We start from the raw sequence: 226,227 nt of genomic DNA, 5'->3' as shown, positions 1-226,227 counted from the left end.
CGCCCGACGCCTGCATCGCGGCAACCGAAGGCGCGGGATCAGCGGCGGCCAACAACTTGAGCATTTCCGACGTGATCCGTTCAACCGAAAGCCCTGCCAGACCATCAGTATTCGACGCAACGGCGGCCAATCCATCCGCATCCAGGCCCTCGGACGGGTCGCCATACCAGGCATGGAAACGGAAGAACCGCAGGATTCGCAGGTAATCCTCGCGAATGCGTTGCGCGGGGTCCTCGATAAAGCGCACATGGCGGCGTTTCAGGTCCTCGATCCCATCCAGCGGGTCCAAAACCGAGCCATCCGCCCGGGCATACAGCGCATTCATCGTGAAATCTCGGCGCCGCGCGTCATCATGGATGTTATCGGAAAAGGCCACGACGGCACGGCGTCCATCGGTTTCGATATCCCGGCGAAACGTGGTGATTTCATGCGGAATTTGATCCGCGACAACGGTGACAGTGCCGTGCTCAATGCCGGTGGGAATGGCGTGAAACCCGGATTGCTCGGCCAGATCGATCACACGGTCAGGCGCGGCATCCGTGCAGATATCGATATCCGCGACCTCGGCCCCAATCAGCGCGTTGCGCACACATCCGCCCACGAAATAGGCCTTATGACCTGCCTGCTCTAGCATCGCGCAGACCTGTTGCGTCGCCGGGTTGGATATCCAGTCGCCCGTGACCTGCATTCAGCCCATCCGTTCGGCCAAAGCACGCAAAATCCGCGCGGTGGCCCCCCAGATGTAATATGGCCCCCACGGCACGGTGAAATAGTGCCGCATGGACCCGCGCCAGCGGCGTCCCTGGATCGAAAACCGCGCCACTGTCGCGACATGAGACAACGGCACCAGGAACACCTCGTCGACCTCGCCAGGTTCGGGCACGGGATCAAACGCGCCAGTGACGCGCGCCAACACTGGGGTCACGGCAAAGCCGGTGACGGTTTCATGGGCCGGCAAGGTGCCCAAAACTTCGACCACATCGGGGTTCAGGCCCACCTCTTCGCGGGCTTCGCGCAGGGCGGCGGCGATCACATCGGCATCGCCTTCGTCCTGTTTGCCACCCGGAAAGGCAATCTGACCCGGGTGATGTTTCAGATGCGAGGCCCGCTTGGTCAGGATCACGTGCGGCTCTTCTTTGTGCATGATCATGGCCACCAAAACCCCGGCCGAGCGCAGTTTTCGGCCCTCGGGCAGCGTGACCTCGGGATTCAGATCAAAATCTGAGGACGTATCGCCCGACGACCGAAGCGCGGCCAGAACGTGGGCCAGAGGATCAGCCATTCTGAGCCGCCGTTCCGTCGATGCCCAGTGTTTTTGGGTCCAGATCGTAGTGCGCCCCACAGAACTGGCAATCCGCGGTCAGACGGCCCTCGGGGGTGGTCATTTTTTCGATGTCCTTCTGCGAATAGATGGACATGGTCTGGCGCACGCGATCCTCGGAGCAGGTACAGCCAAATCGCACCGGCTGGGCATCAAACACGCGGGGTGCTTCTTCGTGAAACAGGCGGATCAGCAGGTCGGTGGGGGTCACGCTGGGCCCGATCAGCTCCAGCGCCTCGACCGAGCTGAGCAGCACATTCGCGCGGTTCCAGTTGTCGGCCTCGTCGCCATCCACCAGATCGCGGGCGTGCAACAGACCAGCATCCCCGGTCGCCTCTTGGCCTTTGGCAAAGGGCGAGGCTTTGGGCATGTGCTGCAACATCACGCCACCCGCACGCCAGTATTCACCGGTGCCGGGTTCCACCGATTTGCCGAAATTCAGCTCGAACCGGGTGGGGATTTGTTCAGATTGGGCGAAATACGCCTCGGCACAGGCCGACACGGACCCGCCCGCCAGAGGCGTCAGACCCTGATACGGCGCCATGCCTTTGCCCTGATCGATCATGATCGCAAAGTACCCCTTTCCCACCTGATCAAACGGTTTGCCATCGGTCAAACGGTCGGGATCATAGCTGGCATAGGCGCGAATGCGGGCCGGTTCGCCCTCTTCTGTCGGGCCGAAATAATCCGTTGCGATCATCCGCACGGGGCCATCTGATTGCACCTGCAACGACAGCTTCCAACGCAGTTTGATCGTCTGGCCGATCAGCGCGGTCAACAGCGTCATTTCCGCCACCAGCGCCTCGACCTGAGGCGGGTAATCGTGCTGCTCCAGCACTCCGTTCAAAACGCCGTCCAAACGGGCAACGCGGCCGCGAATGTCCGATTTATCCAGTTGGAACGGCAATACGGTGTCGTCCCAGGCAAGCTTATTTCCGATAGTCATGGGGTTTCCTTACAGGCTTGGCCTTGGCATACCGCGTCAATATAGGGGCCGCAAGACAAAGGCCAAGAGCAAGAGGTTCAGCCCATGATCAGACGTTTTGGCCTTCCACCCCAGCCGGGACAGAAATATATCCGCCGACCCGGAGCCTATGTTTTGTTGCCCGATGGTGATGATTTGCTGCTGACGCACCAGGCAGATCCCTGGCCCGAATTCCAGCTGCCCGGTGGCGGCATTGATCCAGGCGAATCGCCGGTGGGGGCGCTGTATCGCGAGGTGCTAGAGGAAACAGGCTGGACCATCGCAGCGCCCCGGCGCGTCGGGGCCTTTCGCCGATTCACCTTTATGCCGGAATACGAGATTTGGGCGGAAAAGATCTGCACCATTTATGTGGCCCGTCCCGTGCGCCAGATCGCCGAGCCCACCGAAGACGGTCACACCGCCCATTGGATGCCGATCGAGACCGCGGCCGATCTGCTGGGCAATTCCGGTGACCGCCATTTCGCCGCGCAACTGCTAAACGGGTGGATCTAAGCCGCCAAACTCCAGCAGGACGGCGGATATATCATCGGGGAAGTCGTCATTGCCCGCATAATCGGACAGTCGCCAGATCAAGGCCTCCATCAACGACGGGCCGCGAACTTGCTGGAGATCCACCAGCATTTCCATCAGCCCCGACTCGTCCAGCAGCGAATCGTCGGGGGCCGGGCATTCCGTCACGCCGTCTGACTGGATGAAAAATCGCTCGCCTGGTTGCAGAGTAAAGCTGGTTTCCTCGAATCCAACACCGTCCAGCAACCCGACCGGCATCCCGCCAGTGCCTACCATGGTGCAAGACCCATCCTGGTGCTGAATAATCGGATGCGGATGGCCGGCCTGAACCATCTTGACCTCGCCACTTTGCATATCGAAATCAGCCAAGAGCATGGTGAAGTAATGCTCGGTCTCCATTTCTTCCAGCACCATGGTGTTCAGGCGTTCAAGCACCTCGGACGGAGGGAGTGGAACATAGCTGCCATCCTCTTGTTTTTGCAGAGCTATATTTTGATCCGGAACCGCCGAGGAGAGATATCCGGCCAGCCGCGCCGTCATTAGCGCCGAACTGATTCCGTGGCCGGATACGTCGATTGCAAACAACCCCACACGCCGCTTGGAAATGGGATACATCCCCACCAGATCCCCACCAACATGACCGCTGGGACGCAACAGCAGGCTGACCTGTGCGGCGCCGAAATCCTTAAAACGGTCCCGCACCAGGGATTGCTGCAATTTCTTGGCTTCGATCAGATCGCTGTCCAGCGCATCATACAGCGATTGTAGTTTGGCCAGCGTCTTCCCGATCAACGAGTTCTTTTCGGTCAGCTCCCGCTCCATTCGCAGGATACGTTCCCCGGCGCTGATGCGCGCGCGCAATTCGGTGGCGTTGACTGGTTTGGTCAGAAAATCATCCGCACCACAATCCAACCCTTTGGCCACGGCCTCTTTTTCTGTTTTCGAGGTGAGCAGGATAAAATACCCATAGCTGTCGCGCGGCATTTTTCGGAACGTCTGACAGAATTCCAACCCGTCCATTCCGGGCATCATCCAATCGCTCAGCACCAGATCCGGCGGCGTGACCTCGCACAGTTCCAGCGCTTCCTCGGCGCTGCCAGCCTCGTGGACATTATATCCCCAGCGCGCCAGAGAGGCGACCAGGATTCGCCGTTGCAGCCGGCTGTCATCGACAACCAGGACATCACGAATGACGGACCCTGTGTCTGGCTGGCTGCTGTTTTCTTTCAGGTCCCTCACCCTGATCTCCGGCGAATAATTCCGATAGTGTTTCGCTGATACAGCATCGAGGTTTAACGACAGGTGAAGCGCCATAATTTCGACCGACCGCTCGATCTAAGAAGTTCTTAAGAAATAAAGCGCACACTGACCGGGCACAGTCAGGAGCATTCAACATGATCGATTGGGACCGGGTCGTGGAACTACGTGAGCAGGTAGGCGCGGAAGATTTTGAAGAGGTCGTTGATCTGTTTCTAGAGGAGGTCATGGAAGTGATCGAAACCCTGCGCACCAACCCTCAGGAAAGCGCGCTGGAAAGCGATTTGCACTTTTTGAAAGGAAGCGCGCTGAACCTCGGTTTCGCAGATTTTTCTGAAAAATGTCATGTCGGAGAGCGACAGGCCGCTATGGGCAATGCCGACCAGGTCGATCTGACCGCAATAATCAGTAGCTTTGATGCCTCGCGTCACCTGTTCAGCGAGGAGCTGCCCGCTCGTTTCGCCGCCTAAATCAGGAACTCAGCAAGCGTTTGATCGTTGGTAATATCGCGATAGATGAACCCCTCCTGGTCCAGCTGGGCGAAAAGCGTATGGAAATTGCTGGCATGAGTGGTTTCGATCCCGATCAGGACCGACCCAAAGTTCCGCGCTGATTTCTTGAGATACTCGAACCGGGCAATGTCGTCATCGGGGCCGAGAATCGCCAGAAAATCCTTCAACGCACCGGGACGTTGTGGAAGACGCAGGATGAAGTATTTCTTTACGCCCGAGTACCGCTGTGCGCGCTCTTTCACCTCGGGCAAACGTTCGAAATCGAAATTCCCGCCCGAGGTGACGCACACCACCGTCTTGCCACGAATTTGATCAGCCACATCCACCAAAGCATCCACCGCCAACGCGCCCGCCGGTTCCAGAACGACTCCCTCGACGTTCAGCATCTCCAAGATCGTGGTACAGATCCTGTCTTCGGGCGCCAGAATCACACTCTCTGGGGTCACGTCCTTGAGCAAAGCAAAGGTGCGCTGCCCAATACAGGCAACCGCCGCGCCATCGACGAACGAATCGACCTTGTCCAAGGTGACCGGCATGCCCGCTTGCAACGCGGCCAGAAAACTGCCCCCTCCCAGAGGCTCGACAAAACTGTACTTTGGTTTTGAACCCAGGAAACGCCGCACGCCCGCAGACAGCCCTCCTCCGCCGACGGGCAATAACACGTGATCAGGGACCTGCCCAAGCTGCGCCAGGATTTCGGCGGCGACAGTCGCCTGACCTTCGATCACGTCATCATCATCAAAAGGCGCCAGGAAATGCGCGCCCTGGTCCCGACAGTAGGCCTGAGCTGCCGACAGCGTGTCGTCAAAATAGTCCCCGATCAGCTGAATTTCGATGTTCTTGCCGCCAAAAATGCGGGTCTTTGCGATCTTTTGCTGAGGCGTCGTGACGGGCATAAAAATTACGCCTTTCACGCCGTATTGCTTGCACATATAGGCAACGCCCTGCGCGTGATTACCGGCGCTGGCACAAACGAACAAACCCTGCTCCGGGTCGCTGGCCCGCACCTTGCGCATCGCGTTCAGCGCGCCGCGGATCTTATAGGACCGCACGGGTGAGAGATCCTCGCGCTTGAGCCAGATGTCCGCGCTGTAACGTTCAGACAAATGGGCATTGCGTTGCAGCGGAGTGGCAGGAAAAACCTGACGCATAGCGTGCTCGGCGGCTTGGACTCGGGTCAAAAAATCGCTCATGCGTTTTCAGTGAAACAGCATGAGGACAAAGGCAAGGGGCAGCGCGAAAATAGACCGTGGTACACAATTCAACCGATGCCCATTCTGAGTATTTGAAGAGCAAAGAAGAGCCGGGCAAGTTTCGCAACCGGGCCGGGAGGCGAGGTTTACGGTGGGCGGAATGTGGCTCTGTCTTGCCCTTGGCCCCAAAACCCGATAAGCGCCCAAGAGTTAGCGAAATAAGGGGAAAACGATGTCCGCGCCCAAGAAAGTCGTCCTGGCCTATTCCGGTGGCCTCGACACCTCGATCATCCTGAAATGGCTGCAAACCGAATATGGCTGCGAGGTGGTGACCTTTACCGCCGATCTGGGCCAAGGCGAAGAGCTGGAGCCAGCCCGCAAAAAGGCCGAGTTGCTGGGGATCAAGCCCGAGAACATCTATATCGAAGACATCCGCGAAGAGTTCGTCAAAGACTTCGTTTTCCCGATGTTCCGTGCCAATGCCGTTTACGAGGGTCTGTACCTGCTGGGCACCTCGATCGCGCGCCCGCTGATCTCGCAGCGTTTGGTTGAGATCGCCGCCGAAACCGGCGCCGATGCCGTGGCCCACGGCGCGACCGGCAAAGGCAACGACCAGGTTCGATTCGAACTGGCCTGCTATGCGCTGAACCCCGATATCAAGGTGATCGCCCCCTGGCGCGAATGGGACTTGACCTCGCGCACGAAACTGATTGATTTCGCCGAGAAAAACCAGATTCCGATTGCCAAGGACAAACGTGGCGAGGCCCCGTTCAGCGTGGACGCGAACCTGCTGCACACCTCCTCGGAAGGCAAGGTTCTGGAAGATCCCGCCGACATGGCGCCCGAATACGTGTACCAGCGGACCAACGATCCTGTCACCGCCCCGGACGAGCCCGAGTTCATCGAGATCACCTTTGAAAAGGGTGACGCGGTTGCGATCAACGGCGAGGCCATGTCGCCCGCCACCATCCTGACCAAGCTGAACGAATACGGCAAAATCCACGGCATCGGCCGTCTGGATTTCGTTGAGAACCGTTTCGTTGGCATGAAGTCGCGCGGCATCTACGAAACCCCGGGCGGCACCATCCTGCTGGAGGCCCACCGCGGCATCGAACAGATCACCCTGGACAGCGGTGCAGGTCATCTGAAGGATTCGATCATGCCCCGCTATGCCGAGCTGATCTATAACGGTTTCTGGTTCTCGCCCGAACGCGAAATGCTGCAAGCCCTGATCGACAAGTCTCAGGAACACGTCACCGGCACCGTCCGTCTACGCCTGTTCAAAGGGGCCGCCTTTACCGTGGCGCGCTGGTCGGATCATTCGCTGTACTCCGAGGCGCACGTGACCTTTGAAGAAGATGCCGGTGCCTATGATCAGACCGATGCGGCAGGTTTCATCCAGCTGAACGCCCTGCGCCTGAAGCTGCTGGCCGCGCGGGATCGTCGCCTCAAGGGCTGATCTGCCCAAGTCAGAACAATGCAAAACGCCCTCTGGTTTCAGGGGGCGTTTTTCGTTGGCGACTTCACACCCCCTCACCCTTGCGTGACATTCCATTGCAGGGGATTGGCGTCGGCCTTGGTCGCGGGTCATGATGGCCGCAGAAGGGGAAAGCTCATGACAGCAACATTCGACACAATCAAACCCATCTTGCTTGGCCTGGCCATCGTGTTTGGCGTGATGCTGGAATGCGACCGCGCGCAGGCGGGACAGACAGAAACGCTGACCGTGGCCGGAGGCTGTTTCTGGTGCGTCGAAAGCGATTTTGAATCCGTCAAAGGCGTGAAGGAAGTGGTTTCGGGCTATACCGGCGGGCAGCTGAAAAACCCCAGCTACAAACAGGTGGTGCGCGGGGGCACCGGCCATTACGAGGCCGTTCAGATCCAGTTCGACCCCTCGGTCGTGACCCGCGCACAGCTGTTGCAGATGTTCTTTCGCTCCGTAGACCCAACGGACGCCGGTGGGCAGTTTTGTGATCGTGGCGACAGCTATCGCACCGCTATTTTCGTCTCTAATTCAGCGGAAAAGGGCCTGGCACAGCAAGCCAAGGCCGAGGCAAGCCAGGCACTGGGACAGAAAATTGTGACCCCCATTCTGGACGAAGGCACGTTCTACAAGGCCGAGGCCTATCATCAGGATTACTATAAGGGTGAAAAGATCGTGTTGACCCGATTTGGCCCGATCAAGCAGTCCAAAGCCTATAAGCGGTATCGTCAGTCGTGTGGCCGGGATGCGCGTGTGCGTCAGCTTTGGGGTGCCAAAGCACCGTTCACCGGTGGTTAACCAAAACTCTGGACCTCGCGCAGGTCGGGGATGACGTCGGCGGTGCCTTTGCGCGTGACCATCAAGGCGGCTGCCCGGGTCGCTAACTCGATGGCCTGCGCTGGGGGCATTCCCCGGTCCAACCCCGCCAGAAAATAGCCGGTGAACGTGTCCCCTGCCCCCGTCGTATCGACCGCAGAAACCGGAAGCGCCGCATAGGTTTGCGGATCATAGCCCTGGGATTTTTCAAACAGAACGCAGCCCTCGGCCCCTCGGGTCACCAACACTGCCGGCACACCCATATCCGGACCCGGAACCAAACCGGTCGCGGCGTGCAGCTGCTCCATCTCGACCGCGTTCAAAACCAACATGTCCAGCATCGGCAAAAGCGCCGTGATAGCAGCCACTGAAAACGGCGCGGCGGCATACACGATCCTGAGCCCCAGTTTCGAGCCTATATCAGCCGCAAAGCGCTGTTTATTGGTCTCGTTCTGCATCAACAGGAAATCACCGGGTTCGGCCTCGGCCAGGGCCAGCCCCACGGCGGATTCGGGAATATCGCGATTTGCCCCAGGGTAGATGACAATGGCGTTCTCGCCACCGTCATCGACATTGATGATGGCATGGCCTGTGGGATGCGGCACCTCGCGGATCCAGCGCGTATCCACACCGTATTCCATCAGACGCTCGACCGCCCAGCGCCCGTCCTTGCCAACCGCGCCGATATGCGCGGCCCGAGCACCGGCGCGCGCAATTGCGACAGACATGTTCGCGCCCTTCCCGCCCAGCCCGCGACTAAGCGCAGATGCCGCAATGGTTTCACCGGGCCCCGGCAAATGCGGCACCCGATAGACATAGTCAGCATTGATGGAGCCAAGATTCCAGACGGTCATTCGGGCTCCTTTGTGATTATCCCACCTTACACGCGGCCAGAATGGCCATGTTCAGGATGTCATTTGCCGTGGCGTTCGTCGAGCAAATCTGGATCGATTGATCAACACCCGACAGGATCGGGCCAATCACCGTGGCGTCTGCCATTTCCTGCATCAGCTTCACGCTGATCGAGGCCGAGTGACGGGCAGGCACAACAAGGATATTCGCCGGTCCGGTCAGGCGTTGGAAGGGATAGGCCTCGGCGGCTTTGGCATTCAGTGCCACGTCGACGGTCATTTCACCTTCGTATTCGAAATCGACACCGCGACGCTCCAGCACTTTGGGGGCCACATGCATTTTCGAGGCCCGCTCTGAAATCGGGTACCCGAAGGTCGAGAAGCTGACAAATGCCACACGCGGGTCCATCCCCAGGTGACGCGCCACCCCGGCGGAACGTTCGGCAATATTGGCCAGATCTTCTTCGTCCGGCCATTCATGCACCAAGGTATCCGAGATCAGCACGATCCGGCCCTTGTGAATGATCGCGGTGACTCCGACTGCGCCGTGTTCTGCATCAGCATCGAAAACGTGGTTGATCAGTTCCAGAACATGCGCCGATTTACGCGTGGCGCCGGTGACAAGGCCGTCACCATGTCCGTGCGCCAGCATCAGCGCGCTGAATACGTGGCGATCCCGCGCGGCCAGGCGATGAATGTCGTGACGGTCATAGCCTTTGCGTTGCAGGCGTTCGTACAGGAAGTCCTTGTAGTTGGGCAAATGGCGGGTGTTGGCGGCGTTCACCACCTCCAGCTCGCGGACGGCGTCGCCCATACCGGCGGCTTCCAGTTTCTCTTTCACGTCGGCCTCGCGACCAACAACCAAAGCCTTCCCCAGGCCGGAGCGTTGATATTGCACGGCGGCACGCAACACCCGAGGATCGTCGCCCTCGGCAAAGATCATGCGAGCCTGCGCGTTCCGGGCACGGGCGTTGATGCCACGCAGAATGCTGGCGGTCGGATCCATCCGGGTTTTCAGCGAAACCTCATAGGCGTCCATGTCGATGATCGGACGGCGCGCGGCCCCTGTTTCCATCCCGGCCTTCGCAACGGCGGGCGGGATCGTATAGATCAGGCGCGGATCAAACGGCGTGGGGATGATGTAGTCCCGGCCAAAGGTCAGCGCCTTGCCATAGGCCATCGCAACCTCGTCGGGCACGTCCTCGCGGGCCAGTTCGGCCAGGGCCTCGGCACAGGCGATCTTCATCTCGTCGTTGATTGCACGGGCGTGAATGTCCAGGGCACCCCGGAACAGGTAAGGGAAGCCCAGAACGTTGTTCACCTGGTTGGGATAGTCCGAACGACCGGTCGCAACGATCGCATCGGGACGCACGGCGTGGGCCTCTTCGGGGGTGATTTCCGGATCGGGGTTCGCCATAGCGAAGATCACCGGATTATCGTTCATGGATTCGACCATCTCGGGCGTCACAGCACCCTTGACCGACACACCCAGGAACACGTCTGCGCCTTTCATGGCTTCTTCTAGCGTGCGCAGATCGGTGTTGGCGGCATGGGCCGATTTCCACTGGTTCATGCCCTCGGTCCGACCCTGATAGATCACGCCTTTGGTGTCGCACATGATGCAGTTGTCATGCTGGGCGCCCATGGCCTTGATCAGTTCCAGACAGGCAATCCCTGCGGCGCCGGCACCGTTCAGAACAATGCGGCAATCCTCGATTTTCTTGCCCGAGATATGCAGCGCGTTGATCAGACCCGCCGCGCAGATCACCGCCGTGCCGTGCTGGTCATCGTGGAAGACCGGGATATCCATCTCTTCCTTCAGCTTTTGCTCGATGATGAAACATTCGGGCGCCTTGATGTCCTCAAGGTTGATGCCGCCAAAGGTGGGGCCCATCAGCTTCACAGCCTTGATGATCTCGTCCGGGTCTTCGGTATCCAGCTCGATATCGATGGAGTTCACGTCGGCGAAACGTTTGAACAGGACGGATTTACCCTCCATCACCGGCTTCGAGGCCAGTGCGCCCAAATTGCCCAGGCCCAGAACCGCAGTACCGTTCGACACCACGGCCACAAGGTTGCCCTTGTTCGTATAGTCATAGGCCGTTTCGGGCACCTCGGCGATTGCTTCACATGGAACAGCCACACCCGGCGAATAGGCCAGCGAAAGGTCGCGCTGCGTGGTCATCGGAACGCTGGGCGAGATGTCGAATTTACCGGGGCGCGGTTCCAGGTGGAAGGCCAGCGCCTCTTCAGGGGTGATGCGGTTTTTGGTCATGATTCATGGGGCCCGTGAATGAGTAAGCCCAAGCGTCTTACAGTGCTAAGCGCCTTGGCTCAACACAAAGACGTTTTCGCCTTTCGCCCCTGCGCGCGGATTTGTAATGTTCCGCGAAACGAATGGGGGACCGACGTGAGCACAGTCACGCCGATGATGGCGCAATATCTGGAGATCAAAGAGGGCTATCCCGACGCCCTGCTGTTCTATCGGATGGGCGATTTTTACGAGATGTTCTTTGACGATGCTGTTGCCGCGTCCGAAGCGCTGGACATCGCGCTAACGAAACGCGGCAAGCATCTGGGCGAGGATATCCCCATGTGCGGCGTCCCGGTTCATGCCGCCGAAAGCTATCTTCTGACGCTGATCCGCAAAGGGTTCCGCGTGGCCGTTGGCGAACAGATGGAAAGCCCGGCAGAGGCCAAGAAGCGCGGGTCAAAATCCGTGGTGAAACGCGACGTGGTGCGGTTGGTCACCCCCGGCACACTGACCGAGGAATCCCTGCTCGAGGCGCGCCGCCACAACTTCCTTTGCGCCTACGCGTCGGTGCGTGATCAATCAGCGCTGGCCTGGGTCGATATCTCGACCGGCGAGTTTCACGTGCAACCGCTGGCGCCCGTACGTCTGGGCCCAGAGCTCGCCCGCCTCATGCCTGCCGAAGTCATTGTATCCGAAGCAGATGAAGCGAATTTAGCCGAAATAGTCTCTGAATCCGGCGCTGCAATCACGGGTCTGGGCCGTGCCAGTTTTGACAGTACATCGTCCGAAAAACGTCTATGCGCGCTGTTTGATGTTGGGTCTTTGGACGCGTTCGGACAGTTTGATCGGGCCGAGGTTTCGGCCATGGGTGCCATCGTCGAGTACCTGGAGATCACGCAAAAAGGCAAACTGCCCCTGCTGCGCCGTCCAGTGCGCGAGGCCGAAGCTCGGGTCGTTCAAATCGACGCCGCGACCCGCCGAAATCTGGAACTGACTCACGCCCTGAACGGCGGGCGCGCCGGGTCTTTGCTGGCCGCGATTGATCGGACGGTAACCGCGGGCGGCGCGCGCCTGTTGGAGCGTCGGCTTTCCAGTCCTTCGCGTGTGTTGGATGTGATCCACGCGCGATTGGACGCGATCGACTTTGCCACAAAAAACCACCAAGCCACCCAGACCCTGCGCGATGCGCTTCGAAAAGTGCCTGACTTGGATCGCGCGCTGTCTCGGCTGGGGTTGGATCGAGGCGGACCCCGCGACCTGGCCGCAATTCGGAACGGGCTGTCCCAGGCATTGCAAATTTCGGACGACTTGCGATCGTCCGATCTGCCTGACTTGCTACGCACCGCAGCTCGGAATTTGACTGGTCACGACGACCTGTTGGACTTGCTGGATCAGGCGCTTGTGGCTGAACCTCCGCTGTTGGCCCGCGACGGTGGGTTTATCGCGCCCGGTTATGATCAAGAGCTGGACGAAACCCGGACCCTGCGTGACGAGGGTCGCAGTGTGATCGCCTCGATGCAGCGCGAGTATTCTGAGCTGACGGGCATCCAGTCATTGAAGATCAAGCACAACAATGTGTTGGGCTATTTCGTCGAAGTCACCGCGACCCACGCCGAAAAAATGCTGTCCGAACCCCTGTCGGATACGTTCAAACACCGGCAGACCACGGCCAACCAAGTGCGCTTTACAACGGTGCCATTGTCCGAGACTGAAACCAAGATTTTGAACGCGGGCGGACGGGCGCTTGAGATCGAAAAGAGGCTCTATTCCAGCCTAAGAAGCGCAATTCTGGATCAAGCTGGCCAGATCAATGCTGTTGCGCGGGCGCTCGCAGAAATGGACTTGGCCACAGCCCTGGCCGATCTGGCGAATGGCGAAAACTGGGTCCGGCCTGTTGTTGATAATTCGAAAGAACTGAAAATCACGGGCGGGCGCCATCCTGTCGTGGAACAGGCCCTGCGCAAACAGGGTCAAAGCCCGTTCATCGCGAATGACTGTACACTGTCGGCCAATGATGGTGCCGCGATCTGGTTGCTGACAGGCCCGAACATGGCCGGTAAATCGACCTTTTTGCGCCAGAACGCATTGATCGCTTTGCTGGCGCAAATGGGCAGTTTTGTCCCTGCAACGCAGGCTCATATCGGTGTTGTCAGTCAGCTGTTCAGCCGCGTCGGGGCCTCGGACGATCTGGCGCGTGGTCGCTCGACCTTTATGGTCGAGATGGTCGAAACCGCCGCGATTTTGAACCAAGCCGATGATCGGGCGCTGGTGATCCTGGATGAAATTGGCCGCGGCACCGCCACCTATGACGGCCTGTCGATTGCTTGGGCCACACTGGAACATCTGCACGACGTAAATAAATCCCGCGCGCTGTTCGCCACGCATTATCACGAGCTGACCTCTCTGGCCGGCAAAATGCCTGGGGTCGAAAACGCCACCGTGGCCGTCAAGGAATATGAAGGCGATGTGATTTTCCTGCACGAGGTACGCAAAGGGGCGGCGGATCGGTCGTATGGTGTGCAGGTCGCCAAGCTGGCCGGGTTGCCAGACAAGGTGGTCGCCCGTGCCCGTGTGGTTCTGGATGCGTTGGAAAAGGGCGAGCGCGAGGGTGGCAAGTCCAAGGCAACTATCGATGATTTGCCGCTGTTTTCGGCTGCTCCGCCGCCGCCTCCGGTGCAGGTGCTGGACTCGGAGGTTGAAAATCGTCTGGACGAGGTCCACCCTGACACGCTGACCCCGCGCGAGGCATTGGATCTGATTTACGAGCTGAAGGCCCTGAAAGACGGCTGATCACCAGCTGCCACTGGCCCCGCCGCCGCTGGAAGACCCGCCCCCGAACGAGCCGCCGCCGGAACTGCTGCTTTCGCTTTTCATCGGGATAGTGAAAACGGCCGAGCTTTCCTCCCCGCAGTGCTGGCAATTCAGCACCACCCGCTTGCGTCCTGTCGAGGTAGTGGTTGCGCTTTGCAGGATGATCGTCGTGCTTTGGACGGTGCGATGCCCGCAGGCGCGACAAACCTGGTAGCGGCTAAACCAGGCCTTGTAGTTCTCGACCGTCACATGATCGCAATCGGGACAATGCCAGATGTCATAGTCGACGCTGCCCAGCTGTTCTTCGGCGATCTGCCCCTCGGATAGATGCGCGTCGTCGGCCTCTTCATTCAGCAACTCCAACCGGGCGCCATCTTTGGGACAATACCTTGGCCGATACCGACGCATCCTGCGAAACAGCATCCCCGCAGCACCAAAAACAGGCACTAATAAGGCATAAATCCAGTTTCCTAGCCAATCGAGACCTCGGCGCGCTGACCCGATGGCGCGCTCGGTTGTGGTCGCATTGAACTCACCTGGCCAGCTGCCGCTGACCTCGTGGATTACATGATCGACGCCATAGTCGATGCCGGTGATATAGTCATCGCGCTTGAACCGGGGCAGGATCACGTCGTCGATCACCTCTTTCATCGGTCCGTTCATCCGGGTTCCATAGCCCGAGCCAACCTCGATCCGCATATGCCGGTCCTGAACAGCGATCAGCATCATCACGCCATCGTTCCGCTGCGCATTGCCGACGCCCCAGTAATTGAACAATCCGGTCGCAAAGGGCTCGATAGGCCCGTCATGACCGTAATCCGTCATTGAATTGATCGTGACCACGGTGAATTCGATCTCGGTTTCGCGCTTCAGCTCTTTCAGGTCATCGCGAATGGCATCCTCATCCGCCTCGGGCAGGATATCGGCGAAATCGTTGACGTAGATTTCGGAATAGTCCGGATAGGTCTGGGCCTCCGCGATTGGCGCACACAGCAAAGTCAGCAGAAAAAGGACAATACGCAAAAGAAAAGCTCCTGTCAGAAACAGGAGCTTTGTAGCATTGATATCAGGCTCTGTTTAGGCCGGAGTCGACGAAACCCCAACCTGCGCCGGGCGCAGCAAGCGGTCGTGCAGCATGAAGCCTTCGGCCGAAACCTGGATAATATCGCCGGCTTTGGTGCCGGGAACTGGGGCCTCGAACATCGCTTCATGCATCTGAGGATCGAATTTTTCCCCAACCTCGGGCGAGATCAGCTCGATCCCGTGCTTTTTGAACACGCTCAGCAATTCGCGCATGGTCAGTTCGACACCTTCCAGAACAGCGCCGAATTGCTCGCGTTGCGTTTCATCAACAGCATCCAGCGCGCGTTTCATGTTGTCGTAAACCGGCAGAACATCGCGGGCCAGTTTCGAGCCGCCATAGTTTTCGGCCTCGCGGCGCTGTTTGTCGGCACGTTTGCGCGCGTTTTCTGCATCGGCCAGGGCGCGCATGAACTTGTCTTTGTAATCATCCCGCTCGGCGCGCAGCTCGTCCAGTTCGACCGCCTCGTCATCCAGCTCTTCGAATTCCTCGGCAAATGCTTCGGCTTCGGCGGTTTCGATATCGTCCAGAAAATCTTCGTTTTTGGGGTCTGCCATGTTCCACCTCTAACTCCGGTCAGACAGCATCCGCCCGACCAGTTGTGCCGTGTAATCTACGATCGGCACGATCCGTCCATAGTTCAGGCGCGTGGGGCCAATCACCCCGACGGCGCCGATAATTTTTCGATCCGCGTTCATATAAGGAGAAACCACCAAAGAGGAACCCGAAAGTGAGAAAAGTTTGTTCTCGGAACCGATAAAAATGCGCACACCCTCGCCCTGCTCGGTCAGTTGCAGGAACTCCTCGATGTCGCGTTTGCGTTCCAGGTCGTCAAAGAGCACGCGGATACGTTCCAGATCCTCTTCGTTCCCGTCTGCGTTCAGCAAATTCGAGCGGCCCCGGACGATCAGACGTTCGTTGTTTTCGCCTTCATTGTCCCAAACGGCCAGCCCACTTTCGACCAGCTGATGGGCCAGGCCATCGATCTCTTGCCGGCGGCTGTCGATTTCCTTGCGGATCTCAGTTTGCAGGTCAGACAGGGTTTTGCCCTCTACCAGCGCATTCAGGAAATTCGCGGCCTCACGCATCGAGGATGGCGTTTGCCCTGGGGGCGGTGTGAACAAGCGGTTTTCCACATGTCCATCCGCGAAAACCATCACCACAAGTGCGCGATCATGGCCCAGCGACACGAATTCCAGATGGCGAATCGGCGCCTCGTGTTTCGGCGTCAGCACGATCGAGGCGCCCTGCGTCACCCCGGACAGCGCCGTAGACACCCGATCCAACAACCCGCCCACGTCCGAGGAATTGCTTTGCAGCGTCTGATCCAACTTGTGCCGATCATCCGTAGCCAGGTCCCCGACCTCGAGGAACCCGTCCACAAACATCCGCAGCCCGCGCTGAGTGGGCACCCGGCCGGCCGAGATATGCGGGCTGTCCAGCAATCCAAGAAATTCCAGGTCCTGCATGACATTGCGGATGGTGGCGGCACTGACCTTCTCGCTCAGGCTGCGTGTCAGGGTCCGGGATCCAACAGGCTCACCATTGGACAGGTATCCCTCGACCACACGACGAAACACCTCGCGCGAGCGATCATTCAGCTCTTCCAGGATGTTTTCGCCGTCTGTCATGCCAAACCCTTTCCTCCTGTCATTAAAGACCCCTGCCCGCAAAGGTCAATCGGGCTTGCGCTTTGGGTGCCCCGGCAGGTATCCCCGGGGCAACAGAGAAGGAATTTACCATGCGCCCATCTGGCCGACAGCTGAACGAAATGCGCCCCGTTTCCATCGAAACCGGCGTCACCAAACACGCAGAGGGATCCTGCATGATCCGCATGGGCGACACCCATGTCCTGTGCACCGCCACGATCGAGGACCGCGTGCCTCCGTTCATCAAGGGCTCGGGCCTGGGCTGGGTGACGGCGGAATACGGTATGCTGCCCCGCTCGACCACCTCGCGGATGCGACGCGAGGCTGCAATGGGCAAGCAAGGCGGAAGAACTGTTGAAATTCAACGGCTTATCGGTCGCTCCTTGCGCGCTGGTGTAGACCGTGTTGCCTTGGGCGAGCGTCAGATCACCGTTGACTGCGATGTGATCCAAGCTGACGGCGGCACCCGCTGCGCCTCGATCACCGGGGGTTGGGTTGCGCTGCGTCTGGCTGTGAACAAGCTGATGAAGGCTGGTGTCGTGAAAACCGACCCGCTGGTCGAACCCGTCGCCGCCGTGTCCTGTGGCATCTACGCCGGTCAGCCCGTGCTGGATCTGGATTACCCCGAGGACAGCGAAGCCGGCGTTGACGGAAACTTTATCATGCTGGAAAGCGGTCGCCTGATCGAAGTGCAAATGTCCGCCGAGGGCGCCACCTATTCGCGCGATCAGATGAACGAGCTGATGGATCTGGCCGACAAGGGCGTTGCCGAATTGGTCGCCGCGCAAATGGCAGCCGTAAATGCGTAAGTTCGACGGCAAAGAGCTGGTCCTGGCCAGCCACAACAAAGGCAAGCTGCGAGAAATCGCAGCTTTGCTGGCGCCGTTCGGGATCTCGGTGTCATCGGCCGCCGATCACGGTCTGGACGAGCCCGAAGAGACCGAGGACACGTTCGCGGGAAACGCCCGGATCAAGGCGCATTACGCCGCTCAGAAAACCGGTCTGCCCGCCTTGTCCGACGATAGCGGAATTTCCGTGGACGGGCTCGACGGTGCGCCCGGTGTCTATACCGCTGACTGGGCCGAAACGCCGAACGGTCGTGACTTCGCCATGGCGATGGAAAAAACCTGGGCCCTTCTGGAAGCGAAAAACGCCCCGACCCCGCGCTGCGCGGCCTTCAATTGCACCCTATGCTTGGCCTGGCCCGATGGTCACGACGAACTGTTCGTTGGCAAAGTCGAAGGACAGGTCACCTGGCCGATGCGCGGCGAAAACGGGTTTGGCTATGATCCGATCTTTGTGCCCAATGGGTTCGACATCACCTTTGGTGAAATGGACCCCGACAAAAAGCACGAAATGAGCCACCGTGCCGATGCCTTCGCCAAACTGGTGGCGGGCTGCTTTGATTGAGGATTGGCAGAACGGCGGCTTTGGAATTTACCTCCACTGGCCGTTCTGCGAGGCCAAGTGCCCCTATTGCGATTTCAACAGCCATGTCGCGCGCGAAATTGACCAATCCCGCTGGCTTAGAGCCTATTTATCCGAAATTGATCGCTACGCCGAAATGTGCGGCGGGCGCCCGCTGACCTCGGTCTTTTTTGGTGGCGGCACACCCAGTTTGATGGATCCCGAGGTCGTGCACAGGATACTGGAGCGCATCCGCGCGAATTGGTCACTGTCCAACAATGTGGAAATCACGCTCGAGGCCAATCCCGGCTCGGTCGAGGCCGGCCGCTTTACGGGATACGCCCAGGCTGGTGTGAACCGTGTATCAATGGGAATTCAGGCTCTGAACAACCGCGATTTGCATCGTTTGGGCCGCATTCACACGGTTGAAGAAGCCCGCGCCGCCTTTGATATCGCGCGCGCGCAGTTCGATCGCGTTAGCTTTGATCTGATCTATGCCCGTCAAGATCAGTCTTTGGAGGATTGGCGCGCCGAGCTGACCGAGGCCCTGTCTATGGCGATTGATCATCTGTCGTTGTACCAGCTAACCATCGAACAAGGCACCGCGTTCGGCGACCGCTACAATCGTGGCGGATTGAAAGGCCTACCCGAGGATGATCTGTCCGCCGATATGTACGAAGCTACGCAGGAAATTTGTGGCAAAGCCGGAATGTTGGCTTACGAGGTTTCGAACCACGCCAAGCCGGGCGCTGAATCGCTGCATAACAGTGTCTATTGGCGCTATGGTGACTATGTCGGCATCGGCCCGGGTGCCCATGGACGGCTGACATTGAGCGGCCAGAAACACGCGACCGAGGCCTATTCCAACCCGACAAAATGGCTGGAGCTCAGCGATGCCGGCCAAACCGAGAAGCACTTCGAAGCCCTGCCCGCGCGAGATCAGGGCAACGAATACCTTCTGATGGGGTTGCGCCTGTCCGAGGGGATCTCGATCGACCGTTTTCGACAAATTTCGGGCCATCGCTTGAACGCTGAAAGACTGCGCTATCTAGAAGAGATCGGCATGATTTCTGTCCATGGCGACAATCTGTCGGTCACATCAGACGGCAGAATGGTGTTGAATGCGGTTATTCGGGAACTTTTGGTGGAGTAGTCATGCGGATTATCTGGGTCATCCTGGGGCTCATTTCGATGGCGATCGGCCTGATCGGCATTGTGCTTCCGCTTGTGCCGACCGTTCCGCTGATGATCCTGGCCGCGTTTTTCTTTGCGAAATCCAGCGAACGCCTGCACAACTGGCTGATCACTCATCCGCAGTTCGGCCCCTCAATTGTTGATTGGCAAGAACACGGCGCCATTCACCCCAAAGGTAAAAAGATCGCGACGGTGTCCATCGCGATCGTTTTCTTGATTTCATTGATTATGGGTTTGCGCCCGATGATCCTGATCATTCAAGGCGTTACCTTGTGCGCAGTCCTGCTGTTTATCTGGACTCGCCCCAATTCATGACGACAACATCCGGCACACTTCGTCCAGCTGCTCTAGATTGTTGTAGCTGATGGTGATTTTGCCGGATTCCTGACCCTCAGAGTGGTCAATCGCGACCTTCATCCCAAGATTTGCAGACAGGTCGCCCTCGAGCGCTCGGGTATCTGCGTCCTTTTCCGGTCGGGCGCTTTTGGCTGGTTTAGAGCCTTTTTGCGCTGGTTCTGGCGTACCTTTTGCCAAACGCTCGGTTTCGCGGACCGAGAGATTTCCGTTGATAACACGGCGGGCCAGCGCGGCCGGATCTTCAGCGGTGATCATCGCACGGGCGTGACCTGCGGACAGCTTGCCTTCGCGAACAAAGTCCTGAACTTCGTCAGGCAAGGTCAGCAGTCGCACCAGGTTCGCGATATAACTGCGGCTTTTTCCAAGAACTTCGGACAGTTTTTCCTGAGTATGGCCGAATTTCTCCATCAGTTGACGATAGCCAGCAGCCTCTTCCACTGCATTCAGGTCTGCCCGCTGGATGTTTTCGATAATGGCGACTTCCAGAACCTCGGTGTCGTCGAAATCCCGCACCAGGACCGGCAGTTCATGCAGCTGCGCCATCTGAGCGGCACGCCAACGACGTTCACCGGCGACAATCTCGTATTCGCCGTCATGTCCGGGCCGATTGCGCACGATCAGAGGCTGGATCACGCCTTTTTCTTTGATCGAGGCGCTGAGTTCGTCCAGCTGCTCGGGGGTAAACGTGCGGCGCGGCTGATCCGGGTTTGGGTGAATCTTCTCGATCGGCACCATCATGTCCGGTCGGCGACTTGCCTCGCCTGTTTCCGTGGGGGTTTCGGCTGGCGTTACATCTGCCATCAAGGCGGACAATCCACGCCCTAAGCCACGGGATTTCGTGCGTTTCTCGCTCATTTTTGCCTCCTGTTATTATTATGCGGCGACGCGGATGTTTTTGGACATCAACTCTCGTGCGAGCTGCCCATAAGCCCTGGCCCCTTTAGAGTTCGGATCATACTCGGTGACTGGCATGGCGTATGACGGTGCCTCGCTGACACGCACATTCCGCGGGATCATCGTGTTGAAAACCAGGTCCCCCAGATTTTCACGCGCGTCATCCTCCACCTGTTGGGACAAATTATTGCGCGCATCATACATGGTCAACACTACGCCCTCGATCCGCAAATTCGGGTTCGCTGTTTGACGTACCTCCCGGATCGTTAGCATTAACTGGGACAAGCCTTCCAACGCAAAGAACTCGGACTGCAACGGCACCAAGACTGAATGGGCCGCGACCATAGCGTTCACTGTCAACAAGTTCAAAGAAGGTGGGCAATCAATCAGTATGTAGTCATACGCAAACGCGTCCATCGCATGCTGTCGCAGTGCATCGTGCAGCAGAAAACTCCGCTTTTCGTTCGAAATCAGCTCGATATCAGCCGAGGACAAATCAACCGTTGCAGGGATGATGTTCAAACCATCCAACTCGGTGGGCTTAATGACATCTTCAAGGGAAACATCATCAAGTAAGAGCTCGTAGGTGGTGTTTTCACGATCCTCCGGTTCGATCCCTAGCCCGGTGGACGCGTTCCCTTGAGGATCAAGGTCAACGATCAAGACTTGGCATCCTTCGTCGACAAGGGCTGCGCCCAAGTTAATCGTGGTTGTGGTTTTTCCCACCCCACCCTTCTGGTTGGCAACTGCGATGATCTTGGGATCAGCCGAACGGGTAGGGTCAGACACGGGAAATACCTCCGATTCTCAGAATGACGGCACCTGATTCCGTTTTACTTGTAGTCCTCTCAACTTCGAAAAACCACGACTTGCGCGCCTCTTGAACCTCTTTTTGCCAGTTCACCCCTTTTGGCAGCAAAGCCACGCCTGTTTTTTGGAGATGGCGCTGTGAAAAACCCAATAGCGTCGTCAAATCAGCAAGAGCACGGGCAGACAGCACGTCCGCATTCGCTGGCTCAGCGCGTTCAATTCGATCGGTTATCACCTTGACCTGAACGTTGGCTTCACGGGCCACGGTACGCAAAAAAACCGACTTGCGGGCATCGGATTCGACAAGCGTGAATCGCACCTCGGGGTTTTTCTCGGCCGCAATGATCGCGCAAACCAACCCCGGGAACCCTCCACCGGTGCCAAGATCGACCCAATGCGTAAATTTCTCTGGTGCAAGCGTATATATTTGCGCGGAATCCACGATGTGCCGAGACCATAGATCGGACAAAGTGGATTTGGATACCAAGTTGATCTTCGGATTCCACTTCTTCAGGAGATCGCCGTAGGTCTCGAGCCGAATCATTGTTTCACGTGAAACATCTAGAGGGAAAGTCTTCACGCTGAACGATTCCGTTTGTCTTGGCGTAATTTCGCAAGCAGTAGCGTCAGCGCAGCCGGAGTCATCCCTTCGACGCGCCCCGCCTGAGCCAGATTGCGCGGCCGCGCCGCGATCAGCTTCTTTTTCAGTTCGTTGGACAGACCGTCCAAATGCTCGTACGAGAACCCGTCAGGTATTATTTGATCTTCGTCCCGCTTCATTGCATCGACATCACGTTGTTGGCGATCAATGTAGTTTGCATAGAGCGCGTCTTTGGAGAGTTGATCCCGAATTTCTGGATCAATCTCCGACAGCGTGGGGTCCAGACCCATCAGCTTTTCAAAGTCGACATCGGGAAACGACAACAACTGAAACACGCTACGCCGCGCTCCGTCTTGATTCACCGACAATCCGATCTGATTGAGTTCGCGAGGCGTGTAAGTCTTTGAGGTCAGTCGCCCCATAGCGCTTTCCATCAAATCCATCTTTTTCTCAAAGACGCGCTGACGAGATTCGGACACGCAGCCAATCTGAATGCCCTTTGGGGTCAGCCGCTGATCAGCATTGTCGGCCCGCAAGGACAGGCGAAACTCGGCGCGCGAGGTGAACATGCGATAAGGCTCGGAAACGCCTCGGGTGATGAGGTCGTCAATCATCACACCGATATAGCTGTCCCGCCGACTAAACAGAACGGGGTCGCGGCCCAGTGCATCCGCCGCTGCATTTAAACCAGCCGCCAGGCCTTGCGCGGCCGCTTCTTCATACCCCGTGGTCCCATTGATCTGACCTGCCAGATAGAGACCCGGGACAGATTTTACCGCCAGCCGATCATCCAGAGCGCGGGGATCAACGTAGTCATATTCAATCGCATAGCCAGGCTGAAGGATGTCGGCTTGCTCTAGCCCGCGGATCGAGCGGACATAGTCATACTGCACTTCTTCGGGCAACGAGGTTGAAATCCCGTTCGGATAAACCGTGTGGTCATCCAGACCTTCGGGTTCAAGGAAAATCTGATGCGAGCTTTTGTCAGCGAATCGCACGATCTTGTCTTCGATCGAGGGGCAATATCGCGGCCCTACCCCTTCGATATGCCCACCATACATGGCCGAACGATCCAGATTTTGGCGGATCACATCATGCGTTTTCTCGTTTGTATGCGTGATACCGCAAGACACCTGACGCACAGATGGCCCCTTGGACAGAAAGGAAAACATCACCGGATCATCATCTCCGGGCTGCTTTTCAAGCAAGTCCCACGCAATCGTTCGTCCATCCAGACGCGGCGGAGTACCCGTCTTCAATCGACCCAAAGGCAGCCCAAAGCTATCAATTTTCTCGGCCAAGCGGATCGAGGGGCGATCCCCCATGCGACCTCCGGGGCGAGAAACGTCGCCGATATGTATCACGCCGCGCAAGAAGGTACCCGTGGTCAGAACGACGTTGCGAGCGTTCAGTTCGCTACCATCTTCAAGAACCACACCCCCGACGCGGTCATGATCCATGATCAGGTCAGTTGCCTCGCCTTCGATCACCGTCAGGCAGGGCTGTGCCTCGATCTCGCGCAACATCGCCTGCCGATACAGTTTTCGGTCGGACTGCGTGCGCGGTCCTTGTACTGCAGGCCCCTTGCGCCAATTCAGCAAACGAAATTGAATACCCGAAACATCCGCGACGCGCCCCATGACACCATCCAGGGCATCAACTTCTCGAACCAGATGTCCTTTACCCAGGCCACCAATCGCCGGATTACAGGACATCACCCCGATCCCGCCACGGGTCAAAGTCACCAAAGCTGTGCGCGCACCCATCCGGGCCGACGCATGCGCGGCATCACAGCCAGCGTGCCCACCGCCAATCACAACAACATCGAAGTCGAATTGTTTCACGTGAAACACTCCTTACTTCCCAAGACAGAAGCTGGCGAAAATCTCGTCCAGCACATTTTCGATATCAACCCGGCCGACCAGAGAATCCAAGGCCCGTACGGCCGTACGCAACTCTTCCGCAGCCAAGTCAGTCATTTCCGAGCCCATACTGACCAGTCGTCGCGCCTCGCCCAGAGACTCCACCGCTCGCAGCATTGCGATCCGATGCCTTTCACGGGTCGCCACACCGATCGAGGCAGCCCGGTCAGACAGGATACGTGTCACGTCCTCTATCAGATTCTGAACGCCCTCACCACTGGCGCCTGAAATCGCGCCGGTCTTGTCGTCCAGCAGATCGGCTTTGGCCTTTAAAACGATATCTTCGGGTTCAGGCGCAAAATCCGGTGTGTCGCCTCCCTCCACCAGGAACACCCGCAGATCAGCCAGGCTTGCCCGCTCTCGCGCACGCGCGATCCCGATTTCCTCGACTTTATCTTCGGTCTGACGCAAACCAGCCGTATCCAGCAAAGTCACGGGTAGCCCACCCAGATCCATACGAACCTCGATTACATCCCGGGTCGTCCCCGCATACTCCGAGGTGATGGCCGCATCGCGACCGGCAAGCGCGTTCAACAACGTGGATTTCCCAACATTAGGCGCACCAACAATCGCGACTTCGAACCCAGTGCGCACCCGTTCGGCAGAACTGACACCAGCGATTTCTGCCTGCAATGAAGCCATGGTCGACGTCATAAGCGCGCTCACCTCGGGCGAAACATCAGTAGGGACTTCTTCGTCGGCAAAGTCTATCGTCGCTTCAAGCAAAGCCGCAGCCCGGATCAGATCGCGTCGCCATTCTTCGGCCCGATTGCCAAGATCCCCGGACAGCACACGCAAGGCCTGACGGCGTTGAGCCTCGGTTTCAGCTTCGATTAGATCCGACAGGCCTTCGACCTGCGCCAAATCCAACCGACCGTTTTCCAAGGCGCGCCGGGTGAATTCGCCTGGATCGGCTTGGCGCAACCCCTCTATTTCTGACAGAACCCTCAAAACCGCCGACACCACTGCCGTGCTGCCATGCAGTTGCAACTCGACGACCGGCTCTCCGGTGAAACTGCGCTCGTCTTCGAACACAAGAACCAAGGCTTCGTCCAGACGAACACCTTCCGCATCCCGCAACAATCGCAAGCCAGCACGCCGAGGCGCCGGCAGATCGCCAGCCAAAGCGGACCCGGCCGCATGCGCCAAAGGACCCGAGACGCGGATCACCGCGACCCCGGCCTTACCATGAGCCGTGGCAAGGGCGAAAATCGTGTCCATCTGTCAGGCCCCCAGAAACCCAGGTCAGGTGTTCATCGAGTCGAAGAATTCCGAATTTGTCTTGGTCTGTTTCAGCTTGGAAATCAGGAACTCGATCGCGTCGGTCGTGCCCATCGGGTTCAGAATGCGACGCAGGACAAAGGTCTTTTGCAGGTCGATCTTATCCACCAGCAGGTCCTCTTTCCGGGTGCCGGATTTCAGGATGTCCATCGCCGGGAAGACGCGTTTATCCGCAACCTTACGATCCAGAACGATCTCGCTGTTACCGGTGCCTTTGAATTCTTCAAAGATCACCTCGTCCATGCGGCTGCCCGTGTCGATCAGAGCCGTGGCGATGATGGTCAGCGATCCGCCCTCTTCCACGTTCCGCGCAGCACCAAAGAAACGCTTGGGGCGTTGCAGAGCGTTTGCGTCTACACCACCGGTCAGAACCTTACCCGAGGACGGCACCACGGTGTTAAAGGCCCTACCAAGTCTTGTGATCGAGTCCAGAAGGATCACAACATCTCGTTTATGTTCGACCAGACGCTTGGCCTTTTCGATCACCATTTCCGACACGGCCACGTGACGCGTTGCAGGTTCATCGAAGGTCGAAGACACGACCTCACCCTTCACAGACCGCTGCATGTCCGTCACCTCTTCGGGGCGTTCGTCGATCAGCAGAACGATCAAGTAGCATTCGGGGTGGTTCGCCTCGATGCTGTGCGCGATGTTTTGCAGCAGCACCGTTTTACCCGTCCGCGGGGGTGCCACGATCAGCGAACGCTGACCTTTACCAATCGGCGCGACCAGGTCGATGATCCGGGCCGAGCGATCCTTGATCGTCGGATCCTCGATCTCCATCTTCAGGCGCTCGTCGGGGTACAGCGGCGTCAGGTTGTCAAACGCGATCTTGTGCTTAGCCTTCTCGGGGCTTTCAAAGTTGATGCCCTCAACCTCGGTCAGCGCGAAATAGCGTTCGCTTTCCTGAGGCGCTTTCATCACGCCTTCGATCGTGTCCCCGGTCCGCAGCGAGTGTTTGCGGATCATGTCAGGCGACACATAGATATCATCTGGACCCGGCAGATAGTTGGCCTCGGGCGAGCGCAGGAAGCCAAAGCCGTCTTGCAGAACTTCCAGCACCCCGTCACCGCCAATGACCGAGCCATCATCGGCCATCTCGCGCAGGATCTGGAACATCATCTCGCCCTTGCGCATGGTCGAGGCGTTTTCGATCTCCAGCTCTTCAGCCATGGACAGCAGGTCCTTGGGGCTCTTGGCTTTGAGTTCAGACAGATTTAAACGTTGTTCGGACATGTAAATAGCACCCTGAACGGCCCCAATGGGCACGCTTCATTTCATATGGATGGAAAATCGCTCCCTCGGACGAGGGGTTGGACACGTAAATAAGGTGTCCCGGGGGTCGAGTCAAATCTTTCACTCTTTCCAAGCTTAAGCCCCCATTATCCAAGCCAATCTAGGCTGGAGGAAGGACGGGGCTTTGGGTCTTGCTCCAATAAATAAATAATAAAGAAAGAAAAGATTGATGATGATTTAGGGATCCATTTTTCCGTGGATTACTTGTTTATCCCCCCTGTTATCATCTGAACGACAAGGCCGCAGGCATCGGCCTTGATTCTGTGAAAAAATGGGATTTATCCTATAAAAAACAGGGTATTACTGAGATCCCAATACGCGAAGAACCCTGTGGATATCCCGTGGGAAATCTGTGCGCGGAAAACTTATCCACCATCAGGGGGTTTTCCTTGTCCTTGTGTGGACAAACTGTGATCTAAGCAGGCGAAAGGCCGCGATTTTTCAACAGCTCAGAAACCTCGGTGACTTGTCCGAAATCCTTCCTTAAGAAGTTCGACAAGTACTCCACGAGGTTATCCACATGGCCATGAACCTGATCCTGGCGTCCGGGTCTGAAATCCGCCGACAACTGCTGACGAACGCGGGTGTTCCCTTCACCGTTCAAAAGGCGCGGATCGATGAAATCATGATCCGCGATTCGCTTGAGGCCGAACAGGCCAAGCCGCGCGACATCGCCGATACGCTTGCCGAGATGAAAGCGCTGAAGGTCAGCGAAAAGAACCCCGGTGCCCTGGTTTTGGGCTGTGATCAGGTGCTGGAGTTCGACGGCCAGATCCTTTCCAAACCTCGAGACATCGAAGAAGCACGTGAACAGCTGCTCTCTTTGCGCGGACAACGGCACATGTTGCTTTCGGCAGCGGTGATCTGCGAAGACGGCAAACCGATCTGGCGCCATATCGGGCAGGTCCGTCTAAGAATGCGCAGTTTCTCGGACGACTACCTTGATGACTATCTGGCACGCAACTGGCCCGGCATCGGTGACAGCGTTGGCGGCTATAAGTTGGAAGAGGAAGGCATCCGCTTGTTTTCCCGCGTGGATGGCGATTACTTTAACGTGCTGGGCCTGCCCCTGTTGGAATTACTGAGTTACCTGACCGTTCGAGGAGACCTACCGGGATGAGTGCGCATAAGATACCGCTGGCGGGAGTGATTGGCTCGCCGATTGGGCATTCGAAATCTCCGCGGCTGCATGGGCATTGGCTTAAAAAATATGGCCTGCCCGGTCACTATATCCCGATGGAGGTCGCGCCCGAGAATCTGGAAACCGTTTTGCGCACCCTGCCCAAGGCGGGTTTCGTCGGGGCGAATATCACCGTTCCTCATAAAGAGGCCGCGCTGGAAATCGCCGATGTCATCACGGATCGTGCCACGCTGATCGGTGCGGCGAACACGCTGATCTTTCGCGAAGATGGCAAGATCCACGCGGACAATACCGATGGCTATGGCTTTATCGAAAACCTGCGGCAGGGCGCGCCGGATTGGGATCCGACCTCGGGTCCGGCGGTGGTACTTGGTGCTGGTGGCGCCTCGCGTGCGATTTTGGCGTCGCTCTTGTCAGCTGGCGTTCCCGAGATATTGCTGACCAACCGCACCAAGATCCGGGCCGAGGCGCTGCAACAGGAGTTTGGTGCTCGGATCACTGTGGTCGATTGGGTGCAGGCAGGAAACGTGATGGAGGACGCTGCGCTGCTGGTAAACACGACCTCTTTGGGCATGACCGGCAGCCCCGAGCTGCGCATTCCCTTGGATGGATTGAACCCCGGCGCTGTTGTCACTGACATTGTTTACGCACCGCTGAAAACGCGTCTGCTGCAGGTTGCCGAGGAAATCGGGTGCCACACTGTCGATGGGTTGGGCATGTTGATCTATCAGGCCGTTCCTGGCTTCGAGCGCTGGTTCGGTCAGCGCCCCGAGGTGGACGACGAAATTCGCAGGATCATGCTGGCATGAGCTTTAAACTTGGTCTTACGGGCTCGATCGGGATGGGCAAGTCGACGACAGCCAAAATTCTGGCCGAGGAAGGCTGCGCGATCTGGGATGCGGATGCCGCGGTGCATCGGCTGTATTCCAACGGTGGCAAGGCAGTTGGGCCTATTCAGAGCCTGTTTTCGGACGCCATTGTCGATGGGGCTGTCTCGCGCGAGCAGCTGAAACAGATCATACAGGCGGACCCAGGCGCGCTGAAACAGATCGAGGCCATCGTGCATCCTTTGGTGGGCGAAGACCGCGCAGATTTCATTGCCAATGCCCAGGCGGATATCCTGGTGTTTGATGTGCCATTGCTGTTTGAAACCGGCGGGAATCAGAATATGGATGCCGTCTTGGTCGTTTCAGCCCCCGAAGAGGTGCAGCGCCAGCGCGTTCTGGCACGCGGAACGATGAACGAGGCTCAATTCCTGACAATCAAGGCCAAGCAAATGCCGGATGCGGAAAAACGCGCTCGGGCAGATTTTGTGGTGATCACGGACACGCTGGATCACGCGCGCGAACAGGTGCAGGATATTCTGGATCAGATCAGAAAGGGCCAGGCCATTGCGTGAGATCGTTCTGGATACGGAAACCACCGGATTCGACCCGTTCAAAGGTGACCGAATTGTCGAGATCGGCTGTGTTGAACTGTACAATCACATGCCCACCGGCAACACGTTTCATGTCTATATCAACCCCGAACGCGGCATGCCGGACGAGGCATTCGGCGTGCACGGTATCGGCCCGGATTTGCTGGACCCACCGCGCGACCCTGCGCCTGGCTCGGGCGAAGTGACGCTGAAGGACAAGCCCGTTTTCGCCAAGGTTGGGCGCGATTTCTATGACTTCATCGGGCAGGATTCCAAGCTGGTGATCCACAATGCCAGTTTTGACATGAAGTTCCTGAATGCCGAGCTCAAATGGATGGGATTGCCCGAAATGCCCATGGAGCGCGCGACCGATACCTTGGGTATGGCGCGGCAGAAATTTCCGGGCTCGCCGGCCACATTGGATGCCTTGTGTCGCCGGTTCGGTATCGACAACTCGAACCGCACGCTGCACGGCGCTTTGCTCGACTCGGAAATCCTGGCCGAGGTCTATCTGGAACTGATCGGTGGTCGTCAGCCTGATTTTGCGCTTGGTGCCACTGTGGCAACCAAGTCCAGCGGCGGTGCGGATACCAGCGATTGGCGCCCTTTTCCGCGCCCGGCCCCCCTGCCCTCGCGGATCACAAACGAAGAAGCCGCCGCCCATCAAGCCTTTGTAGACAAGATGGGCGACGGCGCGTTGTGGACCAAGCTGTCAGAGTGACGGCTTAGGAAACCGGTGCGCTCTGAGCCTGCTGTTCAGCCTGACGACGGGCGATTTCATTGCGGTACAGCGCAACAAAATCGATGGTCTCCAGGTTCAGCGGCGGGAAGCCGCCGTCGCGGGTTACGTCGCTGACAACGCGGCGCAGGAACGGGAACAGCATCCGCGGGCATTCGATCAGCAGGAAGGGATGCATCTGCTCTTCGGGGACACCTTCGATGTTGAACAGGCCAACATAGTCGATTTCCAGCAGGAACAGCTTGTCACCACCCTCTTTTGCGGTCAATTCCACGTTCAGCTTGATCGCGACTTCGAACTGGTTCTCGACCGAGCGCTTTTTCGCATCCAGGTTCACCTGAACGTTGATCGCGGGGACGACCTCGCCACCGGCGCCTTTCTGGGCCAGGATGTTTTCGAACGACAGATCCCGGATGTACTGGTTCAGTACGTTGAATTTAATTTGCGGTGCGGCAGCACCTTCAGCGCCATTCTCGGCCATAGTGATCTCCAAAAATCAATTTCCGGGCTTGTGTAGCAGGATGGAAAACCACCCTCAATGCTTGGTCCAGCCCGACGGACGATAAGTCGTACGGTTTTCGGGGTCGATTTCGTGGAATTCACCGTCAATGGTGTTTGGATCCATTGGCTCGCGGTGCATCGGGCCCGACTGCATCGACCCCATGGTGAAGCTTTGGACTTTCACACGCTTGCGCAAATAGTGGAACACAGCGGAACGTACTGCAGGCACCAGCAGTGCAAACCCCAATGCATCGGTGAAAAACCCCGGCGTCAGCAGCAACACACCCGAGATCAGCACCATCGCCCCATGCGCCAGCGGTTCCGTGGGGTCATCCAGCTCGGAAAAGCTGCGCTGAAGATTGCCGATGGCCAGCCGACCCTGTGCGCGCACCAGCCAGGTGCCCAGAATGGCCGTCAGAACGACGATCCCAAGGGTGGGCCAGGTGCCAATGGCGCCTCCGACCTGAATGAACAGCGCGATCTCGATGATCGGGACTGCGACAAATGCGATTAACAACCACATCGTGGTGATCTCCTTTCGTGCCCGGCGTGGTGGACTTGGCCGCCGGTAGCCCCTACATAAGGTCGAGTATCAACGGTTTAAATGACCCCCTGACCAAGAGGATCTTATGAACTCGCCCATTTTGCAGCTTCTGGTGCTGGCCGGCATCGCGGTTTTCCTTATTCTGCGGCTGAAAAACGTGCTGGGTACGCGCGACGGGTTCGAAAATCCGACCACGCCCCAGCCGATCGAGCGCCCTTCGCGTAAACCCGACCTGTCGGTGATCGAAGGCGGCCCTGATCGTGACATTATCGACCACGTCCCCGAAGGTTCGGACGCAGCGCTGGCGCTGTCGCAGATGAAAAGCCTGGAGCCCAGTTTCAACGTCAGTGAATTCCTTCAGGGTGCACGCGGCGCCTATGAAATGATCCTGATGGGGTTCGAACGCGGCGATCTGGCCGAGATCAAGCCGTTCCTGTCGGACGAGGTGTACGAAACTTTCGCTCAGGTGGTCGAATCACGCCAGGAACAGGGCCTGACCATCGAGGCTGAATTCCTGGGCGTGCGGGAAACCTCTTTGGCGGATGCCGAATTCGTCGATGGCCGTATCGCAGAAATCACCGTGCGTTTCGTGGGCGAGCTGACCTCGGCCGTGCGCGACAATGCCGGCGAAATCATCGAGGGCGATCCCAAAGCGCCCAAGAAGCAACGCGACGTTTGGACTTTCGCCCGCGAAATGGCCTCGGACGATCCGAACTGGCAGCTTGTTGCCACGGGCGGATGATCCGGGCGCTGGCGGCAGCAGCGCTGGGGCTGATCATGGCAGGAACAGCGCAGTCCGAAGAAACCACTTTTCGAATTCTGGATTTCAAGGATTTGGAGGGGTGGGAGCAGGACAATCATGCCGCCGCCTTGCGCACGTTTCTGGAAACCTGTCCTGATCTGGACGAACCTGACTGGGCCTCGCTGTGTGCGGTGGCCCAGAATATCGACAGCCCCCGTGCGTTTTTTGAAATGTTTTTCCGCCCGGTCCTGATTGAGGATGGGCAAAACGCGCTTTTCACCGGCTATTTCGAACCCGAGCTGGATGGGGCCCGCCGCCCTGATGCGCGGTATCGCTATCCTGTATATCGGCTGCCACCCGAGGTGCGAAAGGGGTCTACCTGGCTATCGCGTCGCGACATAGAAACCACCGACGTGATGGCGGGACGTGGTCTGGAAATCGCTTGGGTTGATGACCCGGTCGAGCTGTTTTTCCTTCAAATTCAAGGGTCTGGTCGTATTCGCCTGCCCGACGGCAGCCATATACGTGTTGGGTATGGCGGGGCGAACGGGCATCCGTACCGGTCCATCGGGGTCGAGCTGATCCGGCGCGGGATCTACAAATCTCATCAGGTTTCCGCGCAGGTGATCAAGAACTGGGTGCGCCGCAATCCTGTCGATGGGGCTGAGCTGCTGCGCCACAACCCATCCTATGTGTTTTTCCGAACGGTGAACCGCGTTTCGCCGGAAAAGGGGCCGCTTGGGGCGATAAATCGCTCGATCACGACGATGCGGTCGATCGCGGTTGATCCGGCCTTTACCCCGCTGGGCGCGCCGGTTTGGGTGGAAAAAGACGGGAAAACTCCGCTGCGTCGTTTGATGATCGCGCAAGACACTGGATCGGCGATCAAAGGCGCACAGCGGGCGGATATTTTCTTTGGCACCGGGGATTCCGCTGGACGTGCGGCCGGCAAGCTGAAAGACCCCGGTCGCATGATGGTTTTGCTGCCCATTCAACGCGCCTATGCCCTTTTGCCGGAATCGGAACAATGACCCGCCGCAAATTGACAAATTCCGAGATCGAGCTGTGGCGCATGGTGACCGATACCGCGCAACGCCTGCATCCCGAACGCGCGCCCGGGGACCTGCCAAAACCCAAGCCCAAACCGAAGAAACGCCCAGTCTCGCGTCTGCCGGATTTCACCGTTGGGCAGACTGCGCCGGTGTCTGCCTCGGCGCACAGTTTGCGCCCTGGGTTGAGCGAAGAGCTGCACAACGCGCCTCTGCGGATGGATAAGAAATCCTTTACCAAGATGAAGCGCGGCAAGCTGGTGCCCGAGGACCGGATCGACCTGCACGGGATGACGCTGGATCGCGCACACCCTGCCCTGACCCGGTTCATTCTGGGCGCGCATGCGCGGGGGTTGCGGCTGGTGTTGGTGATCACCGGAAAAGGCAAAACCAAAGAGGATGACGGCCCGATTCCGGTGCGTCGCGGCGTGCTGAAACATAACGTGCCGCAATGGCTGTCGATGCCCCCGCTAAACGCGGCGGTGTTGCAGGTCGCACAGGCCAATATCAAGCACGGCGGCGCCGGGGCCTATTACGTTTACCTGCGCCGACACCGCTAGTTTTGCAGCATCAGCGGCGAGAGGATGATCTTGGTCGCGCTTTGCACGGTGATCGCTGTTCCGGGTAACAGGCCCATGCGGCCTCCGGCATCGCGATCGAAGGTCTGGCTAACCGCCGGGCTGTTGTTCAACAATTGGATCAGCAATGGCGATGTACCCAGTGTGAAATGCCGATCATCCGAGTTCCGGGCGAATTCTGACAGGTCGACCACTGTGACCGGCAAATCGCTGATCTTGGTCGGATCCTCCAACAAGCCCAGCCGGGTTTTGTTCCCGTTGATTTGGCTGGACAGCTGCAAGGCACGGTCTTTTTGCGACACGAAAATCAGGAAGGGATCGGGCAAGCGCGCGAAACGCTGCGCCTGCTGCTTGAAGACCTCGATATCCAGATCGGGCGACACCAGCACGACCCCGCCCAAATGCCGGGCCGCCCAGTTGGGCGAGCCGATCTCGATCTGGCGCAGGGTTTCCATCACCATCATGGCGCCCAGCGAATGCCCAACCAGAATGATGCGATCCGGATTGGCCTGACCGGCAAGGCGCAGCAGTTTTTCCAACCCGTCGCGGGCGAACAAAACACTGTCGCGATCATAGGCATACCCCAGCGGATGCGCGGCGCTGGGCCAGGAGTAATGCACCCCAACCCCGGGCAGATCAAAGTCGTGCATCAGCTGAACCGTGCGAAACACCCCGTCGGCAAAGCTGTTGTTGTAGCCGTGCACATACAGCATCACGTCGCGCTGGCCTTTGGGCTGATCGCGCAGACGATCCCGTAGTGCCGAGACAAACTCAGATCCCGATCCATGGTCTGTCCGCTGGGTCACGGTGAAAAACCTTTGGGGATCGGTGCGTTTGTAGCTGAGCCTGATCTTGCCACCATTGTGAGCGGGCGGAACAGCGACATCCAGATCCAGATAGGCAAGAGATTCGGCTCTATCCCCGCCAAACCAGCCCGAATCCGTCGGCGCGCGCAGGCTTGCGACAAAGGCTTTGTGTTCGGTTCCGATTTGCGCGGCTTCGGGGGCTACAAGCACCCGTGACTTGTCGCTGCACGCGGTGGCAAGCGTCAGAACCAAAAGAAAATGAACAATGAAACGCATGAAAAACGCCGCCCCTTTTGGCGCGACGTTATCCATCTTGTCGGTCAGTGACTAGAGCACATAGCGGCTGACATCGGCGGACTTTGCGAACTCGCCCAGGTTTTCCTGAACAAAGTCGGCATTCACGGTCACCGTCTGCCCGCCGCGATCAGGTGCAGCAAAGGAAAGCTCTTCGAACACCCGCTCCATCACCGTATACAAACGCCGGGCGCCGATGTTTTCGACCGATTTGTTCACCTCGGCGGCGATCTTGGCCAAAGCAGCGATCCCATCCTCGGTAAAGGTGACCTCGACCTCTTCGGTGGCCATAAGTGCGGTGTATTGGCGGGTCAGCGCGTTGTCCGTTTCGGTCAGAATGCGCACGAAATCCTCTTCGGTCAGGGCTTTCAGCTCGACCCGGATGGGTAGGCGCCCCTGCAATTCCGGCAACAGATCCGAGGGTTTGGCGATGTGGAAGGCACCTGAGGCGATGAACAGCACATGATCCGTCTTTACCGGGCCATGTTTGGTGCTGACGGTCGTGCCTTCGATCAAGGGCAGCAGGTCGCGCTGCACACCTTCACGGCTGACATCGGCACCGCGTGCTTCGGAACGGGCACAGACCTTGTCGATTTCGTCCAGAAACACGATGCCGTTTTCTTCGACCGCTTTCACGGCAGCGCGGGTGACGGTTTCATCGTCCAGCAGTTTGTCCGCCTCTTCCGCGATCAATACCTCGTAGCTTTCTGCGACGGTCATCTTCTTACGAACGGTGCGCCCACCGAAGGCTTTGCCGAAAATGTCGCCCAGATTCATCATGCCCATCTGGCTGCCGGGTTGGCCGGGGATATCCATCATCGGCAACGGATTCGAGGCATCGGCCACGTCCAGTTCGATCACGGTGTTGTCCAGCTCGCCGTTTTGCAGCTTTTTGCGGAACATTTCACGGGTGCCTTCGCGCGCGTCAGTGCCCGCAATCACCTCGATCACGCGGTTTTCGGCGGCTTCATAGGCTTTGGTCTTCACGTCCTCGCGCATATGTTCGCGCGTCATCGCGATCGAGCTGTCCACCAGATCACGAATGATCTGTTCTACATCCCGCCCGACATAGCCGACTTCGGTGAATTTCGTCGCTTCGACTTTGATAAAGGGCGCGCGGGCCAGTTTGGCCAAGCGGCGGCTGATCTCGGTTTTACCCACACCGGTGGGGCCGATCATCAGGATATTCTTGGGATACACCTCGTCGCGCAGGTCATCGTCCAGCTGCTTGCGCCGCCAGCGCGACCGCAAGGCCACCGCGACCGAGCGCTTGGCGTCGGCCTGGCCAATGATAAAGCGATCCAACTCGGATACGATTTCACGGGGGGTCAGATCGGTCATTTTGTGATGCTTTCCACAGTCAGGTTGCCATTGGTGTAAACACAGATGTCGGCGGCGATGGCCATGGCTTTGCGGGCGACCTCTTCGGCGGACAGATCGGTGTCCATCATCCCACGTGCGGCGGCCAGCGCATAGTTCCCGCCTGAGCCAATGGCGGTCACGTCATGTTCAGGTTCCAGCACGTCGCCCGCGCCGGTAATGACGAACATATCGGCGCCGTCGGTGACAATCAGCATGGCCTCCAGCTTTTGCAGGTATTTGTCGGTGCGCCAGTCCTTGGCCAGTTCGACCGAGGCGCGCGCCAGTTGACCGGGGGTTGCTTCCAGCTTGGTCTCAAGCCGCTCCAGTAGCGTAAACGCATCCGCGGTCGAGCCAGCGAAACCGGCCACAACATCGAACCCGCCAGGGCTAAGCCGGCGCACCTTGCGCGCAGTGCCCTTGATCACGGTCTGACCCAGCGAAACCTGGCCGTCCCCGGCGATCACGACCTGCCCGGCCTTTTTCACACCAATGATCGTGGTGCCGTGCCATCCGGGGAATTTTTCGTCCGACATAAGCGTCCTCCGTTTGCCTGTTGGCCTATATGGAACCTTAGCCCATGCTGCACAAGAGTAGCGCTTGCTTGCGGCGTCCCGGCTCGCTAGCTTTCGCCCATGAGCGAACCCATGATCCTGCGCCTGTATCTGGAAGGCAAGCTGCTGAAGGCCGCTCAGGCCGGGACACATAATTTCCTGTCTCAGCTGATTTCAGTGACCGAATCCGCCGGGTTCCAGACCGAGCTCTGCCATAGCGAACCGGGGGATCAGGTGGTCAGCGAGGATCGGGAAGGCTATGCCATGTTTCACATGCAAGAGCCGACGACCGAGCAAGGGTTGACCTTTCGCAAGGTCTATCATGGGCCTTTTTGGACCATCGAGAAAACCAACGAGCGCTGGAACTGGCGCGTTGCCAAGCAGCGCTTTGATCCGGACAAAATAGACCCTAAACAGGCCGAAGGCTTCTATTCTCGTTGGCAGCAGCGCATGTTCAAGGGTGCGACCCAGACCGTCAGTAATGATGGTTTTGTCTATGTTCCGCTTCAGGGAGTTCTGGCCGAACGGCGCTCGTTTCAGATGGCCAGCCCGTTCGAGATGCTGATGGCCGTTTTGCACCAGAATCCCAACCGGCGGGTGATAGCCACGCTGCACCCCCGCGAAACCTATACCCGAGAGGAGCGACGGCGACTGCTTCATATGCAGGAGCGGTTCTCGAATTTCAGTGTTCAAACGGGGGGGATGGTGCCCCTGTTGCAACGCTGTGATTACGTCGTGACGCAGAATTCAGCCGTGGCCTTTAACGGGTTCTTTTTTGGCAAGCCCTGCATATTGTTCGCCAAGGTTGATTTCCATCACATCGCGTTGAATGTCGAGGGTTTGGGTGTTGCCAACGCGTTCGAGCAGATTCACGAACACCGCCCAGATTTCGCGCGCTATGTGTACTGGTTTTGGCAGAAAAACTGCATCAATTCCGGACGCTCTCGTGCCGAACGGCAAATCGCCAAGGCCCTGACCCGCGCAGGATGGCCGTTGTGACCCGGGTATTGGTGTTGGGCGGGTATGGGTTGATCGGTTCAGCCTGTATGCGGGAACTGCACCGCGCTGGTATGCAGGTCACGGGTCTTGGTCGGTCTCGCAAACGCGCTTTGCGCTCGGACCCCGCAGCGAAATGGATCATTCAGGACATTCCAAGCCTTTCCGCTGATGAATGGCGCCATTTGCTGGTTGATTTTGATGTGGTGGTGAATGCATCCGGTGCCTTGCAGGACGGAGCGCGCGACAATTTGCACGCGATCCATGTACAAGCGGTCGAGCGGTTGGTGAAAGCGTCGCAAACCGAGGCGGTTCGCATCATCCAGATCTCGGCGGCTGGTGTGTCCGCGACGGCCTCAACCGAATTCTTTCGCAGCAAAGCCCAAGGGGACGCGATCCTTGCCGAGCGCGCTGCGGATTGGGTGATTTTCCGACCGACCCTGGTTTTGTCACCCGAAGCCTATGGTGGCACGGCCCTATTGCGGGCGGCATCCGCGTTGCCGGGACTATTGCCTGTGATCTTGCCCGATGCGCAGGTGCAAACCGTGCATATCGATGATGTCGCGCGCGCGGTGGTCCTTGCGGCGAAGGGGGAGGTGCCCAACAAGACAACAGCCGATCTAAGCGAGCCGAACGCTCAGAGCTTTCCGGTGCTGGTGCAAAAAACGCGCGAATGGCTGGGGCTTGGTCGGGGCGTCGCCGTGCCAGTTCCAGCCGGGTTGCTACGATTGTCAGGATACGCGGCGGATGGGCTTGGGCGGTTGGGGTGGCGCTCTCCTCTCAGAACCACGGCGATCCAGGCCCTAAAGGATGGAATTCGCGGGGATGCCTCCGGCTGGTCTCATGCCTGTCGCCCGTTGGAGCAATCCTTTGCCGACATGCCGGCCACGCGTCAGGAGCGCAGCTTTTCCAGGCTCTATTTTTTGATGCCGCTGGCAATTGGCACGCTCGCGATTTTCTGGGTCATTTCCGGCATAATCGCCTTGTCAGAGCCTAATATGGCCATTGAAATCTTAACGCAGAGAGGCGCCTCAAATTTGCTTGCCACGAGCTCAGTTTGGTCGGGGATCATCGCGGATATCACCTTGGGATTGGCCATAGTCTGGCGATCCAAAACGCGACTGGCGGCGCTGGGGATGATCCTGGTTTCAATCGCCTACCTTGTGGGCGCGGCGTTGATGGCGTCTGACCTTTGGCTGGACCCGCTGGGCCCCATAATCAAGGTCTTTCCCAGCATAGCGCTGGCATTTTTTGTGTGGGTATTGGTCGAGGACGAATGAGCTACGAGTTTTTGTTATTTGTTCACGTAATCGGAGCCACCGTCCTGCTGGGTACGGGGGCCGGCATCGCGTTTTTCATGGTGGTTTCGCATCGGTCCAACGACCCATCCTTGATCGCCCATGTTGCGGGAATCGTGGTTCTGGCCGACACGCTGTTTACCGCCAGCGCTGCGATTTTACAGCCGATCACGGGGGTGATGTTGGCGCTGAAAACCGGATACCCTCTGACCGAAGGTTGGATTGCCTTGTCACTGATCTTGTACGTGATTGTCGGCGTGTTCTGGCTGCCAGTCGTTGGGATGCAGATCAAGATGCGGAACCTGGCGCGGCAAGCGCGGGATACGGGGGCCCCCTTGCCGCAAGCCTATCACCGGCTGTTCAAATGGTGGTTCGCCTTCGGGTTTCCCGCATTTGCGTCCGTGCTGGGGATCGTTTGGCTGATGCTGACCAAGCCCGCGCTGTAAACAAAAAAACCCCGGCGCTGGGCCGGGGTTTTGAATTCGAAGATCTGTTCTGGATCAGATCGAGTTCTTGGATCCACGACTGAAGCGCAGCCTTGGGTGCGGCGCCAGCGCGGTTTGAAACAACCTGACCGTCCTTGAAGATGAACAGCGCGGGGATACCACGCACACCCATGGCCGCAGCGGCGTTGGGGTTCTGGTCAACGTCGACCTTGGCGATTTTCACGGTGTCGCCCAGCTCTTCGGACAGCTCTTCCAGGGCGGGGCCGATCTGTTTACAGGGGCCGCACCATTCTGCCCAGAAATCCACCACAACGGGGACGTCGGAATTTTTGACTTCTGCGTCGAAAGTCGCGTCAGTAACGGCAACAGTGGCCATGTGAATTCTCCTGAATTTTGGTTTGGATCAGAACCTAGGTAGCCTGATCCCCAGCGTCAAGGAGGCTTGTGGTATTCAAAGCCTCAGTCACCAAATCTTGTGGTAGAGGCATCAGCGTCGCGGTTTTGGTCCACAGAATAGCGGTGTCGATCCGCCGCTCGGGGTAAATCCGTGCCAAAACATGAGCATAGGCCCCCATTTGGCGCAGCAAACCGTCGGGCGTTTGCCCGGCCGTCGCGGGCACAACGGCGTTGGATTTAAAATCGACCGCCAACACACGATCTGGTGAAATAATCAGCCGGTCGATCACCCCATGCAGGCGCCGCCCACCCAGTTCGGGCAGATCAGCGGTAACCGGGACCTCGGCCAAGGTGGAATCACTGAACAAAAAGGCCAGATCCGGCGCGCCGATCACTCGGCTGGCCTCGGCCAACAGCTCGGGTGCGTCCGGCGCACCGCCACAGATGTTTTCAGCCATCCGGGGCCAAGCCGCAGGATCCGTGCCCGGCAGATGTTCCAGCATCATATGCAGCCAGGTGCCGCGACGCTGGGCCTCGTCCTTGTCGCGACCCGCCTCGCCAGGCAGGGCCTTGGCGCCGCCCAGATCCGAGGGGCTGAGCGTGCCGAGCGGTTTGATGGGGTCACTGACAGGTGTGGTAAACAGCTTGGGCAATTCGATTTCCAAGGCAGCCTGCCGGGATTCGACCCGTTCGACAGGCCCCGTCCAATCCATATGCTCCAGCCGCAGCCCGTCGCCAGTGGGCTTCGGCGTCGCCACCGCGCCCAGTTGCCAGGCCGCTGCATGAACCTTGTCATACCAGCTGCCATCGCCTTGTTTGTACTCGCCTGCCCCGGCCAGGATCAGCCATTTTTCCGCCCGCGTCATTGCGACATACAAAAGACGATCGCGCTCGTGTTCCTCCTGCGCGGTCTCGGCGGCTTTGGTTTGCGCCAACAGCCCGGGCATGTCGTCAGAGCTGGTCTTCCAAACCGGTGTATCCGCCGCAATCTGCACATCACCCCCCATCGGAGCCCGCTGATTCAGCGTTTCCGGCATGATCACGATGGGGGCCTCTAGCCCCTTGGCGCCATGCACCGTCATGACGCGAATCTGGTCCTCGGCGCTATCCATCTGGCGTTTGATTTCCAGATCATCCGTGACCATCCATTCCAGGAACCCCTTGAGGCTGGGGATCGCGTTGCGTTCAAAGGCAAGCGCCTGAGCGAGAAACGCGTTGATCCCGTCTTCGGCCTCGGTGCCCAGCCGTGCCAGCAGTTTTCGCCGCCCGTCATGCCGGGTTAGGATGCGCTCAATCAGATCATAGGGGCGCAGGAAATCGGTCTGGCCCCGCAGATCGTTCAGAACAGCCATTTCAGCGGGGTATTTGTCGGCCCGTTTGCGCAGGGTTTCCCACAAGAACGGCTCTTTGCGCCCGTGCGCCAGATCAAACAGCTGAGTTTCGCTCCAGCCAAACAGGGGCGATTTCAGCGCGACCGCCAGGCTTAAACTGTCCTCGGGCGTGGACAGAAAGGCCAGCAAGGCGGCCAGATCCTTGACCGCCAATTCCGCACCGACCTTCAGGCGATCTGCCCCAGCGACGGCCAGCTTTCGATCCTTTAGCGCCCGGATCACCTCGGGGAACAGGCCCGAGCGTTTGCGCACCAGAATCAGGAAATCCCCGGGTCGCACCGGCCGCATCCGATATTCGCCGCTATGCCCGATCTCTTCGGGAATGGGGTGTTCAGCGTCAATCAGCGCCTTGATCCCGTCCGCGATATGTTCGCCCAGTTGAATGCGATGGTGTTTCTCGCTTGGACGGTCGACGGGTTCGAACCAGTCTTCTTCGGACTCATCCTTGGTCGGGGCCACGATCGGCCACAGATCCACCCGCCCTGGCATCCGATCCTTAAAGGCGCGGTGCTGCCCTCCGGTGGGAAATCCTAAATCCTCGTGCCCACGGAATGTTTCATCCACCAGATCCAGAATGGCTTTGGACGAGCGAAAGGAATACTGCAATTCCTGCACCGCCAGCGGGTGGTCGGTCTGATCCAGGCGCTGTCCAAATTCCTGCTGCATCCGATCAAATTCGCGCGGATCGGCGCCCTGGAAGGAATAGATCGACTGTTTCTTGTCGCCGACAACGAAAATGGTGCGCTCTTTGTCGGTCCTCGCCCCCTGCCCGCTGGTGAATTCCTGTGCCAGCAGCTCGATCACCTTCCATTGCGCGGGCGAGGTATCCTGCGCCTCGTCCACCAGAATATGGTCGATGCCTCCGTCCAAACGATACAGCACCCAGGCCGCAACAGCCGGGTCCGTCAGCAGGTCACGGGCTCGCAGGATCAGGTCGTCGAAGTCCAGCCAGCTGCGATCGTGCTTTTTCTGTTCATAGGCGGGCAAAAATGCGCTGGCGAAATCATGAAGCGCCGCCGTTTTGCGTGCCGCTGCCAGCGCCAATCGTTTCTCTCGGGCGTCCTCGACCCGCAGCATCAGCGGTTCAATCCGCGTCATCAAATCAGGGTGGTTTTTCTGAACGGCCTTGGTAGGAAAAGAGCCTAACTTGGCGGAAAACGGGCTTTTCGCGCCCTTCCCGGTCAAAAGCACGCTTTCCAGAATCGGCAAGGATTTCAGCGTCAGGTCACCGATCATCATTAACTTGTCGGCGTTCTTGTTGTCTGTTGCCCCACCAGAGCGTAGCGCGGTGATCAGCTGGTTCAGCAGCTCGGCCTCGCCCCCCAGAAACACCAGCTTCAGCAGGGCGGTTTCGTCAAAATCTGAGGGCAGATCGAACAGCGTCAGGCATTCGTCAGGCGTTCGGAACGTGCCAAACTTGGCGCGATGCATCACCAAATCACGGGTCAGCCCGTCAAAATCCCCAGCGGTCACATAGCGGGCAACTCCGGCCAGGCGGTCCGGATCGTTTTCGGCAAGCGTACGCAGCACCTCTTCGCGCAGCAAGGCGGCAGCGCGGTCCTCCATTTCCTTGAACTGAGGGCTCACTTTTGCCTCAAGCGGAAATCTTCGCAGCAGCGCCGAACAAAACGAGTGGATCGTCTGGATTTTCAGCCCGCCCGGCGTTTCAATGGCCCGCGCGAACAAAGTTCGGGCGTTACGCAGCGCGTCATCATCCACCTCGCCATCGGCGCCCAGCTCGTCCAGCTGTTTGCGCAGCGCGTCGTCCGGCAGCATCGCCCAGGCGCCCAGGCGACTGAACAAACGGTTTTGCATCTCGCTGGCGGCGGCCTTGGTATAGGTCAGACACAGAATATGCTGAGGCTGAACATCCCGCAGCAGCAGGCGCGCCACACGGTCCGTCAGAACCCGCGTTTTCCCCGAGCCCGCATTGGCAGACAGCCACGTGGACCAACCCGGACGCGCAGCGGTGACCTGCGCCTGTGTTGCCTCATTCCGCATGGTTCACACGCTCCTTTTCAGGCTCGGTGGTCAGGTCCCATTCGCCAAAGCGCGACAGCGGATCATAGTCGGAAATATCGCGATCCAGGAACATGGCACGGCGCGCGGTAAAGCCAGTTTCAGGCTCTAAATAGGCCGAAATCAACTGTTCGAACCGCGCCCATATGACGGGAACGGGCTCTTCATTCAGCGGGGCGTCTTGCTCTTTTGGGGTTGCGCTGAGGCCGATATAGGTCGCTTTTGCCACGCTCGGCGCACCCATATTTTCAAAGCCACCTTTTTCCAGCATTGCGGCCTCTAGCAGCAATTGTTTGTCAAACGCCTTCTGCTGGGCCTTGGTTGGCGGGTTCGAGGTTTTGTAGTCGAATAGATAGGCTTGCCCGTTCGAATCCAGATCAATCCGGTCGGCCTTGGCGGTCAGGGTAAAGCCCAGATGCGGGATCGAGGCGCTGCCGCTGACCTCCAGCTTGGCGGGCCGCATGGTTTTGCGCCGTGTTTGTTCTTGGGCAACGAACCAATCGGCGACACGATGAACGCGCGCGGCCCAGAGGCTGCGAATTTCGGGCCACGGAACGTTCTGAGCCAGAGTATCAGCAGCGATTTGGGTTAGCCGAGCAGAGGTCAGTTCGCCGTCAACATCGCGAATGAAATGTTCGAACACCTCGTGAACCACGGTGCCGCGCAACAAGGCATCGGGCGCTTTCATCAACGGATCCAACGGGCGCAGCCCCAGAACCCGGCGGGCATACACGGCATAAGGGTCGCGGATCAGGCGCGCGATCTCGGTGACAGACAGTTGACGAGGCCGGGACTCGGCCGGCGGGGCAGGCGAAGGACGCGGCGCGGCGGGAGTTTTCCCTGGTTCTTCCAACTTGCGTGCCATCGCCAGCCAGGTTTGCCCTCGTTCAGTCGCGTCGCGCAGGGCTTGCGGGCCACCTTGATCGGGCAGGCCGCTTAGCAAATTGGTAATCCGGTTCAGCCAGCGCGATTTCACGGTTTCCGCGTCATCAGACCGGATCGAGCGTGTCAGCCACACCTGTGGCGCGGCGATGGCTTGTTGGAAATCATGCGCCGACAGGCCAATGCGCCGTTCGGGCAGTAACAGACCCGCGTTCAGCCGCATGCGTCGGTTCAGCCAAGGGTCGGGAGAGGGCGCCTCGGGCCAGCTGCCCTCGTTCAGTCCGGCCAGGATCAGCAGGTCAGCGCCTTGCACTCGGGCCTCGAGCGTCCCCCAAATCAGGATATTGGGATGCGGTGTGTCGGGGTTTCGCACCTCGCCGCGCGAAAGGATCGCCCCGAACATATCGGCGTAATCATGCGCCGACATGTCCCCTCCGAAGGGCGCCTCGGTCTGGAAATCCGTGACCGTCGCCAGCGCGGCGCGGCCAGCGTCTTCTTTCCATAACTCCGAGGCCTGGGCGGGCGTTGCGCCATCCGCGATCTGTTCGGCCAATGCCAGGTGCCGCGCGATCCAGTCTTCCAAGGACATGGTGTTGGCGGTCTGATCTAAAAAGGTATCAGCGACCCAATTCGCCCAGTCAGCGGCTCCATCTTGCGTTGATTTTGCACCAAACCGCGTCAGCAAGTCCGCATCTGGATAGGGCACGCCCTGTTTGCGGATGAACAGCTCTAGCTCGCGGGTCAATAACAGGTGCATCCCGCGCTGACCCCCTGAATGCGTCAGTGGATGCGACAACAGGGTCAGCAAAGCCTCGGAGGTCAATTTCTGGTGAAACAGAGCCGCAATATGGCGCAAGAACCGACCCGGAGGCGTCAGCTGCAGCGGTGTTCCGGCGCTATCATCGGGCAAGACCCCCCAACGACCCAAAGCGGCCGAAACCTGGCGTGTCAGCATCCGATCCGGTGTGATAAGCGCAGCGGTTATGCCTTCGTCAACAGCCTGGCGCAGTCGCATCGCGATGGCCAGGGCTTCGTCTCGGACCGAGGGCGCCTCGAGCACGGTCACATCCGCCATCGCCTCTGGCAGATTGGTCAATTCGGGTCCTTCGCTCAGCCATCGATCCGTCACGGGCGCAGGGCGCAACGCCAGGGACACCAAGGCCGAGCGCGGCGCGTTGGTGGGTCGGCTATCATCCCAACGCGCGACATCAGAGGGGGTCAGTCCCAGCTCGGTCAGCAGCTTGTGAAACCGAAATTGCGGGTGATCCTCCGAGGTCAGCGGATCGGCGAGATCGGCCCAGGCCTGTCGCGGCATATCGAAATCGAATCCGGGCAGAATGATCGCCCCTTGGGGCAGCTGGCTGATCGCCTTCATCAACAACATCGTGGTGCCGCGCGATCCGGTCGAGCCCGCAATCAACACCGGGTGCTGCGGTGCATTTTCGGCCCAGATTCGAGACAATTCCTGCACAACCATCCGCTGCCGCGTTTCCTTGTCCGGCGCCTCGTGCGCTTGGTCAAAGTAGTGCTGAACGATCTCGAGAAACTGCAGCGAGCGGCCCCAATGCCCGCTTTCATCCGACACATCGAGGGTTCGGATAACCTGAGGATCAACACCCTCGCCATGCATTTCGTCCAGCAAAGCGGCCAGGCTGTCGGCCAAATCATACAGCGAGGATCGCGGGGCAAGATCGGGCTCGCGCTCTAACAGAATCGACACCAACTGCGAGATTTCCAGCCGCCGCCGCAAGGCAGGCACCGCAGGCGGGATATCAGACAGACCCGCGCCCACCGCCAGGTCGGTCACCAGCTGCAATCGAGGCAACAGCCGCGCCGGCCCTGCATCAAACAGGTCCCGCACACGGCGCTTCATCCGCTGTGTGTTCAGGATCAACTGGGTTCGCGCCAGTTGCTCGGGGCGGTGATCCTGCCCGCGCTGTTCTAGTCCGCGCACCAGAGCGGCCGGGAAATCCACCCCCAGAGGAACGCCATACACGCGCGGAGTGTCAGACGGTTCAAACATCAGCGTTGCTTAACATGGTTTCGGCCAGTTCAATGCCTTCGGGCCGGCCAACATCGGCCCATTTGCCGGGATAGCTCAGCCCAAAGGCCCGGCAATTGGCCAGCATTTGATCCCACAACACATTTAAGGAAAAGGCGCGTTCCGGTATGTCGGCCAGCAGATCGGTCTTGATGATCTGAACACCGGTATAGACAAGCCCAGGACCGCGCGACAGGACACCTTTGTTCAGCAGAAAATCACCCTGCCCCCGGTGGCCAACGGCGTTTTCGCGCGGTACGCACATCAAGAGCGCATCCATCCTGGCGGGATCCCAGGCCTCGATCAGCATCGGAACGGGGTTCGGACCCGCCCAGGCCGCATCAGTGTTCATCGTCAGCACCGGCCCGTCGCCCAGCAGCGGCAACGCTGCCTTTAACCCGCCGCCAGTTTCCAGCAACGCTTCGGATTCGTCAGAAAACACCACTGGCCGCCCGGTCAGATATTCTCGGATTTGGTCCGGCAGAAAGTGCAGATTCACTACGATAGGGTCGAAACCCTGGCCTTCGACCAGATGCAATGCATGATCCAGCAAAGGTTTGCCTGCAACCGGGATCATCGGCTTGGGTCGCGTCCTGGTCAGAGCACCCATCCGCGTGCCCAGACCGGCGGCGAAAAGCATCACTGACCTTGGGCGCATCCGGCTTGATCCTTTAGTCGTTGCAGGTTTTCTGGTGTGGGTTCGGGCAAATCCTGGATCAGCGGCGCAACAGGGGTCAGCGCCGGATGAGCCAGCCCGTTTTGCAGATGTCGCCAGACGCGTGGGATCAGATCGACATATGAGGGCTTGGTGTCACGCAGACAAAGTCGGGCAAACACGCCCAGAATCCGCAGGTTCCTCTGTACACCCAAAACCTGATAGGCTGACTGGAATTCCGCTGGATCAGAGCCTGTTTCGCTGACGTAATGCGCGATCATTTGTTGTTCCAGATCGGCGGACACATCCCGACGCGCGTCTTTCAGCAGCGAAACCAGATCATAGGCTGGGTGCCCTGTCATGGCGTCCTGGAAATCCAGCAGTCCGACGCGGGCGACGCCCGCGCGATCCGGCAACCACAGCAGGTTTTCGGCGTGATAGTCCCGCTGGATTAGGACGGTTTGGTCCCCTGCATGGGCGCGCAGAATGGGCAGAAATGCGTCAGTGAACGCCTGCGCGTCAGCCTGACCAGAGATCCCCTTTCTGTACCAATCCCACGCCAAGGCGGCCATTTTTGTCATCACTTCGGCCGAGTATGGGGCCAATGCGGGCGGGCTGACCCGATGCAATTGCACCAGAACATCCGTTGCTGCGGTATAGAGTTGGGGCTCGGTTTCCGGATCGGACTGGGCGACCCGCGCGAATAAACCATCGCCCAGATCTTCGAGCAGCAAGAACCCGTTTTCAGCATCCTGATGCAAAATTTTGGGGGCGCTCAATCCGTTCTCGCTCAGGAATTGCGCGATGCGAACAAAGGGGCGCACGTCCTCGCCCTTTTCCGGCGGCGCATCCATCAATACAACGGAGTCCCCATCGCGGATCAGCCGATCGTACCGCCGGTTCGAGGCATCACCAGCCAGAGAAACAGGCTCGATTCCAGCCCAATCGGTGCCAGAAAGAAACTTTCTGACAAGTGTTGCCCGATCCGTCATAGCAATCCTTTCAGGCGCTCAGTCCATTTTTCGGCCTGCCAACCTGCGGTTACCAGGCGGGTGCTGTCACCCTCGGCCTCGAAACTTAGCAGCAGTGCGTCCGCGGGGGTCAGATCAGACAAGCGGTCAGGCCACTCGACCAGGCAGATCCCTGAGTCAAACGCCTCTTCCAACCCCAGCTCGATGGCTTCGTTTGGGTCCGTCAGGCGATACAGGTCGGCGTGCCAGATCTCGGAGATTGGGGTGTCATAGACCTGAACCAGCGTGAATGTAGGCGAGGGCACGTCCTCGGGCTGTTCCAGCAATGATTGGATCAGACTGCGTGCAAAATGGGTTTTTCCGGCGCCAATCCCGCCCTCAAGCAGAATGACATCGCCCAAGGCCAGCCGCGCCCCCAGCGCTGCGGCAAAGTTGCTGGTTTCCTCTGGGGAGTTGAGCCGTTTTTCGATCACCATGGCGCGAGATTACCTGACCACGCGCCACCCGCAAGCGGCTTCACGCAGGCAGGGCCAGACTACGCGGCAGCGCCTCGCGTAGAGAATCAAAGGTTACCGCGAACTTCCCAGCGGGCATGGGCATAACGGCACAAGAGATTTGCCGCCCATCGGTCATCGTCACAACAAAGGGGTCCGTTTCCCCACTGGTCAAAGACGAAAAATCCGTGCCCGGCAGGCATAAACGCGCCCATTTCCCGATGGCTTGGGCCAGCGTTTCGACCATCAGGCCAACATCGGGATCGCAGTCCCAGAGGTCGCGATAGGCTGCGTTGGCAAAGGTTAGGGTCTGATCGGTCGAAAAAAACGCAACCGCCTGGGGCATGCTGTCCAGCAACGCATGCAGATCGTCCAATTGAGAGCGATAGCGCCGGGTCGAGGAAACCTCAGAGCTGATGTCCTCGAACAGGAACGCAACCGCGCCGTCAGGATGCGGGCGCCCGGTTACACGATAGGTCAGACCATTCGGCAGGCTCCAGGTTTCGTGATATCGACCATCGGTGGCGGCCAGAACCAGCTCGGACATTTCTTCGCGCCAATTGCCGTAATCCTTGGGCTCGGGCATGATCTGCAAATCCCGGAGCTGGTCAAAGAAACTGAACAAAGTCGGCCGCGCGCTAAGAAACTCAGGGCTAAGATGAATCAGATCCGTGAGGGCGGGATTGAACAGCGCCAATTGTCGTTTGCGGTCGAAAATGGCCAGACCGATGGACAGCTGCGCAAAAGTCTTGGTCAGTGTCTGAACAAAGTTCCGCTGCGCGATCTCGGCCCGGACAACTGGGTTTACGTCGATCGCATAATGCATTTGACCCGACGGCGTCGCGGTCGAGGTCACATCAAACCAGATATTGCTGTCGTTTTCTTTCAGCGCCACGGATAGGCGTTGTCGAGGGCTGGTGGTCGCTGACGGTTCGGGTAAGGAAAACAGTTGGGGCAGATCGGTTTCCAGGTCAGTTTCTACATTGCTGGCCAGCTGGAAATAGGCGGGATTGGCCCAGATCATCTGATTCTGCTGATCTGTGCTCCAGATGGGAAAAGGGCTGTTGTCGACGGCCTGTTCAAACAAGCCCATGCGGTTGTCCGAGATCAGCCGCTGATGCAGATCGACCGCGTGCGCGACACCGCCATCAGGGTGCAGAATGGTGATACGCATCATGGTGTTGATGCGTTCTAGCAGCAATTCAGCCTCGTCGCCGGGCACGCAGGAGGGGAAGCTGACAATATCTGTGTCCAGCTCCTCGGGGGTGGATGGAAACTTGGGAAATCGTGGCAACAAAACATGCCGTAGCTGAGCCCAGTCGGTATTGCCAATTCCGTGACCGGTTTCGAACAGCCACTCGCCCCCGCCAGAAATGTTTAGCAGATCCACACCCTGGAAAAGGAAACGGATATCATGATCCGGACTGGCGCCACCGACATCCTTTGTGCGGCGATTGCTTAGGAAATAGAAAACCGCAGCCGAGGCCGCAGAGGCAGAAATGATGGACGTGAACAATATCGCGGACAAGCTAAGCATCCCACCCCCTGACAATACCCTTTCAGGTTGAGGGGCATTTCGTTAACAAATAGTTAACGCGCCGTAGATTCAAATGCTTAGCGGTTGATTTTGACCAATTGGTACGGCGTTTTCTCCGTGGATGGCGTCAATCTTGCTGCGAGGCCAAACAACCTCGACGATAGCACCTATTTTTGGCGCCCCGGGTTTGGCATAGGCGTTGGCATCGCTCCCATTGGCAAAGCTCAGCTCGGCTCCGGATCGTTCCAGCAGGGTCTTCGCAATGAATAACCCCAAGCCCATGCCCTCGTATCCCGGGCGCTGGGCCCTGTCAGACGAATTCTTGCGCCGTCGCATGAAAGGATCGCCGATACGACCAATCAAATGCGAGGGATAGCCCTTGCCGTCATCCATAATGCGTATCGTGACCAAGTCCTCGGACCATTCGCTTTCGATCCAGACGTTTTCACGGGCGAAATCCACTCCATTCTGAACCAGGTTGCGCAGTCCGTGAATGATTTCAGGGCGTCGTAAAATGCTGGGTTGATGGGCCAGGTCAGCGTTTTCGATATCCAGGTCCTGATGGATGGCTTTTCCACGATCCAAATGTGGCTCGGCTGCTTCGCGGATCACCTCGCTTAGTGGGGCCTGGCGCATGTGCAGATCGTCTTTGCCCGCCCGCCCCATCGAGCGCATGATGTCCCGGCATCGATCGGCTTGTTCCTTGATCAGCAAGGCGTCCTCTTGCAGGTCGGGGCGCGCGTCCAGCTCGTCCGCCAGTTCGGCGCTGGTCAGCTTAATCGTGGCCAATGGAGTGCCAAGTTCGTGCGCGGCGGCCGCGACGATCCCGCCGATATCCGTCAGCTTTTGTTCCCGCGACAGGGCCATATACGTTGCCTGCAGAGCGTCTGACATCGAGTGCATCTCGACCGTCACCCGGCGCGAGTAGATCCCCAAAAAGACCACGGCAATCACAATGGCGACCCAATTGCCGAACAGGAAAATCTCGGGGACACGATAGATGAAACCCTGTTCTGTCCGCAGAGGCAGGTGGAATTCTGCAAGCAGAGTCACAACAAATATCGCGGTAATCCCCAAAAAGATGGTCGACCTAAGTGACAAAGCCGAGGCCGAAACGGTCACGGGCCCAAGAATCAGGATCGAGAACGGGTTATGCAGCCCTCCGGTCAGCGCCAGCAGCACGGTCAGCTGCAACAAGTCGAACAGGACCATCAGCAGGTTTTCAGCTTCGGACAGACGCTTGCTTTCGGGAAAGATGAACATCGCCACCAGGTTGCCCACGACCGAGACGCTGACCACCAGAATGCATAGCCCATATTCGATGTTCAGCTTCAGCAGCTGCCCGGCGACGATCAATGCGCTGATCTGTCCTGCAATCGCGACCCAGCGCAACAGGATGATGGTCCGCAGCTTAATCCAGTTCCCGCGCTGATGTCCTTTGAATACCCCAAACTCGGTCTGTGTCATGTGCGCGGCTTCGTCCCGTTGAACTCTGACATTCAGTGTTAAATATGCATGGACAACAGATCAATGACCTTCCTGAAGGAGCCACCCATGTCCCGTAGTCTGATCGCCGGAACCTCTGCCGTTGCCGTTGTCGCCCTGCTGGGCGCTACCTGGTATGTGACCTCGGGGCCCAAGGATGGGGACAAATACGCCCAGTGCCGGGTCGGGGCTGTTGCGGGCGGGTCCTCGCAAATCGGGGGGCCGTTCACCTTGGTGGATGAAACGGGCCAGACCGTGACCGACACACAGCTGATCGATAAGCCCTCGCTTCTGTATTTTGGCTATACCTTCTGCCCCGACGTCTGTCCGCTGGACAATTCCCGCAACGCCGAGGCGATCGAGCTGTTGGAAAATGACGGCACCATCGTCAAACCCGTGTTTATCTCGGTTGATCCAGAACGCGATACGCCCGAGGTTCTGGCCGATTTCACCGACTACCTGCATCCGCGGATGATTGGCCTGACCGGCACGCCTGAACAGGTCAAGGCCGCCAGCATGGCCTATCGCACCTTTTATCAAAAACAAGACCCCGAACCGGGCGACGAAGAATACTATCTGATCGACCACTCGACCTTTAGCTACCTTGTCTTCCCCGAAGAGGGCTTTATCGAGTTTTTCCGTCGCGACATGACGCCCGAGGACATGGCCAGCTCGATCCAGTGCTTTATGGATGCCAGATAAAGATCTGCGAATGTTTGACGCAGGCAACGTGCCGCTATACAAGGATTTTTAACGCATCTTTCAGGGCCGGAGGAGACGAGCATGGCGGAAAATCTTCAGGAAATCGGCGAGGACAATAGCCTGCTGTTGCTGGACGACGACGAGCCCTTTCTGAAGCGATTAGCCAAAGCCATGGAAAAGCGTGGTTTCTCGGTTGAAACGGCTGGCTCTGTGGCCGCTGGCAAGGCCATCGCCACTGCCCGCCCGCCCGCCTATGCCGTCTGTGATTTGCGCCTGGAGGACGGCAACGGACTGGATGTGGTCGAGGTGCTGCGCGAAAAGCGCCCCGATTGCCGGGTTGTGGTTCTGACGGGCTATGGTGCGATCGCCACGGCGGTTGCGGCGGTGAAAATCGGGGCCACGGATTATCTGTCCAAACCGGCGGATGCTGCCGACATCATGAACGCGCTGCTGGCGCAACCTGACGAACTGCCCCCGCCGCCGGAAAACCCGATGAGCGCCGACCGTGTCCGCTGGGAGCATATTCAGCGCGTCTACGAGCTGTGCGATCGCAACGTCAGCGAAACCGCGCGTCGGCTGAACATGCACCGCCGCACTTTGCAACGTATTCTGGCCAAACGCTCGCCCCGCTAGGGGACCTGATCAGCCTGACGGGCGCGCCTATTTGTACAGATCGTACCGTTTTGAGGTTTTGTTCACGATCTGCCCGTCGGCCAGCGCGACATTTGAATCGTGAGCCCAGGTTTCGAAACCGCGCGATTGGTAATAGGCCAGCCCACCAAGATTGTCGCTGCGGATCGTTGCATTGATCCAGCGATACCCCAGGGCCCGCGCGGCCGATTTGGTTGAGTCAAACAACTTGGACCCCGTGCCCAGTCCGGTTTTTCCAACCTGCACGAATGTCGCGATATCCGCAGCCTCGGGCGGAAGCTTGGGGTGGGGTGCAATCCATTGAAATCCCAACACAGTCCCGGCCACGTCCTCGGCGATATGCCAGGCTGATCTGTCAGGCGCTCGCGCCATCTTGGCCAGCATAAAATCCCGCGTAACCGGGTCAGTATAGGCCGTGGTGCCGCCGATTTCGATAATCTGGTTCAGCAGATCCGCCATCGGTCTGGCATCTAATGATCCCGCGCGACGAATGATCATCAAAGCCTCTTTAGCAAGGCTTCGTGCCGCCGGGTGAAATCCTCGCGTACCTCGACCGGCGAACGCAGATGGATATCCAACCCTTTGGTCAATTCGGGATCGGGTTTCCCGAAGAACTTGTCGGCTTCGGCCACGGAAAACCCGGCGATCTGCACAGCCTCCATCCAGGCGCTGACGCGATCGGCGCGTTTGATCTGTTTTTTGACGCTGGCGGGAATCTGCGCCGGCAGACCAAAGCGGATGTGGATCGCGGCGGTCAAGCGATCATCCAAAGCCCCATATCCGGGGCCAACGGCGGCTTTCACCGGGCTGATCATGTCGCCGATCACGTATTCAGGCGCGTCATGCAGCAGCGCCGCCAGCTGCCATTTAATAGGAGCATTCGGGTTCATCCGAGTGAACAACTGCTCGACCAGAATGGAGTGTTCCGCCACAGAATAGGGAAAATCCCCGACCGTCTGCCCGTTCCAGCGCGCCACAAAGGCCAGACCGTGGGCGATATCCTCGATCTCGATATCTATGGGGGTCGGGTCCAGCAGGTCCAATCTGCGACCCGACAGCATGCGCTGCCATGCTCGGGGGGGCTGTGCCATCTCTACCTCGGGGCTTTTCGTCGGTTATAACACCCGGTCTGCCGGGGCAAAGACCCTGTTGGCGTGAACCTTGCGTTTCAGCTCGTATCCCAGATGGCCCAGCTTGGCCTTTATCCAACGCTTATAGCGGAATTCTTCGAGGATAAGGATGGGGCGGCACCGCGCAATCATGTCCATCGCGCCCTCAAGTGCGGCGCGTTCGTGCCCCTCGACATCCAGTTGCAAGATCGAGATTTCGCGACCCTTGGGGACCACGCTGTCCAGCTGGATCGAGGGCACATGTTCGACCCCCGGCCCGTCCTGTACCACGTATCGGCTGTGCCCGCCCAACGGGTTGCCCTGATCGTCTCGGGTTTTGAAAAAGATCTCGCCGTCCGCGTTCGATACTGCGGCATGCGTCAGGGTGACATTCTCCAGCCCGTTCAGAGCAATGGTTTGGCTGGCATGGTGATGCGAGTTTGGGTTGGGCTCGAACGCCCAGATCCGCGCCCCGCTGGCCATTCCGGCGCTAAGGCCCGGCAGAAAATCCCCGAAAAACGTGCCTGCATGGATGATATCCCCCTGTCCCACGTTCTGGCGCATGAACTTGATGGTCTCGGGCTCATATACCTGACCAGATTTGATCAATCGTACGGCGGGCCGGTGATCCAGCCCCTCGGGCACCGAGTAGCGCCCATATTCGTTCTGAGCCTCTAGTTCTTCAACAACACTCATAATCGCGACCAGATTGTGGAATATTCATAGACAATCACTAGACCCAGACTTTGGCAAGAATTTGACCCGAGGCTTGTCATTGTTACATCAACTCAACAGTGATACATGCGCGCTAACAACGCAGGAGCCATACCCCGTGACCGATTACATCGTTAAAGACATCGCTCTGGCCGATTTTGGCCGAAAAGAGCTGGATATTGCTGAAACAGAAATGCCGGGCCTGATGGCGCTGCGCGAAGAATATGGCGATAGCAAACCGCTGGCCGGTGCGCGCATTGTCGGTTCGTTGCACATGACCATCCAGACGGCAGTTCTGATCGAAACGCTGGTGGCGCTGGGCGCAGATGTGCGCTGGGCCTCGTGCAACATCTTTTCGACGCAGGATCATGCGGCGGCAGCGATTGCAGCGGCTGGCGTTCCGGTTTTCGCGATCAAGGGTCAAACCCTTGAAGAACATTGGGATTATCTGGATAAATCCTTCCTTTTCCCCGAAGGTCCGAACATGATCTTGGACGATGGCGGTGACGCGACCCTGTACGTTCTGCTGGGCGCTCGTGCCGAGGCTGGCGAGGATATCCTGCCTGCCCCGTCCTCTGAGGAAGAGGTCGTTATCAAGGCCCAAATCCAGAAGCGCATGCACGAAAGCCCCGGCTGGTTTACCAAGACCCGCGACGCGATCCAGGGCGTGTCCGAGGAAACCACCACTGGCGTGAACCGCCTGTACCAACTGGTGCGCGATGGCCTGCTGCCTTTCCCCGCGATCAACGTGAACGACTCGGTCACCAAGTCGAAATTCGACAACAAATACGGCTGTAAGGAATTGCTGGTCGATGGCATCCGCCGTGCGACCGATACCATGATGGCCGGTAAGGTTGCTGTTGTCTGTGGCTATGGTGATGTGGGCAAAGGCTCGGCCGCGTCGCTGCGTGGCGCCGGTGCCCGCGTAAAAGTCACCGAGATCGACCCGATTTGCGCCCTTCAGGCTGCGATGGACGGGTTCGAGGTGACCACGCTGGAGGATGCCGTATCCGAGGCTGACATTTTCGTCACCACCACCGGCAACAAAGACGTGATCCGCATCGAGCATATGCGCGAGATGAAGGACATGGCCATCGTTGGCAATATCGGCCACTTCGACAACGAAATTCAGGTCGCCAACCTGAAAAACCACAAATGGACCAACATCAAGGACCAGGTGGACATGATCGAGATGCCCAACGGCAACCGCATCATCCTGCTGTCCGAAGGCCGCCTGCTGAACCTCGGGAACGCGACCGGGCATCCGTCCTTCGTGATGTCGGCCAGCTTCACCAACCAGGTACTGGCTCAGATCGAGCTGTTCACCAAAGGTGATGAGTACAAAAACGAGGTCTACATCCTGCCCAAACATCTGGATGAAAAGGTCGCGCGCCTGCATCTGGAACGGATCGGTGTGAAACTATCCTCGTTGACGAAAGACCAAGCGGATTACATCGGCGTCACCCCCGAAGGTCCGTTCAAGCCCGAGCACTACCGCTATTAATTCCGGCAAATATGCGTTGAAATCGCCCGTCACCCCGTGTGGCGGGCGATTTTCGTTCCGGGCTTCCCTTGGGGAAGAGGGGAAATTCCGCCACTCAACCTCAGATATGGCGCCGCAGCAGAGAAATTTCTTGTCCCATAGCGTTTTCAGAGTAGGCTTCGGCTCAACCCTGCTGCTGGGTTACTGAAATAGGGCAAGAAGCCCAAGGATTGGGAGTTTGAAATGGGAAAACGGGACGATCTGATCGCAAAATACGCGGACGACCTGAAAAATAAATGCGGTATGGACCCCGATATGGATCTGCTGACCAAGGTCACCATCGGTTGCGGTCCCGCGATTTACAATGACGATGCCTCGACCGTCGCCGCCACGCAGGAAAGCGAGCTTGAGACCGTCAAAAACAACTACCTGATCAAGAAACTGGGCCTGGCGGATGGCCCCGAGCTGATGGACGCAATCAACTCGGTGATCGAAACCTATGGCCGCTCCGAGCGCAACAAGTACCGCGCCGTGGTCTACTACATGCTGGCCAAGCATTTCGGCAAAGAGTTGATCTACGGCTGATTTCAGCGATATTCGTGCCTGACGCCCGCCCACACCGGCGGGCGTTTTGCATTTAAGCGGTATTCTAAACACTCGGTCGTAGGGTCTGCGGCACTCTTGCGCTATGGTGACAGTAAGCCGAGTCAGGATGGCCGGTCCCAAATTAGTTTCACGTGTGGTGAGTAGGGAGCACGTGGGGAACGGAGGGGCCAGCAACTTGCCGGTCCCTCCGACTATTATTTGAACTTGCCGCGCCGGTCCCGGTGAAACGCAAAGAATTCGGCCCAGGCTTTTGGGCGAACGATCTTGCGCAGCGTTTGCCGTCGATAGTCTGCGCTGTACATCAGCCGGCGCAGGTAATGGCGCACCCAAAACGCGTTGTCCCGGCTTTTGGCTGCCTCGGGGTTGCCAAACGCCGTCAGGGCCCGGGCGCCCCAACTGTTTGTGGTCAGAGCTTGGACACCGCTTAGCCCCTGGGTAAGTTCGGTGAGGTCGGTCAGCCACAGATCACAACTCGCCTGTTTCAGCCGATTCAGAGCCTGTTTTTGTGTCTGATCGGAGAGCGTCTCTAGGTATTGCACGTGATCAGCGATTAGCCGCAGGTTCAAGTTGCCGGTTTCGTGACGCAGCTCCATCCCATGCAGAATATGATGCAAAAACCTGTCCTCGAGACAGGGCAGAAAAATCTGTTCGATCCCGGTCGGGTGGGCGCGGTCAAACATGTCGGCACCCAAGACAGAGCTGACAATCGCCGAGCCCGGCGCGATGTGCAGCTCGACCGTGAACAACCAGTCCGGGGGATTGATCTGAGAAAGATGATGGTGGCCACTGGGCTGGATCAGATGATCATCCGTCGGCAATCCCTTGGCGCTGCGCAACAGTTGCGCAGCTTCTTGCACGCGATCGGCTGGGATCAGAAGATCCAGATCGCTGATATACCGGTGTGACGGCACAGGCTGTATCGGGTTCAGCACATCTGCGGCCCCCTTTAAGGCCAACACGGAAATTCCACGGGGTCGCAGGATCTGAGCGATCTCTCTTAGTTGCGAGACCGCCTGCTGATTGCGCGTGTGATTGGCCCGCTGCATTTCAGCGAAATAGATTCCCAGATCCTGCGGTATCAGCGCGGCCAAAGAGTTCTGGAATTCAAACGCGGTGTGTAGGATCACCTGCCCATAGGACTGGTTGGCGATGGCGGCCAAATGCTCGGGCTCAGAAGCACTTAGATCTGCGTGTAGCCCCTCGTAGGCGGGCTTTCCCAGTGCCACCATGATCAATCCCAGCACAGCCCGATGGGGGGCCGAGGCACACAGGCTTAGGTTTGCGGAGATGACAGCAGTTTCAGACATGCAGGCACAGATTGATCCGACGAAGAGTAATAGAGCGCATAGGCAGGCACATCGTTCAGAAATTTGCATAGAGGTGCAAGATCGCGATTGTGCGAATGTGAGGGGCGGCTGCCAGCCTGAAGAGCCTGAATCAGAGCCTGTTCCGGCGTAATTCGTTCCATTCGGAAAGGCGCATCAGGGCGGAAACTTGGGAAAATGACCGCTTTGATTGGGCGTTTTTCACCGGTATCGATTGCCGATGTGCGATGCAAGGGGATGTAGCGCACTCCCTCACGAGGGCTCAGCGCTGTCAGGCCAAAGCGAGATTGCAATTGGGCTATCTCGGGCAGGTTCCATGATCCTGGTTTGACGCCTGCGGCCGAGGGAAAGCTCATGGCTGAACGACCGTCCCGGTGCAGAGGAATATGATCGTCCCCCATATAGTCGCATCCAGCGGCGACCAAGCCAAAGGTCAGCGTGGATTTTCCCTGCCCGCTGTCTCCACAGATCAGCAGACCATTCCCGTTTTGCGACACGCAGCCTGCGTGAAATACCGCGGCAACCCGCTGGGCGCCACAAACGATTTCGGCCATCTCTCGTAGGATCACAAACCGGGCTGCATCCAAAGAGATACGCCCAGACAAGGCCTGCCCATCCCTGAAAACGGCGAAACCATCCCCGTCGGGCTGCGCTGACAGAGTGGTTCTTGGTTGGTTCAATTGCGGTGTCATATGTCCCAGAATGGTCCAGACCTGCTCAGACAGTATCTTGTGCGGGATGAAGACGTCAGCCGTGCCGCCTCGTCCGCCAATGCGCAATGGCTCTCCGGAAGCAGGAACATACGCAACCGGGTTGGGAAAGGCCGGGGCGTCAGTGGTCAGCAGGCCGGCGTGCTCCCAACTGGCCAAAACGCTGTGAATTGCTTGCACCGCGTCGTCGTGGTCCTCGGGCATCTCGGCGATCTGCTTCGCGATCGCCCCAACGGGCAACCCAGTACGCAGACCATCAAAGATGTGCAGGCCGAATTCGTTCGTCAGCACCACGGCGCCTGTCGCGACCGAACGAAGCGCGATCGAACTGCCAATTCGGCACGAAGAGATCAGATCGCTTAGGGAGCTAGGATTTTTGCTTGGCTTAGTCAGAGCTGATTACCCAGGATTGTTGGTATCTCCGAGATAGTCAGGCTCGGCGTTGTTGTTGAAGCCATTCCAGCCGCCGAAGCCCCCGTTCGAGTTCGCGCTTTGAAAACCAAACCACCAACAAATCCACCAAGGATAATAGTCTGTGCAGACCCACTCGTTGCTGGAAGAGGCCTGAGCCAAGGCCTGGTTCGCGCTTAGCGCAACCACAGTTGCCCCCGTTGCAGCGGCTGAGTATTTGCCAACAGATTTCAGTACGTCACGGCGTGTGACGGGTTTATCTTTGGTTTTGTTTTCCTGCCCGCTCATCTGCATTTCCCTTTGGCCGGAGCCTTTCATACACACATGCGACGAAAATTGACCGAGGTGAAGGGGAATTTATCCGCGTCCGCCACCGCCGCCGCGTCCGCCGCCACCACCGCGTCCGCCGCCAGGTCCACCGTCGCGATCGCACCACCAGGGTGGATTGGGTCGGCTACAGGCGGCTTGGGCTGCGGCATCGTCTGCAGAAAGCGCAACAACGCTGGCACCGCCAAGGGCGGCAGAATATTTTCCTACGGCCGCAAGCGCCTGGCGCCGCGAATAGGACTTGGGCTTGGATTCAGAACTGCTCGTCATGATTTTTCTATCTTGTTTTGCAGCACTCTAGCAGAAAGCAACCGATCTCGCACCCCCTCAATTGATTTGCAGAGGGTGGCGCTGCTTACTCGGCCGGTACGGCCTTCTGAGGGCCAATCAGTCCGCGGCCCTCGATCCAGCGGTCCAGCACCGAATGGGCGGCCTCGGGGTTACGAGTTTGGATAGCGCCGCGCAGATCCCGCAAAACGGTGGCCATCTCAAGTTCAGACAGGCCACGTTCGGGCGAACGCATGATTTTTTCATGCGGGGTGGTGATCATGTCCCGGCTCAGCAGCAGCTCTTCGTGCAGTTTCTCGCCGGGGCGCAGGCCGGTAAAGGTGATTTCAATGTCACCGTTGGGATTCTGCGCGTCTTTGACGGTCATGCCTGCGCCTTCGATCATTTGACGCGCGACATCCCGGATCAGCACGGGCTTGCCCATTTTCAGTACCAGCACCTCGCCCTGGCAATCGAACGAACCTGCCAGCAGGACCAGTCGCACAGCCTCGGAAATGGTCATGAAAAAGCGCGAAACATCCGGGTGCGTGACCGTCACCGGACCGCCCTGGGCAATTTGTTCGCGAAAGAGCGGCACAACAGACCCGCTGGAGCCCAGAACATTGCCAAACCGGACCATCCCGAATTTGGTGCTTTTGTTGCGCGTCGCCAGATCCTGGACAACCATCTCGGCCAGGCGTTTCGAGGCCCCCATAACGCTGGTCGGACGCACGGCTTTGTCAGACGAGATCAACGTAAACTGTTTGACACCCGCCGACATTGCAGCATCCGCCAGCATCTTGGTGCCCAGCACGTTGTTGCGCAGGCCTTCGATCAGGTTGCATTCGACCATCGGCACATGCTTATAGGCCGCCGCGTGCAGGATGGTATCGATGCAATATCGCTCAAGTACATCCTTGGTCAGATCGCTTTCGCAGATTGACCCCAGAACCGGAACAATGGTGACGTCCGAGCGCAAGTCGGACAGCTCGCGCTCGATTTCGAACAACGCCAATTCGGAATGATCCAGCAGTACCAGGACCTCGGGTTTGCAGATCAGCATTTGGCGGCAGATTTCAGAGCCAATCGAGCCGCCAGCCCCAGTGACCAGCACCCGTTTTCCCTGATAGGCGTTGCGAACCTCGGGCAGCTCGTTCTCCAGAATCTCGCAATTCATCAGCCGGGGCAGTTTGACGTGACGGATCGGCGTGGGTGGCCGATTGCCCATCACGAATTCCGAGAAGCTGGGGACGCGCTGAACATCACAACCCAGGCGCCGCAGTTTTTCTTCGATCCGGGCTTGAACGGGACGACTGGCCGAGGGCATGGCCATCAGAACCCGGTCGATCTCTTTGGATTCAACCAGATCGGCAATGCGCTCTGGGGCGAAAACCGGCAATCCGCGCAGGCTGCGGCTTTGCAGCGTTGGATTGTCGTCAACAAAGCACACCGGCTTTAGCGCATTATCCGTGCGTAGCGCATCAACCAGCTGTTGCCCTGTCTGGCCTGCGCCATAGATCAGCACGCGCAGGCGATTTTGGCCCCGTTCGTAGACGCGAATGACGAATTCGCGCAGCACGATCCGCGCAGATACGGCGGTTGTCAGGTAGAGGACGCCAAAGGCCAACGCGAACTGTGCAGGCAGGGGGAGCCCGACGCTTTGGGGCAGCGCCAATGTCATGACCGAGGTCGACACCGCAACCAACGAAGACTGGAGCAACTCTGCCCCACGATAGGCGATCAACCGGGTGTGATTCAGGCCCAACGACATGGTCAAAACGCCCGATAGACCCGCAGCGGATGCCCATGACAAAAGCAGCACCCAGGCGGGCAGCGCTAGTGGCATCGCGGTGTTCAGAATCAACAACGCTCCGACAAATGCAACAGAGACAGAAAGAAGCTCGACCACCTGCAGCAGCAGAGCCTTTTGTTCGCGCGGGGCCTTCAGCAAAAAGCGATACAGGTTCCGCATCGCCTTTTCGTGAAGGTGGCTGACCGAAAAAAGCAGATTTTTCTGGCTTTGCTTTGGCAAATTTGCACCTGGTCGTCTGATACTGCGCCGCAGAACGTAACTGCAGACTGTCTGTAAAAGCCTCGTTACAGTTTCTGATTCATTCAAGTATTTGCACGCGAAAATTGCTGCAAAGCAGAAAGTCGCGGGGAATCCGCCTAAGGAATCACCAAATTGCGGCTGTTCTGGACACAGGAACTTCAGAAGCTTAGACAGGCGCAAAGCAATGAATGCAGGTGTTTCCCCAATGACTCGATCCCTGTTTGGCACTGATGGCGTGCGCGGACTGACCAACACCCACCCAATGACAGCTGAACTGGCGATGCAATTGGGGGCCGCGGCAGGGCGTTATTTCCGCCGTGATCAACAAGAACACCGCGTGGTCATTGGCAAGGACACGCGCTTGTCTGGCTATATGCTGGAAAACGCGCTGACGGCCGGGTTTACTTCGACGGGTATGAATGTGTTTCTGCTGGGGCCGATGCCGACGCCGGCGATTGGGTACCTGACGCGTTCGATGCGGGCGGATGTGGGTGTGATGATCTCGGCCAGCCATAACCCGGCCTATGACAACGGGATCAAGTTCTTTGGCCCGGATGGGTTCAAATTGTCTGATGATGCCGAAATCGAGATCGAGCGCCTGCTGAACGAGGGCGTTACCCTGGCCGCGCCTGAAAACATCGGCCGTGCGAAACGGGTGGACGACGCGCTGGGCCGCTATGTGGAGTACGCAAAAACGACCTTCCCACGCGGGTTGCGTTTGGACGGGCTGCGCGTTGTGCTGGATTGCGCCAACGGGGCCGCCTATAAGGCCGCGCCCAACGTGCTGTGGGAGCTGGGGGCCGAGGTTGTCACCGTCGGCGTCAGCCCCAATGGCCGCAACATCAACGAAGATTGCGGCTCGACCGCGCCCGAGGCCGCCGCGCGCAAAGTCCGAGAAACCCGGGCCAATCTGGGCATCTGTCTGGATGGCGACGCGGACCGGGTGATCATCCTGGATGAAACCGGCGCCGTCGCGGATGGGGATCAGATCATGGGGATGATTGCCTCGATGTGGGCAAAAGAGGGTCAGCTGCAAGGCAACGCACTGGTTGCCACCGTGATGTCGAACCTGGGCCTTGAAAGGTTCCTGAATGATCAGGGCATCGGGCTGGAGCGCACCTCGGTCGGGGATCGTTATGTCGTTGAACGTATGCGCGAAGGTGGTTTCAACCTGGGTGGCGAACAATCCGGCCATATCGTGATGACGGATCACGCCACCACGGGCGACGGTTTGATTGCAGCGCTGCAATTCCTGAAGGCGATGGTGGAAACCGGTAAGAAAGCCAGCGAGCTGACCACTGTATTCCAACCCGTGCCTCAGATCCTGCGCAATGTTCGCTATGCCAAGGGCCGCCAACCGCTGGAGGCCGATTGCGTGCAAAACGCTATCGCCGAGGGTGAAAAGGAGCTGGGTAAGTCCGGCCGTCTGCTGATCCGTAAATCGGGAACAGAACCGTTGATCCGCGTCATGGGCGAGGCCGAAGACGAGGCCCAGCTGGACCGGATCATCGGCTCGATCTGCGATGCGGTGGAAACGGTGGCCTAAAGCAGGGTCAAAACCAGTCCGGCCAGGGTGCTGCCGCCCACGGCATAGCCCCCGTCGATAAAGATCAGCTTTTTCGGGCGACCCGCGAACATATAACAGGTCGTCAGCCAGGGCGCGCCAAAGAACAGCCCGACCGCAAAGCCGCCAATCAGGCCTTGCCCGATCCCGCTGACCCCGATCTGCGTGAACACATAGCGCATCATCGCCGCCATCAGCAGGCAGCTAGCAAAAGCCACGATATAAGGGATGGGATCGCCCTTGTTCACCGGCTGGCCGGCGTCATCGGTCGCTACACCTGCGGCCTGAACCCAGTGTTTTGCCAGCGTCATGTACCAAAGCGCGCCAAACCCATAGGCCGCAATCGCAGCCACCAGAATTCCCAAATAGCTCATGTCCTGCTCCTCATTGGCCGTGGGATTCGTTTGGTCTTAGATTAGGCGGGGACCCCCGCCATTGAACAGATGATTTTCCATTCGCTTTCGGTGACGGGCTGAACGGACAGGCGCGAGTTGCGCACCAGGATCATTTCTTCCAGCTCTGGATGGGCCTTGATCTGGTCCAGCGTCACCGGGGTTTCCACCCCAGTCACCGCTTTGATGTCTACGCATTCCCAGCGCTCGTCGTCGGTGGTGCTGTCGGGGTGGGCCTCGGCGATGACCTCGACAATGCCCACCACGGATTTTTCCTTTTGCGAGTGATAGAAGAAACCGCGATCACCCACGGCCATCTCTCGCATGAAGTTGCGCGCCTGATAGTTGCGCACGCCGTCCCATTCCTCGCCCGCATCGCCCTTGGCGACCTGATTGTCCCAGCTCCAGGTCGAGGGCTCGGATTTGAACAGCCAGTACCGCATCAGCCGATCACCTTGTTCCAGCGAACCAGCTCGACCGAGGCAAACAGCCCGGCCTTGGCATAGGGATCACCCGCGGCCCAGGCCTCGGCGGCGGCCATGTCCTCGACATCCAGAACCACCAACGAGCCGCTCATCTGTTCATCCGCGTCCAGCAGCGGCCCGGCCTGCGCGACAACGCCAGTTTCCTTGATATAGGCCAGATGGGCATCGCGGTTGGCTTTGCGAATATCCAGCGCGCCGGGTTTGTCATGCGCAAAAAGCGAAACAAGCATTTTAGTCTCCGAATTTGGTTTTCAGCACAGTTGCGGCGACGGGGCTGGGCGTCAAGCCTTAGCGCCTTTTTTCCCACCGCCCAGCAGGGCCGGGCTTTTGCGATCCAGCGGCCAGCGCGGTCGCGCGACAAGGGTCATATCGTCGGTGTGGCCAGCCAGAAAACGCTCGGCGCCGGCATAGGCGATCATAGCCGCGTTGTCGGTGCACAAAGCCAGCGGAGGGGCGGTGAAACGAACGCCATTCGTCTCGCATTCAGTCTCTAATGCGCCCCGAATGGCCTTGTTTGCCGCGACCCCGCCCGCGACTGCCAAGGTGGGCTGTGCAGGGGTCAAAGCCACATAATCGACCAAGGCACGGCGGGTTTTTTCAGCCAGAACATCGCAAACAGCCGCCTGGAATCCGGCGCTCAGATCGGATCTGTCCTGACGCGTCAATCCGCCTTTTTCAGCGACCACCTGATCACGTGTGCGCAGCAGCGCCGTCTTCAGCCCGGAAAAGGACATATCGCACCCTGGTCGATCCAGCAGAGGACGCGGAAAACGGAACCTTTTGGGGTCGCCGTTCAGTGCGTCACGCTCGACCGACGGCCCGCCGGGCTGTGGTAGGCCCAGCAATCGGGCGGTCTTGTCAAAGGCCTCGCCAGGGGCGTCGTCGATGGTGCCACCCAGGCGCGTGAATTCCTCGGGGCCCTTCGCAACCAGAAACTGGCAATGTCCGCCCGACACCAACAGCATCAGGTAAGGAAATTCGATCTGGTCGGTCAGGCGCGGCGTCAACGCGTGTCCTGCCAGATGGTTGACTCCGATCAGTGGTTTTCCGGTCCCCGCAGCCAGCCCCTTGGCGCACATCACGCCCGAGATGACGCCCCCGATCAGACCCGGCCCGGCAGTGACGGCGATGGCGTCTATGTTGTTCAACCCTAGCTCGGCCTGAACCAGAGCCTGTTTCACGCAGACATCCAGCTTTTCCGCGTGGGCGCGGGCGGCGATTTCGGGGACAACGCCCCCATAGGCCGCGTGCAGGTCCGTCTGACCATGCACCACAGATGATAGAATTTGTGGCACGCCCTCTGTCACACGCACCACTGCGGCGGCGGTGTCATCACAGCTGCTTTCCAGCCCGAGGATGGTAAGAGTGCGCGTCATGATCCTGTCCGTTGCAACATGAATGGACGGCAGGTAACACCATAGAGCACGCCAAACAATCCCGGTCCCGCCTATGCGTCCTTCGATCCTGCTGACACGGCCACAACACGCGTCTGAACGCTTTGCCGCGCAATTGCGGGACAGGGTCGGCAAGCTGGACGTGCTGATCTCGCCGGTGATGCAGATCGAACCACTGATGCAGACCGTCGAGATCGGGGAGGCCAGGGCGTTGATCTTCAGCTCGGCCAATGCGGTGCCTTTTGGAGTCGCTGGAATGCGCTGTTTCTGCGTAGGTGATGCCACGGCCCGCGCAGCCCAAGCCGCCGGGATGCAAGCCACCAGCGCCGAGGGGGACGCCTCGGATTTGATCCGGCGGATTTTGGCCGATGGCGAGTCTGGCCCATTTCTGCACATTCGCGGAAAACACACCCGCGGCGAAATTGCCCAAAGATTGACCGAAGCCGGCTGTTTGACCCGCGAAGCCATTGCCTATGATCAGGTGGTCCGGCCGTTGTCAGAGCACGCCAAGTCCCTGCTGACAGGTAATTCCCCCGTGTTAGTGCCTGTTTTTTCACCGCGCACCGCAAAAATACTGTCCGACGTACAGGGCCTGGGGCCGAACGTCTGGGGCGTGGCGCTCAGCCCGGTGGTGGCTGAAAATATGAAAAACCTGCCCGCTGAGCGCATCCATACCTGTGCAGCGCCGAACGCCAAGGCCATGCTGGACCTTCTAGAGGGACTGATAGACGCAGCGACCCGACTTGAGGGTTAAACTCTGGGCATTTAGCTTTAGGTTGGTATGTGAATTTTAGTTATCGGATTCGAAAGGAAGGTCCAGGTGTCTGACCCTGAAAACGACAAGAAGAAACCAGAGGACCAGACCGAGGTCATTGAAGACGCGGTAATCATCGAAGAAAGCGACGACGCAGACGAAGCCGAGGCTGAAACGCCCGAAGCAGACTCTGACATCCCGGACGAGGCTCTGACGATCGAGGATCCGGCGGAGGACCCGGATGCGGCCGAAGCCCCCGTTGAAGAAGAAGCAGAGCCCGAAGCGCCTGAGCCAGATACCACCGAAGAACAGCCCGCAATTGCGCCAGAGTCGCCCGCGCCAGAACCCGAAGTGATCCGCAAAGGCGGATTTGTCCCCATGGTGCTGGGCGGGGCGGTTGCTGCGGCCCTTGGGTTTGGGGCCTCGCAAGTGTTGTTCCCGAATGGCCTGAATGGCTCGGATCAGGCGGCGGCGGTCGCCGAGCTGACAGCAACCGTGCAGCAACAGACTGTTCAGATCACCCGCCTGTCGACAGACCTGGACGCGGTGAAATCCGCTCCGGCTGATACCTCGGCCACGGACGAGCTGGCCGGGTTGGTTGATGACGCGAACGGCGCTGTGGCGCAGCTTTCGGATCTGGTGGCGGCCTTGGACGTGCGCCTGACGGAACTGGAAAAACGACCCGCAGAGGGCGGGGCCTCGGCGGCCGCTGTGGCGGCCTATGAACGCGAAGTCGAAGCACTGCGCGAGGCCATGGAGAAGCAAAAAGCCGAGATCGAAGCATTGATCAACGAGGCCGAAGCAGAAAAAGCCAGCGCCGAGATTACGGCGAAACAGGCGATGATCCGCACGGCGGTGTCGCGCATTCAGGTCGCGATGGACACGGGCAAGGGCTTTGCCGAACCTGTCGCCGATTTGCAGGCGGCAGGCGTTTCGGTCCCTTCCATCCTGGTGGAAACAGCCGAAACCGGCATTCCGACACTGGCCAGCCTGACCGACAGCTACCCTGCTGCGGCGCGCAAGGCGCTTGCCGTTGCGCGCAAGGACGAAGGCACCGGTGGCAAGGTCTGGGGTTTCTTGCGCAACCAATTGGGTGTGCGCTCGCTTGAACCCAAAGAAGGCGATGACGCCGACGCGATCCTGTCCCGCGCCGAGGCCGCGCTGGGGGATGGGCGTCTGACCGACGCCATGGCCGAGCTGCAATCCCTGCCCGAACTGGCCCGGGTCGAGCTGACCGACTGGATGACCCAAGCCACCCGCCGCACGGATGCCGTGGCGGCAGCCGAAACTCTCAGCGCCACTGTGGCGTCCAACTAAGGGGGCGATAAAATGTTGTGGTCGCTTATTAAAATCGTTGTGTTCGTCGCCCTGGTCGCTGCTGCCACCTGGGGGGCCGGATATCTGTTGGAACTGGACGGTGGTGTGCGCATCGCCGTGGGCGGGATCGAGCTGAACCTGACGCCGCTGACCGCTGTCATTTCGTTGCTGGTGCTGATCGTGGCGGTTTGGGTGCTGTTGAAACTGGCCTCGCTGACGGTTGCGGTGCTGAAGTTCATCAACGGGGATGAAACTGCTCTGACCCGGTATTTTGATCGCAACCGCGAACGCAAGGGCTACAAAGCGCTGACCGAAGGCATGATGGCCCTGGCCTCGGGCGAGGCACGCCTGGCCATGAACAAGGCCGCCAAGGCCGAGAAGTTCCTGGACAATCCTGAGCTGACCAACCTGCTGACGGCTCAGGCCGCCGAAATGGCCGGGGACCGCAAAAAGGCCGAGGAGACCTATAAAAAGCTGCTGTCCGACGACAGGACCCGTTTTGTTGGGGTGCGTGGGATCATGAAGCAGAAGATCGCGGATGGCGAGGCGGACACGGCGCGACAGTTGGCCGAAAAGGCCATCGCCCTGCGCCCCAAACACGTGGAAACGCAGGACACGCTGCTAAAGCTGCAATCACAGGCACGGGATTGGTCGGGCGCTCGTAAAACACTGAATCTAAAGCTGAAACACGGCTCGTTGCCTCGGGACGTTCACAAGCGCCGCGATGCCGTTCTGGCGCTGTCTCAGGCCAAGGATATTCTGGATGATGGCAATGACATCGACGCCCGCGAGGCCGCGATCGAGGCCAATCGCCTGTCGCCGGATTTGATCCCAGCGGCCTGCTATGCTGCCAACAGCTATGTTGAAAAGGGTAAACCCAAATTGGCCGCGCGCCTGCTGGCCAAGGCTTGGGATGCGCAACCGCATCCTGACCTGGCCACAGCTTTCGCGGCGATCGCACCGGACGAGGATGCCGATGCGCGCCTGAAACGGTTCCATCAGTTGTTCAAACTGCACCCGGATCACCGCGAAACCGCGTTGGTCAAGGCCGAGCTGATGATCGCCGCCGAGGATTTCCCCGGGGCCCGCCGCGCCTTGGGCGATCTGATCGAGGACGAGCCGGATTCGCGAGCACTGACCATCATGGCAGCGGTCGAGCGCGGCGAGGGGGCCTCGGATCAGATTGTCAAAGGCTGGCTGGCACGGGCGCTGAACGCGCCGCGCGGGCCTCAGTGGGTGTGCGGCAACTGCCACAACATCCACAGCGAATGGGTGCCGGTCTGCGAGAACTGCCAGGCCTTCGACACGCTGGAATGGACCTCTCCGCCAGCGACCGAAGTGCACACAGCGACGGGTGTTGCCATGCTGCCTTTGATTGTCGGCGCGCTCGAGGATCACAGCAGTGAACAGGCGGATGAACCTGCCGAGACAGAAGAGGACGTGACCGAGGCGATCGAGCCCGAGGTCATCCCCGATGCCGAAGTGGTCGATCTGCCTCCGGTCACCGACTCACCGGCCGACAACAAGAGCTAAGCCCGCCGGATTGGGGCCGGAACCGACCAGTCGTCAAAGCACGCAGAGTCTGTGAATGGGCAAGCTGATGGGCAGGAAAGGCACATGCGCCTTTCCTGTTTTCCACCAGAATTTGCCCGCATTGAGGGAGGCCTTGTGGCCTCCTTTTTTGGTTGCGATCGCGTTGGGGACGGGGGCGCAAGACTCCAGTCACGACGCCCGGTCCGAGCGTGGAACCCCGTCGCGAACCGAAACTAAACGGATTAAAATCAATAACTTATAAGGTTATTCAAAACGCGCATCGCCATCTATGTCAAATGTGCATGTGATTTTGAACTTCGCTTGGCTGATACTCTTTGAAAATTCCGCTGCTCTAGTAGGAGGCGCCCTTGTGGTGCGGGGTGGCGAGGAAACAGGGAGAGGATATCTTGCGACGACTTGCGGTCTCGCAGCAGGCGATTGTTGCTGTCATTTTCATACTGCTTTTTGCCAGCTTTGCGGTGTTTCTTCCGGGATTCTTTCAGGCGGATAACCTGATCGCGCTGCTGCAAAGCGTGGCGATCTTGGGGATCTTGGGCCTTGGGATGGCCGTAATCGTGATTGGCCGCGGGGTTGATCTGTCGATGATTGCGGCACTGGCGATCCCCACGGCGTTGGTTCTGCAAATGGTTGCGGATGGGCATTCTATCGGGGTTGCGCTGCTGGCGGGGTTCGGACTGTCTGCGGTGTTTGGGGCCGTGAACGGTTGGCTGGTCGCCTATGCCGAGGTGCCGCCGCTTTTCGCGACGCTGGCCACCGGGCTTTTCCTTGCCGGGATGGGGCAGGCGTTCTTCTTTTCGATCGAGGCAGTGCCGTGGCCCGAAGCCATGGCCGGGCTCGAGGTGCTGGGACGCGGACAAATCCTGGGCCTGCCTATGCAGATCTGGTTGCTTGCAGTCGTAGCCCTGTTGGTCTGGGTCTATCTGCGTTGGTTGAAAGCAGGCGTCTATACCTACGCCATGGGTGACAATCCGATGGCCGCGCGACTGGGCGGCGTGCCAGTACGCCCGATGGTGATGGTGCAATATGTGTCTTCGGCCCTGATCGCGACTTTCGCCGGTTTGGTCATGGCGGCCTCGATCGGGTCGATGTCGACGCGAATTTTCAACTCGACCTGGATTTACGACGTGATCCTGGTGGTGGTGCTGGGCGGGATTGGTCTGTCCGGCGGGCGCGGGGGTGTATCCAACGTGCTGATTGGCACGTTGTTGATCGGGACCTTGCTGAACGGCGTGACCATCATGAACGTCAGCTTTCCGGTGCAGAACCTGATCAAAGGTCTGGTTCTGTTGGCCGCAATCATCATCGATTCCCTTCTAAACCCGCGCAACGAGGAAACCGCGCAGCAAGGGGACATCTAAGAAATTCAAAACAGCGCAAAAGCGCAGAGTTCTGGGAGGACAAAATGAACACATTTCTCAAAGCAGCCGTAACGGCAGGCGCAACTTTCCTGGCGGGCGTGTCTGCAGTGCAGGCCCAAACACCGGAAGAGCCCTATCGCGAGGGCTATATCGAGGCGCTGAGCGGGAAAACCGTCGCGTTTCTGCCTGGCGCCATGGCGATGGACCTTGCCATCGGCTGGCTGGACAAACTGAAAACCGAACTGGAACCTCAGGGGGTCGAGGTCATCGTGCGTGACCCCAACTTCAGTGTCCAGGCGGGCGCGCAGGCGCTGACTCAGCTGATCGCGGAAAAGCCAGACGTCATCGTGGTGCATAACCCTGACGTGACCACCTATGCGCGGCTGATCAAACGGGCCGAGGCCCAGGGCATCCTGATCGTGCAGGTCAATATGTCCTCGCTGACTCCGTCGACCGCCTATGTTGGTGTGGACTGGGTTGAAATGGGGGCCATCCAGGCACGTCATGTGGCCGAATCTTGCGGTGGCAAAGGGAAGGTTGCGATCGTGCAGGGTGACCTGACTGCCGCTGCCTCGGCCTATACCATGGAAGGGATTGAATCCGTTCTGGCCGAAAACCCCGGTATCGAAGTCGTGTCCAACCAATCCGCCAGCTGGCAGTCGGACAAGGCCAAGTCGATCACTCAGACCGTTTTGAAACAGCACCCTGACCTTTGCGGTCTGATCGGGTTCTGGGACAACATGGATACCGGCAACGCCGCGGCGATCGAAGAGGCCGGATTGCAGGATCAGATCTATCTGGCGACGTCGGGTGGCGGTGAAACCCGCGCAGCCTGCGATATGGTGCGGTCCGGTGCCTATGATCTGAACGTGGTCTACAACGTGCCGAACCAGGGCGCGAACCTGGCCTCGACCATCAAGTTCCTGCTGTCCGCCGGCATCAAACCCGGTCAGATGAGCGGCCAGATGTACACCACTCTGACCCCTGTGACGGCTGCCAACGCCGATGACGAGGGCGTTTGCTGGACCATCAAGCAATAATCGCGTGACCCCAAGGGCATGGCGCGCACCTTCGCCATGCCCCCAATTTTCCCCGACGATACAAACCACAGGCTTTCTTGTGCTCAAAGACTCTGTCATCCGCTGGCGTTATCGCCTCTGGCCCGATCACGTTGTGGGCGAGGTCCTATCCAAACCCTGGATGGAAACCGCCATTCCCGCGTTGGTTTTCCTGCTGACATTTGTCGCCATGTCCGCCTGGGTTCCTTCATTGTCGAACCCGGCGCAGTTGGCCATCATTGCCCGCGAGGCAGGCGAGACAGGCTTTGTCGTGCTTGGGTTGGCGATCGTCATCATGGCCGGAGGCGTTGATCTTTCGGTCGGGTCGATCTTTGCATTGACCAACTTCGCGGCCCTGCTGTTTATGCAGAAATTCGGCTGGCCAGCGGCTGTGTCTATACCGCTGACGATCCTTGTTGGCATGGGGCTTGGCGCGGTGAACGGAGTTCTGATCGGATATTTGCGACTCAGGGCCTTTTTGACGACGCTAATCACCCTGATTGTATTCCGTGCGATCTATGATCTGCTGGTGGCCGAACACGCGGTTGCGATCGCGATGGGTTTCCCCGAAAGCCCCTTTTGGGACCTGATGGGATACGGGACTTTCGGCGGGCTGCCGGTCAACATCCTGCTGTTCTCGGTGGTCGGAGTCGTGTTGCACGTTTTGCTGACTCGCTTGCGCCCAGGCTGGCATTTGATGGCCATCGGCGGGTCGCGTCGTGCGGCATATAACGCGGGCATCAACGTCCCCTTCACCGTCGCGATGACCTATGTCGCCAGTGGTGGGCTGACGGCTGTTGCCGCGCTGTTCTTTGCCTCGCGTTTGGCCACCACCGGCAGCGACGTAGGTCTGGGCCTCGAGGTCACGGCCCTGACCGCAGCTGTGCTGGGCGGTATCAGCCTTGGTGGTGGTCGTGGCTCGGTCACCAAAGCGGTGCTGGGTCTGGCCATCGTATTGCTGATGACCAACGGCATGACGGCCTCGGGGGCGTCGGGCGGGTCGATCCGCATGGCATTGGCTGCCATCCTGATCGGTGCCGCAGTGTTCGACATCCGCTGGGTCAAGAACCGCCACCGTTTGATTGCCTCGGTCTATGTGTCTCCGGATTATCTGCGCTTGCCGCCACCCCCGTCTTGCGAACCCAAAGACGACAACCCTTGGGCGGTGAACGACAAGCTGCGCGCCGTCGAGGTGATCGGTCTGGGCGATGTCGAAGGCCCCGAGGACGTGATCCTGGACAGCAATGACAACCTGTATTCCGGCTCGCGCCACGGTGATATCGTGCGGTTCCTTGCACCCGATTACACTGAATGGGAGATCTTTGCCCATATCGGTGGCCAACCGCTGGGTATGGCCTTTGATAAGGATGATAACCTGTGTGTCTGCGTCGGTGGCATGGGCTTGTATATGGTCACGCCCGACCGCGAGGTGATCAAGCTGACCGATGAAACCAATCGCTCGCTTTGGTCGGTGAATGACGACAGCCGGTTGCGGCTGGCCGATGACTTGGACATCGCGGATGACGGGCGGATCTACTTCTCCGAGGCGACTCGTCGCTATGAGATGAGCGAATACGCCGTCGACGCGCTGGAAAGCCGCCCCGCAGGTCGTATCATTTGCTACGACCCCAAGACCGGCACCACCAAGACCGAGATCGATCGCCTGCGATTCCCCAACGGAATTTCCATGTGCGATGACGGAGAGAGCTTCTTGTTCGCCCAGACCTCGGCCGCGTCGATCAGCCGGTATTGGTTCAAGGGGGAAAAGAAAGGCACCATCGAGGTGCTGCTGGACAACCTTCCCGGCTATCCGGACAACATCAACCGCGGTTCGGATGGCAATTTCTGGGTGGCTCTTGTGGGGATGCGTGGGCCGGCGCTGGATCTGGCCATGCGCAAACCTGGCTTCCGTCGCCGTATGACCCGCCGCTTGCCATTTGACGAATGGATGTTCCCCAACATCAACAACGGATGTGTGTTCAAGATCGACCTGCAGGGCAACGTGCTGGAATCGCTCTGGGATCCGCAGGGGGTGAACCACCCCATGATCACCTCGATGCGGGAACACAAGGGCTGGCTGTATCTTGGCGGTCTGTCCAACAACCGGATCGGCCGTTTCAAACTGCCCGAAGAGGAAGGCGCACCGGACTATGTCCATTATGACCGCCGGTGGAAGAAAGGCGGTGACGCATGATCAAGGGCGTACGCGAATTCATCGATCGGCGACTGGGCCGTGGCAGCGCTGCCGTGACGGTGCCGGTATTCGATGGGGTGTTGAAACCAAATCACCTGCTGGACGAGGCCGAGGAATGGATGCCCTTGCAGGCGCCGGGCGATCTGGTGGCTCATGACGGTCAGATCTATTTTAGCGATGGCGCCGGTCTATACCGGGCCGAAGCGCAAGGAGAGCGCACCGAAATCCTGCAGACCGATGGGCAGATCACGGCGCTTGCACCGTGGCAGGGCGGATTCGCGCTGGCGGTTGATGGTCGCCGGATCGAAGTGTTTGGCGGAGACCAGAACGGGCAGATCTGGCACGAGGCCGACGGCATCGCCTTTACCGCGATCAATGCGCTTGTTGCACAGGGCGAGGCGCTGATCGCGACGGATGGCAGCCGCGAGCACGACCCGGGGCAATGGCAGCGGGACCTGATGGAGCTGCGCCAGGATGGCCGGGTTCTGAAACTGTCGCCAAGCGGTGTTTCGGTGCTGAGCAAAGGGCTGGGATATGCCTTTGGCCTCGCGTTAAACGATCAAGATATCTGGGCAAGCGAAAGCTGGCGGCATCGCCTGGTGCGGCTGAGCGACGGCCGCCCGGTATTGGAAAACATGCCCGGTTATCCCTCGCGGATATGCCCGGCTGCGGGTGGAGGCTATTGGCTGAGTGTCTTTGCCTGCCGTACGCAGCTGGTGGAATTCGTGCTGCGGGAACGGGACTTTCGCGAAGAGATGATGCGCTCGATCCCGCCCGAGCTGTGGGTCGCCCCCCAAGTGCGTCCGCCCGCATCGTTCCTGGAACCCTTGCAGGGCGGGGCGATCAAACAGATGGGTGTCTTGAAACCCTGGGCACCGCCGCGCAGCTATGGCCTGGTGATCCGCTTGTCGGACAGCGGTCAGCCGGTGTTCTCGTTGCATTCGCGGGTCGACGGGTGCCACCACGGCATCACCGCCGTGGCCGAAACCCCGGACGCGCTGTTCTTTCTTTCGCATGGTGTGAACGCAATTCTGAGACTGCCATCCAGCAGAATTGCCGAGGGGGCACAGGCATGACAATCGAGTCAATCATTGAAATCAAGGGCGCGGTCAAACGCTATGGTGGGGCTGCAGCCATCGACGGGGTGGATTTTGACCTGCGCCCTGGCGAAATCCATTCGTTGCTGGGCGAAAACGGGGCGGGGAAATCGACCCTAACAAAGGCCATTTCGGGCGTTGTGCATCTGGACGAGGGCGAAATCCTGCTGGACGGTGTCCCGCATGCTCCGGCGGGCCCCAAAGAGGCGTTGCACCTGGGCGTGGCGATGGTGTTTCAGGAAACCTCGCTGGTGCCGTCTATGACGGTGGCGCAGAACCTATTTCTGGGTCAGGAAAGCTGGTTCAATCGCCTGCGGGGCATCAACATCGCGGCTCAGCAATTTCTGCAATCATTGAACTTCGATGTCAGCCCCACCGCCAATGTACAGCTGCTGGGGGCTGCAAAGCGGCAGATGGTCGAAATCGCCCGAGCTGTTTTGCACAATGTGCGGGTCATCATCTTTGACGAACCCACCGCGACGCTGACTCCCGAGGAAAAGCAGCACTTTTTCAAACTGGTCCGCGACCTGAAAAAACGTGGCGTGTCCGTGGTGTTCATCTCGCATGCATTGGAAGAGGCGCTGGACATCTCGGACAGGATCACAGTGTTGCGGGATTCCAAGCGCGTGCTGACCGAAGATGCCAGCCAACTGGACAGGGAAACCATCGTCAAGGCGATGATCGGGCGGGACCTGTCTCAGAGCTTTTATGGCCACAAGCGAGGGGATGAAGACGATGTTCGCCTCGAGGGCGCGCGCGTTCTGTCGGTGCAAAACCTGCGCATGGCGGGGGTGGTGCAGAACACCTCGTTCTCGATCTTTGCAGGTCAGGTAACCGGGGTGTTTGGCTTGGTCGGCGCCGGGCGCACAGAAACGTTCAAGATCGTTTCCGGGGCCCTGAAACGCAACTGGCTGCATGGGGGCGAGATCGAGCTGAACGGTCGCAAGGTCCGCTATCGCACGCCTGCCCCCGCAATCCGGGACGGAATTGCCTATGTCACCGAAGACCGAAAGGTCGAAGGCTTCTTTGAAATGATGAGCCCCGCGCGCAACATCCATATCGCTCATCTAGCGCGACGGCGCTGGCGCGATCTGTGGGTCCGGCGTGGTCAGGAAAAGGCGCTTGGCGAGACGTGGTCCAAGGCTCTGAACATCAAAAAGACCTCGCGCGGGGCCAGCGTGATCGAGCTGTCAGGCGGGAACCAGCAGAAAGTGGTGATCGCCAAATCGCTGGTTCAGGAACCGCAGTTGATCATCTTTGACGAACCGACCCGCGGGGTCGATGTCGGTGCCATCGCCGAGATCCATGCGCTGATCGAGAAGCTGGCAGACGAGGGCAACGCGGTTGTTGTGATCTCGTCCTATCTGCCCGAGATTCTGGCGCTGTCCGATCGAATTCTTGTCGCGCGGCAAGGCAAGGTGGTCGAGGAACTTTCCGCCCAGGAGGCCGACGAGAAGCGGATCATGTATGCAGCGATCCACTAGGCTTGGGTCGGGCGGTTGCGGGGTACAGCGTGGGCAACTGCCTGCGCTTTGACGCGCGCTCCTGATCTTGCCAATGCGACCGTCCATCCGGTTCGCACGATCAAAATGGACCTGTTCGCCTTGCGCGTGGTCGATACCTCGTTCGTGCCGGAAATCATATCTGGTAACAGCAACCCGGAAGATCGCCGAAATTTCGGTCCCGCAGATGCGTTCACTGATGGGGATGGTGTTGGCACGTCAGCGTGAAGCGAGAGCGCAACGGTTTTGGCAGGAAATGGTGCCGCATGAGGGACTTGAACCCCCGACCCATCGCTTACGAAGCGATTGCTCTACCAGCTGAGCTAATGCGGCGACGCAGGGACCGTTTAGACATTCCGGCCTTCCCATGCAAGCACGTTTGTCCAAGCGCCGTGCCTGGCACTTGGACACCTGCGCTGGGCCGTTATCCGACGATCAGCTGTTTCATTTGCAGGGCTTCGTGTTCTAGTTCCGTCAGGCGATAGGTGATCACGTCGCCGATTGTCACCATCCCGGCCAGGGCCCCGTTATCCAGGACCGGCATGTGGCGAAACCTGCCTTCGGTCATGCGCTTGAGGACAGACACCAGCGGATCCGAGGGGCTGCAGGTTTCCACGTCCTTGGTCATCACGTCCTTGACCAGCTGTGGCAGCGTCTGACCGGGTGTGTCAGCCAGTTTGCGCACGATGTCGCGCTCGGACAGGATGCCGGCTAGGGCGCCCAACTCGTCGGCCACAACCAGGGCGCCAATTCGTTTGTCGCGTAGGGTTTCAACCGTGCTGTGCAGCGTTGCATCCGGAGAAATCGTATAGACATCCGTGCCCTTGTTTTTCAGCAAATCCCCGACAGACGCCGCCGCTGACTGCATGTTCGTCGACTGGCTTTGGCTTTGAGTTTGGGTCTTGGCCTGATCCTTGCGCATTGGAGCCTGATACGAAGTTGGCATGTCTGCATTTCCTCCCAGAACGAGTTGATATCGGTTATGACCTCCACCATAACGCAATTTCTGAATATGCGGAGAGAAGATTGCCCGACATCACGCTGACACCCCTGATTGCGACCGTGATCTTTGTTCTGGCCTGCCTGTTTGGCTATCAATATAGGCGTGTTTGGAAGGCCGAAGGACCGCGTTGGCAGCTTTGGCTCTACGGGGCGCTGGCCGCAGCGGGCCTGCTGATTTTGGGATTTGTGCCGTTGGCGACCTAAGGCCCGGTTCAGGCGTTTTCGGCCTCTAACTGGGCGCGTTCCAACATCTTTTTCGCGCGCGGACAGGCCAGTCGGTCGCGCAGAGGGCTGTCGGGGTCGATGTCTTTCTTGCACACCACGCATTGATCCGCGTCGCTGATCGCGTTCAGGCCACCGCAGCTGCCCTTGATGGACTTGTTCATCATGATGACGCCCAGGGACATGCCCAGAATAATCAGCAGCAGCAGTCCGAAAGCAAAGAAAAACGTGGCCATGGTGGCAAGTCCTTTTGGGTATTACGACGTCAGCGCGGTGAATTGCGAACTTGCAGTGGGTTTAAACACAAGCTCGGCCGAGTTTGTATCACGTTCAATGAACAGAACAGCAAGATTTTGTGCTTCTGCGATCATAAGTCCTTTTTCGCGGCCCAAAGTCAGCATTGCGGTCGCCCATGCATCCGCCAACATGCCGTTTTCCGCCAGAACCGTGGTCGAGGCGGTCTTGTGCGTGATGGGGCGTCCGGTGACAGGGTCGATAATGTGCGAGAACCGCTTGCCGTCCTGTTCGAAATAGTTCCGATAATCGCCCGAGGACGCCATCCCCAGGTTCGACACTCCGACCACATCGATCAGCCCACCCGACAGGGCGGCGGGTTTCTCGATGCCGATTTGCCAGGGCTGGCCGTTCGGGTTGGTCCCCGAGGCATAAAGGTCGCCGCCGATCTCAACCATGTAATCGGTGATCCCCAGCGTTTCCAACGCCCGCCCCACCTGATCCGCGCCATAGCCCTTGGCGATCGCGGCCAGATACACCTGTGTATCGGGCTGTTTCTTTTGCAGGGTGGTTTCACCAACAATCAAAGTGTCCGCATGACCAGACCGCGCCAGCGCCTGGACGATCTGGGTGTCGGTCGGAAATTGCGTCTGCCCGTCTTTGCCAAATCCCCACAGCTCGATCAGGGGGCCCATCGTGGTGTCGAACCGACCTTCGCTGGCGATGTGCACCTGTTCAGCCGCGTGCATCAAACCCATCAGTTCGGGTGAAAGAGCAACCGGTTTGGTGCTTGTTTGAGCATTGAACCGCGAGATTTCGGACGTGTTGTCCCAGTTGGACATTTGTCGATTGACGGTCTCTAACGCAGCGTCAATTTTCGCCCGTGCCTCGGCATCGTCGACCCGGCGATTCTTGTCGATGGCAACCACATTAAAGGTGGTCCCCATGGTGACGCCCGAGATCCGCAAAACGCGGGAATTGGGTTTACACGCCGCAAGGGCCAGAGACATCAAAAGGAATGATCGGCGAGAGAGTACAGCTGGTTCGGACACAATAGCATTCCCATTCGGGTCAGTATGACTTGGGATAGGCGTTTCGGCCAGTTTCAGGGCATTTTCAACAGGTAAATAGGCAAAAAGTCGACATTTGCACTTTCACAAATGGCCCGTGTATCGCATAAGCCAACAAAATTCCGCCAGAGGTCAGAGACGTTGAAGCGTTTTTCGTTAAGAAAAGGTCTGGATGTCCCAATTCAAGGGGCGCCAAAGGCCGAAATTCAAGCCAAGCCGATTGCCAAGACTGTGGGGATTCTGGGGGACGACTATGTCGGCCTCAAGCCGCGCATTCTGGTCGCCGAAGGAGACCTGGTTGGCGCCGGCTCTCCGGTGATGATCGACAAGGACATGCCCGAAGTTCAGATCGTATCGCCCGTCTCAGGGCAGGTTAAGGCGATCAACCGCGGGGCGCGTCGCAAACTGATCAGTATCGAGATCGAAGTCAAAGAGGGCGCCGCGCCTGTTGATTTCTCGGGCGTTGGGAATGCCGACACCCCCGAGGGCCTGGCCGAACGTCTGTGCGCTGCGGGTTTGTGGACCTCGTTCCGGACGCGTCCGTATTCCAAGGTGCCCGCACCGGATACGCGCCCGACCGCGATTTTCGTCAACGCGATGGAGACCGAGCCGCTGGCCGCCGATCCCGCGCCGATCATCGCCGCCGAGGCCGAGGCGTTCTCGAAAGGCCTGGCAGCCATCGCGACGCTGACCGATGGAGCTACATATCTGTGTCAGGCGGACGGTGCCGACATCCCGGGCGGGGATCTGCCGGGCGTAGAGCCTGCGGCCTTTGCCGGTCCGCACCCCGCGGGCCTGCCCGGCACACATATCCATTTCCTGCACCCGCCCAAGGCGGAACAGCCCGTCTGGACCATCGGGTATCACGACGTGATCGTGATTGGCCGTCTGCTGCTGACCGGCGCGCTGGATACCACGCGCGTGATTTCGCTGGCCGGTCCGGTCTGCAAGGATCCTTGCCTGGTCCAGACCGTTGCCGGGGCCTCGATGGCGGATCTGGCCGCCGATGATCTGCCACAGGATTTGCCGGTGCGCTTGATCTCGGGCTCGGTCCTCAGCGGTCGCATGGGCGAAGGCGCAAACGGGTATCTGGGCCGCTATGCCCGTCAGATCACTTTGATCGAGGAAGATCACAAGCAAATCCCGATGGGTTGGATCCGCCCGATGTTTGCCAAATACGCGGTGCAGCCGGTGCTGGGTTCGGCCCTGTCGCGCGCCAAGTTCCCGCTGACCTCGAACCTCAACGGTGGTCGCCGCGCGATGGTGCCGACCGGCACCTTCGAAACGCTGATGCCGCAGGATTACCTGCCCACGCAATTGCTGCGGGCGCTGCTGGTGATGGACACCGACCAGGCTCAGCTGCTGGGCGCGCTGGAACTGGACGAAGAAGACCTGGGTCTTGTCGGCTTTGCCTGCCCCGCGAAATATGAATATGGCCTCGCCCTGCGCGACTGCCTCACCAAGATCGAGAAAGAGGGGTAAGTCATGGGGCTGCGTAACTTCTTTGATCGGATCGAGCCGCAATTCGAAAAAGGCGGCAAGTACGAGAAATACTTCCCCATCTACGAGATGGTCGAAAGCTTTCTGTACACCCCGAAGACCGTGACCACCGTCGCGCCGCACGCGCGCTCGTATGTGGATATGAAGCGGATCATGACCTACGTCGTGATCGCCACGATCCCCTGTATCCTGATGGCGCTGTATAACACGGGCTATCAGACCAACATGGCTATCGCCGAATTTGGCGCCTCGGGCTGGCGCGCGGCCATCATCGACGGGCTGGGTATCGGCTTTAACGCCGCCAACCCGCTGGCGAATATGCTGCACGGGCTGCTGTATTTCCTGCCGATCTATATCGTGACGCTGGTTGCAGGCGGTATTTTCGAGGTGGTCTTTGCCACGATCCGTAAACACGAGGTAAACGAGGGCTTCCTGGTTTCTTCGATGCTGTACGCGCTGATCGTTCCGGCGACCACGCCCCTGTGGCAGGTTGCACTGGGCATTATCTTTGGCGTCGTGATCGGCAAAGAGGTGTTCGGCGGCACTGGCAAGAACTTCTTGAACCCTGCGCTGACCGGTCGTGCCTTCCTGTACTTTGCCTATCCGGCACAGCTGTCCGGCGACAGCGTTTGGGTACCTGTCGACGGTTTCACCGGCGCTACCGCGCTGGCCGTATCCGCATCGGAAGGGTACCAGGAACTGGCCGCTCGCGGCATGAGCTGGTGGGACAGCTTCTATGGCTTTATCCCCGGTTCGATGGGCGAAACCTCGACCCTGGCCTGCCTGATCGGCCTGGCCTTCCTGTTGGCCACCAAGATCGCCAACTACCGAATGGTCGTGGGCTGCCTGGCCGGGATGATCGGGTTCTCGTTGCTGCTGAACTGGGTCGGTTCTGACACCAATCCGATGTTCGCGATGCCTTGGTACTGGCACCTGGTCGTGGGCGGCTATGCCTTTGGTCTGGTGTTCATGGTGACCGAACCTGTCTCGGGCTCGCACACGAATATGGGGCGCTATTTCTATGGTGCGCTAATCGGGTTCATGGTGGTGATGATCCGCGTTGTGAACCCCGCCTTCCCCGAAGGCATGATGCTGGCGATCCTGTTCGGCAACGTCTTCGCACCCCTGATCGACTATTTCGTCGTTCAGGCCAACATCAAACGCAGGGCAAAGCGACATGGCTGATAACAACCAGACCCCCGCCGAAGCCAAAGGTTTCATCCGCCGTTTCCTGGATGCGCCGCCTGATACCGTGGGTAAGACGATTTTCGTGGCCGTTGCTGTCTGCCTGGTCGCCTCGATCGTCGTGTCCGCAGCTGCCGTGGCCTTGCGCCCGCTGCAGGCTGTGAACGCGCTGAAGGACAAACAGATCAACATTCTGCAGGTCGCGGGCATCTATGATCCCGCACAGGACGTGGTCGAGGCCTTCGCCGCCTTTGAACCTCAAATCCTGGAGCTGGAGACCGGCGTATTCACCGATCAGTTCGACCCGGCCAATTTTGATGACCGCGCTGCTGCGGATGATCCGGCGACCTCGGTTGCGCTCAGCGATGACCCGGCGGGCATTGGCCGTCAGGGCAAGTTTGTCACTGTTTACTTGCTGCGCGACGAGGCCGGCGCCATCGACAAGGTGATCCTGCCGCTGCACGGCTATGGCCTGTGGTCCACGCTCTATGGCTTCATTGCGCTCGAGGAAAACGGCAACGATATCTTCGGGTTGCAGTTCTATGAACACGCCGAAACGCCCGGTCTGGGCGCCGAGGTGGACAACCCGCGTTGGAAAGCCCTGTGGAATGGCAAGAAGCTGGCCGATGAAACCGGCAAGCTGCAAATCAGCGTGACCAAGGCGGTTCCGGCCGCTGGCCCCGAGCATCACATCGATGCACTGGCCGGTGCGACGCTGACCACGGCCGGTGTCCACAACCTGGTGAACTTCTGGATGGGGGAAGCGGGCTATGCCCGGTTCCTTGAGAACCTGAAAGCGGGGAATGTCTAATGGCTCATAAGCGCAGAGAAATGCTGGTCGATCCGCTGGTCGACAACAACCCGATCACGCTACAGGTGCTGGGCATTTGTTCGGCCCTGGCGGTGACCTCGTCCTTGCAGGTTGCCTTTGTGATGGCCATCGCGGTGACGTTGGTGACGGCGTTTTCGTCCATGTTCATCTCGATGATCCGCAGCCAGATCCCCGGCTCGATCCGGATCATCGTGCAGATGGTGATCATCGCCTCGCTGGTGATCCTGGTGGATCAGATGCTCAAGGCATACGCCTTTGAGATTTCGAAAACCCTGTCGGTTTTTGTCGGCCTGATCATCACCAACTGTATCGTCATGGGCCGCGCCGAGGCTTTCGCGATGAAAAACCCGCCCATCGACAGCTTTATCGACGGGGTCGGCAACGGTCTGGGCTATGGCCTGATCCTGATGCTGGTCGGCGTCATTCGCGAGCTGTTCGGCTCGGGGAGCCTGTTTGGTGTGACCATCCTGGAGACGGTCAACAACGGCGGCTGGTACGTGCCCAACGGCTTGCTGCTGCTGCCGCCTTCGGCCTTCTTCATCATCGGTCTGATCATCTGGGCCTTCCGCACATGGAAACCCGGTCAGGTCGAAGATCGTGAATACAAAATTCAAACGGTGGAGGCGCACTGATGGAAGGTCTCATCTCCCTCGCGGTCAAGGCGATCTTTGTCGAAAACCTGGCCCTGTCCTTCTTCTTGGGCATGTGTACGTTCATCGCGGTGTCGAAAAAGATTTCGACGGCGATTGGTCTTGGTATCTCGGTGATGATCGTGCAAGCGATCACCGTGCCGGCCAACAACCTGATCTTGTCCTACCTGTTGGCGCCCGGCGCGCTGGCCTGGGCTGGCTTCCCCGAGGTCGATCTGACCTTCCTGGGTCTGATCTCGTATATCGGGGTGATCGCGGCGCTGGTTCAAATCCTGGAAATGGTTTTGGACAAGTATTTCCCGCCACTTTACAACGCCTTGGGTGTTTTCCTGCCCCTGATTACGGTGAACTGTGCCATCCTGGGTGGCTCGCTGTTCATGGTGGAGCGTGGCTATAACTTCACCGAGGCCGCGACCTATGGCGTTTCGTCTGGCTTTGGCTGGGCGCTGGCCATCACCGCAATGGCGGGTGTGCGGGAAAAGCTGAAATACTCTGACATTCCCGACGGGCTGCAAGGCCTGGGCATCACCTTTATCACCGCAGGTCTGATGGCTCTGGCCTTCATGTCCTTCTCTGGCGTGAAACTCTGAGGATCCAAAGTTATGGAAACATTCGGCCTTGGAATTGTCCTGTTCACCCTGATCGTCCTTGCGCTTGTGACGATCATTCTGGCCGCTCGGTCAAAACTGGTGTCCAGCGGCAACGTGAACATCACCATCAACGGCGAGAAGACCATCTCGGTTCCCGCTGGTGGCAAGCTGCTGCAAACGCTGGCGGAACAACAGCTGTTCGTCCCGTCGGCCTGTGGCGGCGGCGGCACCTGTGCGCAGTGTCGTGTGAAAATCCACTCGGGTGGCGGGTCGATCCTGCCCACCGAAGAAAGCCATATCACCAAGCGTGAAGCGGCTTGCGGTGACCGTCTGTCCTGTCAGGTGGCGGTCAAGCAAGACATGGAAGTCGAAGTCCCCGAAGAAGTCTTCGGCGTTAAGAAATGGGAATGCACCGTTCGTTCCAACGACAACGTCGCGACCTTTATCAAGGCGCTGGTTCTGGAACTGCCCGAGGGCGAGGACGTGAACTTCCGTGCGGGTGGCTACATCCAGATCGAAGCCCCGGCGCACCAGTTGAAATACACCGATTTCGACGTGCAGGAAGAATATCGCGAAGACTGGGACAAATTTAACCTGTGGCAGTACGACTCCACGGTGGCTGAACCGATCGAGCGGGCCTATTCGATGGCCAACTACCCGGACGAAAAAGGCATCATCATGCTGAATGTCCGCGTGGCTTCGCCGCCTCCGGGTTCGACGGGTATTCCTGCCGGTCAGATGTCCTCGTACATCTTCAACCTGAAGCCGGGTGACAAGGTCACCATTTCCGGCCCGTTCGGCGAATTCTTCGCCCGCGAGACCGAAAAGGAAATGGTGTTCATCGGCGGTGGTGCTGGTATGGCGCCCATGCGTTCGCACATCTTTGACCAGCTGAAGCGCCTGAAGAACAAGGATCGCAAGATCACCTTCTGGTACGGTGCGCGTTCCAAGAAAGAGATGTTCTTTGTCGAAGATTTCGACGAGCTGGCCAAGGAATTCCCCAACTTCACCTGGCACGTGGCGCTTTCGGATGCCCTGCCCGAGGATGACTGGGGTGGCTACACCGGCTTTATCCACAACGTGCTGCACGACGAATACCTCAAGGATCACCCGAACCCCGAGGATTGCGAATACTACATGTGTGGCCCGCCCATCATGAACCAGTCGGTGATCAACATGCTCTTGGAAATGGGCGTTGATCGCGAAGATATCATGCTGGATGATTTCGGCGGATAAATTGAAAACCGGTCTGGGCAATCAGGCCGGTTTTTCTTTGGTCCAAACGGTTCGTGGTCGCGTATCCTGAAAAAGGAGGTACGCAAATGACCCGAATTTTCGCGATCCTGGCGGTGATGTTAACCGCCCTGCAAGCCAGTGCTTTGGAACTGGACGCGCCGTTTGAGTCAATCGACGGCGGCACGCTGTCCCTGTCGCAATGGACGGGTCAGCCGGTGCTGGTGGTCAATACAGCGTCTCGGTGCGGCTTTACCAAGCAGTATAGTGGCCTGCAGGCGCTGTATGACACCTATCGCGACCGTGGGCTGATCGTGCTGGCGGTGCCCTCGAACGATTTCCGGCAGGAATTGTCCAGCAATGCCGAGGTCAAAGAGTTTTGCGAGCTGCAATATGGGATCGACATGCCCATGACCGTGATCACGCATGTCCGGGGCCGCGATGCGCATCCGTTTTATCGCTCGTTGAAGGCCGAGGCTGGCTTTGCCCCCAAATGGAACTTTAACAAGGTGCTGATTGGCCCTGATGGCGGCGTGGTCCAGACTTATGGATCAAATACCAACCCCAGCTCGGCTCGAATTCGGCAGGACATCGAAGACCTGCTGAAATAAAAAAAGAAGCGCCAAACTGGCGCTTCTTTCGTTTCATATGTGGCCAAGCCTTAGAAATGGACCGAACGTGCGGTGCCCGGGATTTCCTTGGGCGGGGCAAATTTGGTCAGGTCGATGCCTTCAACGGCGACCTTGTATTCCTCGATGGTCGGGGTGCGGCCCAGGATGGCCGACAGAACCACAACCGGGGTCGAGGCCAGCAGCGATTCACCCTTCTTCTCGGCGCTGTCTTCCACGACGCGGCCCTGGAACAGGCGGGTCGAGGTGGCCAGAACGGTGTCGCCCTTGGCGGCCTTTTCCTGGTTACCCATGCACAGGTTACAGCCGGGACGCTCCAGGTACAGGATGTTCTCGTACTCGGTGCGGGCGGTGCTTTTCGGGGCCAGATCGTCGAACTCGAAGCCCGAGTATTTCTGCAGGATTTCCCAATCACCCTCGGCCTTCATCTCGTCGATGATGTTGTATGTGGGGGCAGCCACGACCAACGGCGCGTTGAACTTGACCTCGCCTTGAACCTTTTCCAGGTTCTTCAGCATCTGAGCGACGATCTTCATGTCGCCCTTGTGCACCATGCACGAGCCCACAAAGCCCAGGTCCACTTTTTTCTCGGCCTTGTAGAACGAGATCGGGCGGATGGTGTCGTGGGTATAGCGCTTGGAGACGTCGGCGTTGTTCACGTCGGGGTCTGCGATCATCGGTTCGTTGATTTCGTCCAGATCGACGACAACTTCGGCAAAGTACTTGGCGCTGTCATCGGGCGACAGGGCGGGCTTGTCACCCGACTGGATTTCGGCGATGCGCTTGTCGGCTTTGTCGATCAGGCCCTGCAGGGTCTGCGCTTCGTTGTCCATGCCTTTGTCGATCATGATCTGGATACGCGATTTGGCCAGCTCCAGCGAGCCGATCAGCGTGTCGTCATTCGAGATACAGATCGAGGCCTTGGCTTTCATCTCGGCCGTCCAGTCGGTGAAGGTGAACGCCTGGTCCGCCAGCAGAGTGCCGATATGCACCTCGATGATGCGGCCCTGGAACACGTTGTCGCCGTGCTGTTTCAGCATCTGCGCCTGGGTGGCGTGCACCACGTCCCGGAAATCCATGTGGTCTTTCATGGTGCCTTTGAAGGTCACCTTGACCAATTCCGGGATCGGCATGGTGGCTTCGCCGGTGGCCAGCGCCAGAGCAACGGTGCCCGAGTCCGCGCCAAACGCGACGCCTTTGGACATACGGGTGTGGCTGTCGCCGCCGATGATGATGTCCCAATCGTCCACGGTGATGTCGTTCAGCACTTTGTGGATCACGTCGGTCATGGCGTGGTATTCACCCTGCGGGTCACGCGCGGTGATCAGGCCGAAGTTGTTCATAAAGCTCATCAGCTTGGGGATGTTGGCCTGAGCCTTCAGATCCCAAACCGACGCGGTGTGACAGCCCGACTGATACCCGGCGTCAACCGACGGCGAGATCACGGTGGCGGCCATGGCCTCCAGCTCTTGGGCGGTCATCGGACCAGTGGTGTCCTGGCTGCCAACCACGTTGACCTGAACACGCACGTCCGAACCGGCGTGCAGAACCGTACCGGGGGTGGTGCCACGTGCATTGCGGTTAAAGATCTTTTCAACCGCGGTCAGACCCTGGCCTTCGATCGCCACCTCTTTCGAGGGCGCATAGGCCGATTTCAGGTCCTGACCCAGGGCTTCAGCAGCGAATGTTTGCAGCTTTTTACCAAAGACCACAGCGTAGGAACCGCCCGCTTTGATGAATTCGACCTTCTGCGGGGTCAGCGCGCCCGAGATGTCGACCAGCTCGGCGCCATCGGCGTCGTACAGCTTCTTGTCTTTGGTGTTGATCGTCAGAACCTTGCCGGTTTCGACCGAGTAGACCTGCTCCAGCACGGGATCGCCGTTTTCGTCCATGACGGTGTTGCCGTCGGCGTCGGTTTTCTTGACCCAGTTTTTAAGGTCCAGACCGATGCCGCCGGTCACGCCCACGGTGGTCAGGAAGATCGGCGAGATACCATTGGTGCCGGCCACAACAGGGGCAATGTTCACGAAGGGAACGTAGGGCGAGGCCTGTTTACCGGTCCACAGCGCGACGTTGTTCACACCCGACATACGCGACGAACCCACACCCATGGTGCCTTTTTCCGCGATCAGCATGACGCGGGCGCCGGGGTTGGCTTTTTGCAGCTCTTGGATTTCAGCCTGAGCTTCGGGGGTGATCATGCATTTGCCGTGCAGTTCACGGTCGGCGCGGCTGTGGGCCTGGTTGCCGGGCGACAACAGGTCGGTCGAGATATCGCCTTCGGCGGCGATATAGGTGACAACTTTGATCTCTTCTTCGACATCGGGCAGCTTGGTGAAGAACTCAGCCTTGGCATAGCTTTCCAGAATGTCCGTGGCGACAGCGTTGCCCGCGCCGTGGGCCTCGGCCAGGCGGTCCATGTCGGCTTCGTACAGGAAGACCTGCGTCTTCAGCACTTCGGCGGCATCAGCGGCCAGCGCGGCGTCATCGCCCAGGGCGATGTCCAGCAGCACCGCGATCGAGGGACCGCCCTTCATGTGCGACAGCAGTTCAAACGCATAGGCCGGGGTGATTTCGGCAACGGTTTCCTGGCCCAGAATGATGGCTTTCAGGAACTGCGCCTTTACACCTGCGGCGCTCGTGGTGCCGGGCAGGGTGTTATAGATGAAAAAGTTCAACGAAGCGTCGCGATGCTCGTTCCCGGTGTCTTTGATCTGGGCGATCAATTCGCTGACCAGGGCACCATCGTCGATGGGCTTGGGGTGCAGACCCTGTTCTTTACGGGTCTCAATCTCGGTAAGGTAATCTGAATACAAGCTCATGATGATTCCGGCGTCTGAGTGTAAGATTAAAGCTTGGAGACCGGGCTTCAGATTCGTCTGGCGAGCCCGGGAAAAGCTGGCTGCATGCCGTGGTATACCAAAAGGGGTCGGGATGCAAGATACAGGATCGTGACATGATGCCCCATTTGTATCTATCGCCCAATTCCTAATGCCACGTGGTGAAGGAATGGTTGTCTATAGAAGCCGTTTCCGCCTGCAATCAAGGCTTTTCTGGTCAACGCGCGCTATGCCGCAAGCCACAGGTCATCCGCTCGAAATTCTGTGGAAAAGAATGGTGCGCAAAAAGTAAGGCCGACCCTAAGGCCGGCCTTACCCCCACGGGATGACAGGAAGATTACTTCCCGTCGGTGTGTTTCTGGATCAATGCCTTGGCCTCGGCCAATAGGGCCGCGCCGTCGATCCCTTTCGCGGTGACATCTTCGACCCAACGGTCATAGACAGGCTGGGCGAAGGCCTTCCACTTCTCGCTGTCTTCGGCCGAAACCGTAATGACCATGTTCCCGGCATCCACGGCCTTTTGACGGGCCGGACCATCCGCGCCGGCCTGTTGCGCACCGGCAAATGCCGAGAACTCGATGCCCGAGTTGGCGTCGAACACGGCCTTGATGTCGTCGGGCAGGCTTTCATAGCGGTCCTTGTTCATCGCCAGCGTGAAGGTCAGCGTGTAAAAGGCAAATCCATCCGCAAATTCGGTGTGGTTATGCACCAGTTCGGGGACTTTCAGGGCGGTCGTGACCTCCCACGGGATCACAGCCCCGTCGATCACGCCTTTGGACAGAGCCTCGGGGATCGCAGTGACCGGCATGCCGATCGGCACAGCGCCAAGATTTTCCAACAGGAACCCGGCCATGCGGCTGGGGATGCGGAACTTCATCCCGGTCATGTCCTGCATCGTGCGTACCGGTTTGTTGGTGTGCAACATGCCGGGGCCATGAACCCAGGCGCCGATCAGGTGGACGCGACGATAATCGGTGTCCTTCATTTCCTTTTCGAACAATTCCCAATAGGCGCGGCTGGTGGCCTCGGCATTGGTCATCAGGAACGGCAGCTCAAACACCTCGGAGCGCGGAAAGCGGCCGGGTGTGAAACCGTTCACGGTCCAGGCCAGATCGACAATGCCGTCTTCGACCTGAGCCATCAGTTCGGGCGGTTTGCCCCCCAGCTGCATCGAGGGGTAATGCTCGATCTTCACCCGGCCCTCCGTGCCGGCCTCGATCCGCTTGATCCACTCGTCCAGCACCAGGCGCGGGACGTTGGCCTGTTGCGGCAGAAATTGATGCAGTTTCAGCGTGATTTCGGCGGCAAAGGCGTTGCTGGCAAACAAGGCCGTTGCAGCGGTCAAGCCCGCAAGCATCGTGCGTCGGATAGTGTTCATTGTTTCCTCCCTGAATGAACATGTGTGGCCCTGCGCGGGGCCAGTGATTAGGCAGTGATTAGGCGGCTTGGTCGTCCGTCATCTGGATCAACGCCTGCCGGTCGATCTTGCCTGTTCCCGTCTTGGGCAGCTCGTCGACATAGTCGAACAGGCGCGGGGCCTTGAACGGCGTCAGAACCGACTTGACGTAGTCGCGCAGATGGTCGGTTTCGTCCGCACCTGCAGATCGGCCCGATTTCAGCGCCACCACGGCGCGCAATGCCATGCGTTTGTCGGCCAGCTCTTGCGCCAGCACCGCGCATTCATGCACGTCGGGGTGTTCGTTCAGGCAACGTTCGACCTCGAGCGGCCAGACCCATTGTCCGGACACCTTGATCAACTCGTCCGCACGGCCCTGGAAATAGTAGTAGCCATCCCGTTCAATGAAGCGGTCGCCTGTATAGATCCACTCGCCACGCATAGTGTCAGCCGTTTTGTCCGGGCGGTTCCAATACTGCGGCGCCGAAGAATGGCCGCGCACGAACATCACACCTTCCTCTCCGGGTTTGGCGGGCTGTCCGTCGGGCGTTTCCAGACGCACCTCATAACCCGGCACGCGGGCTCCGGCGGCTCCCAGACGATGATCATCCAGGCTATTGGACAGGTAGACATGCAACATTTCGGTCGAGCCCAGCCCCTCGGTTGGGCCGTGTCCTGCGAGGGATTTCCACGCGTCATAGACATCTTCGGACAGGATCTCGGCCGCTGACATGGACTGGCGCAAAGACGACAGATCCCGATTTTCCACGTTTTCAGACCGGGCCAACGCGGTATAGAGCGTCGGCAAGCCAAACAGCACGGTCGGTTTGTAGGTCTCGATCGCGTCCAATACCGCATCCGGGCGTGGTTGGCCGGGCAACAGCAGCACGGTCGCCCCCACCGAATAAGGGAAGGTGACCGAGTTCCCGAACCCATAGGCGAAATAGGTTTTCGGCACCGAAAAGGCGATGTCGTCCAGCTGTAGTTTCAGCACATGTTGGCCAAAGGACTGCTGGGTATAGGCCATGTCGTGATGCAGATGGACGATCCCTTTGGGCCGCCCGGTCGAGCCCGAGGAATACATCCAGAAGGCCATGTCCCCGGGTCCGGTATCAGCGCAGTTCAGAACTGCGGATTGCCCAGCCAGGAATTCATGATCTGCAATGCAATCGCCCGAGGTGCCATTCACGGTGATAATGGTCTGAAGATCCGTCCCCGCGATGGTCGCACCGGTGAATACCGGGGCCAGCTCGGCCTCGGTCACGGCGAACCGCGCGCCGGTATCCTGCAAGAAGTAATTCAACACGTCCGGCTTGGTCTGAATATTCAGCAAAACAGGCACGAATCCAGCCCGAACCGCCCCAAAAAACGCGGCCGGATAGCTGGGCGTGTCGTCCAGGAAGAACGCGATCCGCTCGCCCCGTTTCAGCCCCGCCTGGGTAAAGGCATTCCCCCACTTGGCGGCCTCGGCGATCAGCTGGGCATAGGTCAGGCTGCCCTTGGGGCCAATCACGGCCAGCTTGTCAGGATTACGCGTCGCGTTTTGCCACAGGATTTCAGAGCAGTTGGGATGATCTGCTATGTCAAAGCCGATCTCGGCAGACCCCGGTACACCTGCGGGCACGGGGTCAACGATAGGGTCCGGTTGGGCCGCCTTGTACGCATCGTATTGCGCCATGAACTGCGGGGTGATCTGGCGCATCCGCTCCATGTCCACACGGCCGGATCGTGTCAGATAGTTAAAGGCGAAATCCAGCGGTGGCAGGTCCATCTTTTCGCCGAAACTCTCGTACCAAGTGGCCGAGGTATTGGCCGCATCCACGATCTTTTTCGCAACCGGAGGACGCTCGGCCTGATAGGTCTGCAAAGCGGCCTCTACGCTTTCGTTGTCTTTCAACGCATGGACCAGGGCAATGGCATCCTCCATCGCCAGCCGTGTGCCCGACCCGATCGAGAAATGCGCGGTGTGCACTGCATCACCCAGAATGGCGACTTTGGGTGCGATCCAGCTGTCACACCAAAGACGCGGGAATTGCCGCCACATGGATTTGTTGATGACCAGATCGGTGCCTTTCAGCACGTCCTTGAACAGCTCGCCACACAGTTTGGCGCTTTCTTCTTCGCTCATCTGGTCAAAGCCATAGGCCTGATAGACGTCGTCGCTGCATTCCACGATGAAAGTGCTGCGATCAGGCGCATAGCGATAGTGGTGCGCGTTCAGCGGTCCCTTGTCGGTGTTGATAAAGGTCTGAGTCAGCGTATCAAAAGGCACAGTCGCGCCAAACCAGGCGAAGTGGTTGTCGAAATGCTCGATCGTGGGTTTGAAGTGCTGTTCCAGCGATTGACGCGCCAAAGAGTTCAGCCCGTCCGCACCAATCACCAGATCGGCCTCTAGCTCGTCCAGATCATCAATCTGAGTCTCAAACCGGATTGGCACACCCAAGGCACGGGCACGATCCTTGAGGATCTCGATCAGTTCCAGCCGCCCGATGGCGGTAAAGCCCACACCGTCCAGCGTGACCTGTCCTTCTGGCAGGTTCAGGGTCATGTTCTGCCAGCGCTCCATCTGCGGAACGATCAGGTCGTGGGTTTCAGGGTCGTCGGCCTTCAGGAACTCTAGCGCGCGATCGGAAAACACCACGCCAAAGCCAAAGGTCGCGCCTTCGGGGTTTTGCTCGGTCACGCGAACCTGGACGTCCGGCAACAGCCGCCGGATCAGGATCGCCGTGTACAGGCCAGCGGGTCCCCCGCCGAGAATTTCAATGTTGGACAGCTTGGACATGATCCCTCCCGTAATCTGTCGACTTTCATAAAGGGGTAAGATAGAATTACAAATTACGCAATAAGTTTTATAATACGGAAAAATGAAGATGCTGCATACGCTTGCCCATACCGTCACTTTCGGCGACTGCGATCCCGCCGGAATCGTGTTTTATCCCAATAGCTTCCGCTGGATGGATGCCTGTTTTCATGACATGCTGTCCCGGGCCGGAGGTCATGCGAAAATCTGCCAAGAGATCGGATCAGTTGGTTTGGGTCTTGCGGATGCTTCGGCTCAGTTCAAATCCCCCATGAGGGACCGGGACGCCCTGTCGATTCGCCTGATGGACATCGAATGGGGCGCGCGGGCGTTGACGGTGCGCTATGAAACCCGAGTGGGTGATCGGCTGTGCTTTACAGGCACCGAAGTGCGGTGCATTTTCAGGAAAACGGATAAGGGGATAAGCGCCGACAACACGCTGGCGCTGCGATCCCGGCTTGAGGAGCGTTTGAATGGCTGACGAACAAGGCGCCGGACAAGGGATCAAATCGTTGGATTCGGCGCTGAGTGTATTGCTGCATCTCAGCGCATTGAATGGCCCGGCCAGCCTGTCCGAGATTGCCAGGGATTGCGGGATGCCGCCCAGCAAGGTGCATCGCTATCTGGCCTCGTTCATCCATGCTGATCTGGTCCGGCAGGAGGGGCGCTCGGGGCAATATGATCTGGGGCCCGGTGCGCTTCAGCTGGGCCTGTCGGCGTTGGCGCGCCACGATTTCGTGAATGCCGCAGCGGATGGGCTGCCTGATCTGGCAGCGCGGACCGGGGTGACGGCTTTGCTGGCGGTTTGGGGCACTGAAGGCGCGACGATCGTGCGCTGGCAAAGAGGCGAGATTCCCACAGTGACCTCGATGGGATTGGGGACAACGCTGCCTTTGCTGAATTCGGCCACGGGGCGCGCCTTTCTGGCCTGGGCTCCGGACGGTGCGATCAGCATTCAGCGCGAAAAAGAGTTGCGCCGCGCCGCGCGGAACCCCGGAATTCTGGTGGACGTAACGCCGAACAAAACGGCTCTGAACACGTTGGTGGCGCAAATCCGCAAGGACGGGTTCGCCTGTGTCAAAGGGGAGTATATCCCCGGTCTGGTCGCGGTCGCGGCGCCGGTCCTGGATTGGCAAAACGAGGCGCAGGCTGTGATTACACTGGTGGGGACCGATCCGGCGATGGTCAAGCCGGGCTCTGAGGTGGTGCAGGCCCTACACGACTTTTGCGCGCAAAAATCGGTGAAGCGCCAGACCGGCTGACGTCACAAACCTCACATTGAATCAGTATCTTGGCGGGCAAGTTTCATTCAACCGTTGCGAATAACGGCGGGATTTGATTCGTGAAATCGTGGCCAATCTGGATCATTTGGGCCGATTGGGGCGCGATTGGGGCAGAAATGAGGCAGTTAACTTAACCTTTCAACTAATTAATATTATTAAAAATCAGTTAGATAAGTCAAAATACAAGTTTTGCATTGTGACAAAAAGATGGCCAGTATGCTTGTGCTGACCTAAAGTCAGCCCGTCTGCACGTTAAATATGACCACGAAACGGGCGTTCTGCGGTGGGGGCCGCAGATGAGTCCCGTGGAAAGGCAAAAATGAGAATTCCGTCTGCGCGTAGCTGCCTGCGCAGATCGCTGGCTTTGGCATTTTGCCTAAGCGTGGCGATAGCTGGTGTAATGAATCCGAATATGGCCCAGGCCGGGCCGAATGCGATGGTTGTGCGCGTTGTTCACAATGACCGTGGTGGCGTTGTGGGAAATCGCGCTCAAGAGATCGCCAGGATTTAGTCCCGTCATCAGCGGGTCGAGATCCGTGGCAAGGTCTGCCTGTCCTCTTGCACGATGTATCTGGGGGCCGGGGATGTCTGCGTTGATCCCAACACCAAGTTTGGTTTCCACGGGCCCAGCGCGCATGGCAAACCTCTGAAGCCGCATCAGTTCGAGTACTGGTCTTCGGTTATTGCGTCTTATTACCCGGCGCGCTTGCGCGACTGGTACATGACCGAGGGGCGGTATAAATCCGACGGATATTACACCATGTATGGGGCGCAGCTTATTCGTCTGGGCATCGCCCAGTGCTGAGATAATTTATGAACCAAAGGGATTTGCCCGGGGTATTGGCCTAGGTTACTGGGTGTCCGAGGTGCTGGATCCACCGACCAGAGCCCCTACCACGACCGCGCCGCCAACGCCGCCAAGGATCGTGCCCAAACCGCCGATCAGCGGGACAAAGTTGGTCGCCTCGCCCATACCAGCCGCCGAGGGCGGTACGGCCGCGACCCCTTCGCACAACACGCCGATATTACCGTGCCGACGCCATTCCGCGCGCAGAATCTCGAAATCTCCGCACATGCGGCTTTCTTTGGCGATGCGCATCGCCTCTTCTGGGGTGCGGTCCTGTGCGGAGGCCGTGCCTGCCAGCGCCACAATCGCAAAGGTCGTCAGAGTTCTGAAAAACATGCTCGATCTCCGTTATCGTTGCCCAAACATAGCATGATTATCTGCTTGGTTGAATGCATCGCATGAACAAGTGGTTTTTTCGTGGCGTTCAAGTGATTTCCTGCCCGCAGAGACCGAATTGGCGATTGCATTTGAACCCCTGCCTGTGCGATTCTACGTGTACAAACAAAACAGCCTCGGGTTCACCGGGCGTTAATACAGGCAAATCACCAGGATGACTTTTTAACATGCGTCGCGTGCTCATTACCGGTACGGCCGGATTTATCGGGTTTCACTTGGCCAAGCGGTTGCTGAGTGAGGGGTTTCAAGTTCACGGCTACGACGCCGTCACCGATTATTATGATGTCAACCTGAAGAACCGCCGCCACGCGATGCTGCAGGAAAACCCCAATTTCTCGGTCACTATTGCGCGGCTCGAGGATATGGAAACGCTGACGCAGGCCTTTGACGAATTCCAGCCGCAGATTGTGGTGCATCTGGCCGCGCAGGCCGGGGTCCGTCATAGCCTGGAATTCCCGCGTACCTACGTAGACAGCAATATCGTCGGCACGTTCAACGTGATGGAGAATGCTCGCAGGCTGAAGATCGACCATTTGCTGATGGCTTCGACCAGCTCGGTCTATGGGGCGAACGAGGACATGCCGTTCACCGAAACGGAAAAGGCCGATACCCAGCTGACGATCTACTCGGCCTCGAAAAAGGCGACCGAGAGCATGGGGCATTCCTATGCGCATCTTTATGATCTGCCGGTCACGATGTTCCGGTTTTTCAGTGTCTATGGCACCTGGGGACGGCCCGATCTGGCGTTGTTCCTGTTTGTCGACGCGATCCTGGATGGCCGTCCGATCAACATCTTCAACAACGGGGAAATGGCGCGCGATTTCACCTATGTCGATGATCTGGTGCGTGCGATCCAGCTGTTGATGGATGCTGTGCCCGAACGCCCCGAGGACGGGGTTGTGCCCGAGGGTGACAGCCTGAGCCCGGTCGCGCCCTATCGGATCGTCAATATCGGGAACTCGGAACAGATCCGCCTGCTGGATTTCATCGACGAGATCGAAAAATGCCTGGGGCAAAAGGCGATCCGCAACTACATGGGCATGCAAACCGGCGATGTGCCTGCGGCTTGGGCTGATACCAGCCTGCTGCGGCGGCTGACGGGCTATCAGCCCAAGACCGATTACCGTGACGGGATTGCCCGCTTCGTGGAATGGTTCCGGGAGTATTACCAAAAATAACCCACCCAACCGCCAATCAATCAAGAACAACAGGGACACAGGGCGATGACATCAGGCAGCAAGAAAATCGCAGTGATCGGGCTGGGCTATGTGGGTCTGCCGCTGGCCGTGGAATTTGGCAAAAGGCGATCGGTTGTTGGCTTTGATATCAAGCCCGACCGGATCGCCGAATTGCAGGCTGGAAATGACAGCACGCTTGAGGTCAGCGCCGAAGAACTGGCCGAGGCAGGTCAGCTGAGCTTTACCACCGATCCAGCCGATCTGGCCGATTGTCAGATATTTATCGTGACCGTGCCCACGCCGATTGATGCCCATAAACGCCCCAACCTGACACCGCTGATCAAGGCCTCGGAAACGGTGGGGGCGGTGCTGAAAAAGGGCGACATCGTTATTTACGAAAGCACGGTGTATCCCGGCGCCACCGAAGAGGACTGCGTGCCGGTGCTGGAACGGGTCTCGGGGCTGACGTTCAACGAAGATTTCTTCGCAGGCTATTCGCCCGAGCGGATCAATCCGGGCGACAAGCTGCACCGCTTGCCAGATATCCTGAAGGTCACGTCGGGTTCGACCCCTGAAATCGCCGCCGAGATCGATGCGCTCTATGCCCAAGTGGTCACAGCGGGCACCTATATGGCTGAATCCATTCGTGTGGCCGAAGCCGCCAAGGTGATCGAAAACACTCAGCGCGACCTGAACATCGCCCTGGTGAACGAACTGGCGATCATTTTTGGGAAAATGGGGATTGATACCGAGGCCGTGCTGAAGGCCGCCGGCACCAAATGGAATTTTCTGCCCTTCCGTCCCGGTCTGGTGGGCGGGCACTGTATTGGCGTCGATCCCTATTATTTGACCCACAAGGCCGAGGCCGAAGGCTATCACCCCGAGGTCATCCTGGCCGGGCGCCGGATCAACGATGGCATGGGCGCCTATGCTGCGGGTCAGTTGGTGAAATCCATGCTGCGCCAGAAAATCCAGGTGAATGGCGCGCGGGTGCTGGTGATGGGGCTGGCGTTCAAGGAAAATTGCCCCGACCTGCGCAACACCCGAGTGGTTGACCTGATCGCCGAGCTGGAGACCTTCGGTGTGCAGGTGGATGTGCACGACCCTTGGGTCAGTGCCGACGAGGCGCAGGCCGAATACGGTATCGCTCTGAAAGACACGCCCGAGCAAGGCTATGACGGCATTGTTCTGGCCGTCGCGCATAGCCAGTTCCGCGAGATGGGGGCTGATAATATCCGCGCGCTGGGCAGCTCAGACAGCGTGTTCTTTGACCTCAAGAACGTTTTTGAGCTGTCAGACAGCGATCTGAGGCTTTGACCCTGAAAGGCCACAACCGATGACACCCGCAAACTCTCGTGACTCAGGACAAGGCCTCGCGTCCGTCCTGCGTGCGCGTGCCAAGCAGACGGGACTGCTGCGGACAGGATTGGGGACGGCGGCATTGCGCGTGATCGGGTTGGCATTGACGCTGGCCACCTCGGTACTTTTGGCGCGCGTCATGGGCCCCGAGGGTCTGGGAGTCTACACGCTGGCCTTTGCCGCAATAAGCCTGCTGGGGCTGCCGGTTCATATGGGGCTGCCCTCACTGGTCGTGCGGGAAACAGCTCAGTCCAACGCGGTCGCGGATTGGCCGCGCCTGCGGGGGATCTGGTATTGGTCAACGCGGAGGATCCTGCTGGTTTCCGCTGTGATCGGAGCGGTCTCGGCGATCGGGGTTTTCCTTTTTCCGGTGCTGCCCCCGGCTGCCCGGCCGGTGTTCTTGCTTGGAATTCCGCTGATCCCGCTGATTGCTTTGTCGCAAGTACGTTCGGCCGCTCTGAATGGCTTGGGACGTGTCGTCTGGAGCATGCTGCCCGAGATGCTCATCCGTCCTGCCTTGCTGATCCTCTTTGTTGCGGCAGGATACCTGATGTGGAATATCACGCTGTCCCCCAAATGGGTGATGGGGCTGCACCTGACAGCCGCCGCACTGGCCTTTGTTGCCGGGCTGGGGTTGTTGATGCGGGCGCGGCCCGAGGGCGTTCTGGGCGCGCGCGATCGCACGACCGATCCGGCCTGGGCGCGCGCGGTTTGGACGCTGGCGTTGATCGCCGGGGCCCAAAGCATCACTGCAAACGCTGATTTCCTGATGCTTGGATGGTGGCAAACTGCGGAACAGGTCGGGATATACAAGATCGCCAATTCCGGCGCCTCGCTAACAGTGACCGGCCTGGGGATTCTGGCCGTGATCGCCAATCCGCGCATCGCGGCCATGCACAAAGTGGGCGAGCAAAGGCAGTTGGCCCGCCTTGCCGCCTATACCGCAGTTCTGGGGTTCGCGGCCGCTGTTCCGGTCCTGTTGGTGTTTGCGATCTGGGGCGGACCGATCCTGTCGCTGGTGTTTGGCCCAGCGTTTGCGGACGGGTCCACAGCGATGGTCATCCTGACCTTGGGGCAGACACTCAGCGCATTTTTCGGCACCTGTGTCGGGCTGCTAAATATGACGGGGCATGAAAATCACGCGATGCGCGGGATGCTGATCTCGGCGCTGCTGAACGTGGTGTTGAACCTGATACTGATCCCATATTTTGGGATCGAAGGCGCCGCCGCCGCGACCCTGATCTCGACCGTTACCTGGAATGTGTTGTTGTGGTGGTCGGTGCGCCGGTGTCTTGGCTTGGACAGCTCGGTGCTGGGCCTATGGACATGGAGGCAGGTATGACGTCCCAAACCAAGCCCAAGGAGATCGCAAATGCCTGACCTCAAACAGATTTTGCGCCTCTTTAGGACCAGGTTGGCCCGCATCCAGGATCGTCTGCGCGTGGTCTTGGCCCCCGGGGTGCGCTCTGGGGCTGGGGTAAGCGCGGGGCGGGGCGCGGTGCTGTTGGTGACGGATGGCGGGCTGTGCCTGTTGGGGGCGGGAACGCAGATCGCGCGCAATGCGCAGGTCATTGTCAAATTCGGGCAGTTGCGCCTGGGCGAAGACGTGTTCATTGGGTTCGGCAGTGTTGTCACTGCGCGCGAACAGATCAAGATCGGGGCAGGGACCCAGATCGGCGAATATGTCACCATCCGGGATCAGGATCATGTTGTTGGCGCGGATGGTGTCTCGGCCACGGAATTCACCACGGCCCCCATAAAAATTGGCCGCAAGGTCTGGATCGGGGCCAAGGCGACGATCACCAAGGGGGTCACCATCGGCGACGGGGCCGTCATCGCAGCCGGGGCAGTCGTCACGCGCGATGTGCCTGCTGGCGCGAGGGTCGGGGGCGTGCCAGCGCGCGCCTTGAAAGGTTCGGGCACATGAAGGCGCTGCACGTGATCGACAGTCTTGGGCGGGGCGGGGCCGAGCAGGTGTTGCTGACGCTGCTGCCTGCTCTGCGGGATCAGGGCTGCGCGGTCGAGCTTGCGGTGATGCACGCGCCCTATGATCTGCAACCGGAGTTCGAGGCGCTGGGCATCCCGGTGCACCACTTGCCCAAAGCCAGGAAATGGGCGTTGCGCGCGCGCGCCCGGGCATTGGCAGGGCTGGCGGGTCGCATCGGGGCCGATATTGTTCACGCGCATCTGTATTTTCCTGCGGTCACCACGGCCTTGATGCGGGTCCTGCGGCTTGGTCAGGCGCGCAGTTTTGTGAGCTTTCACAACCTCGCCTATGCCGGGGCCAACAAGGCCGGGCTGGGCTTGTGGATCAAGAAGCGGCTGGCCGCTGTGCTCTATCCGCGCGGGATGGATGGCATGTTCGGCGTTTCGGCGGCCGTGGCGCGCCACTATGAACAGGCGCTGGGGCTGCGCACTGTGCAGGTGCTGTATAACCCGATTGCCCTGCCTGAATCTCAGGTCCCGACGGCGCAGCGACATTCCCCGTTTCGGATCGTCGTGCCCGGGCGCCTGGTGCCGGAAAAGGGCCACGCGGATATGATCGCAGCATTGGAGCTGTTGCAAATTCCGGTGGAAACCGTGTTCTGCGGAGGCGGGCCTTTGCAGGCCGACCTGGCGGCCAAGGCCCCCTCTGTTCGGATCACCGGCCCCGTAACCCACAAAGAAATGATGCAGGAAATCGGCGCGGCCGACCTGGTCGTGGTGCCTTCGCGCTTTGAAGGGTTTGGCATGACCGCGCTCGAGTCGATGTCCGTGTCGCGCCCCGTAATTGCCACGACAGCGGGTGGGCTGCCCGAAGTTCTGGGCGACGCGGGTGTTTTGGTGCCGCCGCAGGACCCGCGCGCTTTGGCAACGGCGATCAGCGACCTGCTGGCCAGCGATGAACGGCGCCTGTCCCTTGGTCGGCGGGCCCGACAGCGGGCTGAAACGCAGTTCGCGGCACCGGCAATCGCGGCCCGATTACTGACCTATTACCGCCAAAGTCTGGAGACCCCAAGCCAATGACACGCGCCTTGTATATTACCTATACAGGTCTTCTGGACCCGCTGGGACAAAGCCAGGTTTTGCAATATGTGCTGGGCCTGGCGCCACGTCACAAGATGGTGGTGCTCAGCTATGAAAAACCCGAAAACCTGACCGATACCGCGCGTCTGGCCGAGCTTGAAAATCGCCTGAAAGCCGCCGGAGTCGTTTGGCCTCGCCGGATCTGGCATCGCAAACCGGGCATTCCGGCGACCATCTATGACATCAATCGCGGCATCGCGCAGGCCACTCGGATCGTGCGGGAAAACGATATCCAACTGGTACATTGCCGCAGCTATATCGGTTCGATGATCGGGCTGGCGGTCAAGAAACGCACAGGCGCGCGGCTGATTTTTGACATGCGCGGGTTCTGGCCGGATGAACGGGTCGAGGGCGGGATCTGGCGCGCCGGATCACTGCCTTATCGCTATTTCAAACGGGTCGAACGCAAACTGTTCCAGCAGGCTGATCATGTTGTGTCTCTGACCCGCGCAGGTGTTCGCGAGATCACGCAGATGCCCTATTTGCAGGGGCGCATGCCTCCTGTTTCGGTGATCCCGACCTGCACCAATCTGGATATGTTTCACCCGGTGCCCACGCCTCGGCAGGGGTTTACGCTGGGCTATGTGGGATCGGTTGGCAGTTGGTACATGTTCACCGAGGTCGCGCAGGCAGTCGCCCGATTGTTCGAACTGCGCCCCGATGCGCGGTTTCTGGTCATTAACAAAGGTGGGCATGACCTGATCCGGTCCGAGCTGAATAAGGCCCGGGTTGATCTGTCGCGCGTCGAAATCCGGCAGGTGCCCTTTGATCAGGTGGCCGAGCAGATCGGGCGCATGGATGCGGGGATCTTCTTTATCAAACCTGTTTGGTCCAAACGTGCCTCTTGCCCGACCCGTATGGGCGAGTTCCTGGCCTGTGGCAAACCGTGTCTGGCCAATGCCGGGTGCGGGGACGTCGAAGAGGATTTCGCCCAGACGCAAACCGGGGTGACATTGCCCTCGACCACCAATCTGGGGGTCGACATGTCCGGGCTGGATATGGCCCTGGACCGCTTGATCAGCCTGTCCACCGACCCGCAGATGCAGACCAAATGCCGAACCGCGGCCGAAGAGCGTTTCTCGCTTGGTGGGGCCATCGAAGAATATCACAGCATCTATCAAAGGCTTGCCGAATGACCCCGCGCCCTTTGAAGGTTCTGTTTCTGACGCGCTATCCGGTGCAGGGGGCCTCGTCCCGGTATCGGGTGTTTCAGTACCTGCCCTTTCTGAAAAAGAAAGGCGTGCAGGCGGATGTGCAGAGCCTGATGGACACAGATATGTATGCGCTGTCTACGCAGCGCGGTCGGACCGGGCGCAAAATCTGGGCGACATTTCGGGCGGTTTTGCGCCGTCTATGGGCGTTGCGGAACTGGCGCCAGTACGACCTGATTTACCTGCAACGCGAGCTGCTGCCCTTTGGCCCGCCCATGGTCGAACGCTGGCTGAAACGGCGCGGCGCGGTGCTGATGTTTGACTATGACGATGCGCTGTTTATCCACAAGTCCAGCCGCTATTCGCCGTTGGCCAGCCTGATCCGCTCGCCCGACAAGGTGCGTCAGCTGTTCACCATCGTTGATTGCACCGTTGCGGGGAATAACTGGCTGCGGGATGTTGCACGCGACGCGGGGGGCGTGGCCGAAACTCTGGAGGTTGCCGAGGATACTGCTCGGATCCCCATGCACGCGGAGCATACCAACGATCAACCGGTGACGATTGGCTGGCTGGGATCGCCCTCGACAGTGAAGTACCTGCACTTGATCGCGCCTGTATTGCAGGACATCGCGAAACGGCACCCCGAGACGCAATTTCGCATCATGGGTGGCGGTGATTTCCGGATGGAAGAGGTGCCCTGGCAGCTGTCCGACTGGTCGATGGAGGCCGAGCTGGAGGCTCTGGCGGATTTCGATATCGGCCTGATGCCCCTCCCGCCCGAGGATTGGGCCAAGGGGAAATCGGGGGGCAAGGCGCGCACCTATATGGCCGCTGGCGTGGTGCCGGTTTGCGCCGCAATTGGGTATAACACCGAACTTCTGCGGGATGGTGAGACCGGGTTTTTGTGCAGCACGCCCGAGGATTGGACCCGCGCGCTTGAAACCGCGCTGACAGATGCCGGTTTGCGCCAACGCATCGCAACCGCTGCCCGGGCCGAGGTGGAAACCCGCTTTGATCTGGAAACGACCGCTGGCAAGATGCGCCAACTGTTTGATCGGGTGTTGGAGGACCGCTTATGACCGAACCGTTGCCTCCGGCCATTGTGATGGGGCTTTCGCCCACCGGATTGCACGTGGTTCGCACCCTTGGTCGCGCCGGGGTGAAGGTTATTGGCGTGGCGGACGGGCCGCAGGCGGGGGTGGCCTCGCGCTATTGTCGTCGGGTGATCTATGGCTCGGCGGCCGAAAAGATCGACAAGATATGCGCGGCCTTCCCAGAGGGCGGCGAGAAACCTGTCTTGATCGCAACGTCCGATCAGGATGTGGATCTGATCATGGATAACGCCGACATGCTGTCGCGCCATGTTCGGTTTCAGGCCAGCTATGAAGATGGCGTCGCGCGCGAGATCATGGACAAGGAACGCTTCTATCGGCTGTGCGAAGCGCATGGCGTCGCCTATCCGCGTCTGTGGTCCGGCCCCAAGAAAGAGATCGCGACCCTCGACGATCAGATCAGTTTTCCCTGCCTGATTAAGCCCGCATTGATCCAGCTGCTAAAGGGCCGGATGGGTGGCAAAAAGGGTTGGATCGCCCGAAACAGAGACGAATACAGGGCCAAAGTGTCCAGGATTCCCTCGGATGCGGGAACGCTGTTGGTGCAGGAAATCGTGGAAGGCCCAGAAAGCAACATAACCCTGTGGTGCGGGCATCTGAGCGCGCAAGGCGTGCAGAACGGTTTCACCGCGCGCAAACTGCGCCAATTCCCGCCGGGGTTTGGCTCGGCGTCGCTCGTGCAAAGCCATGACGAACCTGACAGCGCGCAGATCGCCGAAGCCCTGCTGATAGGATTGGGCTTTCGGGGGACCGCCGCCGCCGAGTTCAAACGAGGCCCCGATGGACAGTTGAAAATCATCGAAATCAACGTGCGCCCGTCGCTGTGGTTTTCGATCACAGATCCGGCCGGGCGGCCCACGGTGCTGTCGGCATATCGAGATCTTGCCGGGCTGCCGCCGGTGCCAGAACAGCCCCAGAAACAGGGCGTTCGCTGGCGCTATGCGCTGAAAGACCTGTATTCGCGCCTGTTTTATCTGCTGAAACCGGGCTTCATCCTACCTGGCCCGGACATACAGGTGACGGGCCCCGCGAAAAAACGCACCAGCGCAGTCTTTGCCTGGGACGACCCGATGCCAGCCGTGGCTGAGTTACGCAACTTTGTCGGCAAAGCCTGGACAAGACTCGGCCGGAGGCGCGGATGAGCGGGAGGTTCGTCATATCGCTGGATTTCGAGCTGATGTGGGGCGTGCGCGATCATCGCTCGGTCGCTGACTATGGCGATGCGGTGCTGGGCGCACGCCAAGCCATCCCTCAGATGCTGCAACTGTTCGCGCGCTACGATATTCAGGCGACCTGGGCCACGGTCGGGCTGTTGTTTGCCCGGACCAAAGGTGAAATGCGCCGCTTTGCGCCCGCGATTTTACCGGAATATCAGAACCCACGTCTGTCCCCCTATCCCGCGTTAGACCAGATCGGCGCGGACGAGGATGAGGATCCCCATCACTTTGGCCGCAGCTTGCTGGATCAGATCGCCAGCACCAGGGGGCAGGAAATCGCCACGCATAGCTACGGCCATGTGTATGCCCTTGAGCCCGGGATGACGCCCGAGGCCTGGCGCGCGGATTTGGCTGCGGCCATCGCCATCGCGACCGAGGCCGGGCATTCGCTGCAATCCATCGTGTTTCCTCGCAATCAGATGGGGCCGGACCACGTGGCGATCTGTCAGGATCTTGGTCTGCGGGTGATCCGGGGCAATCCGCCGGGGGCGGTGTATCGGCCGCGTTCGGGCCAAGAGCTGACACCCTGGGTGCGTGGATTGCGGTTCCTTGATGGGGTTGTGCCATTGCTTGGCCCGGTCAGTTTTGCACTGCCCAAAGGCGACGAGATTATGGATGTTCCGGCCTCGCGTTTTCTGCGGCCCTGGAACCGGCGGTTTCCCCTGTATTCGACCTTACATCAGAGACGAATCCAGCGCGAAATGACAAAAGCCGCAAAATCTGGACTCGGCTATCACTTGTGGTGGCACCCTCACAATATGGGCAGAGATACCGCGCAAAACATGACCCAGCTTGAAACGATCCTGCGCCACTTCAAGCGCTTGCGGGACCAGTATGATTTCCAAAGCGTGACCATGGGCGCGTTCGGAGACGCCCCATGAGCACTTACCTGACCATCTTCACGGTTCTCTCGTTGCTGGGCCTGTCGATTCCGGACCGCAGATCACTGGCGACGCTGCTGACGATCAGCCTGTTTCTGGTTTGGTTCATGGGAACGCGCTATATCGTGGGCTGCGATTTCAAGGCCTATTTCCTGCGCTATACCGACACGTTACCCGGCCTCTATGTCTCCGAGATCTTTGTGGAACAAGAACCGGGCTATGCGCTGATGACGGCGATCCTCAAGACCCTGGGCGCGCATTATATGTGGGTGAATATTTGCGCCTCGGCGCTGATGGTGTTGGGATATTTCTATTTCGCGCGGGCGCACCGCAGCCCGATCATGATTCTGGCGCTGCTGTTCCCTGTGATCATCGTGCAGCTGGGCATGTCGGGTATTCGTCAGGGGGTGGCGGTGTCGGCGCTGATGGTGGCCTCGGTGTTTTTCATGCGGGGTCGGGGCTGGATGACCGCGCTGTTCATCATTCTGGGCGCGCAGTTCCACAGCTCGTTGATCATGTTCCTGCCCATGGCCTTCTTGGCTGGGCGTAAAGTCAATATCGGGCAAATCGTGATTGGCGTGCTGCTGCTGACACCAGTGGCCGTGTATCTGCTGAGCGATCGGCTGGACGTTTATGCTGACCGCTATATCGAGCAGAACTACGGGGCCATTACCTCGAGTGGGGCCATCATCCGGTATGGCATGATCATGATCCCGCAGGTGTTTTTCCTGGCCTATCACCGGCGCCTCCGCGATCAGTTCCCCGAGGTCTATGGGTTGCTGAAGCTATTCGTCATCATCTGCTTCAGCCTGATGCCATTGGCCGTGTTTTCATCGATCGCGCTGCATCGGATCAATTTCTACGTGATGCCGTTCAGTATCCTGAGCTTCGTGTACCTGTCCTGGTGCATCTTCCCACGCAACCAGGTTGTGCTGGGCCGGGCGTTGCCGGCGGTCACCTATGGGCTGTATCAGCTGTCATGGTTCCTGACGTCGTCCCATGCCGAGGCCTGCTATAATCCGTATCGCAGTTTTAGTTTTCTGATGCTGACAGGGGCCTGAGATGCGTGTTTTGCTGACCGTCAATGCGGCTTGGAATATCCTGAATTTCCGCAAACCTTTGGTCGATCATTTGCTGGCAGCGGGGCATCACGTCACGGTTCTGGCGCCCGCGGATGGGTCCGAAGAGACCCTGCGCCAGATGGGGTGTGCTTTCGTGCCCCTGCCGATGGATGCCAAGGGGCTGTCTCCGCTGGACGGCGTTCGGCTGGTGCGGGAATTCAAGCGTCATTTTCGCGCGCTGGACCCCGAGCTTGTTCTGAGCTTTACCATTAAAAACAACCTGTTTGGGGCCGTCGCGGCACGGTCGTTGGGCGTGCCGTTCATTCCCAATGTCACCGGGTTGGGCACTGCCTTCCTGTCCGGGCGCGCGCTGCAATTGGTGGCTGAAACGCTGTACCGGTATTGTTTTCGCAACCTGTCGGTTGTGTTTTTTCAAAACGAGGATGATCGCGATCTGTTCCTGTCCCGCAGTTTGGTCCGGGCGGATCAAGCGCGATTGCTGCCGGGCTCGGGGATTGATCTGGCGCGGTTTTCTGTCCGCCCGTTGCCCGGTTTGCAGGACCCGGTATTCCTGATGATTGCGCGGCTGATCCGCGACAAAGGAGTGCTGGAATATGCCGAGGCCGCCGCACGCGTAAAGCAAACTTATCCCGGGGCGCAGTTTCGTATTTTGGGGCCGCAAGGCGCGGAAAACCGCAGCGCCATTCCGCCTGAAATCGTGGCCAGCTGGTCGCCTGACACCGATTTGGACTATGTCGGCGAAACCTCGGATGTGCGGGCGTATATCGAGGATGCAGATTGCATTGTTCTGCCCTCGTATCGCGAAGGGGCTCCGCGCACATTGATCGAGGCGGCCGCCATGGGGCGTGCCGTCATTGCCACCGATGTTCCCGGCTGCCGCGCGGTGGTGCAGGACGGGATCACCGGCTTTCTATGCGCGCTGCAAGACGCGGGCAGCCTGGCGCAGGCCTGCGAGCAATTTATCCAACTTGCGCCGGAACAGAGACGATCTATGGGTCTAGCAGGGCGACAAAAGATGGAGCGGGAGTACGATCAATCCATTGTGGTTCAGGCGTATGAGGCCGCCATACGGGATGTGCGAAATTGATGGACACGCTGTTTTTCGTCGCCTCGAAAGTCGTTGGTTTGGCCCTTCGGGCCGAGACATGGATCGCGCTGTTCTTGCTGTTGGGGTTTTGGGCGCAATACCGGGGTCGCATGTGGACGGGGCGCGTGTTGCTGGGGATGGGATTTTCGCTGTTGGTGGGGCTTGCCGCGTTGCCGATCGGCGATCTGATGCTCCGCCCATTTGAAACGGCTTATCCCGCCAAACCAGATATCACCGACGCAGATGGGATCATCGTATTGGGAGGTGCCGAGCAAGCCGGCCTGGCACATCGCTGGGGATTGCCCATGGTGAACGAGGCTGGCGAGCGTTTCATCGCAGGCGCCGCTTTGGCCCGGGAACATCCCCAAACCAGGCTGGTCTTTTCCGGGGGCAGCGGATCATTGCGGGACCTGGGGCGCAACCATACTTTGCAAGCGGATATGGCCATGGACTTGTTTGTGTCGCTGGGGATCGACCCTGCGCGCATCACGTTAGAGGGCGCCAGCCGCAACACCGCCGAAAACGCCCGGAACTCCAATGCGTTGATCCGGCCTCAGGAGGGTGAAAAATGGGTGCTTGTGACCTCGGCCTTTCATATGAGGCGGGCGGTGCGCAGTTTTCATGCAGCCGGCTGGGATCAGATCATCCCCTATCCGGTGGATTTTCGTGCCCGACGCCTGCGCAATGGGCTGATTTGGGATCTGCCGCGCAATTTACGGCTGTTCAATACGGCCATAAAGGAAACCGTTGGTTTGATTGCATATAATTTGACGGGGCGCTAGGTGCGCTCCATCTTGCCTTTGGACGCAACCGGGGTAGTAAGGACGCAATGGCAGGATTGCGCGGCATATTGGGGATGACACCCAAACCTTCGAAGGCAAAGGGGTTCACACATCCCATTGCCCCGGATCAGCCGTTTCTGGCCATCGGCGATATCCATGGCCGTGCCGATTTGCTGGAACGTCTGGAGCGGATCCTTCTGGCCGAAGCGCCGGGCCTGCCTGCGGTCTTTGTGGGGGACTATGTTGATCGGGGCGAAAACAGCGCGCAAGTGATCGAGCTTTTGATGTCGTCCTCGGAAACGGGGGATCAGCCGGTATTCTGCCTCAAGGGCAATCACGAGGAAATGTGCCTGCGCTTTCTGGACGACCCCGAGCGCTATGGCGAGCGTTGGCTCAGATTTGGCGGGCTGCAAACGCTGGCCAGCTATGGGGTGCAGGTGGGCGGCGCCGATGTCAGCGCATTGAAGCGCGCCCGCGACGATCTGGCCCTGGCTATGGGGGATAAGGTGATCGAATGGATCCGGTCCCGCCCGACCATGTGGCGCAGCGGCAATGTGTGCGTGACCCATGCGGGGGCCGATCCAGCCCGCCCGCTCGAGTCCCAGTCGGTTCGTTCGTTGCTATGGGGCCACAAGGACTTCACCGAGAAATCGCGCTCGGATGGCCAGTGGATCGTATATGGCCACGTGATCACCGACCGCCCCAGCGCCGCGCGCGGTCGCATCGCCGTGGATACCGGCGCTTATGCGACGGGACGGCTGACCGCAGCGCTGATTTCCCATGATTCCGTTCGTTTTCTGACCACTTAATCTGTGCAGGATCGAAAAAACAGTTAAAGAGACCCAACATCTTGTGGCATACAGAATGTGTCTGCCGCTCTATCGGTAAGTTGGGGCAAAACCTGGGATGAAACGCCGGATCGCATACAAATTGTGCGGGATCACTGTATCTTGCATTGGGGCTCTTGCGGCCTCGCCAGCGGTTCCGCAACAGGCGGGCGGCTTTGCAGGCTATTCCGGCTACAACACCTACGGCTATCCTGGTTTGATCGATATGCCCTCGGCCTACAGCCGCCCGGATGCCGAGCTGAGCTTTACCTCCAGCCATTTTCGCAACCAGACGCGCAACACGCTGACCTTTCAGATTTCACCGCGCCTGTCAGGCAGTTTTCGCTATGCGCTGTTGTATGACATTCGCCCCAATCCGACCGGGCCTGTGTCGGATTATCGCTTCGACCGCAGCTTCTCGGTGCACTATCGCCTGGTGGACGAGGATCAGCGCCGGCCAGCCGTGGCTGTTGGGTTGAACGACTTTCTGGGCACCGGGCTGTATTCGTCTGAATATGTGGTTGCCTCGAAGCAGGTGGGGTCTTCGGTGCGGGTGACGGGTGGTATCGGCTGGGGGCGTCTGGCGGGTATCGGCGGTTTCGACAACCCCTTGTCGGTGATTTCGGATCGGTTTGATACGCGACCGGGCCGCGGGAGCGATCGAGGCGGCGTGGTGCGTACCAACAACTGGTTTCGCGGAGATGCCGCCTTGTTTGGGGGTGTGGAATGGCAAGCCACCGAGAAGTTGCGCGTCGTGGCCGAGTACAGCTCGGATGCCTACCCGTCCGAAGATGGTTCAGCGTTTAATCGCAAATCGCCAATGAACTTTGGCCTGTCCTACGCCTTTCGCCCGCATGTCGTGTTTGGCCTGAACTATCTGTATGGGTCCGAGATCGGCGCCACCGTGACCCTGGGTCTGAACCCGCTTACACCCCCTGCTGGCGCTGGGCGGGATAAGGCACCAGCCCCCGTGGTGCCGCGCGCCAACCTGCGCAAGCTGGGCTGGAGCGAAGACATGCTGAACCCCAATGTACAGGCCAGCAAGGTCTTTGCCGCCTTGGAAAACGATGGCATCCGCCTGCATGGCATCGATATCCGCACGCGCGTGGTGACCATCGAGATCGAGAACGAGCGCTATGCCACCACGGCCCAGGCGATCGGACGCACGGCGCGCCATCTGACCGGGATCATGCCGCCGGATGTGGGGGTCTTTGTGATCGTCCCAATGGCCAGCGGTCTGCGCGGCGATGCCGTGACCATCCGGCGCAGCGATCTGGAGACCCTGGAATTTGACAGCGATGGCGCCTGGGCCAGCTATGCCCGCGCACAATTCAACCAGCCTGTGGCCCGCGTGACGCCGATCACCGGGCGCTATCCGTCCTTCCAGTGGGATTTCAAACCCTATTTGTCGCCCAGCTTTTTCGACCCTGATTCACCGGTTCGGGCCGATTTTGGTGTCGAGCTGTCGGCAAAATACGAACCTGCTCCGGGCCTGATATTCAGCGGCGTGTTGCGCAAGAAACTGGCCGGGAACCTGGATACCTCGAACCGACCGTCGACCTCGGTGCTGCCGCATGTGCGCTCGGATTTCAATATCTACGAACGCGAGGGTGATCCGGCTCTGACGGAACTGACGGGGGCCTATTACTTCAAGCCCGGCAAAGAGCTTTATGGCCGTGTCACTGCCGGGTATCTGGAACCCATGTATGCGGGTCTTTCAACCGAGCTTCTCTGGAAGCCGGGTAAGCGCAACTTTGCCCTGGGGGCCGAGCTGAACCACGTCAAGCAGCGGGACTTTGATCAGCGGTTCGGTTTGCGGTCTTACGAGGTCACGACGGGCCACGTTTCGGCCTATTGGGATCTGGGGCGGGGGTATCATGGCCAGATTGACGCGGGTCGCTATCTGGCCGGGGATTGGGGGGCCACCGTGGCGCTGGATCGGGTGTTCAAGAACGGCTGGAAGGTCGGCTTTTTCGCCACGCTGACGGATGTGTCCTTTGATGATTTCGGCGAAGGCTCGTTCGACAAGGGCCTGAAAATCACGGTGCCGCTGAACTGGGTCTCGGGTCAGCCCTCGACCGATCAGTACACCACCGTCATTCGCCCCGTGACCCGCGATGGTGGTGCCCGCGTGAACGTGTCAGGGCGCCTGTATGAAACTGTCCATGGCTTGCAGCGATCCGATATTCGCGACGGCTGGGGGAGGTTCTGGCGATGAGGGTGTTGCTGCTGTTTTTGTTGGCTTTGGCGGCCTGTTCAACGCCCGATCCCGTTCGGGTGGATATAAACCAGTTGGTGACGCGCGCGCAGCTGGACCAGGTGAAGACACCGCTTTTGGCGGCGCGTCTGACTGGCCCCGGGACCTTTGCAACGATGATCCCCGTGGGGGTGAATGGCGATGTGGTGACCTGGCGCTCGGCGGATGACATCACTCTGTCGCTCAGGCAGGGGATGATCGTGGCCACACGCGGGCTGGGTCAGGATTTGATGGCGGCTGATATCGCTGATGCGTTGCAGATGTTGCGCGGCTTCGAAGGGGCGTATACGCGCGTTCACACCTATCTGGACGGCGAATATCAGACGCAGTTTTTGGCCTTTACCTGCCGATCCGAGGGGCAGGTGTCCGAGCGCATCGAGATCGTTGAACACCTGCATCCAACGCGTCGTTTCGAGGAATCATGTTTTGCGCCGGATTTGCGCATAGCGAACACATATTGGGTGGATCCAAACGGAACCATCTGGAAATCAAAACAATGGGTCGGCCCGTCGTTGGGGTATATGGAAACTGAATTGCTGGTGCAGTAAGCTGACCAAAACGGGCGCGCGCTGTCGCGACCCACATGAGGAAAAGAGCATGGTAGCGAAAGGAATAACACGGGCGGTTTTGCTGGGCACGATCCTGGCGACAGGCGCGTGTGGGGTGACGTATCACTCTCCTTCGGTAAAGCAACAGTCCCAGGGCGCCGAGGTGCGGGTCGTGCCGCTTACGGCGCAAAGCGTGCTGGTTGCGAACAGGTCGGCGTATACGCCGCGCAGTTTGCCGGACGTGTTTGCGCGTGTGGCCGGGCCAGGGCAGGCGCGCGGGGTTGGGGCGATGCCCGAACCGCCAGAGGCCCTGAAAAACAACCGCGTTGTGCTGGAAACCCGACTGCCTCCGGCCATCACCCCCGAGCCGTATCGCATTGGTGTCGGCGACGTGGTGCTGTTGGCAACCAAATCTGCGGCCAGCACCGTTGAGCAACTGACCGGCCTACTGGCGGCGCAGAACCAGCGCCAGGGCTATACGGTGCGCGATGACGGGGCGATTGCGATCCCTGACATCGGCACGGTTGGGCTGGCAGGTATGACCCTGGACGAGGCCGAGGCCAAGCTGTTTCAGGTGCTGGTGGAAAACCAGATCGACCCGGCCTTCTCGTTAGAGGTTTCCGAGTTCAACTCGCGTCGTGTGTCGGTGGGCGGCGCCGTGCGCAATCCGGCGATTGTGCCGATCTCTTTGAACCCGCTGAACCTGGCCGAAGCTCTGACCGCCGCTGGGGGACTGACGGTAAAAGATCGCGAATATGCCTCGATCCGGATGTATCGCGATGGCACGTTGTACCAGATTCCGGTCGAGACATTTGTCACCAAGCCGGAGCTGGGGAAAATCCAGTTGCTGGATGGCGACGCTGTCTTTGTGGATACCAGCTATGATCTGGATCGCGCGATGGAGTTCTACACCCAGGCCTTGCGGGCAACCGAGCTGCGCCGGAATGCACGCTACTCGGTCTTGCAAGAGATGCAGATCGAGATGCGAATGCGCCAGGATACCCTGCGCGGACATCGCGAAAACTATCGCGCCCGCCAAGAGCTGGGCGGGGTGAAGCGTGACTATGTCTATCTGACTGGTGAGGTTCGTGAACAAAGCCGCTTCACCATGCCGTTTGATCAGCAGGTGACGCTGGCGGATGTGCTGTACGAACAGGGAGGTTTCAACACCGCGACGGGCAACCCTGCGCAGATCTACGTGCTGCGGGCCTCGGACGTGCCCGAGGAATTCGGCGCCGTGACCGCTTGGCATCTGGATGCGCGCAACGCGATCAACATTACCCTGGCCACCCGGATGGAGATGCGTCCCAACGACATCGTCTTTATCGAAGAACAACCGGTCACCAAATGGGGCCGCGCGGTTCAGCAGATCTTCCCGACCTTGCTGGGAACGGTGAATTCGGCAGCGAACTGAAGCGATTGACCCAAACAAAAAAGGCGGCCATTTGGGGCCGCCTTTTCGTGTTCAACAGAGCTGCTCAGATGTCATAATAGGCATGGCCATAATGGGAATAGGCCCCGTATTTCCCATATTTGCCGCTATAGCCATAGCGCTTCATTCCGGCCGGGTCGATCTGTGACAGAACCAGGCCAGTGACCGTCTGATTGACGATATCGAACTGTTCAAGCCCTTCGGTGACCTGAGCCTTGGTGGTGCTGTCCCAGGCCACGGTGAACACGACCGCGTCAACCGACTGAGCAATCACACGCGCATCCGGCACCACCAGCACCGGCGGCGTATCGATGATGATGAAGTCATAGCTCTGTCGCGCAGTTTCGATGAAATGGTGGAAGGTTTCCGAGCTAAAAACATCCGCTGCGTTCACGTTGGTTTTCTCGCCCATCAACACGTCGGCATTCAGCAAATCATCGTGGATCACGGCCTCGTCCAGGGGCACATTGCCAGACAGAACCGACAGAATTCCGGCATCCCGGACCTTGGTGAAATAGCTGTTAAAGGTGCGCCGGCGAATATCGCCCTCGACCAGCAGAACGCGCTTGCCCAGACCTGACAGGTTGTGCGCCAGCGCGATGGCTTGTGTGGTCTTGCCCTCGGCCGGAATGGACGAGGTCGACATGATCACCTGGGGCGGATTGTCCAGATCAGACAACAGGATCGAGGTTCGCAGGTTCCGCACGGCCTCGGCCGCAGGAGAGGTGGGTTTCTCGACCAGATAGGGGATCAGATCGGCACGTGATTTGATCGGGATGCGCGGAATTTGCCCCAGAACCGGCAGATCCGCGTGTTTGGACAGCTCGTCCGCTGTGCGATAGCCCCGGTGCAGGAACTGGCGCAGCAGAATGACCATCACCCCAAACAGCGCACCGAATACAAACGAGATCGCCAGGATCATAGATTTGCGCGGCTCGATATAGCGCCCGCGATTGGCCTGCGAAATCACGCGGACATCGGCCTTTTGCAGACCGCGCTGAACCGAGATTTCCTTGAGCCGGGTCAGAAAGGTCTCATACAGAATGGTCGTGGATTCAATATCCCGCTCCATCTGCAACAGGGTGGCCAGATCGGCGGTCTGTTCTTCGATCTGAGTTTGCAGGCGCGCATCCGCCTGCTCCAGAGCCGCAACCTGTGACCGCAACCGATCGACATTGGTGCGGGCGCGGGTCATCAACAGGTCCGAGCGAGCAACGTATAGCCGTTCAGCATTTGCGGCCCCGGCGTTCAGGTCTTTCAGAATGCGATCCAGCGTGGGGTCTTGCAACGCGTCGGCCAAAGCCTCCCGATCTCCGGTGGCTTTGATCTTTTCCAACGCGGCATAGGCCTTTTCTCCGGCTGCCAGCGAGGTTCGGGTTTCCTCAAGCCGGTCGCGGTTGTCTTTGGCCTGACGGGTGAGCGCGCCCAAGGCGTCGGCGCTGATCAGATCCGTTTCCGAACGCAGATCCTTTAGCGCATCTTCTTTTTCTTTCAGATCGGATTCCAGCGCCGCCACTCGTTCAGACAGCCAGTTGATGGCTTGTTCGACGGCCTCGAACTTCACGGCGATCTGGTTCTGGATATAGGCCTCGGCCACCGCATTTGCGATCAGTGCGGCCTTGCGGGGGTGTTCGCTGATGGCCGTGATATTGAAGATATAGGTATAGCGCTTGGCCTCGGCGAAAACGTTCCCGCGTACGGCGGCCACGGTGCTGTTGAACACGGCCCGAGAGTTGGTGTTGATATTCTCGGACGAGGACGGCAGCTCGGCACCGATCCAACCGCGGATCGTTTCCTTGATCCCCTCCGCCGATAGAGGACGTACTTCGCGCAGGGTGGGATTGAATTCGGGGTCTTTGGTCAGATCCAGCTTGCGCACAACCTCTTCGATCACGCGACGCGAGGTAATGACCTCGAGCTCGGTGAACATAGCTGAGAACTCGGGCGCGATCGTGGTGACGTTGCTTTCAATATCCGAGACCAGAGACCGCTGGATATTCAGCGCCAGATTTGCGGTTGCCGAGTAGCGGGGCACAGCCACTCGAAAAGCATAAAAACCGCCTATCAGAACGGCGATCGCAACGCATAAAGCGATGAACCATTTGCCCAGCCATAAAGTGCCCAGAAGATGGAGAAGATCCAGGCCCTCATCGTCCTGGTTGCCGGCTGTGCGCCGGGATGGGGCAGTGTGCCCCTTGCTTTCAGCTTGCGCCATGTCGTACTGCCCGCGCCGCCTTTGCGGCGGTCATTCGATTGTGGTGGAGGCCGGCCCTTAGGCGCCGGCACGTCCGAATACGGTCAGAAGAGTACGCCAGAAAACCCAGGCTTCCAACGCAAAACCCGCATGGGTGATGTAATAAAGGTCCGCTTTGACCTTGTTGCGGGTCGCGTCCAGCCCTTCGACATAGCCAATTTCGGTCTGTGCCAGCCCGCTGATGCCAGGACGCACCATGTGGCGCTCGCGATAGCCCTGGATCACGTCCAGATAGGCAACGGCATGGTCATAGTAGTCCGGGCGCGGGCCGATCAGGCTCATATCGCCCTTCAGCACGTTCAGGATTTGCGGAACTTCGTCCAGACGCGTGCTGCGCAAGAAGCCCCCCAGCCGGGTGATACGATCACGTTCCAAAGGATCGTTCGGCCCACGGGTGACGCAAGATGCCTCGGTCATGGTCCGAAACTTGTACGCATTGAAAGGAGAGCAATCCCGACCCATGCGTTGCTGCACAAAGAAAAGCCCGCCGCGGTTCATGGAGGGATTCAGTACGATCAGGCAGACGATCAAGATTGCCAGCACAGGAAGCAGAGCGATGCTCAATGCGATGTCAAAGACACGCTTGGCAAAGCTGAACATAGTCCAGCGCAAAGAAGATGGGAGCGTGACGCTCTTCTTAAGAGAAGGCGCAAAAACGCCGTCTGTTCCAAAATCGTACATGACACCTGCCTCGGTGAATTTTCTGCTCGTTCTAGGCTTATTTTGCCTTTGAGGCGATTTTTCGCCGTCATTGAGGAAAATTGTCTTTAATTTTGGGTGATTTGGGAAGGGCTAATTTGCTCTGCGCCGCAGAAAGTTGTTCAGAAATCACGGTTGAAATATTGCGTTGCTCGCCCTTAGCGAGAAAAAATGCATTTGAAATGCAGGAATAATCCGGAAAATAGACCCAAGCATGTCCAGTAAGTCATTGTATTAGAAGTATAATATCAGAATACTTACGTTGCAATCTTGGCGGAAGTGCAATCCAGAGATTGAAATGGCGATCCGATCTAGAATTGAAAAGAGTCGCAAAATTTTCCCCGTAAACCGAAGCTGGATTTCACGTCAAGCACCTGAAAAAGCGAAAGTTTCCGTAAGGGAACCCTAGTCGTATGCAAACTCTTGTAGCCGCGATTGTGACAGGATTGCGGCGTAGATCTTGGTGGTCCGCTCTCCTTTGACTGACCAGGGGAACAGATCAACCGCATAGGACCGTGCAGCTGCAGCAAGTTCGCCGCTGCGCGCGCGGTCTGTGACCGCCAGCTCCATGGCCTGGCGGAACCCGTCGGCCAGTTCATCAAACGGGGCCATCGGAACGGCATCGCCCCGTGTTCCATGACCCGTCAGGTCGCCAGGTGCACCGTAATCCACGCAAACCAGATGCTGGCCGCTGGCCATGGCCTCGATCACCACGCCTGCGCCCAGCTCGCGGATCGAGGGAAAGACGAACACGTCACAGTCCCGCATCCATTGGGCGACCTCGGTCTGGGTCTTGCGGCCCTCAAGGGTCACGCAATCTTGCAGACCATTTTCGGCGATAAAGGCCTCCATCCGTGGCAATTCAGGGCCGTCCCCAAGGATGTGCAGGTGGTGCTGGCGCAGCAGGTCAGAGCGGGCAAAGGCGTGCAGCGGCAGCTCGGGCAACTTGTAGGGCACCAACCGGCCGGCAAACATGAACCGAACCTTGTCGCCGCCTCGCTGACCCGCAGGCAAGGCCCCCTGATCGTGGAAAATCGTCGGATCAAACCCGATTTCGGGGAACATGACGGTCCGCTCGTCCGGAACGCGGCTTAGATCCGCGCGGGTATGCGAGAACGCCGTCAGCACGCAGGCCGCATCGTCATAGGTGGACCGCGCATAGGGTAGGAATTTGTAGAAATCGCGCAGCTTGCGCAGGCCCTCTTTCTCGCGGCTTTGTTCCTGGGCAAAAGCAGCAGGCCAGGGCAGGGCGCCATTCAGTGGGCCAATCACGAAAGGCACCGGCGATTTGTGGGCGATATAGCTGGGCATGGTCGGCGACATCGGGGTGATCCGATGCACGATGTCGAATTCTCCGGCCAGCAGCTGATCGCGGAACCGCTTCCAGACGGCGCGTTCGAACGCCAGATAGGGAATGTAATTCATGATCATCGAGGTGGACCAGCCCACCTCTTCTCCGCCCCGCAGCAGTTTGCCCAGCTTGAACATCGGGGCGGCGATGGCCTCGTTATCTATATAGACGATGTCCAGATCCGGGTTGGCCTTTTCCACGTTCGGGCGGTTGCGCACATGGGTGGCCACGACGATGTCGCAATGCTTGGCGATTTCCAGAGCATATTTATAGCCCACGATCGGTAGCGAGGGCCACTCGGGGTTAAACTCGTCCGCCAGGATCAGGACGCGCGGTCGCTGGGTTTGGTCGCTCACTGCTCATTCCTTTGTCGCCTGTGCCGGTAAGCTATCGCGTTTTGCCCCCCGCGTGTAGGCGGCAAGCATGTCCGAATAATGGCCTTTTGCGTACAAGCCCGGGGAATTGGCACCTAGTCCTTGATCGAGGGCGTTAGAAAGATGTCGGGATCGTCCTTCATCTTCTCCAGCAGATTTTGCCTGATCTTGTCCATCATAGTCAGCAGCTGGTCGATCTCTGTGGGGGTCAGCCCCTCCATCGAGGCCTCGTTTACGGCATCAGCAGCGTCGCGCAGCAGCTGTTTCTTTTCCTCGGCGGCAGGCAACAGCCAGATCCGGTTGGACCGCCGGTCGCGCGCGTCGGGTTTGCGGACCACCCATTTGGCAGCCTCCAGTCGGTCAATCAGGCCGCTGACGGCCACCGTACCTATCCCCAGATAGCGCGCCAGTTCGACCTGGGTCAGCCCATCCTCGCGCATCAGATAGTTCAGCGCATAGACCTGAGCCGACGTCAAACCATGCGGAGCGACAGATTTATCATACAGCCGGCTGCGCAGCCGGGCGACGTGCTGAAAGATCAGTCCGACACGTTTCTCGATTTTGTCCTGTTCGCTCATAACGATCCGGTCATGGTGAGAGTTAGGCGCTTATCGGCAAAAAATCGGTTTGGATCAATAGGAGGGTGTGGCGCGGCCAAGTCCGCAGCACCGCCGCCCGGTCGCGTGACCAGATTGCGCCCCAATTTCGGCACATTCCGGGCGAACCCGAATCAATTTTCGATGAATGTTGGGGGTGCGAGGTAAACAATATGCCGACAAGCTGCGGATTTGTTTCCAGAATTTCTCAACTTGGAGACGAAAATTAACGATTTTCAGATTTTGCCCGAATTCCTCCTATATGCCGCCACGCTGGCGTCGGGAAGCTGCCGCAATCTTGCCTTATTTGGCCAATTTGTCGCCGATTTGGGGCGAGGCTGACATATTTCGCCGCAATCATGGCGTTCTGTTTCGGGCAGGAATTGGGCGATATGGCGCAATATTGTTTCATCAATCTGCCTGATTTTTCGCTTATCAAGGCACTGTTTCGGATAAATGATACAATATTCGGAATATGACACGATCCGTGCCCCAATTGGGACACGATGCGGCAAGGATAGGGCGCGCGGATCAAAATCCACCGCCTCGCGGCCTTTCTGACGTCATTTTCCGCCTCAATCCCGCCAATTTTGGGATCATGCCGCGGTTGCAAATGCTCTGGTGCGATTGACGCGTAACACCTCAAAACCGTAAAAATGTAATCGAAAGAAGCGAAAACTTCCTTCAATCATCTGCAGACTTGGATGGGGCCCAAGAAAGCAGACGATCGGTACCAAAGCAAAGGTGCCCTACGCGAGATCCGAATGCGCTGCTGCCGCGCTTTTGGAAAATACCAAAGACCAAGTGGCTGTAACCATTGGGGCTTCCCAATGGACTGGGTGGAGTTTGCCGAGAGATCGGCGTTTGCGAGTGAATATAGACCTGGGGAAGGTGAGATCGTGAATATCCGCACTGAAACAGCTTTTGATCTGGCGCAGCCCGTCCAGACCGTATCGAACACCGTTATTGCATCGCCCCGCCCGGCGCGGTCCACAGGCTTTGGTCTGTACCGCTCGCACGGCAAGCGCGCGATGGATATTGCCCTGGTTCTGATCGCCGCCGTGCCTGTCCTGATCGTCACCGTGATCCTGAGCCTGCTGATCATGCTGGATGGCAAATCGCCTTTCTACAGCCAGAACCGCGTGGGCCTGAACGGCCGCGTCTTCCGGATGTGGAAACTGCGCAGCATGGTCGCCAACGCCGACGAGGTGATGGCTGACTATCTGGCTCAGAACCCCGACGCCAAGGCCGAGTGGGACCGTGACCAGAAGCTGAAAAACGACCCGCGTATCACCAAGTTCGGCCGCCTGATCCGCGCCACCTCGCTGGACGAGCTGCCTCAGCTGTTCAACGTGCTGATCGGAGACATGTCGCTGGTAGGTCCGCGCCCGATCATGTGTTCGCAGCGTGTGCTGTATCCTGGTACCGAATACTATGCGATGCGTCCGGGCATCACCGGCTATTGGCAGACCTCGGTGCGCAACGAAAGCAGCTTCCGCCAGCGCGCCAGCTATGACGCCGACTATTTCCAGGACATTTCGCTCGCCACCGATCTGGATGTTGTTCGCCGCACCTTTGGCGTGGTTCTGAAAGCCACCGGCCACTAAGCGCGACTTCCCAAAAGAGCCATGATTTCGCCTTACCAGTCCGCCCAGCGGGCTGGTATTGCTATAACACCATGAGCAGAGCCCATAGCGGGCCCCAACACTGACAGGCCGATGCCCAACGGATTAGCATTTCTGGTGCTGGCGATTTCGCCGCTGATTTGCGTGGTGATCTTTCGATCACTGCCGCCCGGCCGCGCGTTGATTGTCAGCCTGATGGGCGCCTATCTGTTTTTGCCGCCTCAACCGACGGCGTTCGATTTCCCCCTGATCCCGGCGTTGAACAAGGAATCCCTGCCCGCGCTGACGGTACTGATCCTGTGTTTTGCGCTCTACAAGGACGAGATGACCCTGATCCCGCAGTCCAAGCTGGTGCGGGTGATGCTGGCCTTGGTGCTGCTGGGGCCAATGGGCACGACGATCACCAATCTGGAGCCTGTTTTCTTTGGCCGGATCGGCCTGCCGGGGATGAGCCCCAAGGACATGCTGTCTGTTGCGTTCCGTCAAATCCTTGAAATCACGCCGTTTCTGCTGGCCCGAAACTTCCTGGCCACGCGGGCGGGGCATCGCGATCTGTTGATTGCTCTGGTGATCGGGGGCGTGATCTATTCCTTTCCGATGCTGCTCGAGGTGCGCCTGTCCCCGCAGCTGAACATCTGGATCTACGGGTTTTTTCAGCACAGTTTCGAGCAGATGATGCGTCAGGGCGGATTCCGCCCCATCGTCTTTTTGTATCACGGGCTGTGGGCCGCGTTCTTTGTCATGTCCAGCGTGGTTGCTGCCGTGATCCTGTTGCGCGCCGAGGAAGGGCGCACCAAGACCTATGCCATGGTGGCCGGTGTCTATCTGTTTGTGGTGCTGGTGCTGTGCAAATCGCTGGCCTCTTTGATGTATTGCATCTTCCTTGTGCCGGCTGTGCTGCTGGTGCCGCGTCGGCTACAGTTGTTCGCCGCACTGGGCTTTGCCGTTTTGGCCTTGGCGTATCCAACGCTCAAAGGTGCGGGGATGATTCCCGAACAGGCGCTGCTAGAGCAAGCCAGCAAGATCAGCGAAGACCGTGCTGGGTCGCTGAAATACCGGTTCGACAACGAAAATGTGCTGCTGGAACGGGCGATGGAGAAACCCGTCTTTGGCTGGGGCAGCTGGGGGCGCAACCAAATTCTTGATCCTGTGACAGGCGTCAGCGAAACTGTGTCTGATGGATACTGGGTGATCGTGCTGGGCGTGTTCGGCTGGGTTGGTTGGCTGGGCGTGTTCGGGCTGTTGCTGTCGCCGATATTCCTGATGTGGCAAAAACTGCGCGGCTCTGTGCTGGAACATGCCTCGCCCTATGTGATGGGCATGGGGCTGCTGTTGGGGATCAACGTGTTTGATCTGTTGCCCAACGCCACGCTGACCCCGATGACCTGGCTGATTGCCGGGGCGTTGGTGGGTTATGCCGAGCGCGATGACATTTATGTCCGCAAACGGACGCAAAAATTGACGAGTGTGATGTAGCAAAGGGATTGCTTCGGATGAGAATTCTAACCCTGACCATGATGTTTTGTCTGTTGCTGCCAGGATGGGCGCAGGCGCAGAGGGACTCGGTGAAGGTGTTCTTTTTTGGCAATAGCCTGGTCGAGCATGTCAGCGACACGCACGAGACCTCGACCGTGTATTGGCTGGGCTACATCACCAAAGAGGCGCAGAAGGATTTCGCCGCAGACGGTACCTTTGGCTTCTTGCGTGAATATGGCCGCAAGCTGCCACCCAAGGCGCAGTGGTCCATTCCGGGTGTTGATCCGGCCTGGCGCGGGGATTTGGCGCGGTCGGGCTATGACGCTGTGGTTCTGACGCCCACAAACTTCATTCAATACAAACCCGCTGACGAAAAATACGACTGGCAGAACCCGGGGAATATCAGCCCCCTCGACGCCAGCACACAAGTGTTGGATTTCGTACAGGCGCAAAGCCCGAACGCGCGTCTGTTCATCTATGAGGGCTGGGCAGATATGGAAAGCGCGGTGGGCAAATTCCCCCCATCTGCGCGCAAGCTGCGCAAATATCACCGGTTCAATGGCGACGATTATCACGACTGGTACGTGGACTATCTGGCGATGCTGGCCAAGGCCTATCCCGATGCGCCGCCCAAGCTGATCCCCATCGCGAGTGTGCTGTCCAAGGTGTTCGCCATGGACGCGTTGGAAGATCTGAAAGCAACCGATCTCTATACTGATGACGCGCCGCATGGCACACCGACCATGTATTTTCTGGCCGCGATGGTCAGCTATGCCGCGCTGTACGAGGTCGCGCCGCCTGCGGTGATGGTGCTGCCTGCCTCGATCCATCCGCTGATCCGGGCCAATTATGGCCAGATCGCCGCCAAAGTGGCCGAGCTGACCCAGACCGAACGCGCTGCCTTGAACAGCCAGCCCGCGCAACAGGTGCAGAACCCGTCTTTGGCGATGGGGCTGGCCGGGGTGCATGACTGGGGCACGCAGTACCCCTTTCTGGATGTGATGAAGACGGCGCGCCCTTGGTTGGGCCATCTTCAGGGTCAATGGGGCGGGTTCGAGGCCGAACGTCTGGAGGAAGAGCTGTACCTGGACGAAAACGGCTGGCCCATGGAGATCCCCGAGGGGGTGGAGAAGCTGGAAACCTATCTGCTGACCGACCTGCCGACCGATGCGCGGTACTTCACCGGGCGCTATCGACTGACCTACGAGGGGCAGGGGATCCTGCGCATGGGCGGACGCGCGCGCAACCTGCGGTATCGACCCGGCGAGATCGAATTCAGCTTTGAACCGGGCGAGGGGCCGGTGGTTATTTCGCTGCTGAAGACCGACCCAAATGACCACATCCGCAATATCAGCGTGGTGCATCAGGATCACGTCGCGCTGCATGACATGGGCGTTGTGTTTAACCCGCTCTGGACCGAACAGATCCGGGATATGCGGGTCCTTCGCTTTATGGATTGGGGGCGGATCAATGGCTCGCCTCAGGTGGATTGGCGCGATCGCCCGCAACTGGATGATTATACCTATGTACGCCGCGGCGTTCCGATCGAACTGATGGTGAAACTGGCCAATCAAGTGGCCGCCGACCCGTGGTTCTGCATTCCGCACATGGCTGATGACAGCTATGTCGAGGCGTTTGCGACCCTGGTGCGTGATCAGCTGGACCCGCGCCGACGGGTCTATGTGGAATACTCGAACGAGGTGTGGAACTTCTTGTTTCCGCAGGCAAAATTCGCAGCCGAGCAGGCGCGCGCGGCCTGGAGCACCGAGGAAAATGGCGCCTGGATGCAATGGGCCGGGATGCGTGCTGCCCAGACAATGGGAGTCTGGTCGAGCGTGTTCAATGACCCTGATCGTTTGACCCGCGTGATGGGCGTGCACACTGCCTGGCCGGGACTGGAAGACGCGTTTCTCGAGGCTCCGCTGGCCGTCGCGGACGGTCATCCGCGCCCTGCGGACAGTTTTGATGCTTACGCGGTGACGGGGTATTTCGGGCTCGAGGCCGGGATGGATGACATGCCCGAACGGATTTTACGCTGGCACGGGCTGGGGATCGCGACCAGTAAACTGACAGAATTCCTGCGTGACGGCCCGCTGAAAAAACTCACGACCGAGCTGTTCCCCTACCATGCCGAGGTCGCTGGACAACACGGGATGCAATTGCTGATGTATGAAGGCGGAACGCATATCGTGGCGCGCGACAATTGGGTGAATGACGACACACTGACGCGGGTTTTCGCGGCCTATAATTACTCGGATGACATGGGCCACTTGTACCAAGAGCTGCTGAGCGCATGGCGCGACGCCGGGGGCACCTTGTTCAATGCGTTTGTGGATGTGGACAAGCCCTCGAAATGGGGCAGTTGGGGGGCAAAGCGGCATCTGGCGGATAAGAACCCGCGCTGGGAGGCTCTGATGGCCTATAACTCGGCAGCGCCCGCAGATTGGGAACAGCGTCCTGAGGGCGCGTTTGATGGGGGTGTGTTTCGCTCGGGTCAGGATCAGGATGACCGGATCGAGGGCACCGCATGGTCAGATATCCTGATGGGTCGCGGCGGGAATGATCGGCTGATCACCGTTGGCGGAGGCGATTTCGTGATGGGTGGCCCGGGCCGGGATACTGCTGTTCTGCCCGGTCGGTCCAAGGACTATCAACTGGCCTTTTGGGGCGAGACCCTGCTGGTGATTGGCGCCGATTCCGAGGTGGCCTTGCATGGCGTCGAATTGCTGGAATTCACGGGCGAACCTGGGCAGCAGACCGAGCTGTCTTTGCCGAATTAGGCTCTATTCCGGCCAGATTTCCTGTACCAGCGTTTCCGCGCCAACCCGGGAATTGAAGCGCTGGATGATGGTTTGACGCCCTGCCGCGCTTAGCCGGGACAACGTATCGGGGTCGTTTGCCAATGCGGATATCGCATCGGCCATGGCCTCGGGGTTTTGTGGCGGGACAAGAATGCCATCGACGCCGGTCTGGATCAGCTCGGGCACGCCGCCGGCATCCGTCCCGATGGTGGGCACGGCGCAGCTCATGGCCTCCATATAGGCCACGCCCAACGGTTCGGCCCAACTGGCCAGCACGAACAGATGCGCCTGACACAGGCGGCGTTTCACCTCGTCCGCATCAATCGCGCCCAACAGGATGACATCGCCCGTCAGCCCCAAATCCGAGATTTTCCGTTCCAAAACATGTCGATAGCCTGATCCGCCCTCGTCGTCCTCGCCCGCGATCTGCAACTGCACGTCCACCCCGCGATCCCGCAACAGCTTGACCGCGTCCATCAAATCCTGATGGCCTTTGACGAAATGCAGCCGGGCGCAGGTGAAAATCCGCAGCGGCTCATCCGCTGTGGGCGCGGTATAGGGGGTTTCGCGGGTCAGCGCCTGTGCGTCCACACCCATCGGCTGAATGCGGATGCGCGGGGGCAGCTCGGGGCCCATATTGCGCTGCATTTCTGCGTGAATTTTGTGCGTGATGATGGTCGCAAATCGCGCCTTCCGCCATTTGAAGGGCTGAGCGGGGCCGTAATCCTGAAGCGGGCCGTGCAGGGTGACAGAATAGTCCAGCCCGCCCATCCGGTTCGCCAGCGCTGCGATCATCGCCGCGCGACCACAAGAATGCGCGTGAACATGGGTGATGCCACGTGCGGCGCAGGCTTTCAGCAACCGGCGCGCTGCGGGCAGACAGATCAGGGCATCGCGCGCCACCGATGCGCCATCGCGCCGGATATCCGGTAAAAGCTCCCCCAACGGCGCACGGGGCAGCGCCGCCAGCAATTCCGGCACCGAGCGCGTGCCCAAATAGGTTGTCCGCGCCATCGCCTCGTCCGACCAGCTGTGAGAAATCAGCCCAGGCGGAGGCGGCATCGTGGAAAACAGGTGAACCTCGATCCCCATCCGTTCCAGATGCTGGATTTCGCGCCAGAAAAAGATGTGGGTTTGACCCGGAAACTGGGGCACGAGATACGCAAGTTTTCTGGGGCCGGGCACGGGTCACATCTTTCTGATTTGGGCGGTCTTTGATGTACTTAAACCCAGTTCCGGTCCAAATATAAACATAAACCCGCAGTATTTTTCGATTAAAATCCACTCGATCAGGCAGAGGCCCCACGTGATCAGCATCATCATACCCGCCAATAACGAAGAGGCGTTGCTGCCCCGTTGTTTGATGGCGCTTGCCGCTTCGGATCCCGTGGCCGAAGGGGTCGAGCTGATCGTGGCCGCGAACGCCTGTACCGATGGCACGGTGGCCGTGGCGCAGGGTATGACGCAGGGATTCGAGAATCGCGGTTGGTCTGTGCAAGTGCTGGATCTGGCCGAGGGTGGCAAGATGAACGCCATGAATCAAGCAGATGCCGCCGCCAAAGGCGACAAGCGCATCTATCTGGACGCTGACGTGGTGGTGGATCCCGAGCTGCTGTCCGAGCTGTCAGATGTCCTTAGTCGCGCCCAGTCGACCTATGCCAGCGGCAGTGTTCGGATCGCCCAGCCGCGCAGCTGGGTCAGTCGGGCCTATCGCCAAATCTACAAGCGGGTGCCCTTTTTCACGCAGGATGTGCCGGGATGTGGCTTGTTCGCGGTGAATGCCGCTGGACGCGCGCGTTGGGGGGGCTTCCCTGACATTATCTCGGATGACACCTATGTGCGGCTGTGTTTTCCGCCCGACGAGCGCAAGAAAACTCAGGCGGGCTATGACTGGCCGATCGTCGAAGGCTTTGCCAACCTTGTCAAAGTGCGTCGTCGGCAGAACATCGGTGTGGACCAGGTTGCGCAACTGTATCCCGAATTGCGGGCAAATGACACAAAGCCGCAGATGGGAATGCGACGTCTGCTTGGGCTGGCATTCTCTTATCCTTTAGGATTCTGTGTGTATGGGGCTGTGGCCCTGACTGTGAAACTGACCCAGGCACAGGACGATCAGGCATGGAGCCGGGGCAGATGAGCGACACACACGCGCCGATGGCCGGCCGGGGAAATGGTATGATTGCGAAACTGGCAGGTGCCATCAAAGGGGACAGCCTGGAACAAAGGGCGATGCGCAGCTCGATCCTGAATGTGGCCAGCTTTGGCGCCTATCAGGGGCTGCGGCTGCTGTCGAACCTGAATTCTGACTCGCATCCTGTTCCCCGAGGCGTTCGGGATGATGGCGCTGGTTACCGTGTTCATGGTGGGGCTGGCGATGTTCTCGGATATGGGCACCAGCCCGGCGATCCTGCAAAGCAAGCGTGGCGATGACCCCGATTTTCTGAACACAGCCTGGACGCTGCACGTGATCCGGGGCGGTGTGCTGTGGGTGGCGGCCTGTCTTTTGGCCTATCCGGTGTCGCTGCTGTATGAAGAGCCCGCCTTGGCCCTGTACCTGCCTGTTGCCAGTCTGATGCTGGTGCTGAACGGGTTCAATCCCACGAAATTTGAAACGGCGAACAGGCATTTGCGAACCGGCCGGGTGGCCTTGGTCGAGATTCTGACTCAGCTTTTCGGTCTGATCGTCGCCATCATCCTTGCCTGGCAAACGCAATCGGTCTGGGCGCTGGTGATCTCGGGCGTGGTGGGGGCGATGGCGCAGCTGTGGCTGATCCACCGCCTGATCGACGGCCCGCGCAACCAATTCCGGCTTGAACCCGAGGCCGTAAAAGAGCTGTTCCAATTCGGCAAATGGCTGTTCCTGTCCACCCTGTGCGGCTTCATGATCTCGCAAGGGGACAAAGTGATCCTGGGCAAGTACCTCAGCCTGGATCAGTTCGGCGTCTATAATATCGGCTATTTTCTGGCCAGTTTCCCGTTGATGCTGGGTTGGGTGGTGATCCGCCGCGTGGTGATCCCGGTGCACCGCGAAAGCCCCCCCAAGGAATTGCGCGAAAACTTCTTGCGGCTGCGCAAGATGCGATTCTTTGTGACTGCTATGCTGGTGGGGATGCTGCTGACCGTTGGGGCGCTGGGCCCATGGCTGGTGTCGCTGATGTATGACGATCGGTATTTGCAGGCGGGCGCGATTGTGTCAGCGCTGGCAGTGATGCAGATCCCGCAGGTGATCGTGATGACCTATGATCAATCTGCACTGGCCGAGGGAGATTCGCAGAATTTCTTTTTCCTGGTCGCCACGCGCGCCGTGGTGATGACCCTGGCCTTGCTGATCGGATTCGAGATTGCAGGCCTGTTTGGCTCGCTTATGGCCCAAGGGATAGCGTCCCTATCCGTATACCCTGGCGCTGTGTGGCTGGCGCGCAAACAAGGCGCATGGGACCGGCTGCATGATCTGGTATTCTTTGTGGCAAGCGCGGTGGCTGGGGCCTCGGTCTATTGGCTGCATTGGGCGGAAATATCCACGCTTATTCAATAGTTTGTGTCGATTCGGAAACAATCGCACAAAAGTGCCAAAATTGGCCATAAATCCACGGTCCCGCCCTATTCAGACCTTATTTTACTGGCACAAATGGCGTCAGGAATTCGAGTGAGTGGGTTGGATGACAAACGAACAGCAGTCTGGAACGGACATTGCCATCGTCGGAATGGCTGCGCACCTGCCGGGGGCGCAGACCGTTGATCAGTACTGGAAAAACCTGCGCGATGGTGTCGAATCCATTCGCCATCTGACCCGCGATGACCTGATCGAGGCCGGAGAGGCCCCCCACCTGATCGACCGCCCCGATTACGTCCCCGCCGCCGCCGTTTTGGAAGGCTTCAAGGGGTTTGACGCTGATTTTTGGGGCCTGGGTCCGCAGGACGCAGCGATTATGGACCCGCAGCATCGCCAATTCCTCGAGGTTTCGTGGGAGGCGCTGGAAAACGCGGGTCATATGCCTGAAAAGTTCGACGGCCCCATCGGGGTTTTTGCCGGTTGCGGCATGGGCAGCTATTTCTATTTCAACATCTGCTCGAACCCGGATTTGGTGCAGAACGTGGGCATGTTCCTGCTGCGCCACACGGGCAACGACAAGGATTTCATGTCCACGCGCCTGAGCCACATTCTGGACCTCAAGGGCCCTTCGATGAATGTGCAAACGGCGTGTTCGACGTCTCTGGTGGCGACGCATTATGCCTGCCAATCGCTGCTGAACGGCGAATGCGACATGGCGCTGGCCGGAGGCGTCACGATCGAGCTGCCCCATGCCCGCGGTTATCTGTTCAAAGAAGGCGAGATCCTGTCGCCCGACGGGCATTGCCATGCATTCGACCATCGCGCGCAGGGGACCGTGTTCGGCTCGGGCGCGGGCGTCGTGGTGCTGCGCCGGCTGGAGGACGCGATCAAGGATGGCGATCACATCTGGGGCGTCATCAAGTCCTCGGCCGTGAACAACGATGGTGCGGACAAGGCCGGCTATCTGGCGCCCAGCGTCGAAGGCCAGGCCGCCGCGATTGCCGATGCCCATGCGCTGGCCGAGATCCCCGCCGATACGATTGACTACGTGGAATGCCATGGCACCGGCACCTATCTGGGCGACCCGATCGAGGTTGCCGCGCTAACCAGCGCCTTTCGCGAAAGCACGGACGAGGTTGGGTTCTGTCGGATCGGTTCGGTCAAAACCAACATCGGCCATCTGGATACCGCCGCCGGTGTGGCCAGCCTGATCAAGGCCAGCCTGGGGCTGACGCATAAACAGATGCCGCCCTCGTTGGGCTATGAACGGCCAAATCCGGCGATTGATTTCGATGGCTCGCCCTTCCAGGTAAATGATCGCCTGACTGATTGGACCAGTCACAAGGGTCCGCGCCGGGCGGGGGTGAACTCGTTGGGGGTTGGCGGGACGAACGCCCATGTGGTGGTGGAAGAAGCCCCTGAACGCGCCGCCTCGGACGAGGCGGATTTTCCATTTCAGCTGCTAGCGCTGTCTGCCCGGTCGAAAAAGGCGCTGGATGATGGCGGGGCAAAGCTGGCCGAACACCTGCGGGGCCGTACGGACCAGCCGCTGGCCGATGTGGCCTGGACGCTGAAAGAGGGCCGCCGTGCCTTTGACCGTCGGCGCGTGATTGTTGCCGAAACCCACGAAGAAGCCGCCGAGTTGCTGGAACAGAACGACCCGCGCCGGGTGTTTACCCATCAGGTGGTGGGCCAGGACCCCGACGTTGTGTTCATGTTCCCCGGTGGCGGCGCGCAATATGCGGGCATGGCGCGGGACCTGTATGAAACCGAGCCAGTCTTTGCCGATTGGATGGATAAGGGTCTGGAGATCCTGCAACCCAAGCTGGATTATGACATCCGCGCTCTGTGGCTGCCCGAAGAGGGTGCCGAGGACGCCGCGAATGAGGCGCTGAAAAAGCCCTCGGTCCAGTTGCCGCTGATCATGATCACCGAATATGCGCTGGCGCAGTTGTGGATGTCTTGGGGGGTGAAGCCCGCCGCGCTGATCGGGCACTCGATGGGTGAAAACACTGCGGCCTGTCTGGCCGGGGTCATGAGCTTTGAGGATTGTATCGGGCTGGTGCATCTGCGCGGGACGTTGTTCGATACGGTGCCGTCTGGTGGTATGCTGAGCGTGCCAATGGACGCGCAGGAACTGCGCCCCTTGCTGGGCACCGATCTGGATCTTGGGGCCGTGAATGCTCCGGGGCTCAGCGTGGCCAGCGGACCCCAAGAGGCGCTGGACGCACTGGCTGATCAACTGGCGGCGATGGACATTCAGACCCAGCGGATTCCGATCGATATCGCGGCGCATTCGTCGATGTTGGACCCGATCCTTGGGCGCTTTGGCGACTACCTGCGCTCGATCACGCTGAACGCACCGCAGATCCCCTTTGTTTCCAACCGTACGGGAGCGTATATTGCGGATTCCGAGGCAACCGATCCGAGCTATTGGGTGGATCACCTTCGCGGCACGGTACATTTTGCGGACGGTATTCGCACACTCAGCGAACAGCCCGAGCGCGTCTATATCGAGGTTGGGCCCGGCAAGGCCCTGGCCTCGTTGACGGGCCAACATCCGAACGTGCAGGCCAACCAAGTGATCGGCACGCTGCGCCACCCGGACGATCAGATTTTCGACGACAAATACTTCATGGCCATGCTGGGCCGCGTTTGGGCGGTTGGCGTCGATTTCGATTGGCACCAGATCTGGGGTGAAGCGCGTCGCAATCGCGTGCCTCTGCCGACCTATGCGTTCCAGCGCAGCGACTATTTCATCGAGCCGGGCACCGCGCAGCTGGACGAGACCGAGGAATTCCTGATGCGCTCGGACAACCAGGAAAGCTGGGGATACCGCCCGTTCTGGAAGCCCCAATTCGCCGATATTGATCTGGATGTCTCCGAGGAACTGGGCGCCCCCCAAACCTGGTTGATCTTCAAAGATGACACCGGGCTGGCAGATCAGGCGGCGACGCGTCTGCGCGACGGGGGGCATCGTGTGGTCACGGTGGTGCCAGGGGATGGGTTCGCGCAGCTAGATGACGTCAGCTTTGTTGTGTCGCCCGAGCGCGGACGTGACGACTATGATGAGCTGATTCAGGCCCTTGCCGCGCAAGGACTGTTGCCGGATCGGATTGGGCATTTCTGGCTGGTGACAGACAAGGAAAGCTTCCGCCCGGGCAGCAGTTTTTTCCACCGGAATGTCGAACAGGGGTTCTATGCGCTGATGTTCCTGGCGCAGGCGCTCAGCGATGAGGGCGTCGACAACGCGCACCTGACCGTAGTGACCTCGGGCGCGGCGCAGATCAAAGCCGAGCCGCTGCCCTATCCGGAAAAATCCACAGTTATGGGCCCTGCGCGTGTGATCCCGCGCGAATTCCCGGGGATGACCTGCTCTGTTCTGGATATTGAAACCAAACGTAAGCGTATGGATTTGCAGCCCATCCTCGAAGAGCTGCTAGCCAATCCCGCAAATGGCGTTGCTGCCCTGCGCGGACAGAAGCGGTTTGCCCAAATCTATCGCCATGTGGACCTGGCCGAGCAACCGGTTGAAATCACGGGCGGTACGGTCCTGATCACCGGTGGGTTTGGTGGCATTGGCCTGACCATCGCCGCTGAACTGATCGAAAAATTCGACGCGAACATTGTGCTGTTGTCGCGCGGCGGTCTGCCGGATCGCGCAGAGTGGGCCAGTGTGCTGGCCAAGATGGCGCCCAATGCCTCGGTTGTGCGGCGCATCCAGGCGGTTCAAGAGCTTGAGGCGCTGGGGGGCAAGGTGCTGGTGATTGGCGCGGATGTCTCGAACGTTGAAGAGATGAAGGCCGCCAAGGCACAGGCGGAATCCGAGTTTGGCCCGATCACTGGTGTGATTCATGCCGCCGGTGTGATCAGCGATGCGCCGATCCTGGGCAAATCCCTGACTGAAATCGAGGATGTCTTTACCCCAAAAATCCACGGCACGCAGGTGTTGGACGGGTTGTTCCCTGATGGCAGCCTGGACTGGATGGTGCTGTTCTCGTCGTCCTCGACCGTGACAGCGCCCGCCGGACAGGTGGATTACGTGGCCGCGAATGAATATCTGAACGCCTTTGCCAAGGCACGTCAGGGCGGCAAGACCCGTGTTTTGGCGATTGATTGGGGCATCTGGGCGGATGTTGGCATGGCCGCCGAGGCCATGGCTGCGCGCACCGGATCGCAAGAGCCCGCACCCGAGACAGCCATTGAGGGAACGCTTCTGGATTGGTCCAGCTTTGATGCCGCAGGGGATCGCACATTCGGGGCGTCTTATACCCCGCAAGAGCGCTGGGTTCTGGACGATCACCGCACCCGCTCTGGCGAGGCTTTGCTGCCCGGCACCGGATATCTAGAGCTGGCATACGAGGCTTTGCGGGCGCAGGGGGAAACCGGCGCGTTTGAAATCCGGAACCTGACCTTCCTGGCTCCGTTGCAGGTGGATGATCTGGGCCGCTCGGTTCGTGTGACCTTGCCGCGCTCGGATCTGGGCTATGATTTTCTGGTCGAAAGCGCGGGCCCGGATGGCGTGTTCGAAGAAAACGCTCAGGCCGAGCTGTCGCTGCTGCCGATCACTCAGCCCGACCAGTTGGATTTGACGCAGATCGAGGCCCGCTGCCCGCGCGTTCAGGTGTCCTATCAGGGGCATATCCGTTCGCCCCAAGAGGCGCATCTGACCTTTGGCCCGCGTTGGCACGTGCTGCGCCAGACCGCCCTGGGCGAGGGCGAGGGGGTCGCGCATCTGTCGCTTGATCCTGCCTATGGGGGCGACAAATGCGGATTGCATCCCGGGCTTATGGACCTGGCGACCGGCTGGGCGATGGAGCTGATCGAAGGCTATCAGCCGACCCATTTGTGGGTGCCGATGTCCTATGGGTCGGTGCAGGTGTTCCAACCCGTTGCTGACCAGATTGTCAGTCATGTGCGCAACGCCAGCGCGAATAATGCCGACGCGATGACTGCCAGCTTTGATGTGACGATCTGCAAACCAGACGGCACCGTATGTGTCAAGGTCAAAGGCTTCACGATCCGCCAGCTGGACAAGGGGTTCGAGTTCGCGCGCCGCACCACGGAACCGCAGGCCGAACCGGTTGCGCGTCCGCTATCCCCGGCCGAGCTGCGCTTGCAACACAACTTGTCCCAGGGTATCCGTCCGACCGAAGGCGCACAGGCGTTTTTCCGGGCGATGGCCACGGGATTGCCGCAGGTCGTTGTGTCCTCGATGGATCTGGATGGTCTGATTGCCCAAGCCGCCGTAACCGAGACCACCGACGGCCCTGATCAGAAATTCGAACGCCCCGAGCTGGACAGCGAATATGTTGCCCCAGAAGGGGACACCGAAGAGCAACTGGCCGCCATCTGGCAGGACCTGTTGGGTGTCGATCAAATCGGGGCCGAGGACAGCTTCTTTGATCTGGGCGGGCATTCGCTGGTGGCCGTGCGCCTGTTTGCCAAGGTGAAGAAAGCCTTTGGGGTGGACTTCCCGATCTCGGTCCTGTTCGAGGCTCCGACGATCCGCAAATGCGCCGCCATGATCATCGAGGCAGGCGGGATCGTCGAAGGTGAACCGCAAGAAGACGCGCAACCGCAAACGCCCAAGCGCCGCTTCACCCATATCGTCCCGATGCATTCGGGCGAGGGCGGGCCGGAAACGCCGTTCTTCCTGGTGGCTGGCATGTTCGGCAATGTGCTGAACCTGCGTCATCTGGCGCATCTGGTGGGACATGACCGCCCGTTCTACGGCCTGCAAGCACGCGGGTTGTATGGCGAGGACGCGCCGCATAACGATCTGGTTCAGGCCGCGAAGGACTATATCGCCGAGATCCGTCAGGTGCAGCCGCACGGGCCCTATATGGTCGGTGGGTTCTCGGGGGGCGGCATCACCGCCTACGAGATCGCGCAACAGCTGAAGGACGCCGGCGAAGAGGTTCAGGTTCTGGTCATGCTGGACACACCGCTGCCGGTGCGCCGTCCGCTGACCCGTCAGGATCGGATGGCGATTCAGAAACAAGAGCTGAAAGAGGGCGGTCTGGGCTATATCGCCAAATGGGCGATCAACCGCGTGAAATGGGAGTTCGCCAAGCGGCGCGGCATTCAGGCCGAACAGCCGGAAACGGGCCATAGCTTCCATAACGAACAGATCGAGGCCGCGTTCCTGCGCTCGGTCGCCAAGTACCAGGTTCGTCCGTGGGATGGGCCGCTGTGCCTGTTCCGTCCACCCTTGGTCGGCAAATGGGAAGTCGCGCCAGGCCGGTGGGTGAACTCGGAACGCGCCTATGTGCTGGAAGACAACGACTGGACCCAACACGCGCCCAACATCGCCGTGTTCGAGGTGCCGGGGGATCACGATTCAATGGTGCTGGAACCGAATGTGCGCGTTCTGGCCGCCCGTATCCGCGATTGCATCGCCCGGGCCGAACGTTCGGATCCACCTGCACACATCTTTAAGGAGGCTGCGGAATGAGCAAGGTTCTGACGGTTATCCTGAACTACAAGACGCCCGACATGACCATCCGCGCGCTGGAACACGCGGTGGTCGCGATGGACGGATTGGAAGGCGAGATCTCTGTGGTCGACAATGACTCGGGTGATGGCTCGTTCGAACAGATCAGCGCCCATGTCCAGAAACAGGGTTGGCCGCATGTGCGTGTCATCGCCTCGGACCGCAATGGCGGGTTTGGCGCTGGCAATAATGTCGGCATCCGCGCGGGGCTCAGCGACGGAACCAAGCCCGATTACGTCTATGCGCTGAACTCGGATGCGTTTCCTGCGCCCGATGCGATCCGGCTGTTGTTGGAGGCACTGAAGGCGGACCCCAAGCTCTGGGCTGCGGGCAGTTTCATTCATGGCGAGGATGACGCCCCTCACCAAACCCTGTTCCGGTTTCCGTCGATTGCGTCCGAATTCGAAGGTGCCATTCGCTTTGGCCCGGTTTCGCGTCTGCTGCGGGATAAGATCGTGCCGTTGCCTGTGCCCGACACCAATGCCAGCGCTGACTGGATGGCTGGCGCAAGCGTGTTGATGCGCCAGGTGGTGCTGGACAAGATCGGGCTGTTTGACGAGACGTTCTTCCTCTATTTCGAGGAAACCGACCTGTTCTTGCGGGCGCGCCGGGCGGGCTATGGCTCGGTCTATGTGCGCGACAGCCACGTGATGCATATCGGCAGCGTGTCCACCGGGATGAAGGAATGGGCCCGTGTGCCCGACTACTGGTACGACTCGCGCCTGCACTATTTCGTCAAGAACCACGGCGTCGCCTACACTGCCCTGGCCACGGCGGTGCATCTGCTGGGGGGCAGCCTGTACTGGCTGCGCCGCAGTCTTGAGCGCAAGCCGATGAACGTCCCCAAACATTTCCTGCGGATTCTGCTGGCCCATGATCTGAAATCCGCCCTGCGTGCGCTGGGTGGCGCGCGCCCACAAAAACCCAGCCCTGCGGTCCCAGTGGATCGCGATGGCGCCTGAGCACAGTATCGGAGTACTTGTCATGTCCAGTTTTTCCACGCTCCTGATCGGGAATGAATCCCTGGCGATCCAGTGCGGCGACGTATTGTTGTCGCGCGGGCACGCGATCAGTGCGGTTGTCACCCGCAACCCCAGCGTAGCGGCTTGGGCGACGGGCAAGGGCTTGGACGTTATCGAAGCTGGTCAAGGTTTGGCGGACCGGGTCACGTGCGCGTATGACTGGCTGCTGTCGATTGCAAACCTGGACATCATCCCGCGGCCGTTGCTGGATCGGGCGGCCAAAGGCGCGGTGAATTTTCACGATGGGCCTCTGCCGCGATACGCCGGTCTGAACGCGCCGGTCTGGGCGCAGATCAACGGCGAAACGCAGCACGGCATCACTTGGCATCTGATCGAAGGCGGCATTGACGAGGGCGACATCCTGGAACAGGCCCTGTTTGACATCGCCCCCGATGACACCGCGCTGACCTTGAATACCCGCTGTTACGAAGCCGCGATTCAGACCTTTCCTGCCGTGGTTGACCAACTGGCGAGCGGCGCACCGGCGCGCACGGCTCAGGATCTGAGCCAACGCAGCTATTTCGGGCTGAAGGACCGCCCCGCAGCGGCAGCCGTTCTGGATTTCACGCGCCCCTCGGCCCAGCTGATGCGCTTTGTCAAAGCGCTGGACCATGACTTGTTCCGCAATCCGCTGTTCATGCCAAAGGTACAGTTGGGCAATGATGTGATCCTGCTGCGCCATGCTGATTTGGCCGAGGGGCAAGCCGCCCCCGGAACCGTTTTGGCCACCACGCCCGATATGCTGACCGTGGCCACTGCAGATGGCGCGATCAGCCTGAGCGGTCTGACCCTGTTGAAGGGGGCCAAGCTGCCTCAGGCAGGGGCTGTGCTGAACCGTCCCGATCCTGCGCTGACCGAGGCGATGAAACCCGCAGTCGAGGCGGAACTGGCCTATCGCAACGTGCTGGACAGCTATGCACCCGTGCGTCTGGCCTTTACGCCAACACAAGACAGCGGTATCCGTCAGGTTACGCTGACAGCGGGCGGGCATTTGCTGCCCGCGATGGCCCTGATCGCGGCGCGTCTGGCCGGGACGGATACCGCGGATGTGTCTTTGATCCTGGGCCAGGATGGCCCGCATATCACGGGCTGGGCCCCGATCCGCGTTGATCTGCACGCGGATGCCGACCAGCAGATGGAGGCGGTCAACGACCAGATCGCCCGCGCTCAGACCAAAGGGGGTTTCCCCAGCGATGCCTTTGCGCGTCGCCCCGATCTTGCAGATATCGCCGTGCCGGATGTGGCTCTCTCTCACGTCCCTGAACCAGCCCCCGGCGCGGCGATTACCTTGTTCCACGATGGTGCACAGGCGATTCTGTTCGCTGATGCGGTGCGCGTCTCTCAGGAGGCGCTGACCCGCATGGCGGCCCGTCTGGACAAGTTGGCTGGTGGCGTCAGTGGGCCTGTGGCCGCGCTGGACGTCATGCCCGATGCCGAGCGTCAGTTGGTTCTGACCGATTGGAACGCCACGCAGGCCGAGTACGACGATCAGTTGTGCATCCATCAGATGTTCGAACGCCAGGTCGCCAAAACTCCAGATGCCCCCGCGCTGGTGTTCGAGGGCGAAGAGCTGTCCTATGCCGAGCTCAACACCCGCGCCAACCAACTGGCCCATGTGCTGATCGGCAAGGGCGTGAAGCCCGGCACGCTGGTCGGGCTGCATACCGGTCGGTCGGTGCACCTGCTGGTGGGCGCGCTAGGGATCCTGAAGGCGGGCGGGGCCTATGTGCCGCTGGACCCGGCCTTCCCGGCGGATCGCATTGCGCTCTATATCGAAGATTCCGGCTGCCCGCTGATCGTGGCGCAGCAATCGCTGGTGGCGGACCTGCCCAAGGGCGACGCCCAGATCGTTGCGCTGGATAGCGACGCCACCATTCTGACTGCCCCCACGGATAACCCCGATGCGGGCGCGCGGGGCGAGGATCTGGCCTATATGATCTACACCTCGGGTTCGACCGGGCGGCCCAAGGGCGTGATGGTCGAACATCGCAATGTGTCGAACTTTTTCACCGGCATGGACGACCGTATCCCGCATGAGGGCGGCACCTGGCTGGCTGTGACCTCGCTGTCCTTCGACATTTCCGTGCTGGAGCTGTTCTATACCCTCGCACGCGGCTTCAAGCTGGTTGTCAGCAGTGATGAAAACCGGGCGCTTGTGTCCTCGGGGGCGATGAACGTCACCGGTAAGGGGATGGAGTTCAGCCTGTATTACTGGGGCAACGACGATGGTGTGGGCCGTGACAAATACGAGATGTTGTTCGAGGGCGCCAAGTTCGCCGATGAAAACGGGTTCGTTGCTGTCTGGACGCCCGAACGGCATTTCCACGCCTTTGGTGGGCCTTACCCGAACCCGTCCGTGACCGGGGCCGCTGTGGCTGCGCTGACGAAAAATCTGGCCGTGCGCGCGGGCAGCTGTGTCGCGCCGCTGCACCATCCCGCCCGCGTGGCCGAGGAATGGGCGGTGATCGACAACCTGACCAATGGTCGGACCGGGCTGGGCATCGCCTCGGGCTGGCAGCCGCATGATTTTGTGTTGCGCCCCGAAAACCGCCCGCCGAACAACAAAAAGGCCATGCTGGACAGCATCGAGACCCTTCGCAAACTCTGGGCCGGGGACGAGGTGGAATTCCCGCTGGGCAATGGTGAAACCCACGCTGTGGTGACGCAGCCTCGGCCCGTATCCAAGAAGCTGCAGGTCTGGGTGACGACCGCCGGCAACCCCGAAACCTGGATCGAGGCCGGCAAGATTGGTGCCAATGTGCTGACTCACCTGCTGGGTCAGTCGGTGGACGAGGTTGCCGGCAAGATCCGCCTGTACCACGAAGCGCTGCGCGAGGCTGGTCACGATCCGGCTGATTTCAAGGTCACGCTGATGCTGCACACCTTCGTGGCCGAAGACCGCGAAAAAGCGCGTGAAATCGCCCGGGGTCCGATGAAGGACTACCTGGCCTCGGCCGCCGCGCTGATCAAGCAATTCGCCTGGGTTTTCCCCGCGTTCAAACGCCCCGAAGGCGTCAGCAACCCGTTCGAGCTGGACCTTGGCAACCTGTCCGAAGACGAGCTGGACGCCATCCTGGAATTCGCTTTCCTGCGGTATTTCGAGGATTCTGGCCTGTTTGGCACCGTTGACGATTGCCTGAATCGGGTTGAGCAATTGAAGCGGATTGGCGTCGATGAAATCGCCTGTCTGATCGATTATGGCATCGAAAAACAGACCGTTCTGAACGGGCTGCAGCACCTGGCCAAGGTGCGCGAGCAGTCGAACATTCAGGCGGAACTGGAGGCCGACGATTTCTCGATTGCGGCGCAGATCATTCGCCATGACGTGACCCATCTGCAGTGCACCCCCTCGATGGCGCGGATGATCGCGATGAATGACGAGGCGCGCTTTGCCCTTGGGCATGTGAAACACATGATGATCGGAGGTGAGGCGCTGCCGGGGGCCCTGGTCAACGATCTGCGTGAAACCACCAGCGCCACCATCGAAAACATGTACGGCCCGACGGAAACCACGATCTGGTCCACCACGCAAACGGCTGGCATGGGCGAGAAGATCGTGAATGTCGGTACGCCCATCGCCAATACGCGGGTGTATGTTCTGGACGAAGCGATGCAGCCGGTGCCGGTTGGCGCTGCGGGCGAGCTCTATATCGGGGGCGCGGGTGTAACCCGTGGCTATTGGCAACGCGAGGATCTGACGGCCGAGCGTTTCGTGGCCGATCCCTTTGTCGCGGGCAACCGAATGTATCGCACGGGCGATCTGGTGCGCTGGCGCGATGACGGGCGGCTGGACTTTATTGGTCGCGCCGATCACCAGGTGAAAATCCGCGGCTACCGGATCGAGTTGGGCGAGATCGAGGCGCTGATGGATGCAGATCCCGCCATCCGTCAGGCTGTGGTCATCCCGCGCGAGGATACGCCGGGTGCGGTGCGCTTGGTGGGGTATTTCACCGTCTCGGGCGAGGTCTGTCAGATCAAACTGCGCGACCGTCTGGCCGCCGCATTGCCGGATTACATGGTGCCCTCGGCCTTTGTGCAGATGGACAGCTTCCCGCTGACCCCGAACAAGAAGGTCGACCGCAAGGCTCTGCCTGTTCCAACCGAAAGCGCGCAGGCCGAAACGGCTGAATATGTCGCGCCTGAAAACACCGTCGAACAGGATATCGCTGCGATCTGGACGGGTATTCTGGGTGTGCAGAATATCGGATCCAAGGATAACTTCTTTGCGCTTGGCGGGCATTCGTTGCTGGCCGTACAGGCGCACCGGGAAATCCGTCAGAAACTGGGGGCAGACAAGCTGTCGATCACCGATATTTTCCGCTTCCCGGTGCTGTCGGCCTTGTCCGCCAAAGTGATCGAGATGACGGGCGGTGGCGCCGAGACCCCGGCTCCCAAAGCCGATACTGAGGCGGAACAAACCAGCCGCGCCGATGCCATGGCCAAACGCCGCCAGATGCGCGCCCGCCGGATGTCGCGGACCGGATGATGACGCAGGCTCAGGTCATATCGCTGTTCCCTCAGGGGGTCGCGCCCGGGGTCGGGATCACCGATCCTCGCCATCCCGATGGCGCGCTGTACCCCTCCGAGGCCTCGGCCATCGCGCGGGCTGTCCCCAAGCGCCAGGATGAATATCGGGCGGGGCGGTCAGCCGTGCGTCAGGCGATGCGGGCTGTGGGGCTCGCCCCGGTGGCGCTGCCCAGCCGTGCGGATCGTCTGCCGGATTGGCCGCTCGGGCTGGCCGGTTCAATCACCCATTGCGATGACCTTTGCGTGGCCTGTGTGTCGACCAAGGCGCGGGCTATCGGCATTGATGTCGAGCCAGAAACCGATCTGCCCCCCGATTTGTGGGGGTCGATTTTGCTGCCGGACGAGCGCGAAACGGTCCAGAATGCGGCGAATCCGGGCGTTGTTGCCAAGCTGATATTCTCGGCCAAAGAGGCGGCGTATAAGGCGCAATACCCGCTCAGTGAAACGTTGTTTGGGTTTCACGATCTGACTGTCCAGATTACCTCGGACGACGCGTTTCAGGCCGAGTTCCGCACCCAGGCGGGCCCGTTTCAGCCTGGTGATCGCCTGCAGGGGCGCTATTTGTCGAACGGCTCGCACCTCCTGACTGCGGTGGTTCTGACATGAGATACCCACCTGTTTTTGAAGCCCGCAAGGCCACCAAATCAGCGGCCAAAGTGGTCGCGATCGAAATGGACTGTTTCCATGCTCACCCTTTGTTGAGATGGAATTTACAGCTGAATTTGATAGAACGTCTTGAGATTAAGACAATTTTCCAGCGCCTGGTCAGCGCAGTAAGACAAACCCGGCCATCGCCGATAGCGGACAATACACCCGCGGCGCCCGTCAACCTGTGTGAGGAAAACCCATGAGCCAGTCCTTCTCGGTCTCCAACATCTTTGCGGCCCTGTTGCGCAAGTTTTGGATGGTGTTCTGGATCACCACGCTGGGCACCGTCGCGGCCGTGCTGCTGGCGCTTAGCCGTCCGGCGATTTATGAATCCACCGCCGTTATTCAATTCGAACTGGCGCAGGTCGAGGAAAACCTGACCTCGCCCGGTGCCGCGCAGCGAACCACGCCCGTGGAAACCCGGCTGAAGCTGATCGAACAAAAACTGATGTCCCGTGACAGTTTGCTGGAGGTCATCGAGAAGTTCGGCCTGTATGCTGGCGACGCCGAGATGACGGACGCGCAAAAGGTCACGCAGTTGCGGGAATTGGCGCAGATCAGCACGCTGATCGATCCCGAACAGGCCTGGCGCCCGAATGTGCAACCCTCGGGGTTGATCATCTCTGTCCGTCTGGAGGATCCCCAAACTGCCGCCGACGTGGCCAATGAACTGCTGTCGCGCGTGCTGATCGAGGGCAAGTCACGTCGCTCGGGCCGGGCCGAACGGACCCTGGCGTTCTTCGTCGCCGAAGAGGAGCGCGTGACCGGTGAAATCGCTGCGCTCGAAGGCGAGCTGGCCGCCTACAAGACCCGGAATCAGGCGTCCTTGCCGGCCAATCTGGTCAGCCAACGCGATCAACTGGCGCGGTTGAATGACAGCCTGTTGGCGGTCGAACAACAGCTGATTCAGCTGCAAACTCAGCGTGAACGGATCCGCGCCGAGGATCTGGAACGTCAGACCAACCTGCTGCGGCAGCAAAAACTGCTGCTTGAAGAACGTATTCTGATCGTTCAGGCGGCCTTGAACGCCGCCCCCGAGGTCGAACGACAGCTCAGCGCCATGGAGCGCCGACTGGGGCAATTGCAGGACGAGCTGAGCGTGATCACCACCCGGCGCGCGGATGCGGCGATGAACCAGCAGCTTGAAAGCCAGAACCAGGTCGAACGGTTCGAGGTGCTGGAAACTGCGTTGGTGCCGGAATACCCCGTGTCCTCGGGGCGTCGGAAACTGGCTGCGGCTGGGGCGATCGGCTCGTTGATGCTGGCCGTGGGGCTGGCATTGGGGCTGGAATTCATGAATGCCGGTATTCGCACCGCCGCGCAGATGGAAAAAGAGCTGGATATCCGTCCGGTCGTTGTGATCCCCAATCTGGACCGGCAGAAACACCGCCGGCGTCGTCGACTGGTTTGGATCAGCGGCTTGATGGCGCTATTTGCCGCCGCTGCGATGCTGTTGCAGGGGCGGGCTAAAGACATCGGCGAAGTTTTGTCGATCTTCCGCCGGTCTTCGCGTGCTCAATAGCCGTATTCTTGCGTCGGGGCGCTGTCGGCTTTGTTCAGCACCACACCCAGCAGCGGAATGTCATCCCCCAAGCGGCGCATGACCTCGCGGATCTCGGGCGAGGTGGTCTGACCACCGCCTGCCACGATCAGTACACCGTCATACATCTGCCGAAACGCAATCACGTCATCCAGCGCCAAAGCCGGGGGCAAATCGTACAGCACCACGTCGGGGGTCAGATCGTCCTCCATCTCTTCGATGCGCAGATGCGTGGTTTCGCGGGCCAGCAATTCAGCCGCGTAGGGTTCGATCCGGTCGTTCAGCCCGATGGCCAGTTTCTTGCCGATCTTCAGGCCATTCTCGCCAAAGCGATGGAATTGCTGCTCGACCGCGCGATCTCCTCGCAGGAAATCCCCCATGCTGCCCGGGTTCTCGATCCCCAGCAAATCGGCAAGGCTGGGCTTGCGCAAATCCATGTCCAGCAGCACGGTGCGACAGTTTTCATATCGCGACAGAGCAATCGCCAGGTTCATCGCGACAAAGCTTTTGCCGCAATCCTGCGTTGGCGAGGTGATCGCGACGCGGTTCCAACCCTTGTCAGCCAGTGTTTGCACCAAACGCGTCCGCAAGACATCAAACGTAGCATGCGCCGGGTCATGGCGCGTTGCGGTGATGATCAGGTTTTCATCCAACAGGCGCTCGTTCACCGGGATTGTTGGCAAGGCCTCCCAGATGTCCTCGCGCGGGGGCTCGGGATCAGCGCGCATGGCGGTGCGCAGCGCTTGCTCATCCTCGACGGGTTCGGGTTCGGGCGTTTGCCGCGCGATACGCTCCAACACTTGCGAGCGCTCTTCCGTATCCGCTTTCTGACGCCGATTGCGGCGCAATACATAGTCAACCATATGCGTTCGCCCCTACCTTGGGCTTGTCTGGCGCGAATCTGATCAACGACCAGGCCAATTCAACAGATTTGTTGACGCCATGGGAACAAAAGACCTTGGCGAAATTAAGCCAGAACGACGTAAAACCTGCGTCTACAGACCAAACAAATTGGCTTGTTTGATGGCTTTTTCAATGAAGACGGTCTTGTCCGTTTCCGGTTGCCATCCCAGGATCTGCTTGGGTCGGCTGTTGTCGAACTGCGCGTAGTGTGCCCGCGATTTCCAATCTTGCAGGGACGGGCGGCTGAGCCCCTTTTTCCGCAGCACGTATTTCTTGAGCGCGAATTTCACCCCATCGGCGGCGTAGAACGTGGTCAAATCGCCCGAGCTCACGTGGATCCGTGCATCCAACGCATCGTTGATCGCATCGAAATAATCGCGACCGGTCATCATGGGTTCGCCGATCAGGTTGAAGCTTTCGCCAATGGCCGCCTCGGTTTCCATCATGCGGATCAGCCCGTCCGAGATATCATCAGCCAATACAAAGGGCAGAGTGTGCTTGCCATCGCCCCACAGACGCACCGCGCCCGCACCGTGCCAGCGCCCGATCCCCCAGTGTTGCAGCGGCCCGCCCGCGCCAACAACAATGCCGGGGCGCGCGATGGTGACAGGGAGGCCGCGGTTCTCGTACAGCTCGAGCAGGCGACGTTCGCATTCCGCCTTAGAGCGCGCATACATGTTGCGTTCTTCCATCTCGCCAAACTCGGTATCCTCGGTGATCAGCAGGTTGGAATCCGACATGTCATACGACGCGATGGTGCCGGTATAGATCAAGCGTTTCACACCCGCCTCCAGGCAGGCCTCGCCGATGCGCACCGCTGTGCCCACGTCGTTTTTCAGCGCGTCTTCCCAGGTGGTGTCCATCGACTTGGCCAGATTGAAAACGGCGTCGATGCCCTCCATCGCGGCGATCAGCCCGTCCTTATCGGACAGCGAGACAGCCACCGTTTCCACACGGTCGGCAATATCGTCGAAGGGGCCGGTTTTGCCCCGGCTGAGCACCCGCACGTCATAGCCCCGATCGACCAACATGCGCGTCAGGTTGCGCCCAATAAACCCGGTCCCGCCAATGACCATCACGGTCGGGTTGGGCGTGCCCGGGGCGGGTTTGGGATCGGTCGGCAGGTCTGCTTTGTTCAGCGTGTCCTCTAATGCGCGCATCACTGTCAGCGCGGCCTCACCGTCATAGCGCGCCTCTACCGGACGACCCCAGCGGATCGCATCATAAATGGCATCGGTGGTGCCGCGAAAGCTGAGGCCATAGGGGGATTTCTGGTTCAGCGAGGTCAGTTGACGGGTCGCGTTCAACGTGCCTTCGCGCAGGTGCTGCCAGGACAGGCTCAGCTGTTTGATCAGCGGGTTCATCACCAGATCCGAGGTGTTGTCCCGTGCTGTGACCAGCGTATCAGCGGCGTAATCCAGCCGTGCCATCCCGCTGGAACCGCGCACCGTCAGCGAGCGGTCATCATAGGTTTCCACCATCGAGAAGTTGAAATTCACGTCAACCGACCCGGCCCGCGCCAGCACCCGCCAGGATTGATGCCGCACCGCGCCACCGGGCAGGGTGACGGGTTGGTTCAGTTGTACCGACAGAATGTCCAGATCGCCCAGCAGATCGACGGCAAAGGCATAAGGGTGCGCGCCCAGCTCTAGCAGCAGGTTTTGTGGCTCGCGCAGCAGCCACAGGCCATACGGACCCGCCCGCAACGGGCCGAGCGGCAGGGCCCAGTTGACCTCGACCGCGTTGATGCGGCCCAGATCGCCGGCCTTCACCGCAGATTTCAGACGCTGGTATCCCGGCACCCCAAGAAAGTTATGCCCGGCGGCGAACTGCACACCCTTTTCAGCAGCGGCATCGACGATTTCCTGCGTTTCGGCCACCGACAAGGCTACGGGTTTTTCCACGATCACGTGCAGCCCGGCGGCGATACATTCCAGCGCCAGAGGATGGTGCAGGTTGGGTGGCGTCAGGATGTGCACAGCGTCCACGGCCCCGGCCATATCTGCAATCGAGGTATAGGCCGCAACGCCATATCCTTGCGCCATGGCCTCGGCGGCCGAGGCAGACACGTCGCAAATCGCCACCAGCTCGGCGTCTTTGCAAGCCCGGATCGCATCCGCATGCCACGTTGCGATATATCCGGCCCCGATCAGACCAACCTTCTGCACTGCGCCCATTCTGTAAGCTCCGTCACTTATACTCGATAATGTTCATATCCGCGCCAGATGCACGGCGTTTGTAATAGGTCAGTACCCCCAGGAAATTGGGGATCTTCGACAGGCTCAGCAGGACTGACAGCCGTTTTGCCTGCCTGTCCGCCACGCCCTCGCGTTTCAGCCCCGCAACGGTACGGACATAGGACAGCACATAGGCAGCCCCGACCAGCAACACCAGAGCCCAGCAGCAGAACAGCCCGATCAACGCAAGCAAAGGCAGCACTGCGCCAAAAATCCAGACACGTTTGCGCTCGGGTTTGAAATGATCCGGGTGCAGAGCGCCGACCTGGGCGAACCCATGACCCGAACGTACGGCGCGCTGCCACCATTCGCCAAAGCGGGTCATGTTGGCATCGTGATGCGTCATCGTTTCGGGCAGGCGCCACAGGGTTTTGCCGTGTTTGCGCATCCGACAGCAGAACTCATCATCCTCGGCGGCGATCACGATGGGGTTAAAGCCCCCGATGGCGTCGAAATCCGCGCTGCGCACCATCATATCGCCACCGCACGCCGCGATCTCGCCAGCGGGGCGGTGCCATTCGAAATCGGCGATGGCGTTATACAGGCTGCGATCCGGGTGGATTTCATAGCGCCAGCCGGTGACGATGCCCAGCTCGGGGCGCGCATCCAGTTCGGCCGCAGCCAGGGCCAGCCAACCGGGTTCGACCGCGCAATCCCCGTCCACGAATTGGACATAGTCGGGCAGGTCGGGTTTCAGCGCCTCGAACCCGGCATTGCGTGCGCGCGCGGCGGTAAAAGGGATCGAGGTATCCAGCTCCACCACCGTGATCCCCATATCGCGCGCCATCTGTACGCTGTCATCCGACGATCCGGAGTCGACATAGATGATGCGATCTGCCTGACCCTTCAACGAGGTCAGGCAGCGAACCAGACGGTCCCCTTCGTTCCGGCCAATGGCGACAGCGGCAATGGTGCTCATGCGTTGGTCTCCTGTCGTTTGGAGCTGGGCGGTTTGCCATCCACATAGCCCTGGATCAGGGCGCCCAGCCAGGCGGCCTCTTGGCGGATGTCGAATTCATCGACAACCTTGGCGCGCCCGGCCTGACCCATCTGTTCGGCCAGCGCGGGATCGGACAATATATCCTGAATGGCCAGTCGAAGCGCCTGCGCATCACCCGGTGGGACCAACCGGCCCGAGATCCCATCCTGCACCAATTCCGGCACGCCTGCGATTTGCGTGGTCACCACCGGCAGGCTGCTGGCCATGGCCTCCATCAGCACCACGGGCACGCCTTCGGCAAAGCTGGGCAAGACAAGCATGTCCTGCGCTTGCAGCATCTGTGCGACCTCGGATTGCGACTTGTAGCCGACGAAATCAATATGATCGCCCAGGCCCATGTCGGTGGCCATCTGTTCCAGTGCGGTGCGATCAGGCCCGTCGCCGATCACCGTCAGATGAAAATCAGGGAGGTCCTGCACCAGCGCTTGCATGGCGTCAAACAAGACCGGCAGGCCTTTCACAGCGGCCAAGCGTCCGACAAACAGCGCACGGGTGCCGGTACGTTGCGAAGGCGCGCCATAGCGATCCGGCTGCACGCCGCAATGCACGATATGCATCCGGTTCCAATGCTGGGGGTCCGAAAACACCATCCCCTGCGAGCGGCAGAAATCGCTGATACAAGCCACAAACGAGGCCCGCGCGATTTTCTGATCCAGACGCCAGCGGATCGGTTCGAAAAAGATATCCGGCCCATGCATGGTGAAACTGTAGGGGATGCCGCTGAGTTCCTGGCACAGCATTGCGACGGTGCAACTGGCCTTGGCGATGTGGTTGTGCAGATGCTGGACGCCTTGCGCGCGCAGATGCTCGGCCAGAACCACGGCCTCGGCGAAATAGAACAGCTGGTAGAGCGTTGCCTTGATCCCCCCGGGCGAGGTTCGCAGCGCCAGCCGCAGCGCCTTGGCATACCGTTTGGGTGCGCGCAGCAACGCCCGCGCATGGGCGCGCAGTGATCGCATCGGTCGGGCTGCGGCTTGCAGCACGTAAAACGTCTGCGCGGCCTCGGCCCGTTGTTCCTCGCCAACCAGATGTTCCACACCGGTGCGCCGGATCGAGCAGGTTTCAACCGAAAAGCCCTGCGCGCGCAGCTGGGCCACTTCGCGCTGGATGAACGTGTCGGTCGCGCGCGGGTATTCCCCGGTCAGATAGGCGATCTTGGTCATTCGTCTTCCTCGGGGGGGGCGGGCTGAACGGATAAGGCAAAGGCCTGTTCAAACGCAGGCGTCGTGGGTAGGTTCAACCGCGCCTTCAGCCGTGCGTTCGGATAGTGGGCGCTGGCCATACGATAGCGCAGGGTTTCTCGACGAAACAGGCCGGGGCGACCAGGCAGCCAGGACAGCAAACCCGCCAGAATGTCGAACAGGCGCCAATGCAGGGGCACGATTACTTTGGGCCACCCTGTCCGCGCCATCGCGTTTAGAAACCGAATGCGGTCGGGCAGATCGTCATCGACCAGGTTCAGCACTTCGATGGCGCCATCCGGGCCCGAGGGCACAGGTGTTTCAGCGGCCTGCACCAAGGCCTCGGCGGCGTGCGCGATATGGCACAGGGGGATCTCGCCGCCCGGATTCAGCCGCAACACGAAGGGCCCGAAACCGGGGCCGACATGCGCGTTCCACAGCCTGTCCGGCCCGAAGACCGCACCCAGACGCATCAGGCGCAGTTCCAGACCCATTTCCTGAGCGGCGCTGACGCAGATATCTTCTTGCTCTTGCTTGGCGCGGCAATAGGCGTCGCGCTGATCCGGGTTGCGCTCGAGGCTCGAAGTTTCGTCGATCACCGGGGTCTTGGGCAGATCCATCCCGGAATAGACACTGATCGAGCTGACAAGAACCAGCCGGGGTTTGTCCGGGGCTGTGCGGATTGCCTCGGTCAGGTGATGGGTGCCCAGCAGCGTATGTTTTTCCTGGGTCGCGTCGTCCCCGGCCAAGGTGGCGGCGGTGTGGATGACGGCGCTGACGCCCTCCATGTTCAGGGCGGGAATGCAAGAGGGGTCGGACAGATCGGCCTCAACCACCTCGATGCCATCATCGTCAACCCAGCCATCGGGCACGACACCGGCCAGTCGCACCACGGCGACCACGTCATGCCCGGCCTCGCGCGCGGCGGCGACCGTTGCGCGCCCCACATAGCCCGCGGCGCCGGTGATCATCAGGGTCATTTCGCCCATGGCATCGGCTCCATTGGGGGGCATTGAGTTGTCATGACCTGGGCGCCAGACGTGCAGCCGGCGTTCTGGATGGCCAGGGTGACCTCGTTCAGGTGCAGGGCGAAATCAGAGGACAGGCGGCAAGGGCGATCTTCGCGCAGGGCCGCCAGCATCTCGGCCGGTCCCAGAGCAAAATTCATCGAGGCCGCCCCCCAACGCCCGACCTTGGGGTGTGTGGGGCCCTTTAGCTTGATCCGGCGACCCAGAGGGCTGTCCAGCTGACGGCGGCGGATGCGCAGACGGGGATGAAATTTCACCTTGGCGCCGTTATCCCAGGCCTTGTGCAGGGCCAACACACCTTTGTCGCCGATAACGCGGATCTGGTGGTCATGCGGGGCGACAATCGAGCAGGTCAGCCGCGCGACCATGCCGTTTTCAAAGAACAGTGTCGCCACCGACACGTCGGGCGCGGCCTCGGCGACGCCCAGCTTGTCCGGAATGACCGAGGCCGAGGCTGCAGTGACGCTTTGAACCGTGCCGAACATCGCGATCAGCCAGGTCAGGTAATACCCGGCATGTTCCAAGGTGCAGCCGACCTGGAACTCGTCCTCATAGGGCCAGGGCGCGCCGCTTTCGCTGTGCCAATCCCTGACCGGAGCCTGTGGAATGAAACCATCATCCAGCTCGGCATAGATCAGGCGCGGGGGGCCGGCCACCTGATCGCGCACAGCCTTGGCCAATGTCTGCGCGGCCTCGCCCAGAACCGAACAGGGGGCCGAGGCCAACAGCAGCTGTTTCTCGGCGGCCAAGCCATGCAGGGCGCGGGCATGCTCCATATCCAGGGCCAGCGGTTTTTCGGAATAGACGTGGTGACCCGCCTGCAAACAGGCGCGGTTTACCTCGTAATGCGCTGCGGGATTGGTCAGGTTCAGGATCACGCCATCATCAGGGGTTGCCGCAAATACAGCGTCCAGACCATCCAGCGCAGAGACATCCCAGTAATCGCAAAAGGCCTGCAATCTGTCCGCGCGCAGATCATATGCGCCCAGAACCGCGATTCCAGACGCCTGAAGCGAGCGCATATACAGATCAGCCACAAAGCCACAGCCGATAAGGGTTACGCCGCTCATACTGCGCACCCCACTTGCCCGCGTTGCGTTTTGACTGCTCGGTTCATTGTTTCCTTAACCGATGAATTCCTGCCATTTGCTGCATAACAGCATAGGAAAATGTCAACAGTTTGTCCCTGCTAAAGCGGTTTCGCGGTATCAGCCTGTTGCCAATCGTTTCCAAGCGCGTAATCAAGAAACAACCAGCGCAAGCAGGAGAGCCGCGTGGAGTTTAAGATTGATCAGTATCGCCTGTCTGTCGATGTCCCCGATTGGGCGGCGCTTGAACAGCTGGTTGCGGCGCGGTTTGCCGAAAAACAGGGCTTTGCGCTGGCGACTCTGAACCTGGATCACCTGGTGAAACTGCGCACCGATATGGATTTTCGCGCAGCCTATAAGGCGCAGGATTTCGTGGTCGCGGATGGCAACCCGATTGTGTGGATGTCGCGGCTGGCCAAACGGTCGGTGACTTTGTTGCCTGGGTCGGACACGATCGTGCCGCTCTGCCAGTTGGCGGCGAAAATGGATGTCGCTGTGGGGCTGGTGGGCACGACCGACGCCAGCCTGAAGGCCTCGGCAGATGCGCTCGTGGATAAGGTGCCCGGGTTACGCGTCACCACTCGGATCGCGCCGCCCTTTGGGTTTGATCCGCAGGGCGGGCAGGCGGACGATATTTTGCGCCAGCTGGAAAAAGACGGGGTTGGCCTGTGTTTCATCGCGCTGGGCGCCCCCAAGCAAGAACTGTTCGCCGCCCGTGGGCGGGTGACCGCGCCATCGGTTGGTTTTGCCTCGATCGGGGCCGGGTTGGATTTCCTGTCCGGCAGCCAGGTCCGCGCGCCTCAATGGGTGCGCACCCTGCAAATGGAGTGGCTGTGGCGGATGCTGGAGAACCCCGGCCGTATGTTCCTGCGCTACATGCGCTGTTTTGCGATTCTTCCGGGGCATCTGCTGAAATCCCTGGCATTGCGCTGGCGCGGGTGACGTAAGGGTCGGGTTTTCACGATCTTCCGCCGCAAGTGAAAAACCGTATTTTGCAGAGCAGGTTAGCGGAAAACATGGCCATGATTCCGCATTGCGGCGTCATAAAACTTTAAGAAATCTGTCAAAAATCCGTGTCCGCACGGCCGTACCTCGCTCCTTCAGAAGCGGGGTGAGAAATGCTGACCATTCATAATCTGACCAAGTCCTGGGGCACCATTAAGGCCGTGGACAGTGTCACTATCGAGATCGAGCGCCCGATGATGATTGGCATCATTGGGGCCTCTGGTGCGGGCAAATCCACGCTGCTGCGGATGCTGAACCGGCTGGAAACGCAATCCAGCGGAACCATCACCTTCGAGGGTCAAGAGATCACCGCCCTGAAAGGCGCGGACAAACGCCGCTGGCAACGTGACTGCGCGATGATTTTCCAGCAGTTCAACCTGGTGCCGCGGATGGACGTGGTGTCGAACGTGTTGCACGGGACGCTGAACCGGCGCTCGGCGATTTCGTCCATGTTCAACCTGTATCCGCAGGCCGACATCCACCGCGCGATCGATATTCTGGATCGTTTGGGGATCGCCGCCCATGCCGCCAAACGGGCCGAGGCCCTGTCCGGCGGGCAGCAACAGCGCGTCGCCATCGCCCGCGCCATCATGCAAGACCCCAAGATCGTTCTGGCCGATGAACCCATTGCCAGCCTGGACCCGATGAATGCTCAGATTGTTATGGACGATCTGCGCCGCATTCATGACGAGGACGGCCGCATGGTGATCGCCAACCTGCACACTTTGGACACTGCCCGCCGCTATTGCGACCGCGTCATCGGGATGCGCGCCGGCCGGGTGGTGTTTGACGGAACTCCCGCGCAGCTGACCACTGGCGTCGCGCGGGACATCTATGGCGCGGACGGCTCGTTTTCCGAGGCCGCGACCAGCACCAGCATTGAAACGCTGGACCGCCCCAATCGGGCGGAACTGGCCGAAACGGCCTGACCTTCATCCCCATCGGAGAGAGACGATGAAAAAACTGATCGCAGCCGTTCTGGCAACCACCGCCCTGACCGCACCGGCCATGGCAGACGAAATCAAAGAATTCCGCATCGGCATCCTGGGTGGCGAAAACGCCCAAGACCGCCTGAACAGCAACGAATGCCTGCGCGAAAAAACCGAGGCTCTGCTGGGTGTCGAAACCAAACTGTTCGCCCCTGCCGATTACAACGGCGTGATCCAGGGCCTGCTGGGCGGCACCATCGACGCGGCCTGGCTGGGCGCCTCGGGCTATGCCAAAACTTTCCTGTCGGACCCCGAAGCGGTTGAGCCGATCCTGGTTAAGGTGAACCTGGACGGTGGCTATGGCTACTACTCGGTTGGTTTCGCCCGCAAAGACAGCGGCATTAAATCGCTGGACGACATGAAGGGCAAAGTGTTCGGCTTTGGCGACCCGAACTCGACCTCGGGCTTCCTGATCCCCTCGATCGAGATCCCCCAGGCGACCGGCGCGACCATGACCTCGGGTGACTACTTCGGCGAAGTGAAATTCACCGGTGGCCACGAGCAGACCATCGTTGCTGTGAACAACGGTGACGTGGACGGCGGCGTGACCTGGGCCGACGGTCTGGGCGAATGGGAAGACGGCTTCAGCTCGGGCGCGCTGCGCAAAGCTGTGGACGCTGGCCTGGTCGACATGAACGACCTGGTGCAAATCTGGCAGTCCAAGCCCATCCCCGAAGGCCCCTTTGTTGTTCGCAAGGACCTGCCCGAAGACGTGAAAGTCAAATTCACCGGTCTGCTGGCCTCGCTGAAATCCATGGACGAAGAATGCGCTTACGGCGTTCTGCAAGGTGACGCGAAAGGCTTTATGCCGATCACTCACGATGCCTACGAAGTCATCATCGAAGCACGTAAGCTGAAGTCCAACTAAGCTGACGTTTTCGCACAGGCCCCGCAGCAATCGCGGGGCCTGTTGCCATGTCTGAAGGTTTCTCAATGGCTGACATCTCTGCCCACACCCCCGTTTCGCAGGTGCGCGATTCCTACATGGAGCTAACGCGCCGCAAACGCATGTATTCTGGCATCATGCTGGCCATTTTCGTGGCGCTGATGGTGTCGGGCTTTATGTTGGCCGACGACCGCAATGCCGGTGGGTTCTGGTCCGGCTTGCATCGGTTTTTTGACTTTCCAGCCGAGGTGCTGGGCGAAGCCGCCGAAAAACTGACCGAGCTGCCCAGCCACCTGGTGAAGTTCTTCCCGTCCTTGGTGGAAACGATCAACATCGCTGGGGCCTCGACCCTGATCGGAGCGCTGTTCGCGATCGTTCTGTCCCTGCTGTCGACCCGCGGGCTGGCCCGTTGGCCGCGCCTGATCCCGGTGTTCCGTCGCACCATGGACATCACCCGCGCGATGCCCGAGATCGTCATTGCGCTGGTCCTGATCTTTATTCTGGGCGGTGGCCCCGTACCCGCGATGATCGCCATTGCCATCCATACCTCGGGGGCGCTGGGCAAGCTGTTTTCCGAGGTCAACGAAAACGCCAGTCTAAAGCCCGTTGAAGGGCTGCAATCGGTGGGCGCCTCTTGGGTGCAGCGGATGACTCTGGGCGTGATCCCGCAGGTGGCACCGAACTATCTGTCCTATGCGCTGCTGCGGTTTGAAATCAACATCCGAGCCTCGGCCATTCTGGGGTTCGTGGGTGCGGGCGGCATTGGCTATGATCTGAAAAACGCCATGAGCTGGGGCAAGGGCCAGTATGACGAGGCCGCAGCCATTTTCCTGCTGCTGTTTGGCACCATCGTGGTGGTGGATCAGCTGTCCTCGGTTCTGCGGCACCGCCTGACCCACGGCGCCAAGCTGGAGGTGGCCCAATGAGCATGGCCTCGATTGAAACGATGGGCCTGAAAGAGCGGGCCGACACGCTGTTCCTGCGCAAACGACTGATAGCCTTTGGGTTGCCCGCATTGGTGCTGGCCTATCTGGCCTATATTTTCGTTGCCTTCGATATTGCCGGGCTGGCCGAGCGCGCCAACCTGGACAACGGTAAGACGCTGATCCGCGACAGCTATAGCTATAAAACGCATGTCACACGTGACAACAGATCCGGCCAGATGGAATACGCGATCGAGGGCGAGCGCAAGGGCACCTATCCCGACGGCGAGCATCCCGAATGGGTTCAGCCGGGCTCGGATCGGATCACGGTGGACCTGGGCGCTGGCGACGTTGTCGTTCTGTCTGATGCCGGAGTCGAGGTGGCGCTGGCCTCGGGCTATGCGTTCACGGCTCGGCCGGGCCGCAGTGGTGTGAATGCGGATCTGCCCGATGGCGCGCTGCCAGATTTTGTCAGTGCATCTAAGAATTGGCTGGTTGTGAAAAATCCGGGCAGCCGGATCACCATCACCCGCAACCGCACTGAACTGTATCGCTATGCCTTCGGGTGGGAGCTGTTCTTCTTCACGCTCGACAGCGATTATCACGGTCTGGGGCTGGGCGAGGTGGTCAGCCGCGCCATGTCGGGCGAGGCCAGCGCAATCCTAAATGATTTCTGGAACAACAAGATGTGGCGTCATGGTGATGTCGCCTGGGCGCTGTTCGAAACGATCCTGATGGCGTTCCTGGGCACCATGGGGGCGGCCATCGTGGCACTGCCGCTGGCCTTTCTGGCGGCAAAGAACTTTGCACCGCTGATGCTGGTGCGCGGGATTGCGCGCCGTCTGTTTGATTTCTTCCGTGGCGTTGACGCGCTGATCTGGACCATCGTTCTGGCCCGCGCCTTTGGCCCCGGTCCGCTGACGGGCGCGCTGGCGATCCTGATCACGGATACCGGGAGCTTCGGTAAGATGTTCTCGGAAGCATTGGAAAACGTCGAGGCAAAGCAGATCGAGGGCATCCAGTCCACCGGCGCCAAGCCCCTGCAACGCTATCGTTTTGGTGTGATCCCGCAGGTGACGCCGGTGTTGCTGAGCCAAGTGCTGTACTATCTGGAATCGAACACACGCAGCGCCACCATCATCGGGGCCATCACTGGCGGCGGTATCGGCCTGTTGCTGACCCAGGCCATGATCACCCAGAAAGATTGGGAGGAAGTCAGCTATTACATCGTGCTGGTGATCCTGATGGTGATGTTCATGGATTGGGTCTCGGGTATGCTGCGGCGCAAGTTGATCAAGGGCTAACTCATGACCAGGCTGACTGCTGAGAAACCGTTTCTGCACCCGGATGTCGAACTGACCAACACCACGTTCGGGCGCTATTGCGAGGTCGGTAAGGGCAGCCGGATCGGCCACACGCATATGGATGACTATTCCTATTGCGACCGCTATGCCGATATCGCCAACGCCCAGATCGGCAAGTTCGCGAATATCGCCAGCTTTACCCGCATTGGCGCCACGGATCACCCGATGGAGCGCGCCAGCCTGCACCATTTCCTGTACCGCAGCCCGGACTATTTCGAGGGCGAAGCACCGGACGAGGCATTCTTTGCCCATCGCCATTCGCGCAGGGCAACTATCGGGCATGACACCTGGATTGGGCACAATGCTCAGATCAAACCCGAGGTGACAATCGGCCATGGTGCCGTTGTGGCGTCGGGCTCGGTCGTGACCAAGGACGTCCCGCCCTATATGATCGTCGCCGGCATTCCGGCCACACCCCTGCGGGCGCGGTTCACTGAAAACGTGGCCGAACGGATGATGGCTTTGGCCTGGTGGGACTGGGATCATGACCGCCTGCACGCTGCGCTGACGGATTTTCGCAGTCTCAGCGCCGAGGGCTTCCTGGAAAAGTACGAATAACGCGCCACCTACCGCCCGAGGGATTACTCGGCGGCCATGCGTTGCGGTTGTTCGGAAACCATGAACCGACGCGCGACGCCACCGGACAGAAACGACAAGCGCCCCCCGGCGATGGTGGCCTCGATCGCGTGGGTGGCCTTGTTGACCACCACCAGGTCGGCCCGTTTGCCATAGTCGATCACGCCGCGATCCGGCAGGCGCATGATCTGCGCGGGATTGGCCGAAATCAGAGCCCAGGCCCGCGGGAGGGTCAGAATGCCGTCCTCGACCAGACGGAAGGCCGCGCGGGCCAGCGATGGATAGAAATAATCAGACACAAGCGCGCTCACCAGGCGGTCGCGGATCAGCTGAATGGCCGGGACATTGCCGGATTGCGAGCCCCCGCGCACCACGTTGGGGGCACCCATCAGCACAGGGTCACTCATGGCGCGGGCGGCGGCAGCGGGGCCGCGGGCGGTTGGGAACTCGCAGATACGCGCGCCGATCATGGCATAGCTTTCCCGGGTCTCGGCATCCGGATCATCATGCGAGCCGTATTGCACGCCCAATTTGTCAAAGGACTCGGCCAGATGACACAGATGGCGGGGGACTTCGCCACTGCGTCTGCGGGTTTCTTTGACCAACTGCAGGAATTGCTCGGGTGTTTTGTTGGCGCGATGCGCCCATTCGATCAGCTTGGCGGGGGTGGCCTGGGCGATCTCGTCGGCCTCGTCCAGATGGTTGTTGAACACCACATAGTCCAGATCGTGTTTGCGGATCGCTGCCAGCAGCCGATCTCCGCTGTCGATCATATGGGTCTCATAGCGGATCTGGACGCGCAGGTCGGTTAACGCCTGAGCGCGATAGGCAGACAGCGCGTTCAACAGGTTTTCCGCATAGTCAGGGCTGCGAATGCCGCCCTCCCACGACCAGCTTTGCGCCAGCCACGCGGTGGTGACCCCGTTTGCTGCGGCGTCACGATCCGTGTTCAACAACCCGGTCGCCAGAGGAAACGGCGCCGAGGGGCGCGGCGCGATATGACGTTCGAAAGCGTCGCCATGCAGGTCAATGATCCCGGGCAGCACATAGTATCCGGTCAGGTCGACGGTGGGGAACGGACCCTTAGAGATGCGACCGTTTTCGATCACAACTGAACGGTCTTGCATGTCCTGATCGCGCAGGATTGTGGCGCCTGTCAGACGGACAGGGGGAAGGATACGGGTCATGGCTGTGTGCTCTGCCTCGAACGGTTTTCAGCGTTCTAAGGGCTTTGCGTGTCGCGCGTGTGACAATTGGCTTTGTTTTCAGGCCATCCCGACGGTTTGATCGTCCAGAACCAGCGTGATCCGATCCCCTACAAACCAGGTGTGACCGAACTCGACGGGTTGGCCTTGCAGGTCCACGTTGATCCCAACCGTTCGCAGAATTGGCGCGTCTTCGGATATTCCCAACTGAAGCGCCTGGGTCGCTGTGGCGGTTTTGGCGGTCAGCCGGGTCGAGGCGCGGGTATAGTCGGACACGCCCGAGGCCTTCAGCGCCTTGGTCACCGATTTGAAGTGATGCAGGTGATCGCTGAGGTCGGGCAGACGATCCGCCGGAAACACGGACCGGAACAAGGCAACCGGCGTGTCATCAGACAGCGAGAGGCCCTCGTAGACATGTACGGTGGCGCCCAAGGGGATGTGCAGCGCCTCGGCCTCATCCCGATCGCAGGGGCGGTTTTGCAGAGTCAGCACGCGTTTGGTGGGCATACGCCCGGCTTCAGTCAGGTTCTGGTGAAACCTTACGCGTTTTCCGATGCGATAATCGGTGGGCTCGGCCATGACAAACACGCCCGAGCCACGGCGCGCATGGGTCAGCCCTTGATCCGACAGATCCGACAGGGCTCGGCGCACCGTATGACGGTTCACGCCAAATCTGGCGGCCAGCGCGGCCTCGGTCGGGAGCTTGTCTCCGGGGCGGTAGTGCCCCGCGGCGATCTCGTTTGTCAGCGTTGTTGCGATCGCTCGCCAGACAGGAGTCTTGGGCATCTTGTCACCAATAATTCACAAAACCAGACTTGCCGGGCGGGCCGACTCTTGGGTAGTATTTGTCTAGTTGTATAGATAAATAGACAAATTGACAAGGTGTCTAGATGGACCCGAACGAAAAGCGAAAAACCTGGATGAGCCTTCTGGCCAAAGCAGATCCGCAGCTGTTGGCCGAACGGTTCGCGGCCAGCGGGCAAGCACCAGACTATGAATGGCTGCGCGCGCCCGAAGTTGGCGGCGCGATGGTGCGTGGCCGCATGGGCGGCACCGGTGCTCCGTTCAATCTGGGCGAAATGACCGTGACGCGCTGTTCGTTGCGGCTGGCCTCGGGGCAAGTCGGGCATGCCTACGTTCAAGGACGCGACAAAACCAAAGCCACGCAAGCTGCATTGGTTGATGCGCTGATGCAGGGCGAACAGGCCGAGGCAGTTCAGGCCGCGATCCTGACTCCGCTGCAACAGGCGCGCGATCTGGCCCGCGCCACACGCGCGGCCAAGGCCGCCGCGACCAAGGTCGATTTCTTCACCATGGTCCGAGGAGAGGATTGATGCAGGAAACCGCTTTGTCTGGAGGCTTTGCAAAGGCCCCTCAACAATCCGCCCGTGCCTTTCGCGCTGCGATGAATGCCATGGCCCGCCCCGGCGCGATTGAACAGGTTCAGGGCGCGCAGCCCCCTGCGCCGATGTCTGTGGCCACAGGTGTTTTGGCGCTGACCTTGCTGGATGGGGAAACGCCCGTGTATCTGGCTGGGGCTTATGATTGCCCAGCCGTGCGTGACTGGATCACGTTCCACACGGGCGCGCCATTTTCTGGGCGCGAATTCTGTGCCTTCGCCATTGGGGAGTGGGAGGATCTGATGCCATTGGCCGGATATCCGGTTGGCACCTCAGAATACCCTGATCGTAGCGCCACCCTGATCGTCGAGATGTCCTCTTTGATGGCCAAAGGTGCTGCTTTGCGCGGCCCCGGCATTCAGAGCGTGGCCCATCTGAACGTACCGGACGTGCCGGCACTGCAGAGCAACGCGAAACAGTTCCCCCTGGGTTTGGATTTCTTCTTTACCTGCAATGATCTGCTGGCCGCCTTGCCGCGCAGCACCAAGTTGGAGATCGCCTGATGTATGTTGCTGTTAAAGGGGGCGAAAAGGCGATTGATGCCGCGCATGCCTGGCTGGCCGAGGAACGCCGGGGTGATCCCTCGGTGCCAGAACTGACGGTTGCTCAGATTCGCGAGCAAATGTCTTTGGCCGTGAACCGTGTGATGGCCGAGGGGTCCTTGTATGATCCTGATCTGGCGGCGCTTGCGATCAAGCAGGCGCGTGGGGATCTGATCGAGGCGGTGTTCCTTATCCGCGCCTATCGCACGACCCTGCCGCGTTTCGGCGCAAGCGAACCGGTGGACACCGAAAAGATGCTGTGCGCCCGCCGGATCAGCGCCACGTTCAAGGATGCGCCGGGCGGGCAGGTGCTGGGGCCGACCTTCGATTACACGCATCGCTTGCTGGATTTCAAATTGGCCGCAGAGGGTGAACTGACCCAGGCCCCGACGCGCGAGGCCGAGCCGACCGAAGTCCCTCACATCACCGATTTCCTGAATAAGGAAGGGCTGATCCAGACAGAACTGGACAGTGAGGAAACACCGCCCGATCTGACCCGTGCACCGCTGGAGCTGCCAGCCGCGCGGGCGTTGCGCCTGCAATCGCTGACCCGCGGGGACGAGGGATTTATCCTGGGGATGGCCTACTCGACCCAGCGGGGATACGCCCGCAACCATGCCTTTGTGGGCGAGCTGCGGATTGGCACAGTTGACGTGGAGATGGACATCCCCGAGTTGGGCTTTGCTGTAGATATCGGCGAAATCGAACTGACCGAATGCGAGACGGTGAACCAGTTCAAGGGCTCAAAGGTAGAGCCACCTCAATTCACGCGGGGCTATGGGCTGGTGTTCGGTCAGACAGAACGCAAGGCGATCTCGATGGCGTTGGTGGATCGGGCGTTGCGTTGGAAAGAACTGGGCGAGGACAATCAGGGTGCCGCCGCGCAGGACGAGGAATTCGTTCTGTACCACGCCGACAATATTCAGGCGACGGGGTTTCTGGAGCATATCAAACTGCCCCACTACGTCGATTTCCAATCGGAACTGGAACTGGTGCGGAAAATGAGGGCTGAAGCAACCCGCTCAATGAGAGAGGCTGCGGAATGACCTCAGCCCTAATCTTACGCCAAGGGCGAGTTTTCGTCGGACTTGCCGAACAGGGTCCATTCAGGATGGCGACGGCGCAGAACTTTGCCCGCCAGAGCGGCCGAGAAGACGACCAGAAGTGCATTCACAGTCCAAAACATTGCAGTTTTCCTTTCAATCATTCGGATCAGGACTTTCTGACTACTGGGGAAAAGAGGCGAGAACATGATCGTTAAAGACGAAAAATCGGGCCAAATGGCCACAGAAATGCCCGACTATAATTTCGCCTATCTGGACGAACAGACAAAACGGATGATTCGTCGGGCGATTCTGAAGGGCCTGGCCGTTCCGGGCTATCAGGTGCCCTTTGCCAGCCGCGAAATGCCCATGCCCTATGGCTGGGGCACCGGCGGTGTGCAGGTCAGCGCGGCCGTGCTGACGCCCGAGGACACGATGAAGGTGATTGACCAGGGCGCCGATGACACAACCAATGCCGTGTCCATCCGCAAGTTCTTCGAAAAGACCGCAGGCGTGGACACCACCGAGGAAACCACCAAGGCTGACGTCATCCAGACCCGCCACCGTATCCCCGAGGAGCCCCTGCGCGAGGATCAGATCCTTGTCTACCAGGTGCCGATCCCTGAACCGCTGCGGTTCCTGGAACCGCGCGAGACCGAGACGCGTAAGATGCATGCGCTGGAAGAATACGGCCTGATGCATGTGAAACTGTACGAGGATATCTCGCACAACGGGGCGATCTCGACCTCTTATGCCTATCCGGTGCGGGTCGAGGGGCGCTATGTCATGGATCCCTCGCCCATTCCGAAATTCGACAACCCCAAGCTGGAAATGGCCGCCGTGCAACTGTTCGGTGCCGGGCGCGAACAGCGGATCTATGCGCTGCCGCCCTATTCCGAAGTCGTCAGCCTGGATTTCGAGGACCACCCGTTCGAGGCCAGCAAGGCCGATCATGCCTGTGACCTGTGCGGCTGCGAAACCTCGTATCTGGACGAGGTGATCGTGGATGATGCGGGCGGGCGGATGTTCGTGTGCTCTGACACTGATTTTTGTCGGTCGCGCCGTGCGGCGGGCCATGTGGGCGCACAAGGCGCCCCGTTCGAGGAGGCTGCCCAATGACCCCGTTGCTGCAAGTGAATGGCCTGTCCAAATTCTATGGCCAACGGATCGGATGCGCGGACGTGTCCTTTGATCTGTACCCCGGCGAGGTGATGGGGATTGTGGGCGAAAGCGGGTCGGGGAAGTCCACCTTGCTGAACTGCATGGCGGGGCATCTGGAACCGGACAGCGGCGAGGTTCTGTTCAATACGCGCGCGGACGGAATGCGTGATACGGTCACCATGAGCGAACCCGAACGCAGGATGCTGGGCCGCACAGACTGGGCCTTTGTCCATCAACATGCGCGGGATGGGCTGCGGATGGGCGTAAGTGCTGGCGGCAATGTTGGCGAGCGGCTGATGGCCGTGGGCGAGCGCAACTACGGCGATATCCGCACCAAGGCGATCGACTGGCTGGACCGGGTCGAGATCTCGGAAGACCGGGTTGACGACCGACCCAGCGCGTTTTCGGGCGGGATGCAGCAACGGCTGCAGATCGCGCGGAACCTGGTGACCGGTCCGCGGTTGGTCTTCATGGACGAACCGACCGGGGGGCTGGATGTCAGCGTGCAGGCGCGTCTGCTGGACCTGCTGCGCAATCTTGTGCGCCAGATGGGGTTGAGCGCGATTGTGGTGACCCATGACCTGGCCGTGGTGCGCCTGTTGGCGGATCGGCTGATGGTGATGAAATCCGGTCATGTGGTGGAAAGTGGTCTGACCGATCAGGTGCTGGATGATCCCCAGCATGGGTACACGCAGCTGCTGGTCAGCTCGGTTCTGCAGGTATGAGTGGGGCGCTGCCCCACACCCCGGAGTATTTCGGGAGCAAAGAAAGGCGATGGGATGATTGAGATCGAAGGGGTCTGCAAGGACTTTGTGTTGCACAATCAAGGTGCGGCGGTGATCCCGGTGATGGAAGGGGCCTCGTTGTCGGTGGCGCCGGGGGAATGCGTGGCGCTGGTGGGGGCCTCGGGTGCTGGCAAGTCGACCCTGATGCGGATGATCTATGGCAACTACCTGGTGAATTCGGGGGCGATCCGGATTGGTGGGCTTGACGTGGCCCAGGCCGAGCCGCGCGAGATTCTGGCCCTGCGACGGGAAGTGTTGGGCTATGTCAGCCAGTTTCTGCGGGTGGTGCCTCGGGTGGCAACGGTGGATGTCGTGGCCGAACCTTTGCTGAATGTCGGGGTGGCCGAAGAGGTTGCGCGGGCCCGGGCGCGCGAGATGCTGGAACGGTTGAATATTCCGCAGCGGCTGTGGTCGCTGTCGCCTACGACGTTCTCGGGCGGGGAGCAGCAACGCGTGAATATCGCGCGTGGTTTTGCCCATGGGTTTCCGGCGCTGTTGCTGGACGAGCCAACCGCCAGTTTGGATGCGCGCAACCGCGAGGTTGTTCTGGACCTGATTGACGAGGCCAAGGCGCGCGGGGCCGCGATTGTGGGGATTTTCCATGACGAGGCCGCACGGGCGCGGGTGTGTGACCGTCAGGTGGACGTGACCGGGTTTTCCCCGCAGGTGGCAGCATGACACAGGGGCGGTTTATTGCGGTCGTGGGGCCATCTGGTGCGGGTAAGGACACGGTGATGGAAGCGGTTTGTGCCCGTCACTCCGATCTGCGCCGTGTCCGCCGGGTGATCACGCGCAGCCCCGAAGCCGTTGGCGAGGACGCCGAGGGCGTGACGCCCGAGGCCTTCGAGAAGATGGCCGAGATCGGCGCCTTTGTGTTGGATTGGCATGCGCATGGGCTGCGCTATGGCATACCGATAGGCGTTCTTGACGAGTTGAATGCGGGCCGCGATGTGCTGGCAAACCTGTCGCGCGCGGTGTTGCCTGAGCTGTCGAAGACATTTGAACGGCCCAGGATCGTGTTGATCACGGCCTCGTCAGAAGTTTTGGCCAGCCGGATCGGAGCGCGCGGGCGTGAAAGCGCCGAGGATCAGGCCAAGCGCCTGAAACGCGCCGATTTTGCCTTGGCCGATGGTCTGAACCCCATCGTTATTCGCAACGAGGGGACACTGGATCAGGCCGTTGCTGCCTTCGAGGCGGTGTTGATGCCGGAAAGCGCATAGCGGTAAATCAGATGGAACAGGCCGGCTTCATCCTCGCCAACAAGGCACAGCGCGCCAACCGCAAAGGGGCGCGGCAGCAGTGGCGCGATCAGCGGCGACAGGCGGGCGTGGGTCTGTTCGGCCTGGGCACGGGGCATTTTGCCGGTCAGGGTGATGTGAAAGCGAAACTCGTCCATCACATAGGGATACCCCCACAGCGCCAGCAGCTCTTCTTGTCTGGGGGACAGGCGCGCCTTGCGGCGCCGTTCCAGTTCGGCCTGGTTCAAGGGCGCGCGAAAGCCATCCAGATCGCGGACGATGCAGCCCGCCAAGTGGTTCAACGGGGTCGTGTCACCCATGACGGTCAGCGCCAGAAAACCGCCCAAGCGGGTCAGCTCCAGCCCGTCCAGGGTGATCGGAGCCATGCGGCTGCAGATTGCGTCCAACCCGGCGGCAAGATCGTCGAGCGAACGCCCCGGTGCCAGACGAAAGGGCGGCTTTACCGTCCCGTGCAGCCCATATTTGCGCGGCGTGTCGGTCAGCGCGGCAACGTCCAGCCCCTCGATTTTCGGATGCGGCACGTGGGTGCCCGCAACCATGTCCCAGCCCAGCCAATGTGCGCCGAAATCCGCCAAAGGGCCGGGCTCGGGGGCGTAGTAGACAGCGAAACGTTTGAAATTGGTCACGTGGTGGCCTCTGATCTTATTTGTACAGCGGCATGAGGCCGGAAGGTAACACGAGCATGACAAAACAACTGATCCTCGCCAATGCCAATCTGGTGCTGAGCAACGAAGTGGTCCGCGGGGCCGTCACGGTGACCGATGGCGTGATCACTGGTCTGGACCAGGGGTCTCATGTCCCTGCGGGTGCCGAGGATATGGAGGGCGACCTGCTGTGCCCCGGCCTGATCGAGCTGCACACTGATAACCTGGAGCGTCACATCCAACCCCGTCCCAAGGTCGACTGGCCTCATGCCGCCGCGATCGTCGCTCATGACGCCGAATTGGCCAGCGTTGGCATCACCACTGTGTTTGATGCGATGCGCGTGGGCTCGATCCCTTCGGGGAAAGGGCGATATCTGAAATACGCGCGATCCTTGTCGCGCGAGCTGCTGGAACTGCGCGAGGCCGGGGCGCTGAAGATCAGCCACTACCTGCATCTGCGGGCCGAGGTGTGCTCGGAAACGCTTGAGGAAGAAATGTCCGAATTCGGCCCCGAAGACCGCGTGGGCATCGTCAGTCTGATGGATCACACGCCCGGTCAGCGCCAGTTCCGCGACCTGTCCAAGCTGAAGGCCTATGTCATGGGCAAAAACAACATGACCGAGGATGATTTTGTGGATCATGTGGCCAACCTGCGCGACATGCGCGCACGAAATGGCGACCGGCACGAGGCCCTGGCCGTGTCCGAGGCTCGCCGCTATGGCGCGGTGCTGGCCAGCCATGACGACACGACCGAGGATCACGTGAAAACCTCGGCTGAGTATGGGATTCACCTGGCCGAATTCCCCACCACGGTCGAGGCCGCTCGCGCCTGTCATGCTCACGGGATCGCCGTGATGATGGGGGCGCCCAACCTGATCCGCGGAGGCTCGCATTCGGGCAACGTTGCGGCGGGGGAGCTGGCCGATTTGGATCTGCTGGATATTGTGTCCTCGGATTATGTGCCGGCGGCTCTGTTGTCTTCGGCGCTGTTGCTGGGGGATATGTGGGGCAACATGGCGCGCGGGATTGCCACTGTGACCAAGGCTCCGGCTGATGCGGCTGGCCTAAAGGATCGCGGGCGGATCGCGCTGGGTGAACGCGCCGACATGATCCGCGTGGCCCGGATCGGCGGTGCCCCCGTGGTGCGCGGGACCTGGGTGCAGGGCAAACGCGTCGCCTAATTCGTGCAGCATTTTAGTTGTTAGGACGCTGGTAACACTCCGCCTGCTAAGCCTGTTAACGGGTGAGAAAGAGGTGGTGAGATGAGCACGCATTCCAATGCGGCGCCAGTCATCATCAAACGGAAAAAAGTTGTCGCTGGCGACGGGCACCACGGTGGGGCGTGGAAGGTTGCCTATGCGGACTTCGTGACGGCCATGATGGCCTTTTTCCTGCTGATGTGGCTGCTGAACGCAACAACCGAAAAGCAACGCAAAGGTCTGGCGGATTACTTCAGCCCGACCGTGGCCATCAGCCGAGTGTCCGGCGGCGGCGAAGGCATGTTTGGCGGGGAAACGGTGTTTGCGGAACAGACGCTGCCCAAAAACGGTACGGGCGCCTCAAATATGCGGCCCACCGAGGCCCGTCAGGCACGTGGTGAGCTTGGTGAAGATGTCCCAACTGGTTTGGCACAGAAGGATGAATTGGTATTGGAGGATGTCCATGCCGTGCTCAAGGCTCGTGGTGGTGAAAGCATGTTCAGCATCGAGCAGCAGCGCCATATCGTATCGAAAATCTCGGACGAGGGTTTGGTAATCGAACTGTTCGACCTGCCCGCAGCCCCCTTGTTTCAAGAGGGCACAGATCAGCCAACGCTGATGTTGAAATCGCTGGTCGATGTGCTGGGCGAAGTGCTGTTATTTGTCAGCAATGATGTCGCGATCGAGGGGCATACCCGTGCCTACCCTATTGTTTTAAAAGAAAACCCCGTCTGGCCCTTGTCCTGGTCTCGGGCCGACCGCGTGCGGGTGTTGCTGGGGGATGTGGGGCTGCAGCATGACCGGATGCAGCGGGTCACCGGACACGCAGACAAAGAGGTGGCGACGGTGAATCCCACCAGCCAACGCAACAATAGAATCGAGGTCATTCTGCTGCGCAACCCCAACTGATCCCAAGCCAGGTATCCAGGAAAACGCCGCTAATTTTAGCTATTAGCGGGCCATTAAGAGCCGCCCTGTAAGCATGCATGCAACATTTGGTTGATGCAGCAGAAAGGCGTATCCATGACGATTTCCTCTTCACTAAACGCGGGCGTGGCAGGGTTGGCCGCCAATGCCAACCGGCTGGCGACGATTTCTGACAATATCGCGAACTCGTCCACTTATGGTTACAAGAGGATGGAAACGGATTTTCATTCGATGGTGATCGGGTCCGGGCGCGGAGGCAGTTATTCGGCCGGGGGCGTTCGGGTGACGACACAGCGTCTGGTCAGCGAATCCGGGTCTCTGGTGACGACCTCGAACGCGACGGACCTGGCCGTGCGAGGCCGCGGATTCCTGCCCGTGGCCTCCACCTCCGAGATCAACCTCAACAATGGGGACGAGCAGATGCTGCTGACGACCACTGGGTCATTCAGCACAGACAGCAACGGGTATCTGGTGACCCAATCAGGGCTTACGCTGATGGGGTGGCCAGCCTTGGCAAACGGGTCGGTCCCGACTTACCCGCGAGATACCGGTGCCGGGCTTGAACCCGTCCAGGTCAATGTGAATCAGCTGACGGGCGAGCCAACGACCAGCATTTCCCTAGGTGTGAACCTGCCGGCAACCTCGACCCAATCGGACAGCACGGGCGACACGCAGGAACTGTCCATCGAATATTATGACAACCTGGGAATCTCACAAAATATCGAGATCGAGTTTGCGCCAACGGTGCCCACGAGTGGGTCGTCGAACGAATGGACAATGATCTTGCGCGATACCGCACAGTCGAACGCGATCATTGGTGAGTATGTGATGACTTTCGACAGTGGCCGCGCGGCCGGCGGAACCCTGCAATCGGTGACGGCAACCGCAGGCGGGTCGTATGATGCAACCACAGGGTCACTGATCGTGAATGTTGCGGGCGGTCCGCTCGAAATCAACATCGGCACCCCTGGGGATCCGGATGGGCTGACCCAATTGTCCAGCAGTTTTGCGCCGGTTTCCATCGACAAGGATGGGTATCCGGTGGGGAACATGACCTCGGTTGAGATTGACGCCAATGGCTATGTCCATGCCATCTATGACACTGGGATCACGCGCACGATCTACCAGGTGCCTCTGGTGGATATGCCCAATCCTAACGGCCTGGTCGCCCTGGATCAGCAGACCTTTGCCACATCGCCAGACAGCGGCACGTTTTTCCTGTGGGATGCTGGGGATGGCCCAACCGGGGATATCGTGTCCTACGCGCTGGAAGAATCGACCACTGATGTCGCGGGTGAACTGACCGATATGATCCAAACTCAGCGGGCGTATTCGTCCAATGCGAAGGTGATCCAGACCGTAGACGAGATGTTGCAGGAAACGACAAACATCAAACGCTGATCCTCTTCCTAACCTTTGAAAGGAGCTGACATGTCTTTGTCCAGCGCGCTGTCCAATGCATTGTCGGGGCTCACGGCCTCGGCCCGGGGGGCCAGCGTCATTTCTTCGAACCTGTCGAATATTATGACCGAGGGGTATGGTGTTCGTGATCTTTCTCTCTCCGCGCGCAGTGTGGGCAGCGATGGCGGGGTGACTGTGAATGGCGTGATCCGTCGGACGGACAGTGCGCTGATCGGTGAACGCCGGCTAGCGGACGCCGAACAGGCGCAGGCCTCCGTTCAGTCCAGCTATATGGAGCGTGTCGCCAGCCTGGTGGGCGACCCGACCCAGGCCTCGTCCCTGAGCGGTCTTTTGGCCGAATTCGAGGCCGATCTGATCACGGCAGCCAGTCTGCCAGATTCTGAAACTCGGCTGCAATCGGTGCTTCAGTCGGCCAAGGATCTGTCCGATGCATTGAACGAGATGTCCGGCGGATTTCAGGATCTGCGGGCCGAGGCCGATCGTTCACTCGAAAACCGCGTGGAACAGCTGAACACCATGCTGTCGGATATTCAGGAACTGAACCAGGGTATCATCGCCGCCGGCTCGCAAGGGCGTGACACGGCCGGTTTGCTGGATCAAAGGCAGGCCTTGATTGATCAGGTTTCGGAAATGGTGCCGGTCAAAGAAGTGTCCAGGAATATGGGGGCGGTCGCCTTGATGACGCCCGGGGGTGTGATGTTGCTGGATGGTCAGGCCGCTGAAATCGGGTTTGACGCGCGAAATACCGTCACTTCTGAGATGAGCATCGAAAATGGGCTTTTGTCAGGCATCACCGTGAATGGAAATCAAGCCGATCTGGACGGTGGCGAACTGGGCGGTCTCTTGCAGATGCGTGACAACGTCCTGCCCGAGCTCCAAGACCAGCTGGACACCGTTGCCATGGACCTGATCGAGCGTTTTAGCCAAGTCGATTTAAGTCTGCCGACGGGATCGCCCGGGCTGTTTACCGATGCCGGTGGGGCCGCAAATGAAATCAATGGGATAGCTGGGCGAATTACGGTGAATGCCGCGGCTGATCCCGATCAGGGCGGCGCTGTCTGGCGTCTTCGGGACGGCCTCGGAGCAACTCAAACCGGCGAGGCTGGCGATGCGCAACTGCTGCAATCCATGCTGGAGGCCATAGAGCTCAACTCTGCGCCCACAGGTGACAGTCTGGGGTCGCAGGCCCGGGATGCGGTGACTCTGGTTTCGGATTTCATGTCCGCCGCCGCATTGCGCGGTGAGCAGATGGATCGCCAGCTGTCGTTTGCGGCAGCGCACCAATCCGAATTGTCTGAAATGGAGGCGGCCCAGGGTGTCGACTCGGATGCGGAATTGCAAAAACTCTTGTTGGTCGAGCAGGTCTACGCCGCAAATGCCAAGCTTATTCAAGCCGTTGATGAGATGTTGCAACAGTTGATGGAGATTGCGTGATGATCTTTACTTCCCTGGGCGACATGGCCCAACGAATGGCCACGAGTTGGCTGAATTCAGGGTTGCAGACGGAAATGCTGCGACTGACCACCGAGCTGACGACAGGTGAAACCGCGTCTCCGGCCGAGCATCTTTCCTCGGATTTTCGGTACCTGTCTGCTGTCGAGCATCGCAAGGTGACCGCCCAGGCCCATGAAAATGCGGCAAGCGAGGCCTTGGGGTTCGCCTCGGCAATGCAATCAGCGATGGATCGCATTCAAACCAGCGCTCAGACCCTATCGTCGGATTTGCTGACGGCATCTGAGGGGCCGGATGAAGGGCGCCAGGCTGTTGCCACGGCTGCCGAGCAAACTCTGGGTGAGATTGTTTCAGCACTGAACACCTCCTATGCCGGGCGCAGTCTGTTTGCCGGAAATTCTACTGATAGCGCCGCTCTCATTTCCGCTGATGAGCTGTTGCAGACGCTACGAAACGCTGTCGCCGATGAAACCACGGTCGAGGGCCTCACGGCTGCGGTTACGAATTTCTTTGATTCTGCCGATGGATTTCAACAGCAGGCCTATATCGGGTCGGATGATCCGCTCTCGCCGTTTCATTTGGGTGAGCGCGAAAACGTTCAGTTGGATATGCGCGCAGATGCTCAGGAACTGCGAGATATTCTGGCAAGCACGGCGTTGGCAGCCATAAGCGCTGACTATGCCTCGGATTGGCGCCAGGACCTGCAAGAAACCGCAGGGCTGGCCCTGATCGAAAACCAGGATGCCCTAACCTCTTTGCGGGCAGATCTTGGGTTTGCAGAGGCGCGGATCGAAGAGATCGGAGTCGCGATTGCAGCCGAGCGGACCACGCTGGATTTCGCGCGTGAATTGTTGTTGGGCATAGATGAATACGAAACCGCGACACGCCTGGAAAACACACAGTTTCAGATCGAGGCGCTGTATACCGTCACGGCCCGCCTGTCCGGTCTTTCTTTGTTGGGGTATCTGAAATGAAATCTTTCTTTGTTGGTATTTTCATTGCCTGCGCGATGGCTGTTCTACCCGCACACGCCAGCAACGTTCGCCTAAAGGACTTGGTCGAATTTGACGGTGTTCGGGGCAATGACCTGGTCGGATACGGGCTTGTCGTGGGTCTGAACGGCACCGGAGACGGCATCCGAAACGCGCCTTTCACCGAAGAAATCATGTCGAACATTCTGGAACGTTTGGGCGTAAACGTTGCGGGAGAGCAGTTTCGGCCCAAAAACGTGGCCGCAGTATTTGTAACCGGCAGTTTAAACCCCTTTGCGCGCGCGGGCTCGACCATGGATGTGACCGTGTCGGCGATTGGCGATGCAAGCAGCCTGCTGGGTGGCACCTTGATCATGACGCCGCTGAATGCTGCGGACGGGCAGATTTATGCGGTGGCACAAGGCACTGTAATCGCTGGGGGAGTTTCGGCGGAGGGCGCCGCCGCAAGTGTGGTTCAGGGGGTCCCGACATCCGGAGTGATCCCTTCAGGCGCAAGAATTGAGCGCGAGGTCGATTTCGCTTTTGCAGAGCTGAAGGTGGTACGACTGGCTTTGCGTGAACCGGATTTCACCACGGCTGGGCGGATTGAAAAGGCGATCAACCGTGACTTCGGTCGCAAGGTCGCACGGATGGTGGATGCGGGGACTGTCAGATTGGATATTGGCCAAACTCGAATGTCTTCGCCGGCGCACGCTTTGGGGCGCATTGAAAACATCCATATCGAGCCAGAGCGCCGCGCACGCGTTGTTGTGGATCAGCGTTCGGGCACAATCGTTATGGGCGAGGATGTGCGCATTTCTCGGGTTGCAGTTTCTCAGGGCAATCTCACGCTACGCATTCAAGAAACACCGGTCGCGGTCCAGCCCAATCCATTTTCGGAAGGCGAGACTGTGGTGGTGCCTCGGACACGCGCAGAACTAGAAGAGGAAGACGGCCCGCGACTGGCCGAGGTCAACGGGGGCACATCCCTGTCCGAGGTGATTGAGGGGTTGAATGCGCTGGGCGTATCACCTCGGGATATGATTGATATCCTGAAAAGCCTCAAAGCTGCGGGTGCATTGCACGCCGAGTTTGTAGTTCGCTAAAAAGAAGAGGCGGACAATGAAATCCGCCTTTGAACTTGGTCAAAAATATCCATTGACCAAAGCGCTAGCGACTAGCGACCAACCGTCGGCAACCACGAAAAACCCAAGCTTGAAGGGTAGCGCAACAACGGCGGGGGGGACCATCATCATCCCCATCGACATCAATATTGCCGCGACGACCAGATCGATGATGACGAAGGGAAGAAACACCAGGAAACCCACTTGAAACGCCCGAGATATCTCGCTCAACAGAAAACTAGGAACAAGAACAGAGAGCGGGGCGGTGGAGGCATCTCCTTCAATCGAAGCGTCTGGACGTAAATTGCGAACCGCTTCGAACGTTTCTCCATCCAAGCGCGCGGCCATAAAGATACGAAACGGATCCATTGTGCGGACGAAAGCAACCTCGAATTCGGCGTCTCCGCTCAGCATCGGGGACACGCCACTGTTCCATGCCTCGGTGAAAACAGGTTCCATGACGAAATAGGTCAAGAACAATGCCAAACTGACGATCAACATGTTAGGGGGGGATTGTTGAAGGCCGATGGCTTGTCGCAAAATGGATAAAACTGTGACAAAAAACGGAAAACAGGTGATCATAATTGCGATTCCAGGCGCGAGGCTCAGAACCGTAATCAAAATGAACAGCTGAATCGTACGGTTCGTAATCGAGCCATCCTGTCCCAAATCAATTGAAATACCCTGTGCGAGCGCGAAGGTTGGCAGGCAAAGAAAAAGGGCGGCGAAACCGCCGCCAATCACAAGGTTCCTCATTTCAAACTATCCTGAAGCGATGCAATTTCGGTGAGGCGAACTGCCAAAAGGCCTTTTTGCTCGCCTTCAAGCTCTTCAAGCTGGCCGCGTGCGATCAGGCGTTCGCCTACATAGAGCTCGACTGGATCCTCAACACGTTTGTCGAGCGACAATACAGCGTTTTCGGACAGAGACAGCAGATCGCGGATCAAGGGGCGCGCCTTGCCAACCGATATCGTGACCTCGACGGGGACGGACAGAAAGGGGTTTTGGGGATCGTTCAATTCGTCAGCGCTCATGGGTGCCGGTCCTTTCTAAGGTGGATGTCATTGCTTCGAGCGCGTCTTGCACGGACGAGATGACCTGATTGATGTCGACAATGCGCTCTTCGGAACCAACCGATATTCGAAATTCTCCGGGATTTACGGAAGGATCGGCGCTCATTGAGACCGCGAATGACTGGTCGTTTTTCAAGTGCCGCTCAAGCGCAGGCAGGTCGTCTGAGCTGAGCTGCATCTTGATCGTTTCGCCCAAATTCTGCTGCGCCAAAGCGGTTAGCTGCTCGGCCAGAAGGTGAGGCTTCCCGGCTTCGGCAAGCGCCGGCAGCAACGTGTCAGAAATCTGCTGAAAGAGTGGTTTCAACGACGCCAGTAGCTGAGTTTGAGCATCGCGAAAAGTAAAGGACCAATCCTGCATCGTGGTCATGAGTTCTTGGTTGATGCGAAGTCCTTCTTCGGCGTGCGCCTTTGCAAAATCTTCCCATCCAGCCTGATACCCTTGTTCGAAGGCCTCGAGCTGGTGCTCTTCCAGCGTGGCTTCGGTGAATACGGCGTCCGAGCCGGCGCTGTGAAAATTTGCGAAGTCTACCAAGAGATGAGCAATAGTCATCGTGCCTCTTCCTCGTCTTCAAGCCAACTGCGCAGGACTTCGACCGTCTCATCACGGCGTTCGTTGATGAGGTTGCGAAGCCTTTCTACCGCGTCCTCCTGCGATTGCGTGGTTGGCAATTGCCCAGGTTGATTGTCGACGATGGTCAGGGCTGCGGGGGTTTCTTCGCGCTCGTCGATTTCGCCCTCTAATGGTGCCTGGATGTCTTCTAGCAATGGGGGGTCCGGCAATTGAGGCAGAGCACGTTTCGACAGGATCGGCCGGATCACAAACAGCCCCATGATCAATGCAACAACTCCTGCGATGGCCATTTTGATCAGTGACATGACGTCCAGCGGCAGTGTTGAGAACAGGCTTGAGGAGGCCTCGGTTCCCATCGGCGTGACGGGTTTGAACAGCATCGTTTTGATCGTGATCACATCCCCTCTGTCCGCGTTGTAGCCAACCGCAGAGGCAACCAGTTCGCGCAGGGCTTCCAGTTCTTCAGCGTCTCTTAGCTGTAGGTTTGTTTCGCCGGTCGAATCCGGAGTGACGACACCATTCACCAAGACTGCAACGCTGATCCGTTTCACAGCGCCGGGGGCTTTGATGATCTCGCGCTGTGTTTCGGACACGTCATAATTCATCCGCTCGCGAGTTTGACTCGTATTCGCGCTCGAATCGCCGCTCCCGTCTGTCTCGCCATCAGCCAGGTTCGAGGCCACGGTCACCCCGGCAGCGGCGCCATTCTTGGAGTTGTTGGTGTTCTCTTCGGTATCCGAACTCAGCAGCACGCGGCTGCCGGGATCCAACGTCCGCTGACGAATAAATTCGCGCTCGGTGGCGGTTTCCACAGCGACCTCGACGACTGCATTTCCGGGTCCGACGCGAGCCTCCAGCAGGCGGGTCACGCGTTCGCGGAGTCCCTCTGAGCGATCTTCTGTGAACGTGTTCCCGCTGGTGTCATCGGCGCTGATCAGTTTGCCCGAATCGTCAATAATCGCCACATCTGTTGGATCCAGCCCGGCCACCGCAGATGCCACCAGGAACCGCAACGCACGCGCGTGATCCGCCGTGACGCCACCTGCCGCATGCACCGAGACCGAGGCCGAGGGCCGCAGGTCGCGCTGGAAGGGATTCGAATCTGTATTCGCGATATGAACCCGAGCCTTGGTGATGCTGGGATTGGCCAACATGGTCCGGGCCAGTTCGCCTTCTTTGGCGCGCCAGTAGGCGGCATTGAACATCTGCGCCGTGGTGCCAAACCCCGTCAGATTGTCCAACAGCTCATAGCCGTTTGATCCGTTGGCAGGCAATCCCTCGCTGGCCAGGGTCATCCGCAGCGTGTCGCGTTGCCCATCGGCCACGAAGATAGACGAGCCGCGCACTTGATAGTCGATTCCGCGCGCTTCAAGCGCCTGTACGACATCGCCCGCGGCCGAGCTTTCGAGGCCAGCATAGAGCAGCACCATGTTGGGGGATGTCGCGATACGAGACATGGCAAGAACTGCCATGAACATCGCGGCCGTCGCGGCCCCAACCAAGATTCTTTTGCGCATATCCAGCGCATTCCAGACGTGTAAAATCTGTTGCACGAAATTCCTCCGTTGCATTGGCGTTCTGCCTTTGTGCCAATTTCTGCGATCAGGCTTAACAATCGGTTAGTGCCTCTCGGTCTATTCAGGATTTGTTCAAACGAGCGAGGGTTCCGATGACCGCGACGGACACGGTTGAGACCGAAGAGAAAAAAACATCGAAATTGCCGCTGATTATCGGCCTGGTTCTGGCGATCGCCGGTGGTGGGGGCGGGTATGTCGCTGCAAGCATGGGGTTGCTGCCGTTCGTTGGTGGGCAGCATGCCGAATTGGCCGATGGCGCAGGAATGCACGATCAAGTCGCCGATAACCCATTGATATCCGAAGGTTCCTCTCTTTCAAATGCCGCTTTTGTGCCGATTGATCCTCTGCTGATTTCGCTAGGGTCCAACGCGACAGCTCGCCATTTGCGGTTTCGTGGACAGATCGAAACGACCTCTCGCCATGCTGACGAAGTTCAGAAACTGATGCCGCGCATTGTCGACGTTCTGAACAGCTATCTACGCGCGGTCGAGGAACGGGATTTACGAGAACCCTCGGCGTTGATTCGTCTGCGCGCGCAGATGTTGCGGCGCATTCAGATCGTCACAGGCCCCGGGCGGGTAAATGACTTGCTCGTTATGGAATTTGTGCTGAATTAAAGGGAAAAGCGTATGGAATACATTGCCGATATTTTGCTTGTCGCTGGCGCTTTGGGTGCGGGGTTCTATTGCTTTATCCTTGCGCGTCGTCTGAGCCGGTTCAATGACCTTGAAAAAGGGGTAGGCGGAGCAGTCGCCTTGCTCTCTTCGCAGGTCGACGACCTGACCAAGACGCTCAATGATGCCAAACAGGTTGCTGACTCTTCTACGAATTCATTGGATGGGCTGACCGTCCGAGCCGAAGACGTGGCCAAGCGCCTGGAGCTATTGGTCGCCTCAATGCACGACCTTCCCGACCCAGTGCCTCAGACCCCGCCTGAACGCCCGCCCGAGGCCATGTTTGTGCGGCATGTAAAAGGTGAGGTGCAGCAATGAGCAAATCCCGACAGCGTGCACCACGTGTCAGCCGTGGGAGTCTTTCAGTCATTGCCACGTTGTTGATCGGCTCGGCTGCTCTGCGCATTGCCGCCGGAGGTGGTGAGGCATGGGCCAAGGCAGAAGAGCAATTTCAGGCTGCGGCTTTGGCGCAAGAGGCTGAACCTGTCTCGCAACCCGAGATGTGTAAAACCGAAGAAGACTATGCGGACATGCTGAAGGCCTTCGCGCAAAGAGAAAAGCGATTGGATGAGCGCGAGGCCTCGATTGATGCGCGTATGAAAACTCTCACACAGGCAGATCGAGAAATCGCGCTACGCCTTGCCGAGCTGCAAGAGGCTGAGGATGCGCTTAGCCGAACTCTCCAGTTCGCTGATCAGGCGGCCGAAAGGGACATCGACAAGCTGGTCGCGGTCTATGAAACGATGAAGCCAAAGGATGCAGCGGCGCTGTTTGAAGAGATGGAGCCAAATTTTGCCGCTGGCTTCCTGGCGCGTATGCAACCCGAGGCCGCCGCTGGCGTTATGGCGGGCCTCAACCCCGAGGTGGCTTACTCGATCAGCGTCGTTCTGGCGGGACGCAATGTGGGCGTTCCGAAAGAATAGCAGTCTAGAGCCTTTCTTAACCCGACCCTGCAAATCTGCGAATCCCAGCAAGGAGAAAAAGACATGTTTGGTCTGATTGGCATCGTCATAATTTTCGCAATGGTATTTGGCGGCTACCTGGCAGCCGGCGGTAAGCTGGGGATTATTCTGAAGTCGTTGCCCTTCGAGCTGATGATGATTGGTGGTGCGGCCGTGGGTGCATTTCTGATCGGCAACGACATGTCGGTGGTGAAACACACGCTCAAGGATATCGGTAAGGTATTCAAGGGCGCCAAATGGAAGCCCGAGGACTACAAGGATTTGTTGTGTCTTCTCTTCGAACTGATCAGGGTGGCGCGATCCAACCCCGTCGAATTGGACACACATATCGAAACCCCGGAGGAGTCTTCGATTTTCTCTCGGTATCCCAAAATTATGTCGGATACCGAGGCCGTAAACCTGATTTGCGATACGCTGCGTTCGGCGGCAATGAACTATGATGATCCGCATCAAGTTGAAGAAGTGCTGGAAAAACGGATGGAGGCAAACCTGCACCATTCACTGCACTCCAGTCACGCGCTGCAAACTGTTGCCGATGGGCTGCCAGCTCTGGGTATTGTTGCGGCGGTTTTGGGTGTCATCAAAACCATGGCCTCGATCGACCAACCACCAGAGATATTGGGGAAAATGATTGGTGGCGCGCTTGTGGGGACGTTTCTTGGCGTGTTCTTGGCTTATGGGCTCGTGGCACCGTTTGCCTCCAAGGTGAAGGCGGTGGTTGAAGAAGACAGTCATTTCTATCAACTGATCAGAGAGGTGCTTGTTGCCAATCTATTCAAGCATCCAACGAACATGTGTATCGAGGTGGGACGCCAAAATACTCCATCGCATTACCGACCGTCCTTCACGGAACTAGAAGAAGCCTTGAAAGCAGCCAAGCAAGAGGCGGCGTGATGAGGTGGGTTTTTGCATGTTTTTTAATGATGTGTGGTGCGACCGCCTCGGTGGCGGCCACTGTCGTGGTTCGATCTGGCGAACATGATGGGTTTACCCGTGTGGTTCTTCATCTACCCACTGATTTGAGCTGGCAAAGCTCTGAGACGGGCGACGGTGTCCTGCTGGAGTTTGCCGACAAAGTCCCAGAGTTCAATCTGTCCCAGGCATTTACGCGTATCGGGCGGGACCGCATTGCATCCATCACTAGGGCTAATTCCGGAGTAGCTGTGGCATTTGGTTGTGCCTGCACGGCGAAGGTCTACGCCAACGGAAGTCGAATGATTGTCGTGGATGTTTCGCCGGGCAAAAACGTGAAAGCCGAAAAGGAAGCTACCGAAACTCTTCCTGACCCGGCCATGGTATTGGCGCGTTCAAAAAGGCCGCAGCTGCCGACGCAATTGGGCAAGGAGTTGACCTCGAATACGATCACCGAGCCCATCGCAGATCCGGAATTGGCTCGACGCCGATTGATGCAACAGCTTGGACGTGCTGCATCAATGGGTTTGGTCGAACTGACCATTCCGGACGAGCATGTCGATAAAATGGGTCAAGCACTGGAATCAAAAAACGAAACAGGAATGGTGGCGCATCAAGCGGGTCTGGATGCTGTGCCGGTGGTGTCTCCCGAGATCTCAGGGGAGTTGACAAGCGCAAGCGTTTCAGAGCAGGGCGTCGATTGCCCTGACGACCTACATCTGGACACCGGAAGTTGGGTTCAAGGTGAAAACTTTACGACCGGCCTGTATGAGTTGAGATCGCAGCTGGGCGGTGAGATTGTCGAGGTCGAAACGACCATCGCGCTGCAACTGGTTCGTCACTACATAGCATTTGGATTTGGGGCCGAGGCCCGTTCCATTCTTGACTTGGTAGATGAAACGCCAAGCGCTAAGTGGCTGCGCCCCATGGCTGATATCGTGAGCGAAAAAGTTAGTGATTCGACAATGGATTTCTCTCGATTTGCCAGTTGCAAATCAGCGATCGCCATGTGGGCCTTTCTTGCTGCGGACAAAGATACACTGTCCCAGCCAATAGACGCAGGAACAATTTTGCGGGCCTTCAATGATCTGACTGAGCCGCTTCAAGATATTCTGGCACCCAGGCTTGGCTCGGCTCTTCTTGCGCTTGGAGAAGAAGATGCCGCACAGGCGGTTTTGCGTTTGGCACAAAGGAGAACGACACCATCAACAGCGAACTTGGACCATTTGGGCGCTCAAATCCACGAGCGATCAGGCGAGCACGATGAAGCAAAAGAAAAGCTGGTTCGTTCAGTTCAGTCTGATGCTCCGATTTCACCGATTGCGCTTGCTGAGTTGATCGAAAACGAGGTTCGACTGGGTCGTACCGTCGACAAAGGGACGGTGGACTTGCTTGCAAGCTACTATCAACAGTATCGCAGAGATGATATCGCACCGCGCCTGCTGACGGTCCTCATTCTGGCAAATGCTCTGGCGGGTCAGTTCGAAGAAAGCTGGTCTCTTCTGGAGAGCGCACCTGAGGATATCAGGCGGTCTCAAACAGTGCGTAGCGGTTTTGCCAAGGCGTTGGCGGACCATGCGAGCGACCTGGATACGATGCGATATGCAACGATTCTGGCACGGCGGGCGACCAGATTGGAGGCTTCTGCAAACCAAGTGTTGGCGGAACGATTGCTTGCAATTGGATTTCCGGATTTGGCACGGAAATTCCTATCAGTTCCCGAGCAAGGGCCGGCCGAGCATGACCGCAAGCTCTTGTTGGCCAAACTGGCACTAAACCAACACCAGACCGTTGCGGCCAAGGCACATCTTCTTGGACTCGCTGGTCCGGAGGTTGATGCTCTACTTGGGCAAATTTTATCGGCTGACAATGATCGCCAAGAGCCTGGATCATTCAATGAGGTGTCAAGCGGACGTTCTCAAACAAGCCTCGGCGGATCCCGCGCAAGTTTGTCGGCAAGCAAAGCTTTCCGCGAGGAACTGGCAACCAAGTTGAGCGCTGTTTCAGTCACTGGTGAGGGATCCGAGTAGGGGCGCTGTCTCAATCGAGAACGCGTAACCAAATCTCAACCAAGATTCTGTTTTCTGACCTCGGGCCGTCGAAAAACGCCTTCGAAACTACTTGAGGATAACAGCAAGAATGCTGGGTGATACTCTGAAAGCTATACTGGTTCTTGGAACTCTTTTGTTCAATGAGGCCTCTGCAGTGGATGCGCAAGAAGCTCTTTGCGATCAAGCCGCCAAACATGCTGCGCGTCAAACAGGAGTGCCGGCAGAAGTGCTCTATGCCCTCACCCGAACTGAAACCGGGCGCGCAAGAAAGGGCAGACTTCAACCTTGGCCCTGGACGGTCAACATCCAAGGTAAGGGATACTGGTTTGCGACAAAGTCAGAAGCCCTAACCTTCGCGACATTGCATTTCAATTCCGGGGCGCGGAGCTTTGATGTTGGGTGTTTTCAGGTCAATTTCAGATGGCATGGAGAGGCGTTCAACTCCATTGCCGATATGTTCGACCCCAAAATGAACGCCATGTATGCTGCTGGCTTTCTAAGCGAACTGAAACAAGTTAGCCAAGGTTGGGAGGATGCTGCTGGAGCGTATCATTCAAGAACCCCAGAGCTAAAGGCGAAATATCAGGCGCGTTTCGAGGACATATTCGCATCGGTCCAAGGACAGGAAATCACTCCGCCGATGTCACGACCTCTGTCGGGCAACAGGTATCCGTTGCTAAAAAGAAATCAGAGCCCTAGCCGTCTTGGATCACTTTTTGGTGGTGAAACTGGCGAACGAAAGCCGCTCTTCACCTTCGAGGCAAAAAGCTGATGGGATCGTTTAGCAACTTTCTCAAGCCAACTGTGCTTTTGGCTTTGGCCCTTATGACGATCATCGTCATGATGATTTTACCTGTGCCCGCCGTGTTGCTTGATATCGGTCTTGCGGCGTCATTTGCCTTGGCGATTCTGATTTTCACGGTCACTCTTTTCATCGAGCGACCGCTCGACTTTTCCTCTTTCCCAACTGTACTCTTGGCCTCGTTGATGTTGCGTTTGTCGCTGAACGTGTCATCCACGAAACTGATTATCGGCCAGGGGCATACCGGAACCCATGCCGCAGGGAATGTAATCGAAGGGTTCGCCAATTTTGTGATGGGCGGCAGCGTTTTCCTTGGTCTTGTCGTGTTTGGAGTACTGCTGATCGTGAATTTCATGGTCATCACAAAGGGTGCAACGCGAATGGCCGAAGTCGGCGCGCGTTTTGCTTTGGATGGCATGCCCGGCAAGCAGATGGCGATCGATGCCGACATGTCTGCAGGCGCCATAGATCATAACGAGGCGCGCGCGCGCAGAGAGCTTGAGCAGATGGAAACCACGTTCTTTGGCTCCCTCGACGGGGCGTCAAAGTTCGTCAAGGGGGACGCGGTTGCCGGGTTACTGATCACGCTTCTGAATTTGATCATGGGATTAATTATGGGCGTGATCGTCCACAAGATGCCCGTTGGTGCGGCCTTTGAAACCTACGCGATTTTGACGGTGGGTGACGGTCTTGTGACGCAAATCCCGGCTGTGATCATCTCTATCGCGTCCGCGCTTTTGCTGGCGCGAGGCGGTGCGACCGGAGCAACCGATTTGACGCTTCTGCGACAGCTTGGCGGTCATCCTTACGCTTTGTCGACGGTGGCGGTTTTGATGGCTCTGTTTGCGCTTGTGCCAGGGCTGCCGTTTATCCCCTTCATTATCGGTGCGACTCTGTTGGCCTTTGCTGCATATCGCAGGTATCGCGCGCAGTTGGCCGAACGCAGCCAGTCTCATCCCGATAATGAGCTTGAACCTATTCCGCGTGAAAAGCCAATCGCAGATGTACTTGCTCTGGACGATATCCACCTGGAATTTGCACCTGATCTGGTGAATATGGTGCTGGATCCGGGCACCGGACTGGACGTGCGAATTTCCAATATGCGCCAACACGTGGCCAGTTCCTACGGGATGATTTTGCCGGAAATTCGTTTGACCGACGAAGCCATTCTTCCTCGCGGAACCTATGTCATTCGCATCCACGGTGTCGAAGTCGCGCGCGCTGCTCTGCATGCAGAAAAAGTCCTGGCGCTGATCCCCGACCAAGGGCCGGATTTGCCTGCAGGCGAGGATGTTCTGGAACCGGTCTATCATGCGCCAGCAAGGTGGTTGGAAGCAGGTGATCAGGAAACCGCCGCGATGTCTGGCGCAACGATCGTTTCACCGACCGAGGTACTGGCAACACATTTGCTGGAAGAGATCAAAAAGAACTTCGGAAAGTTACTTACCTTCAAAGCGACACGGCGCCTGTTGGATGAGATGGTCAGCCTCTCTGATCCTGTACGGGCTGACGCAAATCGCAAGCTTCTGGACGAGCTGATTCCCGAACGTGTCCCGTTGGAAACTCTGCATCAGGTGTTAAAGGCATTGTTGGAAGAACAAGTTTCGATCCGCAACCTGCCGCTGATCTTAGAAGCCATAGCAGAAGGGCGCGCATTTAGTCCCAACCCAGAGATCATATGCGAGCATGTCCGGCAACGATTGGGCTTCCAATTGGTGTCAGGGTTGAAACGGGAAGATGGGACAATTCCGCTGATTCAACTTGCGCCAGAATGGGAAGAGACGTTTGGTGCCTATCAGCTCGAAGGGGACTTCGGAGCGAACAACATTGCCTTGCCACCGGATCTTTTCAATAAGCTGGCTTCGGGTTTGTCGGCAAAAGTGGCCGAGGCCGCAGAGCGCGGAGTGATACCGGCCTTGGTGACCTCAACCAAGCGACGCCGGTATTTGAAAACGCTTGTTCAGGCCAAGGGAATCTCGACACCGGTTCTATCATTCGAAGAGATTGGGCTCGAAGCGCGCCCATCGCTTGTAGGGATGGTTCAGGCGTGAGCGCTCTCTCAGACGCTCTCAATCTCGGCCAGCAATGGTTTTGGCACGCGTTCCTTGTTTTTTTGCGGGTTGGGGCCGTCGTATCGCTGGCGCCAGGATTTGGCGAGCAATCACTTCCGGTTCGCATAAAATTGGCCGTCGCTCTTGCAGCAACTGTGGTTGTGGCGCCGTTGATACCGGTTTTCGATCAGTCAGCATGGGGTTTCAGCGCGCTACTGAAATTTGTTTCGACCGAGGTGGCGGTGGGCCTGGTGATCGGCGTGGCTCTGCGCCTGTTCATTATGGCGCTGCAAACTGCTGGCTCGATCGTCGCACAATCTACATCGCTCTCACAAATTCTGGGGGCTTCGGCAGAGCCGATGCCCGCGATCGGCCAGGTCCTTATGATCGGAGGGTTGGCCCTGGCCATGGCCAAAGGATTTCACATCCAGATTTTGTCATACCTGTTAGGTAGTTATGACTTATTTCCGCCTGGGCGAATGCCAGTCCCCTCGGTCGTAGCGCAATGGGGAGCCGAGCAAGTTGCGTTCGCTTTCCAGCTGGCTTTTCAACTGGCGGGCCCCTTTGTTTTGATTTCGCTGCTCTACAATTTGGCGCTGGGCGCAATTAACCGCGGGATGCCACAGTTGATGGTCGCATTTGTCGGCGCACCGGCGATCACGGCTGGCGGATTGGTGTTGATGGCGATCCTGGCGCCGCAGATGCTCGGGCTGTGGTTCAATGCTCTTCTCGCCTTCACCGCAGATCCGGTTGGAGCAGCAAGATGAGTGAGAATGACAGTGGTGAGAAGTCCCACGAGCCTTCACAAAGAAAGCTGGACCAGGCGCGAAAGAAGGGTGAGTTTGCCCGATCCAATGATCTGATTACCGCTTCGTCCTATGCGGGTCTCTTGATTACGCTCGTGGCTGTTGGGGCCTATACCGCACTAAATGCTGCCGAAACCTTGTCAATTTTCCTGGCGCAGGCGCATGTGATGTCTGACCTGGTTTTCGCAGCAAGACCCGAGCCGGTCTTGGGCCCTGTGCTGGCCCGTGTTGGGCAATCCATCGCGCCGTGGTTCTTGGTGCCAATTCTGGCCGCGCTCGCCGGAGCATTTGCTCAGCGAGCCTTCGTCTTTGCCCCTTCGAAACTGAAGCCGCGCGTATCCAAAATCTCTCCAGTCGCCAATGCGAAGAATAAATTCGGAGCGCGCGGGCTGTTTGAATTTCTCAAGAGCTTCTCGAAGCTGCTGATATTCACAGTCTCACTTGGATTTTTCTTGCAAACCCAAATCAATGTGCTGGCCGAGTCACTATTGTACAACCCGCAAAGCCAATTGGAGTTGATGGGGCAATTGGCCATGCATTTCGTCCTTATCGTTGTTGTGGTTATGATTGGGATCGGTGGCATTGATTTCTTTTGGCAGCATCACCAGCATCTGCAAAAAAACCGCATGTCGCACAAGGAGTTGAAGGACGAGCACAAAGAGGCAGAGGGCGATCCGTACCTAAAACAAGAACGGCGCGCGCGCGCGCAGAAAGTGGCCGCAAATCAGATGGCGGCCGCCGTGAAAGATGCGGACGTTGTGGTTGTGAACCCAACGCATTATGCGGTTGCGCTCAAGTGGAGCCGCCAGAAAAACCAGGCACCGGTCTGTGTGGCAAAAGGGGTCGACGAGGTCGCTTTGCGCATTCGCGAAGTGGCCGGGGAAAATGGCATTCCCATTCACTCGGATCCGCCGACTGCGCGTACGCTGTATCGCGATGTGGAGATTGGCGATCAAATTCTTGAGGCGCATTTCCAAGCAGTTGCGATTGCCATTCGTTTTTCCGAGGAGATGCGCAACAAGGCGAGGGCGCTACAATGAAAAAAGAGAAACAGCTTGGTCGTCTGGCACAGTTGACACAAATGAACTTCGAGGCGCGTTCATCAGAGATGCAAGCGCTTTCAGCGCGACAGGACAGGCTGCGTGAGCAATTCAAACTATTGGAAAGGCAGCGTCTGAACGCCATGTCCGCGTCTGATGATGACGCTCTGGGGCAACGTTTGACCGGAGTAGATGTATTGTATCAAGTGTGGATTGGCCGTCAGCTTACCTCTGTCAACTCCGAACTGGCCCAGCTGCGGGTTGAACAAGAGGCCCGATTGCGGGAACTCAAGACTGCATTTGGGAAAAAGGAAGCCGTGGCCAAATTGCTGCGCCGTCAAAAAGAGCTCAAGCGTCCTGGCGCGCAAGATTGGTGATCAACACGTCGGTGACGTCGGTTCCAAGCGTCATTTGAGCCACGTTCAGCAGGGACCGTCGCAAAACAGAGATCTTGGAGGCATCCGTAAAGGCGCCATGAAATCCGCCGATGTTGGAGTGATCAAACAGCACCTGCAGGAAGCTATCGCGCAATTTCGGCTCTTTGGCATAAACCTTCTCGGCAGCATTGCCACCAGAGATCTCCAGGCTAAGAGACAGAACAATGATTGCCGACACTTTGTTCTCGTCGATCACCGGGACAATGAACTGGTTGTTGAGCTTCACATAGCTGGTCTGTGCCGAGCCAGAATCATCCATATGCCCGTCTTGCGATGCCTCTGCTTCGACCTGGCTGTCATGATTTTCCGCTTTCTCAGCGGTATTTGGATTGAGAAACACCCAAGCACCGATTCCGGCTGCGGTACCAAGGAGTGGCAGGAGTATGGGGATCAATTTCTTCACGTCGGCGGTGCCTCAGAACGGTAGAATTCGGCTCAGGAGCTGCTGGCCATAGCGCGGTTGCTGCACTTCGGAAATTTGGCCTCTTCCGCCATACGAAATACGGGCGGATGCGATTTTGTCATAGGTGACCTCGTTCTGACGCGAGATGTCCTCGGGCCGGACGTAACCTGAAACCAACAGTTCGCGAAGTTCGAAATTGACACGCACTTCTTGCAGGCCTTCGATTACCATGACCCCATTTGGCAACACGCCGGTTACCGTCGCTGCGACGCGCAGAGTTAGTCGCTCGTTGCGTCGAACAGATCCGTCCCCACTAGACCCGCTGGACGAATTCAGAGAGACCGCTTCGTCCATGCTGGCACCTTCTGGCATAGATTTGTCGATTCTCTGAGGTATTCCAAGCAGATGCGGGACAGACATGGCTTCGGAACCGCTGCGCGACCGGGAGGTCGAATTAGAAATCTCGGCTTGGTCGTCAATCTCGATCACGACGGTCAGGATGTCGCCGCGCTTTACGGCCCGATGGTCCCCCAAGAGCGAGGTTTGCCCTGCGGTCCAAAGCGAAGACCGGTCAACCTTGCGTTGCCGTACAGTCGTCATTGGCAAGCCCGGCGTCAGCATCGCACGTTGTTCATTGCTTTGCTGATTGGGGGTGAACTCGGGAACCTGACCGATTGGCACCTGATCGCCGCAGCCCATAAGAAAAACGCAGCTGGCTACAATATAGTGCTTTTTATTCATAACCTTGTCCTCAATTAACGACGATGCTGCCGTCTGGTTGAACTGTTCCGGAAAGCGTCGATCGCGAGCTTAAGTTCATTACCCGGATGCGCTCGCCAGGGCCCGCACGCGCCAAGGCCCGACCTTCGGATTGTATGATGAGCCCGTTTTTCGAGAACGTCATCAGAACGATCTGGTTCCGTTCCACGACGGCCGGAGCGCTCAGATCGCCCCTGCGTATCGGTCGCCCGGCATAAATTGCTACGCGGGTCTCCAGGCCCACGACCTGTGAAATTTGGCTGGCCGTTCCGGAAATCGCGCCCGTTTTCACCACGACATCTTGCTCCATTACCAGTGTATGCGGGCGCAGAGTCCGTGCGGCGACCACGACGTCCGCAGCAGCAGGGCCAGCCACAAGGAATATGAGGGCGATAACTCTCATCAGCGGACCTGTGTTGTCGCACCAAGCATTTGATCGGCGGCCGAAATAACCTTGGCGTTGAGCTCATATCCGCGCTGCGCCTCAATCAACTCGGTGACCTCGCGGACGGCATCAACCGAGCTGTCTTCCAGGTACCCTTGTCGGAGCGTGCCCAGCCCATCCTGACCAGGGGTGGACAGCAGGGCGGGCCCAGACGCTTCGGTCTCGACAAAAAGATTGCCTCCTGTCGCTTCCAACCCTTTCGGATTGGCGAAGCCGGCCAGCGAAAACTGCCCCAGAAGCTGCGCCTCGGCCGTTTCCGAGAAATAGGCGTAAACCTCGCCGTCTGCATTGATTGAGATCGCGCGCGTATCCGAGGGGATCGTGATGTCGGGCGACACTGGATACCCGTCCGAGGTCACGATCAGGCCGTCTGCCGAACGTTTTAGCCCGCCGTCGCGCGTATAGGCCGTCTGGCCGGATGGTAGCGTGACCTCCAAGAAGCCCTTGCCATCGATCGCAACGTCCAGGTCGCCCTGAGTGGCAGATAGAGAGCCTTGGGAAAGATGGACGGAGACCGCGGCGGGCCTGACTCCCAATCCCAGCTGCACGCCTGTCGGCAGAACCGTGCCATCGGCAGCGTTGATCGAACCCGCTCGTGCAAGTTGCTGATAATGCAGGTCGGCAAACTCGGCGCGGCGTGCATTGTAGCCTGTCGTGGACATGTTCGCGAGGTTGTTCGAAATGGTTTCAACCCGCATTTGTTGGGCGGACATTCCGGTGGCAGCGATTTTTAGGGCGCGCATAAGGACACTCCTGAATTGCGGTTAACTGGTAAAACTTTTCAAGGCGTTGCGAATTCGTTCATCTTCGGATTGCAAGAAGCTCTGACCCATTTCATAGGCGCGCTGCACCTCGATCATGCGCGCAACCTGAGAGATAGGATCAACGTTTGATCCCTCGAGAAAGCCCTGCAGAACACGCCCTTCCTCGGCAGGTTCGACGCCTGCTGTGGCGTGGAACAGGACACCGTCCTCGCGGACCAGAGAGTTCGAATCAACCGGGCGATACAGTCCGATCTGGCCGATCGGTCGCCCGTCCGTCGAGATCGTTCCGTCGGGGGAAATGCTAAGATCCGTGGCATCCGGAGGAACGAAAACAGGGGCGCCACCCGAGTTCAACACGCGCATCCCACTTGGTGTGACAAGATTTCCCTCGGCATCCGGCGAGAAATTTCCAGCGCGTGTTAGGCGTTCGCCAAAAGGTGTGTCGATCAGAAAAATCCATCTCCCTCGATCGCCAGATCGAAGCTGCCACCGGTCTGGGTCAGCGCCCCCTGTATCATAGAAGTCTGGCGCACATTCCCGGCGGCCATGGACAGAGACTCCTCCCCTGCGATCCGCTGGACGCGTTCAGAAAAGATCAGCCCTTCTTGGCGAAACCCCGTCGTCGCGCTGTTGGCAATGTTGTTCGCCACAATCTGCATTTCGCGCATCAGCCCGGATTGTCGGGTCAGCGCAGTGTAACCGGCATTGTCCATAATTAGCCTCCGCTAATGATCGGAATCAGTTTGGTTTGGAACAAGGCGACAAGCGTTTGGGTCATGTAGCCCATCGACACCCAAAACACGGCCACGATGGCCAGCAATTTCGGCACGAAGGTTAGCGTCATTTCCTGAATGGACGTCAGGGCCTGGAACAGGCCGACGATCAACCCCGCCGCCAGTGCCACGGCCAGGATCGGCGCCGAAATCATCACCGCAGCCCATAGCCCCTGTCGCAATGTGTCAAAGAAAACGGCTTCGTCCAGCACTAGACCGGCATCCGCAGGATTTCTTGGTAGGCCTCAACGACTTTGTTGCGGACGGTGACGGCGGTTTCGACAGCCAGTTCGGTCTGCGACAGAGCCTGAACCAAAGCGTGGGGGTCGGCATTGCCACCCATTGCGGCCTGGGCCGTGGCTTCTGCATCTTGCAGGGTTGCGGCGAAGTCCTTGGCAGCATCTTTCAAGGCCTCGCTGGCGCTTCCGGTACCAGGTGTCGGCGCGGTAGCAGGTCTCGCGCTTGCGTAATTCTGAGCAGCAAGAGGGGATCGGATTTCCATTCTGTTTCTCCTTTGTTCTTCCGGATTCTCCGGTGTTAGCGGCGCAGTAGGTCCATCAATGCGGTGGACATCTGTTTGGTCTGTTCGAACATTTTCAGGTTCGCTTCGTAGCTTCGTTGAGCTTCGCGGGCGTCAGCGATTTCGACGATCAGATCCACGTTTGATCCTTGGTAATTCCCGCTGGCATCGGCCAAGGGGTGCGCGGGGTCGTAGATTTGGCGTAGTTCCGATCGGTCCAGTGAGACGGGGCCGGTGGAGACGCGGGTCAGGTCAGAACCGGTGATCTCCTCTGCACGAAAGCTAACGCTTTTACGGCGATAACCCGGTGTATCAGCGTTCGAAATGTTCTCGGACACATGGCGCAGGCGCTTGGCTTGGGCGGTCAAGCCGCTGGCAGACAGGCTAAGAGCTTTGGAAAATTCACTCATATTTGTGCTCCGGCATTAGCGGCCAAGTGTGGTGCGCAATATCGACAAGGATGACTTGTAGATCGCAAGGGCCCGGTTGTGCTGGCGTTGGGAATCCGCAGCCTTAACCATTTCTTGTTCAATCGAGACAGCATTCCCATTTGGCGATTCCGCACCACCGCGAACGACATGAGGCTCCAGATTCAAAACCGTGTTGCGCAGGTTTTCGCGCCCGGAACGGCTTGGCACCTCTGCTTGGGCCATGACTGTTGAAAAGTCTTTTATTTCAAGAGGTTTATACCCTGGCGTATCCGCGTTCGCGATGTTTTGCGCGATGATAGCCTGGCGTTTCCCGGCATGGGTCGCCATGGCATGGGCGGTTTGGAAAATGTCCAGATCTGCAAACATTCGGGGTTCTCCCTTAGCGATTTCAATCAAGACTTAACCCTGATTCCTTTAAAAAGAGTTGTCAGTTAATGAGCGGAGAGAACGATGGCAGTGACGGAACTGGAATGCTTGACGGCGCAGATCGCCTCGGTCTCGGCAACGCGCCGGGTCGGACGCGCGACGGCCGTAAGCGCGGGTATGATCCGGGTACGTGGTTTGGCGCAATTTGCGCAGATGGGGGATCAGTTGATTTTGTCGCGCAAGTCCGGTGCACCTGTTCACGGCGAAGTCGTTCGGCTGGAAGGCCAGGAACTGGTCATGCTGCCCGACGGTAGCTGCGATGGCGTGTCGTTGGGGGACATGGTTTCGCTCTGCCCTCCGGCCAGCGTTGCGCCGTCAGCTGCCTGGATCGGACGCATCATCGATCCGATGGGACGCCCTCTGGATGGCCGGCCGTTGCTCCGCGGGATGGAGACGCGCCCGTTGATTAATCCGCCTCCTGCACCCGCGACCCGTCGTGCGATGGGCGCGCGCCTGGAAACCGGAATGGCTGCGATGAATACGATGTTGCCCTTGGTGCAGGGGCAGCGGATTGGCCTGTTTTCAGGGTCTGGTGTCGGAAAATCCAGCCTTCTGGCGCATCTGGCGCGCAATGTGCCGTCTGAAATCGTGGTGATCGCCCTTATTGGTGAGCGCGGTCGGGAACTGCGTGATTTTGTTGAGAAGACCCTGGGACCCGAAGGCATGAAGCGTTCGGTTGTTGTGGCAGCGACATCGGATCAATCGGCGCTATCACGTCGTCGATGCGCCTGGACAGCGATGACCGTGGCCGAGTATTTCCGCGATCAGGGGCATCAGGTGGTGTTCTTAGCGGATTCGATCACCCGTTTCGCCGAAGCCCATCGCGAGGTGGCTGTTGCGGCGGGTGAGGCGCCGACACTGCGCGGATTTCCCCCCTCGACCGCGCATTTGATCATGTCCTTGTGTGAACGGGCCGGTCCTGGCCAGGACGGTGCGGGTGACATAACCGGCGTGTTCAGCGTTCTGGTCGCGGGATCCGACATGGAAGAACCGATCGCTGACATATTGCGTGGGGTGCTGGATGGACATATCGTTCTGGATCGCGAGATCGCCGAGCGAGGGCGTTATCCGGCGATCAACATGTTGCGGTCTGTTTCACGCAGCTTGCCGTCAGCAGCCAGCGAAGAAGAAAACGCCCTTATTCTTGAGGCGCGGAATTTGCTGGGCACTTATGAAAGATCCGAAATGATGGTCCGATCCGGGCTCTATACACCTGGCAGCGATGAAACACTGGATCGTGCGGTGGCCCTTTGGGAGGATCTGGATGCCTTTGTCGGTCAATCAGATGGTAAAGATATCAAGACCAATTTTGCGCAGCTATCGTTGCTATTGCGCCGCGCAAAGGCCGCAGGGCGCGCGATAGCCCCAGGAGGGGGCTGAAGGCGGGAGGCGTCAGCTTTGCAGTAGCGTCAGCGCGATCGAGGCCGCGCTACTGGTTTGAATCGAGGCGGCCTCGCTGCGCAGAAGGTAGCGCTCGATCAATCCATCCAGCGCCTCTGGATCCGCAAGATCATCCAGGCTGCTTAACCCTAGCTGGCGCTCGCTTTTTTCCATAAAGACAGACAATTGCTGATCCAGATCGATCTGCGAGAAACTTTCTGGCAGGCCCAGCGCGCCTTCCATGACCTCGCGTAGGGGTTCGTTCCCCATTATCTTGAACCAACGCGTACGGTCACTATCGTCGTCGGTTGCCAATTCGGCCAGTTCCCGTTTCGCGTTCAGCGCAAAGCGCATCGTTTCATCCTGGTCCCCAACCGCGATCTCGAACTGACGGTCGCGATACAGATCGATGATGTCGCCGGCAAACGTGGACAGTTTGGAATTCGGAACCCCAAGATCAAACCCGAAGGCCTCGGCCAGATCCTGATAGCGGCTGTCCGACAGCTTGTTTGCCAGGGACGCGGGATCCAGTGTTCCCTCTTCCAGTATTTTTTGAACAAAGAAACTGTTGTTCAGGTCGTCATCCAGGCCAAAGGCCCCAAGCGCCACGCTCAGCAACCTGCGGTCCGAAACCAGGTCTTCTGCTGTTTCAACCTCGTTGATATGGGCTTCGAAATACTCGGTGTCCCGCGTCATCACACCGCTGGCTTCGAAGATCTTGGTCTGTGTTTCAAGACTTCGCTCTAGGAAGCGCCAGCCAACCAAACCAGAGGCAGGTATGATGGGCTGAAAACTCATGATGCACGCGCCGCCAAAAGTCGATCTTCGCGGGGTAGCAGCAGGCGTAGGGTCTTGAGCCCCTGATAGAAACGGTTTTCAATGATGGCTTCTGAGGCGACGGCCAGGATTTGGCGACTGTCGTGATCCGTGAGAATGCGGCTCAGCTCTTCAATTCGGCGAAGCAGTTGCAATCGCGTCTGATCCGGGTCCGAGTCCCCCGACAGAACCAGTTGCGCGGCAAAGCACAAACGCCGTACCGGTGTGGTCGCATCTTCTGGATGGATCGCATCACGCAGGCGCAGGATATTTGCGTTTGGCGTAAGGATCGAGACGCGGCTGCGCCGATCCCCGTTCTCGACGACGGCGCCGTTAATCAGGACCCTTTCTTTTGGGCCAAGTTTCAGAACGAGTCCGCTCATGAGGTACCCTCCGTATGTCTCAGCCCGCGCATGACGGACAGGTTGATTTCGACCAATGCATCGGCGCTCGCCTTGCCTCGCAGTACCTCTCGGCTGTGTTGTTGTGTGAATTCGGCAAGATAGAAAATTCTGGCGCGCAGTTCGGATGGCAAAGGGTTGTCTGGATCCGCAACGTCGGACGCCAAAATTGTCCAAAGGCGGCGGTTGTCGTGCAGAGCCGGGGCGAGCTGTCGAACAGAGCCAGCGGATGCGGCGGATTTCAATTGTCGGGTGATGCGCGCGAAAGCCTCGTATTCAACACCACGAGGCGTACTGACGGGGCCCGCAGACTGCGCATAGGCGCGCCGGGCGGTAAGCAAAGCGTTCACTATAGTGTCCTATCGCTGGAAGTAGAGCATTGGCGGGGGTTGAGGCGGCGTGCCGCCTCAACCATTCAGGATTAGCCGAACAGAGACAGGATCGACTGCGGAGCCTGGTTCGCGATCGACAGCGACTGGATGGCCAGCTGCTGCTGCGTTTGCAGGGCTTGCAGGCGGGCCGAGGTCTCTTCCATGTCGGCATCGACCATAGACCCGATGCCGGATTTCAGCGCATCGGTCAGGTTGGAAACGAAATCCGCTTGGGTTTCGATCCGACCGGCGGACGAACCGAAAGAGGCGGCCGCGTCGATCGAGGTGTCGATCAGGGTCTCAATGGCACCCAAAGCCGAGGACGCGCCACCAGAGGTCGACACATCAATGGCTGCCAGGGCGCCTAGGCCACCAGAGCCAGCGTTCGTGAACTGGCCCGAAACATGCAAACTGTCAGAGCCATCATTGGTGATGGTCAGTCGGCCCGAGTTCGCAATGTTATAGTCAACGGTCACGTTCGCATCCGAGGCTTCGATGGCGGATTTCAGTCCTACTGCGATAACATCCGCCGTAGAGGTTGAGGCAATGTCCTCGGCCGTCACCGTATAGCTGACCTCGACGTCGCCCAGACGCATGGTGATACTGTCACCTGCGGCATAAGCAGCAGTGCCGTGCGGTTCGATTTCAATCACGCCATCGTCATCAGTACCGCCATTGTCATCCAGCGAGAAGCCAAAGCTGTCCTGCCCATCAGCCGAGACACCTTCGGTGTTCGTCGCATCGAACACGGCTTTGGCCGAATACCCACCGGTTGACAGGTTTTGCGCGGTTACGGTGATAGATGAGGCCGTCACGTTGCCTGAACTATCCCGATCCAGCGATGCAAGGACCGAGGTGGATGCGGTCGAGCCGTCCACAAGATTCAGGCCATTGAACTGCGCTGCCGAAACCACCGAACTGATCTGGTTTTTCAGTGCCGTCACATCATCGTTGATCTTGCTGCGATCTACGTTGTCTTCTTGTGCAGCAACGATTTTCTCTTTCATCTGGGTCAACAGATCGGTGATGGTTTCTGATGCCTCCGTCGCGACGGCGACCGTGGATTCGCCCAGCGACAGGCTGTCGGAAATGGCCTGGAAACCGTTCACATCGGATTCCATCACCTTCGAAATTGCCCATACGGCGGAGTTGTCTTTCGCCGAGGCGACCTCTTTACCAGTCGAAATCTGGTTCTGGGTGTCTGCCAGGCTAGAGTTCACTGCTTTCAGGGTTTGCAGCGCCACCATGGCGCCATTGTTGGTCAGAATGCTGGACATAGCATTTCCTCTTGTCTTTGGTCGCGTTTCGCGTCCGGTTGATCATCCCGCCCCCATAGGACGGATCGAGGGTCCTTCAGACCATACAGAACCGGATGTCGGTTCTGTGCCATCCAACTTGGATGCAAGATCACCTTTGGCGTTCAATGACTAAGAGAGTGCTAAGTCCAAAATTTGAATATTCCGAATTTTCATAAACTCGGTGCTAGGCGCGCTTTTCAACCTGGCCATCATGGGCGGTGGGAAATGCGTTCTTCCGCCCGGATTTATCGTAAGTTTCCAGAGATTTTCGCAGTCTTTTCAAAGTGTCCAGCCGGGTCGAGACCCGCTGAATTCCTTCCATCGCGCTGTTCAGCAGCGTGTGATTTCGCGTTAGGCGATCGTGCAGCGCCTGTAGATCCACAGAGTCCGAGGCCTCTTCAAGACGATCAATCAGCTTTTGTTTGCGCTCCAGCAAATCCGGAAGCTTTGTCAATTCACCTTGCAACAGATTCTGGCGTTCTTCCTCCAGCAGGCTGCGCAGTTCTTTTAGAATGGACTTATTGTCCCGCATTCTCTTTCTCCTTCAGGGCTTGAAACAACGATTCTGCCAAACCGATACCACCGGCGCGCACCATCTGTTCGGCCTGGGCGTCGCGCAGGTAAGACGCGAACTGTTCTTCGCCGATGCCGCCGCCGAAGGCTTCGGAGGCTTTGCCAACCCCCGCGGCTTTCAGCATTTCCGACAGAAACGACGCCTCGAGCTGTTGCGCCGCTTCCCGCAAGGCGCGGCTACGCTGAGGCGTTATCTGTGAGAGGGGAGGCAGGTCGGTCACGGGTATCTCCAATTTGAGCAAGTTTTTCCGAGTTTGGCCCTGAACTGGTAAAGATGTGGTAACCACCATTGCGCATTTTCAGAACAACGAAAGAAGTTCGGAGCTGCGTGATGAAATTCGCTCTACCCATGCCATCCCTGGGCACAGCCGCTGGTGCAGAATTGGTGCAAGACCCGGCCATAAACGGGGTCGATTCGTCTTTTGCCGAATTTATCGATGCCCTTTCGGTGCAGGCCGACCAAAGACAATTGGCAACCGCGCGCCCTGACGAAAAGGGCGCCGATTTGGTGGAGGATCAGGTTGATTTTGCGCCCGACACAATGCCGGATAAGGTGCTGACAAATAACGATATTGTAGTAGAGGACGATACGAGTTCCCTGCTGGACGAGAGGGTTTTGGTCACCGGAAAGACCGAAGTTACAGAGCCATCAAACACTCGCACGGTTTCGGGTTCGCAGTCCTCCTTATCGGCGCTTGCGAATGGACTGTCCGTTCCTGTGGGTCCGGGGTTGGCAGAGCTCGGCCAAGCGATGCCTCGCCGGCCCGTTGCGCGCGCCGCCGAAGGAGCGATTGTGCCGAATGCGTCGGTGCCGACGCCGCAGAATCACATTTTGACAGACCCCATGTCCGGCCCCGTCGCCGGGTCTTCTCGGGTCCAAAAAATCAGTCTCGCGGCTGATCTCGCACGAACACAAGCGACTTCATACAGTGCTGGCACTTCAAAGTCCTTGGCCGGCAGTGAACACGCTGAAGGATTACCTAAGGCTGGTTTTCGACCTCAGTCCGAGCCAGTGACGATCCGAGCACCCGCCGCAGTTCAGAACGTTGATGCGGCGGGCGGATCCAGGGCTGCAGCGACGACCATAGCCGATCAGGGAACCACAGGATCTTCGCGCGCACCCCTTTTGACCATGAACGAGGGGACTTGGTCGCGCGTTGAACAACAGTCCCTATCGACCGAAGGGCGCCAGGCAGAGATCGGCAAACTCCGGACTGATATCCCCGCGACAGGGAGCGTTGCGAGTGATCTTCAACCGGCCGTCAGTGGCACCAACTCGGCTGTAGAAGGCCCTTGGGCACAAACAAGCGCTGCTACTGCCGTCAAAACCACGGGGCCGGGCTCTGATACGATGGTCTCGGGGTCGGGGGCCGATCCCAACAGTCTGACGCGCGACGCAATCAGGAATGTCCCCCACAACGCGGACACGGGGGAGGTGCCGAAAACCGAAACGCGCGCGGTGAGCGGGCGCTCTGATACACCAACACAGTATTCTCAGGCTATGACTGCCATTTTCGGGGGGGAAATGGGCACCTCCCCACTGGTAAGCCCCGCCAGTTCACAGAAGGACCAGCCAGTGGCGGTGGTTCAACGTGAAAACACCGAGGTGCCGGTACCACCCTCCCCGCAGACCAACGCGGCGCAGTTGCAGGATTTCACCCAGCCAATCTTGTCGCAAACAACTGAAGGGACCAGCCACATCGAAGGCCTTGCGGCATCATTGCGCGATGAAATCAGCCCCTTGGCGGGCACTACGGCAATCCAAACTGCGGGCGCTGTGGCCCAACCCTCCGAGGCTCGGCCCAGCCCGGTCGCTCAGATTCTGCCTCAACTGGCGGATTTGTCGGTCTCGCGGGGTGACAGGATTGAAATCACACTTTCGCCGGACGAACTTGGCCGTGTGCGGCTGGCCGCGACACAGACCGAAAACGGAGTCGTATTGGTTGTCCAGGCCGAACGACCAGAGACGTTGGATTTGATGCGTCGACATATGCCGGATTTGCTGAATGACCTCAAAGACATGGGATTTGCGGACATCAACTACTCGGATGGACAGCAGCACGAACACACAAGTCCCGACACTGGACAAGCCTCCGCCAAGGACACGGATACACCCGAAACACTGCCTCAACCATCCTGGTCCGCCGAGGGCGGGCTTGACCTGAGGCTCTAATAGGATCGTTACATGACGACAGTTGACGCTACCCAATCCGCATTGGCCTCGAATGCCACGACCACCCAATCCTCGACCGTGCTAAGCTCGGATTTCGAGACGTTTTTAAACATGTTGACGGTTCAAATGCAAAATCAGGATCCGCTCAACCCCATGGATTCCTCTGAATATGCAATGCAGTTGGCGACCTTTTCGGGGCTGGAACAGCAGGTGCAGACAAACGAACTTTTGAACAGCCTGATCTATCTCAGTAGCCAATCGGGTGTTGCCGACCTGGCCAGCTGGATCGGCCTCGAAGGGCGCTCGAACGGCCCGGCTTACTATGACGGGGAATCTGGAATCGATGTTCTGGTATCTCCCGTCAGCTACGCCGACAGCGCACAGCTGGTTGTCTATGACGAAGATGGATCAGAGGTCGATCGAATTGATATCGAGCCAAATGACAGCAGCGTCTCGTGGCGCGGCTCAGGTCTGTCCGAGGGGCTGTATGTTTTTCAGGTTGAAAGCTATGTGGACGGAAATCTGACCGAAACCACAAGCGCCGAGACCTGGGGGCGTATTGGCGAGGCTCGCAATGACAGCGGTGCGGTTGTTCTGGTCCTTGAGGGGGGCGGCGAAGTCTATGCCGATCAGGTCACCGGGGTGCGGGATCCAGCGGGTTGATTGAAGCGCGGCCGGATCTGTTCTAGCGTCGTGCGATCCGAAATGAACCTGGATCCGCCGTGCTCCCTGATCCCAGCCTTATTGCCAAACTTCGCGATGACTTTCCCATAGCTGAACAGCAAGATTGGGTGCCTCTTTGCGGTGGGCAAACCAATCAGCTGTGGCGTGTCGGGGATCTTGTGGTCAAGCGATACTCGTACGATCATGGCAATCCCTTGTTTCCCAACGATCCCGTGCACGAGGTCACCATATTGCGCCATCTTCAGGGGCTAGATGTTGCACAGGATTTGCTGGGGAAGGTTGTTCATGGGAAGCAGACCTTTCTGGTTCTGCGCCATCTTCGTGGGCGCAGTTGGTGCAAGGGCACGGCGAAGGTTGCGCGATTGCTCCGCCGAGTGCACGCAACGCCTCCCCCTGAGGGTTTGCGACAGCTGCCTGGGGGATCGCTGGCTGTGGCGCGCCAGGTCGATACAATTCTGGCCCGTTTGCCGGTTTTGGTACAGAAACGGCTGATCGATTTGCGCCCTGGCACTGGCGTCGTCGCAGCCCATGCCAGCCAGGCCCTGTTGCATGGTGATCCGGTGCCCGGCAACATCATCGTCACGCCCAACGGTCCGCGCCTGATCGATTGGCAATGCCCGGCGATCGGGGATCCGGTCGAGGATCTGGCTTTGTTTTTGTCTCCGTCGATGCAGTTGATTTATCGCGGAGAGCCACTGAATAGATCGGAAATATCAGCCTTTATAAGTGCTTACCAGGATGCGCCGACCCTTCGAAGGCTGCACGCGATGCGGCCCTGGCATCACTGGGCGATGGCGGCCTATTGCACATGGAAGGCCACGCAAGGCTCTGCGATCTATGCCCGTGCTGTAGGGTTAGAGTTGACGGCGCTAAAGCAGTGCTTGAATTGCGATGACGCCGCCGCCACCGATCAGGATGCCAAGCAAAGTCCATAGGACCGGCACCTTGACGGATTTAGCGGGCTGTACGTCCCCTCCGGTGGCCTGACGGATCAGCGCGGCTTCGACCAGACCGGGCAGGCGCGGACCAAATCGATTCAGCACACGCGCCGTTTTGGCCAGATCCCGTGCCACCGCGCGCGGGCCGATGGACTGCGAAATATAGGATTGCACGACGGGTTTTGCGACTTCCCAGATGTTGACCTGCGGGTGCAGTGAGCGGGCGACGCCCTCGACCACGACCATGGTGCGTTGCAGCAGGATCAGTTCGGTCCGGGTTTCCATGCCGAACCGTTCCGTCACTTCGAACAGGTAGTTCAGCAGCCGCCCCATTGAAATATGGGTGGCGTCCATGCCAAAAATCGGCTCGCCGACAGCGCGCAGGGCACGGGCGAATTCGTCGACATCCTGATCGGCCGGGACATAGCCGGCCTCGAAATGAACCTCGGCAACGCGTTGATAATCCCGCTGGATGAACCCGAACAGGATCTCTGCATAAACGCGGCGGGTGTATTCATCGATATGGCCCATGATCCCGAAGTCATAGGCGATGATGTCCCCGTTCGCGGCGACCTTCAGGTTGCCCTGGTGCATGTCCGCGTGGAAAAAACCGTCGCGCAGGGCGTGGTTCAGGAACAGGCCCAAAACGCGTTCTCCCAGGGCGCGGCGATCGTGCCCTGCGGCGTCGATGGCGTCATTGTCGCCCAGTGGCACGCCCTCGGCCCAGGTCATGGTCATCACGCGGCGACCAGACAGATCCCACTTAATTTGCGGCAGTTGAAAGCCCTGGTCCTGCTCGGTATTGGCCTGGAATTCCGAGGCCGAGGCGCTTTCCAGACGCAGGTCCAGTTCGCCCTGAACGACGCCTTCGAAATGCGAGATCACATCGCGCGGGCGCAGACGACGCGAGGCAGGCGACAGGAATTCGATCACGTCGGCAGCAAAGTAGAACGCGTCGATATCGCGCTGAAAGGCGCGCTCGATCCCGGGGCGCAGCACTTTGACGGCGACTTCTTCGCCGCTGTCCTTCAGCTCGGCCTTATGCACTTGCGCAATCGAGGCCGCAGCAACGGGTTCAGAAAACGCGCTGAAAACCTCGTCGACAGGGCGGTCCAGCTCGGTGGCGACGGCGGCTTTGGCCTCATCGATAGAAAACGGCGGCAGCTTGTCTTGTAGCACGCGCAACTGCTGGGCCATCTCGTCGCCCACCACATCGGGGCGGGTCGAAAGCACCTGTCCGAACTTGATATAGGCCGGCCCCAGCGCGGTCAGCGCGCGGGTGGCGGGGGGCATTTCAGGATCGCCCTTGTAGCCCAGCCAGGCAAAGGGCCAGGCCAGCGTGCGGGCCAGAATGCGGACGGGGCGGGGCGCGTCCATCGCGTCCAGTACCACGCCCATGGCCCCCGTGCGCTCCATGGTGGCGCCGGTGCGGATCAGGCGCCAGATGTTATGAGGTCCGCGCATCTTAGACCTTCCAGCCAGAGTGCAGGCAGGCGATGCCCATGGTCAGATTGCGATACTTCGCGTTCTCGAACCCGGCCTGTTTCACCATGCCCAGGAAGGTGTCCTGATCGGGGAATTTGCGGATGGATTCGACCAGATACTGGTACGAGTCCCGATCGTTCGCGATCACCTGCCCCATTTTCGGGATGATGTTGAAGGAATACAGGTCATAGACCTTCTGCATCAGCTCGTTCGGGATCTGGCTGAACTCCAGCACCATCAGGCGGCCACCGGGTTTCAGCACGCGGTAGGCTTCGTTCAGGGCCTCTTGGGGGCGGGTGACGTTCCGAATGCCAAAGCTGATCGTGTAGACGTCAAAGGTATTGTCATCGAACGGCAGGGCCATCGCATCGCCGACGACCCAATCCAGACTGTCGGCCATGCTGTCGGCCTCGGCCCGTTGACGACCAGCGACCAGCATCGGCTCGGTCAGGTCGCAGACAGTGGCATGAGCCTGTCCCGCGCGCTTCAGATAGCGGAAAGAGATATCGCCGGTCCCGCCCGCCACGTCCAGCAGCCGCGTATTGGGCCGCGGCGCCAGCCAATCCATCATCGCGTCTTTCCAGATGCGGTGGATGCCCATGCTCATGGCGTCGTTCATCACGTCGTATTTCGACGCGACCGAACCGAACACCCCTTGGACGCGTCCGGCCTTCTCGTGCTCGGGGACCTCGGTGAAACCGAAATGAGTGGTTTTCTGATCTGTCTGGGTCATGGGCTCTTGCCAGTGCGTTGTTCTGACCCTTCTTATAGGGCGCTGAGGCGGCGCTGCAATGCGCCCAACTGTCTAATAGGAGCAAACATGCCCGAATTGCCTGAGGTCGAAACCGTCCGCCGTGGCCTGGCGCCCTCGATGGAGGGGGCGGTGATCGCGCGCGCGCAGGTGAACCGACCCGATCTGCGCTGGCCGTTTCCTGATCGGATGGCGCAGCGTTTGACCGGGCAGCAGGTATTGCGCCTGCGGCGACGGTCCAAGTACATTCTGGCCGAACTGGGCTCGGGCGAGACCCTGTTGGTGCATCTGGGCATGAGCGGACGGATGACCGTTTCGGGCGATCCCCTTGGGCAGTTCGTGCATGACCACCCTGCAGCTGAAAAACATGACCACGTGGTGCTGTACATGGATAACGGCGCGCGGATCACATTTAACGACCCGCGCCGGTTTGGGGCGATGGACCTGCTGGACACGGCCACAGCGGATCAGCACAAATTGCTGGCCTCGATCGGGCCCGAGCCTTTGGGCAACGATTTCCACCAGGATTATCTGGTGCAAGCCTTCAAGGGCCGCATGACCCCGGTGAAAACGGCCCTGTTGGATCAGAAAATCGTCGCCGGTCTGGGCAACATCTATGTCTGCGAGGCGCTGTTCCGCGCAGGCATAAACCCCAAACGAAAGGCGGGGCAAATCTCGGCGAATCGGGTGGCTAGTTTGGTGCCCATCATCCGCGATGTCCTGTCCGAGGCGATCGAGGCCGGCGGTTCCAGCCTGAAAGATTTCCGTCAGGCCAGCGGCGAGCTGGGCTACTTCCAGCACCGATTTCGCGTTTACGGACAAGAGGGAAACCCCTGTAGTACAGCCGGTTGCCCATCAACTGTGCAGCGGATCACTCAGGCAGGGCGGTCCACTTTTTACTGTCCGACGTGTCAAAGATAGCTTGATCCGGGCGCAGGGATTGGCCATCAATCGGGACTGACCGGAACAATAGGAATTTATCACATGGCCTACGAGACGATCATCGTCGAAGTCGAAGACCACGTCGCCCTGGTAAAACTGAACCGGCCTGACGCCATGAACGCGCTGAACGCGCAGCTGATCACCGAACTGGCCGACGCGATGACCGCCGCGCAACAGAACGACAAGGTGCGCTGCATCGTTCTGACCGGGTCCGAGAAAGCCTTTGCCGCTGGCGCCGACATCAAGATGATGAGCTCGAAAAGCTTCACCGAGGTCTTTACCGAGGATCTGTTCGGCCCCGAGATGGCCGAGATTGGCCGGGTTCGTAAACCCATCATCGCGGCCGTGTCGGGCTATGCGTTGGGCGGCGGGTGCGAACTGGCGATGCTGTGCGATTTCATCATTGCCTCGGATACCGCGAAATTCGGCCAGCCCGAGGTAAACCTGGGCGTGATGGCCGGCATTGGCGGCACCCAGCGCCTGACCCGCGCCATCGGCAAGGCCAAGGCCATGGATATGAACCTGACAGGTCGTTTCATGGACGCCGAAGAGGCCGAGCGCGCTGGCCTGGTCAGCCGCATTGTGCCCGCCAAGAAACTGATCGAGGAATTGCTGGCAGCCGCCGCCAAGATCGCCGAGAAATCGATGATTTCGGTCACGGCCATCAAAGAAGCCGTGGATCGCTCGTTCGAAGTGCCCTTGCAAGAAGGCCTGCTGATCGAACGCCGCCTGTTCCACTCGATGTTCGCGACCGAGGATCAGAAGGAAGGCATGGCCGCCTTCGTGGAAAAACGGACGCCGCAATTCCGCGACAAGTAATTGAATGGCGTGCCGGTTCGGTCCGCGCGTCTTTCGACATTGATGCGCGCCCTTTTAGATTCAGGTTGTAATTTCCGGAATCATCAGTAAAAGGGCGCGATACATGCGCGTGAAGCCCGCTCTGGCTAAAATCGTTCCCGACAGGAAAGCTGTCAGATGGGGGTTGCGCGCACTCGAAATGTAACCCCAATCCAAGGGATGATTTGAAATGGCAAACTCGCCTCAGGCAAAGAAACGCGCCCGTCAAAACGAACGCCGCGCCGAAGTTAACAAAGCCCGTCGTTCGCGTATCCGCACCCAGCTGCGCAAAGTCGAAGAGGCCATTGCCTCGGGCGACCAGGCCGCCGCCAAAGCCGCCCTGCAAGCTGCTCAGCCCGAGCTGATGCGCGGCGTCACCAAAGGCATCTTCCACAAGAACACCGCAGCACGCAAAATGTCGCGCCTGTCCTCGCGTGTGAAGGCCATGGCCTAAGAATTGGCCTCGTTCCGATCCGCATGAATTTCCGAAAGGGCGTCCCGTATGGGGCGCCCTTTTTGGGTCTGGCGTTGTGACATATTCGATGCAGTCCGGGCGCGGTTTCGAGATTCTTTTTCGGATTCTCTGAGTCAAGCCCCGAAGTTCAGTTGCCCCTTCTGCGGACGACTTGCTAGCTTGGCTGTGCGATTCACATCGCCTTGGGGGGACAGGTTTGACAACGCGCCGATCGCTACGCGGTGCACGTCATAAGGATGCTGCTAACGGCCCGTTTTGTAAACTGGGTCTGCTGTGGGGTTCGCGCTACCTATTGCGCCTTGTCCAAAATTGTATGCGCCACACGCGCAACTTGTGGGTGATCGGTCCTTGGGACGACCGATATGTCACTGTTGGCGAGATGGAGCGGCTGGACCGAAAGGGACCCAACAGCCCGCAGACACGTTCTGCGGGAAAAGAGTTCTTTTGTTCAGCAAAGAGGAAACGAGTGGTTCTGCGGTGGGTTGCTTTAGGCCGCATTTTGGGGACGAACACAGGCTGGACTGGAAGAAAATGACGCAAGATCAATGGGGTCAGTTAAAACAAACGCTGCTAGAGACCGTAGGGCAGAACAACTTTAAGAACTGGATTGAACCGCTGGAGCTGGATCTGATCGCCGAGGGCGTGGCGACATTTTCGGCGCCGACCAGTTTCTTGGGGAACTATGTGTCGCAGAATTTCGGCGAACTGATCCTGCATCACATGACCATGGCCGGACAGCCCGTACGCCGTCTGGATTTTCGCGTGAACAGCGACGCACAGCGCCAGGTTGTAAATGCTGCCGCTGCTCCGGTAGAGCCTGCGGCGATTCAGGTCGAAGCGCCTGCGACCGTCCGTGCGACCGAGGATCAATTGCCCAACGCGCCCCTGGATGCGCGCTTTACCTTTGACTCGTTTGTTGTGGGCAAACCCAACGAGCTGGCCCATGCCGCCGCGCGCCGTGTTGCCGAGGGTGGGCCTGTCACCTTCAATCCGCTGTTCCTGTATGGCGGTGTCGGCCTGGGTAAAACCCACCTGATGCACGCCATCGCATGGGAGCTGCAGTCTCAGCGCCCTGATCTGAACGTGGTCTATCTGTCCGCCGAACAATTCATGTACAGGTTCGTTCAGGCGCTGCGCGACCGCAAGATGATGGACTTTAAACAGCTGTTCCGCTCGGTCGATGTGCTGATGGTGGACGATGTGCAGTTCATTGCGGGCAAGGACTCGACACAAGAGGAATTCTTCCACACGTTCAATGCCTTGGTGGATCAGAACAAACAGATCATCATCTCGGCCGATCGCGCGCCGGGTGAAATCAAGGACATGGAAGAGCGGATCAAATCGCGCCTGCAATGTGGCCTGGTTGTCGACCTGCATCCCACGGATTATGAACTGCGTCTGGGCATTCTGCAGTCCAAGGTCGAACAGTACCGCCTGCAATATCCCGACCTGGAAATCGAGGCCGGTGTTCTGGAATTCCTGGCCCACCGGATCAGCACCAACGTCCGTGTTCTGGAAGGCGCGCTGACCCGTCTGTTCGCCTTTGCTTCGCTGGTCGGTCGCCCGATCACCATGGCTCTGACGCAGGATTGTCTGGCCGATGTGTTGCGCGCCTCGGAACGCAAAATCACCGTCGAGGAAATTCAGCGCAAAGTGTCCGAGCATTACAACATCCGCCTGTCCGATATGATCGGCCCCAAACGCGTGCGCACCTATGCCCGTCCGCGTCAGGTGGCGATGTATCTGTGCAAACAGCTGACCTCGCGGTCCTTGCCCGAGATTGGCCGCCGCTTTGGTGGACGCGACCACACCACGGTCATGCATGGTGTGAAACGGATCGAAGAACTGCGTACCAAGGACGGCCAGATCGCCGAAGATCTGGAACTTCTGCGCCGCGCACTCGAGGCTTAGCCCATATTCCGGGCCGTTCACTGGCTGAGCGGCCCCTCGGCCCCTTGACGGGCCAGCGAAACCAGCGGACAAAGCAAGAAAGAGCTTGAGCCGCTTGGGGAAATTGATACCTTGCCCATCCCGGCATCTGGCCGACAGACGATAGGAGCAAGGGTATGAAATTCAGCATTGAACGCGCCGTTCTACTGAAAGCCGTCAGTCAGGCACAATCGGTTGTCGAGCGCCGGAACACCATTCCGATCCTTGCCAATGTCCTGATCGAAGCCGAAGGCGACGCGGTTCAGTTCCGCGCCACCGATCTGGACATCGAGGTGGTCGATAAAGCCGCCGCCATGGTCGAAAAGGCCGGGGCCACCACAGTTTCCGCCGTCACCCTGCACGAGATTGTGCGCAAGCTGCCCGATGGCGCACTTGTCACCCTGTCTGATGATGGCGTCGCAGGGCGTCTGAACGTCGAGGCTGGTCGCTCGCATTTCAATCTGGCCACGCTGCCCAAAGAGGATTTCCCGGTCATGGCGACCTCGGAATATGCCTCGAATTTCAGCGCGCCCGCGCCGGTGCTGCGGCGTCTGTTCGACAAATCGAAATTCGCCATCTCGACCGAAGAAACCCGGTACTACCTGAATGGCGTCTACCTGCATGTCGCCGATTCCGAAGGCGGCAAGGTTCTGCGCGCCGTGGCCACCGATGGTCACCGTCTGGCCCGGATCGACGCGGACCTGCCCGCTGGTGCGGATGGAATGCCCGGTGTGATCGTCCCGCGCAAAACTGTGGGCGAACTGCGCAAGCTGCTGGATGACGACGATATGGAAATCGCCGTGTCCGTCAGCGAAACCAAGATCCGTTTTGCGACCCCCGACATCACCCTGACCTCGAAAGTGATCGATGGGACGTTCCCCGATTACACCCGCGTTATTCCCGTTGGGAACACCCGCAAGATGGAGGTCGAGGCCGGCGAATTCGCCGCCGCTGTGGATCGTGTGGCGACCGTTAGCTCGGAACGTTCGCGCGCGGTGAAAATGTCGCTGCAAGAAGACAAGCTGATCCTGTCCGTCAACGCTCCTGACAGCGGTGCCGCCGAAGAAGAGCTGGCCGTGGCCTATGGCGATGAACGTCTGGAGATCGGGTTCAATGCGAAATATCTGCTGGAGATCGCCAGCCAGGTTGATCGCGAAAATGCCGTGTTCATGTTTAACTCCTCCGGTGATCCGACCTTGATGCGCGAAGGCAATGACACCAGCGCCGTCTATGTCGTGATGCCGATGCGCGTGTGACGTGACGGTGGGCCGGGACGTGTCTGGCCTTTTTCTCTCGGAACTGACGTTGTCACATTTCCGCTCTCATAAGGGAGGGCGGATCGAATGCGACGGCCGTCCGGTGGCCATCCATGGGCCAAATGGTGCGGGAAAAACCAATATACTAGAGGCAGTTAGCCTGTTTTCCCCGGGCCGCGGACTGCGCCGGTCCTCGGCCGAGGACATGACCCGCCGCCCCGAGGCTCTGGGCTGGAAAATCACGGGGATCCTGCACAGTCTTCGCCAGATCCACGAGATCGAGATTTGGTCCGAGAAGGGCGCGGCGCGGCAATTGAGGATCGATGGAAAATCGGCAACGCAGAACGCGCTGGGTGCCATCTGCCGTGTGCTGTGGCTGGTGCCGTCGATGGACCGCTTGTGGATCGAGGGGGCCGAAGGCCGGCGGCGTTTTCTGGATCGCATGACCTTGTCGTTCTACCCAAAACATGCCGATCTGTCGCTGGAGTACGAAAAGGCGATGCGCGAACGCAATCGTTTGCTCAAGGATCAGGTGCGTGACGCCCATTGGTACGCGGCCTTGGAACAACAAATGGCGCGCGCGGGGGCTGGCATTCACCACAATCGCGTGGCGGCGCTGATCCGTCTGCAAGAGGCGCAGCAACAGGCCGAAACCGCCTTTCCTGTGGCGGATCTGGAGCTAACTCTGACCGAAGGAGAGATGCCCGAAACCGAATCCGATCTGCGCGAGGCCCTGGCCGAAAGCCGGTTTCGCGACATGGCCGCTGGGCGCACTCTGATCGGACCGCATCGTGCTGATCTTTATGGAGTTTTCGCGGCCAAGGGCGTTCCGGCCAAAGATTGTTCAACAGGCGAGCAGAAGGCGCTGTTGGTGTCCCTGATCCTGGCAAATGCGCGGGCGCTGACCCAGGATTTCGGAGCTCCGCCGCTGCTTTTGCTGGATGAGGTCTCGGCGCATCTGGATGCGGCTCGGCGGGCCGCTTTGTATAACGAGATTTGCGCCCTGAATGCCCAGGCCTGGATGACCGGAACCGGGCCAGAGCTGTTTCAGGACCTTGGCGATCGCGCACAAAACTTCGAGGTCACCGAAACGGGCGGTCTCTCGGCGATTGCTCCCCTTGCATAGGGCGCCCAAGACCACCCGAAAGAGCCCTCAAATGGTCAATGTGACCTCTATTCGGCTCCGGCCCGGGGTGCTAGGTCTGAGTGTGACGTGATCAAGACAGGTGCTGGCGTGGGTGCAAAGCGAATATTGGTGCTGGGTTCGACAGGCCGGGTGGGGCGGCTGTTGCAACTGGTTTGGGCGCAAAACCCACCCAAAGATGTTGAACTTCTGCTGCAATCTCGGGACGGGTCAGGCATTTGCTGGCAACCCGGTCAGGAGGTTCCGTTTGGGGCCGTGGATGCGGTGATCTCGCTGTGGGGTGTTACGCATGGGGCCGATTTGGAGAGGAACACCGAACTGGCGCTGGCCGCACAAGCTGTGGGGGCGCAATGCGGCGCCGCGCGGGTTCTGCATTGCTCGTCTGTGGCCGTCTACGCGCCCAAGGACGGCGCTTTGCAGGAAAATGACCCGACCGTGCCCACAAACCCCTACGGGCAGGCCAAACTGGCGATGGAGCAAGCGCTGACCCAGGCCGATGGACCCCAAGCCGTGTGTTTGCGCATTGGCTCCGTCGCGGGGGCCGAAAGTCTGGCCGCCAATATGCGCAAAGGCTGGGATGGGGCGGCGGAAACGCTGACGCTGGACCGGTTCCCAGACGGCAAAGGGCCTGCGCGCAGCTATATCGCGCCCTCCGATCTGGCGCGGGCGCTGATGGTTTTGGCGACAGCCAGCACGTTGCCCTCGAGGATCAATGTCGGAGCCACGGAGCCGGTGTTCATGGAGGATCTTTTGAACGCAGCTCAGCACCCGATGCAATGGCGCAAAGCCCCGGAACAGGCCCGACAATATGCGGTGATGGATTGCACACGCCTGGCAGAGTTGGTCGATCTGCCATTGGCTGCATCGATGCCGGATCATATCATCAGGGATTGGATGAAACTGGAGGGCCGGGCATGACCCTTGGAAAACGTCTTTTTGACCTGTGCGTGGCGCTGGTTCTGGTGGTGATCCTGTCGCCGTTGATCCTGCTGTTGACGATCTTGATCCTACTGAGGGAGGGGCGGCCAGTTTTGTATCTGTCCGAGCGCATGAAAGCTTCGGATCAGGGATTCCAACTGTGGAAATTCCGTACCATGACCGTGGTGGCGCAGGATGCCGGTGTCTCAGGAGGGCACAAATCCAGCCGCATCACCCCGACGGGTGCCTTCCTGCGCAAATACCGTTTGGATGAAATTCCGCAGCTGTGGAACGTGTTGCGCGGCGACATCAGCTTTGTTGGTCCGCGGCCTCCGTTGCGTCGGTATGTCGAGCAGTTTCCTGACCTGTACGCCAAGGTTCTGGAGTCACGGCCAGGTATTACCGGTCTGGCGACGCTGGTTTATCACCGCCACGAAGAGAAGCTCTTGGCCGCATGCCGCAACGCAGAAGAAACAGAGGATATTTACCGTCGTCGCTGCGTTCCGCAAAAGGCTCGGCTGGATTTGATCTATCAATCGCGCCGTACGTTTTGCCTGGATGCGTTGTTGATGATCAAGACCGTGTTTCGCCGGGTGACGCTGCATTAACCTGTGGTTGTGTCTGCGGCTTGGAAGATGGTAAGGAATTCCACGCTTGTGGATAACGCGCGATTTTCAGTATAGAATGGTGCAGTATTTCTACGGTGGGCTTTGTTTCTAAAGCAATTTTTTCGTTTTTATTCGGGGTGGAAACGGTGCCAACAATACTTAAAGGCCGCAAATTCGATCTGTATCAGATCGCGACCTCCCTGACGTCTGGGCAGAAACGCGACTTGTTCGTGCTCATTGATGCGCTGCTGATTCTGGCCAGCCTTGGCGTCGCGAGCTTGCTTTTCTCGGTAAAGGTTGAAGGTTTCCATACGGTTAGGAATGGAGTCATCGTTTTCGGCTTTCTGACGGCGCTGGGAATGGCGCTTTCGGTTCTGCTGGGGCTTGCCAATATGAGGTTGAACGCCTTCGAGGTTGGGGGCGTCAAACCGGCAACCATTCTGACCTGCATTTTGGGTGTCGCGGGGGCGATTCTGAACCTGGTGCTTGATTCGCCCTTTCCGATGGCGATGTTCCCCGTGTTCAGCATGGTGTTTCTGATTGGCTTGGTTGCAACCAGAATGGTTATGCGCAGCGCCTTGATGGCGATTTATCGCCGGGCGAAAAACCGGACCCGCGTGATCGTCTATGGGGCGGGGCAGACGGGCCAACAGCTGGCGGCGGCTTTGCGTACGGATGATGCCGTGGTGTTGGTGGCCTTCGTGGACGACAATCCCCGGCTTCAAAGCCTGACCGTCTCCGGGGCGCCGGTCTATGCGCCCAGCCGCCTGAAAGAGCTGATCGCCGAAAAATCCGTGGATCGCGTCGTGCTGGCGATGCCCTCGGTGACGCCGGGCATTCAGGCGCGGATCGCCTTGCGTCTGCGCCAGATGGGATGCGAGGTTCACTCGCTGCCGTCCTTCGCTGAGCTGGTCAAACAAAGTGACCTGGGCAAGCGCAGCACGCCGGTTTCTCTTGAAGATCTGATGGGCCGCAACAAGCTGGAATCCGAAATGCCGGACGTGGCGGACAGCTATCACCAGCGGCAGGTTCTGGTCACCGGGGCAGGAGGTTCGATCGGGTCCGAGCTGTGCCGGCAATTGGTCGCCTGCAAACCTCAGCGTCTTGTGCTGATGGATCACAGCGAACTGGCCCTGTATAGCATTGAAAAAGAGCTCCGGGATCTGGATCTGACGCATCAGATCGAAATCGTGCCGGTGCTCGGGTCTGTGTGCGATCCGGTTTTGTGTGCCTCGATCCTGAGCAAGTACAAAGTTGATGCCGTGCTGCATGCCGCTGCTTACAAGCATGTTCCGATGGTTGAAAAGAACGAGATCGCGGGTCTGCGCAACAACGTGCTGGGGACCAAAACCATCGCTGATGCAGCCTTTAAGGCCGAGGTGGGGCGGTTCATCCTGGTGTCGTCGGACAAGGCCGTACGCCCGACCAATGTGATGGGGGCCTCGAAGCGATTGGCCGAACTGATCGTCCAGGATCTGGCCACACGCGCGCAGAGCACGCGCTTTACCATGGTGCGCTTTGGCAATGTGTTGGGCTCGTCGGGCTCGGTCATTCCCTTGTTCGAGGAACAGATCGCCCGCGGGGGGCCGGTGACGCTGACGCATTCGGATGTCGCGCGCTATTTCATGACCATCTCCGAGGCCGCCCGTCTGGTGCTGCTGGCCGGGTCGTTTGCCCGGGGCGGAGACCTGTTTGTGCTGGATATGGGCGAGCTGGTCCCGATCAAGAAACTGGCCCGCCAGATGATCGAAGGCGCGGGCTATACCGTGATGGACAAGAAAAACCCCGAAGGCGACATTGAAATCGTCGTGACGGGCCTGCGCCCTGGTGAAAAGCTGATCGAAGAGCTGCTGATCTCGCCCGATATGCTGACCACGCCGCACCCGAAAATCCTGCGCGCGCAAGAAACCTATCTGTCCGAGCTGGAAATGGCCAACGCGCTGAAAGACCTGCGCGAAGCGATCGAAACTCTGGATGAACAGGCCGCGCGCGACGTGATCTCGCGTTGGGTCGAGAAAACCCGCGATCCCGAGCGCGAGCCGCTTCAGATCGGCTGACGCAACGCCAAATTGAATGTGACGGATCCGTAACGAAAACCGGGGCTTGCGCGTGACAAGCCCCCTCAGGTTTCGTATATAATCCTCAAAGAAACAGAGGGTGGGGCTCTATGTCCGGGACCGAGCAAACCGCGCAAGACTATGGCGCGGATTCCATTAAAGTTCTCAAAGGCTTGGAGGCTGTGCGCAAACGGCCGGGCATGTATATCGGGGATACCGATGACGGCTCGGGATTGCATCACATGGTCTACGAGGTCGTGGATAACGGCATTGACGAGGCGCTGGCCGGTCATGCTGACTTTGTTCGCGTCGTAATCCACCCGGATTCCAGCATTTCCGTGCGCGACAATGGCCGCGGTATCCCTGTGGATCTGCACGAGGAAGAGGGCGTTTCCGCCGCCGAGGTCATCATGACCCAGCTGCACGCGGGCGGTAAGTTCGACAGCAATTCTTACAAGGTGTCGGGCGGTCTGCATGGCGTGGGCGTGTCCGTTGTGAACGCGCTGTCCGTCTGGCTGGAGCTACGCGTCTGGCGCGACGGCAAGGAACATTACGCCAAGTTCGAACATGGCGAGACCAGCGAACATTTGCGCGTTGTTGGGGACGCCAACGGCGAAAAGGGCACCGAGGTGCGGTTTCTGGCTTCGACCGACACGTTCTCGAACCTGGAATATTCGTTCGAGACGCTGGAAAAACGCCTGCGCGAGCTGGCCTTCCTGAACTCGGGCGTGCGCATCATCCTTGAGGATCTGCGCCCCGCCGAGCCGCTGAAGACCGAGCTATTCTACGAAGGCGGTGTGAAGGAATTCGTCAAATACCTGGACCGCTCGAAAACGCCGCTGATGGAGGCGCCGATTTTTGTGCGCGGTGAAAAGGACGACATCGGGGTCGAGGTCGCGATGTGGTGGAACGACAGCTACCACGAAACGGTGCTGCCCTTTACCAACAACATTCCGCAGCGCGACGGCGGCACGCACCTGGCGGGCTTCCGTGGGGCGCTGACGCGGACGCTGACGCGCTATGCCACCGAATCCGGGATCGCCAAGAAGGAAAAGGTGAACTTTACCGGTGATGATGCGCGCGAGGGCCTGACATGCGTGTTATCCGTGAAGGTGCCGGATCCGAAGTTCAGCTCTCAGACCAAGGACAAGCTGGTCAGTTCTGAGGTCCGCCCGGCTGTCGAAAGCCTGGTCGGCGAAAAACTGTCCGAGTGGTTCGAAGAAAACCCCAACGAGGCCAAGATGATCGTCGGCAAGATCGTCGAGGCCGCCTTGGCGCGCGAAGCCGCCCGCAAGGCCCGCGAACTGACTCGCCGCAAAACCGCGATGGATGTGAATTTCCTGGCTGGCAAGCTGAAGGACTGTTCGGAAAAAGACCCCTCCAAGACCGAAGTCTTCCTGGTCGAGGGTGACAGCGCCGGTGGGTCTGCCCAGACGGGCCGCGACCGCCAAACTCAGGCTATTCTGCCCCTGCGCGGGAAAATCCTGAACGTGGAACGCGCCCGGTTTGACCGGATGCTGTCCTCTCAGGAAATCGGGAACCTCGTGATGGCGTTGGGCACCGGCATTGGCCGGGATGAGTTCAACATCGACAAGCTGCGCTATCATAAGATCGTCATCATGACCGATGCGGACGTGGATGGCGCGCACATCCGGACGTTGCTGCTGACGTTCTTCTTCCGTCAGATGCCCGAGCTGATCGAGGGCGGATACCTCTATATCGCGCAGCCGCCGCTGTATAAGGTCGCGCGCGGCAAATCCGAGGTTTATCTAAAGGACCAGGCCGCGCTGGACGATTACCTGATCGAGCAGGGCACGGCCGATGCGGTGCTACGCCTTGGCTCTGGCATGGAGATTGCGGGCGCTGACCTGAAACGCGTGGTCGAAGAAGCCCGGCAGCTAAAGCGCGTTTTGGATGCCTTCCCCACGCATTATCCGCGCCATATTCTGGAACAGGCTGCCGTTGCAGGTGCCTTTGTGCCCGGCGCTGTTGACGCCGATCTGCAAGGCGTGGCTGATACGGTTGCCGCTCGTCTGGACCTGATCGCGCTGGAATACGAACGCGGCTGGACCGGTCGGATCACGCAGGATCACGGCATTCGCCTGGCGCGTATCCTGCGCGGGGTCGAAGAGGTCCGCACGCTGGACGGGCCGATGCTGCGCTCGGGCGAGGCGCGCAAAACCGGCAGTTTCACCGAAAGCCTGCAAGAGGTGTACGACACCCCGGCCACGCTGGTGCGCAAGGACCGCAGCCAGTTGATTTTGGGGCCGCTGGACCTGCTGAATGCCATCCTGAAAGAGGGTGAAAAGGGCCTGACCCTGCAACGCTATAAAGGTCTGGGCGAAATGAACCCAGATCAGCTGTGGGAAACCACGCTGGACCCCGAAGCGCGGACCCTGCTGCAGGTGCGCATCGACGATCTGGTCGAGGCCGACGACATTTTCACCAAGCTGATGGGCGACGTGGTCGAACCGCGCCGCGACTTCATCCAACAGAATGCGCTAAGCGTCGAGAACCTGGATTTCTAGGCGCTTTCGGACGGGACATTCACCAAGGTGAAGGCCGACAGGACCAGCGGATCCAGGCCCTCGCCCCCGTTTTTGATGTGCGCCGCCAGCTGCGCGCGCATCCGGGGTTCCCAGAAATCATTCAGGTGATCGGCCACGCGCTGAGCCTGGTCCTGACCCGGTTGCGTGGTAAAAAACGTGGCGATCTGGTTGGCCATCATGACCATCTTTTCAGGCGACATCGGTGGCTCCGGTTTCTATGCGGTCTGGGTGAGAATAGAGGTCAAATCCGCCGCCTTTGGCAAAGGCCGCAAGGGTTATCCCGGCAGAGTCCGCCGTGCGCACAGCCAAAGCGGTTGGGGCTGAAACGGCGATCAACACCGGACAGCCGGCAAACGCCGCCTTTTGCACCAGTTCGACAGATAAGCGGCTGGTCATGACGATCGCGCCGCTGGCCGGGGCGATACCCGTGCCCAGCAGATGGCCGATCAGCTTGTCCAACGCATTGTGTCGCCCCACATCTTCGCGCGCGGCGATCAAGCCCAGATCAGGGCTTAGGAACCCTGCGGCGTGAACGGCATGGGTCTGGTCATGCAGCGGCTGACGTGTGCGCAAGGCATCGCTGGCGCTGGCGACAAGATCGCGGGGCAGACGCAGATCTGACCGCAATTGCGGCAGTGTGCGTTCCGCCTGATCCAAGCTGTCGATCCCGCACAGCCCGCACCCAACGGGGCCGGTCATCGCGCGCCGACGTGCCGCCAGCGCCCTAGTGGCGCGATCTTCCAGTAGCATCCGCGCCTCGATGCCCTTTGGATGCGCGACAATCTCAAGGCTTTCGATTTGGGACGGATCGCTGATGATCCCCTCGCCAACCGCAAAGCCCACGGCAAAATCATGCAAATCCGCAGGGGTCGCCATCATCACGGCCTGTGTTTCACCATTGAAAACCAAAGCCACCGGCACTTCTTCGGGTAACGAGCGCGTCACGTGGCGCTGGCCGTCGCGCTGAACGGACAGACCGGGCAGAGAGGTGGAGGCGCCGCTCATTCTGCCGCCTCGATCCGGCGCGCGCGCGCGGCCTGCGCGGCATAGTCTTCTTGCCAGTCAGTTGGCCCGTTCGAGGGGCTGACCTGCACCGCCGTCACCTTGTATTCCGGGCAGTTCGTCGCCCAGTCGCTGAAGTCGGTCGTGACCACATTCGCCTGTGTGTCGGGGTGGTGGAATGTGGTGTACACGACGCCGGGATTGACGCGATCCGTGATCTGCGCGCGCAGCGTGATCTCGCCCGAGCGCGAGGCCAGTTTCACGAAATCCGCGTCCTTGATCCCCCGGTTTTCAGCGTCATGCGGGTGGATTTCCAGCACATCCTGATCGTGCCAGACCACGTTTTCTGTCCGCCGCGTCTGGGCCCCCACATTGTACTGCGACAGCACCCGCCCGGTGGTCAGCAACAGCGGGAAACGGGGCCCGGTGCGTTCGTCCGTGGCCACATATTCGGTGTGGATGAACCGCCCCTTGCCGCGCACGAACCCGTCCACATGCATCAAGGGCGTTCCGTCCGGGTTGGCCTCGTTGCAGGGCCACTGGATGCTGCCCATCTCGTCGATCTTGTCATAGGTGACACCAGCGAAACTGGGGGTGGTGGCCGCAATTTCCGCCATGATTTCAGAGGGGTGAGTATAGCCCCAATCTGCGCCCATGGCGTTGGCCAGCATCTGCGTGACCTCCCAATCCTCGTAGCCATTCAAGGGCGCCATCACCTTGCGCACCATGTTGATGCGGCGCTCGGCGTTGGTGAAGGTGCCGTTCTTTTCCAGGAACGAGGACCCGGGCAGGAACACATGCGCGTAGTTCGCGGTCTCGTTCAGGAACAGGTCATGCACGATCACACAGTCCATCGCGGCCAGACCGGCGGCGACATGCTTGGTATCGGGATCCGATTGCAGGATATCCTCGCCCTGACAATACAGACCCTTGAAGGTTCCATCCACGGCGGCATCCAGCATGTTGGGGATGCGCAGGCCGGGTTCGGGGTCGATCTCAACGCCCCAGGCGTCTTCGAAAATCGCGCGGACCTCGGGCAGCTTTACATGGCGATACCCGGGCAATTCATGTGGGAAAGAGCCCATATCGCACGACCCCTGCACGTTGTTTTGCCCACGCAGCGGGTTCACGCCCACGCCGTCGCGGCCCACATTTCCGGTCAGCATGGCCAGGTTGGCGATACCAATCACGGTGGTCGAGCCCTGGCTGTGTTCCGTCACGCCCAGACCATAGTAAATCGCCCCATTGCCGCCCGTGGCGAACAGACGAGCCGCGCCGCGCAGTTCTTCGGCAGGGACGCCGGTCAGCTCTTCAACGGCTTCGGGGGAATGGCGCGGGTCGCTGGCGAACTCGGCATATTCCCGGAATTCATCCCAGTCACACCGCTCGCGGATGAACGCCTCATCGTACAGGCCTTCGGTCACGATCACATGCGTCAGCGCAGTCACCACGGCCACATTGGTGCCGGGTCGCAGGGCCAGATGATGCTGCGCCTCGATATGGTTCGAGCGCACGATATCCGTGCGCCTTGGGTCCACAACGATCAGCTTGGCCCCAGCGCGCAGACGTTTTTTCAAACGGCTGGCAAACACCGGGTGCCCGTCTGTGGGATTGGCGCCGATGACGATCACAACGTCGGTTTTTTCGACGCTGTCAAAATCCTGCGTACCCGCGCTGGTGCCAAAGGTCTGGCCCAGCCCATAGCCCGTGGGCGAATGGCACACCCGCGCGCAGGTATCGGTGTTGTTGTTGCCAAACACGGCGCGGGTCAGTTTCTGCACCAGGAAGGTTTCCTCGTTCGTGCACCGCGAAGAGGTGATCACCCCGACCGAGCGCCGCCCGTGTTTTTCCTGAATCCCGCGCATCCGGGTGGCCGCGAATTCTAGCGCCTTTTCCCAGCTGACCTCTTGCCAGGGCTGGTCGATGCTGTCGCGGATCATCGGGTTCAGGATGCGTTCCTTGTGGGTGGCATAGCCAAAGGCAAAGCGCCCCTTCACGCAGGAATGGCCCCGGTTCGCCTTGCCCTGTTTATGCGGCACCATGCGGACCAGTTGGTCGCCCTGCATCTCGGCCTTGAACGAACAGCCCACGCCGCAATAGGCGCAGGTGGTTACAACGGACCGGTCCGGCACGCCCATTTCGATCACGGATTTTTCCTGCAAGGTCGCGGTCGGGCAGGCCTGCACGCAGGCCCCGCAGCTGACGCAATCCGAGGACAGGAAATCATCAAACGAGGCACCGGGGCTGACCCGGCTGTCAAATCCACGCCCTTCGATCGTCAGGGCAAAGGTGCCCTGTACCTCTTCGCAGGCGCGCACGCAGCGCGAACAGACGATGCATTTCTGCGGATCATAGGTGAAATACGGGTTGCTTTCGTCCTTGGGGATATAACGTGCGTTCGGGGCGTCCCCGGCGCGGGTTTCAAAGTGGTTGTCCCCCGGCGCATAGCGCACGTCGCGCAGCCCCACGGCCCCGGCCATATCCTGAAGCTCGCAATCGCCATTGGCCGCGCAGGTCAGGCAATCCAGCGGGTGGTCGCTGATATACAGCTCCATCACGCCCTTGCGGATTTTGCGCACCTTCGAGGATTGCGTGCGCACCACCATCCCCGGCGAAACGGGCGTGGTGCAGGACGCAGGTGTGCCGCGCCGCCCTTCGATTTCCACAACGCACAGGCGGCAGGACCCGAAGGCCTCGACACTGTCAGTGGCACAGAGTTTGGGCACGGAAATCCCGGCCTCGGCCGCAGCGCGCATCACCGATGTGCCCTCGGGTACTGTGACCTCGAACCCGTCGATATTCAGCGTGACCGGCGCGCCCTCTTTGGCGGGTGTGCCCATGTCGCGGTCGTCCCAGGGGATGATAAAGTCCTTCATTCTGCCGCCTCCTTGGCCACTGGGAAATCTTCGGGGAAATGCGTCAGCGCCGACATCACCGGATAGGGGGTGAAGCCGCCCAATGCGCACAACGAGCCCTCTTTCATGGTTTCGCACAGGTCTGTCAGCAGCTCGACCGCGCTGGCATCGCCCTGGCCGATCCGGTCAATCGTTTCCATCCCGCGGACCGAGCCGATCCGGCAGGGCGTACATTTCCCGCAGCTTTCGACGGCGCAGAACTCCATCGCGAACCGCGCCATTTTCAGCATGTCCGCGCCTTCGTCGAAGACCACCACCCCCGCGTGGCCGATCAGGGCGCCTTGGCCGTCGAATTCCTCGTATCCAAACGGCGTATCGAATTGCGACACCGGCAGATAGGCCCCCAGCGGCCCGCCCACCTGAACGGCCTTGACCGGAAGACCCGAGGCCGTGCCGCCGCCGATGTCATTCACCAACTCGCCCAAAGGCAGGCCAAAGGCCGTTTCAAAGAGACCGCCATGTTTGATGTTGCCGGCCAGCTGAATGGGCATCGTCCCGCGCGAGCGGCCTAGCCCGAAGCTGGCGTAATGTTCCGCCCCTTTCTCGAAAATCACCGGAACCGTGGCCAGCGACAGCACGTTGTTCACGACCGTTGGTTTGCCCATGAACCCTTCGAGCGCAGGCAGCGGCGGCTTGGCCCGCACAATCCCGCGTTTCCCTTCAAGCGAGTTCAAAAGGCTGGTTTCCTCGCCGCAGACATAGGCCCCGGCACCGACACGAATTTCCATGTCAAAGGCCGGACCCAGGCCCAGCACGCTGTCACCCAAGATGCCATGTACACGGGCGATCCGCACGGCCTCGGTCATGACCTTGATGGCGTCGGGATATTCGCTGCGCAGATAGACAAAGCCCTTGGTGGCCCCGGTGGCCAGCCCGGCGATGACCATGCCCTCGATCAGGCAGAACGGGTCGCCCTCCATGATCATACGGTCGGCAAAGGTGCCGCTGTCGCCCTCGTCGGCGTTGCAGACGATGTATTTCTGATCGGCTTGAGCCTGGCTGACAGTGTCCCATTTGATGCCGGTGGGAAAGCCCGCGCCACCACGACCGCGCAGGCCCGAGGCCTTCATTTCTTCAACCATTTCCGCGCGTTGCATCCCCAGCGCGCGGCGCAAGCCATCCAGACCGCCATGCGCCTGATAGTCGTCCAGCGACAGCGGATCAGTGAGGCCGCAACGGGCAAATGTCAGGCGGGTTTGACGGGCGAAAAAGGGGATCTCTTCGACCAGCCCAAGATCGGGCAGCGTGCCGTCCAGTAACGCCGCTGCGTCCGCAGCAGTCACATTGCCATACCCCACACGCCCCGCGCTGGTTTCAATTTCGACCAGCGGCTCCAGCCAGACCATTCCGCGCGACCCGTTGCGGATGATCTGAACGTCGGCAGAGCGCCTCTTGGCCTCGGTCTTGATCGCTTCGGCCACCTCGTCTGCGCCCACAGCTTTGGCGGCGCTGTCCATGGAAACATAAATCTTCATGCGCCCACCTCCGCCAGAATCGCATCGATTTTCGCAGTATCCACCCGGCCCACGACCCGGTCGTCGACCATGGCCGCGGGCGCGCAGGCGCACAGGCCCAGGCAATAGACGGGCTCGATCGTGACCGCCCCGTTGGCCGAGGTTCCGTGCCATTCGACGCCCAGTTTTTCCAGCGCGTGGTCCGACACGGCGGTGCCCCCAACAGCCTGGCAGGCCTCGGCGCGGCAGATCTTCACGACATGGCGCCCTGCAGGCAGGTCTTTGAAATCATGGTAAAAACTGATCACACCATGTACCTCGGCCCGCCCGATGTTCAGCGCGTCCGCGATCAGTGGGATCGCGCCTTGCGGGATGTGGTCAAAGGCGTGTTGAAGGCTGTGCAAAATGGGCAGCAACGGACCTTCTAGGTGAAGCTGGCTGTTGATCAGCGCGAGGATTGCCTCGTCACTGGGCGTTGGCGTGGTCTGGGTCATTCTAGCCTCGGATGGGTTAAGCCACCTACGGTGCTAGGCCTCTTGTAATGCGATATCAATATCCAATAACGGTTGTATGATTTGAAAAATCTATCAAACCGAGATCCGCTGAGCCACGTGGAACAACGCGGCAATCACGGGGGTTTGAGGCTCTTGATGGGCGGCCAGCAGCCCCACAGCGTGATCCGAGATGCCGCCGATCAGGGGGATCGAGACCAAGGGTTGTCCCGCGGACAAGAAACCGGCCATGTCCGTAGGAAGGATCGTTACCCAATCGCCGCTGACCACGTTGGAGACCAATACCACGGTCGAGTTGCTTTCGATCATCGCGACTGGGGTCAGTCCTGCCTCCATGAAGTTTCGATTGATGATGCGCCGGTTCTGCATCTCGGGGGACAAAAGGCACAGTTTCAAATCCCGCAACTCGCGCCAGGGCAGTGACCTGCGCGTCGCCAATGCATGGGTCTGGTGGCAAATCAGGGTGTAGCTTTCGCGATAGAGCGAGCAAGTTGACATGCGCCCCAGTGGTTCGTTGTCCAGATAGGAAATCCCGGCATCCGCCTCGAGGTCTTCGATCATGTGCAAGACCTCTGCCGAACTGCGGGACATAATCGAAAAGCTGACATTGGGATGGCGCGCGTTGAAGCTGGTCGCAAGGGTCGAGGCCCATGTCAGCGCTGTCGGGATCACAGCCAGGCGGATCTGACCAGACAGGCCGTCGTGGGAAGACCGCATTTCGTCCTTCAACCGGCGGGTTTCGCGTACGATATCGCGCGCCAGCTCTAACGCGCGCAGCCCTTCGGGCGTCATCCCTCCGAACCGCGATCCACGCTGGACCAGCTTGACACCCAACTGTTCTTCGAGCTGCTTGATACCATTTGACAGGGTAGGCTGCGTAAGGCCCAGGCTTTCCGCGGCCCGGCCGAAATGTCGCTCTTTGGCCAAAGCAATCAACATTTCCAGCTTGTGTATCATAATTCTCTCTCAAAACGCTTGGTTTCAATCGAGAATATCAATCAGCTGAGCGTCCGAACAGCCTGATTACACGATAACCGCTTGTCGGGTCTGCTGGCCGACATCGAAAACGCGCTTATAGCGTTCGATTTCTTCGACAGGGCCCATGGCTTTGTTCGGGTTGTCTGACAGCTTCACCGTTGGCTTCTGATCTGCGCTGACGGCTTTGCAAACCATCGAGAACGGGGCCAGCCGATCACCGGATGTCAGCCCTCGGAAGTCGTTGGTCAACAACGTGCCCCAGCCAAAGGACGGGCGACAGCGCCCAATGAATTGGGCCTGTAGCTCTGCGATCTTGGCGACATCCAATCCATCCGAGAAGATCACCATCTTCTCGGTTGGGTCCTCGCCGTGATCTTGCCACCATTGGATGGCGCGTTCAGCCCCCGCGGCCGGATCGCCGCTGTCAATGCGAATGCCTGTCCAGCCGGCCAGCCAATCGGGCGCGCGTTTCAAAAACCCTTCGGTCCCGTAGGTGTCAGGCAGGATTATGCGCAGGTTGCCGTCATGCTCGTCTTGCCAGTCTTCAAGAACACGATAGGGCGCCGCGGTCAGTTGTGCGTCGTTTTCCGCCAGCGCGGCATAAACCATGGGCAGTTCATGGGCATTGGTTCCGATGGCCTCGAGATCGCGGTTCTTGGCAATCAGACAGTTCGAGGTTCCGACAAACGAGTCTTCGAGACCTTCGCACATAGCCTGGACGCACCAATCCTGCCATAGGAAAGAGTGCCGCCGCCGGGTACCGAAATCCGCAATTTTCAGATCTGGGATTTGGCGCAGCGCCTCGACCTTTTGCCAAAGCAACGTCATCGCGCGCGCGTAAAGAACCTGCAACTCGAACTTGGCCATGTCGTGCAAAACCGCACGTCCGCGCAGCTCCATCAACACGGCCAACGCGGGAATTTCCCATAGCATGACTTCGGGCCAGGCGCCTTCAAAGGTCAGCTCGTATTGGCCATCCCTCTTCTCAAGATGATAGTCGGGCAGGCGCAGATTTTCGAACCACTCCATGAAATCGGGGCGGAACATTTGGCGTTTTCCGTAGAAGGTGTTTCCGCGCAACCAGGTGCTTTCTCCGCGGCTAAGTGACAAAGAGCGAATATGATCCAGCTGTTCGCGCAATTCACCTTCATCAATCAGGTCGGCCAACCGAACCGAAGGGGTGCGGTTGATCAGACTGAAGGTGACGCGCGTATCAGGCCGGTTTCGGAAAACAGATTGACACATCAGCAGCTTATAGAAGTCGGTGTCGATCAAAGACCGAACAATCGGGTCGATCTTCCACTTATGGTTCCAAACTCGGGTCGCGATATCCACGGGTGACTTCCTTGTTTCGACACCCTGTTGATACGCGAACCAGAATCCCTGTCCAAGCCTTCATTCTATTGCGCCGGGTGCACCACCCGTGAGAGCGAGTGAAGTAGTTCCGTTTTTCGGACAGGTTTGGTTAAGAACTCGTCCATCCCAGCGTCAAGGCAGGCCTCTCGATCGCTGGCAAAGCCATTTGCGGTGAGCGCCACGATGCGGGGCTGCGGCCCGGCGGCCGCGCGGATGATTTTGGTTGCCGTCAGTCCATCCATACGTGGCATCGACATGTCCATGAAGACGACGTCAGGAGCAATCTGTTCATTCAGGGTGACGGCCTGTTCGCCATCATGCGCAAAATGGAGATGAATATCCAAGCCCTTGAGGAATTTGCGGATGACAAGGCGGTTGGTCTTGTTGTCCTCGGCGACAAGCACGGTCAGATCGGGTGGCAGTTCAGCGGTCGGGCGCTGCTTGGAAGGCAGGTTTTGCCCCGAAAGCGGCTTGATGGGGAGCGAAATGCTGAAACACGACCCCTGTCCCAAGGTCGAGCTGACAGAGATCGTGCCCCCCATGGCTTGGGCAAGCTTTTGTGAAATAGTTAGCCCCAGCCCGGTTCCGCCAAAGCGACGCGTTGTGTCAGTGTCGGCTTGCGCAAAGGAATCAAAGATGGTCTTCAGCCGGTTCTGAGGAATTCCGATCCCCGTATCCCGGACCTGAATAACCAGTTGGTCGTCCTGACCTTGCCGGGCGATACGGGCGTGCACCTCGACCGAGCCGGTTTCCGTAAATTTCACTGCGTTCCCAACGATGTTGAGCAAGATCTGTCTCAGTCGGGAGTCATCAAGATTGATCTGATCGGGCAGGTCTGCGTCATGCACCGATAGGGTCAAACCACGTGAATCGGCCTGGGGTTGCAGCAATTGCACGACGCCGTTCAGGCAAGATTTGGGGTCAAAATCCACCGGGTGCAACTCGATGCGGCGGGCGTCCAACTTGCTGAGGTCCAGAATGTCGTTCAAAATGCTCAACAGTGCCTCGGCCGATCCGCGGATGGTTTCCGCGTAGCTGTGGTACTCTTGTGGCAGGTCCGCCTCGCACAAAAGGTCGGCCATGCCAATGACACCGTTCATCGGTGTGCGCAGCTCATGGCTCATGGTTGCCAGGAAACTGGATTTGGCCCGGGCTCCGGCCTCGGCGGCGGCTTTGGCGCGCGCCAGTTCCTGAGCATGTTGTCTGGCCTGCGTGACATCCCGCTCGATCGAGACCACCATTTCCACCTGATTGTCGTCATCAACGACCGGCACGATTGTCGTTTCGATCCAGATTCTGCGCCCATCCTTTGTGTAGTTCAGGATCTCCGCGCGATGGGGGGTGCCCTGTTGGATGGCCTGTCCGATGCCCCGCGCAACATCCAGGTCGGTTTCCGGACCATTCAACAGATCACCAGGGGTTCTGCCGATGGTTTCGTCGAGTGAGTAACCCGTTGTTTTGCAAAAGGTATCATTGACCCATTGAATGCGACCTTCGGCATCGGACATGATGACACTGTCCAACGCATGGCGCGCCACAAGTGACAGCTTTTTTGCCTCTTTCTGATTTTCGCGAAGATCCGAATAGGCCTTGCTCAGTGCTTCGCTGTGCACCAGCAGCTGGCGGCGATTGTTTAGCTGGCGCCCGAAACCGGCAACGGTATAGCGAATAAACACCATCGCCATGTATCCCATCATTACGCCACCTGCCAAATCATAGAGCAACAGTTTCGGTGGATCGGGCTGATGAAACAGCACATCATACGCAAACAGCCCGATGGCGCAGGAACCATAGACGGCAAGTCGCGCGAAGGTCGCCGAGCGGTGAAAGGGCAATACGATGCCAGCGTTAATCACCGCCCCGGTGAGATAGGCAAGGGCAAAGAACGATCCGCCACTTGCGGGGGCGCTGATCCAGGCCAGGGCCACGCAAACCGAGATCGTCATCGCCTGCAACAGGGCAGTAAATGCGCTCAGCATGGTTGCAAAACGCAGGTTTATCCCTTTGCCAAGATTTCTGTTGATCCAGAACAGGGTCAGGCAGTCGATGGCCTCGCCCAGCAGCGCGATGGCGCAGGCGGTCAGGCCGACTTCTGGCGAGACCAGAGCATACAGAAACACGGTTCCGCTAAGCGTCAGTGCTTGCCGGCTGAGGAACGAGCTGACGCGCCCTTGAGCATAGCGCAACAACAGCCCTTCGGGCGTGTGGCGCGCGTCAAACTCCTCGACTGAAATCGCACTTGGTTCGGGCATGGATCGCTCCGCAGGGAACTGTCCGCCTCAATATGCGTGCGAAAGGGTAAACAACCGGCAAACTAGGCTTCTGTCAGATGAATTCCGGCCTGTTGCATGGCTGTCATCGCAGCGCTTAACGATCCGTCCAGATCAATGGCGCGACACAAATCGGTGCGCAGCTCGACCGAAAACCCCAGCTTGGCTGCATCCAGAGCCGAATAGTTCACACAGAAATCAGTCGCCAACCCAACCAAGAGCAGGTCAGAAATGCCGCGCGTTTGCAAATATCCCATAAGCCCCGTTGGCGTGGTCTGATCGTTCTCGAAAAAGGCTGAATAGCTGTCGATACCGGGGCGAAATCCCTTGCGGATGATCATATCGGCGCGGTCCACATTCAGATCGGGATGAAACGAGGCCCCCTGGCTGCCCTGCACACAATGATCGGGCCACAGAACTTGCGGGCCATAGGGCATTTCCGTCACGCTATAGGGCGCTGCATTGGGATGCTGAGACGCAAACGAGCTGTGATTGGCCGGATGCCAATCCTGGGTCAGCACCACGGCATCTGCGCGGTGCATAAGATCGTTGATCCCGGGGACGATCTGGTCACCTTCGGGAACGGCCAGCGCGCCTCCGGGGCAGAAATCATTCTGGACGTCAATCACGATCAGGGCTTGGGTCATCGCGGGTCTCCTTTGAGTGAAATGGGTAAGGCGCGCGGTGTCAGGCGTCAATCATGTGGCGCTTTGCCCGTCTTGCGAAGGCGCGGGAACAGGCGTAAAGCGCCTTATATGTATACTGTCTGCGCTCTCTATCACTTCACCCCATTCGCTGATCACACTGCTTTGCGTGACCCGTTGTTGACGCTTGCCAAGTCCAAGGGTGTGACCGGCACGCTGCTGCTGGCACACGAAGGTATCAACGGCACCATCGCCGGATCGCGCGAGGGCATCGACGCCATGCTGGCCCATATCCGCGCGCTGCCCGGTTGTGCAGACCTGGAGTGGAAGGAAAGCACCGCCGCCGAGCAACCCTTTGCCCGGATGAAGGTGAAGCTGAAGAAAGAGATTGTGACTCTGGGCCAGCCCGACGTGGACCCGCGCGCCAAGGTGGGGCACTACGTGGCGCCCGAGGATTGGAACGACCTGATCCGCAGCCCCGATGTGGCGTTGATCGACACGCGCAACGATTATGAGGTGGCGATTGGCACGTTCGAGGGCGCCGTGGACCCCGAAACGGCCAGTTTTCGCGAATTCCCCGCCTGGTGGGAGGCCAACAAGGACCGGTTCCACAACAAGCGCATCGCGATGTTCTGCACCGGTGGCATCCGCTGCGAGAAATCCACCAACTATCTGCTGGGACTGGGGATCGAGGATGTCTATCACCTGAAGGGCGGCATTCTGAAATACCTGGAAGAGGTCCCCGCTGAAGACAGCGCCTGGGAAGGGGAGTGTTTCGTTTTTGACGGGCGCGTGTCGGTTGGGCATGGTCTGGAAGAGGGGCCGCATATCCTGTGTCACGCTTGCCGCCGCCCGATCCTGCCCGAGGACACCAAGCGCGCGCAATACGAGGAAGGCGTGAGCTGTCATCACTGCGTTGACGAGACCTCGGACGCGGACAAGGCGCGGTTCCGGGAACGTCAGAAGCAGATCGCGTTGGCCAAGACGCGGGGCGAAACCCATCTGGGTGGTGAGATCGGCGTCTAAGAGGGGGCTCTGCCCCCGGCCTGCGGCCTCCCCCGGAGTATTTTCAGAGCAAAGAAGGCGTTAGTCCTGATCGGATGTTTTGCGGCGCAGGGCCTTGATTTGCCCGCGTTGTTTTTTTGCATCCACGCGGCGGCGTTGGCTGGCCTTGGTGGGTTTTGTGGGGATGCGGCGTTTGGGGCGGTGGGTCGCCTTTTCGATCAATTCGGCCAGGCGTTGGCGGGCGATTTCGCGGTTTCGGGCCTGGCTGCGGGTTTCGTCGCATTGCAGGATCAGCGCGCCTTCTTTGGTCCAGCGGCGTCCGGCCAGTCGTTTGAGGCGCGCCTTGACCGGGTCGGGCAGGGAGGGGGAGCGTGCGGCCTCGAACCGAAGTTCCACGGCCGTGCTGACCTTGTTCACGTTCTGCCCGCCTGGCCCGCTGGCCCGGACGAAATGTTCGGTCAGTTCCCAATCCTGGATGGTGATTTGATCGGTGACGCGGAGCATGTCTGTTCTTAGCCCGTGACGGGGCAAACTGAAAGGGCCGCCCGATGTGGTGCGGCCCTCAGAGATTTAAGGAGGTGGCTCTGGTTAGATGCTCACCAATTCGGAAGTTTTCTGCCCGAGGGCTGCCTCAGGTATCTCCCTTTCGAACTGTCCCTACACCGTTCTCCATGATCCCATTAGACACAAGAGCACCTCCTTTCTGATGTTTCGATACCATCAGACTCGCACAGAAATGCCATATGTCAAAACAAAATCATGTGGTGCGTGCTGTTAGCGACCCCACGATGAAGCGGAACGGCAAAAGTGCCACCAAAGCAAGCGATAGCTTCACCAGCCAGTCGGCGACGCCCAGAGAAACCCAAAGCGGCACGACAGGGCCGGCGCCCAGCAGGGGCAGGGCTTCGTTCGCCCAGGACACGTCGTTGCCCGGTTCCAGCCCGGTCAGGCCGGCGGAAAACGCGATGGTAAAGAAGATCGCGGTGTCCAACGAGCTGCCCACAAGGGTCGAGGCCAGCGGGGCGCGCCACCAGCTGCCTTCGCGCAGGCGATCAAAGACGGCGATATCCACCAGCTGGGCGGTCAGGAAGGCCAGGCCCGAACCAATGGCGATCCGCAGCGTGACGGCGGGATAGGTGTAGCCATCGCCTTGCAGCATGATTTGCGTGCCGATCAGCGAGCAGAGGACTCCGACAACAAAACCGGCCACGACGACCTTGCGCGCGGGGCCAACCCCATAGACGCGGTTCATAACATCGGTCACCAGGAAGGCGATCGGATAGGTAAAGGCGCCCCAGGTCAGCCATTGGCCAAACAGGAACTGAACAAGGATGTTCGAGGCCACAACGACGGCGGCCATGGCAAGAATGCCAGGAATATGGGTGCGGTTCATTATTTTGATCCGTTTTTACATGGTAGCGGCGACATGGTTCCCGACCATCGGGAACGGGCGGCGTTTAGTCCTGATTCCCTTGTTTGGCAAGGGTTTTTGGCAGAACGTATTCGACAATCTCGTTTGGAAGCAGGCTGAGAAAGTTGTCATCTGCGACCATGGTCAGGCGGATTTGGCCTGTTTCATCGCGCCAGACGGCCAGTCCTTCGAGGTTCCCGTGATAGCGCTCGGGTGTTTGCAACAAGATCTGCGGATCAGCCGGTCCCTGCGGCGTGACAGCAAAAGAGCGTACCAGACTGGCAAAGCCGAAGCCTTTGAAATGGCGCTCTAAAACATAGAGCCGGCCGTCCGGCCCAAAGTCAGCCCCCACCGGCAGAAAGCCAGGTTTGCGTGGGTAGTTGGCCCAGCGGGTCCAGGAGTTTTGCTGGTACCGATACAGCGCAAGGCGCCCCCGGCGGGCCCAGCTTCGTTCGGGGATCGCAAAGACGGTGCCGTGGTGGTCTATGGCCAGCGCCTCGAGCCCGCCATTTCCCGGCATTTTGTGAAAATCCGCGTGCCGGGGCAGGGGCAGCGCGCGCATCTGTCCGGGGGCATAAGCGCGCAGGCCATGTATGCCCTCAAAGCTGATGAACACGGTGCCATCCGGGCCAAGCGCAATGCCTTCGGCGTCGTTCGCCCGACCGTTCAGACGCCTGAGATTGCGATCCTGTAGCGAAATGGCAGGGCCCGTCGTGGCGTGCAGATCGTCGTGGTGACGCTCTAGTTGTCCGCGCAAGATACGCCCGCGATCAGAAATCAGAACCATCTGACGCCCGTCCGGGCCCAGCTCCATCCCGGAATATCCGCCCAGTTTCGGTGGGTCGCTGGGCAGCGCGGCCACCCCGACCAAGCGCGCTGGCCCCCAGGGTGCGCGCCCAGGAAACCCACTCACACAACCGAGAACCAGCGCCGCTATTGCGACTGCAAGACCGAGACGCATTGGTTCGGCAAATCTCTCATCGTGAGGTCGCGGCGGGGTTTGCGTTTGGGCGCATTCGGATCCGGCGGTGGCGGGTTCAGGATGTCTTGCACCCATTTTTCAGCGTCCTTGCAGCCGTCACCGGGGGGCGGGGCATCCTGATTGACGCAGTTTGGTGCGCCTTTCGGGCAGTTCAAACGGACATGGAAATGATAGTGATGTCCCCACCACGGCCGGATTTTTCGCAGCCAACTGCGATCGCCCTTTTCGTCATTGCACATCTGCACCTTGGCGCCGGGGAAAACAAAGATCCGGGCAACGCGCGGGTCTTGGGCGGCGGCCTTGAGTATTTCGTGATGGCCGCGCGTCCACTGGTCGTTGACATAGGCTCCGTTCGCGCGACGCATCGAGATCGAAGAGATGTTCTCGCGGTCTGTTCGGGACAAGTTCAGCCGGTCCGCGGGCCGCATCCAGATATCAACATCCATGCCAATCTGGTGGCTGCGATGGCCGGTCAGCATCGGCCCGCCGCGGGGTTGGCTCATGTCGCCGACATACAATCCGCTCCATCCCGGTTGCATAGCCGCCTTGGTCGAAAGCGTTTGGACAAAATCGATCAGCTCAGGATGGCCCCAATTGCGGTTCCGGCTTAGGCGCATCGCCTGCCATGTGGGGCCGGTCTCGGCCAGTTCGACCCCGCCGGCCAGACACCCATTGGCATATCCCCCATAGGGTTCGGCGCGCTGAGGCGAGCCGTGCTCATGCGCGCCAAAAAGCTGCTTGGCCGCGACCCCTTGCATTGCACTGGGAATGGATTGCTTGGTCGAAAGCTGGCGCTCTTGCGTCGGCGCCGCAGAACAGGACGCC

General features: G+C 59.1%; 210 protein-coding genes, 1 tRNA gene and 3 pseudogenes (2 of these 214 running past the window's edge). 115 read left to right on the top strand and 99 right to left on the bottom strand.

The features are described from left to right. The 3 genes in view from ACXADQ_RS06445 to hslO are tightly spaced (each overlapping or abutting the next) and all read right to left on the bottom strand, a layout consistent with a single transcriptional unit that may run on beyond the window. A protein-coding gene (locus ACXADQ_RS06445) for a CCA tRNA nucleotidyltransferase (RefSeq protein WP_475317096.1) crosses the window boundary here: on the bottom strand, window positions 1-688 show its 5' portion. 464 nt of this gene lie to the left of the window's left edge; 688 of the gene's 1,152 nt are visible here — the first part of the coding sequence; it begins with the start codon at window positions 686-688; its stop codon lies beyond the left edge, outside the window. Further along, entirely contained in the window at window positions 689-1,282 is a 594-nt protein-coding gene (locus ACXADQ_RS06440) for a CoA pyrophosphatase (RefSeq protein ID WP_475317089.1), read from the bottom strand. Beyond that, a complete protein-coding gene (gene hslO, locus ACXADQ_RS06435; protein WP_475317083.1) occupies window positions 1,275-2,267 on the bottom strand; it encodes an Hsp33 family molecular chaperone HslO in 993 nt (330 codons plus the stop codon). The genes ACXADQ_RS06440 and hslO overlap by 8 nt, the downstream gene beginning before the upstream one ends. Window positions 2,268-2,351: 84 nt before the next feature. On the opposite strand from hslO, the gene ACXADQ_RS06430 reads away from it, so the two are divergent. Then, window positions 2,352-2,798 (top strand): NUDIX hydrolase, encoded by a 447-nt coding sequence (locus tag ACXADQ_RS06430; RefSeq protein ID WP_475317080.1) that lies wholly within the window; start codon window positions 2,352-2,354, stop codon window positions 2,796-2,798. Here ACXADQ_RS06430 and ACXADQ_RS06425 read toward each other — a convergent pair. Beyond that, window positions 2,781-4,055, bottom strand: a complete 1,275-nt coding sequence (locus ACXADQ_RS06425; RefSeq protein WP_475317078.1) for a PP2C family protein-serine/threonine phosphatase — start codon at window positions 4,053-4,055, stop codon at window positions 2,781-2,783. The genes ACXADQ_RS06430 and ACXADQ_RS06425 overlap by 18 nt on opposite strands. Before the next feature lie 155 nt (window positions 4,056-4,210). On the opposite strand from ACXADQ_RS06425, the gene ACXADQ_RS06420 reads away from it, so the two are divergent. Then, window positions 4,211-4,543 (top strand): Hpt domain-containing protein, encoded by a 333-nt coding sequence (locus tag ACXADQ_RS06420; RefSeq protein ID WP_475317072.1) that lies wholly within the window; start codon window positions 4,211-4,213, stop codon window positions 4,541-4,543. Here ACXADQ_RS06420 and ilvA read toward each other — a convergent pair. Next, on the bottom strand, window positions 4,540-5,778 hold the full coding sequence (gene ilvA / locus ACXADQ_RS06415; RefSeq protein WP_475317066.1) for a threonine ammonia-lyase IlvA: 1,239 nt from the start codon (window positions 5,776-5,778) through the stop codon (window positions 4,540-4,542). The genes ACXADQ_RS06420 and ilvA overlap by 4 nt on opposite strands. A 232-nt stretch (window positions 5,779-6,010) precedes the next feature. On the opposite strand from ilvA, the gene ACXADQ_RS06410 reads away from it, so the two are divergent. Both ACXADQ_RS06410 and msrA read left to right on the top strand, forming a co-directional pair. After that, window positions 6,011-7,237 (top strand): argininosuccinate synthase, encoded by a 1,227-nt coding sequence (locus ACXADQ_RS06410; protein ID WP_475317058.1) that lies wholly within the window; start codon window positions 6,011-6,013, stop codon window positions 7,235-7,237. Between the two features lie 156 nt (window positions 7,238-7,393). Continuing rightward, window positions 7,394-8,059 (top strand): peptide-methionine (S)-S-oxide reductase MsrA, encoded by a 666-nt coding sequence (gene msrA / locus ACXADQ_RS06405; protein WP_475317053.1) that lies wholly within the window; start codon window positions 7,394-7,396, stop codon window positions 8,057-8,059. On the opposite strand, the gene ACXADQ_RS06400 is transcribed toward msrA, so the two are convergent. Further along, window positions 8,056-8,931: a ribokinase gene (locus tag ACXADQ_RS06400; protein ID WP_475317047.1), complete on the bottom strand. Its 876-nt coding sequence runs from the start codon at window positions 8,929-8,931 to the stop codon at window positions 8,056-8,058. The genes msrA and ACXADQ_RS06400 overlap by 4 nt on opposite strands. A gap of 16 nt (window positions 8,932-8,947) precedes the next feature. Beyond that, window positions 8,948-11,203 (bottom strand): NADP-dependent malic enzyme, encoded by a 2,256-nt coding sequence (locus tag ACXADQ_RS06395; protein WP_475317042.1) that lies wholly within the window; start codon window positions 11,201-11,203, stop codon window positions 8,948-8,950. 153 nt (window positions 11,204-11,356) lie between these two features. On the opposite strand from ACXADQ_RS06395, the gene mutS reads away from it, so the two are divergent. Continuing rightward, on the top strand, window positions 11,357-13,972 hold the full coding sequence (mutS, locus tag ACXADQ_RS06390) for a DNA mismatch repair protein MutS (protein ID WP_475326038.1): 2,616 nt from the start codon (window positions 11,357-11,359) through the stop codon (window positions 13,970-13,972). On the opposite strand, the gene ACXADQ_RS06385 is transcribed toward mutS, so the two are convergent. Genes ACXADQ_RS06385 through hrcA form a run of 3 tightly spaced genes read right to left on the bottom strand, consistent with a single transcriptional unit; the run spans window position 13,973 to window position 16,705 of the window. Further along, window positions 13,973-15,016, bottom strand: a complete 1,044-nt coding sequence (locus ACXADQ_RS06385) for a TPM domain-containing protein (protein ID WP_475317037.1) — start codon at window positions 15,014-15,016, stop codon at window positions 13,973-13,975. It abuts the gene before it with no gap. Window positions 15,017-15,070: 54 nt separating this feature from the next. Then, a complete protein-coding gene (locus tag ACXADQ_RS06380) occupies window positions 15,071-15,631 on the bottom strand; it encodes a nucleotide exchange factor GrpE (protein ID WP_475317032.1) in 561 nt (186 codons plus the stop codon). Window positions 15,632-15,640: 9 nt separating this feature from the next. Beyond that, entirely contained in the window at window positions 15,641-16,705 is a 1,065-nt protein-coding gene (gene hrcA, locus ACXADQ_RS06375; protein WP_475317027.1) for a heat-inducible transcriptional repressor HrcA, read from the bottom strand. A 110-nt stretch (window positions 16,706-16,815) separates the two neighbouring features. On the opposite strand from hrcA, the gene rph reads away from it, so the two are divergent. The 4 genes from rph to ACXADQ_RS06355 are packed head-to-tail and all read left to right on the top strand — an operon-like array spanning window position 16,816 to window position 19,639. Next, window positions 16,816-17,532 carry a ribonuclease PH gene (gene rph, locus ACXADQ_RS06370; RefSeq protein WP_475317026.1) on the top strand — a complete coding sequence of 239 codons (717 nt, stop codon included), beginning with the start codon at window positions 16,816-16,818 and terminating at the stop codon, window positions 17,530-17,532. Beyond that, window positions 17,525-18,133, top strand: a complete 609-nt coding sequence (gene rdgB / locus ACXADQ_RS06365; RefSeq protein WP_475317023.1) for an RdgB/HAM1 family non-canonical purine NTP pyrophosphatase — start codon at window positions 17,525-17,527, stop codon at window positions 18,131-18,133. The genes rph and rdgB overlap by 8 nt, the downstream gene beginning before the upstream one ends. Continuing rightward, window positions 18,096-19,283 carry a radical SAM family heme chaperone HemW gene (gene hemW / locus ACXADQ_RS06360; RefSeq protein ID WP_475317019.1) on the top strand — a complete coding sequence of 396 codons (1,188 nt, stop codon included), beginning with the start codon at window positions 18,096-18,098 and terminating at the stop codon, window positions 19,281-19,283. The genes rdgB and hemW overlap by 38 nt, the downstream gene beginning before the upstream one ends. Window positions 19,284-19,285: 2 nt before the next feature. Beyond that, on the top strand, window positions 19,286-19,639 hold the full coding sequence (locus ACXADQ_RS06355; RefSeq protein WP_475317018.1) for a YbaN family protein: 354 nt from the start codon (window positions 19,286-19,288) through the stop codon (window positions 19,637-19,639). On the opposite strand, the gene ACXADQ_RS06350 is transcribed toward ACXADQ_RS06355, so the two are convergent. Genes ACXADQ_RS06350 through rho form a run of 6 tightly spaced genes read right to left on the bottom strand, consistent with a single transcriptional unit; the run spans window position 19,634 to window position 26,425 of the window. After that, entirely contained in the window at window positions 19,634-20,536 is a 903-nt protein-coding gene (locus tag ACXADQ_RS06350) for a ParB/RepB/Spo0J family partition protein (RefSeq protein ID WP_475317016.1), read from the bottom strand. The two genes, ACXADQ_RS06355 and ACXADQ_RS06350, sit on opposite strands and share 6 nt — an antisense overlap. 18 nt (window positions 20,537-20,554) lie before the next feature. Continuing rightward, window positions 20,555-21,364, bottom strand: coding sequence for a ParA family protein (locus tag ACXADQ_RS06345; RefSeq protein WP_475317013.1), 810 nt, complete (start codon window positions 21,362-21,364; stop codon window positions 20,555-20,557). After that, window positions 21,357-21,929: a 16S rRNA (guanine(527)-N(7))-methyltransferase RsmG gene (gene rsmG, locus ACXADQ_RS06340; RefSeq protein ID WP_475326037.1), complete on the bottom strand. Its 573-nt coding sequence runs from the start codon at window positions 21,927-21,929 to the stop codon at window positions 21,357-21,359. The genes ACXADQ_RS06345 and rsmG overlap by 8 nt, the downstream gene beginning before the upstream one ends. A 32-nt stretch (window positions 21,930-21,961) precedes the next feature. Further along, entirely contained in the window at window positions 21,962-23,830 is a 1,869-nt protein-coding gene (mnmG, locus tag ACXADQ_RS06335; protein ID WP_475317009.1) for a tRNA uridine-5-carboxymethylaminomethyl(34) synthesis enzyme MnmG, read from the bottom strand. Window positions 23,831-23,842: 12 nt separating this feature from the next. Beyond that, a complete protein-coding gene (gene mnmE / locus ACXADQ_RS06330) occupies window positions 23,843-25,129 on the bottom strand; it encodes a tRNA uridine-5-carboxymethylaminomethyl(34) synthesis GTPase MnmE (RefSeq protein ID WP_475317007.1) in 1,287 nt (428 codons plus the stop codon). Between the two features lie 24 nt (window positions 25,130-25,153). Further along, window positions 25,154-26,425: a transcription termination factor Rho gene (gene rho / locus ACXADQ_RS06325; RefSeq protein WP_475317004.1), complete on the bottom strand. Its 1,272-nt coding sequence runs from the start codon at window positions 26,423-26,425 to the stop codon at window positions 25,154-25,156. A gap of 580 nt (window positions 26,426-27,005) precedes the next feature. Between rho and ACXADQ_RS06320 the strand changes: the two genes are divergently transcribed. From ACXADQ_RS06320 to dnaQ, 4 genes are read left to right on the top strand one after another with little or no spacing between them, the layout of a single operon-like run. Further along, window positions 27,006-27,605: a Maf family protein gene (locus ACXADQ_RS06320; protein ID WP_475316999.1), complete on the top strand. Its 600-nt coding sequence runs from the start codon at window positions 27,006-27,008 to the stop codon at window positions 27,603-27,605. After that, on the top strand, window positions 27,602-28,435 hold the full coding sequence (locus tag ACXADQ_RS06315; RefSeq protein WP_475316994.1) for a shikimate dehydrogenase: 834 nt from the start codon (window positions 27,602-27,604) through the stop codon (window positions 28,433-28,435). Before ACXADQ_RS06320 ends, ACXADQ_RS06315 begins: the two co-directional genes overlap by 4 nt. Continuing rightward, complete coding sequence (gene coaE / locus ACXADQ_RS06310; protein ID WP_475316990.1) at window positions 28,432-29,025, top strand: dephospho-CoA kinase; 594 nt, start codon at window positions 28,432-28,434, stop codon at window positions 29,023-29,025. Before ACXADQ_RS06315 ends, coaE begins: the two co-directional genes overlap by 4 nt. After that, window positions 29,018-29,764, top strand: coding sequence for a DNA polymerase III subunit epsilon (dnaQ, locus tag ACXADQ_RS06305; protein WP_475316985.1), 747 nt, complete (start codon window positions 29,018-29,020; stop codon window positions 29,762-29,764). Before coaE ends, dnaQ begins: the two co-directional genes overlap by 8 nt. A 4-nt stretch (window positions 29,765-29,768) precedes the next feature. Here the strand turns inward: dnaQ and secB are convergent, their stop codons facing one another. Continuing rightward, on the bottom strand, window positions 29,769-30,263 hold the full coding sequence (gene secB, locus ACXADQ_RS06300; RefSeq protein ID WP_475316981.1) for a protein-export chaperone SecB: 495 nt from the start codon (window positions 30,261-30,263) through the stop codon (window positions 29,769-29,771). 54 nt (window positions 30,264-30,317) lie between these two features. After that, window positions 30,318-30,806: an FxsA family protein gene (locus tag ACXADQ_RS06295; protein ID WP_475316974.1), complete on the bottom strand. Its 489-nt coding sequence runs from the start codon at window positions 30,804-30,806 to the stop codon at window positions 30,318-30,320. A gap of 106 nt (window positions 30,807-30,912) precedes the next feature. Here ACXADQ_RS06295 and ACXADQ_RS06290 point away from each other — a divergent pair, with 106 nt between their 5' ends. Genes ACXADQ_RS06290 through ACXADQ_RS06280 form a run of 3 tightly spaced genes read left to right on the top strand, consistent with a single transcriptional unit; the run spans window position 30,913 to window position 33,178 of the window. After that, window positions 30,913-31,569, top strand: coding sequence for a Tim44/TimA family putative adaptor protein (locus ACXADQ_RS06290; RefSeq protein ID WP_475316971.1), 657 nt, complete (start codon window positions 30,913-30,915; stop codon window positions 31,567-31,569). Continuing rightward, the gene (gene mltA, locus ACXADQ_RS06285) at window positions 31,566-32,600 is read left to right on the top strand and encodes a murein transglycosylase A (RefSeq protein ID WP_475316967.1); all 1,035 of its coding nucleotides are present in this window, start codon (window positions 31,566-31,568) and stop codon (window positions 32,598-32,600) included. The genes ACXADQ_RS06290 and mltA overlap by 4 nt, the downstream gene beginning before the upstream one ends. After that, window positions 32,597-33,178, top strand: a complete 582-nt coding sequence (locus ACXADQ_RS06280; protein WP_475316965.1) for a Smr/MutS family protein — start codon at window positions 32,597-32,599, stop codon at window positions 33,176-33,178. Before mltA ends, ACXADQ_RS06280 begins: the two co-directional genes overlap by 4 nt. On the opposite strand, the gene ACXADQ_RS06275 is transcribed toward ACXADQ_RS06280, so the two are convergent. Genes ACXADQ_RS06275 through hslV form a run of 3 tightly spaced genes read right to left on the bottom strand, consistent with a single transcriptional unit; the run spans window position 33,175 to window position 36,191 of the window. Next, entirely contained in the window at window positions 33,175-34,278 is a 1,104-nt protein-coding gene (locus tag ACXADQ_RS06275) for an alpha/beta hydrolase (protein WP_475316960.1), read from the bottom strand. The genes ACXADQ_RS06280 and ACXADQ_RS06275 overlap by 4 nt on opposite strands. A gap of 51 nt (window positions 34,279-34,329) precedes the next feature. Further along, window positions 34,330-35,637: an ATP-dependent protease ATPase subunit HslU gene (gene hslU, locus ACXADQ_RS06270; protein ID WP_475316956.1), complete on the bottom strand. Its 1,308-nt coding sequence runs from the start codon at window positions 35,635-35,637 to the stop codon at window positions 34,330-34,332. Continuing rightward, a complete protein-coding gene (hslV, locus tag ACXADQ_RS06265; RefSeq protein ID WP_475316950.1) occupies window positions 35,634-36,191 on the bottom strand; it encodes an ATP-dependent protease subunit HslV in 558 nt (185 codons plus the stop codon). Before hslV ends, hslU begins: the two co-directional genes overlap by 4 nt. Before the next feature lie 111 nt (window positions 36,192-36,302). Between hslV and ACXADQ_RS06260 the strand changes: the two genes are divergently transcribed. The 3 genes from ACXADQ_RS06260 to ACXADQ_RS06250 are packed head-to-tail and all read left to right on the top strand — an operon-like array spanning window position 36,303 to window position 38,949. Next, window positions 36,303-37,208: a hypothetical protein gene (locus ACXADQ_RS06260; RefSeq protein WP_475316945.1), complete on the top strand. Its 906-nt coding sequence runs from the start codon at window positions 36,303-36,305 to the stop codon at window positions 37,206-37,208. Continuing rightward, a complete protein-coding gene (locus ACXADQ_RS06255) occupies window positions 37,205-38,485 on the top strand; it encodes an SDR family oxidoreductase (RefSeq protein ID WP_475316941.1) in 1,281 nt (426 codons plus the stop codon). The genes ACXADQ_RS06260 and ACXADQ_RS06255 overlap by 4 nt, the downstream gene beginning before the upstream one ends. Then, entirely contained in the window at window positions 38,482-38,949 is a 468-nt protein-coding gene (locus tag ACXADQ_RS06250) for a DUF2269 family protein (protein WP_475316939.1), read from the top strand. Before ACXADQ_RS06255 ends, ACXADQ_RS06250 begins: the two co-directional genes overlap by 4 nt. Window positions 38,950-39,013: 64 nt before the next feature. Here ACXADQ_RS06250 and trxA read toward each other — a convergent pair. The 8 genes and pseudogenes from trxA to regB form a co-directional block, all read right to left on the bottom strand. Continuing rightward, window positions 39,014-39,325: pseudogene (gene trxA / locus ACXADQ_RS06245) on the bottom strand (thioredoxin); the annotation flags it as partial. 34 nt (window positions 39,326-39,359) lie between these two features. Beyond that, a complete protein-coding gene (addA, locus tag ACXADQ_RS06240; RefSeq protein ID WP_475316937.1) occupies window positions 39,360-42,737 on the bottom strand; it encodes a double-strand break repair helicase AddA in 3,378 nt (1,125 codons plus the stop codon). Continuing rightward, on the bottom strand, window positions 42,727-45,660 hold the full coding sequence (gene addB, locus ACXADQ_RS06235) for a double-strand break repair protein AddB (RefSeq protein ID WP_475316933.1): 2,934 nt from the start codon (window positions 45,658-45,660) through the stop codon (window positions 42,727-42,729). The genes addA and addB overlap by 11 nt, the downstream gene beginning before the upstream one ends. Beyond that, entirely contained in the window at window positions 45,653-46,318 is a 666-nt protein-coding gene (locus ACXADQ_RS06230; protein ID WP_475316931.1) for a nucleotidyltransferase family protein, read from the bottom strand. The genes addB and ACXADQ_RS06230 overlap by 8 nt, the downstream gene beginning before the upstream one ends. Next, window positions 46,318-47,325, bottom strand: a complete 1,008-nt coding sequence (locus ACXADQ_RS06225) for an aminoglycoside phosphotransferase family protein (RefSeq protein ID WP_475316927.1) — start codon at window positions 47,323-47,325, stop codon at window positions 46,318-46,320. The genes ACXADQ_RS06230 and ACXADQ_RS06225 overlap by 1 nt, the downstream gene beginning before the upstream one ends. After that, window positions 47,322-47,780, bottom strand: coding sequence for a tRNA (adenosine(37)-N6)-threonylcarbamoyltransferase complex ATPase subunit type 1 TsaE (tsaE, locus tag ACXADQ_RS06220; RefSeq protein WP_475316924.1), 459 nt, complete (start codon window positions 47,778-47,780; stop codon window positions 47,322-47,324). The genes ACXADQ_RS06225 and tsaE overlap by 4 nt, the downstream gene beginning before the upstream one ends. Window positions 47,781-47,820: 40 nt before the next feature. Continuing rightward, window positions 47,821-49,335 carry a PAS-domain containing protein gene (locus ACXADQ_RS06215; RefSeq protein ID WP_475316918.1) on the bottom strand — a complete coding sequence of 505 codons (1,515 nt, stop codon included), beginning with the start codon at window positions 49,333-49,335 and terminating at the stop codon, window positions 47,821-47,823. A gap of 69 nt (window positions 49,336-49,404) precedes the next feature. Next, window positions 49,405-50,802: a sensor histidine kinase RegB gene (gene regB / locus ACXADQ_RS06210; protein WP_475316914.1), complete on the bottom strand. Its 1,398-nt coding sequence runs from the start codon at window positions 50,800-50,802 to the stop codon at window positions 49,405-49,407. An 87-nt stretch (window positions 50,803-50,889) separates the two neighbouring features. Here regB and ACXADQ_RS06205 point away from each other — a divergent pair, with 87 nt between their 5' ends. Together ACXADQ_RS06205 and ACXADQ_RS06200 are read left to right on the top strand one after the other, a co-directional pair. Then, complete coding sequence (locus ACXADQ_RS06205; RefSeq protein ID WP_475316909.1) at window positions 50,890-51,522, top strand: SCO family protein; 633 nt, start codon at window positions 50,890-50,892, stop codon at window positions 51,520-51,522. 81 nt (window positions 51,523-51,603) lie between these two features. Further along, entirely contained in the window at window positions 51,604-52,155 is a 552-nt protein-coding gene (locus ACXADQ_RS06200) for an ActR/PrrA/RegA family redox response regulator transcription factor (RefSeq protein WP_420568996.1), read from the top strand. Between the two features lie 27 nt (window positions 52,156-52,182). Here ACXADQ_RS06200 and ACXADQ_RS06195 read toward each other — a convergent pair whose 3' ends face one another. From ACXADQ_RS06195 to ACXADQ_RS06185, 3 genes are read right to left on the bottom strand one after another with little or no spacing between them, the layout of a single operon-like run. Further along, window positions 52,183-52,674: an N-acetyltransferase family protein gene (locus ACXADQ_RS06195; protein ID WP_475316903.1), complete on the bottom strand. Its 492-nt coding sequence runs from the start codon at window positions 52,672-52,674 to the stop codon at window positions 52,183-52,185. Beyond that, a complete protein-coding gene (locus ACXADQ_RS06190; protein ID WP_475316899.1) occupies window positions 52,671-53,264 on the bottom strand; it encodes an HD domain-containing protein in 594 nt (197 codons plus the stop codon). Before ACXADQ_RS06190 ends, ACXADQ_RS06195 begins: the two co-directional genes overlap by 4 nt. A 24-nt stretch (window positions 53,265-53,288) precedes the next feature. After that, on the bottom strand, window positions 53,289-53,978 hold the full coding sequence (locus tag ACXADQ_RS06185; protein WP_475316893.1) for an FkbM family methyltransferase: 690 nt from the start codon (window positions 53,976-53,978) through the stop codon (window positions 53,289-53,291). 136 nt (window positions 53,979-54,114) lie between these two features. On the opposite strand from ACXADQ_RS06185, the gene ahcY reads away from it, so the two are divergent. Together ahcY and ACXADQ_RS06175 are read left to right on the top strand one after the other, a co-directional pair. Beyond that, a complete protein-coding gene (gene ahcY / locus ACXADQ_RS06180) occupies window positions 54,115-55,500 on the top strand; it encodes an adenosylhomocysteinase (RefSeq protein WP_475316888.1) in 1,386 nt (461 codons plus the stop codon). A gap of 222 nt (window positions 55,501-55,722) precedes the next feature. Further along, window positions 55,723-56,064, top strand: a complete 342-nt coding sequence (locus ACXADQ_RS06175) for a DUF2853 family protein (RefSeq protein ID WP_475316886.1) — start codon at window positions 55,723-55,725, stop codon at window positions 56,062-56,064. Between the two features lie 215 nt (window positions 56,065-56,279). Here ACXADQ_RS06175 and ACXADQ_RS06170 read toward each other — a convergent pair whose 3' ends face one another. The 5 genes from ACXADQ_RS06170 to ACXADQ_RS06150 all read right to left on the bottom strand — a co-directional run bounded on the left by ACXADQ_RS06170 (window position 56,280) and on the right by ACXADQ_RS06150 (window position 61,097). Beyond that, window positions 56,280-57,392: a nucleotidyltransferase family protein gene (locus tag ACXADQ_RS06170; protein ID WP_475316881.1), complete on the bottom strand. Its 1,113-nt coding sequence runs from the start codon at window positions 57,390-57,392 to the stop codon at window positions 56,280-56,282. Continuing rightward, a complete protein-coding gene (locus ACXADQ_RS06165) occupies window positions 57,359-58,411 on the bottom strand; it encodes a hypothetical protein (RefSeq protein WP_475316874.1) in 1,053 nt (350 codons plus the stop codon). The genes ACXADQ_RS06170 and ACXADQ_RS06165 overlap by 34 nt, the downstream gene beginning before the upstream one ends. Before the next feature lie 108 nt (window positions 58,412-58,519). Further along, the gene (locus tag ACXADQ_RS06160; RefSeq protein WP_475316868.1) at window positions 58,520-58,819 is read right to left on the bottom strand and encodes a hypothetical protein; all 300 of its coding nucleotides are present in this window, start codon (window positions 58,817-58,819) and stop codon (window positions 58,520-58,522) included. 26 nt (window positions 58,820-58,845) lie between these two features. After that, a complete protein-coding gene (locus tag ACXADQ_RS06155) occupies window positions 58,846-59,031 on the bottom strand; it encodes a hypothetical protein (RefSeq protein ID WP_475316865.1) in 186 nt (61 codons plus the stop codon). Between the two features lie 182 nt (window positions 59,032-59,213). Continuing rightward, the gene (locus ACXADQ_RS06150; RefSeq protein WP_475316861.1) at window positions 59,214-61,097 is read right to left on the bottom strand and encodes a polysaccharide biosynthesis protein; all 1,884 of its coding nucleotides are present in this window, start codon (window positions 61,095-61,097) and stop codon (window positions 59,214-59,216) included. A gap of 286 nt (window positions 61,098-61,383) precedes the next feature. Here ACXADQ_RS06150 and glmM point away from each other — a divergent pair, with 286 nt between their 5' ends. After that, window positions 61,384-62,724 (top strand): phosphoglucosamine mutase, encoded by a 1,341-nt coding sequence (gene glmM, locus ACXADQ_RS06145; protein WP_475316855.1) that lies wholly within the window; start codon window positions 61,384-61,386, stop codon window positions 62,722-62,724. On the opposite strand, the gene ACXADQ_RS06140 is transcribed toward glmM, so the two are convergent. From ACXADQ_RS06140 to tsaD, 4 genes are read right to left on the bottom strand one after another with little or no spacing between them, the layout of a single operon-like run. Further along, entirely contained in the window at window positions 62,721-63,116 is a 396-nt protein-coding gene (locus tag ACXADQ_RS06140) for a DUF1761 domain-containing protein (protein ID WP_475316849.1), read from the bottom strand. The two genes, glmM and ACXADQ_RS06140, sit on opposite strands and share 4 nt — an antisense overlap. A 41-nt stretch (window positions 63,117-63,157) precedes the next feature. After that, window positions 63,158-63,577: an EVE domain-containing protein gene (locus ACXADQ_RS06135; protein WP_475316846.1), complete on the bottom strand. Its 420-nt coding sequence runs from the start codon at window positions 63,575-63,577 to the stop codon at window positions 63,158-63,160. After that, on the bottom strand, window positions 63,577-63,849 hold the full coding sequence (locus ACXADQ_RS06130) for a YciI family protein (RefSeq protein WP_475316840.1): 273 nt from the start codon (window positions 63,847-63,849) through the stop codon (window positions 63,577-63,579). The genes ACXADQ_RS06135 and ACXADQ_RS06130 overlap by 1 nt, the downstream gene beginning before the upstream one ends. 51 nt (window positions 63,850-63,900) lie before the next feature. After that, complete coding sequence (gene tsaD / locus ACXADQ_RS06125; RefSeq protein ID WP_475316836.1) at window positions 63,901-64,995, bottom strand: tRNA (adenosine(37)-N6)-threonylcarbamoyltransferase complex transferase subunit TsaD; 1,095 nt, start codon at window positions 64,993-64,995, stop codon at window positions 63,901-63,903. Window positions 64,996-65,068: 73 nt separating this feature from the next. Here tsaD and ACXADQ_RS06120 point away from each other — a divergent pair, with 73 nt between their 5' ends. From ACXADQ_RS06120 to ACXADQ_RS06080, 9 genes are all read left to right on the top strand, one after another. Then, the gene (locus ACXADQ_RS06120) at window positions 65,069-65,767 is read left to right on the top strand and encodes a uroporphyrinogen-III synthase (protein WP_475316831.1); all 699 of its coding nucleotides are present in this window, start codon (window positions 65,069-65,071) and stop codon (window positions 65,765-65,767) included. 66 nt (window positions 65,768-65,833) lie between these two features. Next, entirely contained in the window at window positions 65,834-67,084 is a 1,251-nt protein-coding gene (locus ACXADQ_RS06115; RefSeq protein WP_475316826.1) for a COG4223 family protein, read from the top strand. 12 nt (window positions 67,085-67,096) lie between these two features. Next, entirely contained in the window at window positions 67,097-68,617 is a 1,521-nt protein-coding gene (locus ACXADQ_RS06110; protein ID WP_475316821.1) for a heme biosynthesis HemY N-terminal domain-containing protein, read from the top strand. Window positions 68,618-69,024: 407 nt separating this feature from the next. Beyond that, complete coding sequence (locus ACXADQ_RS06105; RefSeq protein WP_475316815.1) at window positions 69,025-69,996, top strand: ABC transporter permease; 972 nt, start codon at window positions 69,025-69,027, stop codon at window positions 69,994-69,996. Window positions 69,997-70,040: 44 nt separating this feature from the next. Further along, on the top strand, window positions 70,041-71,036 hold the full coding sequence (locus ACXADQ_RS06100; protein ID WP_475316810.1) for a sugar ABC transporter substrate-binding protein: 996 nt from the start codon (window positions 70,041-70,043) through the stop codon (window positions 71,034-71,036). A 79-nt stretch (window positions 71,037-71,115) separates the two neighbouring features. Then, complete coding sequence (locus ACXADQ_RS06095) at window positions 71,116-73,248, top strand: ABC transporter permease (RefSeq protein ID WP_475316804.1); 2,133 nt, start codon at window positions 71,116-71,118, stop codon at window positions 73,246-73,248. Further along, window positions 73,245-74,324: an SMP-30/gluconolactonase/LRE family protein gene (locus ACXADQ_RS06090; protein WP_475316798.1), complete on the top strand. Its 1,080-nt coding sequence runs from the start codon at window positions 73,245-73,247 to the stop codon at window positions 74,322-74,324. The genes ACXADQ_RS06095 and ACXADQ_RS06090 overlap by 4 nt, the downstream gene beginning before the upstream one ends. Then, the gene (locus tag ACXADQ_RS06085) at window positions 74,321-75,829 is read left to right on the top strand and encodes a sugar ABC transporter ATP-binding protein (protein WP_475316795.1); all 1,509 of its coding nucleotides are present in this window, start codon (window positions 74,321-74,323) and stop codon (window positions 75,827-75,829) included. Before ACXADQ_RS06090 ends, ACXADQ_RS06085 begins: the two co-directional genes overlap by 4 nt. Before the next feature lie 105 nt (window positions 75,830-75,934). Then, complete coding sequence (locus ACXADQ_RS06080) at window positions 75,935-76,075, top strand: hypothetical protein (RefSeq protein ID WP_475316789.1); 141 nt, start codon at window positions 75,935-75,937, stop codon at window positions 76,073-76,075. A gap of 29 nt (window positions 76,076-76,104) precedes the next feature. On the opposite strand, the gene ACXADQ_RS06075 is transcribed toward ACXADQ_RS06080, so the two are convergent. Next, window positions 76,105-76,180, bottom strand: a tRNA-Thr gene (locus ACXADQ_RS06075). 91 nt (window positions 76,181-76,271) lie between these two features. After that, complete coding sequence (locus tag ACXADQ_RS06070) at window positions 76,272-76,793, bottom strand: CBS domain-containing protein (protein ID WP_475316785.1); 522 nt, start codon at window positions 76,791-76,793, stop codon at window positions 76,272-76,274. 80 nt (window positions 76,794-76,873) lie between these two features. Between ACXADQ_RS06070 and ACXADQ_RS06065 the strand changes: the two genes are divergently transcribed. Further along, the gene (locus tag ACXADQ_RS06065) at window positions 76,874-77,053 is read left to right on the top strand and encodes a hypothetical protein (protein WP_475316782.1); all 180 of its coding nucleotides are present in this window, start codon (window positions 76,874-76,876) and stop codon (window positions 77,051-77,053) included. Between the two features lie 8 nt (window positions 77,054-77,061). On the opposite strand, the gene nqrM is transcribed toward ACXADQ_RS06065, so the two are convergent. Next, a complete protein-coding gene (gene nqrM, locus ACXADQ_RS06060; RefSeq protein ID WP_475316779.1) occupies window positions 77,062-77,307 on the bottom strand; it encodes a (Na+)-NQR maturation NqrM in 246 nt (81 codons plus the stop codon). Window positions 77,308-77,328: 21 nt separating this feature from the next. Next, window positions 77,329-78,315, bottom strand: a complete 987-nt coding sequence (locus tag ACXADQ_RS06055; protein WP_475316773.1) for an FAD:protein FMN transferase — start codon at window positions 78,313-78,315, stop codon at window positions 77,329-77,331. 201 nt (window positions 78,316-78,516) lie between these two features. Between ACXADQ_RS06055 and ACXADQ_RS06050 the strand changes: the two genes are divergently transcribed. From ACXADQ_RS06050 to ACXADQ_RS06020, 7 genes are all read left to right on the top strand, one after another. Beyond that, window positions 78,517-79,857, top strand: coding sequence for a Na(+)-translocating NADH-quinone reductase subunit A (locus ACXADQ_RS06050; protein WP_475316768.1), 1,341 nt, complete (start codon window positions 78,517-78,519; stop codon window positions 79,855-79,857). Window positions 79,858-79,860: 3 nt separating this feature from the next. Further along, window positions 79,861-81,060, top strand: coding sequence for an NADH:ubiquinone reductase (Na(+)-transporting) subunit B (locus tag ACXADQ_RS06045; protein WP_475316763.1), 1,200 nt, complete (start codon window positions 79,861-79,863; stop codon window positions 81,058-81,060). Next, window positions 81,053-81,871 carry a Na(+)-translocating NADH-quinone reductase subunit C gene (locus tag ACXADQ_RS06040; protein ID WP_475316756.1) on the top strand — a complete coding sequence of 273 codons (819 nt, stop codon included), beginning with the start codon at window positions 81,053-81,055 and terminating at the stop codon, window positions 81,869-81,871. The genes ACXADQ_RS06045 and ACXADQ_RS06040 overlap by 8 nt, the downstream gene beginning before the upstream one ends. Further along, window positions 81,871-82,524, top strand: coding sequence for an NADH:ubiquinone reductase (Na(+)-transporting) subunit D (locus tag ACXADQ_RS06035; protein ID WP_475316749.1), 654 nt, complete (start codon window positions 81,871-81,873; stop codon window positions 82,522-82,524). The genes ACXADQ_RS06040 and ACXADQ_RS06035 overlap by 1 nt, the downstream gene beginning before the upstream one ends. After that, window positions 82,524-83,132 (top strand): NADH:ubiquinone reductase (Na(+)-transporting) subunit E, encoded by a 609-nt coding sequence (gene nqrE / locus ACXADQ_RS06030; protein WP_475316745.1) that lies wholly within the window; start codon window positions 82,524-82,526, stop codon window positions 83,130-83,132. The genes ACXADQ_RS06035 and nqrE overlap by 1 nt, the downstream gene beginning before the upstream one ends. Before the next feature lie 12 nt (window positions 83,133-83,144). Next, on the top strand, window positions 83,145-84,368 hold the full coding sequence (gene nqrF / locus ACXADQ_RS06025; protein ID WP_475316738.1) for an NADH:ubiquinone reductase (Na(+)-transporting) subunit F: 1,224 nt from the start codon (window positions 83,145-83,147) through the stop codon (window positions 84,366-84,368). 86 nt (window positions 84,369-84,454) lie between these two features. Continuing rightward, the gene (locus tag ACXADQ_RS06020; RefSeq protein WP_475316730.1) at window positions 84,455-84,976 is read left to right on the top strand and encodes a glutathione peroxidase; all 522 of its coding nucleotides are present in this window, start codon (window positions 84,455-84,457) and stop codon (window positions 84,974-84,976) included. A 50-nt stretch (window positions 84,977-85,026) separates the two neighbouring features. Here ACXADQ_RS06020 and ACXADQ_RS06015 read toward each other — a convergent pair whose 3' ends face one another. The 4 genes and pseudogenes from ACXADQ_RS06015 to ACXADQ_RS06000 all read right to left on the bottom strand — a co-directional run. Continuing rightward, on the bottom strand, window positions 85,027-87,816 hold the full coding sequence (locus ACXADQ_RS06015) for a bifunctional aconitate hydratase 2/2-methylisocitrate dehydratase (protein WP_475316722.1): 2,790 nt from the start codon (window positions 87,814-87,816) through the stop codon (window positions 85,027-85,029). A gap of 355 nt (window positions 87,817-88,171) precedes the next feature. Then, entirely contained in the window at window positions 88,172-89,212 is a 1,041-nt protein-coding gene (locus tag ACXADQ_RS06010; protein ID WP_475316714.1) for a TRAP transporter substrate-binding protein, read from the bottom strand. A 58-nt stretch (window positions 89,213-89,270) separates the two neighbouring features. Beyond that, on the bottom strand, window positions 89,271-90,908 hold the full coding sequence (locus ACXADQ_RS06005; protein WP_475326036.1) for a benzoate-CoA ligase family protein: 1,638 nt from the start codon (window positions 90,906-90,908) through the stop codon (window positions 89,271-89,273). Then, a pseudogene (locus ACXADQ_RS06000) lies at window positions 90,882-92,012 on the bottom strand (FAD-dependent monooxygenase); the annotation flags it as partial. The gene ACXADQ_RS06005 and the pseudogene ACXADQ_RS06000, both read right to left, overlap by 27 nt. 88 nt (window positions 92,013-92,100) lie before the next feature. Here ACXADQ_RS06000 and ACXADQ_RS05995 point away from each other — a divergent pair. The 3 genes from ACXADQ_RS05995 to ACXADQ_RS05985 all read left to right on the top strand — a co-directional run bounded on the left by ACXADQ_RS05995 (window position 92,101) and on the right by ACXADQ_RS05985 (window position 94,118). Beyond that, the gene (locus ACXADQ_RS05995) at window positions 92,101-92,511 is read left to right on the top strand and encodes an acyl-CoA thioesterase (protein WP_475316708.1); all 411 of its coding nucleotides are present in this window, start codon (window positions 92,101-92,103) and stop codon (window positions 92,509-92,511) included. Further along, window positions 92,504-93,292, top strand: a complete 789-nt coding sequence (locus ACXADQ_RS05990; protein ID WP_475316704.1) for an IclR family transcriptional regulator — start codon at window positions 92,504-92,506, stop codon at window positions 93,290-93,292. The genes ACXADQ_RS05995 and ACXADQ_RS05990 overlap by 8 nt, the downstream gene beginning before the upstream one ends. 586 nt (window positions 93,293-93,878) lie before the next feature. Continuing rightward, complete coding sequence (locus tag ACXADQ_RS05985) at window positions 93,879-94,118, top strand: hypothetical protein (RefSeq protein WP_475316701.1); 240 nt, start codon at window positions 93,879-93,881, stop codon at window positions 94,116-94,118. A gap of 45 nt (window positions 94,119-94,163) precedes the next feature. Here ACXADQ_RS05985 and ACXADQ_RS05980 read toward each other — a convergent pair whose 3' ends face one another. Continuing rightward, entirely contained in the window at window positions 94,164-94,496 is a 333-nt protein-coding gene (locus ACXADQ_RS05980) for a hypothetical protein (RefSeq protein ID WP_475316698.1), read from the bottom strand. 227 nt (window positions 94,497-94,723) lie between these two features. Between ACXADQ_RS05980 and ACXADQ_RS05975 the strand changes: the two genes are divergently transcribed. The 16 genes from ACXADQ_RS05975 (at window position 94,724) to ACXADQ_RS05900 (ending at window position 112,517) form a co-directional block, all read left to right on the top strand. Further along, window positions 94,724-95,734 (top strand): GDP-mannose 4,6-dehydratase, encoded by a 1,011-nt coding sequence (locus ACXADQ_RS05975; protein ID WP_475316695.1) that lies wholly within the window; start codon window positions 94,724-94,726, stop codon window positions 95,732-95,734. A gap of 45 nt (window positions 95,735-95,779) precedes the next feature. Then, on the top strand, window positions 95,780-97,051 hold the full coding sequence (gene tviB, locus ACXADQ_RS05970) for a Vi polysaccharide biosynthesis UDP-N-acetylglucosamine C-6 dehydrogenase TviB (protein ID WP_475316693.1): 1,272 nt from the start codon (window positions 95,780-95,782) through the stop codon (window positions 97,049-97,051). 19 nt (window positions 97,052-97,070) lie between these two features. Then, complete coding sequence (locus ACXADQ_RS05965; protein ID WP_475316690.1) at window positions 97,071-98,435, top strand: flippase; 1,365 nt, start codon at window positions 97,071-97,073, stop codon at window positions 98,433-98,435. Window positions 98,436-98,465: 30 nt separating this feature from the next. Then, window positions 98,466-99,020, top strand: coding sequence for an acyltransferase (locus tag ACXADQ_RS05960; RefSeq protein WP_475316688.1), 555 nt, complete (start codon window positions 98,466-98,468; stop codon window positions 99,018-99,020). Continuing rightward, window positions 99,017-100,099: a glycosyltransferase family 4 protein gene (locus tag ACXADQ_RS05955; RefSeq protein ID WP_475316682.1), complete on the top strand. Its 1,083-nt coding sequence runs from the start codon at window positions 99,017-99,019 to the stop codon at window positions 100,097-100,099. The genes ACXADQ_RS05960 and ACXADQ_RS05955 overlap by 4 nt, the downstream gene beginning before the upstream one ends. Then, window positions 100,096-101,295 (top strand): glycosyltransferase, encoded by a 1,200-nt coding sequence (locus ACXADQ_RS05950; protein ID WP_475316677.1) that lies wholly within the window; start codon window positions 100,096-100,098, stop codon window positions 101,293-101,295. The genes ACXADQ_RS05955 and ACXADQ_RS05950 overlap by 4 nt, the downstream gene beginning before the upstream one ends. Further along, a complete protein-coding gene (locus ACXADQ_RS05945) occupies window positions 101,292-102,389 on the top strand; it encodes a glycosyltransferase family 4 protein (RefSeq protein WP_475316672.1) in 1,098 nt (365 codons plus the stop codon). The genes ACXADQ_RS05950 and ACXADQ_RS05945 overlap by 4 nt, the downstream gene beginning before the upstream one ends. Beyond that, window positions 102,386-103,564, top strand: a complete 1,179-nt coding sequence (locus tag ACXADQ_RS05940) for a carboxylate--amine ligase (RefSeq protein ID WP_475316666.1) — start codon at window positions 102,386-102,388, stop codon at window positions 103,562-103,564. The genes ACXADQ_RS05945 and ACXADQ_RS05940 overlap by 4 nt, the downstream gene beginning before the upstream one ends. Beyond that, window positions 103,561-104,520, top strand: coding sequence for a polysaccharide deacetylase family protein (locus ACXADQ_RS05935; RefSeq protein ID WP_475316661.1), 960 nt, complete (start codon window positions 103,561-103,563; stop codon window positions 104,518-104,520). Before ACXADQ_RS05940 ends, ACXADQ_RS05935 begins: the two co-directional genes overlap by 4 nt. Further along, a complete protein-coding gene (locus ACXADQ_RS05930) occupies window positions 104,517-105,581 on the top strand; it encodes an EpsG family protein (protein WP_475316654.1) in 1,065 nt (354 codons plus the stop codon). Before ACXADQ_RS05935 ends, ACXADQ_RS05930 begins: the two co-directional genes overlap by 4 nt. Before the next feature lies 1 nt (window position 105,582). Then, window positions 105,583-106,689, top strand: coding sequence for a glycosyltransferase family 4 protein (locus tag ACXADQ_RS05925; protein WP_475316650.1), 1,107 nt, complete (start codon window positions 105,583-105,585; stop codon window positions 106,687-106,689). After that, window positions 106,689-107,471, top strand: a complete 783-nt coding sequence (locus ACXADQ_RS05920) for a YdcF family protein (protein ID WP_475316644.1) — start codon at window positions 106,689-106,691, stop codon at window positions 107,469-107,471. Before ACXADQ_RS05925 ends, ACXADQ_RS05920 begins: the two co-directional genes overlap by 1 nt. A 74-nt stretch (window positions 107,472-107,545) precedes the next feature. Continuing rightward, the gene (locus ACXADQ_RS05915; protein WP_475316639.1) at window positions 107,546-108,280 is read left to right on the top strand and encodes a metallophosphoesterase; all 735 of its coding nucleotides are present in this window, start codon (window positions 107,546-107,548) and stop codon (window positions 108,278-108,280) included. A 97-nt stretch (window positions 108,281-108,377) separates the two neighbouring features. Then, window positions 108,378-110,516 (top strand): YjbH domain-containing protein, encoded by a 2,139-nt coding sequence (locus tag ACXADQ_RS05910; protein ID WP_475316635.1) that lies wholly within the window; start codon window positions 108,378-108,380, stop codon window positions 110,514-110,516. Then, on the top strand, window positions 110,513-111,103 hold the full coding sequence (locus ACXADQ_RS05905; RefSeq protein WP_475316632.1) for a YjbF family lipoprotein: 591 nt from the start codon (window positions 110,513-110,515) through the stop codon (window positions 111,101-111,103). Before ACXADQ_RS05910 ends, ACXADQ_RS05905 begins: the two co-directional genes overlap by 4 nt. Window positions 111,104-111,152: 49 nt before the next feature. Next, window positions 111,153-112,517 (top strand): polysaccharide biosynthesis/export family protein, encoded by a 1,365-nt coding sequence (locus ACXADQ_RS05900; protein WP_475316628.1) that lies wholly within the window; start codon window positions 111,153-111,155, stop codon window positions 112,515-112,517. Between the two features lie 64 nt (window positions 112,518-112,581). Here the strand turns inward: ACXADQ_RS05900 and ACXADQ_RS05895 are convergent, their stop codons facing one another. The 4 genes from ACXADQ_RS05895 to ACXADQ_RS05880 all read right to left on the bottom strand — a co-directional run bounded on the left by ACXADQ_RS05895 (window position 112,582) and on the right by ACXADQ_RS05880 (window position 117,791). Continuing rightward, a complete protein-coding gene (locus tag ACXADQ_RS05895; protein WP_475316624.1) occupies window positions 112,582-114,750 on the bottom strand; it encodes a GumC family protein in 2,169 nt (722 codons plus the stop codon). A 57-nt stretch (window positions 114,751-114,807) separates the two neighbouring features. Then, window positions 114,808-115,389 (bottom strand): sugar transferase, encoded by a 582-nt coding sequence (locus tag ACXADQ_RS05890; RefSeq protein ID WP_475316620.1) that lies wholly within the window; start codon window positions 115,387-115,389, stop codon window positions 114,808-114,810. 504 nt (window positions 115,390-115,893) lie between these two features. Beyond that, complete coding sequence (locus ACXADQ_RS05885) at window positions 115,894-117,195, bottom strand: glycosyltransferase (protein WP_475316618.1); 1,302 nt, start codon at window positions 117,193-117,195, stop codon at window positions 115,894-115,896. A 113-nt stretch (window positions 117,196-117,308) separates the two neighbouring features. Next, window positions 117,309-117,791, bottom strand: coding sequence for a MarR family winged helix-turn-helix transcriptional regulator (locus tag ACXADQ_RS05880; protein ID WP_475316616.1), 483 nt, complete (start codon window positions 117,789-117,791; stop codon window positions 117,309-117,311). 923 nt (window positions 117,792-118,714) lie between these two features. On the opposite strand from ACXADQ_RS05880, the gene ACXADQ_RS05875 reads away from it, so the two are divergent. The 3 genes from ACXADQ_RS05875 (at window position 118,715) to ACXADQ_RS05865 (ending at window position 123,690) form a co-directional block, all read left to right on the top strand. Then, the gene (locus ACXADQ_RS05875; protein ID WP_475326035.1) at window positions 118,715-119,416 is read left to right on the top strand and encodes a sugar transferase; all 702 of its coding nucleotides are present in this window, start codon (window positions 118,715-118,717) and stop codon (window positions 119,414-119,416) included. A 111-nt stretch (window positions 119,417-119,527) separates the two neighbouring features. Continuing rightward, window positions 119,528-120,910, top strand: coding sequence for a hypothetical protein (locus tag ACXADQ_RS05870; RefSeq protein ID WP_475316614.1), 1,383 nt, complete (start codon window positions 119,528-119,530; stop codon window positions 120,908-120,910). A gap of 17 nt (window positions 120,911-120,927) precedes the next feature. Next, on the top strand, window positions 120,928-123,690 hold the full coding sequence (locus ACXADQ_RS05865) for a calcium-binding protein (protein ID WP_475316612.1): 2,763 nt from the start codon (window positions 120,928-120,930) through the stop codon (window positions 123,688-123,690). Between the two features lie 3 nt (window positions 123,691-123,693). On the opposite strand, the gene epsE is transcribed toward ACXADQ_RS05865, so the two are convergent. Continuing rightward, window positions 123,694-124,896, bottom strand: a complete 1,203-nt coding sequence (gene epsE, locus ACXADQ_RS05860; protein ID WP_475316610.1) for an exopolysaccharide biosynthesis GT4 family glycosyltransferase EpsE — start codon at window positions 124,894-124,896, stop codon at window positions 123,694-123,696. 121 nt (window positions 124,897-125,017) lie between these two features. Between epsE and ACXADQ_RS05855 the strand changes: the two genes are divergently transcribed. The 8 genes from ACXADQ_RS05855 to ACXADQ_RS05820 all read left to right on the top strand — a co-directional run bounded on the left by ACXADQ_RS05855 (window position 125,018) and on the right by ACXADQ_RS05820 (window position 141,479). Then, window positions 125,018-125,848: a glycosyltransferase family 2 protein gene (locus ACXADQ_RS05855; protein WP_475316609.1), complete on the top strand. Its 831-nt coding sequence runs from the start codon at window positions 125,018-125,020 to the stop codon at window positions 125,846-125,848. Continuing rightward, window positions 125,845-126,141 carry a hypothetical protein gene (locus tag ACXADQ_RS05850; RefSeq protein WP_475316607.1) on the top strand — a complete coding sequence of 99 codons (297 nt, stop codon included), beginning with the start codon at window positions 125,845-125,847 and terminating at the stop codon, window positions 126,139-126,141. Before ACXADQ_RS05855 ends, ACXADQ_RS05850 begins: the two co-directional genes overlap by 4 nt. Further along, entirely contained in the window at window positions 126,047-127,246 is a 1,200-nt protein-coding gene (locus ACXADQ_RS05845; RefSeq protein WP_475316605.1) for an oligosaccharide flippase family protein, read from the top strand. Before ACXADQ_RS05850 ends, ACXADQ_RS05845 begins: the two co-directional genes overlap by 95 nt. A gap of 124 nt (window positions 127,247-127,370) precedes the next feature. Then, window positions 127,371-133,721, top strand: coding sequence for a type I polyketide synthase (locus ACXADQ_RS05840; protein WP_475316602.1), 6,351 nt, complete (start codon window positions 127,371-127,373; stop codon window positions 133,719-133,721). Next, on the top strand, window positions 133,718-134,722 hold the full coding sequence (locus tag ACXADQ_RS05835; protein WP_475316599.1) for a glycosyltransferase family 2 protein: 1,005 nt from the start codon (window positions 133,718-133,720) through the stop codon (window positions 134,720-134,722). Before ACXADQ_RS05840 ends, ACXADQ_RS05835 begins: the two co-directional genes overlap by 4 nt. Window positions 134,723-134,744: 22 nt before the next feature. Then, a complete protein-coding gene (locus ACXADQ_RS05830) occupies window positions 134,745-139,268 on the top strand; it encodes a MupA/Atu3671 family FMN-dependent luciferase-like monooxygenase (RefSeq protein WP_475316596.1) in 4,524 nt (1,507 codons plus the stop codon). After that, complete coding sequence (locus tag ACXADQ_RS05825) at window positions 139,268-139,915, top strand: 4'-phosphopantetheinyl transferase family protein (protein WP_475316592.1); 648 nt, start codon at window positions 139,268-139,270, stop codon at window positions 139,913-139,915. Before ACXADQ_RS05830 ends, ACXADQ_RS05825 begins: the two co-directional genes overlap by 1 nt. A 241-nt stretch (window positions 139,916-140,156) precedes the next feature. After that, window positions 140,157-141,479 carry a GumC family protein gene (locus ACXADQ_RS05820; protein ID WP_475316589.1) on the top strand — a complete coding sequence of 441 codons (1,323 nt, stop codon included), beginning with the start codon at window positions 140,157-140,159 and terminating at the stop codon, window positions 141,477-141,479. On the opposite strand, the gene ACXADQ_RS05815 is transcribed toward ACXADQ_RS05820, so the two are convergent. The 6 genes from ACXADQ_RS05815 to ACXADQ_RS05790 form a co-directional block, all read right to left on the bottom strand. After that, the gene (locus ACXADQ_RS05815; protein ID WP_475316588.1) at window positions 141,473-142,360 is read right to left on the bottom strand and encodes a CpsD/CapB family tyrosine-protein kinase; all 888 of its coding nucleotides are present in this window, start codon (window positions 142,358-142,360) and stop codon (window positions 141,473-141,475) included. The two genes, ACXADQ_RS05820 and ACXADQ_RS05815, sit on opposite strands and share 7 nt — an antisense overlap. A gap of 132 nt (window positions 142,361-142,492) precedes the next feature. Beyond that, window positions 142,493-144,577: an NAD-dependent epimerase/dehydratase family protein gene (locus ACXADQ_RS05810; RefSeq protein ID WP_475316586.1), complete on the bottom strand. Its 2,085-nt coding sequence runs from the start codon at window positions 144,575-144,577 to the stop codon at window positions 142,493-142,495. A 13-nt stretch (window positions 144,578-144,590) separates the two neighbouring features. Beyond that, window positions 144,591-145,556 (bottom strand): glycosyltransferase family 2 protein, encoded by a 966-nt coding sequence (locus tag ACXADQ_RS05805; RefSeq protein WP_475316583.1) that lies wholly within the window; start codon window positions 145,554-145,556, stop codon window positions 144,591-144,593. After that, window positions 145,553-146,800, bottom strand: a complete 1,248-nt coding sequence (locus tag ACXADQ_RS05800) for a glycosyltransferase family 4 protein (protein ID WP_475316582.1) — start codon at window positions 146,798-146,800, stop codon at window positions 145,553-145,555. The genes ACXADQ_RS05805 and ACXADQ_RS05800 overlap by 4 nt, the downstream gene beginning before the upstream one ends. Beyond that, window positions 146,797-147,831, bottom strand: coding sequence for an NAD-dependent epimerase/dehydratase family protein (locus tag ACXADQ_RS05795; RefSeq protein WP_475316580.1), 1,035 nt, complete (start codon window positions 147,829-147,831; stop codon window positions 146,797-146,799). The genes ACXADQ_RS05800 and ACXADQ_RS05795 overlap by 4 nt, the downstream gene beginning before the upstream one ends. Continuing rightward, entirely contained in the window at window positions 147,795-148,916 is a 1,122-nt protein-coding gene (locus ACXADQ_RS05790; RefSeq protein ID WP_475316575.1) for a Gfo/Idh/MocA family protein, read from the bottom strand. Before ACXADQ_RS05790 ends, ACXADQ_RS05795 begins: the two co-directional genes overlap by 37 nt. A gap of 204 nt (window positions 148,917-149,120) precedes the next feature. Between ACXADQ_RS05790 and ACXADQ_RS05785 the strand changes: the two genes are divergently transcribed. The 6 genes from ACXADQ_RS05785 to ACXADQ_RS05760 all read left to right on the top strand — a co-directional run bounded on the left by ACXADQ_RS05785 (window position 149,121) and on the right by ACXADQ_RS05760 (window position 154,659). Further along, window positions 149,121-149,876, top strand: coding sequence for a WecB/TagA/CpsF family glycosyltransferase (locus ACXADQ_RS05785; RefSeq protein ID WP_475316571.1), 756 nt, complete (start codon window positions 149,121-149,123; stop codon window positions 149,874-149,876). Window positions 149,877-150,052: 176 nt separating this feature from the next. Further along, window positions 150,053-150,868 carry a phosphonate ABC transporter ATP-binding protein gene (phnC, locus tag ACXADQ_RS05780; protein WP_475316569.1) on the top strand — a complete coding sequence of 272 codons (816 nt, stop codon included), beginning with the start codon at window positions 150,053-150,055 and terminating at the stop codon, window positions 150,866-150,868. A 25-nt stretch (window positions 150,869-150,893) separates the two neighbouring features. Continuing rightward, on the top strand, window positions 150,894-151,796 hold the full coding sequence (gene phnD, locus ACXADQ_RS05775) for a phosphonate ABC transporter substrate-binding protein (RefSeq protein ID WP_475316565.1): 903 nt from the start codon (window positions 150,894-150,896) through the stop codon (window positions 151,794-151,796). Window positions 151,797-151,861: 65 nt separating this feature from the next. Then, window positions 151,862-152,740 (top strand): phosphonate ABC transporter, permease protein PhnE, encoded by an 879-nt coding sequence (gene phnE, locus ACXADQ_RS05770; protein WP_475316562.1) that lies wholly within the window; start codon window positions 151,862-151,864, stop codon window positions 152,738-152,740. Next, entirely contained in the window at window positions 152,737-154,041 is a 1,305-nt protein-coding gene (gene phnE / locus ACXADQ_RS05765) for a phosphonate ABC transporter, permease protein PhnE (RefSeq protein ID WP_475316559.1), read from the top strand. The genes phnE (ACXADQ_RS05770) and phnE (ACXADQ_RS05765) overlap by 4 nt, the downstream gene beginning before the upstream one ends. Before the next feature lie 3 nt (window positions 154,042-154,044). Then, window positions 154,045-154,659: an LbetaH domain-containing protein gene (locus tag ACXADQ_RS05760; RefSeq protein WP_475316555.1), complete on the top strand. Its 615-nt coding sequence runs from the start codon at window positions 154,045-154,047 to the stop codon at window positions 154,657-154,659. Between the two features lie 23 nt (window positions 154,660-154,682). On the opposite strand, the gene ACXADQ_RS05755 is transcribed toward ACXADQ_RS05760, so the two are convergent. Together ACXADQ_RS05755 and phnF are read right to left on the bottom strand one after the other, a co-directional pair. Beyond that, the gene (locus ACXADQ_RS05755) at window positions 154,683-155,864 is read right to left on the bottom strand and encodes an alpha-D-ribose 1-methylphosphonate 5-triphosphate diphosphatase (RefSeq protein WP_475316551.1); all 1,182 of its coding nucleotides are present in this window, start codon (window positions 155,862-155,864) and stop codon (window positions 154,683-154,685) included. A gap of 78 nt (window positions 155,865-155,942) precedes the next feature. Continuing rightward, window positions 155,943-156,668, bottom strand: a complete 726-nt coding sequence (phnF, locus tag ACXADQ_RS05750) for a phosphonate metabolism transcriptional regulator PhnF (RefSeq protein ID WP_475316549.1) — start codon at window positions 156,666-156,668, stop codon at window positions 155,943-155,945. 104 nt (window positions 156,669-156,772) lie between these two features. Between phnF and phnG the strand changes: the two genes are divergently transcribed. The 3 genes from phnG to ACXADQ_RS05735 are packed head-to-tail and all read left to right on the top strand — an operon-like array spanning window position 156,773 to window position 158,870. After that, window positions 156,773-157,216 (top strand): phosphonate C-P lyase system protein PhnG, encoded by a 444-nt coding sequence (gene phnG / locus ACXADQ_RS05745; RefSeq protein WP_475316544.1) that lies wholly within the window; start codon window positions 156,773-156,775, stop codon window positions 157,214-157,216. Continuing rightward, complete coding sequence (gene phnH, locus ACXADQ_RS05740; RefSeq protein WP_475316541.1) at window positions 157,216-157,785, top strand: phosphonate C-P lyase system protein PhnH; 570 nt, start codon at window positions 157,216-157,218, stop codon at window positions 157,783-157,785. Before phnG ends, phnH begins: the two co-directional genes overlap by 1 nt. Continuing rightward, a complete protein-coding gene (locus tag ACXADQ_RS05735; RefSeq protein ID WP_475316537.1) occupies window positions 157,785-158,870 on the top strand; it encodes a carbon-phosphorus lyase complex subunit in 1,086 nt (361 codons plus the stop codon). The genes phnH and ACXADQ_RS05735 overlap by 1 nt, the downstream gene beginning before the upstream one ends. 14 nt (window positions 158,871-158,884) lie before the next feature. Here the strand turns inward: ACXADQ_RS05735 and ACXADQ_RS05730 are convergent, their stop codons facing one another. Continuing rightward, complete coding sequence (locus ACXADQ_RS05730; protein WP_475316533.1) at window positions 158,885-159,010, bottom strand: hypothetical protein; 126 nt, start codon at window positions 159,008-159,010, stop codon at window positions 158,885-158,887. Window positions 159,011-159,116: 106 nt separating this feature from the next. Between ACXADQ_RS05730 and ACXADQ_RS05725 the strand changes: the two genes are divergently transcribed. Genes ACXADQ_RS05725 through phnN form a run of 4 tightly spaced genes read left to right on the top strand, consistent with a single transcriptional unit; the run spans window position 159,117 to window position 162,033 of the window. Next, window positions 159,117-159,986, top strand: a complete 870-nt coding sequence (locus tag ACXADQ_RS05725) for an alpha-D-ribose 1-methylphosphonate 5-phosphate C-P-lyase PhnJ (protein WP_475326034.1) — start codon at window positions 159,117-159,119, stop codon at window positions 159,984-159,986. Next, the gene (gene phnK / locus ACXADQ_RS05720) at window positions 159,983-160,753 is read left to right on the top strand and encodes a phosphonate C-P lyase system protein PhnK (RefSeq protein ID WP_475316529.1); all 771 of its coding nucleotides are present in this window, start codon (window positions 159,983-159,985) and stop codon (window positions 160,751-160,753) included. The genes ACXADQ_RS05725 and phnK overlap by 4 nt, the downstream gene beginning before the upstream one ends. A 54-nt stretch (window positions 160,754-160,807) precedes the next feature. Continuing rightward, the gene (gene phnL / locus ACXADQ_RS05715; protein ID WP_475316525.1) at window positions 160,808-161,491 is read left to right on the top strand and encodes a phosphonate C-P lyase system protein PhnL; all 684 of its coding nucleotides are present in this window, start codon (window positions 160,808-160,810) and stop codon (window positions 161,489-161,491) included. Further along, the gene (phnN, locus tag ACXADQ_RS05710; RefSeq protein WP_475316522.1) at window positions 161,488-162,033 is read left to right on the top strand and encodes a phosphonate metabolism protein/1,5-bisphosphokinase (PRPP-forming) PhnN; all 546 of its coding nucleotides are present in this window, start codon (window positions 161,488-161,490) and stop codon (window positions 162,031-162,033) included. The genes phnL and phnN overlap by 4 nt, the downstream gene beginning before the upstream one ends. On the opposite strand, the gene ACXADQ_RS05705 is transcribed toward phnN, so the two are convergent. After that, a complete protein-coding gene (locus ACXADQ_RS05705) occupies window positions 161,985-162,698 on the bottom strand; it encodes a DUF1045 domain-containing protein (RefSeq protein WP_475316518.1) in 714 nt (237 codons plus the stop codon). The two genes, phnN and ACXADQ_RS05705, sit on opposite strands and share 49 nt — an antisense overlap. 56 nt (window positions 162,699-162,754) lie before the next feature. Here ACXADQ_RS05705 and ACXADQ_RS05700 point away from each other — a divergent pair, with 56 nt between their 5' ends. From ACXADQ_RS05700 to ACXADQ_RS05675, 6 genes are all read left to right on the top strand, one after another. Then, entirely contained in the window at window positions 162,755-163,897 is a 1,143-nt protein-coding gene (locus ACXADQ_RS05700; protein WP_475316516.1) for an alpha-D-ribose 1-methylphosphonate 5-triphosphate diphosphatase, read from the top strand. Window positions 163,898-163,978: 81 nt separating this feature from the next. Then, window positions 163,979-164,824, top strand: a complete 846-nt coding sequence (locus ACXADQ_RS05695; protein ID WP_475316514.1) for a flagellar motor protein MotB — start codon at window positions 163,979-163,981, stop codon at window positions 164,822-164,824. A gap of 114 nt (window positions 164,825-164,938) precedes the next feature. Next, window positions 164,939-166,243, top strand: coding sequence for a flagellar hook protein FlgE (locus tag ACXADQ_RS05690; RefSeq protein ID WP_475316512.1), 1,305 nt, complete (start codon window positions 164,939-164,941; stop codon window positions 166,241-166,243). Between the two features lie 30 nt (window positions 166,244-166,273). Beyond that, the gene (gene flgK, locus ACXADQ_RS05685; RefSeq protein WP_475316510.1) at window positions 166,274-167,698 is read left to right on the top strand and encodes a flagellar hook-associated protein FlgK; all 1,425 of its coding nucleotides are present in this window, start codon (window positions 166,274-166,276) and stop codon (window positions 167,696-167,698) included. Next, window positions 167,698-168,690 (top strand): flagellin, encoded by a 993-nt coding sequence (locus tag ACXADQ_RS05680; RefSeq protein WP_475316507.1) that lies wholly within the window; start codon window positions 167,698-167,700, stop codon window positions 168,688-168,690. The genes flgK and ACXADQ_RS05680 overlap by 1 nt, the downstream gene beginning before the upstream one ends. Beyond that, window positions 168,687-169,793 (top strand): flagellar basal body P-ring protein FlgI, encoded by a 1,107-nt coding sequence (locus ACXADQ_RS05675; RefSeq protein WP_475316504.1) that lies wholly within the window; start codon window positions 168,687-168,689, stop codon window positions 169,791-169,793. The genes ACXADQ_RS05680 and ACXADQ_RS05675 overlap by 4 nt, the downstream gene beginning before the upstream one ends. 39 nt (window positions 169,794-169,832) lie before the next feature. Here ACXADQ_RS05675 and fliP read toward each other — a convergent pair whose 3' ends face one another. From fliP to fliF, 4 genes are read right to left on the bottom strand one after another with little or no spacing between them, the layout of a single operon-like run. Next, the gene (gene fliP / locus ACXADQ_RS05670; RefSeq protein ID WP_475316500.1) at window positions 169,833-170,567 is read right to left on the bottom strand and encodes a flagellar type III secretion system pore protein FliP; all 735 of its coding nucleotides are present in this window, start codon (window positions 170,565-170,567) and stop codon (window positions 169,833-169,835) included. After that, the gene (locus ACXADQ_RS05665; protein ID WP_475316498.1) at window positions 170,564-170,845 is read right to left on the bottom strand and encodes a FliM/FliN family flagellar motor switch protein; all 282 of its coding nucleotides are present in this window, start codon (window positions 170,843-170,845) and stop codon (window positions 170,564-170,566) included. The genes fliP and ACXADQ_RS05665 overlap by 4 nt, the downstream gene beginning before the upstream one ends. Further along, window positions 170,835-171,434, bottom strand: a complete 600-nt coding sequence (locus ACXADQ_RS05660) for a FliH/SctL family protein (protein ID WP_475316494.1) — start codon at window positions 171,432-171,434, stop codon at window positions 170,835-170,837. Before ACXADQ_RS05660 ends, ACXADQ_RS05665 begins: the two co-directional genes overlap by 11 nt. After that, a complete protein-coding gene (fliF, locus tag ACXADQ_RS05655) occupies window positions 171,431-173,008 on the bottom strand; it encodes a flagellar basal-body MS-ring/collar protein FliF (protein ID WP_475316491.1) in 1,578 nt (525 codons plus the stop codon). Before fliF ends, ACXADQ_RS05660 begins: the two co-directional genes overlap by 4 nt. A gap of 116 nt (window positions 173,009-173,124) precedes the next feature. Between fliF and ACXADQ_RS05650 the strand changes: the two genes are divergently transcribed. The 10 genes from ACXADQ_RS05650 to ACXADQ_RS05605 all read left to right on the top strand — a co-directional run bounded on the left by ACXADQ_RS05650 (window position 173,125) and on the right by ACXADQ_RS05605 (window position 182,707). Continuing rightward, the gene (locus tag ACXADQ_RS05650) at window positions 173,125-173,649 is read left to right on the top strand and encodes a flagellar basal body-associated FliL family protein (protein ID WP_475316488.1); all 525 of its coding nucleotides are present in this window, start codon (window positions 173,125-173,127) and stop codon (window positions 173,647-173,649) included. Window positions 173,650-173,661: 12 nt separating this feature from the next. Next, entirely contained in the window at window positions 173,662-174,024 is a 363-nt protein-coding gene (locus tag ACXADQ_RS05645; RefSeq protein ID WP_475316485.1) for a hypothetical protein, read from the top strand. Then, a complete protein-coding gene (locus tag ACXADQ_RS05640) occupies window positions 174,021-174,629 on the top strand; it encodes a MotE family protein (RefSeq protein ID WP_475316482.1) in 609 nt (202 codons plus the stop codon). Before ACXADQ_RS05645 ends, ACXADQ_RS05640 begins: the two co-directional genes overlap by 4 nt. 63 nt (window positions 174,630-174,692) lie before the next feature. Further along, window positions 174,693-175,562: a flagellar motor stator protein MotA gene (gene motA, locus ACXADQ_RS05635; protein ID WP_475316478.1), complete on the top strand. Its 870-nt coding sequence runs from the start codon at window positions 174,693-174,695 to the stop codon at window positions 175,560-175,562. Then, the gene (locus tag ACXADQ_RS05630; RefSeq protein ID WP_475316476.1) at window positions 175,562-177,610 is read left to right on the top strand and encodes a hypothetical protein; all 2,049 of its coding nucleotides are present in this window, start codon (window positions 175,562-175,564) and stop codon (window positions 177,608-177,610) included. The genes motA and ACXADQ_RS05630 overlap by 1 nt, the downstream gene beginning before the upstream one ends. A 109-nt stretch (window positions 177,611-177,719) precedes the next feature. After that, window positions 177,720-178,403 carry a lysozyme family protein gene (locus ACXADQ_RS05625; protein WP_475316472.1) on the top strand — a complete coding sequence of 228 codons (684 nt, stop codon included), beginning with the start codon at window positions 177,720-177,722 and terminating at the stop codon, window positions 178,401-178,403. Continuing rightward, window positions 178,403-180,484, top strand: coding sequence for a flagellar biosynthesis protein FlhA (gene flhA, locus ACXADQ_RS05620; RefSeq protein WP_475316469.1), 2,082 nt, complete (start codon window positions 178,403-178,405; stop codon window positions 180,482-180,484). The genes ACXADQ_RS05625 and flhA overlap by 1 nt, the downstream gene beginning before the upstream one ends. Continuing rightward, a complete protein-coding gene (locus ACXADQ_RS05615) occupies window positions 180,481-181,251 on the top strand; it encodes a flagellar biosynthetic protein FliR (RefSeq protein ID WP_475316466.1) in 771 nt (256 codons plus the stop codon). The genes flhA and ACXADQ_RS05615 overlap by 4 nt, the downstream gene beginning before the upstream one ends. Next, a complete protein-coding gene (locus ACXADQ_RS05610; RefSeq protein ID WP_475316463.1) occupies window positions 181,248-182,330 on the top strand; it encodes an EscU/YscU/HrcU family type III secretion system export apparatus switch protein in 1,083 nt (360 codons plus the stop codon). Before ACXADQ_RS05615 ends, ACXADQ_RS05610 begins: the two co-directional genes overlap by 4 nt. After that, window positions 182,327-182,707, top strand: coding sequence for a hypothetical protein (locus ACXADQ_RS05605; RefSeq protein ID WP_475316459.1), 381 nt, complete (start codon window positions 182,327-182,329; stop codon window positions 182,705-182,707). Before ACXADQ_RS05610 ends, ACXADQ_RS05605 begins: the two co-directional genes overlap by 4 nt. Here ACXADQ_RS05605 and ACXADQ_RS05600 read toward each other — a convergent pair. The 9 genes and pseudogenes from ACXADQ_RS05600 to ACXADQ_RS05560 form a co-directional block, all read right to left on the bottom strand. Beyond that, the gene (locus tag ACXADQ_RS05600; RefSeq protein ID WP_475316456.1) at window positions 182,679-183,170 is read right to left on the bottom strand and encodes a flagellar basal body-associated FliL family protein; all 492 of its coding nucleotides are present in this window, start codon (window positions 183,168-183,170) and stop codon (window positions 182,679-182,681) included. The two genes, ACXADQ_RS05605 and ACXADQ_RS05600, sit on opposite strands and share 29 nt — an antisense overlap. Before the next feature lie 12 nt (window positions 183,171-183,182). Continuing rightward, on the bottom strand, window positions 183,183-183,911 hold the full coding sequence (flgH, locus tag ACXADQ_RS05595) for a flagellar basal body L-ring protein FlgH (protein WP_475316453.1): 729 nt from the start codon (window positions 183,909-183,911) through the stop codon (window positions 183,183-183,185). A 10-nt stretch (window positions 183,912-183,921) separates the two neighbouring features. Then, window positions 183,922-184,332: a flagellar basal body P-ring formation chaperone FlgA gene (gene flgA / locus ACXADQ_RS05590; RefSeq protein ID WP_475316450.1), complete on the bottom strand. Its 411-nt coding sequence runs from the start codon at window positions 184,330-184,332 to the stop codon at window positions 183,922-183,924. After that, the gene (gene flgG, locus ACXADQ_RS05585; protein ID WP_475316447.1) at window positions 184,332-185,117 is read right to left on the bottom strand and encodes a flagellar basal-body rod protein FlgG; all 786 of its coding nucleotides are present in this window, start codon (window positions 185,115-185,117) and stop codon (window positions 184,332-184,334) included. The genes flgA and flgG overlap by 1 nt, the downstream gene beginning before the upstream one ends. 21 nt (window positions 185,118-185,138) lie before the next feature. Next, window positions 185,139-185,851: pseudogene (locus tag ACXADQ_RS05580) on the bottom strand (flagellar hook-basal body complex protein). Window positions 185,852-185,853: 2 nt separating this feature from the next. Beyond that, window positions 185,854-186,123, bottom strand: a complete 270-nt coding sequence (locus tag ACXADQ_RS05575) for a flagellar biosynthetic protein FliQ (protein WP_475316443.1) — start codon at window positions 186,121-186,123, stop codon at window positions 185,854-185,856. Beyond that, window positions 186,123-186,413 (bottom strand): flagellar hook-basal body complex protein FliE, encoded by a 291-nt coding sequence (fliE, locus tag ACXADQ_RS05570; RefSeq protein ID WP_475316441.1) that lies wholly within the window; start codon window positions 186,411-186,413, stop codon window positions 186,123-186,125. The genes ACXADQ_RS05575 and fliE overlap by 1 nt, the downstream gene beginning before the upstream one ends. Before the next feature lie 35 nt (window positions 186,414-186,448). Then, window positions 186,449-186,841 (bottom strand): flagellar basal body rod protein FlgC, encoded by a 393-nt coding sequence (gene flgC, locus ACXADQ_RS05565; protein ID WP_475316438.1) that lies wholly within the window; start codon window positions 186,839-186,841, stop codon window positions 186,449-186,451. Between the two features lie 15 nt (window positions 186,842-186,856). Further along, window positions 186,857-187,228, bottom strand: coding sequence for a FlgB family protein (locus ACXADQ_RS05560; protein ID WP_475316435.1), 372 nt, complete (start codon window positions 187,226-187,228; stop codon window positions 186,857-186,859). An 84-nt stretch (window positions 187,229-187,312) separates the two neighbouring features. Between ACXADQ_RS05560 and ACXADQ_RS05555 the strand changes: the two genes are divergently transcribed. Then, on the top strand, window positions 187,313-188,668 hold the full coding sequence (locus ACXADQ_RS05555) for a FliI/YscN family ATPase (RefSeq protein WP_475316431.1): 1,356 nt from the start codon (window positions 187,313-187,315) through the stop codon (window positions 188,666-188,668). A 12-nt stretch (window positions 188,669-188,680) separates the two neighbouring features. On the opposite strand, the gene ACXADQ_RS05550 is transcribed toward ACXADQ_RS05555, so the two are convergent. From ACXADQ_RS05550 to ACXADQ_RS05525, 6 genes are all read right to left on the bottom strand, one after another. Further along, complete coding sequence (locus ACXADQ_RS05550; protein ID WP_475316427.1) at window positions 188,681-189,466, bottom strand: DUF1217 domain-containing protein; 786 nt, start codon at window positions 189,464-189,466, stop codon at window positions 188,681-188,683. After that, entirely contained in the window at window positions 189,463-189,867 is a 405-nt protein-coding gene (gene flbT, locus ACXADQ_RS05545; protein ID WP_475316425.1) for a flagellar biosynthesis repressor FlbT, read from the bottom strand. Before flbT ends, ACXADQ_RS05550 begins: the two co-directional genes overlap by 4 nt. Next, entirely contained in the window at window positions 189,864-190,235 is a 372-nt protein-coding gene (flaF, locus tag ACXADQ_RS05540) for a flagellar biosynthesis regulator FlaF (protein ID WP_475316421.1), read from the bottom strand. The genes flbT and flaF overlap by 4 nt, the downstream gene beginning before the upstream one ends. Before the next feature lie 71 nt (window positions 190,236-190,306). Next, complete coding sequence (locus ACXADQ_RS05535) at window positions 190,307-191,533, bottom strand: flagellin N-terminal helical domain-containing protein (RefSeq protein ID WP_475316417.1); 1,227 nt, start codon at window positions 191,531-191,533, stop codon at window positions 190,307-190,309. A 205-nt stretch (window positions 191,534-191,738) separates the two neighbouring features. Then, window positions 191,739-192,086: a flagellar biosynthesis protein FlgN gene (locus ACXADQ_RS05530; RefSeq protein ID WP_475316414.1), complete on the bottom strand. Its 348-nt coding sequence runs from the start codon at window positions 192,084-192,086 to the stop codon at window positions 191,739-191,741. After that, window positions 192,073-192,354, bottom strand: a complete 282-nt coding sequence (locus tag ACXADQ_RS05525) for a rod-binding protein (protein ID WP_475326033.1) — start codon at window positions 192,352-192,354, stop codon at window positions 192,073-192,075. Before ACXADQ_RS05525 ends, ACXADQ_RS05530 begins: the two co-directional genes overlap by 14 nt. Window positions 192,355-192,458: 104 nt before the next feature. On the opposite strand from ACXADQ_RS05525, the gene ACXADQ_RS05520 reads away from it, so the two are divergent. Genes ACXADQ_RS05520 through ACXADQ_RS05510 form a run of 3 tightly spaced genes read left to right on the top strand, consistent with a single transcriptional unit; the run spans window position 192,459 to window position 195,919 of the window. Next, on the top strand, window positions 192,459-194,300 hold the full coding sequence (locus ACXADQ_RS05520; RefSeq protein WP_475316411.1) for a flagellar hook-length control protein FliK: 1,842 nt from the start codon (window positions 192,459-192,461) through the stop codon (window positions 194,298-194,300). Between the two features lie 12 nt (window positions 194,301-194,312). Then, complete coding sequence (locus tag ACXADQ_RS05515) at window positions 194,313-194,963, top strand: flagellar hook capping FlgD N-terminal domain-containing protein (RefSeq protein WP_475316408.1); 651 nt, start codon at window positions 194,313-194,315, stop codon at window positions 194,961-194,963. Window positions 194,964-195,022: 59 nt separating this feature from the next. Continuing rightward, the gene (locus ACXADQ_RS05510) at window positions 195,023-195,919 is read left to right on the top strand and encodes a phosphotransferase family protein (protein WP_475316404.1); all 897 of its coding nucleotides are present in this window, start codon (window positions 195,023-195,025) and stop codon (window positions 195,917-195,919) included. Here the strand turns inward: ACXADQ_RS05510 and ubiB are convergent. Beyond that, entirely contained in the window at window positions 195,854-197,386 is a 1,533-nt protein-coding gene (gene ubiB, locus ACXADQ_RS05505; RefSeq protein ID WP_475316402.1) for a 2-polyprenylphenol 6-hydroxylase, read from the bottom strand. The two genes, ACXADQ_RS05510 and ubiB, sit on opposite strands and share 66 nt — an antisense overlap. A 1-nt stretch (window position 197,387) precedes the next feature. After that, window positions 197,388-198,140, bottom strand: coding sequence for a bifunctional demethylmenaquinone methyltransferase/2-methoxy-6-polyprenyl-1,4-benzoquinol methylase UbiE (gene ubiE, locus ACXADQ_RS05500; RefSeq protein WP_475316397.1), 753 nt, complete (start codon window positions 198,138-198,140; stop codon window positions 197,388-197,390). A gap of 87 nt (window positions 198,141-198,227) precedes the next feature. Between ubiE and mutM the strand changes: the two genes are divergently transcribed. From mutM to gyrB, 10 genes are all read left to right on the top strand, one after another. Then, window positions 198,228-199,079 (top strand): bifunctional DNA-formamidopyrimidine glycosylase/DNA-(apurinic or apyrimidinic site) lyase, encoded by an 852-nt coding sequence (mutM, locus tag ACXADQ_RS05495; protein WP_475316394.1) that lies wholly within the window; start codon window positions 198,228-198,230, stop codon window positions 199,077-199,079. Between the two features lie 63 nt (window positions 199,080-199,142). Next, on the top strand, window positions 199,143-199,919 hold the full coding sequence (locus tag ACXADQ_RS05490; RefSeq protein WP_475316393.1) for an enoyl-CoA hydratase: 777 nt from the start codon (window positions 199,143-199,145) through the stop codon (window positions 199,917-199,919). Between the two features lie 208 nt (window positions 199,920-200,127). Then, on the top strand, window positions 200,128-200,391 hold the full coding sequence (gene rpsT, locus ACXADQ_RS05485) for a 30S ribosomal protein S20 (protein WP_475316390.1): 264 nt from the start codon (window positions 200,128-200,130) through the stop codon (window positions 200,389-200,391). 552 nt (window positions 200,392-200,943) lie between these two features. Continuing rightward, window positions 200,944-202,323, top strand: coding sequence for a chromosomal replication initiator protein DnaA (gene dnaA / locus ACXADQ_RS05480; protein ID WP_475316386.1), 1,380 nt, complete (start codon window positions 200,944-200,946; stop codon window positions 202,321-202,323). A 155-nt stretch (window positions 202,324-202,478) separates the two neighbouring features. Next, entirely contained in the window at window positions 202,479-203,597 is a 1,119-nt protein-coding gene (gene dnaN, locus ACXADQ_RS05475; RefSeq protein ID WP_475316383.1) for a DNA polymerase III subunit beta, read from the top strand. A 19-nt stretch (window positions 203,598-203,616) separates the two neighbouring features. Next, entirely contained in the window at window positions 203,617-204,723 is a 1,107-nt protein-coding gene (recF, locus tag ACXADQ_RS05470) for a DNA replication/repair protein RecF (protein ID WP_475316381.1), read from the top strand. Window positions 204,724-204,852: 129 nt separating this feature from the next. Continuing rightward, entirely contained in the window at window positions 204,853-205,659 is an 807-nt protein-coding gene (locus ACXADQ_RS05465; protein ID WP_475316378.1) for an NAD-dependent epimerase/dehydratase family protein, read from the top strand. Continuing rightward, window positions 205,656-206,267: a sugar transferase gene (locus ACXADQ_RS05460; protein WP_475316375.1), complete on the top strand. Its 612-nt coding sequence runs from the start codon at window positions 205,656-205,658 to the stop codon at window positions 206,265-206,267. Before ACXADQ_RS05465 ends, ACXADQ_RS05460 begins: the two co-directional genes overlap by 4 nt. A gap of 146 nt (window positions 206,268-206,413) precedes the next feature. Next, entirely contained in the window at window positions 206,414-208,324 is a 1,911-nt protein-coding gene (locus ACXADQ_RS05455; RefSeq protein ID WP_475316371.1) for a polysaccharide biosynthesis protein, read from the top strand. Window positions 208,325-208,434: 110 nt separating this feature from the next. After that, on the top strand, window positions 208,435-210,852 hold the full coding sequence (gyrB, locus tag ACXADQ_RS05450; RefSeq protein WP_475316366.1) for a DNA topoisomerase (ATP-hydrolyzing) subunit B: 2,418 nt from the start codon (window positions 208,435-208,437) through the stop codon (window positions 210,850-210,852). On the opposite strand, the gene ACXADQ_RS05445 is transcribed toward gyrB, so the two are convergent. From ACXADQ_RS05445 to pncA, 9 genes are all read right to left on the bottom strand, one after another. Continuing rightward, the gene (locus tag ACXADQ_RS05445; RefSeq protein WP_475316362.1) at window positions 210,849-211,073 is read right to left on the bottom strand and encodes a formate dehydrogenase subunit delta; all 225 of its coding nucleotides are present in this window, start codon (window positions 211,071-211,073) and stop codon (window positions 210,849-210,851) included. The genes gyrB and ACXADQ_RS05445 overlap by 4 nt on opposite strands. Next, window positions 211,063-211,878 (bottom strand): formate dehydrogenase accessory sulfurtransferase FdhD, encoded by an 816-nt coding sequence (gene fdhD / locus ACXADQ_RS05440; RefSeq protein WP_475316358.1) that lies wholly within the window; start codon window positions 211,876-211,878, stop codon window positions 211,063-211,065. Before fdhD ends, ACXADQ_RS05445 begins: the two co-directional genes overlap by 11 nt. Next, on the bottom strand, window positions 211,875-214,751 hold the full coding sequence (gene fdhF, locus ACXADQ_RS05435; protein WP_475316355.1) for a formate dehydrogenase subunit alpha: 2,877 nt from the start codon (window positions 214,749-214,751) through the stop codon (window positions 211,875-211,877). The genes fdhD and fdhF overlap by 4 nt, the downstream gene beginning before the upstream one ends. Beyond that, on the bottom strand, window positions 214,748-216,265 hold the full coding sequence (locus ACXADQ_RS05430) for a formate dehydrogenase beta subunit (RefSeq protein ID WP_475316351.1): 1,518 nt from the start codon (window positions 216,263-216,265) through the stop codon (window positions 214,748-214,750). The genes fdhF and ACXADQ_RS05430 overlap by 4 nt, the downstream gene beginning before the upstream one ends. Next, window positions 216,262-216,738 carry a formate dehydrogenase subunit gamma gene (locus tag ACXADQ_RS05425; protein WP_475316348.1) on the bottom strand — a complete coding sequence of 159 codons (477 nt, stop codon included), beginning with the start codon at window positions 216,736-216,738 and terminating at the stop codon, window positions 216,262-216,264. Before ACXADQ_RS05425 ends, ACXADQ_RS05430 begins: the two co-directional genes overlap by 4 nt. 93 nt (window positions 216,739-216,831) lie before the next feature. Then, window positions 216,832-217,713 (bottom strand): LysR family transcriptional regulator, encoded by an 882-nt coding sequence (locus tag ACXADQ_RS05420; RefSeq protein ID WP_475316345.1) that lies wholly within the window; start codon window positions 217,711-217,713, stop codon window positions 216,832-216,834. 66 nt (window positions 217,714-217,779) lie between these two features. Further along, window positions 217,780-219,069, bottom strand: coding sequence for a nicotinate phosphoribosyltransferase (pncB, locus tag ACXADQ_RS05415; RefSeq protein ID WP_475316343.1), 1,290 nt, complete (start codon window positions 219,067-219,069; stop codon window positions 217,780-217,782). A gap of 65 nt (window positions 219,070-219,134) precedes the next feature. After that, complete coding sequence (locus ACXADQ_RS05410) at window positions 219,135-221,342, bottom strand: PAS domain-containing hybrid sensor histidine kinase/response regulator (protein WP_475316340.1); 2,208 nt, start codon at window positions 221,340-221,342, stop codon at window positions 219,135-219,137. 62 nt (window positions 221,343-221,404) lie between these two features. Continuing rightward, window positions 221,405-222,007, bottom strand: coding sequence for a bifunctional nicotinamidase/pyrazinamidase (gene pncA, locus ACXADQ_RS05405; RefSeq protein WP_475316338.1), 603 nt, complete (start codon window positions 222,005-222,007; stop codon window positions 221,405-221,407). A 108-nt stretch (window positions 222,008-222,115) separates the two neighbouring features. On the opposite strand from pncA, the gene trhO reads away from it, so the two are divergent. After that, a complete protein-coding gene (gene trhO / locus ACXADQ_RS05400) occupies window positions 222,116-223,030 on the top strand; it encodes an oxygen-dependent tRNA uridine(34) hydroxylase TrhO (protein WP_475316336.1) in 915 nt (304 codons plus the stop codon). A 60-nt stretch (window positions 223,031-223,090) separates the two neighbouring features. Here trhO and arfB read toward each other — a convergent pair whose 3' ends face one another. The 4 genes from arfB to mepA all read right to left on the bottom strand — a co-directional run. Further along, window positions 223,091-223,513: an alternative ribosome rescue aminoacyl-tRNA hydrolase ArfB gene (gene arfB / locus ACXADQ_RS05395; RefSeq protein ID WP_475316334.1), complete on the bottom strand. Its 423-nt coding sequence runs from the start codon at window positions 223,511-223,513 to the stop codon at window positions 223,091-223,093. Between the two features lie 253 nt (window positions 223,514-223,766). Further along, entirely contained in the window at window positions 223,767-224,402 is a 636-nt protein-coding gene (locus ACXADQ_RS05390) for a queuosine precursor transporter (RefSeq protein WP_475316331.1), read from the bottom strand. Window positions 224,403-224,466: 64 nt separating this feature from the next. Continuing rightward, window positions 224,467-225,282 (bottom strand): esterase-like activity of phytase family protein, encoded by an 816-nt coding sequence (locus ACXADQ_RS05385; protein ID WP_475326032.1) that lies wholly within the window; start codon window positions 225,280-225,282, stop codon window positions 224,467-224,469. A 71-nt stretch (window positions 225,283-225,353) separates the two neighbouring features. Next, on the bottom strand, window positions 225,354-226,227 hold the 3' portion of the coding sequence (mepA, locus tag ACXADQ_RS05380) for a penicillin-insensitive murein endopeptidase (protein ID WP_475316329.1). Its footprint extends 41 nt past the window's final position; the window shows 874 of its 915 coding nt (coding positions 42-915); its start codon lies off the right edge, out of view — the gene reads right to left on this strand; the stop codon is at window positions 225,354-225,356.

It is taken from the genome of Thalassovita sp. ABM4_323, from assembly GCF_056158665.1.
Note: the sequence above shows the minus strand (reverse complement) of the source record. Positions and strands in the feature narration are given on the sequence as shown.

Excerpts from the sequence above, each read along its gene's own strand:
- ACXADQ_RS06440 (WP_475317089.1), bottom strand. The coding sequence starts at position 1,282 with ATGGCTGATCCTCTGGCCCACGTTCTGGCCGCGCTTCGGTCGTCGGGC.
- hslO (WP_475317083.1), bottom strand. The coding sequence starts at position 2,267 with ATGACTATCGGAAATAAGCTTGCCTGGGACGACACCGTATTGCCGTTC.
- ACXADQ_RS06430 (WP_475317080.1), top strand. The coding sequence starts at position 2,352 with ATGATCAGACGTTTTGGCCTTCCACCCCAGCCGGGACAGAAATATATC.
- ACXADQ_RS06420 (WP_475317072.1), top strand. The coding sequence starts at position 4,211 with ATGATCGATTGGGACCGGGTCGTGGAACTACGTGAGCAGGTAGGCGCG.
- ilvA (WP_475317066.1), bottom strand. The coding sequence starts at position 5,778 with ATGAGCGATTTTTTGACCCGAGTCCAAGCCGCCGAGCACGCTATGCGT.
- ACXADQ_RS06410 (WP_475317058.1), top strand. The coding sequence starts at position 6,011 with ATGTCCGCGCCCAAGAAAGTCGTCCTGGCCTATTCCGGTGGCCTCGAC.
- msrA (WP_475317053.1), top strand. The coding sequence starts at position 7,394 with ATGACAGCAACATTCGACACAATCAAACCCATCTTGCTTGGCCTGGCC.
- ACXADQ_RS06400 (WP_475317047.1), bottom strand. The coding sequence starts at position 8,931 with ATGACCGTCTGGAATCTTGGCTCCATCAATGCTGACTATGTCTATCGG.
- ACXADQ_RS06395 (WP_475317042.1), bottom strand. The coding sequence starts at position 11,203 with ATGACCAAAAACCGCATCACCCCTGAAGAGGCGCTGGCCTTCCACCTG.
- mutS (WP_475326038.1), top strand. The coding sequence starts at position 11,357 with ATGATGGCGCAATATCTGGAGATCAAAGAGGGCTATCCCGACGCCCTG.
- ACXADQ_RS06380 (WP_475317032.1), bottom strand. The coding sequence starts at position 15,631 with ATGGCAGACCCCAAAAACGAAGATTTTCTGGACGATATCGAAACCGCC.
- hrcA (WP_475317027.1), bottom strand. The coding sequence starts at position 16,705 with ATGACAGACGGCGAAAACATCCTGGAAGAGCTGAATGATCGCTCGCGC.
- rph (WP_475317026.1), top strand. The coding sequence starts at position 16,816 with ATGCGCCCATCTGGCCGACAGCTGAACGAAATGCGCCCCGTTTCCATC.
- rdgB (WP_475317023.1), top strand. The coding sequence starts at position 17,525 with ATGCGTAAGTTCGACGGCAAAGAGCTGGTCCTGGCCAGCCACAACAAA.
- hemW (WP_475317019.1), top strand. The coding sequence starts at position 18,096 with ATGCCTTCGCCAAACTGGTGGCGGGCTGCTTTGATTGAGGATTGGCAG.
- ACXADQ_RS06355 (WP_475317018.1), top strand. The coding sequence starts at position 19,286 with ATGCGGATTATCTGGGTCATCCTGGGGCTCATTTCGATGGCGATCGGC.
- ACXADQ_RS06350 (WP_475317016.1), bottom strand. The coding sequence starts at position 20,536 with ATGAGCGAGAAACGCACGAAATCCCGTGGCTTAGGGCGTGGATTGTCC.
- rsmG (WP_475326037.1), bottom strand. The coding sequence starts at position 21,929 with ATGATTCGGCTCGAGACCTACGGCGATCTCCTGAAGAAGTGGAATCCG.
- mnmE (WP_475317007.1), bottom strand. The coding sequence starts at position 25,129 with ATGGACACGATTTTCGCCCTTGCCACGGCTCATGGTAAGGCCGGGGTC.
- rho (WP_475317004.1), bottom strand. The coding sequence starts at position 26,425 with ATGTCCGAACAACGTTTAAATCTGTCTGAACTCAAAGCCAAGAGCCCC.
- ACXADQ_RS06320 (WP_475316999.1), top strand. The coding sequence starts at position 27,006 with ATGGCCATGAACCTGATCCTGGCGTCCGGGTCTGAAATCCGCCGACAA.
- ACXADQ_RS06315 (WP_475316994.1), top strand. The coding sequence starts at position 27,602 with ATGAGTGCGCATAAGATACCGCTGGCGGGAGTGATTGGCTCGCCGATT.
- coaE (WP_475316990.1), top strand. The coding sequence starts at position 28,432 with ATGAGCTTTAAACTTGGTCTTACGGGCTCGATCGGGATGGGCAAGTCG.
- secB (WP_475316981.1), bottom strand. The coding sequence starts at position 30,263 with ATGGCCGAGAATGGCGCTGAAGGTGCTGCCGCACCGCAAATTAAATTC.
- ACXADQ_RS06295 (WP_475316974.1), bottom strand. The coding sequence starts at position 30,806 with ATGTGGTTGTTAATCGCATTTGTCGCAGTCCCGATCATCGAGATCGCG.
- ACXADQ_RS06290 (WP_475316971.1), top strand. The coding sequence starts at position 30,913 with ATGAACTCGCCCATTTTGCAGCTTCTGGTGCTGGCCGGCATCGCGGTT.
- mltA (WP_475316967.1), top strand. The coding sequence starts at position 31,566 with ATGATCCGGGCGCTGGCGGCAGCAGCGCTGGGGCTGATCATGGCAGGA.
- ACXADQ_RS06280 (WP_475316965.1), top strand. The coding sequence starts at position 32,597 with ATGACCCGCCGCAAATTGACAAATTCCGAGATCGAGCTGTGGCGCATG.
- ACXADQ_RS06275 (WP_475316960.1), bottom strand. The coding sequence starts at position 34,278 with ATGCGTTTCATTGTTCATTTTCTTTTGGTTCTGACGCTTGCCACCGCG.
- hslU (WP_475316956.1), bottom strand. The coding sequence starts at position 35,637 with ATGACCGATCTGACCCCCCGTGAAATCGTATCCGAGTTGGATCGCTTT.
- hslV (WP_475316950.1), bottom strand. The coding sequence starts at position 36,191 with ATGTCGGACGAAAAATTCCCCGGATGGCACGGCACCACGATCATTGGT.
- ACXADQ_RS06260 (WP_475316945.1), top strand. The coding sequence starts at position 36,303 with ATGATCCTGCGCCTGTATCTGGAAGGCAAGCTGCTGAAGGCCGCTCAG.
- ACXADQ_RS06250 (WP_475316939.1), top strand. The coding sequence starts at position 38,482 with ATGAGCTACGAGTTTTTGTTATTTGTTCACGTAATCGGAGCCACCGTC.
- addA (WP_475316937.1), bottom strand. The coding sequence starts at position 42,737 with ATGCGGAATGAGGCAACACAGGCGCAGGTCACCGCTGCGCGTCCGGGT.
- addB (WP_475316933.1), bottom strand. The coding sequence starts at position 45,660 with ATGTTTGAACCGTCTGACACTCCGCGCGTGTATGGCGTTCCTCTGGGG.
- ACXADQ_RS06230 (WP_475316931.1), bottom strand. The coding sequence starts at position 46,318 with ATGCTTTTCGCCGCCGGTCTGGGCACGCGGATGGGTGCTCTGACCAGG.
- ACXADQ_RS06225 (WP_475316927.1), bottom strand. The coding sequence starts at position 47,325 with ATGACGGATCGGGCAACACTTGTCAGAAAGTTTCTTTCTGGCACCGAT.
- tsaE (WP_475316924.1), bottom strand. The coding sequence starts at position 47,780 with ATGGTGATCGAAAAACGGCTCAACTCCCCAGAGGAAACCAGCAACTTT.
- ACXADQ_RS06215 (WP_475316918.1), bottom strand. The coding sequence starts at position 49,335 with ATGCTTAGCTTGTCCGCGATATTGTTCACGTCCATCATTTCTGCCTCT.
- regB (WP_475316914.1), bottom strand. The coding sequence starts at position 50,802 with ATGACACAGACCGAGTTTGGGGTATTCAAAGGACATCAGCGCGGGAAC.
- ACXADQ_RS06205 (WP_475316909.1), top strand. The coding sequence starts at position 50,890 with ATGTCCCGTAGTCTGATCGCCGGAACCTCTGCCGTTGCCGTTGTCGCC.
- ACXADQ_RS06200 (WP_420568996.1), top strand. The coding sequence starts at position 51,604 with ATGGCGGAAAATCTTCAGGAAATCGGCGAGGACAATAGCCTGCTGTTG.
- ACXADQ_RS06190 (WP_475316899.1), bottom strand. The coding sequence starts at position 53,264 with ATGGCACAGCCCCCCCGAGCATGGCAGCGCATGCTGTCGGGTCGCAGA.
- ACXADQ_RS06185 (WP_475316893.1), bottom strand. The coding sequence starts at position 53,978 with ATGAGTGTTGTTGAAGAACTAGAGGCTCAGAACGAATATGGGCGCTAC.
- ACXADQ_RS06175 (WP_475316886.1), top strand. The coding sequence starts at position 55,723 with ATGGGAAAACGGGACGATCTGATCGCAAAATACGCGGACGACCTGAAA.
- ACXADQ_RS06170 (WP_475316881.1), bottom strand. The coding sequence starts at position 57,392 with ATGTCTGAAACTGCTGTCATCTCCGCAAACCTAAGCCTGTGTGCCTCG.
- ACXADQ_RS06160 (WP_475316868.1), bottom strand. The coding sequence starts at position 58,819 with ATGAGCGGGCAGGAAAACAAAACCAAAGATAAACCCGTCACACGCCGT.
- ACXADQ_RS06150 (WP_475316861.1), bottom strand. The coding sequence starts at position 61,097 with ATGCGGAACCTGTATCGCTTTTTGCTGAAGGCCCCGCGCGAACAAAAG.
- glmM (WP_475316855.1), top strand. The coding sequence starts at position 61,384 with ATGACTCGATCCCTGTTTGGCACTGATGGCGTGCGCGGACTGACCAAC.
- ACXADQ_RS06140 (WP_475316849.1), bottom strand. The coding sequence starts at position 63,116 with ATGAGCTATTTGGGAATTCTGGTGGCTGCGATTGCGGCCTATGGGTTT.
- ACXADQ_RS06135 (WP_475316846.1), bottom strand. The coding sequence starts at position 63,577 with ATGCGGTACTGGCTGTTCAAATCCGAGCCCTCGACCTGGAGCTGGGAC.
- ACXADQ_RS06130 (WP_475316840.1), bottom strand. The coding sequence starts at position 63,849 with ATGCTTGTTTCGCTTTTTGCGCATGACAAACCCGGCGCGCTGGATATT.
- tsaD (WP_475316836.1), bottom strand. The coding sequence starts at position 64,995 with ATGACGCGCACTCTTACCATCCTCGGGCTGGAAAGCAGCTGTGATGAC.
- ACXADQ_RS06120 (WP_475316831.1), top strand. The coding sequence starts at position 65,069 with ATGCGTCCTTCGATCCTGCTGACACGGCCACAACACGCGTCTGAACGC.
- ACXADQ_RS06110 (WP_475316821.1), top strand. The coding sequence starts at position 67,097 with ATGTTGTGGTCGCTTATTAAAATCGTTGTGTTCGTCGCCCTGGTCGCT.
- ACXADQ_RS06100 (WP_475316810.1), top strand. The coding sequence starts at position 70,041 with ATGAACACATTTCTCAAAGCAGCCGTAACGGCAGGCGCAACTTTCCTG.
- ACXADQ_RS06090 (WP_475316798.1), top strand. The coding sequence starts at position 73,245 with ATGATCAAGGGCGTACGCGAATTCATCGATCGGCGACTGGGCCGTGGC.
- ACXADQ_RS06085 (WP_475316795.1), top strand. The coding sequence starts at position 74,321 with ATGACAATCGAGTCAATCATTGAAATCAAGGGCGCGGTCAAACGCTAT.
- ACXADQ_RS06080 (WP_475316789.1), top strand. The coding sequence starts at position 75,935 with ATGGACCTGTTCGCCTTGCGCGTGGTCGATACCTCGTTCGTGCCGGAA.
- ACXADQ_RS06070 (WP_475316785.1), bottom strand. The coding sequence starts at position 76,793 with ATGCCAACTTCGTATCAGGCTCCAATGCGCAAGGATCAGGCCAAGACC.
- nqrM (WP_475316779.1), bottom strand. The coding sequence starts at position 77,307 with ATGGCCACGTTTTTCTTTGCTTTCGGACTGCTGCTGCTGATTATTCTG.
- ACXADQ_RS06055 (WP_475316773.1), bottom strand. The coding sequence starts at position 78,315 with ATGTCTCTGGCCCTTGCGGCGTGTAAACCCAATTCCCGCGTTTTGCGG.
- ACXADQ_RS06045 (WP_475316763.1), top strand. The coding sequence starts at position 79,861 with ATGGGGCTGCGTAACTTCTTTGATCGGATCGAGCCGCAATTCGAAAAA.
- ACXADQ_RS06040 (WP_475316756.1), top strand. The coding sequence starts at position 81,053 with ATGGCTGATAACAACCAGACCCCCGCCGAAGCCAAAGGTTTCATCCGC.
- ACXADQ_RS06035 (WP_475316749.1), top strand. The coding sequence starts at position 81,871 with ATGGCTCATAAGCGCAGAGAAATGCTGGTCGATCCGCTGGTCGACAAC.
- nqrE (WP_475316745.1), top strand. The coding sequence starts at position 82,524 with ATGGAAGGTCTCATCTCCCTCGCGGTCAAGGCGATCTTTGTCGAAAAC.
- nqrF (WP_475316738.1), top strand. The coding sequence starts at position 83,145 with ATGGAAACATTCGGCCTTGGAATTGTCCTGTTCACCCTGATCGTCCTT.
- ACXADQ_RS06020 (WP_475316730.1), top strand. The coding sequence starts at position 84,455 with ATGACCCGAATTTTCGCGATCCTGGCGGTGATGTTAACCGCCCTGCAA.
- ACXADQ_RS06015 (WP_475316722.1), bottom strand. The coding sequence starts at position 87,816 with ATGAGCTTGTATTCAGATTACCTTACCGAGATTGAGACCCGTAAAGAA.
- ACXADQ_RS06010 (WP_475316714.1), bottom strand. The coding sequence starts at position 89,212 with ATGAACACTATCCGACGCACGATGCTTGCGGGCTTGACCGCTGCAACG.
- ACXADQ_RS06005 (WP_475326036.1), bottom strand. The coding sequence starts at position 90,908 with ATGGCGCAATACGATGCGTACAAGGCGGCCCAACCGGACCCTATCGTT.
- ACXADQ_RS05995 (WP_475316708.1), top strand. The coding sequence starts at position 92,101 with ATGCTGCATACGCTTGCCCATACCGTCACTTTCGGCGACTGCGATCCC.
- ACXADQ_RS05990 (WP_475316704.1), top strand. The coding sequence starts at position 92,504 with ATGGCTGACGAACAAGGCGCCGGACAAGGGATCAAATCGTTGGATTCG.
- ACXADQ_RS05985 (WP_475316701.1), top strand. The coding sequence starts at position 93,879 with ATGTATCTGGGGGCCGGGGATGTCTGCGTTGATCCCAACACCAAGTTT.
- ACXADQ_RS05980 (WP_475316698.1), bottom strand. The coding sequence starts at position 94,496 with ATGTTTTTCAGAACTCTGACGACCTTTGCGATTGTGGCGCTGGCAGGC.
- ACXADQ_RS05975 (WP_475316695.1), top strand. The coding sequence starts at position 94,724 with ATGCGTCGCGTGCTCATTACCGGTACGGCCGGATTTATCGGGTTTCAC.
- tviB (WP_475316693.1), top strand. The coding sequence starts at position 95,780 with ATGACATCAGGCAGCAAGAAAATCGCAGTGATCGGGCTGGGCTATGTG.
- ACXADQ_RS05965 (WP_475316690.1), top strand. The coding sequence starts at position 97,071 with ATGACACCCGCAAACTCTCGTGACTCAGGACAAGGCCTCGCGTCCGTC.
- ACXADQ_RS05960 (WP_475316688.1), top strand. The coding sequence starts at position 98,466 with ATGCCTGACCTCAAACAGATTTTGCGCCTCTTTAGGACCAGGTTGGCC.
- ACXADQ_RS05955 (WP_475316682.1), top strand. The coding sequence starts at position 99,017 with ATGAAGGCGCTGCACGTGATCGACAGTCTTGGGCGGGGCGGGGCCGAG.
- ACXADQ_RS05950 (WP_475316677.1), top strand. The coding sequence starts at position 100,096 with ATGACACGCGCCTTGTATATTACCTATACAGGTCTTCTGGACCCGCTG.
- ACXADQ_RS05945 (WP_475316672.1), top strand. The coding sequence starts at position 101,292 with ATGACCCCGCGCCCTTTGAAGGTTCTGTTTCTGACGCGCTATCCGGTG.
- ACXADQ_RS05940 (WP_475316666.1), top strand. The coding sequence starts at position 102,386 with ATGACCGAACCGTTGCCTCCGGCCATTGTGATGGGGCTTTCGCCCACC.
- ACXADQ_RS05935 (WP_475316661.1), top strand. The coding sequence starts at position 103,561 with ATGAGCGGGAGGTTCGTCATATCGCTGGATTTCGAGCTGATGTGGGGC.
- ACXADQ_RS05930 (WP_475316654.1), top strand. The coding sequence starts at position 104,517 with ATGAGCACTTACCTGACCATCTTCACGGTTCTCTCGTTGCTGGGCCTG.
- ACXADQ_RS05925 (WP_475316650.1), top strand. The coding sequence starts at position 105,583 with ATGCGTGTTTTGCTGACCGTCAATGCGGCTTGGAATATCCTGAATTTC.
- ACXADQ_RS05920 (WP_475316644.1), top strand. The coding sequence starts at position 106,689 with ATGGACACGCTGTTTTTCGTCGCCTCGAAAGTCGTTGGTTTGGCCCTT.
- ACXADQ_RS05915 (WP_475316639.1), top strand. The coding sequence starts at position 107,546 with ATGACACCCAAACCTTCGAAGGCAAAGGGGTTCACACATCCCATTGCC.
- ACXADQ_RS05910 (WP_475316635.1), top strand. The coding sequence starts at position 108,378 with ATGAAACGCCGGATCGCATACAAATTGTGCGGGATCACTGTATCTTGC.
- ACXADQ_RS05905 (WP_475316632.1), top strand. The coding sequence starts at position 110,513 with ATGAGGGTGTTGCTGCTGTTTTTGTTGGCTTTGGCGGCCTGTTCAACG.
- ACXADQ_RS05900 (WP_475316628.1), top strand. The coding sequence starts at position 111,153 with ATGGTAGCGAAAGGAATAACACGGGCGGTTTTGCTGGGCACGATCCTG.
- ACXADQ_RS05895 (WP_475316624.1), bottom strand. The coding sequence starts at position 114,750 with ATGGCGCAAGCTGAAAGCAAGGGGCACACTGCCCCATCCCGGCGCACA.
- ACXADQ_RS05890 (WP_475316620.1), bottom strand. The coding sequence starts at position 115,389 with ATGTTCAGCTTTGCCAAGCGTGTCTTTGACATCGCATTGAGCATCGCT.
- ACXADQ_RS05880 (WP_475316616.1), bottom strand. The coding sequence starts at position 117,791 with ATGAGCGAACAGGACAAAATCGAGAAACGTGTCGGACTGATCTTTCAG.
- ACXADQ_RS05870 (WP_475316614.1), top strand. The coding sequence starts at position 119,528 with ATGCCCAACGGATTAGCATTTCTGGTGCTGGCGATTTCGCCGCTGATT.
- ACXADQ_RS05865 (WP_475316612.1), top strand. The coding sequence starts at position 120,928 with ATGAGAATTCTAACCCTGACCATGATGTTTTGTCTGTTGCTGCCAGGA.
- ACXADQ_RS05850 (WP_475316607.1), top strand. The coding sequence starts at position 125,845 with ATGAGCGACACACACGCGCCGATGGCCGGCCGGGGAAATGGTATGATT.
- ACXADQ_RS05845 (WP_475316605.1), top strand. The coding sequence starts at position 126,047 with ATGATGGCGCTGGTTACCGTGTTCATGGTGGGGCTGGCGATGTTCTCG.
- ACXADQ_RS05840 (WP_475316602.1), top strand. The coding sequence starts at position 127,371 with ATGACAAACGAACAGCAGTCTGGAACGGACATTGCCATCGTCGGAATG.
- ACXADQ_RS05835 (WP_475316599.1), top strand. The coding sequence starts at position 133,718 with ATGAGCAAGGTTCTGACGGTTATCCTGAACTACAAGACGCCCGACATG.
- ACXADQ_RS05830 (WP_475316596.1), top strand. The coding sequence starts at position 134,745 with ATGTCCAGTTTTTCCACGCTCCTGATCGGGAATGAATCCCTGGCGATC.
- ACXADQ_RS05825 (WP_475316592.1), top strand. The coding sequence starts at position 139,268 with ATGACGCAGGCTCAGGTCATATCGCTGTTCCCTCAGGGGGTCGCGCCC.
- ACXADQ_RS05820 (WP_475316589.1), top strand. The coding sequence starts at position 140,157 with ATGAGCCAGTCCTTCTCGGTCTCCAACATCTTTGCGGCCCTGTTGCGC.
- ACXADQ_RS05815 (WP_475316588.1), bottom strand. The coding sequence starts at position 142,360 with ATGGTTGACTATGTATTGCGCCGCAATCGGCGTCAGAAAGCGGATACG.
- ACXADQ_RS05810 (WP_475316586.1), bottom strand. The coding sequence starts at position 144,577 with ATGGGCGCAGTGCAGAAGGTTGGTCTGATCGGGGCCGGATATATCGCA.
- ACXADQ_RS05805 (WP_475316583.1), bottom strand. The coding sequence starts at position 145,556 with ATGAGCACCATTGCCGCTGTCGCCATTGGCCGGAACGAAGGGGACCGT.
- ACXADQ_RS05800 (WP_475316582.1), bottom strand. The coding sequence starts at position 146,800 with ATGACCAAGATCGCCTATCTGACCGGGGAATACCCGCGCGCGACCGAC.
- ACXADQ_RS05795 (WP_475316580.1), bottom strand. The coding sequence starts at position 147,831 with ATGCCCCCCAATGGAGCCGATGCCATGGGCGAAATGACCCTGATGATC.
- ACXADQ_RS05790 (WP_475316575.1), bottom strand. The coding sequence starts at position 148,916 with ATGAGCGGCGTAACCCTTATCGGCTGTGGCTTTGTGGCTGATCTGTAT.
- phnC (WP_475316569.1), top strand. The coding sequence starts at position 150,053 with ATGCTGACCATTCATAATCTGACCAAGTCCTGGGGCACCATTAAGGCC.
- phnD (WP_475316565.1), top strand. The coding sequence starts at position 150,894 with ATGAAAAAACTGATCGCAGCCGTTCTGGCAACCACCGCCCTGACCGCA.
- phnE (WP_475316562.1), top strand. The coding sequence starts at position 151,862 with ATGGCTGACATCTCTGCCCACACCCCCGTTTCGCAGGTGCGCGATTCC.
- phnE (WP_475316559.1), top strand. The coding sequence starts at position 152,737 with ATGAGCATGGCCTCGATTGAAACGATGGGCCTGAAAGAGCGGGCCGAC.
- ACXADQ_RS05760 (WP_475316555.1), top strand. The coding sequence starts at position 154,045 with ATGACCAGGCTGACTGCTGAGAAACCGTTTCTGCACCCGGATGTCGAA.
- ACXADQ_RS05755 (WP_475316551.1), bottom strand. The coding sequence starts at position 155,864 with ATGACCCGTATCCTTCCCCCTGTCCGTCTGACAGGCGCCACAATCCTG.
- phnF (WP_475316549.1), bottom strand. The coding sequence starts at position 156,668 with ATGCCCAAGACTCCTGTCTGGCGAGCGATCGCAACAACGCTGACAAAC.
- phnG (WP_475316544.1), top strand. The coding sequence starts at position 156,773 with ATGGACCCGAACGAAAAGCGAAAAACCTGGATGAGCCTTCTGGCCAAA.
- phnH (WP_475316541.1), top strand. The coding sequence starts at position 157,216 with ATGCAGGAAACCGCTTTGTCTGGAGGCTTTGCAAAGGCCCCTCAACAA.
- ACXADQ_RS05735 (WP_475316537.1), top strand. The coding sequence starts at position 157,785 with ATGTATGTTGCTGTTAAAGGGGGCGAAAAGGCGATTGATGCCGCGCAT.
- ACXADQ_RS05730 (WP_475316533.1), bottom strand. The coding sequence starts at position 159,010 with ATGTTTTGGACTGTGAATGCACTTCTGGTCGTCTTCTCGGCCGCTCTG.
- ACXADQ_RS05725 (WP_475326034.1), top strand. The coding sequence starts at position 159,117 with ATGCCCGACTATAATTTCGCCTATCTGGACGAACAGACAAAACGGATG.
- phnK (WP_475316529.1), top strand. The coding sequence starts at position 159,983 with ATGACCCCGTTGCTGCAAGTGAATGGCCTGTCCAAATTCTATGGCCAA.
- phnL (WP_475316525.1), top strand. The coding sequence starts at position 160,808 with ATGATTGAGATCGAAGGGGTCTGCAAGGACTTTGTGTTGCACAATCAA.
- phnN (WP_475316522.1), top strand. The coding sequence starts at position 161,488 with ATGACACAGGGGCGGTTTATTGCGGTCGTGGGGCCATCTGGTGCGGGT.
- ACXADQ_RS05700 (WP_475316516.1), top strand. The coding sequence starts at position 162,755 with ATGACAAAACAACTGATCCTCGCCAATGCCAATCTGGTGCTGAGCAAC.
- ACXADQ_RS05695 (WP_475316514.1), top strand. The coding sequence starts at position 163,979 with ATGAGCACGCATTCCAATGCGGCGCCAGTCATCATCAAACGGAAAAAA.
- ACXADQ_RS05690 (WP_475316512.1), top strand. The coding sequence starts at position 164,939 with ATGACGATTTCCTCTTCACTAAACGCGGGCGTGGCAGGGTTGGCCGCC.
- flgK (WP_475316510.1), top strand. The coding sequence starts at position 166,274 with ATGTCTTTGTCCAGCGCGCTGTCCAATGCATTGTCGGGGCTCACGGCC.
- ACXADQ_RS05680 (WP_475316507.1), top strand. The coding sequence starts at position 167,698 with ATGATCTTTACTTCCCTGGGCGACATGGCCCAACGAATGGCCACGAGT.
- ACXADQ_RS05675 (WP_475316504.1), top strand. The coding sequence starts at position 168,687 with ATGAAATCTTTCTTTGTTGGTATTTTCATTGCCTGCGCGATGGCTGTT.
- fliP (WP_475316500.1), bottom strand. The coding sequence starts at position 170,567 with ATGAGGAACCTTGTGATTGGCGGCGGTTTCGCCGCCCTTTTTCTTTGC.
- ACXADQ_RS05665 (WP_475316498.1), bottom strand. The coding sequence starts at position 170,845 with ATGAGCGCTGACGAATTGAACGATCCCCAAAACCCCTTTCTGTCCGTC.
- ACXADQ_RS05660 (WP_475316494.1), bottom strand. The coding sequence starts at position 171,434 with ATGACTATTGCTCATCTCTTGGTAGACTTCGCAAATTTTCACAGCGCC.
- ACXADQ_RS05650 (WP_475316488.1), top strand. The coding sequence starts at position 173,125 with ATGACCGCGACGGACACGGTTGAGACCGAAGAGAAAAAAACATCGAAA.
- ACXADQ_RS05645 (WP_475316485.1), top strand. The coding sequence starts at position 173,662 with ATGGAATACATTGCCGATATTTTGCTTGTCGCTGGCGCTTTGGGTGCG.
- ACXADQ_RS05640 (WP_475316482.1), top strand. The coding sequence starts at position 174,021 with ATGAGCAAATCCCGACAGCGTGCACCACGTGTCAGCCGTGGGAGTCTT.
- motA (WP_475316478.1), top strand. The coding sequence starts at position 174,693 with ATGTTTGGTCTGATTGGCATCGTCATAATTTTCGCAATGGTATTTGGC.
- ACXADQ_RS05630 (WP_475316476.1), top strand. The coding sequence starts at position 175,562 with ATGAGGTGGGTTTTTGCATGTTTTTTAATGATGTGTGGTGCGACCGCC.
- ACXADQ_RS05625 (WP_475316472.1), top strand. The coding sequence starts at position 177,720 with ATGCTGGGTGATACTCTGAAAGCTATACTGGTTCTTGGAACTCTTTTG.
- flhA (WP_475316469.1), top strand. The coding sequence starts at position 178,403 with ATGGGATCGTTTAGCAACTTTCTCAAGCCAACTGTGCTTTTGGCTTTG.
- ACXADQ_RS05610 (WP_475316463.1), top strand. The coding sequence starts at position 181,248 with ATGAGTGAGAATGACAGTGGTGAGAAGTCCCACGAGCCTTCACAAAGA.
- ACXADQ_RS05605 (WP_475316459.1), top strand. The coding sequence starts at position 182,327 with ATGAAAAAAGAGAAACAGCTTGGTCGTCTGGCACAGTTGACACAAATG.
- flgH (WP_475316453.1), bottom strand. The coding sequence starts at position 183,911 with ATGAATAAAAAGCACTATATTGTAGCCAGCTGCGTTTTTCTTATGGGC.
- flgA (WP_475316450.1), bottom strand. The coding sequence starts at position 184,332 with ATGAGAGTTATCGCCCTCATATTCCTTGTGGCTGGCCCTGCTGCTGCG.
- flgG (WP_475316447.1), bottom strand. The coding sequence starts at position 185,117 with ATGCGCGCCCTAAAAATCGCTGCCACCGGAATGTCCGCCCAACAAATG.
- fliE (WP_475316441.1), bottom strand. The coding sequence starts at position 186,413 with ATGGAAATCCGATCCCCTCTTGCTGCTCAGAATTACGCAAGCGCGAGA.
- flgC (WP_475316438.1), bottom strand. The coding sequence starts at position 186,841 with ATGAGTGAATTTTCCAAAGCTCTTAGCCTGTCTGCCAGCGGCTTGACC.
- ACXADQ_RS05560 (WP_475316435.1), bottom strand. The coding sequence starts at position 187,228 with ATGTTTGCAGATCTGGACATTTTCCAAACCGCCCATGCCATGGCGACC.
- ACXADQ_RS05555 (WP_475316431.1), top strand. The coding sequence starts at position 187,313 with ATGGCAGTGACGGAACTGGAATGCTTGACGGCGCAGATCGCCTCGGTC.
- ACXADQ_RS05550 (WP_475316427.1), bottom strand. The coding sequence starts at position 189,466 with ATGAGTTTTCAGCCCATCATACCTGCCTCTGGTTTGGTTGGCTGGCGC.
- flbT (WP_475316425.1), bottom strand. The coding sequence starts at position 189,867 with ATGAGCGGACTCGTTCTGAAACTTGGCCCAAAAGAAAGGGTCCTGATT.
- ACXADQ_RS05535 (WP_475316417.1), bottom strand. The coding sequence starts at position 191,533 with ATGTCCAGCATTCTGACCAACAATGGCGCCATGGTGGCGCTGCAAACC.
- ACXADQ_RS05530 (WP_475316414.1), bottom strand. The coding sequence starts at position 192,086 with ATGCGGGACAATAAGTCCATTCTAAAAGAACTGCGCAGCCTGCTGGAG.
- ACXADQ_RS05520 (WP_475316411.1), top strand. The coding sequence starts at position 192,459 with ATGAAATTCGCTCTACCCATGCCATCCCTGGGCACAGCCGCTGGTGCA.
- ACXADQ_RS05515 (WP_475316408.1), top strand. The coding sequence starts at position 194,313 with ATGACGACAGTTGACGCTACCCAATCCGCATTGGCCTCGAATGCCACG.
- ubiB (WP_475316402.1), bottom strand. The coding sequence starts at position 197,386 with ATGCGCGGACCTCATAACATCTGGCGCCTGATCCGCACCGGCGCCACC.
- ubiE (WP_475316397.1), bottom strand. The coding sequence starts at position 198,140 with ATGACCCAGACAGATCAGAAAACCACTCATTTCGGTTTCACCGAGGTC.
- mutM (WP_475316394.1), top strand. The coding sequence starts at position 198,228 with ATGCCCGAATTGCCTGAGGTCGAAACCGTCCGCCGTGGCCTGGCGCCC.
- ACXADQ_RS05490 (WP_475316393.1), top strand. The coding sequence starts at position 199,143 with ATGGCCTACGAGACGATCATCGTCGAAGTCGAAGACCACGTCGCCCTG.
- rpsT (WP_475316390.1), top strand. The coding sequence starts at position 200,128 with ATGGCAAACTCGCCTCAGGCAAAGAAACGCGCCCGTCAAAACGAACGC.
- dnaA (WP_475316386.1), top strand. The coding sequence starts at position 200,944 with ATGACGCAAGATCAATGGGGTCAGTTAAAACAAACGCTGCTAGAGACC.
- dnaN (WP_475316383.1), top strand. The coding sequence starts at position 202,479 with ATGAAATTCAGCATTGAACGCGCCGTTCTACTGAAAGCCGTCAGTCAG.
- ACXADQ_RS05460 (WP_475316375.1), top strand. The coding sequence starts at position 205,656 with ATGACCCTTGGAAAACGTCTTTTTGACCTGTGCGTGGCGCTGGTTCTG.
- gyrB (WP_475316366.1), top strand. The coding sequence starts at position 208,435 with ATGTCCGGGACCGAGCAAACCGCGCAAGACTATGGCGCGGATTCCATT.
- ACXADQ_RS05445 (WP_475316362.1), bottom strand. The coding sequence starts at position 211,073 with ATGTCGCCTGAAAAGATGGTCATGATGGCCAACCAGATCGCCACGTTT.
- fdhD (WP_475316358.1), bottom strand. The coding sequence starts at position 211,878 with ATGAGCGGCGCCTCCACCTCTCTGCCCGGTCTGTCCGTTCAGCGCGAC.
- fdhF (WP_475316355.1), bottom strand. The coding sequence starts at position 214,751 with ATGAAGGACTTTATCATCCCCTGGGACGACCGCGACATGGGCACACCC.
- ACXADQ_RS05430 (WP_475316351.1), bottom strand. The coding sequence starts at position 216,265 with ATGAAGATTTATGTTTCCATGGACAGCGCCGCCAAAGCTGTGGGCGCA.
- ACXADQ_RS05425 (WP_475316348.1), bottom strand. The coding sequence starts at position 216,738 with ATGACCCAGACCACGCCAACGCCCAGTGACGAGGCAATCCTCGCGCTG.
- ACXADQ_RS05420 (WP_475316345.1), bottom strand. The coding sequence starts at position 217,713 with ATGATACACAAGCTGGAAATGTTGATTGCTTTGGCCAAAGAGCGACAT.
- ACXADQ_RS05410 (WP_475316340.1), bottom strand. The coding sequence starts at position 221,342 with ATGCCCGAACCAAGTGCGATTTCAGTCGAGGAGTTTGACGCGCGCCAC.
- pncA (WP_475316338.1), bottom strand. The coding sequence starts at position 222,007 with ATGACCCAAGCCCTGATCGTGATTGACGTCCAGAATGATTTCTGCCCC.
- trhO (WP_475316336.1), top strand. The coding sequence starts at position 222,116 with ATGTATACTGTCTGCGCTCTCTATCACTTCACCCCATTCGCTGATCAC.
- arfB (WP_475316334.1), bottom strand. The coding sequence starts at position 223,513 with ATGCTCCGCGTCACCGATCAAATCACCATCCAGGATTGGGAACTGACC.
- ACXADQ_RS05390 (WP_475316331.1), bottom strand. The coding sequence starts at position 224,402 with ATGAACCGCACCCATATTCCTGGCATTCTTGCCATGGCCGCCGTCGTT.